This is a genomic window from Micromonospora sp. L5 (assembly GCF_000177655.2).
Taxonomy (GTDB): domain Bacteria; phylum Actinomycetota; class Actinomycetes; order Mycobacteriales; family Micromonosporaceae; genus Micromonospora; species Micromonospora aurantiaca.
In genome coordinates this window covers 2,891,793-3,118,350 of record NC_014815.1, presented here as the reverse complement: position 1 = coordinate 3,118,350, position 226,558 = coordinate 2,891,793, and the positions used below count along the sequence as shown (strand labels likewise).

Genomic DNA, 226,558 nt, shown 5'->3' with positions numbered 1-226,558 from the left:
GACGTCGAACGTGTCCGGCGCGCCCTTGCGGTCGGCCCGGCCGAGCCGCGCCAGCGCCGACCCGGCCAGGTGGAACCCGTCCATCGGGACCAGCCGGGCGACCGGGCCGAGCGCGGCCACGATCCGTTCCGCCAGCGTGGACTTGCCCGCGCCGGGCGCGCCCGCGATGCCGAGCAGCTGACGCGGGCCGTCCTCGGCCAGGGCCCGCGCCCGGGCGACGAGTTCGTCGAGCCCGAGCACCTCCGCCTGTGGCATCAGCCCAGCACCGGCTCGCTGATGGTGAACCGCGCCTCGACCGCCGCCTGCACCGGCTGCGGGGCCGGGTCCAGCTCCAGCTCGCGCTCCGGCTCGCCGGAGCGCGAGTACGCCGCCCCGACCATCATCATCGGCGGCCCGGCGCTCATCCCGGTGTCGGACAGCTCGCGCAACGCGATCACCTGGGCGCCGAGCGCCTCGGCGTACTCCCGGGCCCGGACCAGCGCGTCGGCGATCGCGGCCTGCCGCGCCTCCCGGTAGGCCGGGCTGTCCGGACGCAGCGACCACACCGGCCCGGCCACCTCGACCTGCTCCTGGTCGGCCAGGCGGAGCATCAGGTCACCGAGCGCGGTGAAGTCGGTGGTCGTCACTATGGTGCTCACGCTGCCCTGGTAGGCCACCACCCGCTCGCCGGCGCGCTTCGTCACCGGCCAGACGTGGACCTGGCCGGTCTCCCGGCGCTCCACCACGGGCCCGGCCGCGTCGAGCAACGCGCGCACCGCGGCGGCCCGTTCGGCCAGCCGGGTCAGTGTGGTCTCCCGGTCCCGGTCGCGCGCCACCGCTGTCACGGTGAACCGGGCCAGCTCGGGAGCCACCTCCCGGTACGCCTCACCGCGTACCGCCACGACCGGTGCGTCAGCCATGCCGCTCAGCCTAACGGCGGGGTGGCCGGCAGGTGCCCCATGTAGGTGACCGCGCCGGCCGCCTCCCGCACCTCGCTCAGGTGGCCGCCCGCCGCGCCCAGCTCCCGCAGGTACGCCAGCTCCCCCGCGTGGTCGGCGGCCGCCGGGAACTCCCGCCGGTGCGCGCTGAACACGCGTGCCCGCAGCGTGGAGCGGACGTCCCGCCCCTCGGCGAACCGGTCGGCCAGCGCACCGGCGTCGCCGGCGCGCAGCGCCTCGGTCAGCTCGGTCAGGAACGCGCCGAGCGCGTCCAGCTCGGCGAGCACGCGGTCCCGGTTGCCGAGCAGCATGTTCGCGGTCCGCTCAGGTGGCCCGCCGGCGACCCGGGTGCCGTCGGAGAAGCTGCCGGCGGCGAGCGTCAGCACCGCGTCCCGCAACGCCGACCGGTGCACGGTGCCGGCCAGCGCGCCCGCCAGCACGTGCGGTACGTGCGAGGCGAGCGCGGCGGCGCCGTCGTGCTCCGGGGCGGACATGGGCACCACCCGGGCGTGGAAGACGTCCACCAGCAGCACTGCCAGCCGCCGGAACGCGCCCAGGCCGGTCGGCCCCGGGCAGAGCACCCAGGCGGCGCCGTCGAGCAGGTCCGGGCCGGCCGCGGCCGCGCCGGCCCGGTCCGCGCCGGCCATCGGATGGCCCGGCACGAAGCGGTGCCCGAGCCCCTGAACGGTGGCGGCGGTGCTCACCTCGGCCTTGACGCTGCCCACGTCGGTGAGCACGCAGTCGTCGTCGGTCACGGCGGCGACCCGGGCCAGTGTCGTCGGCAGCGTGGGCAGCGGGCCGCAGAGGAACACCACGTCCCGGCCGGTGACCGCCTCCTCGACCGTGTCGGGCGCGTCGACGCCCCGGTCGCGTACCTGCCGGCGGGCCGCCGGATCGGGATCCCAGCCGGCGACGTCGAGCCCGGCGTCGCGCAGCCGCAGCAGCACCGAACCGCCGATCAGCCCGGTGCCGACCACCGCTGCCCGCGCCAGCCCGCCCGCCACGTCAGGCCCCGGCGAGCCGCCCGGCCACCGCGTCCACGTGCTCGTCGGACTCGGTGAGGGCCACCCGGACGTGCCGGGCGCCGGCCGGGCCGTAGAAGACACCGGCGGCCACCAGGATGCCCCGGCGGGCCAGCCGGTCCACGGTCTCCCAGCAGTCCTCGTCCCGGGTGAGCCAGAGGTAGAGCCCGGCCTCCGAGTGCTCGACTGTGAAACCCGCGGCGGTGAACGCCTCGCGCAGCTTCTCCCGCCGGACGCGGTAGCGCTCGCGCTGGGCGTCGGCGTGCTCCTGGTCGCCGAGCGCGGCCACCATGGCGGCCTGCACCGGGGCGGGCACGATCAGGCCCGCGTGCTTACGGATCTTGAGCAGCTCGGCCACCAGCGCCGGATCGCCCGCGACGAACCCGGCCCGGTAGCCGGCCAGGTTGGAGCGCTTGGACAGCGAGTGCACCGCCAGCACACTGTCGTACGAGCCACCGCACACCTCGGGCGAGAGCACCGAGACGGGCTCGGCGTCCCAGCCCAGCGGCAGGTAGCACTCGTCGCTGGCGACCACCGCACCGCGCTCACGCGCCCACTCGACCACCTTGCGCAGGTGGGCGGCGGGCAGCACGCGGCCGGTCGGGTTGCCCGGCGAGTTGACCCAGACCAGGCGGACCCGGGGATCCGGGCCCAGCGCGGTCAGCGAGTCGGTGCGTACCGTCGTCGCGCCGGCCAGCCGGGCCCCGTCCTCGTAGGTCGGGTAGGCCACCGACGGCACCACGACCACGTCACCGGGGCCGAGCCCGAGCAGGGTGGGCAGCCCGGCCACCAGCTCCTTGGAGCCGATCGTCGGGAGCACACCCAGGCCGTCGACGCCCGCGCCGCAGGCCCGCGCGACCCAGCCCGCGATCGCGTTCCGCAGGGCGGGCGTACCGGCGGTCAGCGGGTAGCCCGGTGCGTTGGACGCGTCGGCCAGGGCCTGCCGGATCAGGTCTGGCACCGGGTCGACCGGCGTGCCCATCGACAGGTTGATGAGACCGTCCGGGTGCGCCGCGGCCGTGGCGGCCGCGGCGTCCAGGGTGTCCCAGGTGAAGTCGGGCAGCCGTGCCGAGACCGGCGTACGCCGGTTCAGTGGCCCTCGCCGCGCGGCGGCTGCGCGGCGACGAAGGTGGCGTCCTTCTCCACCTTGCCGATCTTCGAGGCGCCACCGGGCGAGCCCAGGTCCTCGAAGAACTCGTAGTTGGCCCCGGTGTAGTCCTTCCACTGCTCCGGGACGTCGTCCTCGTAGAAGATCGCTTCCACCGGGCAGACCGGCTCACAGGCACCACAGTCGACGCACTCGTCGGGGTGGATGTAGAGCATCCGGTTGCCCTCGTAGATGCAGTCGACCGGGCACTCCTCGATGCATGCCTTGTCGAGCACATCCACGCACGGCTCGGCGATGATGTAGGTCACCGGTCTTCTCCTCCGCAAGACTCGTCGCGATCAACCGCAACGGTAAGAGCCTAGTATCTCGCCGGGGAGGGGGTCGATCGTGCTCCGACAGCAGGACGTGGGACACCGGATCGTGGTCCGCCGGATTGTGGGGATTCGCGAGGGCCGCACGCTGTTCTCCGACGCGCTCGGCGAGCTCGTGGAGCTGAGCGAGACCCACATCACTCTGTCCACCGACGCCGGGCCGCTGCGCGTACCGGTGGCCGAGGTGCACCGGGCAAAGCGGGTGCCACCGGCCCGGCGGCCCACCGCCGCCGCCGTGGTCGCGCTGGAGCTGGCCGCCGACGAGGCGTGGCCCGCACCGGTACGCGGACGGCTCGGCGACTGGCGGCTGCGCTGGGCCGACGGCTGGACCGGGCGGGCGAACAGCGCGCTACCCGTCGGCGACCCGGACCGCCCGCTGCCCGCCGCGCTGGACGCGGTGCAGCGCTGGTACGCCGAGCGCGGCGGGTCCGCCCTGGTGAACACCCCGCTGCCGCTGGCCGCCCCGGTCGGCGCGGAGCTGGACGCACGCGGCTGGACGTCCCGGCCCCCGGTGCTGGTCCAGACCGTCCCGCTGCGCACCCTGACCGTGCCGCCCGCTGTTCCGCTGCCGACCTCCACCCCGCTGCCGACCGACGCCCCCGCCGACGCCCCCGCCGATGTGCCGCCGGTGACGCTGACGGACGCGCCCGCCGACGACTGGCTGGTGATCGCCGCCGGCCGCAAGGGCGGGCTGCCGGACGCCGCCCGGCAGGTGCTCACCGGGACGCCCCGGGTCCGCTTCGCCGAACTGCGCGAGGACGGCCGGCTGCTCGCGGTCGGGCGGGGCACGGTGACCGGCGCAGGCCGCTGGCTCGGCGTCAGCCTGCTCGAGACGGTGCCGGAGGCACGCCGTCGAGGGCTCGCCGCCACTGTCGTACGCGCCCTGGCCGGCTGGGGCGCCGCCGAGGGCGCCACCCACGCGTTCCTCCAGGTCGAACAGAGCAACAGCGCCGCTGTGGCGCTCTACCGCGGGCTCGGCTTCACCACCCACCACACCTACCTGACCCGGGTCGCCCCGGCGGCCTGAGCGGCGCTCCGGTCAGCGCCGGACGATCCTGCGGGGCCGGGTGCGCTTCATCTCGGCGTACCGCTTGAGCTGGCGGGACCGGTAGTCCCGGCCCAGCGCGGTCAGGATCAGGTAGCCGACCAGCACGCCCGCCGCGGTGGCCGCGAGATAGAGCCAGATCTGGGCGAAGAACAGGCCCGCGCCGCCGCCGAACGGGTTCTCCCCGACCAGCAGCGGACCGACGAACACGGTGAGCGCCAGCGCGACCGCGACCGCGGCGGCCAGGTCGCCGGCCCAGCGGCCCAGCGGCCGGTCGGCGCCCCACCGGAACGCGGTGCCCGCCAGGATCAGGCCGATGACCAGGAACATGGCGAGCGAGACGCGGCCGGAGGCGGTGTCGTCGTCCGGGAACGCGAGTTTGATGACCAGCCGGGCCACCACGTTCACCCCGAACAACGCGGCCGCCAGCACGCCTACCGCACGCCACCGCTGACCCATCGCACGCCTCCCGCCGTACCGCCCGCTCCCTCGGCGGGCCTCCTGGCAGGAATGTCTACCACCGCGAGCTGTGCGGCGTCAGCACCTCACCGTGCGTCGGGCGGCGTCACCAGGTGCCGGAAGCCCAGCACCGCGAACGTGACCGCGCCGGCCACGATCAACGCGAGGCCGAGCACGTTGTCACCGGCGAGCGCCAGATCGCCCTCGACGGTCCGGAAACCACCCACCACGATCACCAGGAACCACGGCAGCGCGCCGAGCGCCACCGCCCAGCGCGTACCCGTCGACCGGTGGGCGAACCGGCCCAGCAGCACAGTCGTCGCCACCACCGCGACGACGCCGGCAGCCACCAGGCCGACACCGAGAAGCGCCCGCAGCCCGCCGGAGCGGCCCTGCACGGTCTCCCAGGCCCAGGTCGCGAAGATCAGGTCGAGCAGCGCCAGCAGGACGCCGGCCCAGACCGTCACGACGCCGCCGGCCACCCGCAGCGCGCGGTCGAGGACCCGCTCCGCCGGGCTCGGCGTCGCGGCCGTCGGCGGCTGCTCGGGAAGGGTCGACACGGGTACGGCCGGCAGCGTCACCGGAGACCGGCCGCCGCGACCGGGGACCGCTGCGTACCGTCCAGGGCGATGCCGGCGAAGAGGTCGTCCTCCCAGCCGTACGGGCCGGCGCCCGGCCCCTTCTCGCCGACCGCGAGCGTGAAGTACTCGACGCCCATGAACTCGCCGCCGAAGTTGCCGGCGATCGAGTAGAGCCAGGAGTTCGCCGGGATCTGGGTGGCGTGGGCGCGCATCGCCGCCTCCTTCGCGGCGTGCTGGTCGGTGCCGTCGATCCGGGCGGCGATCTCCGCGTCCGGCGTGCCGAACGGCAGCTCGTCGGCGCTCTCGATGCCGGCGAACGGATTGTCCGAGGACTCGGTGAACGTCTCCAGGCCCGCGTCGAGCACGCTGCGCGGCATCGCCGTCCAGTAGACCTTCGCCGGGGCGATCCCCTCGGCCGCGGCCAGCTCCACCGCCCGCATCGCCACCCGGTGCGCCTGGATGTGGTCGGGGTGGCCGTAGAAGCCGTCCGGGTCGTACGTGACGAGAACCTGGGGACGGACCTCGCGGATGACCTCCACCAGGTACCCGGCGGCGGTGTCCAGGTCGGCCTGCCAGAACGCCCGGGGGTGCTCGTTGGTGGCCAGGCCCATCATGCCGGAGTCACGGTAGCGGCCCGCACCGCCGAGGAACCGGTGGTCGGTCACGCCGAGCGCGGCGCAGGCGGCCGCCAGCTCGCCGATCCGGTAGCCGCCGAGCTGGTCCGCCTCGGCCGCGCAGAGCTGCGCCAGGGCCGGGACGTGGATCTCGCCCTCCTCGCCCAGCGTGCAGGTCACGAGCGTGACGTGGGCGCCGGTGGCAGCGTAGTGCGCCATCGTCGCGCCGGTGCCGATCGACTCGTCGTCGGGATGCGCGTGGACCAGCAGAAGGCGTCGGTCGGGCAGGGTCGTCACGCCCGTCACTCTAACCGGCGGTCCTGCCCGCTCGACGGTGATGCGTCCGCCCAGGTCGGCCACATCACCTCCGGCGCCCGCCTACTCTGCAGGCGTGGACTTTCCCGAGCTGGCCGCCCGTACCCGTCGGTTCAGCCACGGGGCGCCGCGCGCCGTCACCGTCGCGGGCGACGGCGCCCGGGTGATCTTCCTGCGTTCCGCGGGACCGGAGGACCCGGCCGACGCGCTCTGGCTGCTCGACGTCGACAGCGGCGAGGAACGACTGGTCGCGGACCCGGCGGTGCTGCTGGGCACGGACGCCGAGCCGGCCCGCCTCGCCCCCGGGGAACGGGCGCTGCGCGAGCGGTTGCGGCTCAGCTCCGGCGGCATCGGCTCGTACGCGCTGGACTCGGCCGGCCGGGTCGCCGCGTTCGCGCTGGCCGGGCGGCTGTTCCGGGCCGACCTGGTGCACGGCGACGTGATCGAGGTGGCAGCGATCGGGCCGGTGATCGACCCGCGGCCCGACCCGGCCGGTGAGCGGCTGGCGTACGTCACCGACGCCGCCGAGGGGGTGCGCCGGGGTCAGTTGCGGGTGGTGGAGCCGGACGGTACGGACAACCTGCTCGCCGGCGAGGACAGCGGCGTCACCTGGGGTCTGGCCGAGCACATCGCGGCCGAGGAGTTCCACCGCTACCGGGGCTACTGGTGGGCGCCGGACGGGCGCAGCGTGCTCGCCGCCCGGGTCGACGAATCACGCCTGGAACGCTGGTACCTGCACGACCCGGCCGACCCGGCGAGCCCGCCGACGTCGCTCGCGTACCCCGTGGCGGGTGGGCCGAACGCGGAGGTGAGCCTGCACCTGCTCGACCTCGACGGCGGCTGGGTCGACGTGCACTGGGACCGCGAGACCTATCCGTACCTGAGTTCGGTGGACTGGACCGAGGGCGGGCCGCTGATCACGGTGCTGCGCCGTTCGCAGCAGCACGGCCTGGTGCTCGCGGTGGACCCGCGTACCGGGGAGACGCAGGTGCACGCCGAGCTGGCCGACCCGCGCTGGGTGGAGCCGATCCCCGGCACCCCGGCGCACCTGCCCGACGGGCGGGTGCTGGTCGGCGGCGAGCTGGCCCACGACGGGTACGACGCGCGTTGCCTGTTCGCCGACGGCACGCTGCTCACCCCGCCGTCGCTGTACGTGCGGCGGGTGGTCGGGCGGCTGCCGAACGGCCCGAACGCGGCGGCCGACCTGCTGGTGGAGGCGAGCGAGGGCGAACCGAGCCAGCGTCACCTCTACCGGGTGCGCACCACGATCGGCGGCGGCATGGACGCCCGCCGGATGGGCAGCGACCCCGGCTGGCACACCGCCTCGATCGGCGGGTCGACGCTGGCGGTGGGCATCGCGTCGCTGGAGCACGCCGGCGTCCGCTGGCGGGTGTGGCACGGCGACCGCGAGGTCGGCGAACTGCGCTCGTTCGCCGCCACCTGCTCGTACGCGCCGCGGCCGACGATGGTCCGGGTGACCGACCGGCGGCTGCCCAGCGCGGTGCTCTACCCGGCCGAGCACGTCAAGGGCACCCGGCTGCCGGTGCTGCTGGACGTGTACGGCGGCCCCGGCCACCAGGAGGTGGTCGCGGCACGCAGCGTCTGGCTGGAACGGCAGTGGTGGGCCGAGCAGGGCTTCGCGGTGGTCACCATCGACAACCGGGGTACGCCGGGCATCGCGCCGTCGTTCGAGAAGGCGATCCACAGGCGGGTCGCCGACGTGATCCTCACCGACCAGGTGGACGCGCTCACCGCGCTCGCCGACAAGCACCCGGATCTGGACCTGGGACGGGTGGCGGTGCGCGGCTGGTCGTTCGGCGGCTGGCTGGCCGGGCTCGCGGTGCTGCGGCACCCGGAGTTGTTCAAGTGCGCGATCGTCGGCGCGCCGGTCACCGACTGGGCGCTGTACGACACGGCGTACAGCGAGCGCTACCTGGGCATGCCGGACGACGGGATGGACGTGTACGCCCACCACTCGCTGGTCGAGCTGGCCGCAGAGCCGCTCGGCGATCCGGCGCAGGCCCGGCCGATGCTGCTGGTGCACGGCCTGGCCGACGACAACGTGCTGGCCGCGCACACGCTGCGGCTGTCCGCGGCGCTGCTGGCGACGGGCCGCCCGCACGCGGTGCTGCCGCTGACCGGCGCGAGCCACCTGGCCGCCGGCGGCGTGTCCGAGCGCCTGCTCCGGCTGGAGCTCGACTTCCTCCGCCGCTACTTGTAAGGAAGGGCCCCCTTTTAACGCCTGCGGTAGAGGAAGGGCCCCTTGTTAACGCGAGGCGTTAACAAGGGGCCCTTCCTTCACCTACGGGCTACTGCTTGACGTACGCGTTGACGAAGTTCGGGTAGCCGAACACGGAGGAGATGAACACCCCGCCCGCCTTGGAGCCGTGCACGTTGTACGCCACGTCCACGTAGAGCGGCACCACAGGAGCGTGCTCCTTCATGATCCGCTCGTCGAGCTTGCCCCACTCCGGGCCCTGCTCGGACGGCGGCAGCGCCAGGATCCGGTCCATCTCGGCGTTGATCGCGTCGTCGTTGAAGTACGACTGGTTGCTGTTGCCCTCGGCCTTGATGGTCCGGCCGTCGTAGAGCACCGGCAGGATCGACGCGCCGCTCGGCCAGTCCGCCGCCCAGTTACCGATGTACAGGTCCCAGGGGTTGTTCTTCTTCTTGACCTCGTCCAGCTTCGCGTCGTCCGGGATGTTCCGGACGGTGATCTTGAAGCCGGCGCGCTCCAGGTTGCCCTTGAGCTGGACCGCCTCCGCCTGCTCGGTCGTGTTGTCGGCGACGCCGAGGACCAGCTCGGGCGTCTGGCCGCCGAGCAGTTCCTTGGCCTTCTCCACGTTGCCGTTTGCGCCGGCCGGGTACGCGTCGTACGCCTTGTAGCCGATGGTCGACGGCGGCATCAGCGTGGTGATCGGCTGCGCGACGGTCTGGCCGCCGAGCGCCTTGACCAGGCCCTCGCGGTCGATCGCGTAGTTGAGCGCCTGGCGGATCTTCAGGTCCTTGACCCGCTGGGTGTTGATCACGAGCTGGTTGGCGCTCGGGGTCGGGGACAGCAGCGTGCGGGACTTCAGCGCCGGGTCACCGGCGACCTTGGCCACGAGCGAGGCAGGCACCGAGTTGAACGCCAGCGCGCTCTGGTCGGCGCCGTTGTCCGCGATCACCCGGTTGTTGGCGGCGTCGGCGGTCGGCCCGAAGCTCCACACGAACTGGTCCGGGTACTGGTGCCGCACCGGGTCGGTCTTCGCGTCCCAGTTCGGGTTGCGGTCGAGCGTGAGCTGGACCCCGACCTGGTTCTTCGCGATCTTGTACGGGCCGGACGAGAACGGCTTCTGGTCCAGGTTGACCCCGGTGTCCTTCTCCGGCTTGAGCGGCGCCGTGGTGGGCAGCGAGACCGCGAACGGCAGGTCGCAGCGCGGCTTGGCGAACTCGAAGCGCAGCGTCTTGTCGTCCGGCGTGGTCAGGCCCGGCGGCAGCGACGTCTTGTTCTTCTTGAAGTCCCACTTGGTGTCGTACTGCGCGGTGTCGGCCAGCCACTCCTGGATGTAGGTGGGGCCGCCGGTGAGGTCCGGGTCGAAGGAGCGGGCGATGCCGTACGCGATCTCCTTCGAGGTGATCGGGCTGCCGTCCTCGAACTTCACCCCGTCCTTGATGGTGAATTCCCAGACCTTGCAGTCGTTGTTGACGTTCTTGCCCGGCGTCTCGGCCAGGTCACCCACGAGGACCAGGCCACCCTTGCCGTCGTCCTTCCAGGTGGTCAGGTAGCGGGCGAAGAGCGGGTTGGCCATCAGACCGGCGAACGAGTACGTCCGCTGCGGGTCCAGGTGGGAGATGGGGGTCTCCCGGATGATGGTGAACGTCCCGCCCTTGGCCGCGCCGTCGATCTCGGCGGCCGGTCCCTGCGAGTCCTTGGGGTCGGTCGCGATGACCCCGGTCTGCTGCCGGTTGCCGTCCACCTTGGTGCCTTCGCCCGTGTTCTCCGAGCAGGCACCGAGTGCCACAACCAGTGCGATGGCGCCGCCAGCGGCGGCCGCTGCGCGTGGTCGCATGTCCTACCTCCTCCACCCGTGCGCCGAGCGCATCCGCCGACGTCCCGAGGATCGTAAAGAAGAAAAGCTACGAGTTGGATAACAGTTGTCGATAAATTTCGTCGCGGTTCAGCCGAGCCGTACCCGCGGGTCGATCACCGCGTAGAGCAGGTCCACCACCACGTTCGCCAGCACCACGAAGACCGCCGCGATCAGCACGGTCGCCATGATCGTCGGCAGGTCGCCCGAGCGGACCGCGTCGACAGCGGTACGCCCCATCCCGTTAAGACCGAATGTCGTCTCGGTGATCACCGTGCCGCCCAGCGCTCCGCCCACGTCCAGACCGGCGATCGTCACCACCGGTGTGATCGCGGCTCGCAGCGCGTGCCGGCCGTACACCTTGCGTTTGGCCAGGCCCTTCGCCCGCGCGGTCCGGACGAAGTCCTCCGAGAGCGTCTCCAGCATCTGCGCCCGGGACAGTCGCGCGTAGATCGCGGAGAAGAGGAACGCCAGCGCCACCCACGCCAGCACCAGCCCGCTCGTCCACTTCAACGGATTGTCGAACAACGAGGTGTAGCTGGGCACCGGCAGCAGGCGCAGGTTGTAGACGAAGACGATGAGCAGCACCGCGCCGACGAAGTAGAGCTGCAACGAGGCGCCGGTGAGCGAGAAGCCGATCGCCGCCCGGTCCAGCCAGCTGCCCCGGCGCAGCGCCGAGAGCATGCCCAGGCCGACGCCGAGCAGCAGCCAGAGGATCGCCGCCGGGATGACGATGCTCAGCGTCACCGGCAGCACCCGGGCGATGGTGTCGGAGACCGCCTCGTTCGACACGTACGACCAGCCGAGGCAGGGGGCGTCGCACCGGCCGCCCTGGGCGCTGCCCAGGTCCCGGCCGGTGAAGATGCCCTTCATGTAGCCGGCGTACTGGCTGATCAGCGGGTCACGCAGGCCCAGCTCCTGGCGGACCCGCTCCAGTCGCTCCGGGTTGCAGTTCTTCGGGCACATGCCGGTGACCGGGTCGCGGGGTAGCGCGAAGAACATCAGGAAGCTGAGCACGCTCACCGCGAACAGCGTGAGCGCGGCGGACAGCAGCCGGCGGATGAGGAATCGCGTCATGGGCCGGCCTCCTACCGGGACGACTTCGGGTCGAGCGCGTCGCGCAGCGCGTCACCGAAGAGGTTGAAGGCGAACACGAGCGCGAAGATGGTGATGCCCGGGAAGAAGACGTACGCCGGGTCGGTCTGCAGGTAGTCGAGGCTGCGGTAGATCATGCGGCCGAAGCTCGGCGTCTCGTCGGTGAGGCCGACGCCGATGAACGACAGCGCGGCCTCGCTGGTGATGTACTGCGGCACCGCCAGCGAGAAGGCGACCAGGATCGGCGCCCAGGCGTTCGGCAGCAACTGGCGGAACAGCATGTGCCCGAGGCCCGCGCCGCTGGCCCGCGCCGCCTCCACGAACTCGCGTTCGCGCAGCGCGATGATCTGACCCCGCACCAGCCGGGCCGTACCGGTCCAGCCGAACAGGGCGAAGATCGCGATGAGCACACCGATCTGGAAGTACGCCGGCACGGCCTCGCGCTGTCCGTAGAAGCGCAGCGCGACGGTCGGCATCAGGGCCAGCGCGATGATCAGGAACGGCATGGCCAGGGTCAGGTCGGTGATCCAGTTGATCACCGTGTCCAGCCAGCCGCCCAGGTAACCGGCGAGCGTCCCGAGCGTCACACCGATCACCGCGGTCAGCACGGCCGCCGCGAACGCGATGAACAGCGACGTCCGCAGCCCGTGCACCATCCGGATGAAGATGTCCCGCCCGAGACCGGGTTCCAGGCCGAACCAGTGCTCACCGGTCACGCCGCCGGCGTAGCCCAACGGCATGCCGTAGCCGTCGAGGCGGCTCTGGAACTGCTCCTTCGGCCCTACCCCGTACAGCGCCTCGATGAGCGGCACGGCGAGCGCGACGAGCACGAAGAACGCCAGCAGGCCGCCGCTGATCAGCGCGGTGCGGTCCCGCTTGAGCCGCGCGAGGGCGAGCTGGCCGGGTGACCGGCCGACGAACTCCTTCTTACCGCTCTCGTCGCCCTCGCCGGGCGACTCGATCTCGGCGAGCGCGACGCCCTCGACCGGCGACAGGCTCATTGGGACACCTCCACGGGTTCGCCGGTCGGCACGCCGACCGGTCCGCTCTCCGGGTAGTGGCAGGCGGCGAGCTGCCGGCCGTCGTCCCGGGTGGTCAGCGCCGGTTCTTCGGTGGCGCACCGGTCGGTGGCTTTCCAGCAGCGGGTGCGGAAGCGGCAGCCCGACGGCGGGTTGAGTGGCGTGGGCACGTCGCCGGTGAGACGGATCCGTCCGGCGGGGCCGAGGGTGGTGACGTCGGGGATCGCGGACAGCAGCGCCCGGGTGTAGGGGTGCTGTGGCCGCGTGTAGATGGTGTCGCGGTCGCCGATCTCGACGATCTTGCCGAGGTACATGACGGCGACGCGGTGGCAGAAGTGCCGCACGACGGCGAGGTCGTGGGCGATGAACACGAACGCCAGGTCGAGGTCGCGTTGCAGGCTGCGTAGCAGGTTGATGACCTGCGCCTGGATCGACACGTCGAGGGCGGAGACGGGTTCGTCGGCGACGATGAGTTTGGGTTTGAGGGCGAGGGCGCGGGCGATGCCGATGCGCTGGCGTTGCCCGCCGGAGAACTCGTGCGGATACCTGTTGTAGTGCTCCGGATTCAACCCGACCAGTTCCAGGAGTTCCTGCACCCGCTTCTTGACGCCGCCGGGTGGGGTGATGCGGTTGACCTGCAACGGCATCGCCACGATCCGCCCCACCGTGTGGCGGGGGTTCAGCGACGCGTACGGGTCCTGGAAGATGATCTGCAGGTCCTGCCGCAACCCGCGCAGCTCACCACGCCCCGCGTGGGTGATGTCCCGCCCCGCGAAGGTGATCGACCCGGCGGTGGGCTCCAACAGCCGGACCAGCATCCGCCCGGTCGTGGTCTTCCCACACCCCGACTCCCCCACCAGCCCGAGGGTCTCGCCCGGCCGCACGTCGAAGTCCAACCCGTCCACCGCCCGCACCGCACCCGTGCTGCGCAGGCCCTGCCGGACGGGGAAGTGTTTGGTCAGGCCCCGCACCGACAGCAGCGGCTCGCCGACCGGCACCGCACGGACGGCCTCACCCCGCCGGCCGTCGACCGCGCCCGTCGTGTCCCGGTCAGCACTCATCGGGCCACCCCCACCTGGGCTACCTCGTCGCGGTAGATCCGCTCCCGATCCCCCGCCGACAGATGGCAGGCGACCAGGTGACCCGGCGCTCCGGCCTCCCGCAGCTCGGGCACCTCGGTGCGGGACCGGTCGCCGTTCACGTCGGCCCACCGGCACCGCGGATGAAACGCACACCCCGACGGCAGGTTGATCAGACTGGGCGGGTTACCCGGAATCGGCAGCAGGTCCGCGTCCGCGTCACCGTGCAACGACGGCACACTCGACAACAACCCCCACGTGTACGGATGCTGCGGCGCCCGCAACACCCGCTCCACACTCCCGTGCTCCACCGCCCGGCCCGCATACATCACCAACACGTCATCAGCCACCTGACTGACCACACCCAGGTCATGCGTGATCAACACGATCGCCGACCGGAACTCCTCCTGCAAATCGGCAAGCAGATCCAGGATCTGCGCCTGCACCGTCACATCCAACGCCGTCGTCGGCTCATCCGCGATCAGCAGATCCGGATCATTCACCAACGCCATCGCGATCATCGCCCGCTGCCGCATCCCACCCGAGAACTCATGCGGATACTGATCGAACCGCCGCGCCGGCTGCGGAATACCCACCCGGCCCAACATGTCCACCGCCCGCGTCCGCGCCTCCCGCCGACCGGCCCTCGGATGATGCACCCGGTACGCCTCAGCGATCTGCCTACCCACCGAGTAGTACGGATGCAACGCCGACAACGGATCCTGGAAAACCATCGCCATGTCCCGGCCCCGCAGCCGCCGCACCTCCTCCTCACCCAACCCCACCAGCTGACGCCCACCCACCGAGATCTCCCCCGAGATGACCGTCCGCTTCGCGTTGTGCAAACCCAGGATCGCCAGCGACGTCACGCTCTTACCGGAACCCGACTCCCCCACGATCCCCAGCGTGCGACCCCGCTCCACAGCGAACGACACACCGTCCACGGCCCGCACCACACCGTCCTCGGTGTCGAACCGCACCCGCAGGTCCCTGACCTGGAGATAGGGCCCGTCGCCGGAGCGCTGCTCCGGCACCTCCGGGCGGTCCGGCTCCCCGGACGGCACCGCCTCCGACCTGCCCATTGACCGCCTCCCCTTCGGTGATGAAGAGAACTTACAGGAAATCCCCAGAGGCGAAAATAAGCTACATCGAGCGGCCTGTCAGCGGCCTGAGCGTAACGACTGGGTTTCCGTCTCGCACCCCCGTCACCTGGGACATCCACGCCCGCGACTGGCCGTCGTCGCCTCGTCGCCGCACTTGTGGTGCGACGATGGTCCCGGCGACGAAGGGACGATTCCCGTCGGCACGAGGTGGAGGCGACGATGACCGCGGCGGTGTTCGGCCACGACGGCCCGTGGACCGAAGAGGAGTACCTCGCCCTCGGCGAGACGCGGCAACGCGTCGAACTCTTCGACGGGAGCCTGCACGTGACACCGGCACCGACCCCGCGGCACCAACGAATCCAGCGGAACCTCGGCAACCTGCTGGAGGCCGCGGCCGGGCACGTCGGCCTGGAACTGCTGGAGACGGTGAACGTCCGGCTCCGGCCAGGCCGCATACCGATTCCCGACCTGGTCGTCACCGAGCCGATCGACTTCGACCAGCCGATGATCGAGGCGCGGGACGTGCGGCTCGTGTGTGAGGTCATCTCACCGGGCAACGCGGCAACCGACAAGGTGCTCAAGATGCACTACTACGCCGCCGCGGGGATCGAGTGGTACCTGCTGGTGGAGCAGGAAACCGGCACGCTGCACCTGCACCGGCGGCAGGGTCGGCACTACCGCGAGGTGTCGGTGACCAAGCCCGGTTCCGCGCTGGAGCTGACCGAGCCCGTCCGGGCCACGATCCGGCCGGCGGATCTCGTCCCCTGACGGATGTCGGTGCGCTCGCCTAGGGTCGGGCGCATGAGCGAGCGTCGAGCGACCCATCAGGACAGCGCATGAGCGAGTTCGACGCGGCGACCGCCGCCGTCCAGGCCGCTCTCGACGCGGGCGCCCGCTACGCCGACGCCCGGGTCATGCACCGCCGCTACGAGTCGATGTCGGCCCGCAACGGCGACATCGAGGAGCTGAGCCAGGACGAGAGCATCGGGCTGGGCGTACGCGCGCTCGTCGGATCGGGGTGGGGCTTCCACGCCGTACCCGATCTGTCCGACGCCGCGGCCCGCGACGCCGGCCGGCGCGCCGCGGCGATCGCCACCGCGAGCGCGCGGGTTCCCGGTCCGCCGATCGACCTGGTGCCGGCCGAGGCGGCGGTGGCGAGCTGGGCCTCGGAGTGCGCCGTCGACCCGCTCGGAGTGCCACTGTCGGACAAGGGCGACCTGCTGGTCCGCGCCACGGCGACGATGCGCGAGCACGGCGCCGACCTGGCCGAGGGGCTCTACCAGATCTGGGACACCTCGAAGTGGTTCGTCTCCAGCGAGGGCCACCGGATCGACCAGCGGATCCGGGAGTGCGGTGGCGGCATCTCGGCCACCTCGATCGGTGACGGCGAGACCCAGCGGCGGTCCTATCCGAGCTACCGCGGGCAGTACGGCACCACCGGCTGGGAGCTGGTCACCTCGCTCGACCTGGCCGCGCACGCCGCGCGGATCGCCGAGGAGTCCCGCGAGCTGCTCACCGCGCCGCTCTGCCCGGCCGGCGAGACCGATCTGATCCTCGGCGGTGAGCAGCTCGCGTTGCAGATCCACGAGTCGGTCGGGCACGCCATCGAGCTGGACCGCATCCTCGGCTGGGAGGCGGCGTTCGCCGGCACGTCCTGGCTCGACCTGGCCCGCCTCGGCTCGCTGCACTACGGCTCCGAGCTGATGAACGTGACCATCGACCCGACCATCCCTGGCGCGCTGGGCAGCTTCGGCTACGACGACGAGGGCTCCCCGGCGGTCGCCCGGGACGCGGTCCGCGAGGGGCGGTGGGTCGGGGTGCTCGCCGGCCGGGACTCGGCCGCCGTCGCGGGCCTTGACTACGGCGGCAGCGTACGGGCCGACGGCTGGGCCCGGCTGCCGATGGTGCGGATGACGAACGTGGGCCTGGAACCCGGCCCGCACACGCTCGACGAGATCATCGCGGCCACCGACGACGGGGTGCTGATGGACATCAACCGGTCCTGGTCGATCGACGACAAGCGGCTCAACTTCCAGTTCGGCTGCGAGGTCGGCTGGGAGGTGAAGAAGGGCCGCCGGGGGCGGATGCTGCGCAACCCCACCTACACCGGCATCGGGCCGGTCTTCTGGCGCTCGATGGACATGCTCTCCTCGGAGACGGTCGCCTGGGGCACGCCCAACTGCGGGAAGGGGCAGCCCGGCCAGGTCGGGCACACCGGCCACCCGGCCGCGCCGGCCCGGTTCCGCGGCGTCCGGGTGGGGGTGCGGGCATGAGCGAGCGCGGCATGAACGCCGAGCTGGAGATCGCGGCCGGGGTGGTGGACCTGGTCCGGCACACGGCCGGTCCGGCCGCCGAGGCCGAGGTGCTGGTGACCCGCTCCGACCTGGCGCTGACCCGGTTCGCCAACTCGTTCATCCACCAGAACGTGTCCGAGACCGGTGTCGCCGTACACCTGCGGTTGCACGTGGACGGGCGGACCGCTACCGGCAGCGGCAGCCGGGTCGACGCCGACGGGCTGGCCGCCCTGGTCGAGCGGACCCGGGCCGCGGCCCGGCTCGCGCCGCCCGACCCGGCCTGGCCGGGACTCACCGCCCCGACGCCTGTGCCGTCCGGCCCGGCCGTCGACGAGGACACCGCATTCGCCTCGCCCGACGAGCGGGCCGAGCGGGTACGCGCGTTCGTGGACGCGGTCGAAGGGCTGGAGGCGGCCGGCTACTGCCGCACCTCGTACCGGTCGGGGGCGTTCGCCAACTCGGCCGGGCACACGGCTGCGGGCCGGGCGGCCGAGGCGGCGATGGACGGCATCGCCCGCGCCGGCGGCGCCGACGGGGTGGCCCGGCTCTGCGCCGACCGGCTGGCCGATCTCGACGGCGCGGCGCTCGGCGCCCGCGCGGCGGCCAAGGCGCGCGCCGCTGCCGACCCGGTCGAGCTGCCGCCCGGGCACTACGAGGTGGTGCTCGAACCGGCTGCCGTCGCCGACCTGCTCCAGAACCTGGCCTGGTACGGCTTCAACGGCAAGCGCTACGCCGAACGGCAGTCCTTCGCCGAGCCGGGCACCGCCCAGTTCGACCCGGCGGTGACGCTCGTGGACGACCCGCTGCACGCCGGCACACTGCCGTTCGACCTGGAGGGCACGCCCCGGCGGGCGTTGCCGCTGGTCGAGGGCGGCACCACAGGGGCGGTGGCGTACGACAGGCGCGGCGGCGCCGAGGCGGGAGCCGGGTCCACCGGGCACGGCATGCCGGGTAGCGCGACGTTCGGCCCGATCCCGCACAACGTCCGCCTGCTGACGGGCACGGCGGGCGTGGCAGGCGCGGCCGTCGCCGCCGGACCGGTGAGCGCGGGCGTGACCGGGGCGGTGGGCGACCCGGACACCGCCGCGCTGGTGGCCGGGATGCGGCGCGGGCTGCTGGTCAGCGACTTCTGGTACACCCGCGTGCTGGACCCGAAGCAGCTCGTGGTCACCGGGTTGACCCGCAACGGGGTGTGGCTGGTCGAGGACGGCGTGCCGACCCGCGCGGTGCGCGACTTCCGGTTCACCGAGTCGTACCCCCGGGCGCTGGGGCCGGGCCGGGTGCTCGGCCTGGGCCGGACGGCGGTCCGCCAGCCTGCCCGCATCGACGGCTCCTGGTACGAGACACCGGCGCTGCGGCTGTCCTCGTGGCACTTCACCGGCGGCGCGTCCGGGTGACCCGGCGCGCCGCCGGGCGCACCACGCCACCGGTCGGCGCACCGTTCGGCCGACCCGCCACATTGATCATGAACTGACTCTTTCCAAGCTGCGGGACACACGGGACACTGCGTTGCGCGGCCGGGCCGTGAAGATCGGCGTAACGTGTGTCACTTAGCCGCACCGGTTCGCCGGTGTGGCCTCGCGCGTGCGCAGGACGTGACAGTGACGTCAGGGAGATGACTCAGATGACAACTACGTCGGCCAGGACGCCGAGACCGCAGCCGCGGGGAGGGCGGGCACGCGCCGCCATCGCGGCGAAGACGTTGCGGACCGACAGATGGTGGATCGCCCCGCTGATCACAGTGGTGGGGCTCAGCGCGTGGGTCATCTACGCGACGGTCCGGGTCTTCATGCACAAGTGGTACTGGGTGGAGCAGTACCACTACCTGACGCCGTTCTACTCCCCCTGCGTCACCGACCGCTGCGTCGAGGGCTCCTCGCACTTCGGCCAGTTCCTGCCCGGCTGGTGGATCATCCCGGACGCGGCGCTCACCCTGCCGTTCCTGCTGCTGTTCCGGCTGACCTGCTACTACTACCGCAAGGCGTACTACCGGTCGTTCTGGCTGTCGCCGCCGGCCTGCGCGGTGCCGGACGGGCACCAGTCGTACAGCGGCGAGACGCGGTTCCCGCTGCTCGGGCAGAACCTGCACCGCTACTTCTTCTACGCCGCCGCGATCATCTCGCTGATCAACACCTGGGACGCGATCCTGGCCTTCCACTCCCCCGAGGGCTTCGGCTTCGGCCTGGGCAACATCATCCTGATCGGCAACGTGGTGATGCTGTGGGCGTACACGATCTCCTGCCACTCCTGCCGGCACATCATCGGCGGGCGGCTCAAGCACTTCTCCAAGCACCCGATGCGCTACAAGGCGTGGACCGGGGTGTCCTGGTTGAACGTCCGGCACATGCAGCTCGCCTGGATCACCCTCGGCACCCTGGCACTCACCGACTTCTACGTGATGGCGGTCGCCGCCGGCTGGATCAACGACCTGCGGTTCATCAACTGAGAGCCTGGACATGACTGAGACGCGAATCGAACGACACCACTACGACGTCGTCGTGATCGGGGCCGGTGGCGCCGGCCTGCGCGCGGCGATCGAGGCCCGGCTGGCCGGCAAGAAGACCGCGATCATCTCGAAGTCGCTGTTCGGCAAGGCGCACACGGTGATGGCCGAGGGCGGCGCCGCCGCCGCGATGGGCAACGTGAACTCGCGCGACAACTGGCAGGTGCACTTCCGGGACACCATGCGCGGCGGCAAGTTCCTCAACAACTTCCGGATGGCCGAGCTGCACGCCAAGGAGGCGCCGCAGCGGATCTGGGAGCTGGAGACGTACGGCGCGCTGTTCGACCGCACCAAGGACGGGAAGATCTCGCAGCGCAACTTCGGCGGCCACGAGTACCCGCGCCTGGCGCACGTCGGCGACCGGACCGGCCTGGAGCTGATCCGTACGCTCCAGCAGAAGATCGTCTCGCTCCAGCAGGAGGACAAGCAGGAGTTCGGCAGCTACGACGCGCGGATCCGGGTCTTCTCCGAGACCACGATCACCGAACTGCTGCTCGACGGCGACCGGGTCGCCGGGGCGTTCGGCTACTACCGCGAGTCCGGCGAGTTCGTCCTGTTCGAGGCGCCCGCGGTGGTCCTGGCCACCGGCGGCGTCGGACGCTCCTACAAGGTCACCTCGAACTCGTGGGAGTACACCGGCGACGGCCACGCGCTGGCGCTGCGCGCCGGGGCCACGCTGATCAACATGGAGTTCCTCCAGTTCCACCCGACCGGCATGGTCTGGCCGCCCTCGGTGAAGGGCATCCTGGTCACCGAGTCGGTACGCGGCGACGGCGGCGTGCTGAAGAACTCCGAGGGCAAGCGGTTCATGTTCGACTACGTGCCCGACGTGTTCCGCAAGCAGTACGCGGAGACCGAGGAGGAGGCGGACCGCTGGTACACCGACCCGGACAACAACCGGCGTCCGCCGGAGCTGCTGCCCCGCGACGAGGTCGCACGCGCGATCAACAGCGAGGTCAAGGAGGGCCGGGGTACGCCGGCCGGCGGCGTCTACCTGGACATCGCCTCCCGTAAGTCGGCCGAGGAGATCCGCCGCCGCCTCCCGTCGATGTACCACCAGTTCAAGGAACTGGCCGACGTCGACATCACCAAGGAGCCGATGGAGGTCGGCCCGACCTGTCACTACGTGATGGGCGGCGTCGAGGTGGACCCGGACTCCGGCGCGGCGTACGGCACCGTGCGCGGGCTCTACGCCGCCGGTGAGGTGTCCGGCGGCATGCACGGCTCCAACCGGCTCGGCGGCAACTCCCTGTCCGACCTGCTGGTCTTCGGCAAGCGCGCGGGCGGGCACGCGGCCACGTACACCGATCAGCTCACCACCCGCCCGGCGGTGTCGGTGGCGGCGGTGGAGGCCGCCGTGGAGACGGCGCTGGCGCCGTTGCAGCGGGACACCGGTGAGAGCCCGTACCAGCTCCAGCAGGACCTCCAGGTGGTGATGGGCGACCTGGTCGGCATCATCCGGCGCGAGGGTGAGCTGGCCGACGCGCTCGCCCGGCTGGCCGAGCTGCGGGAGCGGGTGGCGAAGGTCAGCGCGGTCGGCGGCCGGCGCTACAACCCGGGCTGGCACCTGGCGCTGGACCTGCGCAACATGCTCGTGGTCTCGGAGTGCACCGCGAAGGCGGCGCTGGAGCGGCAGGAGTCGCGCGGCGGGCACACCCGGGAGGACTACCCGGCGATGGACCCGAAGTGGCGGAGCGTCAACCTGGTCTGCTCGCTGGACGGCGACACGGTCCGGCTGACCCACAAGCCGCTGCCGAAGATGCGGCCGGAGCTGATCGGACTGTTCGACCGGGCCGAGCTGGCCAAGTACCTGACCGACGAGGAACTCGCCGAGTTCGACGCCCTCACCGAGGAGGCGAACAACTGATGGGAAGTAAGCGCCAGTTCCGCATCTGGCGGGGCGACGAGACCGGCGGCGACCTGAAGGACTACACCGTCGAGGTGAACGAGGGCGAGGTGGTCCTCGACGTGATCCACCGGCTCCAGGCCACCGAGGCACCGGACCTGGCGTGCCGGTGGAACTGCAAGGCCGGCAAGTGCGGCTCGTGCTCGATGGAGATCAACGGCAAGCCGCGGCTGGGCTGCATGACGCGGATGTCGACGTTCGAGGAGTCCGAGACCGTCACTGTCACCCCGCTGCGCACCTTCCCGGTGATCCGGGACCTGGTCACCGACGTCTCGTTCAACTACGAGAAGGCGCGGGAGACCCCGGCGTTCGCGCCGCCGGCCGACGTGGCGCCCGGCGACTACCGGATGCAGCAGGTCGACGTCGAGCGCTCGCAGGAGTTCCGCAAGTGCATCGAGTGCTTCCTGTGCCAGAACGTCTGCCACGTGATCCGTGACCACGACGAGAACAAGCCGGCGTTCTCCGGTCCCCGGTTCTTCATCCGGGCGGCCGAGCTGGACATGCACCCGCTCGACGCGCGCACCGACCGCCGGGAGTACGCGCAGTCGGACATGGGACTCGGCTTCTGCAACATCACCAAGTGCTGCACCGAGGTCTGCCCCGAGCACATCAAGATCACCGACAACGGGATCATCCCCATGAAGGAACGGGTCGTCGACCGCAGGTACGATCCCCTTGTGTGGCTCGGTAACAAGATCTTCCGGAGGGGTCAGGTGCCTCAGACCAGCGCGACCAGCGGGCATTCGAGCGGTGCCGTCACGTCCGGAGGGGCGCAGGGCGGGGCGCACGCGCACGGCGGCGGTTCGCACGCCGGCGGGGTGCACTCGCACGCGGGCGGCTCGCACGACAGCGCCGCCGAGCGTCAGGCCCAGCAGGGCGTCAACTGGCACCGCGAGGTGCCGCACCCGACCGCCCCGGCGGTGGACGCCAACGGCAGGCTGCCGCTGACCGAACTGACGTTCAACAAGGCCGCCGCGCCGTCGCCGTTCGGCGACGACGTGACGTTCCCGCTGCCGCCGGAGCACCTCAACTTCGCTCACCCGCAGCAGGACGAGCCGAAGCACTGAACAGCAGCGCGACGATGGCGGGGGCCGGCGGCACGAGCCGCGGGCCCTCGTCCCGTTTCCGGCCGGCTGTCCGGTTCACCGGACGGCCCGGCTCGCGCCGCCGTCGTTCAGGGGGCGTCGAGCAGCGGGCGCAGCGCGGCCACGATCGGCACATCGGCCGGCAGCCAGTCGACGCTGTCCAGCTCTGCGGCGGAGAGCCAGCGCAGCTCGGCGTGCTCCAGGGCCTCGGGCTCGTCGCCGTGCAGCAGGCGGGCGGCGTAGACGCGCAGCACGGACCGGCCGTGCGCCATCCGTACGTCCCGGCCGACACGCGCGCCGACGGCCACCCGTACGCCCAGCTCCTCGGCACACTCTCGGGCCAGCGCGTCGGTCTCGGCCTCGCCCGGCTCGACCTTTCCGCCCGGGAACTCCCATCGCCCCGCCACCTCGGGGGGCGCGGAGCGCTCGCATGCCAGCACCCGGCCACCCTCGATGATCGCCGCCCCGACGACCACCCTCGGCTCCCGCCGGTCGGCCTGCCCGCTTCCGCTAACCCGTTCGGTCCGCACGGGCCACCAGCGTGCCAGATCAATCGGCGGTTTGGGTAGCTGCGTCGGCCGTCAGGTCAGCAGAACACGGAAGTGTGGGCGTGGACACACCATCTGAGCGGCGAGAGACTAGAGGGCGTCGACTGGGACACGGGATGGCGACGATTTGGCCACAAGCCGGCAACGACGCCTGGGAGGTGCGGTGATGCGCGTGCTGTTCAGCGGCCGGGCGAAGCACGACTACCTCAGCGACGCGCTAGCCCTGCTGTCCGGATGGACGCGCGAGGGCGAACAGATCCGCCGCACGATCGTCCTCGACGACACCCAGCACGCCGCGCTCACCGAGCGGGTGGCGGTGGTCGCCGACGCGCTGCGGCTGCGCCCCGAGATCAGCCGCCGGGCCGACCGTACGCAGATCAGACTCGGGCACGACGACGGCGAGCCACTTACCGAGGGTGAGGTTCTGCTCGCGGCGCGCATCGAGGACGCGGTCCGCGCGGTCACCGAGCCCTGATCGGCTGGCACGCCCCGCCTACCCTCGGGTGCATGTCTGGCCCCACGTACGACCGCAAGGAACAGTTCCAGCAGATCCAGAGCGGGTTGCTGCCCGGTGAGCAGATCATCGCCGTCTACGACGCGGTCGGCACCGGCACCGGCTTCATCGGCCTGACCGACCGGCGGGTGATCATCCAGGACCGCTCCTTCGTCGGCAAGCGGTACGCGATCACCAGCATCCCGTACTCGAAGATCACCAGCGTGAGCGTGGTGAGCAACAAGTCCTGGGGTGGTTCGTTCTTCTCCACCGGGTCCATCGCGGTGCACGTCGGCACGCACACCTACGAGGTCGAGTTCCGGGGCGCGCAGAAGAGCCACCACGTGCACAACGTGATCCTGCACCACATCTCCTGACCCGCCTGGCACAATCGCCGCCATGCGGGGGCTGAGGGCGCGATGGCGGGCCTGGCGGGGCGAGCATCGGCGGGGCCGTACGCCTGCTCCGCCGCCTCCTGGTGCTCGCCACCGCCGCCGTGATGCTGCTCGGCGCCGCCACGGTCGCCAGCGCGACCTGGGTCCGCGGCGCCGCCGAGGGCCGCCTGTTCGACGCCGCGGACGTGCCGGAGACACCGGTGGCCCTGGTGCTGGGCACCAAGGTGGAGCCGGACGGCACGCCGGCGCCGTTCCTCGCCGCCCGGCTGGAGATCGCCCGCCAGTTGTACGCCGCCGGCAAGGTCCAGGTGCTCCTGCTCTCCGGCGACCACATGGACTGGGACTACGACGAGCCGGACGCGATGCGGCGCTGGCTCGTCGAGCGTGGCGTCCCGGCGGAGAAGACGGTGCTGGACCACGCCGGATTCGACACGTACGACTCGTGCGTCCGCGCGCACCGCGTCTTCGGGGTCCGGCGGGCCACAGTGGTCACCCAGTCGTTCCACCTGCCGCGCGCGGTGGCGCTCTGCCGGGACGCCGGCATCGAGGCCGTCGGCGTCGGCGACGACACCGCCCGCCGGTACGCCGACCAGTGGCGGATCAGCTCCACCCGGGAGTACGGCGCGTGCGTGAAGGCCGCCGTGGACGTGCTCACCGGGCGTGACCCGGTGCACCTCGGCCGCCGGGAGACCGGAGTGGACGACGCGCTGCGGGCTTAATCGGGTTGTCTGCTCGGCACGGCTGCTGATCTGCTGAACCCCTCGAAGCCGACCGGAGGGAGCACCGCCATGCCGAACGCTGCGACGCCCAGCCGACCCGTCGTCACCTCATCCGAATCGAGGCTTCGTCTTGTCGTACCCCATTCCGGCGGAGGTCACTGACCTCTCGCCGCGTCGCGTCCCTTCCGCCCGGCGGGAGGGCGCGTGATGTCCGTCTTCGACGATCCCGGCCTGTTCGGCCGGCTCTGGGCCGCCACCTACGACGGCCCCGGCAATCCCGACCCGGCCCCGGCCGTCGACTTCCTCGCGCCGCTGGCCGAGGGCGGCCCGGTGCTCGAACTGGCTGTGGGCACCGGCCGGGTGGCCCTGCCGCTGGCCGCCCGCGGCCTCGCCGTGGAGGGTGTCGAGGCGTCCCCGGAGATGGTCGCGCACCTGCGCGCCAAGCCGGGCGGCGCGGACATGCCCGTCACCATCGGCGACATGTCGGACGTCCCGGTCGCCGGGCCGTACCGTCTGGTCTTCCTGGTGTTCAACACGCTGTTCAACCTGGTCTCGGAGGAGCACCAGGCGGCGTGCTTCCGCAACGTCGCCCGGGTGCTCGCGCCCGGCGGGGCGTTCGTCATCGAGACCTTCGTGCCCGACCCGGCGGACTTCGACCGGGACGAGCAGGTCCAGGTGCGGGAGGTGACCGAGGACTCGGCCACCATCCGCCTGCACCGGTACGACCGGGCGGCGCAGACGTTCGTGCGGCAGACCGTCACCTTCGACGCCTCCGGCGTGCACCTGAAGCCGTTCGCCATGCGGTACGCCTGGCCGGAACAGATCGACGAACTGGCGGAGCGGGCCGGGCTGCGGCTCACCGAGCGGTACGCCGACTGGGACCGGACGCCGTTCGAGGCGGACAGCCGCGCGCACATCTCCGTCTACCGGCGGCGGTAGCGCTCACGCCGAGGGCCGAGGCATCCCGTCTCGGCCCTCGGCCGGCGCCGATTACGCTGACGCCGCCGGGGTCTGCGCGGTCCCCGGCAGGAGGAACCGATGACAGTCACAGTCGCCGCCATGGACGACTCGCACGCCGGCGCCGTGCTGGAGATCTACCGCCTCGGCATCGCCGAGGGTAACGCCACGTTCGAGACCGAGCCGCCGGACTGGACGCGGTTCACCGCCGCTCGCCTGCCCGGCCACCGCTGGGTGGCGCTCGACGAGAACGGCGACGTGCTCGGCTGGGTGGCCTGCTCGGCGGTCTCCGACCGCTGCGTCTACGCCGGGGTGGTGGAGCACTCCGTCTACGTGCACCCCGGGACGCGCGGCCGCGGCGTCGGGCGGGCCCTGCTGGAGGCGCTGATCGCCTCCACCGAGGCGGCCGGGATCTGGACCATCCAGTCCGGCGTGTTCCCGGAGAACACCGCGAGTCTCGCGCTGCACGCGACGTGCGGATTCCGCGTCGTCGGCACCCGCGAGCGGGTAGGCCGCCACCACGGCACCTGGCGAGACGTGACCTTGATCGAACGCCGCAGCCCTAGGATCTGACCCCCCTTCCCTCCTCCCGCGCCCTCGCCCCGGTGATCAAGGAGTTTGTGTCCGGTCGGCGTGGTCCGGGTGACGTAAACCCCTTGATCACCGGGTTGGTCAGGTGCCGACCAGGTGGCGGCGTACCAGGGCGTCCCGCTCCAGGATCAGGTCGACCATCTGCCAGAACTCGGCGAGCCGGGGATGGGTCAGGCCCTCCTCGCGGCTGAGCTTGCGGCCGAAGATCGGGCTGTCCCCCGCGACCTCACCACCGTTGACGAGCGTCGCGGCCGGCCCCGGCGAGCCGGCCACCGGCCCGACCCGGCAGCCGAAGGTGACGTGGTCGTCGAAGTCGTCGCGGCCCCAGCTGCCCAGGATCGCGTCGATCCAGACCTCGTGCACGCCGTCGTGGTGGTAGCAGCTCGCGAAGTAGACGGACACCGTCGCGTCACCGGTGCGGATGTGGGCCCAGGTCCGCTCCGCGGCGGTGTCGCAACAGCCGCAGACGAACTTCCGTACCTGGCGCGTACTCTCGTCGATCCTCAGTTCCACGGCGCGAACCCTAGCGAGCCCGCGTGCCGCCGCGCGTACCCGAAGGCACTTGACGGTTCCGGCGCCCAGGTGCGACGGTTAGTTACATGAGTAATGAACCGAAGAACCGGGATGGATGACGGGCGGCCGATCTTCGTCCAGATCGCGGAGCTGATCGAAAACTCGATCATCGACGGGACGCTCGCGGAGGAGACCCAGGTGCCGTCGACGAACGAGCTGGCGGCGTTCCACCGGATCAACGCGGCGACCGCCGCCAAGGGGATCAACCGCCTGGTCGATGACGGGATTCTCTACAAACGCAGGGGGATCGGAATGTTCGTGGCAACGGGGGCCGTCGAAACACTCCGGGAACGCCGCCGGCGCGAGTTCTCCGACCAGTACGTGCGGCCCCTCATCGAGGAGGCACGCAAGTTGGGCATCGGCACCGAGGAGCTGAAGAAGCTCATCGAGACAGGGGAGGAACAGCGATGAGCGTCGTGGCGGCAGCCGGCCTCACGAAGCGGTTCGGTGAGGTGACCGCTCTCGACGACGTCACCTTCACGTTGACGGGCAACAAGATCTACGGCCTCCTCGGACGCAACGGCGCCGGCAAGACGACGCTGATGCAGCTGATCACCGGCCAGGACAACGGCATCAGCGGGGACCTCACGCTCTTCGGCGAGCGCCCGTACGAGAACGAGCGGGCACTGTCGCGGGTGGTCTTCATCAAGGAGAGCCAGACGTACCCCACGACCTACCAGGTCCGGCACGTCCTGAGCCTGGCCAGGCGGCTGTTCCCCAACTGGGACGAGGACTTCGCGCAGTCCCTCGTGGATGACTTCGACCTGCCGCGCAAGCGCAACGTGCGCAAGCTGTCCCGCGGCATGCTGTCCGCGCTGGGCGTGACGATCGGACTGGCCGCACGGGCGCCGCTGACCTTCTTCGACGAGCCGTACCTCGGTCTCGACGCGGTCGCCCGGCAGCTCTTCTACGACCGGCTCCTCGCCGACTACGCCGAGAATCCGCGCACTGTCGTGCTCTCCACACACCTCATCGACGAGGTGGCCGACCTGATCGAGCACGTGCTGCTGCTCGACCGCGGCAAGCTGCTGCTCGACGCGCCCAGCGACGAGTTGCGCGGCGAGGTGATGGAGGCGTCCGGCCCGGCCGGGGCGGTGGACGAGTTCGCCGCCGCACACCGGGTGCTGCACCGCGGGCAGCTCGGCGGCGCGGTCCGCGCGTCGCTGCGCGGGTCGTTCGACAACGCCGAACGGATGCGCGCCAGGAAGCTCGGCATCGACCTGGCACCGTTGTCGCTCCAGCAGGCCGTGGTGCGCCTGACGACGGAAAGGACGAACACCCGATGACCCGCATCCTCGACGTCGCCCGGATGCACACCATCGCCCGGGTCGGCCAGCTGGACTGGCCGTGGGGCATCATGGCCATCTCGCTCGGCGTCAACCTGCTGATCTTCGCCTCGGTCGACGAGGCGGCGCCGGGCAAGAACACCACAGGCGGTCTGCTCAGCCTCTACATCGTCTGCGCGATCATCGCCGCCGCCTCGATCAGCCAGGTGTTCCCGTTCGCGCTCGGCATGGGCGTCACCCGGCGCACCTTCTACCTCGCCACAGTGCTCGTCAACGTGGTGCAGGCGGTCGTCTACGGCGTCCTGCTCTACCTGCTCAACCTGATCGAGGGCGCCACCGGCGGCTTCGGGATCGAGCTCCGGTTCTTCCGGATCCCGTACATCGACGTCGACAACGGGCTGTTGCAGATCGCCGTCTACGCGGTGCCGTTCCTGTTCCTGAACTTCCTCTCCGTCTTCGTATCCGTCTGGTACGTCCGGTTCGGCATGAACGGCCTGCTCGGCGCCGGTGCGGCGCTGATCCTGGTGACCGGCCTGCTCGTCGCGTTGATCACCTGGCAGGGCTGGTTCGGCGCCATCTGGCAGTGGCTGAGCAGCCAGCACCAGATCAGCCTGCTGGTGGGATGGCCCGCCCTGGTGGCGGCGGCGGCCGCAGTCGGGGGCATGGCGGCCATCCGCCGGGCCAACGCCTGACGGTTACGCACACAGCGACCGCCGGTCCGCAGGACGCGGGCCGGCGGTCGTTTGCGCATCGGTTGTCGACCTGCCCTGGTGGAGCGTCACCTCAGCGCCTGGTCTCGTACCTCGTCAGGAGCACACCGCCCGGGAACGTCCGGGTCTCCACCAGGGCCAGGTTCACCCAGTTGTCCAGGGCCGTGAAGAACGGCTTGCCGTCACCCACCAGAACCGGGTGGGTGACGAGCACGTACTCGTCGATCAGCCCGCCCCGCATGGCCGCAGCGGCGAGTGTGGCGCCGCCGATGTCCATCGGACCGCCGTCCTCGGCCTTTAGCCGGGTGATCTCGGTGACCGCGTCGCCGGTGACCAGGCGGGTGTTCCAGTCGACCGGCCTGGTCGTCGAGGAGAACACCACCTTCGGCATGTCCCGCCAGCGGCCGGCGAACTCGACCTGGGCCGGTGTGACGCCCGGCTGCTGGTCGGCGGTCGGCCAGTGGGAGCTCATCGCCTCCCACAGTCGCCGCCCGTAGAGCGCCGTGCCTGTCGCCCCCACCCGGTCGGACCACCACTGGAACAACTCGTCGCTCGGCGCACCCCAGCCGAGGTCGTCGCCGGGCGCGGCGACGTAGCCGTCCAGGCTCACGTTCATGCCGAAGGTCAGTTTGCGCATCGTGCCAGCCTCCCGTGGGTCGGTACTCGGCGTACAGACCAGCACGGCGCCGGGAAGACATCGGTCAGGCCACACCGAGGGCCGGCCCACGGGTGTTCCCGCGTCCGGGTGCGGGACCATGACCCCGTGGACGAGGAGACTGCGGGAGCGCCGTCGCGGTGCATCGCCGGCACTGCTGTGGTGGCCGGGTAATTCCGATGACGGCCTTCGGGCGGGCAGCAAGGATGGTGCGTCGAGGGGGTGCGACCACGAATGTCTCTTACGGACGGCAGGGACCAACAGCATCGACCCGTCGCCCTGGTGACCGGTGCCGGCCGCAGCGCCGGCATCGCTGCATCGGTGGTGGTGACGCTGGCTCGGACCGGCTGGGATGTCGGCTTCACCTACTGGACCCCGTACGACGAGCGGATGCCCTGGGGAGCCGATCCCGAGGCCATGACGCAGCTCAGCAGCCAGGCCGCCGAGCATGGGGCAAGAACTGTCGCAGTCGAGGCTAACCTCGCTGATCCTCACACCACGGCTGACATCTTCGAGGCCGTGGAGCGAGAGCTGGGCTCGGTCAGCGCGCTCGTCCTCGCCCACTGCGAGAGCGTGAAATCAGGCCTGCTCGACACCAGCATCGAGAGCTTCGACCGTCACTTCGCGGTCAACACCCGGGCGAGCTGGCTCTTGATTCGCGAGTACGCCCGACGGTTCCGAGGGGCACATGGCACGGGACGCATCGTCAGCCTCACCAGTGACGCTACCGTCGGCAACCTTCCCTACGGAGCCAGCAAAGGCGCTCTCGATCGGATCACCCTGGCCGCTGCTCAAGAACTGGCCCACCTCGGCGTGACCGCCAACGCCATCGATCCGGGTCCAACCGACACCGGCTGGATGACCGCGGAGATCAAGGATGCCGTCCTACGGGCCACGCCGCTCGGTCGCCTCGGACGCCCGCGGGATTGTGCGAACCTCGTCGCGTTCCTGTGCTCACCCGACGGGGGCTGGATCAACGGCCAACTGTTACGCAGCGACGGCGGCATCTCCTGACCTGTGACAACAGACCGAACTCAGACGTTGAAGCGGAACTCCACCACGTCGCCGTCCTGCATGACGTACTCCTTGCCCTCGATCCGGACCTTGCCGGCGGCCTTGGCCGCCGCCATCGATCCGGCCTCGACCAGGTCGTTGTAGGAGACCACCTCGGCCTTGATGAAGCCGCGCTGGAAGTCGCTGTGGATCACCCCGGCGGCCTCCGGCGCGGTCGCGCCGACCGGGACGGTCCAGGCCCGCGCCTCCTTGGGGCCGGCCGTCAGGTACGTCTGGAGCCCGAGCGTCCGGAAGCCCACCCGGACGAGCTGGTTCAGGCCGGGCTCGGACTGCCCGATCGACTCCAGCAGCTCGCGGGCCTCGTCCTCGGGCAGGTCCACCAGCTCGGACTCGATCTTGGCGTCCATGAAGATCGCCTCGGCGGGGGCGACCAGGCCGCGCAGCTCGTCGAGGAACTCGTCGTTGCCCAGCTCGGCCTCGTCGACGTTGAAGACGTAGAGGAACGGCTTGGTGGTGAGCAGGTGCAGCTCACGCAGGTGTTCCAGCTCGACCTTCGCGGCGGCGGCGCCCGCGTACAGCGTCACGCCGTTGTCGAGGACCTCGACCGCCTTCTTCGCTGCCTCGACCGCGGCGGCCCGGTCCTTGCGGAGCTTGGCCTCCTTCTCCAGCCGGGGAAGCGCCTTCTCCAGCGTCTGAATGTCCGCGAGGATCAGCTCGGTGTTGATCGTCTCGATGTCGTCGGCCGGGGAGACCTTGCCGTCGACGTGCACCACGTTCGGGTCGGAGAAGGCGCGCACCACCTGGCAGATCGCCGAGGCGTCCCGGATGTTGGCGAGGAACGCGTTGCCCCGGCCCTGCCCCTTGGAGGCACCCCGGACCAGGCCGGCGATGTCGACGAACGAGACCGGCGCCGGCAGCACCTTCTGCGAGGAGAAGATCTCGGCCAGCTTGGCCAGCCGCTCGTCGGGCAGCCCGACCACGCCGACGTTCGGCTCGATGGTGGCGAACGGGTAGTTCGCGGCGAGCACGTCGTTCTTGGTCAGCGCGTTGAACAGGGTGCTCTTGCCCACGTTGGGCAGGCCGACGATGCCGATGGTGAGACTCACGACGAACCAGCTTACGCGCTTCGCCGGCCGCGCCGGGCAGGCAGGTCCGCGAAGCCTGTCACTCCGGCTCGGCGGACAGCAGGCGCGGCTCGATCCGGGTCTCCCGGGCGGTGCCGTCCTCGGCGCGGACCAGCTCGTACGCGGCCACGCCGGGACGGTCCGCCACCGCCTCGGCCAGCCGGGTGCCCCGGTAGATCAGCCCCACGCCGTCGTCGGTGCAGTGGCTCGCCGGCAGCGTGCCGTCGGCGACCAGCCGGTGCATCAGCGGGCGGCGCTGCTCCTCGCTGTCGTAGTGCACGCCGTTGCCGTACGGGAGCCAGCCCAGCCCTTCGGTGAAGGGCCGCAGCGTCGGACCGTAGCTGTCGGTGGCGCCGCCGGTGTGCCAGCAGATCGAGCCGGCGGAGACCCCGCCGAGCACCACTCCGGCCTGCCAGCACTCGTGCAGGATCTCCGGCAGGCCGTGCACCCGCCACACCGCGCAGAGGTTCGCCACGCTGCCGCCGCCGACCCAGATGACGTCCTGCGCGAGCAGGTGCGCCCGGATGTCCTCGACGTTGGGCATCGGATAGAGCGCCAGGTGGGAGGCGCGGAACCGGGTGCCGGCGAAGGCGCCGTAGAAGACGGTGAACCCGGTCGGCTGGTCGCCGGTGGCCTGGCCGAGGTAGCAGACGCGGGGCGCGTCACCGGCCCCGGCAAGTTCGGCCATCAGGTCGAACAGGGCGCTGGGCCGCGCGTCCCAGGGGCCACGGCGACGGCTGGCGAAACCCATGCTGGTGGCGACGATCGTCGGTTCGGTGGCGGGCATGGGCGTCCTTCCGGGCGGTGACGGTGCCGATCATTGTGCCGGATCCGCGGGCCCGGCCTCGGCCGCCGCGAGCAACGCGCGCAGCAGGTCGGCCAGCCGGTCCTGGTCGGCGGGGGGCAGCGCGTCGAGGATCCGCCGCTGCACCGCGAGCCCGGCCTCGGCCGACTCCTCCACCACCCGGCGGCCAGTGTCGGTGAGCGTGACCCGCAGCGCCCGCCGGTCGGCCGGGTCCGGGGAGCGCCGCACCAGGCCCGCGCGTTCGAGGCGATCGAGCCGCCCGGTCATGCCGCCGGAGGTGAGCATCAGCGAGGCGGCGAGCGCCTTCGGCGCCAGCGTGTACGGCGAGCCGGAGCGCCGCAGCGCGGCCAGCACGTCGAACTCGCCCCGGCCGATGCCCCAGCCCGCGTACACCTTCTCCTGGCCGTCGCCGACCAGCCGGGCCAGCCGGTAGATGCGGCCGAACACGGCCATCGGCTCGGGCCGCATACCTGGTCGTTCCCGCCGCCACTGCTCGACGATCGCGTCCACCTCGTCGCCTGTCACGGCTGCCGATTGTGCCGCACGTCCCACTTCCCCTTTTCGCTCGGGCCTGATTAGCTTAGCGCTAAGATACTTAGAGCCGAGAGAGGCCGACATGAACCGCCGCTGGACCGACGTCGCGCTCACCGCCGCCGCCCCGATCACCTGGGGGACCACCTACCTGGTCACCGCCGAACTCCTTCCCCCGGACCGGCCGCTCTGGGCCGGGGCGATCCGCGCCCTCCCGGCCGGTCTGCTGCTGCTCGCCCTGACCCGCCGACGACCACGCGGTCTCTGGTGGGGGCGAGCCGCAGTGCTCGGCGCGCTGAACATCGGGGTGTTCTTCCCGCTGCTGTTCCTCGCCGCGTACCGGCTGCCCGGCGGCACCGCCGCCGTCCTCGGCGCCGCGCAGCCACTGCTGGTGGCGGTGCTGACAGTCGCGCTGCTCCGTGACCGCCCCACCCGGCCGGCGCTGGTCGCCGCCGCGGTCGCCCCGCTCGGCGTCGCCCTCGTGGTGCTGCGCCCAGGTGCCGGCCTCGACCCGCTCGGCGTCACCGCCGGACTGGCCGGCGCCGTGGCGATGGCCGCCGGACTTGTGCTCACCCGCCGCTGGGGCCGGCCGCCCGAAACGGGCGTCCTCGCCGCGACGAGCTGGCAGCTCGTCGCCGGTGGCCTGATGATCGTGCCGGTCGCCGCCGCCGTCGAGGGCGCGCCGCCCGTGCCCGACGGGCTGGCCCTTCTCGGGTACGCGTGGCTCGGGCTGGCCGGCACCGCGCTGGCGTACGTGCTGTGGTTCCGGGGCGCGGCGCGACTGCCGGTGTCCCGCGTGTCGGTGCTCGGCGCGCTGAGCCCGCTCACCGCCGCGGCACTCGGCTGGGTGATGCTCGGTGAGGCGCTGGACCCGGTCCAGCTCACCGGTTTCGCGGTGGCCGTGGCGGCGATGGTGCTCGCGCAGATGCCGGGTCGATCGCCGCGCCCGCAGCCGGGCGGCGGCGCGGACAGCCCGACAACGACGCCGGCCGACCTTCGGGCAGGCGGCGGGACGGCGGCCCGGTGGCGGCGCGGTCAGCCGGCCCGCAGCCGACGCCAGTCGTCCGGCCACGCCTCGGCGGTGACGCCCTCGGGCAGCACACCGGCCGGCAACTGCGCCGCGGCCGCGAGCGGCAGCGTGAACCGGTGCGCGGCGGCGGGACCGGCCGCGTACGACCGGTCGAGCAGCCACCGCACCTCGTCGGCGGTCCAGCCCAGGCCGGAGCGCGCGGCGATCTCGCGGACCAGCCGCAGGCCGACCCGGGTGTCGTCGTCGTAGAAGCGCATGCACCAGTGGTGGGCCCACATGCCGAGCGCGCGCAGCCCGTCCGGGTCGAGGGAGCCGGCCAGCCGCCCGCAGGCGGTGTTCGCGAAGGGGCGACCGGGGTCACCGGCCCGATCACGCTCGATCGCGCCGTACGCGGCCGGCGCCACCACCCGCATCCGCTCGTAGAAGCCCTCCACCACCGCGGCGTCCAACGGTGCTCGCCCCGATCGCATCAGCGGACACCCCGCCCGGCCACGCTCGCCATGCCCCGCACCTCTTCTTGAGTTGGTGGCGGGACGCTACCGACCACTTACGACACTTTCTCGGGTCCGCCGGTCATGATCCACGCCACCTCGCCGATGTGGCGGTGTCCCGGGGCTCGGGATACCGCCACTTCCCCGGGCGGGCGCGACTGCCGCACGTCATGTCTGAATCCCGCCAGCCGAGCGTCGGAGCTGCGAGGCAGGATCGTGGCATGGAACTGGACTTCGAGCGGTGCTACCGAGCCGTCGACAGCCGCGACCCGCGGTTCGACGGCTGGTTCTACACCGGCGTGACGTCGACCGGGATCTACTGCCGGCCGTCCTGTCCGGCGATGACGCCGAAGCGGCAGAACGTCCGGTTCTTCCCGTCCGCCGCCGCCGCGCAGGGGGCCGGGCTGCGGGCGTGCCGCCGGTGCCGGCCGGACGCGGCACCGGGCTCGCCCCAGTGGGACGTCCGGGCCGACCTGGTCGGTCGCGCCATGCGGCTGATCGCCGACGGCGTGGTGGACCGGGACGGGGTGCCCGGGCTGGCCACCCGGCTGGGCTACACCGAGCGGCACCTGCACCGGATGCTCCGGGCCGAGCTGGGCGCCGGCCCGCTGGCGCTGGCCCGGGCCCAGCGCGCGCAGACCGCCCGGATCCTGATCGAGACCACCGGCCTCGGCCTGGCCGAGGTGGCCTTCGCCGCCGGGTTCGGCAGCGTCCGGCAGTTCAACGACACGGTCCGCGAGGTCTACGGCGGCACGCCGTCCGAGCTGCGGGCCGGCCGACGTGGCCCGGCGGCGACCACCGGGGCGGGCACGCTCTCGCTAAGGCTGGCGTACCGGCCCCCGCTGCACGCGGGCGCGCTGCTGGACTTCCTCGCGCTGCGCGCACTGCCCCGCGTCGAGGTGGTCCGCGACGGCACCTACCACCGGGGGCTGCGCCTGCCGCACGGTCCCGCCACGGTGGCGCTGACCCCCGCCGACGGCCACATCGACGCCACGCTGCGGCTGGCCGACATGCGTGACCTGGCTCCCGCGGTGGCCCGCTGCCGCCGCCTGCTCGACCTGGACGCCGACCCGGTAGCGGTGGACGCCACACTGGCCGCCGACCCGGCGCTGGCCCCGGCCGTCGCGGCCGAGCCCGGCGTCCGGCTGCCGCACGCCGTAGACGGTTTCGAGCTGGCCGTCCGCGCCGTCGCCACCCAGCAGGTCTCGCTGGCCTCGGCACGGACCACGCTCACCCGCCTGCTCTCCGCCACCCGGACGGCGAGCGGGGCGGGTGCCGACGACCCGGCGGACGGCCTGGTGGCGTTCCCCGGTCCGGCGGAGGTGCTCGCGGCGCCGGACACGGCGTTCCGGATGCCGGCGGCCCGCCGGGAGACGCTCCGCGCGCTGGCCCGCGCGGTCGCCGACGGCGAACTCGACCTGGAACCCGGAGGCGACCGGGAGGAGACGGTCCGGCTCCTGGCCGCGGTGCCCGGCATCGGCCCGTGGACCACCGGCTACCTGGCCATGCGCGCACTCGGCGACCCCGATGTCGCGCTCACCACCGACCTGGGCGTACGCCGTGGCGCAGCAGCGCTCGGCCTGTCCGACGACCCGAAGACCCTGTCCGCGTACGCCGACCGCTGGCGCCCCTGGCGGTCGTACGCGACCATCCGACTCTGGAGAGCAGCATGAGCACTGTGGACAGCACCGTCATCGAAACCCCCGCCGGCCCGTTGAGCGTGCTCGCCGGCCCCGACGGGGCGGTACGCGCGGCGGGCTTCACCGCCGACCCGGCGGTCCTGCTGCCGCTGATGCATCCGAGCCTGCGCGGCGAGCTGCGGGAGCGGGCCGACCTCGGTCCGGTGACCGCTGCCGTCCGGGCCTATCTGGACGGTGACCTGGCCGCCATCGACACGGTAGCGGTGGAGCAGCACACCGGCGGCGCGTTCCTGACGCACGCCTGGGAGGTGCTGCGCGACGTGAAGGCCGGCGACCCGGTCACCTACACCGGCTTCGCCGCGCTGGCCGGGCGACCGGCGGCGATCCGGGCCGCCGCGGCGGCCTGCGCGCGCAACGCCGCCGCGCTGTTCGTGCCCTGCCACCGGGTGCTGCGCACCGACGGCTCGCTCGGCGGATACCGCTGGGGCCTGGACGTGAAGAAGTGGCTTCTCGGGCATGAGGGACGGGTGACGGCTAGCTGACAGCCGGACTGTCACCCCCGGCGGCTACCGTCGGGTAGTGCCCGCGTCCAGCGACGGCAACCCCGCGGCGCATTCCGGCGCCCGGTCCCAGCCGCTGCGCAACCTCTGGCGGCTGCGGCCCTACCTGCGCCCGTACGCGACGGAGTTCGCCTGGCTGCTGGTCGCGGCGCTTGCCGCCACCGCGGCGAGCCTGGCCGTTCCGCTCGTGGTGCAGCGGGTGGTCGACGGGCCGGTGGCCCGGCACGACGAGGCGGGGCTGCTCCGGCTCGGCGCCCTCGCGCTGCTGCTCGGCGTGGCCGAGGCGGTCCTCATCTTCATCCGCCGCTGGACGCAGTCGTCGTCCTCGGTGGGCATGGAGGCCGCCATCCGCGCCGACATCTACGCCCACCTGCAACGGCTTCCGGCCGGCTTCCACGACCGCTGGCAGTCCGGCCAGTTGTTGTCCCGGATCACCAGCGACCTCTCGGTGATCCGGCGGTTCCTCTCCTTCGGGCTGCTGTTCCTGGTCCTCAACCTGGTCACCTACGCGGCGGTGGTGGCGCTGCTGATCCGGCTGCACCAGTGGCTGGGGCTGCTGGTCGCGGCGAGCGCCGTACCGCTGTTCCTGATCAGCCGCCGCTTCGCGCGCCACTACCACGCGGCGTCACGGCGCATGCAGGACCAGCAGGGCGACGTCGCCACGCTGGTCGAGGAGACCGCGCTGGGGTTGCGCACCATGCGGGCGTACGGGCGTGGGCCGGAACTGGCGGCCCGGTTCGCCGTCGGCGCGCGCCGGCTGCACGACACCGGGATCGGCAAGGCCCGGCTGCTGGCCCGTACCTCCGCGTTGTTCGACCTGGTGCCCAACCTGACCCTCGGCGCGGTCCTGGTGGCAGGCGCCGCGGCGGTCGCCGACGGCGCGCTGTCCATCGGGGAGCTGGTCGCGTTCGTCAGTCTCCAGCTCATGCTGATCTGGCCGGTGCAGTCGCTGGGCTGGATCATCGCCAACGGCCAGGAGGCCGCGACCGCCGCAGACCGGATCCAGGAGGTCCTGGACACGCCGCCGACCATCGTGGACGCACCGCACGCCCGGCCGCTCGACCGGGGCGAGGTGCGCGGCCGGCTCCGCTTCGAGGGGGTCGGCTTCCGCTACCCCGGCACGTCCGCGCCGGTGCTGCGCGATCTGGACCTGACAGTCGAGCCGGGCGAGACGATGGCGCTCGTCGGCGCCACCGGCTGCGGCAAGAGCACGCTGCTGTCGCTCGTCCCCCGGCTGCACGAGGTCACCCGCGGCCGGATCACGCTCGACGGGTACGACGTGCGTGACCTGCGGCTGGAGTCGTTGCGGCGGCTGGTCACCGTCGCGTTCGAGGAGCCGACGCTGTTCTCCATGTCGGTCTGGGAGAACCTCACACTGGGCCGCCCGGACGCGAGCGAGGACGAGGTCCGGGCCGCGCTGACGCTGGCCCAGGCGGAGTTCGCGTACGAGCTGCCCTGGGGGCTTTCGACCCGGGTCGGTGAGCAGGGGCTGTCGCTGTCCGGCGGGCAGCGGCAGCGTCTCGCGCTGGCGCGTGCGGTGCTCGGCCGGCCCGCGGTGCTGGTGCTCGACGACCCGCTCTCCGCACTCGACGTGCACACCGAGGCGCTCGTCGAGGCGGCCCTGCGCCGCGTGCTGCGGGACACCGCCACCACGACCCTGCTGGTGGCGCACCGCCCCTCGACCGTGGCACTGGCGGACCGGGTGGCGTTGCTCGACGACGGCCGGATCGTCGCCGTCGGCACCCACTCGGAGCTGCTGGCCCGCGTACCCGCCTACCGGGCGGTGCTGTCCGCCGAGCCGGAGCGCCGGAGCGACGGCGTCGGCCTGGTGCGCTCGTGACCGGCCGCGCGCCGCGGGTGCCCCGGCCCCGCGACGCGCCGAACGGTAACGGGACGACCGGCGCGCGCCACGGCGACGGTGAAGACCTGTCCCGCTGGCGAGGGCGGGCCACCGATCCGGACGCCGACCGCAGCCGGGCCGAGGACTCGTCCCCGGAGGCGGTGACCCGGCTGCGTGCCCGCAGCCGGCTGCTGCTGCGCCGGCTGCTGCGCCCGCACCGGCGGGCCCTCGGGCTGGCGGTGGCGTTGCTGCTGGCCCAGAACGCCGCCGCGATGTCCGGGCCGTACCTGGTCATGCTCGGCATCGACAGGGGTATCGAGCCGCTGCGGGGCGGCGATCCCGGCCCGCTGATCGCTGTCGCCGCCGCGTTCGTGGTCGCCACCGCTGTCGAGTACGCGGCCCGGCGCGCGTTCCTCACCCTCGCCGCCCGGATCGGCCAGGCCGTCCTGCTGGACCTGCGCCGCCGGGTGTACGGGCACTTCCTCCGCCTCGACGTCGGGTTCCACGAGCGCTACACGTCCGGGCGGATGGTGTCCCGGCTGACCAGCGACCTGGAGTCGATCGCCGAGCTGGTCGACGGCGGCATCGACAAGCTGGTGATGGCCGGGCTCTCCGTGCTGTCGGTGGCGGGCATCCTGCTCTGGCTGGACCTGCCACTGGCGGCGGTGACGCTGCTCGCGTTCCCGTTCCTGTTCGTGCTGTCGCGCTGGTTCGCCCGCGCCTCGGCCGGTGCGTACCGGCGCACCCGGGAGGCGGTGGCGCTGGTCATCGTGCACTTCGTCGAGTCGCTGCGCGGCATCCGGGCCGTCCAGGCGTACCGGCGGGAGGACCGCAACGACCGCATCTTCGCCACTGTGAACGACGACTACCGGCGCTCCAGCCTGCGCGCGTTCCGGCTGATCGCGGTCTACTCGCCGGGCATCCGGCTGATCGGCAACCTGACCGCTGCGGTGGTGCTCGGGTACGGCGGCTGGCGGGTGCTGGGCGGCGGCGTGGAGGTGGGCGTGCTCGCCGCGTTCCTGCTCTACCTGCGCCGGTTCTTCGAGCCGATGGAGGAGCTGAGCCAGTTCTACAACTCGCTCCAGTCGGCGACCGCCGCGCTGGAGAAGCTGGCCGGGGTGCTGGACGAGCGTCCGGCGGTGGCCGAACCGGCGCGGCCGGTGCCGCTGCCGGCCGGGCCGCCGCGCGGCGCCGTCACCTTCCGCGCCGTCGACTTCGGCTACCGCCGCCGGACGCCGATCCTGTCCGGCCTGGACCTGACCGTGCCGCCCGGGCAGACAGTGGCGTTGATCGGGCCGACCGGCGCCGGGAAGTCCACTGTCGCGAAGCTGGTGGCCCGCTTCCACGACCCGGACGCGGGCGTGATCCGGCTGGACGGGGTGGACCTGCGCGACCTCGCAGACGCCGAGCTGCGCCGGGCGGTGGTGCTGGTGACCCAGGAGACCCACCTGTTCAGCGGTTCCGTGGCCGACAACATCAGGTTCGGCCGCCCCGACGCCGACGACGAGGCGGTGGTCGCGGCCGCGCGGGCGATCGGCGCGCACGACTTCATCGCCGCGCTGCCCGACGGGTACGCCACCGACGTGCACCGGCGCGGCGGTCGGCTCTCCGCCGGGCAGCGGCAGCTCGTCGCGTTCGCCCGGGCGTTCCTCGCCGATCCCCGGGTGCTGATCCTCGACGAGGCGACCTCGTCGCTCGACGTGCCGACCGAGCGGCTGGTGCAGCGGGCCCTGCACAGCGTGCTGCGCGACCGTACCGCCCTGGTGATCGCCCACCGGCTCTCCACGGTGGAGACAGCGGACCGGGTGCTGGTGCTCGACGACGGCCGGATCGTGGAGGACGGCCCGCCGGCCGAGCTGATCGCCGCCGACGGCCGCTACGCCGCCCTGCACCGCCAGTGGCGCGACTCCCTCCTCTAGCCCCTCTCCCCTCCACCCCTCGTCGATCTTGCACTTGCGGCCCGAGGGATGACCGATCAGTGGCTTGTGCCGGGGCGGCAAGTGCAAGACGCTTCTATGTCTGTGGTGATCGGTTCGGCTGATTGCCGTTAGGGTTCGGCGTTGGTGATCACTTGGGTGGCTCTTCGTTGATCCGGCCGCCTGTGGTGTGGGTGTGCCTTGTGCAAGACCTGTCCCCGGGTGATCGTCGGCGCCGGCCCGGCCCACCCTGCTGGCCTGATCAGAAGCCTGCCCGTGCGAGCACACGTGGCCCATCACAGATTTGCCGCCGAGGTGATGTCTTCCCGAGCCGACGCCGACTGTCCCGGTCGTCGCTGGCAAAGGAGCAACAATCCGAGATGAGAAGGATCGTAGAACGGGTCGCGGATCGCTATGACGTGGTGGTGGGGGTCGATACTCACACCGATACGCATACCGCCGCCGTGGTGGACCGACTCGGTGGGGTGTTGGCGCAGGTCACGGTGTCCACTGACCCGGACGGGTTGAGCCGGTTGTTGGCCTTCGCCGTCGCGCACACCCCACCGCAGGGGCGCCGGTTGTGGGCGGTGGAGGGCACCCGGTCACACGGGCAAGGGCTGTGCCGGCTGCTGACCGCTGCTGACGAACCCGTCTGCGAGGCACCCAAGCCCCCCGCTGCGGCCCGTCGTCGGGGCGGCAAGTCCGACCAGCTGGACGCGGTCGCCGCCGCCCATACGGTGCTGGCGCTGCCCGCTGAGCGCATCGCCGTGCCCCGCAGCGACGGCCCACGCGAGGCCCTGCGTCTGCTGCTGATCTGCCGCCGGCACCACACCGATGCCCGCACCGCCGCGGTCAACCTGGTCAAAGCGTTGATCCTGACCGCTGACGACACTCTGCGCGAGGCGCTACGCGGGCTGTCCACCACCATCCAGATCGCCCGCCTGGCCGCCCTCGAACTGCCCGAAACCACCGCCCTGCCCTGCGAGGAACACACCCGCCGCCGCGAACTGGTCACCCTCGCCCGGCACATCCACATCCTCGACGCCACACTGGCCGACAACCACCAGCGCCTACGAGCCCTCGTCACCGAACTGTGCCCGCCCCTGCTCGACCAACCCGGAGTCGGACCCGTCACCGCCGCGATCGCCCTCACCGCCTGGTCCCACCCCGGCCGCGTCCGCTCAGAAGCCGCCTACGCCACCCTCGCCGGCGCCGCCCCCATCCCCGTGGCCAGCGGCCGCACCGACCGACACCGCCTCAACCGCGGCGGCGACAGAACCCTCAACAGCGCCCTGCACACCATCGCCCTGACCCGCCGACGCATCCACCCCGAAACACGCGACTACATCACCCGACGCCACGCCGAAGGCCGCACCACCAGAGAAATCACCCGCTGCCTCAAGCGCTACATCGCCCGACAGCTCTACCGCACCATCACCACCCACCACCAAACCCCTTGACAACCCCACTCACAGATCGACGGGGACAGGGAGGCGGGGAAGGGCGGGGCGGGCTACAGGGCCAGGCGGACTGCGGCGGTCAGGACGAGCTGGGCCAGGGCCAGGGGGACCAGGACCAGCCAGCAGAGGCGCTGGAGCTGGTCCTCGCGCAGCCTCGGGTAGCTCACCCGCAGCCAGATGATCACGAAGGCGACGGCGAAGACCTTCAGCAGCGTCCACAGCCAGCCGAGCTGCGCGTCGGCGAACGGGCCCTGCCAGCCGCCGAGGAACAGCACAGTGGTCAGCGCCGCGATCACCACGATGCCCACGTACTCGGCGAGCAGGAAGAACGCGAACCGCAGGCCGGTATACTCGGTCATGTAGCCGAAGACCAGCTCGGAGTCGGCCACCGGCATGTCGAACGGCGGACGGCGGATCTCCGCCAGCCCCGCCACGAAGAAGATCACCATGGCCGGTGCCTGCCACAGCAGCCACCAAGGCTGCCATGCCTCCACGATGCCGGGCAGGCTGAGCGTGCCCGCCGCCATCGCCACCGAGGCGGCGGCCAGCACCAGCGGCAGCTCGTACCCGAGCAGCTGGGCGGCACCGCGCAGCCCGCCGAGCAGGCTGTACTTGTTCGCCGACGCCCACGCGGACATGAGCACGGCCAGCACGCCGACGCCCACCACGGCGAGCACGAAGAACAGGCCGATGTCCAGCGGCTGGGCGACCAGGTCACCCGGCCCGAGCGGGATCACCAGCAGCACCAGCAGGTACGGCACCAGCGCCACAGCGGGCGCCAGCCGGAACACCGGCCGGTCCGCGTCGCGCGGGGTGACGTCCTCCTTCTGCACGAACTTGATGCCGTCGGCGACCAGTTGCGCCCAGCCGTGGAAGCCGCCCGCGTACATCGGGCCCAGCCGGCCCTGCATGTGCGCCATCACCTTGTGCTCGGCCTGGCCCACGATCAGCGGCAGCGTGAGGAACGCGACGAGCACGCCTGCCACGCGCAGGACCAGCTCCAACCAGTCCGGCATCAGCTCTCCCCCGCCGCGTCGGGCTCCGGCTCCTGGCGGGGCGGCCCGGTCGGCCGTTCCCCCGGCAGCGGCCGCCCGAGCGGACCCGCCTCGTCGGCCGTCGGAGCAGCAGTGGACCCCTCCCCGGGCTCCCCGGAAACAGCCCGCTCCGGAGCATCCCCGGCAGTCGGCCGAGCCGGGCGCTCAGCGGCAGCAGGCCGCGCCGGACGCTCGCCCGGAGCGGGCCGCGCCTGACGCTCGCCCGGAGCCGGCCGAGCCGGCCGTTCGCGGGCCGGGCGCGCCGGCGTACCCCCTCGGGGGCCCTCACCGGCGCCGGCCGCACCCGCCGGCGTGGGCGTCGTGCCCCACTCACCCGGCGCGGGCACGCCCGGCGGCCGGACCGGCCGGCGGCCGCCGCCCGCCTCCGACTCGCCCGGCTCCTTCGCGCCGGGCCACGGCTTGGCGACCCGGGAGGCGAGGACGAACTCCTTGCGCAGCGGGTGCCCCTCGAACTCCGGTGGCAGCAGCAGCGGCCGCAGCTCACCGTGGCCGGCGAAGTCGATGCCGAACATCTCGTGCGTCTCGCGCTCGTGCCACGCGGCGCCGGGGAACAGGTCGACCACCGACGCGACGACAGGCGTGTCCCGGGGCACCCGGGTGCGCAGCAGCAGCCCGTGCCGGTGCCGGACCGACCAGAGGTGCAGCACCACGTCGAAGCCGTCGGCCAGCTCGTCCACCGCCGACAGCCAGTCCAGGAAGTCGAGATCCAGGCCGGCGTCGTCGCGCGCCGCGCGCACCGCGTCCGCCCAGCTCGCCAGGGGTACGTCGACGGTGGCGCGGGCGTACCCCTGACCGCCGGAGACCGATGCGGTGGCCTCGACGGGCGCGAGCAGCGCGACCACTCGCCGGCCGACCTCTTCCGGAGTCATGCGCTGATCCTATGGCCGACGGCTGCGGACCGGGCCGGGCCGCCCGTGCCGGGATCGCCGCTTTGCCGGGCGGGCGGGGCGAGCGCGCGGAAAGATGAGGTCCGTGCGCGCTGTGACTGTGACCCCCGGTGTCCCGGACTCGCTGCGGCTCGTCGAGGACTGGCCCGAGCCACCGCCCGAGGAGGGCGCGATCCTGGTCGAGGCGCTGGCAGTGGGTGTCTGCGGCACCGACCACGAGATCGTCGCGGGCGAGTACGGCGAGGCGCCGCCGGGCCAGGAGCGGCTGGTGCTCGGGCACGAGTCGCTGGGCCGTGTGCTGGATGATCCGACCGGCACGTTGCACACCGGTGACCTGGTCGCCGGTGTGGTCCGCCACCCCGATCCGGTGCCCTGCGCGAACTGCGCGGTGGACGAGTGGGACATGTGCCGCAACGGCCAGTACACCGAGCACGGCATCAAGGCACTGCCCGGTTTCGCCCGGGAGCGCTGGCGGTTGCAGCCCAAGTTCGCCGTCGGGCTGGACCCGGCGCTCGCATCAGTGGGCGTGCTGCTGGAGCCGACGAGCGTGGTGGCGAAGGCGTGGGACCACATCGAGCGGATCGGCCGCCGGGCCGAGTGGAAACCGATGACGGTGCTGGTCACCGGTGCCGGGCCGATCGGGCTGCTGGCCGCGCTGCTCGGCAGCCAGCGTGGGCTGTCGGTGCACGTGCTGGACCGCAACACCACCGGGCCGAAGCCGGAACTGGTCCGCGCGCTCGGGGCGACGTACCACACGGCGACCGTGCCCGAGCTGGACGTGAAGCCGGACGTGGTGATCGAGTGCACCGGCGCGCCCACTGTGGTGCTGGACGCCATGTGCAAGGCCGCGCCGACCGGCATCGTCTGCCTGACCGGCGTCTCCAGCGGCGGGCGGACGATCAACTTCGACGCCGGTGCGCTCAACCGGGAGCTGGTGCTGGAGAACAACGTGGTGTTCGGCTCGGTGAACGCCGGGCGGCGGCACTGGGAGATGGCCGCCGAGGCGCTCGCCCAGGCCGAACAGTCGTGGCTGACGTCGCTGATCACCCGCCGGGTGCCGCTGTCGAACTACCGCGAGGCGTACGCCTCGGTCGGTGAGGACATCAAGGCGGTGCTTGACTTCACGCAGTGAGGCGGGGCGCCGGATCCGGCGCCCCGGCCCTCTCAGATGCCTGGTAGCCGGCCGTTGCGGAACAGGTCCACGAAGAGCTGGTGGTCCTCGCGCGCCCGGATCCCGTACCGGTGGCCGAAGTCGACCAGGTAGCCGACGAACGCCTCCGGGTCGGCGTCGACGACCGCGACGATCGCCTCCTCGGTGGAGTAGTCGACCAGGTCGTGGCTGGACTCGTCGTCGGCGACCGAGTGCATCCGGGCCACCGCCCGGCCCAGGTCGGCGAGCACTCCCGCCAGTGCCTCCGGCTCGTTCACGTCGGCCCAGTCCAGGTCCGCCGCGTATGGGGACACCTCGGCGACGAGCTGCCCGACGCCGTCCAGCTCGGTGAAGCCCAGCCACGGGTCGGCGTGCGCCTGCAACGCGCGCTGCGACTCGGCGGTGCGGTGACCCTGGTGCCGGAAGTACGACCGGACCCGCTCGTCGTCGACGTACCGCGCCACGGCCGGCACCTGCGCCTGCTTCATGTAGATGACGACGTCGTTCTCCAGCGCCTGGGTGTGCCCCTCCAGCAGCAGGTTGTACGACGGCAGCCCGGCCGACCCGATGCCGACGCCCTTGCGCAGCACCACGTCCTTGATGCCGGCGGCGACCGGGCGCATCCGGGTGGTCGAGTCCGGCAGCGTGTGCAGGTAGTCGGCGAACGCGGCGCAGACCTTCTCCCGGGTGGCGTCGTCGATCTCGTGGACGCCGTCGCCGAGGGAGAACCGGCGCTCGTAGTTGTCGATCGTGGTCTGCGCGGCGAGCAGGTCCACCCGGGTGTTCAGCCGCGCCTGCTGGAGCACCCGGCGCAGCACACCGTCGGCGTTGTCGAGCGTGATCGAGCCGATCGCGTCGTCCCCGCCCGCGGCGATGGCCCGCAGTTCGGCCAGGTACGACCGGGCGAAGCCGGTCACCAGTTCGCCGATCACCCGGTCGGAGAGCGCCTTGGCGTAGCCGAGCAGCGCCACGCTGGCGGCGAACCGCTTCAGGTCCCAGGTGAACGGCCCGACGTACGCCTCGTCGAAGTCGTTGACGTTGAACACGAGCTGCCCGGAGGCGTTCATGTAGGTGCCGAAGTTCTCGGCGTGCAGGTCACCGTGGATCCACACCCGGCTGGTCCGCTCGTCGAGGAACCGGTCGCTGCCGAAGTCGCCGCGCTGGTCGGCGTAGAACAGCGCGGCGCTGCCCCGGTAGAAGGCGAACGGTGACGCCGCCATCTTGCGGAACTTGCGACGGAACGCCGCCGGGTCGATCGCCATGGACGCGCCGAACTCCTCGGTCAGCACGTCGATGATGAATGCGGAGCGCTTCTCCGCGAGGTCGGTCATGAGCCGCAGGCTAGCCCTGCGCCGCCACCTGGCGGTTCAGCCGACCGGCGGACGTACCGGTGGTGCGGTGAGCGCCTCGACCGGCCGCGCCACAGCGTCCGCCGGGGAGGTGAGCGCGTCGGGCCGGGGCACGCCGCCGATGCCTGACTGCTCGGCGGCGATCTTCTCCTGGAGGCGCAGGATGCCGTGCAGCAGCGCCTCGGGGCGCGGCGGGCAGCCGGGCACGTACACGTCGACGGGGATGAGCTGGTCGACGCCCTTCGTCACCGAGTAGGAGTCCCAGTACGGGCCGCCGCAGTTGGAGCAGGCGCCGAACGAGATCACGTACTTCGGCTCGGGCATCTGGTCGTAGAGCCGCTTGACCGCCGGGGCCATCTTGTCGGTGACGGTGCCGCTGACCACCATCAGGTCGGCCTGCCGGGGCCCGTGGGCGAACGGGATCACGCCGAGCCGCATGAAGTCGTGCCGGCCCATGCTGGTGGCGATGAACTCGATGGCGCAGCAGGCCAGGCCGAAGTTGAACACCCAGAGCGAGTAGCGGCGGCCCCAGTTCAGCACGAACCGGATCGGCTCGCCGAGCACGGCCGGCACCTGCACCTCGGGCCCTCCCCTGTCTGCGAAATTCCGCTGTCCCTGAACCGACAGTCAACCACAGCGCCCGGATCGGCAACCCCCGCAACCGGTACGGGCGTCAGGGCGTGTGACCGGCGTGACCGCGTCGGCGGTACGCACACGGGGAGGACCAGGTGACGGTGACGAGGGAGCCGATGCTCGACGAGCCACCCGAGGGGACAGCGAGGCGCGCCGAGAGGCGCGAGGCGGTCGACTTCGACGGGCTCTACCACGCACACTTCCGGTCCCTGACGCTTCAGCTCACCGCCTACTGCGGTGACCTGTCCCAGGCGCAGGACATGGTGCAGGAGGCGTTCTGCCGGGCGTTCGCCCGCTGGTCCCGGGTGTCCCGCTACGACGATCCGGTGGCCTGGGTCCGCCGGGTGGCCTGGAACCTGGCCACCAGCCGCTGGCGGCGGCTGCGGACGGCCCAGGCGTGGCTGCACCGCCAGCGGGAGGAGTACGTGCCGGGGCCGGGGCCGGACCGGGTCGCGCTGACCGCCGCGCTGGCCGAGCTGCCGCCGCATCAGCGCCGCGCCGTGGTGCTGCACTACCTGGCCGATCTGAGCGTCGCGCAGATCGCGGCGCAGGAGGACGTGCCGGAGGGCACCGTCAAGTCCTGGCTGTACCGGGGGCGGACCGCGCTGGCGGCGAAGCTCACCACCACGAGCGAGGTGAACCACCATGACTGAGCCCGACGACATCCTGATCGGCGGCGAGTTCGCCGAGTTCCGCACGGCGTACACGCCTGTGGTGCACCCGGCCGGGACGGCTGCGGTCCGGCGCACGGTCCGGCGCCGCCGCCGACGTACAGCGGTGGTCACCGCGGCGGCCGTGGTGCTTGCCGTGGTGATCCCGGTGGGTGCGAACGCCGCCCTGGACCGGCGGCCCGGACCGCCCCCGGCGCCCGCGCAGACAGTCACCCCGACTCCGTCCGAGAGCACGTCGCCGCCACCGTCGACGCCGCCGCCGAGCACGGCCGGCTCGACCCCGGCCGCTCCGGACGGGCGGATCACGCGGTCCCAGCTGCTCGCGGCCCAGCTCGACCTCGTGTCCTGGCCGGACGCACCGAAGACCTGTGTCAGTGACGACGTCCGGCTCCGGTCCGGCCCGCAGGACGAATCGGTCCCGACGCTGCTCGCCGGGCCGGAGTACGCCGACCTCGACGGCGACGGCGCGACCGAGACGGTCGTCCTCGTCGCCTGCCGCTACGGCGAGGCGTCGGGCAAACAGGTGCTCGCCTTCGACCGGGGCGGGGACGGCCGGATCATCACCATGGGCCGGGTGGTCGGCACCCGTGAGGGCATGGATGACATCACCGAGTTCTCGGTGCGGGACGGCGGGGAGGTCCGGGCGCACGTCGCCGACATCCAGCCCTGTTGCGGCACGCCCGAATGGACGCCGCAACGGCAGTGGCGGACGTACGCCTGGAACGGTGAACGGTTCCGGCAGGTCGACGGGCCCACGAAGTTCGGCACCGACCCCCGTCTGACCGACCTCACGATGACCGCCCGCGACGTCGTGGCCGGGCCGCCGGACAAGAAGGGGATCCGGAAGGTAACGGTCACCGTGACAGTGGTGAACCGGGGGCCGGTGAGCGTGCGTCAGCTCGGGTTCACCGGCTGGTACGACTACACGAGACCGAACGGGTCCGCCCTGGACCGGTGCCGGAACGTGCGGCTCGACGGGGGCATCGCCTGCGTGCTGGACACCCTGTCGGTGGGCGCGAGCAGGACGTACACGTTCACGTTCGACCATCCGGCGACCGCCGACGAGCCGCCGACGCTGCGGGCGATCCACATCGACTCGCAGGAGCGGTACTGGAACGACCTGAACTGGAAGGACAACGAGGTCGAGCTGACCTCCGTCGGCTGACCGACAGATCGCAACCGACCGTCCCGTCTGGACGTGTCACCGGCATCGGACGGACGGAGATGCCGCCGTCCGGCAACGGGGAATCACGGGAGGAACAGCATGACCACACGTACGGCACGGATCGCCACCGCACTGCTCGGTGGGACCGCCGCACTGATCACCCTGGCCGCGCCGGCCGCCGCCGCGCCGAGCGCCGCCACCGGCCGCGTCGACGTCACGGCCCAGCGGCTCGTCCTCGACCCGACCGACCGGGGGTACGTCGGGACGCTCACCGCGACGGTGACCAACCGGCGGTCGACCGCGACGTCGGTGAGCCTGGTCGTCACCGAGCCGGCGGGGGCGTCGTTCACCTCCATCGAGCCCGGCGGCGGCTGCTTCTACGACCGCCTGGTGGAAAACCGGCTGGTGATCGGCTGCGGCGGCGAGCAGATCGAGGCCGGCAAGAGCCTCACCTTCCGGCTGGGCTTCCACGTCTGGACCACCGCGCGCAGCTACCCGATGGTCGCGAAGGGCGGGCGGATCGAGGTCGTCCCGGACGGCGCCGCCGCGGCCTCGGACGCCACCGGCTTCACCACCCTCTTCCGCTCCACCACCGGCAGCCTGCGCAAGCCGCGACCGTACGTGCAGGCCGTCGACACCGACCTCAGCATCCGGGGCAGCGCCGTGACGCTGACCCCGCAGCCGGACGGCACCCTGCTCGGCCGGATGCCGGTCACCGTGCGCTACGGCAACGACGCGCCGACCTTCGCTCTCAACGTCGCCGCCGCCCTGCCCGCGGGGGTGCAGGTCGACCACATCGAGCCGCAGGACATGCCGAGCTTCCCGCTCGGGTTCACCGTGCCGGGCGGCCGGTTCATGCCCGGCGAGGAGCGCACCTTCGACGTCTTCCTCAGCGCGCCCGTCGGCACGGCGGCGGGCGAGTTGGGCACCGGCAGCCTCACCGTGACCGGGAGCTACTTCTGGCAGGCCGAGGACCCGCAGGACGTGGACCCGTCGGACAACACCACGTCGTTCACGGTGACCGCGGCCGCCGCGAGCTGACCCGTCGCCCGCCCGGCCGGCGCGTGGGCGCCGGCCGGGCATCGCCGTGTCACCAGGCCGGACGCTGGAGCAACCCGACGAACTCGGCGAGCAGCCGTTCCCGCAGCCGCGCCGGGGCGGCGTCGAGCAGCGTGTTCACCACCGCCATCCGGTCCGGCACACCGGCGCCGCCGGCCAGGCCGAGGCCGCCGGCAAGCCCGGCCACCAGATCCGGGGTGAGCGCCTCCGGCGTGAGGCTGCCGGCCAGCGCCAGCAGCTCCGGCGGCAGCACGACCGGCCCGGCGGCGCGGGCCGCCGCGACCGCCTCGGCCAGCGCCGGGCCGAACTCGGCCACCCGGGGCGCCACCGCCGCAGTCACCGTGAGGTGCACGCTGGCCGGCAGATCGGCGTACATGAGCTGGGGCTGGGTGTGCCAGCCACGCGCGGTCAGCTCGTCGACCAGCACGAACAGGTCGAGCCCCGGATCGTCGCTGGTGAAGCAGACCACTGTGGTCTCCGGTTCGGCCATCAGTCGCAGGCCGCCGGTGGCCCGTACCGCGTCGGCCAGCCCGGTTACCGCGTCCCGGGTGGCGGCGGCCAGCCGCAGGTAGCCGTCCTCGCCGAGGTGGCGAAGTGTCGCGTACGCGGCGGCGATCGGCCCGCCGGACCGGGTGGAGGCGACCACCGGGTTGACCATCGTGTACCCGGGCCAGTCGGCGTACGCGAAGAACTGCGGGGCGCGCAGCGCCGGATCGCGGTGCAGCAGCACCGAGACGCCCTTCGGCGCGTACGCGTACTTGTGCAGGTCGACCGAGATCGAGGTGACCCCGGGTACGGCGAAGTCGAACGGCGGCACCGGCGCGCCGAGCCGGCGCAGCCAGGGCAGCGCCCAGCCGCCGAAGCAGGCGTCCACGTGGCAGCGCACATCCGCGGCCTGCGCGACGGCGGCGATCTCGGTCACCGGGTCGACCACCCCGTGCGCGTACGACGGGGCGGAGGCCACCACCAGCACGGTCTCCGGGCGGATCGCGGCGGCCACCACGGCCGGATCCGGCCGCAGCGTCACCGGGTCGACAGGCACGGTGTCCAGCGTGACCCGCAGGTAGTGCGCCGCCTTGGCGAACGCGGCGTGCGCGCTGGCCGGCGCCACGATCCGCGGCTCGGTCAGGTCGGGGCGGGCGTCCCGGGCCGCCTTGACGGCGAGCAGCAGCGACTCGGTGCCGCCGCTGGTGACGCTGCCGACCACGTCCGGCGCGCCGGTGCCGGGACCGCCGCCGAGCAGACGCGCGGCGGCGCCGACGAGCGCGTTCTCCATCGCCAGCAAGGACGGGAACGCGGTCGGGTCGAGGCCGTTGACGTGCGCGCTCTCCGCGTACGCGGCCTGCGCCAGCTCGTCCAGTCCGGCCACGCCGGGGTCGTAGACGTACGCGAACAGCCGCCCGCCGTGCGTCGGGCGGTCGGCGGCCCGCAGCGCGCGGATCTCGCCTAGTACGTCCGCCGCGGGCATCCCCCGCGCGGGCAGCGCGCCCACGTCTGCCGTGTCGGTCATCGGGTGGTTCCTCTCGTGGACGGGCCGGGCCGGACGGTGCTCACGCCCGCGTGACCGGGGCGTCGGCCTCGGTGGTTCCGGGCGCGGTGGCCTCGGGCACTGTGGCCCCGGACGCGGTGGCCAGCTGGGCCGGGGTCAGGGTGTAGCCGCGCAGCAGCACCAGCGGGATCGCCACCAGCAGGGCGGGCAGCACTGTGAAGCCGAGCAACACGCCGAGCCGGGCCGTGTCGGACTGGACGGCGGCGGTGCCGGTGGACGAGGAGACGTAGCCGGAGAGCTGGAGCACCAGGCCGTAGATGCCCGGCCCCAGCGCCAGCCCGAACGTCTCCCCTGCCGTCCACAGCCCGGTGAACACGCCCGCCTGCCGCCGCCCGGTGCGTGCCGTGTCGTACGCGATGCAGTCCGGCAGCATGGCCAGCGCGAAGACCTGCTGGCCGGCGTACCCGACGCCGATCACCGCGACCACCGCGTAGGCCGCGGCGGCGGGCAGAGCGGGCGCGGCGACCAGGGCCAGCGCGCCCGCGGCGAAGATCAGCGACGCGGCGACGAGCGACGCCCGCTTGCCCAGCCGGGCGCCGGCCCGGGACCAGAGCGGCATGACCAGCAGCGCGGGCGCGACGAAGCAGGCGAACAGCAGCGTCGGGCCGCTGTCCGGCTCGCGCAGCACCTGGTCGGCGAAGTACTTCACCCCGGCCAGCACGGTGGCCACCCCGGCGGACTGGATCACGAAGCAGATCAGCAGCACCCGGAACGGCCGGTTGCCGGTGGCGACAGCTAGCTGCGCGCGCAGACTCGGTTCGCTCTCCCCCACCGTCCCGGTCGGCGCGGATCGGGTGCCGAGGAACACGCCGACGGTGCCGGCGACGATCAGCGCGGCCACGAACAGACCCATCCACCGGTGGCCGGGCACGCCGTCGCCGCCCGCGCTCACCACCGCCGGGGCCACCGCGCCGGAGACCAGGATGGCCAGCGCCAGCACCGCGATCCGCCAGGTCATCAACCGGGTACGCTCCGCCGGGTCGGCGGTCAGCTCGGCCGGCATGGCCACGTAGGGCACCTGGAAGAACGCGAACGCGGTGGCCGTCGCCAGGAACGCCAGCGCCACGTACGCGGCGGCGCCCGGACCGTTGGCGAACGGCGCGGCGAAGATCGAGGCGAACAGGACGGCGAGTGCCAGCCCGCCACCGAGCAGGTACGGACGGCGCGCGCCCCAGCGGGAGCGGGTCCGGTCGGAGATCCGCCCGGCGACCGGGTTGACGAGCACGTCCCACGCCTTCGGCAGCAGCACCAGCAGGGCGGCCAGCCCGGCGGCGACGCCCAGCGTGTCGGTGAGGTACGGCAGCAGGAGCAGCCCGGGCACGGTGCCGAACGCGCCGGTGACCAGGGAACCCAGCGCGTACCCGAGGTGCACCCGGCGGGGCAGGCCCGAAGCTGTCATGGCGCCGAATGCTACTCACGTTATGGCCCGGGTCACATCCCCTCCCGGGTGCTGCTCGTTCGATGCCGACAGGCGCTCGCGAGTCGCGGTGAGGCGCAGGTCGGCACCGCTACCCTGTAGGGCATGGACCCAGCCCGATCCGTCCGCAGCTCGCGGGCACCGTACGAGGCCCGTCCCGGCCGTCGTGCGGTCGTGGTCCCCGACCTGAGCGAGTTGCAGGGCCCGGTCGCCGGCGTGGTCGAGCTGCCCCACCGGCTGTTCTGGCAACCCGACCGGCACGTCGACCTCGACGTCCCGGGTCTGCTCGCGTGGATGTACGAGACGGTGCTCACCGAAGCCGTTCATCCCGACGAGTTGCGCGCCTGGCTGCACGGCCCCACCCTCATCCGCCTGTGGCCCGAGTTGTATGTGCCCCGCGGTGTCCGCCGCGCCTGGGAAGAGAGCCACCCGGTGCTGCGCGCCCGGGACGTCGCCGCCTGATGTCACCGGCGCCGGACCCGTACCAGCACGAGGTCGCCCGTGCCGCCATGGTCACCCGTGCCCAACCCCGCGACTACATCGATGTCGCCGCCGCGCTCGGCCGCTACAGCAGGAACGACCTGGTGGACCTCGCGCGGCGGGCCGACCCGGCGCTCACCGACGAAGAGTTCCAGGACTCGTTACAGCGCCTCGACCGCCTGCCCGACACCGTTTTCACGCTCTACCGCCTCGCCCCGGCCGAGATCCGCAACCTCCGGCACGCGTTCTCAGACTGGCCGCGATGACCCGGACTCGTTGAGGGCAGTCACGATCGGTTGGCCGGCTGCCGCCGACCCGGTCGGGTCACCCCTCGTCCGGTGACCAGGACGCCGCCGCCAGGTCCACCCGGTCGCCACGCAACGGGCAGCCCTCGGCGAGCAGCCGTTCCCGGGCCCTGCGCTCGTGCCCCGGCGGCATCCGGCCGGCCGCGTTCACCACCCGGTGCCACGGCACCCCGCCCCCGTGCCGCGCCATGATCGAGCCGACCAGCCGTGGCGAGGCCCGTCCCGAGCGGTCGGCGAGCGCGTCGGCCACCGCCCCGTACGACATAACCCGCCCCGGCGGGATCCGCTCGACCAGCGCCAGCACCGCCTCGACGTATTCGTCAGGTGTCACGAGCTGCCACGATATGGGAACGCGCCGCGGCGCGGCAGACCGCAGCGCGCAGAATGGTCGGGTGCGCGAAGCAGTCACCTCGGCCCGGCGGATCGTGGTCAAGATCGGTTCGTCCTCGCTGACCACCGCGACGGGCGGCCTCGACGACGCCCGGGTCGACGCGCTCGTCGACACGCTCGGCGGGCTCGCCGCCTCCGGACGCGAGGTGGTGCTGGTCTCCTCCGGCGCGATCGCCGCCGGGCTCGCCCCGCTGCGGCTGCCCCGGCGCCCGCGCGACCTTGCCACCCAGCAGGCCGCCGCCAGCGTCGGCCAGGGCCTGCTGATCGGCCGGTACGCGGCCGCGTTCGCCCGGCACGGCCGCACCGTCGGGCAGGTGCTGCTCACCGTGGACGACGTGACACGGCGGGCCCACTACCGCAACGCGTACCGGACGCTGCGCAAGCTGCTCGACCTGCACGCGGTGCCGATCGTCAACGAGAACGACACGGTGGCCACCGAGGAGATCCGGTTCGGCGACAACGACCGCCTGGCCGCGCTCGTCGCCGCGCTCGTCGACGCCGACCTGCTGGTGCTGCTCTCCGACGTCGACGCGCTCTGGACCGGCGACCCGGCCCGCCCGGGCAGCACCCGCATCACCGAGGTGCACGGCGAGGGCGACCTGGCGGGCGTGGACGTGGGCGGGGCCGGCCGGGCCGGGGTGGGCACCGGCGGCATGGTGACGAAGGTCGAGGCGGCCCGGATCGCCACCGGCTTCGGCATCCCGGTGGTGCTGACCGCCGCGCCGCTGGCCGCGCCGGCGCTGGCCGGGGAGCCGGTCGGCACGTACTTCCACCCGAGCAGCCGCCGCCCCGCCGCCCGTCTGTTCTGGCTGGCGCACGCCACCGCCCCCCGCGGCCGCCTGCACCTCGACCCGGGCGCGGTGCAGGCGGTGGTCGGCCGCCGCAAGTCGCTGCTGCCCGCCGGCATCACCGCCGTCGACGGCGCGTTCACCGCGGGCGACCCGGTGGACCTGGTCGACACCGCCGGCGCGCCGGTGGCCCGAGGGCTGGTCAACTACGACGCGGTGGAGCTGCCGGGGCTGCTCGGCCGTTCCACCTCCGAACTCGCCGCGGCGCTCGGCCCGGCGTACGAACGCGAGGTCGTCCACCGCGACGACCTGGTCCTGCTGTAAGGAAGGGGCCCTTCTTAACAGACGTCTGTTAAGAAGGGGCCCCTCCTTGAACCCCGTCTGAAGGAGTACGCACGATGAGCGTCGTCGAGCAGGCCCGGCGAGCCCGGGACGCGGCGGAAGCCCTGGCCACGGCCACCCGTACCGTCAAGGACGCCGCGCTGCACGCGATGGCCGACGCGCTCGTGACGCGTACCCCGGAGATCCTGACGGCGAACGCGGCGGACCTGGCAGCCGGGCGCGACGCCGGGCTGTCGGCGGCCGTGCTGGACCGGCTCGCGCTCGACGAGGGCCGGGTGGCGGCCATCGCCGACGCGCTGCGCCAGATGGCCGCGCTGCCCGACCCGGTGGGCGAGGTAGTACGCGGCTCGACCCTGCCGAACGGGCTGGAACTGCGGCAGGTGCGGGTGCCGTTCGGGGTGGTCGGCATCGTCTACGAGGGCCGGCCCAACGTGACTGTCGACGCCGCCGGGATCTGCCTGAAGTCCGGCAACGCGGCGCTGCTGCGCGGCTCCTCGTCGGCCGCGCACTCCAACGCGGCGCTGGTCGCGGTGCTGCGCGACGCGGTCTCCGGCGCCGGGCTGCCGGCGGACGCGGTGCAGCTGCTCGACTCAAGCACCCGCGACTCGGTGAAGGAGCTGATGCGCGCCCGCGGCCTGGTCGACGTACTGATCCCGCGCGGCGGTGCGTCGCTGATCCGCGCCGTGGTCGAGGAGTCGACGGTCCCGGTGATCGAGACCGGCGTGGGCAACTGCCACGTGTACGTGGACGCCGCCGCCGACCTCGGCAAGGCCCTGGCGATCACGCTGAACGCCAAGACGCAGCGCCTGTCCACCTGCAACACCGCCGAGTCGCTGCTGGTGCACCGCGACGTCGCGGACGCGTTCCTGCCGGCGGTGCTGGCCGCGTTCGCCGACGCCGGGGTGACTGTGCACGGCACGCCCGAGGTCGCCGCCCACTCCGACGCCGTGGTCGCGGCCACCGAGGAGGACTTCGGCACCGAGTACCTCTCCGCCGACATCTCCGTCGCAGTGGTCGACTCGCTCGACGCGGCGGTCGCGCACATCCGCCGGTACGGCACCGGCCACACCGAGGCGATCGTGACCGACTCGCAGCGGGCGGCCCGGGAGTTCGTGGCCCGGGTGGACTCGGCAGCGGTCATGGTCAACGCGTCCACCCGCTTCACCGACGGCGGCGAGTTCGGCTTCGGCGCGGAGATCGGCATCTCGACGCAGAAGCTGCACGCGCGCGGACCGATGGGCCTGCCGGAGCTGACCAGCACCAAGTACGTGGTCACCGGAGACGGTCACCTGCGCTGATCGGTCCGGTCCCCTGGGCGGCCACCAGTACGGGGTGGTGGGGGCATCATGGTGCCTCCGATGCCACCATCTCGCCGAACTGGTGTTGATCAACTGGCCGGGCTAGGCGATCTGGAGTGGATCCCCGTCCGCCGATGGCGGTGTGACGAGCGGAGGCAGCCCCGGGGGCACCGGAGCAGCGGGCGGCACCGGGCCGGACGGCGGGTCCGGCACTGACGGCGCAGCCGGCACGGTGCTCCCGTCGGGGAGCAGGTCGGGCGCGACGATCCAGGCGGACCACGGCCCCTGCCCGCCGTCCGGACCGGCCGACGAAGCGGGCGCGGTCTCCGGCCCGGCCGACGACACGCCACCCGGCCCCGGCGAAGGGTCGGAGCCGAGGCGGTGCGGCGGCGGCCCGGCATCGGGAGCCGGGGCGGGCGACGCAGGCGCGGGCGCGGTTACCGGCGGGGCGGGCGACGCAGGCGCCGGCGCAGGCGGCGATGTGGGGAGGCGGCGCGGGCGCGGGGCCGGTACGGCCGGCGGCGCGGGCAGGTCCGCGGTCTGCGGCACCACGAACGGCGCTCCGGAGGTCGGGGCCTCGGGCGTGTTCGGGCGGCACGCGCGGATCGCCCGCAGCGTGGTGTGCACGTCGAACTGGTGGCCGTCGTCGCTGTCCCAGCCGCCGTCGCTGCGCTGCGTCTCGGCGAGCCGCCTGCGCGCGGAGACCAGCAGCCACTGCTCCTCGCCCACGTCGACCCGGCGCAGCGTGGCGGCCAGCCAGGCCACGTCGGCCGGGGACATCCGGGGGATCCGGTCGGCCAGCACCGCCTGGATGCGCGCCGACTCGTAGTACATCTGCTGGCGGTGCAGCACCGCGGCGGCGAGCCAGCCGGCGGGCAGGAAGGACGGCCAGCTGCCGTCCGGCGCGAGTTGCGCGGCCAGTGCCTGGGCCGCCGCCTGCACCACACCGGCGTACGCGCCGCCGACCCGGTGGTCCAGCGGACCGGCGGCCCGCGCGTCCAGCCCGGCCACTGTCAGCCAGAACCCGGCGTTGGCTGTCTGGTAGAGCCGTGCCTCGGGATCACCGGGGGTGGCCCACTCGGGGGCGAGCCCGGCCAGCGAGGGGTCCTCGTCCCAGCCGCCGTCGGGCAGTTGCCGGGCGGCCAGCCAGTCCAGCGCGTGCCGGGCGGCCGGGCGGCCCAGCGCGCCGAGGTCGTCCAGCTCGGCCAGGCGGAAGCAGGTCGCGTCGATCGAGGCGACCTCGCCGTCGAGGACCGCGGGCCAGCCGCCGCCCGGCGCCTGCCCGGCCTCGGCGGCGTCGAGCACGTCGGGCGGCACCGGAGCGCCGGAGCGCAACCGGGAGAGACGGGCGCGGTCCACCGCGTCACCGTGAGCGACGACGAATCCGATCGCCGCGTCCAAGTCGACCACGGCACTGACGGTACTGGCGCGGCCGAGGTTACGCCTCGGCAGCTCGGTCAGGGCCGGTACCGCCCACCGGTCGTCGAGGGCATCCGCCGGAGGGTTGCCCGACCCGGCGTTTGCCCACGCCAGGGGGCGCGAAAAGCACGATGGGCCCGCCCGGAGCGCCGGGCGGGCCCATCGACACGACTCAGTACGCGGGCAGCGACGGGTCGACCTGCTTGACCCAGGAGAGCACACCGCCCTGGAGGTGCACCGCGTCGGAGAATCCGGCCGCCTTCAGCGCGGCCAGCGCCTCGGCGGAGCGGACGCCGGACTTGCAGTGCAGCACGATCTGCCGGTCCTGCGGGAACTTCGCCAGCGCCTCGCCGGACAGGATCTCGCCCTTGGGGATGAGCGTCGCGCCGGGGATGCGGACGATCTCGTACTCGGCGGGCTCGCGCACGTCGACCAGGAAGATGTCCTTGCCCGAGTCCTGCCAGTCCTTCAGCTCCAGCGCGGTGATGGTCGAGTCGACCACCGCCTCCTGCGCCTCGTCGGAGACGGCGCCGCAGAAGTCCTCGTAGTCCTCCATCAGGTCGGTGAGCGTCGGGTTCTCGCCGCAGAGCACGCAGTTCGGGTCCTTGCGAACCTTGATCTTGCGGTAGCTCATCTCCAGAGCGTCGTAGACCATCAGCCGGCCGACGAGCGGCTCACCGATGCCGGCGAGCAGCTTGATCGCCTCGTTGACCTGGATCGACCCGATCGACGCGCAGAGCACCCCGAGCACGCCACCCTCGGCGCAGGAGGGGACCATGCCGGGCGGCGGGGGCTCCGGGTAGAGGCAGCGGTAGCAGGGGCCGTGCTCGGCCCAGAACACCGACGCCTGGCCGTCGAAGCGGTAGATCGAACCCCAGACGTACGGCTTGCCGAGCAGCACCGCCGCGTCGTTGACCATGTAGCGGGTGGCGAAGTTGTCGGTGCCGTCGACGATCAGGTCGTACCGGGAGAAGATGTCCCGGACGTTCTCCCGGTCCAGCGCGGTGTTGTGGATCTCCACGTTGACCAGCGGGTTGATCTCGCGGATCGACGCCGCGGCGGACTCGGCCTTGGACCGGCCCACGTCGGAGACGCCGTGGATGACCTGGCGCTGGAGGTTCGACTCGTCGACGGTGTCGAAGTCGATGATGCCGAGCGTGCCGACACCGGCCGCGGCCAGGTAGAGCAGCGCCGGCGAGCCGAGGCCACCGGCGCCCACACAGAGCACCCGGGCGTTCTTCAGCCGCTTCTGCCCCTCCACCCCGACGTCCGGGATGATCAGGTGGCGCGAGTAGCGGCGGATCTCGTCTACGGTCAGCTCGGCGGCGGGTTCGACGAGCGGGGGCAACGACACGGTGGACTCCCCGGGATCGGCGGTGTGACCGCGCCATTGTCGCTCGCCCGGACGGGGATCGGCCATGATGAGGGACACTCGGCCCGAACTGCGGGACCGGGAATAACTCAGACCCCGTCGGTGGGCTCGCCCTCGTACCGCATTCCGCCGATGTACGGCCAGGCGTTCGGCAGGCAGCCGTCCAGCCCGTACGTCTGCTGCTGCATCACCGGGGCGGGCGCGCCGGGCTCGGGGCAGGCCTCGTGCAGCTCGCCGAACTCGTGCCCGACCTCGTGGTTGATCACGTAGGTGCGGTAGACCTCCAGCGGGGCGCCGTAGTCGGGCACCGCCGTCATCCACCGGGCCAGGTTGAGCACGACCCGGCCGGGCAGCCGGCAGGAGGTGTACCGGTCGGTGCGCAGGCCGCCCTCGGCGCACATCCGCTCGGAGGTGATGGGGGTGGCGAGGTAGACGGTGAAGTCTGCGGCAGCCGCCTCGGGCACCCGCTGCACCCGCAGGTCCCCCGACGCGATCCAGCTGCGCGGGTCGCCCAGTACCGCGTCCACGGTGGCGGCGAACTCGTCGGCGTCCTGCCCCGTGTCCTGCTCGACCTCGACCCGGTAGCGGCGCAGCGGGCCCTCCTGTCCGCGTACCGGAGATCGGCCCTGGGCCACCGCGAACGTGCCGGGGCCGGCGGTGGGGTAGCCGGTCGGCGCCGGGGCCGGGACGTCGGCCTCGGCGCCGCGCGCCAGCGACGGTTCGGCGGCGAGCGACGTCCCACCGTGCCCGGGCGACGGCGCGTTCAGCCGGGTGATGCCGACCGCGCCGCCGACGGCCGCGAGCAGCATCGCCAGCAGCAGCACCGAGCGGCGGCGCCGCCGTCGCATCCGGCGCAGGGTGGGACGCTCGGACGGCGGCGCGGCAGGGTTGTCGTAAGGGGACGACGACGTCATGGCCTCAGCGTGCCATGCAATTCGGGCATTTAGCTGCTTTTGCCGCCTATGCCGCGAATGTTCTTCACAAACCGGCGGTCAGAGGGCCGGCCCGGTGTACCGCTTCCCGCCCACGTAGGGCCACGGGTTCGGCCGGCAGCCCTTGAGGAACAGCGTCTGCTGCTGCATCACCGGCGCCGCCCGGCCCGCACCCGGGCACCCCTCGTGCCGGTGCCCGAGCTGGTGCCCCACCTCGTGGTTGACCACGTAGAGCCGGTACGTGTCCAGCGGCATCCCGGCGTCGACCAGGTGCGGCGCCGAGGTCCGCCACCGGTCCAGGTTGATCACCACCTTGCCCGGCACCCGGCACGACGTGTACGGCACCCCGCCCACCCGGATGTCGATCCCGCCCGCCCCGCACAGCCGCCCGGCCGTGTCCCGGGTCGCGAGGTAGATCGTGAAGTCGTACCGGTCGTCCGCGCCGACCCGCTGCAACCGCAGCCTGCCGCCGTCGACCCAGCTACCCGGGCCGGCCAGCGCGCGCTGCACCGCCTCACCGAACGCGCGGACCTCCTCGCCGGAGCCGTTCTCCACCGCCACCCGGTAGCGGCGCAGCGTCCCCGAGCGGCCGAGCACGCCGCTGGTCCGGTCGTCGTACGCGAAGCTGCCCCGGCCCTTCGCCGGGCCGGGGCCGGACAGCGTCAGCACCGGCGCGGCCGGCGAGCTGGGCACCACCGGGGGCGACGGCGCGACGCTCGGCGTGGACGGCTCCCGCGTGGGCGCCGGAGGCTGAGCGACGAACCCGTCGGTGATCCGCGTCCCCGCGCCCGCCGACGGCAGTTGCACCGCCACGCCGACACCGACCGCGGCGGCGGCAGCGAAGGCGCAGACCACGAGCGCGGTACGCCAGTGACGAAGCGAGGAACGGGAGCGGGCGGCACGAGGACGGCGGGAGCTGGGCATCCGGCTCAGCCTGCCATGTCACGCTCCGTTCCGCTCTCCCCCATGCCGGTGGTGAGCGACTGTGTCGCCTCGGCGAGCAGGCCGAGCACCGCCCGCGCCACGGTCCGGGGCACCTCCAACTGGGCCACGTGCCCGACGCCGTCGAGCATCAGCAGCCGGCTGTCCGGGATGACCCGGGCCGCCTGCGGCGCCACCCGCACGTCGACCAGCCGATCCTGCCGCCCGCCCACCACGAGCGTGGGCGCCCGTACCGCCGCCGCCTGCCGCCAGAGCGCGCCCTCCCCCGGCAGGTACGAACGCAGGAAGCTGCCGACCAGGCCCCGGAACGTCCGCACGTACGCGGCGGCGTAGTGGGCCGCCTCGTACCGGACCCGGATCTCGTCGATCGCCTCCTGCCGGCGCTGATCGCTGATCCGGGTCAGGTCCGCCACGCACGCCTCCATCACCTGCTGCGCGGTCACCTCCGGGCTGAACTGGGCCAGCCGCCAGGCGGCCAGCCGTTCGCCCCGGGGGATCGCCAGCAACGGGAGCATCCGCCCCTGCAACGAGCGGCGGAAGTCCAGGAACGGCAGCGCGGGCGAGACCAGTGTGAGCGTGCGGACCAGGTCCGGGCGCAACGCCGCCACCCGCACCGAGATCGCGCCGCCGAGCGAGTTGCCGAACAGGTGCACCGGACCCCGGTCGCTGTGCTCGATCCAGCGGATCACCCGCTCGGCGAAGGACGGGATCGTGTAGCGCGGCCCCGGCTCGCTGCGCCCGAATCCGGGCAGGTCGATCGCCTGGCCGTCGAGCCGGTCCGCGAGCAGCCCGGCCAGGTCGGTCCAGTTCTGCGCCGACCCGCCGAGGCCGTGCACGTACAGCGCGGGCTCCGCGCCGGGACCGGTGGCCGGGGTGTCGCGGACGTGCACGAGCGTGCCGTCGAGGCGTACGTGCCGGCCGGGCCAGGGCGGCGGGACGTGGTGTGCGGGAAGGCTGTGCTCCGGCCACAGTGCGGCGCGCTTCATGCCTCCAGTCTTCCCCGCACACGCCGTACCGCACACCGGCTCAGGAGAGCAGCGCCTCCAGCCGCCGGTTCACCGCCGCGAGCGTGGCCCGCACGACCGCCTGCCGGGGATCCCCGGCCACCAGCGCCGAACCGGCCAGTTGCTCCACCCAGCCGTCGCAGACCAGCAGCACCACCACTGTGGCGACCTCGCAGTTGCCGAACGGCACCACGGCGGCGTGCTCCACGAAGCACCGGCCCCGCTCGCCGGCCGGGACGACCCGGCCGAGCAGCTCGTCCACCGCGGCGGCCGCGGCCACCGCGCAGAGCCGCAGCACGTACCCGTCGACAGCCGGGCCGGTCGCGTGCCCCTCGGCCGTCCGGTCGCCGGCGACCAGGCGCACCTCGGTGGTGGCGTCCAGGCCGAACGTGCTCACCAGGACGTGCTCGATCACCACCCGCGGCCCCGGCACGCCGCCGGTGTCCAGCGGTCGCGACGGCGCGGTCTCCGTCGTGGTCATCTGCCCACCGGAGTACGACGTACCGAGCGTGACCGGGCTGCCGGTGGACATGCCGGTCGGCGCGGAGGCCAGCGACGTCTCGTCGACAGCGGCCCGGCCCCGGTGGGTGGCCTGCCGGCGGCGGCGCGGCGGCTCGTCGCCGTCGCCGGGCGCCTCGGCCGGGCGCGTGGCGCGGTCCGCACCGAACCGCGCGTCGCCGGAACGGTTCGCGGCCGGACGTGCCACACCGGCACGCGCCGGCATCTCGTCGCCGCCCGTCTCCTCACCGTTACGGGCCTCGCCCGGCTCCGCCTGCGGGGCACGGGCCTCGACCGGTGCCGGCTGCGTCCCGGGTGCTCGTGTCTCGCCCGCGCGCGTCTCACCGGAGCGGTCCAGCCGGGCCGACCGGCGGCGCAGCGGGGCCGGGGGCGGTACGGCGGGCGCGCCGGGCAGGTTCTGCGGGGCGGCGGCCAGACCCATCCGCTCCTGGAGCAGCCGGGCCACCATGCGGCTGACCTCGGCCGGGTCCGCGCCGTCGGCCAGGTCGAGCCGGAGGCTGTGCGCGCCGGCCGGGGTACGGCGCAACGCGGCGTCGCGTACGCCCGCCACCTCCCGGACCGCGTCGAGGATCGCGTTGACGTCGAAGCCCTCCGGCCGCTCCCGCAGTGGCGCGGGTTCGTCGTCGCGGCGCAGGTGGGTGGCGATGCGGGCGAGTTCGGGGGTCTCGGCGGACGGTTCCACTGCCGGTGGCTCCGGCACGACGGGCACGTCCGGTTCCGAGGGGACGCGCTGCGGCAGCACGGGGGACGGTTCCTCCGGTCGGGGCTCGGCGACCGCGTCGGCGGCCGGCACCGGTTCCGGTGCGGACCGGCGGGCCGCGTAGGGAGGGGCGCTCGTCGGGTGGGGCGCGGGTGCGGGGTCGAACCGTGGCGTGCCGCTCGTGGCGGGAACGCCTGAGGTCGGCGGGACGGCGGCAGCCGCCTCGGCGGGCGGCGCCGGGGCGTATCCACCGGCCGGGGCGGGCGGGGCGCCGGCTACCGGCGGCGCGCCGGGCGCGGGCGGAGCACTCGTCGGCGGGGGGCCCGGGGGCGTGATCAGCGGCGCGACCGGCACCGGCGGCCCGGCCCAGGAGGGCCGCTCGTAGCCGTGCGGTGGTTCGGCGTCGCCCCGGGGCAGCCGGAACGGGCGGGTCGCCTCGGGCGCCGGCTCGGGCGCGGCCGGCGGCTCGTACCGGCGCGCCGGCTCCGGCCCGGCACCCGGCTCGTACGGCCGGGACACCTCGGACTCGGCGGGCGGCGGGTACTGCCGCGCCGCATCCGGTCCCGGGGCCGGCTCGGCGCGCAGCGGCTCGTACGGCCGTACCGGCTCGGGCCGGGGTGGCTCGTAGGCGGCGGGCGGCTCGACCCGGGCCGGCTCGTACGGCCGCACCGGCTCGGGCGCCCACTCGGCCGCGCGGTCCTCGCGGGCGGTGCGGTGGGCGGCGCTGTCGTCCTCCCACTCCCGCCGCTCGGCGACGGGCTCCTCGGCGCGGCGGGCCGGCGGCTCGTCGGGCCGGGCCCACGGCGGGGCCCAGCCGTCACCCCAGCTCGGGCGGTTCCAGGACGGCCCGGACCAGTCCGGTTCGGCGGCCCTCGGGTCGTCGGCCGCCGGAGTCTCGGCCGCGGCCCGCGGCTCGGCGCCGGCCGCCCGGCCCTCGGGCGGGTGGACCTCGCCCGGTGCGTGCTCCGGCCGGCTCACGGCCGGCGGCGGGGTGACCGGCCGGTCGGCCCAGCCGTGGGACAGCGACGGGGTGGATTCGGTGTTCGGCGCGTGAAAGCCCGGCGGCACCTCGAACCCGGAGGCGGCGGCGCCGACCGGCGGGACCTGGAGCGCCGGGGGCGCGGAGGTCGGCCCGCTCTCGGCCCAGCGCGGAGCCCGGGCGGTCGGGTCGTCCGCGGCGTGCCGGGAACCGGCGGGCTCCCCCGGGTCGGTCGGCTGCTCGATCGTCGGCGCCGGGCGCGGGGCCGGTACGGCCAGCCGTTCGCCGTCGGCAGGCCGGGGCAGCTCGTCCGCGGGCGGGGCACTGACCGGCGCCTGGCGGGTCACTGGCGACTCCTCCCCGGCGTGGTGCACGCCGTTGACGTGGCGGCCGTTGACGCGGCCCGGTTCCGGCGCGGAGTGGCCGGGCAGCGGGGCCGGCAGGTCGCCGTGCCGGGGCGAGGAGGCGGCCCAGCCGCCGAGGTCGCCGTAGGGCCAGCCGCCGGGCGCCGGAGCGCCGCGGGACCAGCCGTTCGGCGGGGGCGCCCAACCGCCGCCGGTACGGGCCGGGTCGTCCTGCTGGCCCGTCCCGTCGCCGTGCTCTCCCGGGGTGGCGGCTCCGGGTTGCCCTGTTTCACTCACCGCGCGCTCCTTGGTCGCCCCCGCTGAGGCTACCGTGTGGTGACAGTGGCGATAAGTTACAGCGGCGGGCCAATTCCGCGACGGGTTCACGAACCCGGACCGGTTCGGGTGATACGTGCCGGCTCGTACGCAGATACTCGGAGGATCCGATGACCGCAGTGGGGAACGGTGCACAGACCGCCGGTCGGCCCACCCGCCTGCCCCGCTCGGCGCGCCGTAAGCAGCTGCTCGCCGCCGCCCAGGAGGTGTTCGTCGCGCAGGGCTACCACGCCGCCGCGATGGACGACATCGCCGAGCGGGCCGGTGTCTCCAAGCCGGTGCTCTACCAACACTTCCCCGGGAAGATGGAGCTGTACCTCGCGCTGCTGGACACGCACTGTGACGCGATAGTGGCCAACGTGCAGGACGCGATGAGCGGCACCAACGACAACAAGGAGCGCGTCGGCGCCGCGGTGCGCGCGTACTTCGACTTCGTCGACCACGAGAGCGAGGCGTTCCGGCTGGTCTTCGAGTCGGACCTGCGCAACGACCCGGCGGTGCGGCAGCGGGTGGAGCGGGTCGAGCAGGGCTGCATCGCGGCCATCACCGACACGATCATCTCGGACACCGGGGTCAGCCGCTCGCACGCCGAACTGCTCGCCTCGGGCCTGGTCGGCGCCGCCGAGACGGCCGCCCAGTTCTGGCTCGCCGGCGGCCGTCAGGTGCCCAAGGCGGAGGCCGAGGCGCTGGTCGCGGCCCTGTCCTGGCGCGGCATCGCCAGCTTCCCGCTGCAAGGTGAGTCAGCCTGAACATCGGGCCGCCGGATCGGATAGCCTTCCCACGGTGGCTTTTTCGCCCCAGTTGAGGAGGCACAGTGGAGGTCAAGATCGGCGTGCAGTACGCGCCGCGGGAGCTGGTCCTGGAGAGCGCGCAGTCGCCGGCCGAGATCGAGCAGATCGTGACCGACGCCTTCGCCAAGAGCGAGGGCACCCTCTCCCTGACCGACGAGAAGGGCCGGCGCGTGATCGTGCCGGTCGGCAAGGTCGCCTACGTCGAGATCGCCGAGGCGTCGCCCCGCGCGGTCGGATTCACCGTTCGCTGATTCCCGCGGCACCGGCCGCCGTGGCGGGCCTCCCCGCCACGGCGGCTCAGTTGTTCAACCCGACCGACGTCATCCGCGCGGAGTGCGCCTCGGTCAGCCGGCGCAGCAGCCCCGGCACGTCCCCGCCGGTCCGCCCGATCAACGCGACGAGCGCGCCCCGGTCGGCGGCGGCCACCCGGCCCGCCTGGGAGAGCGCCTCACCGAGCAGCCGCCGCGCCCACATCGACAGCCGCCCGGCCGCCCGGGGATCGGCCTCGATCGCGGCCCGGATCTCGGCCGCGGCGAACTCGGCGTACCGGGAGTCGTGCAGCACGTCGAGCAGCAGCGTCCGGTTCGGCCCGTCCAGGCCGTCGGCGATCCCGCGCAGGAAGTCGTCGGTGATCGCGTCGCCCACGTACGCCTTCGTCACCGCCTCCGCCCAGTCCCGCGGCTCGGTCGAGTCGTGGTACGCCCGCAGCGCCTCGACGTAGGGGGCCATCGCCTCCTCCGGCGTGACGCCCCACGCGGCGAGCCGGTCGGTGAGCCACCTGTAGTGCGCGATCTCGGCGGCGGCCATCTCGCTGAGCGCGGCCCGGCGGCGCAGGTCGGGCGCGAGGCGCGCGTCGGCGGCGAGGCGGTCGAACGCGAGCAGTTCGCCGTAGGCGACGAGCCCGAACAGGTCGGTCGCGGCGGGATCGGCGGCGGCAGGGTCGGTCGCGGCGGGGTCGGGGGCGGACACGAGCGCAGGCTACCGACGTTGCGCCTGTGACTCAAGTCACAGCGAACCGCCCCGCGTGCACGGCCACCACCTGGGAATCGGGACGACTCAGGGACCGTTCAGGTACGATGAGACAGTTGCCGTGGGCACCGAATCGGTCACTTGCTGATCAACGCCGGTCCCCGACGCGCGTGCGGCCCGGTCCGGCTCGGCGAAATCGCCCCTGACCGCGTGGCCCGCGCCACACCGATCGCGCCCTGAGGACCTGAGGGGCGCACCACGAGAGGGCACCCCCAAATCCATATGAGCGAGCAGATTTCCGGCCAGCCACTGGCCCCCACCGCTCCGGTCCCCCCGGAGGCACCCACGTTCGCCGCGCTCGGTGCGCGGCAGGAAACCGTCGAGGCGCTGGCCGCCGCCGGCATCACCCGCGCCTTCGCCATCCAGGAGTACGCGCTGCCGATCGCGCTGCGCGGCGTCGACCTGATCGGGCAGGCGCCGACCGGCACCGGCAAGACGCTCGGCTTCGGCATCCCGCTGCTGGAGCGCGTGTTCGCCCCGTCCGAGGGCAGCGACGGCGTCCCGCAGGCGCTCGTCGTCGTACCCACCCGTGAGCTGGGCATCCAGGTCGCCAAGGACCTCGACGCCGCCGGCCGTACCCGGGGCGTCCGGGTGCTGCCGATCTACGGCGGCGTGGCGTACGAGCCGCAGATCGAGGCGCTCCGCAAGGGCGTCGAGATCCTGGTCGGCACCCCCGGCCGCCTGCTGGACCTGCAGAAGCAGAAGCACCTGCGGCTCGACCGGGTCCGCGCGCTCGTCCTCGACGAGGCGGACCGCATGCTCGACCTGGGCTTCCTGGACGACGTCGAGAAGATCCTGGCGATGCTGCCGGAGGACCGGCAGACCATGCTGTTCTCGGCCACCATGCCGGACCCGATCGTCGCGCTGTCCCGGCGCTTCCTGCGCCGTCCGGTGACCATCCACGCCGGGCACACGGCCGAGACCGGTCCGTCGCCGCAGACCACGCAGCTCGCGTACCGCACGCACTCGCTGAACAAGGTCGAGATCGTGGCGCGCATCCTCCAGGCCGAGGGCCGCGGGCTGACCATGATCTTCACCCGCACCAAGCGGGCCGCCGACCGGGTCGCCGAGGATCTCGACTTCCGCGGCTTCGCCGTCGCCGCCGTGCACGGTGACCTCGGCCAGGGCGCGCGTGAGCGGGCGCTGCGGGCGTTCCGGGCCGGCAAGATCGACACGTTGGTCGCCACCGACGTGGCGGCCCGGGGCATCGACGTCACGGGCGTCACGCACGTGATCAACTACGACTGCCCGGAGGACCAGGACACCTACACCCACCGCATCGGCCGTACCGGCCGGGCCGGGGCCACGGGTGTCGCTGTGACGTTCGTCGACTGGGACGACATGCCCCGCTGGCGGATCATCGACAAGACGCTCGGGCTGGACATGCCCGAGCCGCCGGAGACGTACCACACCTCCGCGCACCTCTACACGGACCTGGCCATCCCGACGGACGTCAGCGGCACGCTGCCGACCGCCGAGCGCACCCGCGCCGGCCTGTCCGCCGAGGTCGAGGAAGACCTGGGCGGTGGCGGCCGGGCGCGTCGGGGCGCACGGCGCGGCGACAGCCGGGGCCGCGAGCGCGGCGACCGCGACCGCGGTCGTGGCCGGGGCGGCGAGGGCGGTTCGTCCGCCGGTTCGCCCGCCGCACAGGCCGATGCCGGAGACGACGAGACCCCGCGTACGCCGCGTCGTCGGCGTCGCCGCCGGGCCGGCGAGACGGTGGCCGGTGAGCCGACCGCGGTGATCGGCACCGAGGGCGCGGCCGAGACCGCCGCCGCACCGCAGCAGGCCGCGGAGGGTGAGGCGGCGAGCAAGCCGCGTCGCCGTCGCCGTCGCCGCAGCGGCAGCACCGGCGCGCCCGCCGAGGCCACCAACGCCGACTGACGAACACCAACGGATGCGGCCTCCCGGACCCCGGTCCCGGAGGCCGTCCCCATCCCCGGGCCCTCTCGCTCACTCGCCGACTGCGACGATCATGAAGTTGACGGCGTGACACGCCGTGCTCACGGCCGCCAACTTCATGATCGCCGGGGCGAGGGCGAGGGCGGGAAGCAGGAAGGTAGGTACTGATGCCGGAAGCGTTGGACTCGGCGCTGGCCGAGGTGCGGGCGCTGCTGCTCGCGCCGGGGCTGACCCGCGCGGTCGCCGCCGGGCGCCGTCGTGGGCAGCGTCCCTCGGTGGTACGCGCGGAGCTGCGCCCGGTCACGCTGAAGGCCGGTCCGCGGTTGCAGATCGCCGTCTCCGACGGATCACGGCCGCACACCCGCAACGTGGCACCGGGTACGGAGGCCGGCGCGGCTGTCGACGAACTGCTCGCCGAGCCGTTCGGCAACTGGCACGTCGAGACCGCCGACGCCACGCTCCAACTCCGGGTCACCAAGTCCGGCGAGGCGCAGGTGCACCGCGCGGCGGCCAGCCGTCCGGCCCCGGAGCCGGGCGGGCACGACCGGGCGAAGGAGTGGCTGCTCGACCCCGGTGATCCCCTGTTCCGGGAGATCGGCGGCTCGGCGGCCAAGCGCCGCCAGGTCGACGCGTTCCTGCGCGCGCTCGCGGCCACGCTGCCCGACGACCTCACCGGCCCGCTGCGGGTGGTGGACCTGGGCTGCGGCAACGCGTACCTGACCTTCGCCGCCTACCGCTACCTGGTCCAGCGCGGCCTGGACGTGACGCTCGTCGGGGTGGACGTGCGCGAGGACCAGCGCCGCCGCAACGCCGAGCTGGCCGAGCGGCTGGGCTGGGCCGACCGGGTGGGGTTCGTGGCCGGCACCATCGCCGAGGCGCCCGTCGAACCGGCGCCCGACCTGGTGCTGGCGCTGCACGCCTGCGACACCGCGACCGACGAGGCGCTGGCCCGGGCGGTGCGCTGGGGCGCCCGCTGGGTGCTGGCCGCGCCCTGCTGCCACCACGACCTGGCCGCCCAGCTCCGGAGCGGTCAGGCGCCCGCGCCGTACGAGCTGCTGACCCGGCAGGGCATCCTGCGGGAACGGTTCGCCGACGTGCTCACCGACTCGCTGCGGGCCGCGCTGCTGCGGCTGCACGGCTACCGCGCCGAAGTGGTGGAGTTCGTCGACTCCCAGCACACGCCGCGCAACCTGCTGATCCGGGCACGGCGGACGGCAGGCGCGCCGACAGACGGGCAGCGCGCCGAGTATCGCGAGCTGGTCGGCCAGTGGGGTGTCACGCCCCGGCTGGAGACGCTGCTGGCCGAGGCGCGCTGAGCCGAGGCGCGCCGAGCGCGGCGGTCCTACCGCCCCCGGTCGCCCCGGTTGCGGTCGCCCCGGTCCAGCACCGACACCCGCTCACCACGGGTCGGACCTCGCTCGCCGTCGTGTGACGCGCTCCGGAACGACACCACCTTCCCGGCATGCTCGGCGTTGCCGGCGGCGGCGAAGGCGTTCCACGAGATGTCCACGAGCAGCCGCTTCACCTCGGCGTGCCGGACGGCCGCGTTGCGCTGCAACGCCATCCGCGCGCCGAGCACCACAGCGGCCAGTGTGGTGCAGATCGCGCCGGTCGCGGCGATCAGGTGTACGCCGGTCGCCTCGCCTCCGCGTACCGCCAGCACCAGCAGCCAGATCCAGAAGCCGAGCGCGAACACGGCGGCCTTGGCCACGAAGAAGAGGCTCACCGCGCCGGGGCGATGCGGTACGGGGCGGTCCGGCTCGGCCATTCTGTTCCTCCATCGACATCCAGGATTGCCTCAGCTTAGTTGACCGGCGGCAACTTTCCGTAGTCGGGCGGTCCCGCCAATGAGACCTCCGGACCGATCAGTCAGTTACTTCTCCGGCCCGGCGTACTAGGCTCGGTGCGCGAGCCGGGCCACCGGAGGAAGGGGACAGATCCACCAGGGATGGGTTCCGCAGACGTTTCGCCACAGATGGCCTTCGCGCGCTTCGTACGACGGGCCATCGACGCCGCGCGCGAGGAGCGCGGCTGGACGGTGACCGACCTCGCCACCCACACCGGCGTCGGCCGCTCCACTGTGTTCCGCTGGCTGGCCGGCGACTGGCAGGACTACCCCGAACTCGCGAAGGTCCGCGGCTTCTGCGCCGCCCTCGACCTGCCCGTGGCTGCGGCGTTCCGCGCGCTGGGCCTGCCCGACGCCGGGCCGGTGCCCCGCCGCCGGGGTGCCGAGGACGGCCCGGTGGAGGCCGACGTGCGCGTCATCCTGGATCGGCTCGCCGACCCGAACGTGCCCGCCGAGGAGAAGCACCACATCCGCGATCTGCTCCGCTACCTGGCCCGCCGCCCGGTCCGCCGGGCCGGCTGAGCGCCGGGCGGGCGACGAGGGCTCAGGCCACCGTCAGCGTGAACTCGGCGGTCCGCACCACGCCGCCGACCTGGAAGTCCAGGAACATCCGGTAGCTGCCCGGCCCCGGCGCGGTCAGCCAGAACGTCACGTCGTCGCCGTCGCGCACCGGCTCCGGGTGCACGTGCAGGTAGCCGAGGTCGCCCTCGCGCAGCGCCACCAGGTGCCCGTACGCCCCGAGGTACGGCTCCAGCGCCGCCGCCGTGCCGTCCGTCCCGGTGACCCGGAACCGCAGCGGCACCGACTTCCCCACCTCCGGCGTGCCCGCGTACCCGACGGTGAACCCGTCGACGATGGCCGACGTCGCGGCGGCGGGCAGCGGCCGGGGCCGGTACGCGCCGGACGCGGTCAGGTCGGCGCCGAGCACCACGGCGACCTGGCGGCCGTCGTCGGCCACCGCGGTGAAGTCCGCGTACATCCGCCAGGGGCCCGCCTCAGGTGCCGTGATCGGCACCGACCAGGTGCCGTCGGCGGCCATCGTCGGGTGCAGGTGCCGGTAACCGCCGAGGTCACGCCGGACCATGATCACGTGCATCGGTTTGTCGTGCACGACGGCGAACCGGGTGACCGCCCGGCGCTGGTCGTCGCGGATCTGGAAGCGCAGCTCACCGGCGCGGCCCGCGACCAGCTCGGTCGACGGCACCAGCGTGTAGCCGGCCGAGGTGATCGACAGTCCGGTCGCGCCGTCGCCGCCGCCCTGGGTGACTGTTGCGCCGTCGTGCGTGTGCGCGCCGGTGCCGGGTGAGTGGGCGTGCGCGCCGCCGTCGGCGCCGCCCGTGGCGACCCCGCCGGCCGTCGTGCCGGCGGGCCGGGCCGGGTCGGCCGGCGCGTTCATCCGCCCGAGGCCGAAGCCGAGCAGGACGGCGAGCACCAGGCCGCCCACCACCAGGGCCAGCCGCAACGTCTCCCGGTCAACAGCGACGGGCCCGGCCGCCCCGGCCGAACCACTCGCGCCGTCCCCGGCCAGCGCCGCGTCCCCGGGCAGAGCCGCGTCCGCAGACCGTCCCGCGCCCTCGGACGGAACAGCGTCCCCGGCCAGAGCCGCATCCCCGGGCTGCGCCGCGGGAGCGCCGGAACCGGCCTCGGAGTCGTCGGGGACGACGCCGGTGCCGGACGTGACGGACGACGACTCAGGCACCGCCGCCGACCAGCTCGTAACCCGCCTCGTCCACAGCGGCACGCACGGACTCGACGGACAGCGGCGCCACGCTGGTGACAGTGGCGGTGCCGCTCGTCAGATCGATCCGGACCTCGTCGACACCGGGCAGCGCGGACAGCTCCTCGGTCACCGCCTTGACGCAGTGTCCGCAGGTCATCCCGGTCACGGTGTACGTCTGGACGACGGGTCGCTGCTCGGTCATGACCCCACGGTACCGCCGCCCGGGTGCGGGCCCGACGACGGTCCGCCGACGGTGGTGACGCTCGCATTCCGCCCGGCCCGGGAACTTTCCGCGCAGCCCGGGAACTGCCGCGCCGACCGGCGGCACGCGACGCCGGGACTCCCGTCAGGCAGGCCGAGGGACGGGTCAGCCGGCCACCGCGAGCGCCAGCGGCAGCACGTCCGGCGCACCGGCCCGGCGCAGCAGCCGCGCCACCGTGCCCATCGTCCAGCCCGAGTCGACCAGGTCGTCCACCAGCAGCACCGGGCCGTCCAGCCCCGCCAGCGCACCGGCCAGCTCGTCCGGCAGGCGGAAGGCGTCGTGCAGCGCGCGTACCCGCTGGGCGCTGTTGCCGCGCGGCCCGCCGCCGCCAGGCCCGGCCGGGACGACCTGGCCGAGCAGCGGCAGCCGGCCCACGGCGGCGATCCGCTCGGCCAGCGAGCCGACCAGCAGTGGTCGCGTCCGGGAGCCGACCGCGACCACACCCGCCGGCCGCCGGGGCCACGGGTCGTCGCCGTGCGCCCACGCCTTCAGCACCTCGACCACAGCGGCCACCACGTCGTCGGGCACCGGGCCGTCCGGCGACTCCGGCCCGACCAGCCCGCGCAGCCGCCCACCCCACCCCAGGTCGGACAGGCGGCCCACGGCCCGGCCGGGCAGCGCCTGCTCCGCCGGGGGGATGCGGCCCTTCAGGGGTACGCCGACCGACTCCAACCCGGTCGGCCAGAGCTTCTTCGGCGGGATCGGCACGCCGGGCCGCCCGAGGAACGTCTGCGCGGCGGTCAGCGCCTGGTCGGAGACAGCGGCGTCGAACAACGGGCCGGCGCAGTTGTCGCACCGCCCGCAGTCCTGCGCCCCCGTGTCGTCCAGCCCTTCCCGCAGGTAGCGCATCCGGCAGCCGGACGTCGAGGCGTACTCCCGCATGGCCCGCTGCTCGGCGGCGCGCGCGTCGGCGACGCGCCGCAACCGGGCCTCGTCGTAGACCCAGGGTTCGCCGGTGGCGAGCCAGCCACCGCGCACCCGGCGGACCGCGCCGTCCACGTCGAGCACCTTGAGCATCAGCTCCAGCCGGGCCCGGCGCAGGTCGACCACCGGTTCGAGGGCCTGGGTGGAGATCGGCCGTTCGGTGTCCAGCGCGGCGAGCACGGCGCGCACCTGCTCCTCGGGCGGGAAGGCGAGCGAGGCGAAGTACCGCCAGATCGCCGCGTCCTCCACGCCGGGCAGCAGCAGCACCTCGGCGTGCTCGACGGCCCGGCCGGCGCGGCCGACCTGCTGGTAGTAGGCGATCGGCGAGGGCGGCGCGCCCAGGTGCACGACGAAGCCCAGGTCGGGCTTGTCGAAGCCCATGCCGAGCGCGCTGGTGGCGACCAGCGCCTTGATCTTGTTGTCCAGCAGGTCCTGCTCGGCGGCCCGCCGGTCGGCGTCCTCGGCTTGCCCGGTGTAGGAGGCGACCGACCAGCCCCGGCCGCGCAGGAAGTCGGCCGTCTCGGTGGCCGCCGCGACGGTGAGCGTGTAGACGATCCCCGAGCCGGGGAGCCGGTCCAGGTGGTCGGCCAGCCAGGCCAGGCGGTGGGCCGGGCTCGGCAGATCGAGTACGCCGAGGCGCAGCGACTCGCGGTCCAGGGTGCCCCGCAGCACCAGGGCGTCACCGAGCTGCTCGGCCACGTCCTGGGTGACCCGGGCGTTGGCGGTGGCGGTGGTGGCGAGCACCGGCGTGCGCTCGGGCAGGTTGGCCAGGAACGTGCGCAGCCGCCGGTAGTCGGGCCGGAAGTCGTGCCCCCAGTCGGAGACGCAGTGCGCCTCGTCCACCACGAGCAGCCCGGTGGTGGCGGCGAGCTTCGGCAGCACGCCGTCGCGGAAGTCCGGGTTGTTCAGGCGTTCCGGGCTGATCAGCAGTACGTCGACGGCGCCGGCGTGGATCTCGGCGGTGATCTCGTCCCACTCGTCCAGGTTCGCCGAGTTGATGGTGCGTGCCCGGATGCCGGCGCGGGCGGCGGACTCGACCTGGTTGCGCATCAGCGCCAGCAGCGGCGAGACGATCACGGTCGGCCCGTGCTGATTCCCCTCACGCAGCAGCGCGGTCGCCACGAAGTAGACGGCCGACTTGCCCCAGCCGGTGCGCTGAACGCAGAGCACCCGCCGCCGGTCGACCACGAGCGCCTCGATGGCCCGCCACTGGTCCTCGCGCAGCCGGGCGTGGTCACCCGCCAGCCGCCGCAGCACCGCCTCGGCACGCTCCCGGACGGCCATCCGATCCTGGCTCATCCGGCATTTCTACCAGGGGCCACCGACGTCACCGGCGGACCGGGCGGCGACGTGGGCGGCGGTACGGGTGTCGGTACGGGTGTCGGTGCGGGCGGCAGGAAGATCAGCAGCTCGCGCAACGAGTCCGTCGCCGCCGCCGGCAGCAGGCACCGCGAGGCCAGCTCCTCCATCGACGTGTACGGGCCGCGCATCCGCCGGTCGACCACCACATGCTGCGCCTGCGACCGGGTCAGTCCCGGCAGCCCGCTGATCACGTGGTCCGGCACCGAGTTGACGTCCACCAGTCCGCCGTCGTCGTACGCCCGGGGCAGGTCGGGGCGGCCGATGCGCAGGTCCTCCCGCGCCGACGGGTACTGGTAGAGCAGGTAGCGGGCGTACTCCCGGCGCAGCCGGTTGCGGTCGGCGTACGGCCGGCCACGCCAGAGCCCGCGCAGCCAGGCGAGCAGCCGGCCGTTGAGCAGCACCACGTGCGGGACGCCCGAGATCCAGGTGGTCAGCCAGATCAGGATCATGGCGCCCTCGGGTCCGCTGACCTCCTCCGTCTCGCTGCCGCCGACGACCACCACGAACGTCACGGCGACGGTCAGGTAGCAGACCGCGGCGAGGATGCTGCCCCAGCCCCGCCGCCAGATCCCGTAGAGCAGCACCACCAGCCAGGTGAGCATGCCGAACGAGAGCAGGGCGATGAACGCGCCGCCCACAGTCGCGACGACGCTCAACCACCCGGGCACTCCGGCCGGACGCCGGGACGGCGGCACGGCACCGAACAGCGGCGCGACAGGGGGCGCGACCCAGGCCGGCAGGCCGGTCGGCGACTCACCCGGGCCGGCCGGTGGCGGCGGGAACGCACCACCCGGCTGCGCCGAGACGGTGAACTGCACCGGAACGGTGAGTTGAGCCGAGACCGTGGGCTGGGGCGGAGCTGTGGGTTGGGCCGGAGCTGTGGGCTGGGCCGGCGCGGCGGGCTGGCGCGGCGCCGTGAGCGGAAGCGGGCTCTCGGCCGGGCTGGTGGGCAGCGGCCGGGCCGGTGCCTCGGCGGGGGCCGGAGACGGCTCCGGGCCGCCGACCGCCCACCTGTCGCCGGGTCCGGCCGGACGACGCGGCGCCTGCGCGAGGAGATCCGGGTCGGCGCGCAGAATGCGCCGGTGCAGATCCTGGAGCGGCTCCCCCGGCTCGATGCCGTACTCGTCCCGGAGCAGCCCGGCGTAGTCACGGTAGGCGGCCAGCGCCTCGGCCTGCCGTCCGCTGCGGTGCAACGCCAGCATGAGCTGGTGACGCAGCCGTTCCCGGACCGGGAACTCGGCGACCAGCTCGACCAGCCGGCCGACCAGCTCGCCGTGCCGGCCGTCGGCCAGCTCCAGTTCGGCACGCGTCTCCAGCGCGACCGCCCGCATCTCCACGAGGCGGTGCCGGGCCGTCTCGAAGTACGCGCCGCCGAACCCGGTGAACGGCTCCCCCTGCCACAGCTCCAGCGCGGCGCTCACCTCGGTCAGCGCCTCCGCCGTACGCCCGGCCGCCTGTGCCGCCCGCGCACGCCGCACGCCGCGCTCGAAGCGCGCCACGTCCACCGCCTCGGGCGGCACGCGCAGCAGGTAGCCCGCGTCGGTGAGGGTGAGCACCCGGGCCGGCGTACGCGGCGACCGGTCGGGTTCCAGCATCCGGCGCAGACCGGCCACGTGCTTCTGCACCACGTTGAGGCCGTTCACCGGCGCCTCGTCCGGCCAGACCGCCTCGACGATCTGCCCGGTCGGCACGGGACGGCCCGCGGCGAGCAGCAGCACGGCCAGCACGGCCCGCTGCTTGGCCGGGCCGAGATCGAGTGGTCGGCCGGCGTACCAGGCCCGCTGCGGGCCGAGGAGTTCGAAGCGCAGCGCCTCTGACATGCGAGTTTCCGCCCCCGTACCGACTGCCCCCGCCCACCGTGGCCGACGGCAGTCGGACGGCAGCATAACGGCAGCGGGAACGCCGTGACGGCTGGCGATACTTCCCCGGCAACAATCACCTGGGAAAGCGAGTCGAACACCATGACGCAGCGAATCGGTTCCGCCGCGAGCCTCCGGCGGATCGCGGCTCTCGCGACGGCCGTGCTGGCCACCACCGTCCTGTCCGCGGGGTGCGGAACCGGCGACGCCTCCGAGGGCACCGGAGCGGCGCCCAGCCCGTCGGCCGACCCGAAGGCCGCGCTGCTGGCCGCCGTGCCGGACGAGAAGGACCCGGCCTTCCGGTTCTCCACGATCGAGGGCGCGGAGAAGTTCGACGGGGTGGTCGACCCGGCGGCGCAGGGCCTCGAGTTGTCCATGTCGGAGAAGATCAAGGACCCGGAGTTCACCATGGCGATGACCTTCCGGGTGATCGAGGTGGACATCTGGGTCCGGGTCAAGCTCACCGGCATCCCCGGTCTGCACGACATCATGAAGCTGCCGAAGCGCTGGATGCTCCTGGACCGCACCAAGCTCGACGACGCCTCCGACGTGCCGGTCTACCAGAACGCCGACCCGGCCAACACGGCCGCGGTGATCCGGACCGCGGAGACGGTCGAGGACCGGGGCAACGGCACGTACGGCGGGTTCGCCGACCTGACCGCGAACGCCGACATCCGCGAGAACTTCAGCACCGTGGACGTGGACGCGCTCGGTGACGCGGCGAAGAAGGTGCCGTTCACGGCTGTGGTCGGGCCGGACGGGAACCTCACGTCGCTGACCCTGGACGTGCCGGCCGCAGGCAAGAAGAAGGCGATGAAGCTGGTCGCCAAGTACTACGACTTCGGCAAGGCGCCGAAGCTCAGCGCACCGACCGGCGCGCAGGTGCAGAAGGCGCCGGCGTCGGCGTACGAGATGCTCAACGGCTGACCACGACGGACGCGCGAGGGGCGGTGGCCACACGGGGGGCCGCCGCCCCTTCCGCGTGTCAGCGGCCGAGCACGTCGCCCCGGTCGATCATGAAGTTGGCGCGGGCCGGACACGGCGTGTCGTGCCGTCAACTTCATGATCGACCGGGGCGGGGCGGGGGTCAGCGGGAGCGGCGGAGGGCGGTCAGGAGGGGGGTTACGCGGGAGCGCAGGCTGGCCAGGCCGCCGGGGAAGAAGTAGACGGCCAGGATGAACACAGTGCCCAGGACGAACAGGGGCTGGCTCAGCGGGTGGCTGAGGAACGCGGGCAGGCTGTTCACCGCGTCGCTGCTGCCGAACGCGGTGAGCCGGTGGTCGAGGTACATGTAGAGGACGCCGCCCAGCACCGGCCCCCACCGCGTACCGGGGCCGCCGAGCACCACCATGACCAGCAGCGACAGCGTCAGCTCCGACGAGGTGATGTGCGGGCTGGCGCCGCCGACGATCAGCACGTAGACCACCCCGCCGGCCGACGCGAGGCCACCGGCGAGCGTGAACGCGACCAGCTTGAACCGGTACGGGTCGAGCCCGAGCACCCCGATGCGCCGCTCGTCGTCGCGCAGCCCGGCGAGCACCCGCCCGGTCGGCGAGGCGCTGACCCGGTGCACCACGAGGACCACGATGGCCAGGTACGCCAGCGCCAGCCAGTACAGGTTCACCGTGTTGGTGACGCCGACCAGCGCCGCCGGCAGCCCTGACACGTCCAGCGGCAGGCCCTCCTCGCCGCCGGTGAGACCGCCGAAGTCGCGGGCCACCAGGATCGCCCCGACCTGCGCGAACGCCAGCGTCACCATGGCGAACGCGATGCCCACCGTGCGCAGGGCCACCGCGCCGAGCAGCGCGGCGAGCGTGGTCCCGCCGATCACCGTGAGCACGGCGGCCTGCCACAGCGGCAGCCCGGCCTTGGTGACCAGGATGTCGGTGCCGTACACGCCGGCGGCGAAGTAGAGGGCGTGGCCGAAGGAGAGCATGCCGGTACGCCCGAACAGCAGGTCGTACCCGGCCGCGAGCCCGCCGAAGACCAGGCAGATGGCGAGCAGTTGCAGCGTGCCGGGCGAGTTCAGCGGCCCCTCGAAGATCCCCGGCAGGTGCAGTGTGGAGTACGGCAGGACCGCCGCCACCACCAGCGCCACGAGCGGCAGGTACGGGCGCAGTCCGTGCCAGCGGGCGCGGCCCGGGCTCAGCTCGTCCGGTACCGCAGCCGGGGGTGCCGGCGCCTCGGCGCTCTTGACCTCGGTCATGCGTGAGCCACCTTTCCGGCCAGGCCCTGCGGACGCAGCAGCAGCACCACGGCGAGCAGACCGACCACGCACAGGTCGCCCAGCCCGGACGTGCCGTAGTAGTTGACGAACTGTTGCAGCAGCCCCACCGCGACCGCCGCGTACGCGGACCCGACCACCGAGCCCATCCCGCCGATCACCACCACGATGAAGGCGAAGATCAGCAGCGAGCCGCCCTGCCCCGGTGAGACGGTGCCGAAGTAGACGCCGCCGAGCGCGCCGGCAAGCGCGGCGGCGGCCCCGCCGATCGCGAAGACCAGCGTGAACGCCTTGCGCACGTCGATGCCGAGCGCCGTCACCATCTCCCGGTTCTCCACGCCGGCCCGGATGATCAGGCCGTACCGGGTCCAGCGCAGGAACGCCAGCAGCGCCCCGAGCACCACAGCGGCGGCGACGATCAGCAGCAGCCCGGCGTTCGGCACCTGGGCGCCGAGCACCGAGGTGACGCCCCGGCTCCAGTCCGGACGCGGGAACGGCCGCGGATCCGCACCCCAGGTGGCCTGGAGCAGCGCCACCCCGGCCAGCGACAGGCCGACGGTGACGAGCACCTGCTCGATGGTGCGGGAGTACAGCGGCCGGATCAGCACCAGCTCCACGAGCACCGCGACGAGCGAACCGGCCAGCACGCCGAAGACGACAGCCAGCACGAAGCCGAACCCGTCCGGCCCGGCGCCGGGCAGGTTGCCCGCCGCCCACCAGGTCGCGTACGCGCCCACGCCGAGGAACAGCCCGTGCGCGAAGTTGAGCACGTCGGCGAGGCCGAAGACGAGGGACAGGCCGGAGGCCACGAGGAAGTACAGCGCCGCCAGGCCCAGCCCGGTCAGCGTCAGCAGAACCACTGTGTTCACGAGTGCACCTCCGCCGAACCCACACCGAGCAACGACTTCGTCAGCGCGGTCTCCAGCAGCAGTTCCTGGGCGTCGCCGGTCCAGGCGACCTTCCCGGCGGAGAGCACCACCGCGTCGGTCGCCAGCCGCCTTACCACCGCCAGGTTCTGCTCGACCAGCAGCACCGGAACCGATTCCGCCACCCGTTCCAGCACCTCGGCCACCTCGGTCACCACCTTCGGCGCCAGCCCTTTCGTCGGCTCGTCGACCAGCAGCAGCCGGTTGTCGTTCAGCAGCACCCGGCCGATCGCGAGCATCTGCTGCTGCCCGCCGGACAGCGAGCCGGCCCGTTGCCGTCCGCGCCGCTCCAGCTCGGGGAAGAGCGAGAAGACCTTGTCGTACGCGGGCGTGACGCCCCGCCGCTCGGCGAGCCGCAGGTTCTCCGCGACGGTGAGCGCGGCGAAGACGCAACGGTCCTCCGGCACGTAGCCGAGGCCGTCGCGGACCAGCCGGTGGGTGGGGCGTGCGAGCAGGCTGCGCGCCCCCATGCGTACGCTGCCGCGCACCTCGCCGCCGCGCGGCGTCAGCCCGACGATCGCGCGCAACGTGGTGGTCTTGCCGACGCCGTTGCGTCCGAGCAGCACCGTCACGCCGGTCGGCGCGACCTCGAACGACACGCCCTGGAGGATGTGCAGCCCGGCGATCCGCACGGACAGGTCCGCCACGGACAGGACAGGTTCGGTCATTTAGAGCGCCTCCCCCAGGTACGCCTCCTGCACTGTGGCGTTCGCCATCACCGTGTCCGGGGTGTCGCACGCCAGCAGCGCGCCGTGGTGCATCACGGCGATCCGGTCGGCCAGTTCCAGGATCACGTCCATGTGGTGTTCCACCATGAGCACCGCCCGGCCGCTGTCGCCGGTCAACGACTTGATCACGCTGACCAGCTCGGGCACGTCCTCGGCGCTCACCCCGGCCATCGGCTCGTCCAGCAGCATCACCCGGGGTTCACCGGCGAGCAGCAGCGCGATCTCCAGCTTGCGCTTCTCGCCGTGGGCCAGGGTGCCGGCGAGCGCCGTACCCCTGTGGTGCAGGCCGACCCGGTCGAGCGCCGCGTCGGCGGCGGCGGCCACCTCCCGGTCGGCCGCCGCCCGCCGCCACAGCTTCATCGAGCCACCCCGGTGTGCCTGTACGGCGAGCCGGACGTTCTCCCGCACGCTCAGCGAGCCGAAGACCGAGGACGCCTGGAAGGTACGCCCCAGTCCGAGCCGGGCACGCCGGTGCGGCGGAAGCGCGGTGATGTCCGCGCCGTCCAGCAGGACCGTGCCCTCGGTGGGCCGGCGCAGGCCGGTGATCAGGTTGAACAGGGAGGTCTTGCCGGCGCCGTTGGGCCCGATCACGCCGAGGAACTCCCCCGGCGCCAGATCGAGGTAGACGGAGTCGACGATGGCGACCTCACCGATCCGCCAGGTCAGACCGCGGGTGGCGAGCACGGGTCAGCCCTTCATCTGCGCGACGGGCGGCGCGCTCTCGTCACCGGTGAGCGACTTCTGCGCGGTCGCCGTGAAGGTGGTGCCGCTGCCGGAGAGCTTGGCCTGGTACATCGGCTGGAGCAGGGCGTGGTCCTCGGCGCGGATCTTCATGGTGCCCTTGACGCCCTCGAACTCCCAGCCCTCCAGCGCCTTGATCATCTTCTCCACGTCGTCGCCGCCCTCCTGCACGGCCCGGACGACCATCTGCGCGGCGGCGAACCCGTCCGGGTGGAACAGGTCGAGCGTGCCGCCCGGCACCTTCGCCTTCGCGGCCTTGGCGGCCTCGGTGTCGCTGGCGCCGTCGAAGTAGTGCGACAGGAACGAGATCTTGCTCCCGGCCGCGCCGAACGTCGGCCACGAGGCACGGATGTCGAGGCCGGTGACGACAGTGGTCGAGGCGAGGACGCCCTGCTGGTCGAGCGTCTGCCACATGGCGCCGGCGGTGGTGCCCGCCCAGGCGACGAAGAGCAGGTCCGGCTTGGCGGCCTTGATCTGGCTGGCGAACGGCGTGAACTCGGTGGCGCTGGCCGGGGCCCGGACGCTGCTCACGTTCGCACCCGCACCGCCGATGACGGCCTTCACGGCGGCCTCGTTGGCGTCGCCGAACGCGCCGTCCTGCGCGAACACGACAACCTTCTTGCCGCCCGCGTCGCCGATGAACGACCGGGCGGTCACCACGTCCTGCCACGACTGCCGGCCGGAACGGAACGTGTACTTGTTCGCGCCGGTCACCGCGTCGGTGGCGGCCGGGCCGGAGATGAACAGCACCTTGTTCTGCGCGGCGATCGGCGCGACCTGGAGCGCCACCCCGGAGGAGGTGGACCCCGCGATGATCTTCGTACCCTTGCCGATCAGGTCCTTCGCGGCGGACACGGCCTTGGCCGGGTCGCCCGCGTCGTCGGCCTCGGTCACCTCGATCGTGCGGTCACCGACCTTGCCGGTGCCCTTGGTGGCGAAGTCGAGGCCCGCCTTGAAACCCTCGATGTACTGCTTGCCGTAGCTGGCGAGCGGCCCGGACTGGGAGTAGACCAGACCGACCTTGACCGGGGCGGCGTCGCCGCCGCCGGATGCGGTGTCCTGCGGGCTGCCACAGGCCGTGGCGGCCAGAGCGACCGCCACCGAGGTGGCGGCGGTAAGGAACACCCGTCGCGTGTGCCGGATCGTCATTGCGACTCCAGGTGAGGACAGGGGGAATGTCAGTTGTCGGCTCACGCTAGAAGTGACGTCACCCACGGGCTATGTGGTCGGCGCACACAAGTACCTGTGACGGGATGGCCGCACGTTACAACGCCGGACATCGCCACGTAACCGCACCGACCCGGGATGGCCGCCCCCACCACGCGCACCTCGCCGGCAATGTCGTCCCACGCCATCGCGCGCCGGTCACCGCCCGTCGCACTCCCCGTCGTGGTCGGCCGCCCGAGCGCACCGCCGCCCACCGTCGCGCGGGCGGTCACACCAGACCCAGTGGCGTACGGACTGCTCGTCCTCCCGTGACACGGTGGTCCCGGCGCGCTCCACGTCGGCCAGGAACCCGAGCGCCCGGCAGATGGCCCGCGCGAACCCCCGCGCGCCGTCGAGGTCGGCCGCGAGCACCGGCAGGTGTACGACGAACCGCTCCCGGCTCACCGCTGCGTACCCGGTGTGAACCGGGACTGCCAGCTCTTGAGCGCCTGTTTGATGCGCGTGTTCTCCTCGGCGTAGCGGGACGCGTCGCACCGGGCCAGCGCCAGGTCACCCGCCACCCGGTAGAGGAAGGCGTGCACCTCCGCCGGGTCGAGCCCGTGCCGCACGGTGCGGAACCGCCGCTCGCGGATCTGCCCGACACTCAGCGGCCGGCACGACTCCGAGCGATACCAGCCCTGGTTCGGCTGCCGCCCCTTGCCACGTCGCCGGGTCGGCTGAAACAGGTTGAGCACGTTGCGCACGCCGATCCTCCTCACCGAGCCGTGGAGGCGACCCGCCCGCAGACAGGGGACGCGGGCGGGCCGCCGACCCCGAGACCGCAGCCCGTTCGGCGGTACGACCCCGGAGCCCAATCCGGGTCCGACTCCCGAGGTTTGCCGAACCAACCGGAGCCGGACGCGGGTCAGCCTACCCAAAATACCTGTGTAGGTCGAGCGTCCACATCGGGCTTTCTAGTTGTTGCAGTTACTGGTGTAGGCCCGGCATGATCGGAGGTGCCGAACCGACCGGAGTCCTCACCATGCCCACAGCTGAAGCGCCATATCGTCAGATCGCCAACGAACTCGCCGCAAAGATCAAGAGCGGCGAGTTGAAGCCCGGCGACAAGCTGCCCTCGACCCGTGAACTCGCCGAGGCTTACGGCGTCCACATGAACACGGCGTCCCGCGCCCTCTCACTGCTGCACGATCGAGAGTTGATCACCGGCCAGCCGGGCCGCGGCACGTACGTAGCCGAACCCCCGAGCTGATCAACTCCACTACGCCGAAGTGGCGGCATCATCGCGCCCGGAAGCAGCCACTTCCCCGAAGTGGCGCCCGCCCCGCGCGACAAGCCCCGCCCACCACCGCCCACCACCACCGCCACCGCCCTCGCGAGATCTTGGTATGGAATGGCCCTTGGAGGGGCCGTTTCGTACCAAGATCTCGGGGGCGGCCGAGCGCGACCGGAACCGGGGAAAGCGCGGACGGGGTGCCCGCCGGAACGGCGAGCACCCCGTTTTTCAGCGGAGCAGGGTCAGCGGCCGGCTCGGGCGGCCACGGCCGTGTCGGGGTGGTCGCTGAACACGCCGTCCAGGCCCAGGTCGAGGAACAGCTCGTACTCGGACGTGATGTCACCACGCGCGTTCGGGTCGGTGCCGATGCGGAAGTCCGCAGGCAGGAACTGGTTCTCGGCCCGGAACGTCCACGCGTGCACCACCAGCTTCTGCCGGTGCGCGTCGCGGATCACCGAGGTCGGCGCGAGCAGCCGGCCGGCGGAGTCCCGGGGCACGATCAGGTTCTTGTTCAGGCCCACGCCGTCGGCGTACCGGGAGATCCAGGCAAGTCCCGCGGGCGTGGCCAGGTCCGCGTAGGTCCGCTTGTCTCCGCCCGCGACGAAGTCGTAGGGCGCGCCGCTCGCATCCATGAGCTGCACCAGCCGTACGTCGATCATCTTGTCGAGCTTGCGCAGGTTGGCGGTCTCGAAGCTCTGGACGAACACCGGGTCGGCGCGGTGGGTGAGCCGGTTGCGGCGCAGCACCGCCACCAGCGGCTCCTCCAGCGGGCGGCCGATCGAGGCGAAGTAGGTGGGGTGCTTGGTCTCCGGGTAGACGCCGATGGTCCGGCCCCGGGCCTTCGACTCGGCCCGCGCCAGGTCGATGACCTCCTGGAACGTCGGGATCTCGAACCTGCCGTCGAACGCGGTGTTCGCGACCCGCACCTGGGGCAGCCGCTCCTTGGCCCGCAGCGTCTTCAGCTCGGCCAGCGTGAAGTCCTCGGTGAACCAGCCGGTGACGGTGACGCCGTCGATGGTCTTCGTCGCCTTGCGGCCGGCGAATTCGGGGCGGGCGGCCACGTCGGTCGTACCGGAGATCTCGTTCTCGTGCCGCGCGACCAGGACGCCGTCCTTGGTCGAGACCAGGTCCGGCTCGATGAAGTCGGCGCCCTGGCGGATGGCGAGCCGGTAGGCCTCCAGGGTGTGCTCCGGGCGGTAGCCGCTCGCGCCGCGGTGGCCGATCACGATCGGCCGCTGGGCCGCGGGGGCACGCTCGGCGCGGTGGTCCGGGCCGGCCTGGGCGGCCACGGCCGGCACCACCACAGCGGCCGCGAGCAGCGCGCCGGCCACGCCGAGGGTGGAAAGGGTACGTCGCAACGCCGTCTCCTGTCGTCGATGGGTACGCACAGCAGACCGGTCGTGGTTGACCGCCAGTTGGTCGGTTCCTGACCTGCCGGTGAATCTCCGGACGGAAGATGACGGGATGCGCCGCCTGCTCCGGAAGCCCGTACGGCTGGTGCCGTTGGGGTTCCTGGCGGTGATCCTGGTCGGCACCGGTCTGCTCATGCTGCCCTGGGCCACCAACGAGCATCGGTACACCCCGTTCGTCACCGCGCTGTTCACGTCCACGTCGGCGGTGTCGGTGACCGGGATGGCGGTGACCGACACGCCGAACTACTGGAACGGGTTCGGGCTCGTGATGATCACCGTGCTGACGCAGCTCGGCGGTCTGGGCATCCTGACCGGGGCGTCGCTGGTGATCCTGGCGGTCTCCCGCCAGCTCGGCCTGCGCAACCGGCTGCTCGTGCAGGCGGAGACCGCCGAGTTCGGCCTCGGCGACGTACGCCGGCTGCTGTTGCGCATCGCGGCGACCGTCTTCGTGACCGAGGCCCTGATGACGGCGGTGATCGCCACGCGCCTGTTCCTGGCGTACGACTACCGGCCGGGCCGGGCGCTCTGGTCGGCGGTGTTCCACTCGGTCCAGGCGTTCAACAACGGCGGTTTCGCGCTCTACTCCGACGGCCTGATCGCGTTCTCCCGCGACGGCTGGGTGGCGCTGCCGCTCAGCATCGGCGCGATCATCGGCGGGCTGGGCTTCCCGGCGCTGTTCGAGGCGGTACGCGAGTGGCGGCAGCCGGCGCGCTGGGCGGTCGCCACGAAGCTGACCGTGTGGGGCAGCGTGGTGCTGACCGTCTTCGGCGTCGCCTACCTGCTGATGGCCGAGTGGACCAATCCGTTCACGATCGGCACCTTCGACGTGCAGGGCAAGCTGCTGGCGTCGTTCACGCAGATCGCGTTGAGCCGTACCGGCGGCTTCGACGTGATCAACGTCGGGCACCTCACCGACGAGAGCTACCCGATGCTGATCGGCCTGATGTTCATCGGCGGCGGCAGCGCCAGCACCGCCGGCGGCATCAAGGTCTCCACGTTCTTCCTGCTCGGCTTCGCCATCTGGGCCGAGCTGCGGGGCGAGCCGGACACCACTGTCGGGCGCCGCCGGGTGGCGGCGGCGAGCCAGCGGCAGGCGCTGACCGTGGCGCTGCTGAGCGTGGCGCTCGTGGCCGGGGGAACCGTCGGCCTGATCGCGCTGACCTCGCACGTGTCGTTCTCGGCCGCGTTGTTCGAGGTCACCTCCGCGTTCAGCACGACCGGTCTGACCGTCGGGGTGTCCGGGCAGCTCTCCCCGCCGGGTCAGTACGTGCTGACCGCGCTCATGTACATCGGCCGGGTCGGGCCGCTCACCCTCGGCTCGGCCATCGCGTTGAACACCCGTCGACGGCTGTACCGCTACCCGGAGGAGCAACCCATTGTCGGCTAGACATCCGGAGGAGACAGGCATCGCGGTGATCGGCCTGGGCCGGTTCGGCACGCGCCTGGCGGAGTCCCTGTCCCGTCTCGGTTACGAGGTGCTGGCGATCGACCGTGACCCGGCCCGGGTCCAGCACTGGTCGGCCGAACTCGACCGGGTGGTGCAGGCGGACAGCACCGAGGAGGTGGTGCTGCGCCAGCTCGGGCTGGCGGACTTCCGCCGGGTCGTGGTCGCGATCGGGGCGTCGCTGGAGGCGAGCGTGCTCACCGTACTGGCGCTGGCCGAGCTGGGGATCGAGCAGATCTGGGCGCGGGCCACCTCGGAGAAGCACGCGAAGATCCTGCACTCGGTCGGCGCGCACCACGTGGTCTTCCCCGAGGCGGAGACCGGCGAGCGGGTGGCGCACCTGATCGTCAGCCGGATGCTCGACTTCATCGAGTTCGACGACGACTTCGCCATCGCCAAGGTCAAGGTGCCCGCGCCGCTGGTCGGGCGGTCACTGCGCGACATCGCACCGCAGGACCGGTACGGCGTCATGGTGGTGGGCGAGAAGCAGTCCGGGCAGCCGTTCCGTTATGCCGGGCCGGACACGGTGCTGCAGGCGGACAGCGTGCTCATCGTGGAGGGCGCCATCACCCAGGTGCAGCGCTTCTCCGCGCTGACCTGACGACGGCGCCGACCTGACGACAGGTCTCGCCTGTCAGCCCTTCTTCGGACCCTTGCCCTTGCCGTGCCCACCCCCCTTCGGCCGGTCTACTTTGCTTTTCCCTTGCCGTTCTCCTTGCCCTTGGGCTTCGGCGCGGCCTTGGGCTTCGGTTTCGCCGGCGCCGGTTTGGCCTTCGCCGGCCCGCTCTTGGCGGTGGTCTTGGTGGCCGGCTTGACCGGCGTCTTCACCGGCGGCGCGGTGGTCGGCGCCGAGCCGGCGATGCCGGAGACCTGCACGCCGCAGGTGCTGTCGCCGAGCGTGAACTCGACAGGCAGCGTGTTGCTCCCGGTGTAGCGGCCGGCCAGCGTCAGCTTCGTCGACGCGCCGGGGGCCAGCGCCGGGTCCGTCGCCGGTGCGGCGATCGAGACGGTACGCCCCACCTGACGTGCCGTGGGCTGGGCCGTGGTGACCGTCTGCTTGCCGGGGAACGTGAAGTTCATGGTCCAGCCGCGCAGTTCCCGGTCGCTGGTGTTGGTGAGCGTCAGCTCGGCGGAGAAGTCCTTGCCGGTGTCGCGGCGCAGCGAGTAGTCGACAGCGCACGGGATCGTCTCGGGCAGGCTCATCCGCGCCTCGGTCGGCTCCACCCCGCCGCTGGCCGGGCTCCGCGACGTCAGCCCCCACAGGGTGGCGGTCACCGCGACCAGGCCGACGGCGGCGACCCCGGCCTCCACCTTGCGCCGCCGCGCCACCGCCCGCCTGGTACGGGTACGCACCACCGAGAACGGCAGCGCGTCGGTCTCCGCCGACCACGGCAGGATCGTGGTGCCGGCGTTCTCGGCGAGCGCCGGGTCCATCCGGCCGAACGCCGGCGACACCGGCACGATCGCCGCGATACCCGCGGCCTCGGCGAGCGTACGGGCCACCTCGGCGGTCGCCGGGCGGTCCTCGGGACGCTTGGCCAGGCACCGCTGCACGAGCGAGGCGACCGGCTCGGGCAGCCCCGGCACCGCGGGCATCGGGTCCGGGTCGCGGTACATGTGGGCGCGCAGCATCTCGGTGGTGGTGCTGGCCTGCCACGGCAGGCGGCCGGTCAGCATCCGGTAGAGCAGCAGCCCGACCGCGTACACGTCGGTGGCCGGCGAGACGTGGCCGTTGTCCAGCCGCTCCGGCGCCAGGTACGCGGGCGTGCCGAGCAACGCGCCGTCCGGTCCCTTGTCGCTCTCCCCCACCAGCGCCGAGATGCCGAAGTCGACGACCTTCACCCCGGTCGGGGTCAGCATCACGTTGCCCGGGGTCACGTCCCGGTGCACCACACCGCGGGCGTGCGCGGCGGCCAGCGCCGAGGCGACCTCCGCGCCGATGGTCATGGCCTCCCGCCAGGGAAGCTGCCCGTCGCGGCCGAGCCGCCCGCTGAGCGGACCGCCGTCGACCAGCTCCATCACCACGTACGGCACGGTCAGGCCGACCTGCACGGACTCGCCGTAGTCGTACACGTTGGTGATGTTGGGGTGGCACAGCCGCGCGGCGGCCTGCGCCTCCACCCGGATCCGGTGCCGGAACGCCTTGTCGCTGGCCAGCCGCGAGGCCAGCACCTTGACCGCCACCTGGCGGCCCAGCACCTCGTCGTAGCCGCGCCAGACGACCGACATGCCGCCCGCACCCAACTGCTCGACGAGCCGATATCGCTCGCCGAGCAGTTGCACGCCGTTCCTGACCGGTCCACCCATGGTCGGTCCTGTTGCCCGAAGTGGGCCCCGGTACACCTCAGCTGTCGGAATCGGTCAGGAAGTTCACCCGTTCAGGCGGTCGCGAGCAGTTGGTCCACCGGCGCGTAGTCGTCGGTGAGCACCATCGCGTCGCCCACCCACTCGGTCACCGCCGCCTCGTCCATCAGCGCGGCCGGCTCGGGCAGCAGCTTGAGGCCGGGCGGGATCGCGGCGAGCGGCAGCGGCGCGTCGGAGGCGACGATCACGAAGTTGGCGCCCTGCCTCCCGTCGATCGCGCCGGGCGGGGCGATCAGCGCGACGTGCGCGAACTCGGCCTTCACGGTGGCCAGCTCGGCCCGGATGAACCGGCCCGGCGGGTAGTCGATGACGTTCTGCACGTAGATCCCGTCCGGGCGCAGCACCCGGCGGATGTCGGCGGCCATCTCCCGGGTCGCCAGGTGCCACGGCACCACCAGGTGGCCGAACGCGTCGCCGACGATGAAGTCGCGGCTGTCGGCCGGCTCGCCGCGCAGCAGCACCCGCGCGTCACCCACCTCGGCGCGCATCTGCGGGCCGGTACTCAGGCCCAGCTCCCGCCGGTCCAGCTCGACCAGGCCGCCGTCGAGTTCGAACACCAGGTTGTCGCTGCCGGGCCGGGTCGCGGCCAGGTAGTGCGGCACCGTGAAGCCACCGCCGCCCAGGTGCAGCGCGTCCATCGGCTGCTTCGCCGGCCGCGCCACGTCCGCGACCAGGCCGATCCACTGCGTGTACGCGTACTTGAGGTGGGTCGGCTCGCCCAGGTCGACGTACGAGTGCTCGGCCGAGTTGAGGTAGAGCGTGCGTCCCTGCGGCCAGGACGGGTCCACCTCGACGCGGGCGCAGTGGTACGCGGTCTCCACGTCGCACGGGTTCGGTGCCGCGGCGGTGAGCCCGGCGGCGGCGAGCCCGAGCAACGCCAGCGCGGCCTTGACCCGGCCCGGCGCGGACAGTCCGCTCGGGCCGGCCTGCCGTCGCAGCCAGAAGCCGAGCGCCAGCCCGGTCACGCCGAGCACGGCGGCCAGTCCCAGCACGATGACGGTGCTGGACAGCGCCGCCACCAGCACGAAACCGGTGCCGAGCGTGGCGGTGATGCCGCCGAGCGTGCCGATGCCGGACAGCTTGCCCACCACCTGCCCGGTCCGGCGCAGGTCGGCGAGCTGGAGCTTCACCACGAGCGGGGTGATCCCGGCCAGCAGCGCGGCGGGCAGCAGGACGGTCAGCGCGGTCAGCAGGAGCACCGCGCTCGCCGCGCCGCCGCGCAGCGCCTCACCGGCGTACCTGACGATGGGCAGCGTGATTGCGGTGGCGATGCCGGCCAGCACCAGCGCCGGGGCCAGCAGGGTGCGCGGGTCACGCCGGTCGGCGAGCCAGCCGCCGAACCACGCCCCGTACGCGATGGCGGCGAGCGCCATGCCGATCACCGAACTGGTCACCTGGAGGGTCACCCCGACGTACGGGCCGACCAGGCGCAACGACACGGTCTCCAGCACCAGCACGGCCCCGCTGGAGAGGAAGACGAGGAACGCGGCGAGCCCGTTGGGCAGGGCCCGGGGCGGGACCGGGGCGTCGGCCGCCGGTCCCGCGATGACGTCGGACGATGTGCTGCTCACCGTGGCGATGCTACGCAGCGCTCGCGGCGGGCCGGGTCAATACATCGAGATGTGAACATGGTTTGTGTGGTCCGCCGCCGGGCTGCCGCCGCCGCTGTACGCCCGCCAGCCGGTGTTCGGCATCCAGATCTGCCGATACCAGATGACGTACATGATGCCGAGCCGGTTGGCGTTGTTCTTCGCCCAGGCGGCGAGGCTGTCGCCGTACGCCTTGTCGCCACCGGTGGCGGTCTTGTCCTCGAACCCGCCGCTGGCGGCGGAGAAGTCGCAGGCCCGGCCCTTGGGGTGCTCGCCGCCGCCACCGCTGCGGTGACACGAGGCGTAGCGCTTGTAACCGGCCGACTTGGCCTGCTGGAGCATGTGCAGCGTACGCGGGGTGATGCAGCCGGACGCGGGCGTCGGGTCGTCGACCGAGCAGGACTCCGACGGCCACGAGCCGTCCGAGTTGCGCGGCGCGGGCTTCGCCGACGAGGAGGTGCCGTTGAACCCGGACCCGGCGCCGGAGCTGACCTTCGCCAGCGCCACCTCGGCGTCCTTCTTCTTGCGGGCCTGCACCGCGACCTGCTTGGCCTGCTCGCGCACCTCGGCGTCGATGGCGAGCTTCGCCTCGGCCGCCTGCGCCTTCGCGTCGGCCAGTTCCCGCAGCCGCTTGCTGTCGCGCTGGGCCATCACGTCCAGCTCAGCCGCGCGCTTGAGGAAGTCGTTCGGGTCGGCGCTGGCCAGCAGCATCGACGTCGCGGTCAGCCGGCCCATCCGGTACGACTGCGCGGCGACCTCACCGGCCTGCGCGCTGAGCCCGACGAGGCGTCCCTCGATGTCGGTGAGCTGGGCGGCGAGCGCCTTCTGCCGGCGCTTGGAGTTCTCCAGCTTGTTCTGGGCCTCGATGTGGCCCTTCGCCGCCGCCTCCAACGCCGCCCGCAACTGCTTGCTGCCCCCCTCGTTCGGGGCGTTCGGGCTGGGTACGGCGGCGGCCGGGCCGGCGGCCACGCCGGAGCCGAGCAGCACGGCCACCGCGGCGAACGCGGCGAGCAGCGACCGCCGGACGCGCCGGCCGGTAGGGCTGGTCCTGGGCACGTGTTGGTCCTTCCGTCGACCGCCGGCCCCCGTACACCGAGCGGCGTCTCCGCCGGCGCCGGACGGCGGCCTGCTGGCGGAGACCGCCGGTCACGATACCGGACCACGCGCGACACGCCAGGCCGGCGACGGCGTACGGCCTCCGACGTCGACGCAGCGTGCCGTGCCCGTCGCGCAGCGCCGCTCAACCGCCCAGCAGGGCGGCGCTCACCTCGTCCCAGATCTCCGGGCTCGCCGCCACGAGCAGTCCCCGGCCCTCGTCGGCCGGGTGGTAGTCGGCACCGTCGAACCGGCGGGCCACGCCACCGGCCTCGCGCACCAGCAACGTGCCGGGCGTGTGGTCCCACGGCAGGGTGCGCCAGAACAGCACGAACTGCTGCTCGCCGGTGAGCACGTCCAGGTATTCCCGGCCGGCGCAGTGCTGGCCGGGCAGCAGCTCACCGATGCGGCGGCCGCCCTCCTCCACCCGGCGGCGGAAATCCGGGGGCAGGAACTTCGTCGCCGCGGTGCCGCGCAGCGCGCCCACCCTCGGCTCGGCCCGCGGCGCACTCAGCGACGCCCCGTCCAGCGCGGCGCCGGCGCCGAGCCGGCCCGCCGCCATCGTGCCGTCGAGCGGGTCGTACACCCAGGACGCCACCGGTACGCCGTCGGTGAGCAGCGCCGCCATCAGCGCGAACGGCCGGCGGCCGGCGGCGAAGTTGGAGGTGCCGTCGACCGGGTCGACGAGCCAGACGTCGCCGCTGCCGCGCAGGTGCCGCAGCAGGTCGGGATCGTCGGCGACGGCCTCCTCGCCGACCACCACCGAGCCGGGACGCAGCCGCCGCAGTCCCTCGGAGATCAGCGCCTCGGCCTCGCGGTCGGCGACCGTGACCACCTCGCCCGGTGCCTTCTCGGAGATGTCGGACGCGTCGAGCCGGCGGAACAACGGCACGACGACCTTGGCCGCCGCCTCCCGCAGCAGCGCGCCGACGTCGTCCAGCAGCGGGTCAGCCACGCGGCGGCAGCTTGACCACGCTGACGAAGAACTCGTCGATCTGGCGGACCACCGAGATGAAGCGCTCGAAGTCCACCGGCTTGGTCACGTAGGCGTTGGCGTGCAGCTGGTAGCTGCGCAGGATGTCCTCGTCGGCCTGCGAGGTGGTGAGCACCACGACCGGGATGCGGCAGAGCTGCGCGTCCTTCTTGATCTCCTTGAGCACCTCCCGGCCGTCGCGCCGGGGCAGGTTCAGGTCGAGCAGGATCAGGTCGGGCGTCACCGCGTCCGCGTACCGGCCCTCGCGGCGCAGGTAGGCGAGCGCCTCGGCGCCGTCGGAGACGACGGTGAGGCGGTTGCGGAGCTTGTGCTCCTCGAACGCCTCCTGGGTCATCAGCACGTCACCGGGGTCGTCCTCGACGAGCAGGACCTCGATCGGGCTCTTGCCGTCCGCGGGCGCGGTCATCCCACCGTCTCCTTCATGCCACCGTTTGTACCGTGTCGGTCCGCCTGCGCGGGCGGCTCTTCGCGTGCCTCGCCGTCCGGCTGCCGCCCGGCGTCCGCCGGGTCGGTCTCGGCGCCCCCGGCGGCCGGCGTCCCGGCCGGCTCCGCGGCGTCCGCGGCGTCCCCGTCCGCGGCGTCCCCGTCCGCGGCCGCCTCCGCCGCCTTGGCGGCCTCGATGTCGGCCTCCAGCGCGGGCAGCGTGAACCGGATGGTGGTGCCCTCGTCGGCGTCGGTGTCCACCCAGACCCGGCCGCCGTGATACTCCACGATCTTCTTGACGATGGCCAGTCCGATGCCGGTGCCCGGGTACGCGTCCTTCGAGTGCAGCCGCTGGAAGATCACGAAGATCTTGTCGGCGAACTCCGGTTCGATCCCGATGCCGTTGTCCCGGCAGCTGATCTCCCACTCGCCGTCCACCAGCCGCGCCGACACGTGCACCTTCGCCGGCACGTCGGGCCGGCGGAACTTCACCGAGTTGCTGACCAGGTTGACCAGCAGGTTGGTCAGCAGCGGCTCCTCGCCGCGGATGGTCGGCATCTCGCCCCAGGTCAGCTCCGCGTCGGCGTACTGCAACGCCGCCTCGGTCTGCCCCGCCACGTCGCCCATCACCTTGTTCAGGTCGACCTCGGTGAAACCGGTGGTCAACCGGCCGATCCGGGAGAACGCCAGCAGGTCGTTGATCAGCCGCTGCATGCGCTGCGCGCCGTCCACCGCGAACGCGATGTACTGGTCGGCCCGCTCGTCGAGCTGCCCGGCGTACCGCCGCTGGAGGAGCTGGCAGAAGCTCGCCACCTTACGCAGCGGCTCCTGGAGGTCGTGCGAGGCGACGTACGCGAACTGCTCCAGGTCACGGTTGGACCGGGTCAGCTCCTCGGCCTGCTTCTGCAGCTGGCTGTTGACCCACTCGATGCGCTCCCGCGCCTCGCGTACCTCGTCCAGCTCCCGGGCGATCTTCATCCGCATCTGGTCGATGTCCTCGGCGAGCCGCCGGAACTCCGGCGGGCCGGAGCCCTCGATGTGGTGCCGGTAGTCGCCGTCGGCCACCTCGCGCACCTGACTGACCAGGGCGGCCAGCGGGCGGATCAGGATCCGGTCCAGCGAGAGCAGCATGACCACGCCGGCCGCCGTCACCACGAGCGCGGCGATGATCAGCAGCACGACGAGCGTGTTGCTGGTCGAGTTGACCCGGTCGGCGGTCTCCTCCCGGACGGTGAGGATCTCGTCCTGGAGCGTGTTCACCGACGCCCTGATGCCGTCGAACTGCTGCCGGGTCGCGTCCGTGATCAGCGCCTGGCCGGCCTCCGCGCCGTCCCGCTCGACAGTGGTGATGACCGGCTCGGCCACCTGGGCCCGCCACTGTGCGGTCTGCTGCTCGACCACGTCCAGCGACCGCCGCACGTCCGGGTAGTCGGCGGAGAGGTCCCGGATCGAGGTGACCAGGCTCTGCTCGCGCTTCACGCCCTCCTGGTAGGGCTCCAGGTCGCTGCGGTCGCCGTTCACCGCGTACCCGCGCACCGACGTCTCCTGGTCGAGCAGCACGCTCATCAGCTCCTGCGCCTGGACGCGCAGCGGGCCGGTCTTGAGCAGCACCGCGTCGATGTTCTCGCGGTTCTTCGCGGCGACCGCCGCCTCCGCGGCGGCCAGACCGAGCAGCAGCACCAGCACCACGCCGAGGAGCGCGACCACCCGCCGCCGCAGGGTCCACCCCTGCTGGTACGCCTTCACAGGTTCCTCCCCGTCGCCCTTCGCGCTCACTGCGTCATCTTCGTTCGCGACCGCGGAGCCGGCTCGGCGCTCACCGGCCGCTGCCCCGCGTGACCAGCAACATCGCCACGTCGTCGGCGAGCGGGCCGCCGTTTATCTGCTCGGCGCGCCCGACCAGCCAGGCGGGCAGCTCGGCCAGCGGCACCGCCCGGTTCGCCGGGTCGGCGAGCAGCCCGGTCAGGCCCGGCACGTCGAGCCGTTCGTCACCGCCGTCCACCCGGCCCTCGATCAGGCCGTCGGTGTACATCAGCAGTGACCAGTCGTCGGTGTCGAACTCCAGGTCGAAGGCGACCGGACGGCGCGGGCGTACGCCCAGCAGCAGCCCGCCCTTGGCCGGCACCGGCGCGACCTTGCCGCCACTGAGCAGCAGCGGCGGCGGGTGACCGGCGAGGCGTACGGTGGCCCGTGCCGACGCCAGGTCGAGCCGTGTGGTGGCCACCGTCGCGAAGATCTCCTGGAGGCGGCGCTCGCTCATCAGCACCTGCTCCAGCGCGGGCAGCACCTCGTCGTCCGGCACCCCGGCCAGCACCAGGGCCCGCCAGGCGACGCGCAGTTCGACGCCGAGCGCGGCCTCGTCCACGCCGTGCCCGCAGACGTCGCCGACGATCAGGTCGATCCGGTCCGGCTGGGTCTGCACCACGTCGTAGAAGTCGCCGCCGATCAGCGCGGCGTGCCGGCCGGGCCGGTAGAAGGTGTGCACCGACACCTCGTCGGTGGTCATCAGCGGCTGCGGCAGCAGGCCGCGCTCCAGGCGGGCGGACTCGGCCTGGCGCAGCTCCACCTCACGCAGCCGGCGGGCGTTCTCGTCGGCCCGCTTGCGCTCGACCGCGTACCGCAGCGCCCGGGTCAGCAGGACACCGTCGACCTGGCCCTTGACCAGGTAGTCCTGCGCCCCCTCGGCGACCGCGACGATGCCCAGGTGCTCGTCCGAGCGGCCGGTCAGCACGCAGACCGCGGCGCCGCTGGCCATCTCCAGCACCCGGCGCAGCCCGTCCAGGCCCTGCGCGTCCGGCAGACCCAGGTCGAGCAGGACGCAGTCCACGCCCATCACCCGCTGCCGGGCCTCGCTGAGGCTGGTGGCGACCAGCAGGTCGATCATCGAGTTGGTCTCGGCGAGCAGCTCACCGACCAGGAAGGCGTCGCCCTCGTCGTCCTCGACCAGCAGCACCCGCAGCCGCTCGCCCGGCGGTACGCCGCCGTGCAGCCCCGCCCCGGCCGACGGCACGCGGACGGCACCCGACATGCCGGAACCCCGCTGCGGTCGGGTAACCGCCGCGAGTCGCGGGAGTTCGCTGGTGATGTCGGGCTCCTTCCGAATGCCCTGCTGATCCTGACTCAGACAACAGTCGCACACCGCGCGACCGCTGCCGGTGCGGCGGAGCGTGTGACACGTCCATCCGGACAGCGGCACGGTCGACCCACGATGTTACGCCGCAAGCGGTGTCACACCGGCAGCGCACCGACCGGGGACTGCCGCCGCAGGCCCCGGGGGTGCAGGATGATCCCCACCCCGTAGATCCACCCCGAGGAGTCCCCGTGGGCGCACCCCCCACCCGCCCCGCCGACCGCGCGTTCACCAGGCCCCGCCGCCGGCCGATCGCCGCCCTGGCCGCGCTCGCCGCGCTGCTCGCCGTCGGGGCGGGCGTCCTGGTCGGCCTCTCCACCCCGGCACCGCGCCCGGCGGACGCGCCCGCGGGCGAGTTCAGCGCCGCCCGGGCGTTCCGGAACGTCGAGGTGATCGCGGCCGAGCCGCACGTGGCGGGCAGCGCCGCCAACGACCGGGTACGCGAACACCTGGTGGCGACGCTGCGCGGGCTGGGCCTTCAGACCGAGGTGCAGGACGCGGTCGCGCCCGAGGCCGGGCAGCTGTCCGGCGCGGCGGGCGGGGCGACGCTGGCCCGGGTCCGCAACGTGGTGGCCCGGCTCCCCGGCACCGACCCGACCGGGAAGGTGTTCCTGGTCTCGCACTACGACTCGGTGCAGACCGGGCCGGGCGGCAACGACGACGCCGCCGGCACCGCCGCGATCCTGGAGGTGGCCCGGGCGCTGACCACCGGCCCGCGCCCCCGCAACGACATCGTCTTCGTGCTGACCGACGCGGAGGAGGCGTGCCTGTGCGGGGCCGCCGGGTTCGCCGGCGACCATCCGCTCGCCCGTGACGGCGGGGTGGTGCTCAACCTGGAGGCGCGCGGCTCCACCGGTCCGGTGATCATGTTCGAGACGTCCCGGAACAACGCGAAGCTGGTCGAGATCTTCGGCAAGGCCGCCCCGCACCCGGTGGGCACCTCGTTCGCGGTGGAGATCTACCGGGCGCTGCCGAACGACACCGACTTCACCGCGTTCCTCGACCGCGAGTTCGTCGGGCTCAACTCCGCGTACATCGACGGCGGCGCGATCTACCACACCCCGCTGGACGTGCCGGCCCGGATGGACCGGGGCAGCCTCCAGATGCACGGTGACAACGCGCTCGGCCTGGCCCGCGAGTTCGGCCGTACCGACCTGGGTGACCTGCGCGCCGGCCACGACGACACCTACTTCCCCGTGCTCGGCGGCCTGGTCCGCTACCCCGGCTGGCTGACCCTGCCGCTCGCAGTGGCCGCGCTGCTCGCTGTCGGCGCGCTCGGCTGGTTCCTGCGCCGCCGGGGCCGGGCCACCGCCGGCACGCTCGCCGCCGGCGTCGGCCTGACCCTGGTGCCGGTCGTCGCGGCCCCGCTCGGCGCGTGGCTGCTCTGGGCCGCGATCACCACGATCCGCCCCGGGTACGCCGAGCTGCTCGACCCGTACCGCCCGGTCTGGTACCGGCTCGCCGTCGTGGCGCTCGCCGCCGCGGTGCTGTTCTGCTGGTACGCGCTGCTGCGCCGCCGGGTCGGCCCGGCCGCGCTGGCGTTCGGCGGGCTGGCCTGGCTGGCCGTGTTCGGTGTGCTGCTCGCCGTGGCGGTGCCCGGCGGGGCGTACCTGACGACACTGCCGGCGCTGGCCGGCGCGCTCGCCGGTTTCGCCGCGCTCGCCACCCGCCGCGACGGACCGTGGCCGGTGGTCGCGGTGACGCTCGCCGCTGCGGTGGCAGTGGTGATCCTGCTGCCTCCGGTGGTGCTGCTGTTCCCGGCGCTCGGCATGGGCATGGGCGCGGTAGCCGCGCTCGTCGCGGTGCTGCTCGGCCTCGCCGTACTCCCGGTGGTGGACCTGCTGCACCCCCGGGCCGGCGGCCAGCGCGGCCTGCTCGCGCTGCGCGCACGCCGGCTCGGCGCGCTGCCCGCCGCGGCGGCCGCGCTGGCGGCCGTGGTGCTCGCCGGGGTCGGCCTCGCGGTGGACCGCTTCGACGCCGCGCATCCCGTGCCGACCCATCTGATGTACGCGCTGGATGCGGGCACCGGGAAGGCGGCCTGGCTGACTCGCGAGGAGAAGCCGCAGCCCTGGACCGACGGCTACGTCGACCGGAGCATCGCGGTGGCCGACGAGTTCCCCGGGCTGGGCAACGGCGAGATGCGCGCCGGACCGGCCACCGCCGCGCCCCTGCCCGCGCCGAAGGTGGAGACGCTCTCCGACACCCGCAACGGCGGCCAGCGTGTGCTGCGGGTACGGGTGGTGCCGCAGCGGCAGGTACGCCTGCTCACGCTGCACGTGGACACCAGCACCGCGACGGTGCGGTCCGCCACCGTGGCCGGGCGGAACGTGCCGGTCGAGCCGGGCGACGGGAAGTGGGGATTCGGGGTCGTGTTCCACGCCCCGCCGCCGGAGGGCGTCGAGGTGACGCTGACGCTCGTGCCGCGCGGCGCTGCGGTGTCGGTGCGGGCCATGGACGCCAGTGACGGACTGTCCGGGGTGCCCGGGTTCCGGGATCGGCCGGCGGGTGTGGGGGTGGTCGGCTCGCACAGCTCGGAGATGCTGGCGGTGGCGCGCACGTACCCGCTCTGACAGCCGTTTGATCGACACCACCTCGCCGGAGTGGCGGTATCCCGGCTCGCGGATACCGCCACCTCGGCGTACTGGTTGTGGGTCAGCGCCGCCCCAGCACCTCGGCGACCCGCAGGAAACCGTCCGCGCCGTGGCCCAGCCCGACGGCCCGGCGGGCCATGCCCTCGGCCGCGCGCATCACCCCGGCGTCGATGCCGTGCGCCTCGGACGTGTGGACGATGTGGGCCATGGAGGACACGGCGGAGGTGATCGGGTTGCCGTCGCCGGGGAAGATCCCCGTGTCCATCTCCGCCGCACCCTCCTCGAAGATCGGCGGCAGGATCGCGGCGATGCCGGCGGCGAACGGCACGAGTTCCCGCGCCGTCACGCCCTCCGCCTTCGCCACCGCCAGCGCGTGCGCATAACCCGCCATCGCGGTCCAGAAGATGTCGAGCAGCGCGATGTCGTACGCCGCCGCGCGCCCGATCTCCTCGCCGAGGTGGGTGTGGGTGCCGCCCAGCGCGTCGAGCACCGGCTGGTGCTCCCGGTAGAGGCCGGCCGGACCGCTGTAGATGAGCACCGCGTCCGGGGTTCCGATGGTGGTGGTCGGCGTCATGATCGCGCCGTCCAGGTACCGGATGGCGTGTCCGGCCGCCCACCGCGCGGTGTCCCGGGCCCGGTCCGGGGTGTCGGCCGTCAGGCTGACGACCGTTCGGCCCGTGAGTGCGGCGGCCACCGCCTCGCGTCGCAGGATGGCGTCCGACGCGTCGTAGTTCACCACGCAGACCACAGTCAGCTCGCTCGCGGCGACCGCCTCCTCAGCGGTCCGGGCGCTCGTCGCGCCCCGCTCGACCAGCTCACGATCCTTGCCGGGCGTGCGATTCCAGACCGTCGTGGGCACTCCGGCGCTCAGGAAGGCGCCGGCCAGCGCACGACCCATCGGTCCCAGACCGAGCACCGTGACAGACTTGTCGGGATTGGTGTTCACGCAGACTCCTCTTGTCGAACGGACGCAGATGACGCGCAGCCGGGCCCAGGATCTGAACGTCTGTGGAGTGACGGCCGCGATCGCCGTGATCGACGGCAAGTGGAAGACAGCTCTGCTCTGGCTGCTGGAATCCGGCCCGCGCCGCCCCGGAGAGCTGCGCCGGCAGCTTCCGGGCCTCACCGAGAAGGTGCTGACTCAGGCGCTACGGGAGATGGAGGGCGACGGACTGGTGCACCGGGAGGCGTACGAGGTGCTGCCGTTGAAGACCGAGTACTCGCTCACCACTTTCGGCCGCGAACTGGCCGAGGCGCTGGCACCTCTCTCCGACTGGGGCCACCGCCGCCTGGACAAACTCGCCGAAGCCCGCACCGCCTCCTGACCTGTCCTTTTCCGCCTCCACCCACAACCAGGTTCGTCGCGGTCGCGCACGCCGACAAGTACCCACAAAAAAGTGGCTACGCCTGTCGATCGACAGCGAGACTCGGGTCATGGAATTCTTCTGCTACCACCGCGATCGGCTCGACTCGGCAACTCTGCGCCAGGAGCTGATCGAGGAGCACTGGTCCTACATGGACGGGTACGCGGAGCAGATGATCGCTCGCGGGCCGACCCTCGCCGACGACGGTTCACCGACCGGCAGCGTGCACATCCTGGCCCTGCCCGGCCCTGCCGCCGCCCGGGCGTTCGCCTTCGACGAGCCCAACTACCAGGCCGGCGCGTACCGGGACGTGATGCTGCGCCGGTGGCGCAACATGCTGGGCCGCACCATGTGGGGCTTCCCCGGCGGCCGGACCGGCGGCAACCGCTACCTGGTGCTCGGCCTCGGTCCGGAGCAGGGGACCGGCCCGGTGCTGCCGCAGCGGCAGGACGAGCTGATCGCGTACGGGCCGCTGCTGTCCGACGACGGCGCGAGGTGGCTCGGTACGGCGGCGCTGGTGCGAGCGGCCGACCCGGACGAGGCGCGTGATGTTCTGGCCGCTGACCGGTACGCCGAGGTCGAGGTGCACCACTGGGCGTTCGGAGGCCGCCCGGACCCGGGTGCCGCCGCCTCGGCGTAGCGGAGCGGGGTGAACCCCGGTTGTAGGGTCGCGGGAGTGTTCGACGCGATCTTGGCCGCCGTGGTGCGGCACCGACGCCCCATCCTGGTCGCGGGCCTGCTGGTGGCGGGTGGGAACGCCGCCGCCATGGGTTACGCGCCGGACGTGGCGCGGGCGTCGCCCCTCCCGCTCCTCTTCCTCCTCGCTCTGACTTTCCTGCTGCTGGCGATCATCAGCATGGGCACACGGCCCGCCGCTCTGGTGGTGCTGCCGCAGGACGCGGCTTTCGCCTCACCGGTCCCGGCGTGGCGGATTCTCCTCACCCTGGGTCTCCTCGGCCAGACCTCCACGACCGTCGGCGCATACCTGCGTTCCACGGAGGCGGGCATCGCCACCAAGTTCGACGTCGTCGTGGCCCTGCTCTGGCTCGTGCTGATCGCGCTGCTGGTGGCCGCCGCGTGGCGCGGGCACAGCGTGCGGCTCAGCCCGGACGGCGTACGCATGTTGGGCCTCCTCGGGTCGCGCACGATTCCATGGGAGGCCGGGCCGCGCTTCGAGGCACTGAGCAATGACATGCGGCCGCCGATGCGGCTGCCGCTGACGATCGCGAATCCCGCGCTGATGCGGCGTCGTGGCCTGGTGGGCCGCCCCGCGATACCCGTCGACGGCGTCCAGCCCCGATTCCTCGCATCCGTGATCAACCACTACGTGGCCCATCCGGACCGTCGGGCCGCCATCGGCACACCGGACGAATACCGTCGGCTGGTCGCCCACCTGCACGGTACGGCCGGCTGAGATGGTTGCCGGATTCACTCCAAGCTCGAGGTCCGCCGCACCGGTTCGCGGATAAGACTCTCCTACTGCATCGCAGTCTCGCCCTCGACCAACGCGCGAGCACCGGGACGTTCTCACTACCACCATGGTCGCCAGCCAGGACTTCGCCCTGGGCTGCCTACACCGGCGTCCCTGACCGTCTCCGAGACGCCCCTGGCCATTGAATTCACCGACGGCGAGACCAGGTCCGACGCACGACCACCGCGCTAGTCCGAAGCATTAACGGCCAGCGACTGCGGATCGAGGGCGAGCATCTGCACAGCCCGGCCGAGCTGCGGCTACTTCAGTCGGCCGCCTTTGGGCCAGCAGTGCGCAACCCTAGAGTCGGATTCAGGACATGGAGTTGGCCCAATTGGCCACAGTTCGGGCAGGACTAGCTGAACATCCTGGATCTTCCAGTTCCAAAACACTACCGTCTATAGACTCCCCGACCCCAGACGATAGGCACATGATGGACTCGGAATCGGCGTCGCAAGACATTGCCCGGCCAGCGGAGTTTCTCGTCGCCGAAATGTCTGTACGCGGCCTGTTCGGCAGATATAGCTACAGAGTCAGCACCGCAGGCGCCGCATCCTCCCAGTCTGCGCCACCACTGATGCTCCTATACGGCCGGAATGGATCCGGAAAAACAACCGTCCTTCGCCTTCTATTACACCTTCTCTCCCCTGCCGACAACCAGGGCCACCGGACGGCGCTAGCCAGGACGCCCTTTAAGCAATTTGTAGTACGACTGGGCGACGGGACGCAGATCGCAGTGGACAAAGAGCGCAGCGTCCTCGGACCCTATGCCATTACGGTCAAGAGCAAGAACAGGACTCTGGTCAGGCAAGCTTACATGCTGCCCGAGGGCCATCACTCCGTTGTTGCCGTCGATGAGAAGCGCGTCCCACTGAAAGAAGCTCCGGACGCGATCGTTCTGAATATCGCTAAGGCACTCCAAAGCATTGACCAATCCGACGACAACCCATTCATGGTGCGAGAAGGTCAAGACTCGTACATCGAGTACTTGGGCCACTTGGGCGTCAAGCCGATCCTATTGGGGGATGACCGGCGGGTCTACGCTGACGAGCCAGAACGACCGAGACGCAACCGATACGAGCCGGACCGACGACAAGAAGAAGGGGTGCCGATAGTCGCCGAACTTGCATCCTCTCTCAGCCAAACCACGGAGTGGCTAAGGCAACAGCTATTGAGCGGTGCTGCGCTCGGAGCGAGGGGAGCAGATGAAGTCTATCGTGACGTCCTCACCCAGCTTGGCCGCATTTCCGAGCCCGAAGAAATGCCGGATATCCATCACTTAAGGCAACGACTCGTCAGCCTAGATGCTCGCTCTAGGCGCTTCAGCGAATTCGGCCTTGCAACGCCTTTCGAAAGCACATCAATGCTCGAAATGCTTGCCAACATCCCTGATTCTCGACTCCCACTGGTCGCTAGCATTCTTGACCCGTACCTGACTGGACAGGACGCACGCCTCGACTCACTTCAGGAGACCGAAAGGCTTGTCCGGACATTCGTAGACTACCTAAACGACTATTTCGACGATAAGCGGGTCACCTTCACTCCCCGCACAGGTATCAGGATTTACAGCGATGGCGACTATCAAATTCCCGCGTCGCGCCTTTCTTCAGGTGAACGTCAGCTACTTCTCCTGCTCTGCCGGGCCGTACTTTCGAGACAGGCAACAACTCTATTCATGATCGACGAGCCAGAGCTTAGCTTGAACGCCAAGTGGCAACGCCGACTAGTCCAAACATTGCTGGATCTAGTCGAGGGGTCCAACGTGCAATTCATTATGGCCACTCACTCTATCGAGATCATTACAAAGCACCGCCCGTACCTCGCGGAGTTGAGGGACGCCGAATGACCTCCTTCGAGAACGGTACCCGCAGAACGATCGACGAGTTGGTGACTCTGCATCAAGTAGAGCCAGACCTGCACGAAGTGTATACAGAGGGTCGGTCAGACGCTGGCGTGATTGAGTGGTTCATTCAAAGAAGTCAGGCGCAAGCTGTCGTCTACGCAGTATCAGATCGAGTTGAGGTCGATTTTGACGTATGCCAGTACGGCGTTGACTTCGGGGAGAAGGGAAAGGTCGTCGGGGTAGCGCAGCGCTTGTCAGAATTGGGAGTGAACGATGGCTTCACCTGCATCGTGGACGCCGACTACTGGCACGTCCTGGAGGAAGGACCGGTAAACTCTGGAAACCTGCTCGTCACAGATCACACCGACCTGAACATTTACTGCTTCGACGAAAAAGTTGTACAGAAATTCCTACTGGTGTGCCTGCGAGCGCCCGCACAGCTCAAGGCGCGCAGCCTGCTTTCGGCGATCACGCCGCTCCTGCGAGCCCTCTTCGTGCTTCGTTGGCTGCTTCGCCGCGAACTCCCTGGAACCCAGCTGGTCCAGCGCATCGAGCGCCGCATCCGTACCGCCCGAGACTCCACCCTTTCCCTAGATGCGGCAAAACTTCTCAATGATTCCTTAGGAGCATCCCCCGACCCTTCGGCGCGCACCATTGACAAGCAGCGCGTCTTGACGGAGTATGCTGCACTTCTTGGAACTCTTACCTCAGAGGATCCTCGAAAATGCATCAACGGCCACGACTTCGTTCGATTTCTCTGCTTTTATCTCGGCGAGTTCCACGCCGAGCTATTCCGCGGAGACCGGAAAGGACTCAAGGACGCGGCGACCGCAAAGCTTGCCCTCCTTGGATGCCTCGACGTTCACGACCTAGCAGAGGCCAGCCTCTTTAAAGCGCTGTTGACTCGTCTTGACGAGCGGGGCAGCCAGCCGGATCACAGAGTGCGCCAGCGGGTGGGTAGCGACTCGACGGACCGAACAGAGGCGAACATTTAGCAAGGCCAAACTAGGAGCTGCGAAAGCAAATCCAGGCTTCCCCTACCGCTATGGTTGATTCATGTTTGGCGGCGTGTCGCTAGAGGCTCAGCCAATATTGGGACGGATCCAATCCTGAAACCGGGGTCGAAGTCGCGTTGACGGACCGATCGGTATGACGTCGAGGTTCCGTTGAGCGATCGGCCGTACCCAACGACGGCCCGTCGCTTGTGTAGGTACTCCATTAAGGTATCGCACACGGCAGCAGAGAAGGTTTGCGCGGAACGCAGCTTCACCCTCCGGACCTACACGCACCTGCTGCCAACGAGTGAGGACCGCACCCGGCGAGCCATCGACAAGGCGCTGGGTGAGGACCAGGAGGACGACGACCCTCCGGAGCCCGTAGACGGCCTGAAAACGGCATGATCTTGCTTCCGGCTCCGTCTGGACGACCCAAGATGCAGGTCAGGGGGCATGCGGCCTCTACTTCCAGCGGAAGTGCACGAACAGCCGGCCGAAGTTCTTCGAGTCCTTCTCGACCCGGTGGTAGAGCTGCTTCACGTCCTTCTGGTCGAGGAAGCGCAGCACCTTCTTCTTCAGCGCGCCCGACCCCTTGCCCGGGATGATCTCCACGAGCGTGGCCTTCTTCGCCACCGCCTCGTCCATGATCCCGCGCAACGCGCGGTCGATGTCGTGGCCCTTGTTGTAGATGTCGTGGAGGTCGAGCTTGAGCTTCACGGTCCCATCCTAGGTACGCGGAAGGGCAGCCCGCCCGGGCTGCCCTTCCGCGTCATCAGTCAACGACCGACCTTGCCCTCCACCCGCCGCAGCGCGGTGGCGTAGTCGGTGTTCGTCGAGTACATCGCGGCAGCGATGCGCAGGTGCCGCAGCGCGTCCACGGGCCGGTTCATCCGCTCCAGCGTGCGGCCGAGCACGTGGTGCGCGTAGTGGTCGCTCGGGTCGCGGTCGACCAGCGCGCGCAGCTGCTCCTCGGCCCGGTTGAGCTGGGCCGACTGGAAGTACGCGCGGGCCAGCAGCTGCCGGACCGAGGAGTTGTCCGGCTCGGCCTCGATGATCGGTTCGAGCAGCCGGGCCGCTCCGGTCGGGTCACCCGCTTCGAAGAACATGGTCGCCCGCCGGTACTCCGCCAGAAGATCCACTCGACCCACCTCCTCGTGTCGCGCCAGGCCTTGGTCCGACGCTGGCACAACACCGGAGCAAGCGCGAGTGTTCCTGCGGTCGAAGATCAGGTGGTCGGGTCGTACCGGCCGCCGATCAGGTCCCAGGCCCGGACACCACCGACGATTCCGGCAGTGTTCGGGACGATCACCACGTCGTCGCCCATCCGGGCCACCTGCTCGGGCCGGATCAGCCGGGAGTTGCCGCCGCCGAGGTACAGCCGGTCCCAGCGGAACACCGGCCGCAGGCCGTCCACCACCTGCCGGATCCGCCGGGACCAGAACGCGTCGCCGAGCCGCCGTCGTTCCGGCTCCCCCACGTACGTGTCGTACGTGGTGTTCCACCGCACCGGCGCGTGCGACAGCTCCAGGTGCGGTGCCAGCATCCCGCCGTCGAACAACGCGCTGCCCAGCCCGGTGCCGAGCGTCAGCACCAGCTCGCAGCCGGTCCCGGCGACCACGCCCGCGCCGTGCACCTCGGCGTCGTTGAGCACCAGCGCCGGTACGCCGAACGCCTCGGCCAGCGCGGTGCGCGCGTCGTACCCGGACCACTCGGCCAGCAACTCGGGGTCGACGCGGCTGCGCGGCCCGGAACGGGTCACGTAGTGCGGCGTCGCCACCACGACGCCGTGCCGGATCATGCCGGGCATGCCGACGGTGAGCCGGTCCGCCGTGGGCAGGCGGGCGCCGAGATCCAGCAGCGTCTTGACGAACAGGCCGGGCGGCAACGGGTACGGCGTGGGCACGCGCAACGGCCGCGCGCGCATGGTTCCGGCGGCATCCAGTACGGAGGCCTTGATCCCGCCGCCACCACAGTCGATCGCCAGTGTGGTCACCACGGCTGTGAGTCTCCCTCAGACCGGCGCCGCCGCGAGCGCGGGTCACGGTAATCCGGATGCGCCCGCCGGTAGGCTCGATCACCTGATGAGCGCCACGTTGATCGCCAAGGACCTCACCGCCGGCCACGGTGACCGCATCCTCTTCGAAGACCTCGACCTCGTCGTCGCACCCGGCGACGTGGTGGGGCTGGTCGGGGTCAACGGCGCGGGCAAGTCCACGCTGCTGCGTACCCTCGCCGGTCTTGCCCCCCGCGAGCAGGGCTCGGTGGCGCTGAGCCCGCCCACGGCGACTGTCGGCTACCTGCCGCAGGAGCCGGAGCGCCGGCCCGGCGAGACGGTCCGCGGCTTCCTGGCCCGGCGGACCGGGGTGACCGCCGCGCAGGCCGCGCTCGATGCCGCCACCGAGGCGCTCACCGCCGGGTCAGCGGGCGCCGACGACGCGTACGCGAACGCCTTGGAACGCTGGCTCGACCTCGGCGGCGCGGATCTGGACGAGCGGGCCGAGCAGGTCGCGGCGGAGCTGGGTCTCGACGTCGGCCTGGACCACCCGATGACCGGCCTGTCCGGCGGGCAGGCCGCCCGCGCCGGGCTCGCGTCGCTGCTGCTCAGCCGGTACGACGTCTTCCTGCTCGACGAGCCCACGAACGATCTCGACCTGGCCGGGCTGGACCGGCTGGAACGCTTCGTCACCGGCCTGCGCGCCGGGACCGTGCTGGTCAGCCACGACCGGGAGTTCCTCACCCGCACCGTCAACCGGATCGTCGAGCTGGACCTGCACCAGCGGCAGGTCAAGCACTACGGCGGTGGCTACGCGGCCTACCTGGAGGAGCGCGCGGTGGCGCGCCGGCACGCCCGCGAGGAGTACGAGGAGTACGCCGACACGAAGGCCGACCTGGAGGCGCGCGCCCGCACCCAGCGGGCGTGGATGGAGAAGGGCGTCAAGAACGCCCGCCGCAAGGCCACCGACAACGACAAGATCGGCCGCAAGTACCGCGCCGAGTCGACCGAGAAGCAGGCCGCGAAGGCCAAGCAGACCGCCCGGCTGATCGAGCGGCTGGACGTGGTCGAGGAGCCGCGCAAGGAGTGGGAACTGCGGATGGAGATCGCCGCCGCGCCCCGCGCCGGCGCCGTCGTGGCCTCGCTCCGGCAAGCGGTGGTACGCCGTGGCGGCTTCACGCTCGGCCCGGTGGACCTCCAGATCGACTGGGCCGACCGGGTGGCGATCACCGGGGCGAACGGCTCCGGCAAGAGCACCCTGCTCGCCGCGCTGCTCGGCCGGCTGCCGCTGGACGAGGGACACGCCGCGCTCGGCCCCGGTGTGGTGGTCGGTGAGGTCGACCAGGCCCGGGGACTGTTCCTCGGCGACCAGCCGCTGCTGGAGGCGTTCGGCGCCGCCGTACCCGATCTCGCCCCGGCGGACGTGCGGACGCTGCTGGCCAAGTTCGGGCTGCGCGCCGAGCATGTGCTGCGGCCGGCGGCGACGCTGTCACCCGGCGAGCGGACCCGGGCCGCGCTGGCCCTGCTCCAGGGCCGGGGCGTCAACCTGCTGGTGCTCGACGAGCCGACGAACCACCTCGACCTGGCCGCGATCGAGCAGTTGGAGTCGGCGCTGGCGAGCTACCCGGGAACGCTGCTGCTGGTGACCCACGACCGGCGGATGCTCGACGCGGTGAGCGTGAACCGGCGGCTGCGCGTGGCGGACGGACGGATCGCCGAACACTGATCCGTGCCGACCCGCGCGCGCGGGTCCACAATGAGCGCATGCTCAAGTGGGAGTACGCGCTGCTGGTCCGCCGCCGCCAGGCCGCCGCCACCGACGCCGGGTGGGAGGTCGTCTTCATCTGGTACGGCCCGGACGGCTCCATGATCGACGTGACGCCGTACGGCGACACCGCGCTGGCCCACCTGAACCGGGCCGGCGACCAGGGCTGGGAACTGGTCGCGATGAGCGAGGACCCGTCGCTGCCGGGCAACAACGAGCTGCACCGCTACCACCTCAAGCGCCCGAAGGCAGCGGCTGCCCAGCCGCGCCAGCGCATGCGAGGCTCCCGCACAGTCCGCCGAACCCTCTCCCCCTGACCGCCCGCCCCCGCCCTGTTCCCGTCGATCTTGCAACTGCCGCCCTTCAGGTACCCCTTTTGCGAGCTTGGTCCGGGCCGCAAGTGCAAGATCGACGGCGACGGGAGGCACGGGAGCCGGCATCGGCGCGCACACCCCGACCGCAGCCCTGGTGATCAAGGAGTTTGTGTCAACGTCGTGCTCGAAACAGGACACGAACTCCTTGATCACCGAGGTCGGCGGGGCGACTCTGGCAGGACACGAACACCTTGATCAGTTTGTGACGGGGGGCGGGCTCGGTGCCTGGGGGCATATTGGGGTGAATCGGGGGTAACGGGCCGCCGGAGGTGGCGCATGGTGGCGATGGGGCAGACCGCACTCTCGGGTGAGCGACTCCGGCAGACCGACAGCTTCCTCGCCGAGGCGTGGGCCGACATGGTCCGGCACGACGAGCGGCTGCGCGGAACGGCTGTCGAGGTGCGCTTCGACCGTGGGGTGGCGCACCTGACCGGCGAGGTCGCCGACCCGGAACAGCTACGGCTGGTACGGGAGCTGATCGGCCGGCTGTCCGGCGTACTCGGCGTCTGGTGCCGGGTCAGCGTGGCCGGGCGGGCGCCGGTGGTGGTCGACCTGGGCTGCGGTGCGACCAAGCAGTGGCCGGGCAACCTGGGACTGGACATCTATCCGGCGCCGGGGGTGAACGCGGTCGCCAACCTGGCCGGCTCGCTGCCGCTGCGCGACGACTCGGTGGACGTGTTCTTCGCGGTGCACATCGTCGAGCACCTGATCGACTTCCTGCCGCTGTTCGACGAGTGCCACCGGGCGCTGCGGCCGGGCGGGGTGCTGCACGTGATGAGCCCCTGGTGGCGGCACGTCAACGCGGTGGCCGACCCGACGCACGTACGCCTGCTGGACGTGCAGACGTTCAAGGGCATCTGCGGTCAGCGCCCACCGGGCACGCCGCGCTGGTACCCGCTGCACGTCGGCTGCGACGGCGCCTCGATCTTCGCCGACCTCACCCCGCTGCCGCCGGACGCCCCCGCCCCGCCCTCCTCCCACCTGGCCCGCTTCTTCGACTGAAGCCGCGCCGGCCGACCCGAGGGACCACCCCGTCGATCATGAAGTTGACGGCACTCAAGGAGATCGACTTCGCCGTCAACTTCATGATCGACGGGGCCAAGAACAGGGCTAGGCGGATTCGCGGAGGGCCAGGTGGTGGGGGGCCACCAGCTCGCGCGGTGGGGACTCGCGATCGGGGCCCAGGCGGCCCGCCAGCAGCTCGACCGCGAGGCGGGCGATGCGCTCCTTGTCGGGGACGACTGTGGTCAGCGTCGGGATCGAGAAGCGACCGTCCTCGATGTCGTCGAAGCCGGCCACCGCGACGTCCTCGGGCACGCGCAGGCCCGTCTCGTGCAGGGCACGCAGCGCGCCGAGCGCAAGGGTGTCGTTGAAGCAGAAGACGGCGTCGGGGCGTACCCCCGTGGTGAGCAGGTGCCGCATGGCGGCGGCGCCGTCCGCGCGGTGCCAGGCCGGCGCGGGCGCCACCAGGCGGTCGTCGTAGGCGATGCCGGCCTCGGTCAGCGCGGCGGTGTAGCCGGCCAGGCGGAGCCGGGCGCTGGCGCCCTCGGGGGTGCGCTGCGAGCCGATCGCGGCGATCCGGCGGCGGCCGAGCCCGATCAGGTGGGCGGTGATCTCGCGGGCGGCTGCCACGTTGTCGATCATGACGTGGTCGGCGGGGCCGTGGTCGACGCGTTCGCCGAGCAGCACCATGGGCAGACCGGCCAGCGCGGCGAGGTCGTCGGCGGTGAGCGCGAGCGGGCTCAGGATCAGGCCGTCGATCATGTGGTCGCCGATACCGCTGGCGGCCTTGCGCTCCTGCTCGGAGCGGCCACCGGTCTGGTCGATCAGCACCGTCCAGCCGTGGTCGGCGGCGGCGGTGACGACGTGCCGGGCCAGCTCGGCGAAGTAGGGGATGTCCAGTTCGGGTACGGCCAGCGCGATCACACCGGTGCGCCCCTTGCGCAGGTTGCGGGCCGACAGGTTGGGCCGGTAGTTGAGCGCGGCGATGGCCTCCTCGACGCGGGCCCGGGTGTCGGCGCGCACGTGCTGGTAGCCGTTGACGACGTTGGAGACGGTCTTCACCGACACTCCGGCGCGCTCCGCGACGTCCTTGAGCCTGTGCCGCACTGCACTTCCTTCCGGTGAACGCTGGCCGCACTGTACCGCGCCACGACGACGCGACTGCCTCTTTACACGAGCGCTTACAACGTTGTAGAAACCACTGACAGCGGAGTGACCGCGGTCACCCGCACCAGCAGCGAGGGAGAGGTTGGCATCGTGCCGAACGCGCAGCTCACGATCGATCCGGCGTTCCGGGTCGCGCCGGCGGACCGCCGGATCTTCGGTTCCTTCGTCGAGCACATGGGGCGCTGCGTCTACGGCGGGGTGTACGAACCGGGCCACCCCACAGCCGATCGGCGAGGGCTGCGGCGCGACGTGCTGGACCTGACCCGTGAGCTGGGCGTCTCGGTGGTCCGCTACCCGGGCGGCAACTTCGTCTCCAGCTACCGCTGGGAGGACGGCATCGGCCCGGTCGGTGACCGCCCGCGCCGGCTCGACCTGGCCTGGAAGACCATCGAGACCAACGAGTTCGGGCTGGACGAGTTCATGACCTGGGCGGCGGAGGCCGGGGTCGAGCCGATGATGGCTGTCAACCTCGGCACCCGCGGCGTCACCGAGGCGCTCGAACTGCTGGAGTACACCAACCACCCGGGCGGCAGCCAGCTGTCCGACCTGCGCCGCAAGCACGGCGCCGAGAAGCCGTACGGGGTGCGGCTGTGGTGCCTCGGCAACGAGATGGACGGGCCGTGGCAGGTCGGGCACAAGACCGCCGACGAGTACGGCCGCCTCGCCGCCGAGACCGCCCGCGCGATGAAGATGATCGACCCCTCGATCAGCCTGGTCGCCTGCGGAAGCTCCAACCGGGGCATGCCCACGTTCGCCTCGTGGGAGGCGACCGTGCTGGAGCACACCTACGAGCACGTCGACTACATCTCCGCCCACACCTACTACGACCCGTCCGACGGCGACCGGGCCAGCCTGCTCGCCTCCGCCGTCGACATGGACGCCTTCATCACCGAGGTCGTCGCCACCGCCGACCACGTCGGCGCCAAGCTGCGGCAGAAGCGCAAGCTGAAGATCTCGTTCGACGAGTGGAACGTCTGGTACCAGTCCCGCCTCCAGTCCGACCTGGACCGGCGCGGCTGGGTCGAGGCGCCCGCGCTGATCGAGGACGACTACACAGCCGTCGACGCGGTGGTGGTGGGCGACCTGCTGATCACCCTGCTCCGGCACGCCGACCGCATCGGCGTGGCCTGCCAGGCGCAGCTCGCGAACGTGATCGCCCCGATCCGTACCCGCAACGGCGGCCCGGCCTGGCGGCAGAGCATCTTCCACCCGTTCGCGCTGACCGCCCGGTACGCCCGCGGCACCGTGCTGCGGACCGAGCCCACCGGCCCCACCTACGAGACCTCGCGGTACGGCGACGTGCCCGCGCTGGACACCGTCGCCGTGCACGACGAGGAGACCGGCGAGCTGGCCGTCTTCGCGGTCAACCGCGGCCCGCAGGACCTCCCGCTCGACCTGGACCTGCGCGGCCTGCCCGGCCTGCGGGCCGAGGCGCACACCACGGTGGCGGCCGGAACCGACCCGGACGCCACGAACACCGAAGCGGACCCGGAGCGGGTCACGCCCCGGGACCTCACCACACCCACTGTCGACGGCGGCCGGGCCTCCGTGCTGCTGCCGGCCACCTCCTGGAACCTGCTGCGCTTCGTGCCGGCGCTGTGACCAGCACATACTCCATCCCGTCCCCCAAGGAGTACCCATGATCCAGAACGAGATGAGCCGGCGGCGCCTGCTCGGGCTCGGCGTCGGGCTCGGCGCGGCGGCCACGCTGACGCTCAGCGGCTGCGGCGGCGGCAGCAGCTCCGACAGCTCCGGCGCGTCCGGCAACGGCGGCAAGGACTACACCGGCCCGAAAGTCGACCTGAAGCTGTGGAACGGCTTCACCGGCGGCGACGGCGACATCTTCAAGACGCTCGTCCAGCAGTTCAACAGCGAGCACAAGAACATCGCGGTCAGCGTGATCACCTATCAGTGGGAGGACTACTACAGCAAGCTCCCCGGCGCGGTCTCCAGCGGCAACGGCCCGGACATCGCGGTCATGCACATGGACCAGCTCGCCACGTTCGCCGCCCGCGGCGTGATCACCGAACTGGACGACGTGGCGAAGGCGCTGGAGCTGAGCGAGGGAGACTTCGCCCCGACTGTGTGGAAGGGCGGCCTCTACAACGACAAGCGGTACGGCATCCCGCTGGACATGCACCCGCTGGGCTTCTACTACAACAAGGCGGTCATGCAGAAGGCCGGCCTGGACCCGGAGAAGCCGCCGGCCACCAGGGACGAGTACACAGCCGCGCTCACCGAGTTGAAGAAGTCCGGCGTGCAGGGCTTCTGGGTCAGCCCGTTCCAGTTCACCGGCGGCATGACGTACTACAGCCTGCTGCACCAGTGGGGCGGCACCGTCTTCGACGCCGAGGTGTCGAAGGCGACGTTCAACTCCGACCCGGCTGTCGAGGCGTGCACCTGGCTGGTCGACCTGATCAAGCAGGGCCACTCCCCCGCGAACGTCGGCCAGGACGCCGACTACCTGGCGTTCAAGAGCGGCAAGAACGCGTTCACCTGGAACGGCATCTGGCAGATCAACGACCTGAAGAAGAGTCCGAACGTGCAGTGGGGCGTCGCGCCGCTGCCGCAGATCGGCAGCCAGAAGGCCGCCTGGGCGAACTCGCACAACTTCACAATCGTCAAGCAGCGCTCCGCGAACGCCGACAAGACCGCCGGGGCGAAGGTGTTCATCAACTGGCTGAGCCAGCACTCGCTGGACTGGGCCAAGGGCGGCCAGGTGCCGGCCCGCAAGGCGGTCCGCGAGAGCAGCGAGTTCACCGCGCTCACCGAGGTCAACGCGCTCGCCCCGGAACTGGAGTACGCCGCGTTCCCGCCCGCCGCTCCCGGCCTGGGCGAGGTCATCCTGACCTTCTACAGCGCCTTCAACGAGGCGGCGCTGGGCAAGAAGTCGCCGAAGCAGGCGCTCGACGACGGCGTGGCCAAGGCGAACAAGCAGCTGGAGGACAACCGCAAGAAGTACGGGAACTGATCCGCCGTGGCGGACGTGATCGAGGTCGGGGCGGCGCGTGACGGCGCGCCGCCCCCGGCGGCACGCACCCGCCGCCGGGGCGCGACGGAACGCGGCAACCGGACGACGCCGTACCTCTTCCTCGCGCCGTACCTGATCCTGTTCGGCGTCTTCGGCCTGGCGCCGATCGTGTTCGGGGTCTGGATCAGCCTGCACCAGTGGGATCTGCAACTGCCCAACCGGCCGTTCGTCGGGCTCGGCAACTACCGGGACCTGTTCTCCAGCGACTCGGCGATCTACGGGGACTGGTGGTCGAGCGTCCGGGCGACAGGGGTCTTCACGCTGTTCTCCGTACCGCTGCTCGTGGTCGTCCCGCTCGGGCTGGCGCTGCTGCTCAACCGCTCGTTCCCCGGCCGGACGTTCTTCCGGGCCGCGTTCTTCGCGCCGTACGTGCTGGGCGTGGCGGTGATCGGCCTGCTCTGGCGGTTCCTGCTCGACGCCAACCTGGGCCTGGTCAACCGGCTGCTCGGCGTGGTCGGCCTCCCCTCGGACACGCCCTGGGTGACCGACGTGCCGTGGGCGTGGGTGTCACTCGTCGGCGTGACCGTGTGGTGGACGTGCGGCTTCAACGCGGTGATCTACCTGGCCGGTCTCCAGGACATCCCGGCCGAGCTGTACGAGGCGGCCAAGGTGGACGGCGCGGGCGCGTGGGACCGGTTCCGCCACGTCACGATCCCCGGCCTGCGGCCGGTGATGCTGTTCGTCTTCACCACCACGATCCTCGCCTCGGCGAACGTGTTCGGGCAGGCGTTCCTGATCACCCAGGGCGCGCCCGGCGAACAGACCCGCACGGTGGTCTGGCGGATCGTCGACGAAGGGCTGCGGGACTACGACGCCGGGCGGGCCGCCGCGATGAGCGTGTTCTTCGCGCTGATGCTCGCAGTGGTGAGCGTCGTCAACTTCCGGCTGTTCCGCTACCGGGAAGACTGAGGGGACGACATGAGGAACATGCGCGCGGTGGCGCGGTACGGCGTACTGCTGCTGATCACCGCGATCTTCGTGACCCCGCTGGTCTGGATGCTGCTGACCTCGGTGAAGACGTACGACGACGCGCAGCGGGTGCCGCCCGGCTGGCTGCCGAACCCGTTCTCCAGCTACGGCTACCAGCAGATCGTCGACAACGCGGCGAACCCGGTGCTGCGCTGGTTCGTCAACAGCATGCTGGCGGCCACCCTGCACACGCTGCTGGTGCTGGTGACCGCGTCGATGGCCGCGTACGCGCTGGCCCGGATGCGGTTCCGCGGCCGCAAGGTGCTGTTCGCGCTGATCGTGGGCACGCTGTTCCTGCCGCCCACCTCGCTGATCATCCCGAACTTCATCATCGCCGAGCGGCTGAACTGGATCGACACGCTCACAGTGGTGATCGTGCCGGGTGCGGCGAGCGCGTTCGGGGTGTTCTTCCTGCGCCAGTTCTTCCTCTCCATCCCGGCCGAGCTGGAGGAGGCGGCGGTGCTGGACGGCGCGAACCACTGGCAGGTCTTCCGCCGGGTGCTGCTGCCGCTGTCGAAGCCGGCCCTGGCGACGCTGGCGGTGCTGTCGTTCCTGACCAACTGGAACGACTTCCTCTGGCCGGTGTACGTGCTGTTCAGCCCGGAACGGCTGACGCTGCCGGCGGGCCTGGGCCTGCTCCAGGGCGCGTACGTGACCGACTATCCGGTCATCATGGCGGGCGCGGTGCTGGCGAGCGTACCGGTGCTGATCCTGTTCGTGTTCGCCCAGCGGCACGTCATCCAGGGTGTCTCCCGCAGCGGCCTGAAGGGGTGAGCGGGTAAGGAAGGGCCCCTTCTTAACGCCTCCGGTAGCAGAAGGGCCCCTTCTTAACGCCAGGCGTTAAGAAGGGGCCCTTCCTTCGGGGGGCCCGCCTCAGGGGGTGGGGGCGGGCACGGGGGTGTCCGAGTGTTCGCGACGGGCGAGCCGGTTCTTGCGGTGGCCGTACCCGAAGTAGATGACCGCGCCGAGCAGCATCCAGGCGAGGAACCGCAGCCAGGTCTCCACCGACAGGTTCAGGCTCAGGTAGAGACAGGCCACTGCGGTGACGATCGGCAGCACCGGCGAGAACGGCACCTTGAACGGCCGCTCCAGGTCGGGGCGGCGCCTGCGCAGGATCGGCACCGCGATCGCGACCAGCGTGAACGCGCAGAGCGCGCCGATGCTGACCAGGTCGGCCAGCGCGGACAGCGGCAGGAAACCGGCGAGCAGCGCCACCGCGACGGTCATGATCCCGGCGATCCGGTACGGGGTGCCCCAGCGCGGGTGCACCTTGGCGATGGCGGGCGGGATGAGCCCGTCGCGGGCGATGGCGAAGCCGATCCGGCCCATCGCCACCAGGTCGACCAGGATCACGCTGGTGAGCCCGGCGACGGCGGCGATGGAGACGAGCACCGCGGCCCAGCCGGCGCCGACCGCCCGGAACGCGGACGCGATGGGCGCGCCCTCGTCGATCTCGGTGTACTTGACCATGCCGACAACGACGAGCGAGACACCGATGTAGAGCACCGTGGAGATGAGCAGCGTGCCGAGCAGACCCAGCGGCAGGTCCCGCTTGGGCTTGCGGGTCTCCTCACCCAGGTTCGCCACGGCCTCGAACCCGGTGTACGCGAAGAACACCACTGCGGCGGCGGTGAGCACCCCGGCGAAGCCGAAGACGGACGGCTCCAACCCGAAGATCGCCTGGGTGACCGGCTGCTTGACGCCGTCGTCCCCGGCCCCGGCCGGCTCGGCGGACGGGATGAACGGGCTGAGGTTGGCCGCCTTGACGAAGAACAGCCCGGCGATGATGACGAAGGCACAGATCGCCACCTTGACCAGCACGAGCAGGTTGGTGACCCGGGCCGACTCGCGGATGCCGACGATGGCGACCACGCCGAGCACCAGCACGATGCCGATCGCGCCGAGGTTGACGACGCTGCCCTCCTCGGCGAACCAGGCGCTGGGCAGGCCGAACAGGTCGGCGAGGTAGCCGGACCAGCCGCGGGCGACCACCGCCGCGCCGAGCGCGAACTCCAGCAGCAGGTCCCAGCCGATGATCCAGGCGACGATCTCGCCCATCGTCGCGTACGCGTAGGTGTAGGCGCTGCCGGCGGTCGGCACGCTGCTGGCGAGTTCGGCGTAGCAGAGCGCGGCGAGCAGCGCGACCAGGCCGGCGATGCCGAACGAGATCACCACACCCGGCCCGGCGCTGTTGCGCGCCTCGACACCGGTGAGGGTGAAGATGCCGGTGCCGATCACGATGCCGATGCCGAAGCCCATCAGGTCGACCGCGCCGAGCCGGCGCCGCAGGCCCGGTTTGCCGTCCTCGCCGTCGGCGTCGCCCTGGGCGAGCACGTCGCCGATCGGCTTGGTACGCAGGACCGACATCTGATCACCTCCCCCGCCGTGCGGCCGCCACGGTGGCGGTCCGTGACCGGGCAAGCTACCCAGCCGTTTTGCGCTCCAATCCCGCACGGTGTGTCTCGGAATCGTCACGATCCGGCCGATCGGACGACGCCGGACATCGATCGGCCCTCAGGGTCTTGCGCCGGGCACGGATAGATGAAAGTTTTCTACCGGAGGTATGGGTATCGCGGCGAATCTTGCCGTGACGCCCCGCCGCCGACCGTCCCCCCGGACCCGACGAAGGGACCGCACCGCATGAAGGCAACTCGGCTCGGAGCCGCCGCGCTGGCCGCGGCGCTGCTCGGCACGCTGGTCGCCGGCACACCGGCGCAGGCCGCCCCCGGCGACAACACAGGCACCGCCGCTTCCCCCTCCACCGACTGCGTCACCGACCCGGCCACCCCCAAGCGCCAGTTCCGGGCCATGTGGATCGCCTCGGTGACGAACATCGACTGGCCCAGCAAGGGTTCCTGGACCGCGCCGGACCAGGTGGCCAAGCAGAAGGCCGAATACCTGGCCTGGCTCGACCTGGCCCAGAAGCTCAACCACAACGCCGTCGTGGTCCAGGTCCGCCCGACCGCGGACGCGTTCTGGCCCTCGCCGTACGAGCCGTGGTCGGAGTACCTGACCGGCGTACGCGGCAAGAACCCCGGCTGGGATCCGCTGGACTTCCTGGTCGCCGAGTCGCACAAGCGCAACCTGGAGTTCCACGCCTGGTTCAACCCGTACCGCGTCTCCATGCCCGCGCCCGGCGGCGCCGGCGCCGACCTGTCGCAACTGGCCCCGGACAGCCCGGCCCGCCAGCACCCCGACTGGGTCTTCGCCTACCCGCCGTCCGGCGTCGCCGGCAGCCGGCTCTACTACAACCCCGGCGTCCCCGAGGTCCGCGAGTTCGTCCAGACCGCGATGATGGACGCGGTCAAGCGGTACGACATCGACGGCGTGCACTTCGACGACTACTTCTACCCGTACCCGAGCGGCACCCACCAGGTGCCCGACGACGCCACGTTCGCGGCGTACAACAGGGGCTTCACCGACAAGGCCGACTGGCGGCGGGACAACATCAACCTGCTGATCCAGGAGATGAACGCCAAGATCAAGGCGGTCAAGCCGTATGTGAAGTTCGGCGTCAGCCCGTTCGGCATCTGGCGCAACGCGTCGGCCGACCCGAACGGCTCGGACACCACCGGCTCGCAGTCGTACGACATCATCTCCGCCGACTCCCGCAAGTGGGTCAAGGAGGAGTGGATCGACTACATCGTGCCGCAGCTCTACTGGTACATCGGCCAGTACCCGGCCGCCGACTACGCCCGGCTGGTGCCGTGGTGGGCCGAGCAGGTGCGCGGCACGCGGGTGCAGCTCTACATCGGCCAGGCCGACTACAAGAGCGGTGACCCGGCGTACGGGTCGTTCTGGATGAACCCGCAGGAGCTGTCGAACCACCTGACGCTCAACCGGTCGTACCCGGAGGTGCTCGGCAACGTGCACTTCTCCGCGGTGCAGGTGCGGGCGAACCGGCTCGGCGCCACCGACATCTACGCCGCCGAGCACTACTCCCGCCCGGCGCTGGTGCCCACCATGACGCACCTGCCGCGCAAGCCGCTGCTGTTCCCGGTGGTCACCAAGGCCCAGCGGGAGGCGGACGGGGTACGCCTGAGCTGGCGTCAGCCGGCCGACGGCATGGGCCCGCTCGGCACCGCCGCGTCGTACGCGATCTACCGGTTCGACGGGCACGGCCTGGCCGGGCGCTGCGACTTCGCCGACGCCTCCCACCTGGTCGGCACCGTCCGGGCCACGGACGGCGCCGTGCAGTCCTGGGTGGACACCACGGCGGCCGACGGCGCCCGGTACACGTACTACGTGACCGCGCTGGACCGGCTGGCGAACGAGAGCCCGGCGAGCCCGCCGCGCTTCGTGCGCTGACCCCCGTCGAATGCCCCCGGGCCGCCTCGCCGGCCCGGGGGCATTCGTCTGTTTGGGCGGATGTCAGCGAGCCGTTCCCCGGAGCATCGCCCCAGGTCACCCAATTGATCGACACTTGTCGACATCCGGAGATCCCGGCCACCACCCGCGGAGGTTCCCGTGTCCCGTCGCCTCGCCACCATCCTCGCCGCCGGAACACTCGCCCTGCTCACCATGCTCGGCCTGGCCACGCCGGCCGCCGCCGCGGTGAGCACCCAGCAGAAGCTGTCCGTCCTGACCAGCTGGACGCAGACCAGCGCGTCCAGCTACAACGCCTGGAACAGCGCCCGGCAGAACCGGGCACCCTGGACGGAGTACGGCTTCGACTGGTCCACCGACTACTGCTCGTCCAGCCCGGACAACCCGATCGGGTTCAACTTCAAGCTCTCCTGCTACCGGCACGACTTCGGCTACCGCAACCACAAGGCGATGGGCGTCTTCTCGTCCAGCAAGTCCCGCCTGGACAGCGCCTTCTACGCCGACCTGAAGCGGGTCTGCGCCACGTACAACGCGGTGGTCCGGCCCGCCTGCTACAGCCTCGCCTGGACGTACTACCAGGCGGTGAGCGTCTTCGGCTCGGTCGCCGCCGTGTCGCAGGCCGACCTCGACCGCGCCGCCCGGATGAAGGCCGACGCCCAGCGTCGCGCCGCCGCGACCGCCTGACGTACCGCGCGGGGAGTCCGCCACCCGGCGGGCTCCCCGCCCTCGTCGGCCGCCCGGCTCAGCCCGTTGTGCTGCGCGGCTCGAACGCCGGCCACGAACCCGGCGTCTGCTTGCCGAACCGGGGCGAGTCGGCGGCCAGGTCCGGGTGCTCGACGTGCAGCGCCAGCGCCGCCACCTCGTCCAGCCGCAGCCCCGTCCCGGCGCCGTAGGCGGCGTCGAACGCCTCGTCGCCCAGCACCCGCCGCAGCTCCGTCTGCCGTGCCGACCAGTACGGGCCGTATATCCCCGGTGTGGCCCGCAGGTTCGCCCGGGTGGCCTGCGCCGCCCCGAACAGCCGGGCCGCCGCCAGCGCGTCCCCGGCGAGCGCGCAGCGAACCGCTATCGCGTTGATCGTGTCGCAGGCCCGGCCCAGGTAGCCGTGACTCATCCGGGACCGCAACGCCACCAGCAGGTGCTCGTGCGCGGCGACCAGGTCGCCCCGGGCCAGGGCCACCATGCCGAGCAGCATGTCCACCGACCGGCCGCCCCGCTCGGCCGGCCGGGCCGCCTCGACCGGGCGGGCCGCGGCGAGCAGATCGGCCGCCTCGTCCAGCGCGCCCCGGCGCCAGAGCAGCTCGGCGAGGTTGTAGACGGCCAGGAGCGCGTCGCCCACCACGTCCTGCGCGTACGCCCAGTCGATCACCTCACGGCAGACCCGCTCCGCCTCGGCGAACTGCCCCATGTCGACCAGCGGCGCCGCACGACCGGCCAGCACCCGGGCCAGCAGCCCTCGGTCACCGGACTGCCGGGCGGCCGCCTCGGCCCGCTGCGAGTACCGCAGCTCCTCGCCGAACTCGCCGTCCGCGCCCGCGTGCAGCGAGTGCATGTGGTACGCGGCGGCCAGCTCGGCGTCCGGCATCACCTCGCCGGTCTCGGCAAGCCGGCCGTAGAGCCGGAACAGCCAGAGCCGCCCCTCCCGGGCCAGCCCGCGCTCCCGCCACCACTGGTCCAGGTCACCCGCCAGCGACAGTCCCGACCGGGCGCTGCCACCTGTGGCGCACCAGCGCAACGCGGCCCGCAACTCGTTCGCCAGCGGGTCGAGCGCGTACAGGGAGAGCGTCACCGGGCGGCCGTCCGGCCCCAGGTGCGCCCGGTCCAGCGCGTGCCGGCACCAGGCGACGTGCCGGTCCCGGGCGCTCTGCTCCTCGCCCGCCTCGACCAGCCGCCGGGCCGCGTACGCCCGGATCGGGTCGAGCATCCGGTAGGTGCTGCCGGAGGCGTGCGGCTCGGCCAGCACCATCGACTTGTCCACCAGCACCGAGAGCGGGTCGAGCGGGTCCTCGTCGAGCAGCCACTGCACGGTGGGCAGGTCCACCGGGCCGGCGAACACCGCCATCCAGCGCAGCAGCCGGGCCGAGCGCGCGCCGAGCGTCCGGTACGACCAGGTCACTGTGGCCTGGATGGTCAGGTGCCGCTCGCTCGCCGACCGCTGCACCGCCCGGGTCGCCGGGGTGGGCGGTGCGGCGCCGGTCGCGGCGGCCACCAGGTCCACCGTGTCCTGCTGGTTGCCGCTCCAGCCGGCCTCCACCGGCGGCGGCTCCGCCGTCTCCCGCCCGGCGTCGAGCGTGCCCAGCATGTCGTCCAGCCGCTCGGCCAGTTGCCCGGCCGAGAGCACCCGCAGCCGGGCCGCGGCAAGCTCGATGGCCAGCGGCAACCCGTCCAGGCGGCGTACCACCCGGTGCAGGTCGGCCTGCTCGGCCGGCTCCGGCGCCCGGCCGCCGCGGGCCACGGCGGTACGGTCCAGCAGCAGCGCCACCGCGTCGCTCCCCCCGCCGTCGGGGCCCTCGTCCACCGACAGCGGCGGTATCCGCCACACCACCTCGCCGGGTACGCCGAACGACTCCCGGCTGGTCGCCAGCACCCGCACACCCCGGCCACCGGCGAGCAACCGGCCGATCACCTCGGCCGACGCGGCGGTCTGGGCGTCGCAGGTGTCCAGCAGCACGAGCATCCGGCGCGGCGCCGCGTACTCCACGAGGGTGTCGACCATCGGCCGGCCGGGCTCCGGGCGCAGGCCGAGCACGGCGGCGATCTCGAACGCCACCAGCCCCGGGTCGGTCACCGCGGCGATGTCGACGAACCAGACGCCGTCGGGGTAGTCCTCGACGATCCCGGAGGCCAGCTCCACCGCCAGCCGGGTCTTGCCGGCGCCGCCCGCGCCGAGCACCGTCACCAGGCGGTACGCCTCGACCAGCCGCCCCAGCTCGGCGCGCTCGGCCTGCCGGCCGACGAACGAGGTGACCTGGGTGGGCAGGTTGTGTGCTGTCGCGTCGGCGGTACGCGGACGCGGGAACCGCCGCTCCAGCCCGGGTGCGACGAGCTGGAACAGCCGCTCCCGGTCGTCGAAGCCGCGCAGCCGGTGCAGTCCGAGGTCCAGCAGGGACACCCCGTCCGGCAGCGGGTCGGCGTGCCGGGCGGTGGCGGCGGAGCAGAGCACCTGCCCCCCGTGCGCGGCGGCGGCCACCCGGGCGGCCCGGTGCACCTCGGGGCTGGCGTACTCGCCGTCGCGGGGCTCGGCGTACCCGGTGTGCAGTCCCATCCGTACCCGGGGGGTGGCGTCCGGGTTGGGCCACTCGTGGCCGGCGAGCGCGCGCTGCGCGGTCAGGCAGGCGCGGACCGCGGCGGCGGCGTCGGGGAACGCGAGGAAGAACGAGTCCCCCTCGGTCAGCAGCTCCGCGCCGTCGGTGCCGGCCAGGGTGTCGCGCAGCAGCCGCCGGTGCTCGTGCAGGACCGGGCGGTAGACCGGGCCGAGCATCCGGGCCAGCCGCGTCGAGCCCTCGATGTCGGTGAACACGAACGTCACCCACCCGCTGGGGAGGTGGTGTCCTTGCGACATACGTCGAACCTCCGCCCGGTGACGTCGGGTTCATGCTGCCCTATGGTCGTGCCGTCACGCATCGTGAGAACGGCTGGGCAGATTCCGCCCCAAGGTGCCAAAGGATCACACCGGCGGCAAGACCCCGATCGACCCGCGGGACGGACGGCGGAAAGTCAGCAGCCGCAGGAGCCGCCGCAGCAACCGCCGCCACTGGGAATCCCACCGCTCGGAGCGGAGCCGCCCCGGCCGGTGACGGCCACCGTGGACAGCAGTTTCACCGTGTCGGCGTGGCCCTGCGGGCAGGTGGCCGGCCGTCCGGCCTCGGCCATCGGGCGGTTGACCTCGAAGGTGTCGCCGCAGGCGCGGCAACGGAACTCGTACCGGGGCATGTCCCAAGCGTACGGCCGGGCCTGACGTCGTCACCCGGATGGGTGATACTCGACGGGTGGTGGACGGCGAACGGCGAGCGACGGCCCGGCCCCTGCGACCCGCCGCGCCACCCGACGACGGCACCCCGCCCATCCCGCGGCCCCGCAGAGCCGGCTCCGAGCCTGTCGAGAAGCCGCAGCTCGGCCCGGGCGCGAAGGCGGACGCCGAGCCCGGGTCGGGTGGGGACGAGCAGCCGGATTCCGGGCCGGAGACGAAGGCCGAGGCGGCAGCCGAGAGCGGCGGGCGGCGTCGGCGGATGCCGTTCGCGCACGCCGTCCGGACTCGCCCGAGGCAACTCACAGTCGGCGCGGCCCGGGCCACCCGCGCCTGGTCCCGGCGGCCCGGCGGCCGCACCACGCTGCCCGCGCTGTTCCTGCTCGCGCTGGTCGCCGCCGCCGCCACTGCCGGTGCGGTGGTCGTGCCGGCGGCGGTCGGCCGGCCGGAGCCGGTCGCCGAGGCCACGCCGTCGCAGAGCGTGCCGCAGACCGCGGCGGCACCCGCCACGCCGCCGTTGCCGGAGCTGACCGGCCTGCCCGGAACCGCCGCGCCCACCGGCACGCCGCTGCCCGGTGCGACCACCGCTCCGGCGCTGCCCGCCGGGCGTCCCGCCGACGCGCTCACCGGCTGGGCGCAGCGGGTCAGCGCGGTGACCGGCGTCCCCGTGGTGGCGCTTCAGGCGTACGCCTACGCCGAGCTGGTGCTCGCCCAGACCAACCGTGGGTGCCAGCTGAGCTGGACCACGCTGGCCGCGATCGGTTACGTCGAGTCGCGCCACGGCGCGGCCAACGGCGCCACGCTGCAAGTCGACGGGCGGGCCCTGCCGGAGATCAAGGGAGAGCCACTCGACGGGCAGGGCGGCCGGTCCCGGATCCTCGACACCGACCAGGGGCTGCTCGACGGCGACCGGGTCCACGACCGGGCGCTCGGCCCGATGCAGTTCATCCCGACCACCTGGCAGGAGATCGGCGCGGACGCGGACGGCGACGGCGTGAAGAACCCGCACGACATCGACGACGCGGCGCTGGCCGCCGGGCTCTACCTGTGCAAGGGCGGCCGGAACATGACCATCCCGGGTGACTGGTGGGGCGCCATCCTTTCCTACAACGATGTGCGTCGGTACGCCCAGGCCGTCTTCGACAAGGCCGACGAGTACGGCAGGCTCAGCCGCAACGTGAGGTGACGGCTCGCGTACATTCGCGGACTCAACCCTTCCCCCCGGCTGCCGTTGACGGCAAGCTAGACGGGTGATGGTGCGCGAGTGGGATCCCAGGACCGCGTCGTCCGCCGAGATCGCGTCCCTGCTGGACACGCTGAACGCGGTCCTGGCGGCCGATCTGCCGCAGGATCCGCCATGGCGGGAGAGCTCCATGCGGGAGTATCTCTCCGAGGTGATGCCCGGCGAGCGGCGGATCTCGTGGGTCGCGCAGGAGGACGCCGGCCCGGACGGCACGCCCGGGGCGATCCTCGGGCATGTGCACGTGCTGCTGCTCGGCGGGATCGGCGTGCTCGAGGTGCTGGTGCACCCGGCGATCCGGCGCAGCGGCGTCGGCCGCGAGCTGGTGCGGGTGGCCGCCCGCCGGGTCTGGGACGAGGGCTTCCAGTCGATCGGTGTGGAGGTGGTCGGCGACACCCCGGCCGTGGGGTTCTACGAGTCGCTGGGCTTCACCCGCGACTACGTGGAGACCCGCAGCGTGCTCGACCTGCGCTCGGTGGACTGGCCGGCGCTCACCGAGATGGCCGCCGAGGTCGGCGCGGGCTACCGCGTGGAGTTCTGGCCGGGTGGCCCGCCGGACGAGCTGATCGAGGCGTACGCGCGGGCCAAGGCCGAGGTGCGCGACTCCGACGACGTGGAGCTGCGGCCCAGCTCCTACGACCCGGACCGGCTGCGCGACAGCCTCGCCACGCTGCACCGGCGCGGCATGAAGCCGTACATCGTGCTCGCGCTGCACGAGCAGACCGGCGAGGTGGCCGGGTTGACCGAGGTGGTGGTGCCGGCGCAGCACCCGACCCGGGCCGACCAGTACGACACGATCGTCGTCCACGACCACCGCGGCTACGGCATCGACCGGGCCATCAAGGCGCGGATGCTGCTGGAGCTGCGTTCGGCCGAGCCCGAGGTGGCCGAGGTGCAGACCTGGAATGCGCAGGACAACGAGTCGATGCTGAAGGTCAACGCCGAGCTGGGCTACCGCCCCGACCGCGACTGGTGCGAATACGGTGTGGACGTGGCCGAACTGGTGCACCGGCTGGACAGTCACCGCTGACCGTTCACCGTCCGGCCATCGAAGGGCTGGACGGTGTACCCACGAGAGCCTTAACGTTCGTTAGTTCCTGTCCACCCATCGTGGAGGCCCCATGCGCCCGCGCCGCACCCTCGCCGCGCTCGCGACCACCGCCGCCGTCACCCTCACGGCGATCGCTGTCGCACCCACCGCGGCCAGCGCCGCGCCCACCGACCTGTTCATCTCGGAGTACGTCGAGGGGTCGTCCAACAACAAGGCCGTCGAGCTGTACAACGGCACCGGCGCCCCGATCGACCTGGGAGCCGGCGGCTACCAGCTCCAGCTCTTCTTCAACGGCGCCACCACCTCGACGAACGTGGCCCTCACCGGGACCGTCGCCGCCGGTGACGTGTTCGTCTTCGCCGCCGCGGCGGCCGCGCCGGCGATCCTCGCCCAAGCCGACCAGACGTACTCCGGTTCGCTGTTCAACGGCGACGACGCGATCGTGCTGCGCAAGGGCGGCACGGTGGTCGACTCCCTGGGCCAGGTCGGCGTCGACCCGGGCAGCGAGTGGGGCAGCGGCCTCACCAGCACTGCGGACAACACGCTGCGCCGGCTGCCCTCGGTGACCGCCGGCGACACCGACCCGGCGGACGCGTTCGACCCGGCCGCGCAGTGGGCCGGCTTCGCCACCGACACGTTCGACGGCCTGGGCAGCCACACCGTCGGCGACGGTCCGGTCGACCAGCCGCCCACAGTGGCCTGCGGCGGCGCGCTGACGCTGTCGGCGGGCGCCACCGCGACCCGCGAGGTGACCGCGACCGACGCCGACGACACGATCACCGACCTGGCGGTCACCTCGGTCGTGCCGGTGCCGGCGAGCGGCTCGATCAGTCGTACCGCGTTCACCCCGGCGACCGCCGACGGCGGCACGGCCACCGCGACGCTGACCGCCACCGGCCTGCCGGCCGGCAGCTACGCGGTCACCGTGACCTCCACCGACACCGACGGCGACAGCGCCACCTGCACGCTCACCGTGCAGGCCACGAGCGTGCTGTCGGTCGGCGAGGTGCAGGGCCGCACCGCCGACGACGAGGACGGCCGCACCGACCGGTCGCCGCTCGCACCGGCCAGCGGCAACGGCACCAGCTCCACGCTGTACGACGTACGAGGCGTCATCACCGGCATGTCCCTGACCCGCAGTTCGGCCGGGGCCGACCAGTGGGGCTTCTACCTCCAGAGCCGGCTCGGCAGCGAGGACGGCGACCCGCTGACCTCCGACGGCCTGTTCGTCTTCATGGGCTCGTTCACCACGCTGATCGGCGGGTACGCCCCGACCGTCGGTGACGAGGTCGTGCTGCGCGGCCGGGTCTCCGAGTACTTCAGCCAGACCCAGCTGTCCAGCGCCTCGCTGGTCCGCAAGCTCGACTCCGGCCTCGACGTGGACACCGTGGTCCGGGTCGACGACGCGGTCCCGCCGGCCGAGGCGGCCGCCGCCGACCTGTTCTGGGAGCGGCACGAGGGCGAGCGGATGCGGGTACGCGCCGGCAGCGGCGTCTCCGCGCCCCGGCACATCTACTCCTCCACCGCCGACTCCGAGATCTACGTGCTGGACCGCGAGGACCCGGTGATGAAGCGGTCCGACCCGTACGCCCGGCGGGTGTTCCGGGACGCGCACCCGCTCGACGACATCCCCGGCACGCTGTTCGACAACGGCAACAACCAGCGCATCCTGCTGGGTGCGGGCGGTGTGAAGGCGACCGCCGGTGACTCCCGGGCGCTGCTGCCCGAGGCACGCACGTTCGACACGCTCACCGAGGACGCCTACGGCTCCGTCTCGTACGCGTTCAGCAAGTACAGCGTGCAGCCGGAGCAGCTCACGCTGACCGGTGGCGCCGACCCGGCCGCCAACCACCCGCCGCAGCCGGCCGACCGCGGCAGCGAGGTCGCGATCGCCACCTACAACGTGGAGAACCTGTACGACTACCGCGACGACCCGTTCGACGGCTGCGACTTCGCCGGCAACACCGGCTGCCCCGGCGTCAGCCCGCCGTTCGACTACGTGCCGGCGAGCCCGGAGGCGTACGCGGCCAAGCTGGCCGTGCAGGCCCGGCAGATCGTCCAGTCGCTGCACAGCCCGGATCTGATCCTGGTGCAGGAGGCCGAGGACCAGGACATCTGCTCGGTGGTCGACGGCGCTCTGGCCTGCGGCGACACCAACAACGCCGACGGCGCGCCGGACACCGTGCAGGAGCTGGCACTCGCCATCGCGGCCAACGGCGGCCCGGCGTACGCCGCCGCGTACGACCGGACCGGCGCGGACGCCCGGGGCATCGCCTCGGCGTTCCTCTACCGGACCGACCGGCTGACGCTCGCCGAGGCGACCGCCGCGGACCCGCTGCTGGGCTCCGCCCCGACCGTCCAGTACCGCTCGGCGGCGCTGCCGTCCAACGCAGACGTGCAGAACCCCAAGGCGCTCAACGCGGTGCTGCCGGCCGACGTGGACCGGTCGACCGGGGTGGACGGCAGCAACGTCTACACCCGTGCGGCGCAGGTGGCCCGGTTCACAGTGAAGGCCGGCCCCGGATCGACCGAGCGGTTCACGCTCTGGGCGGTCGCCAACCACTTCTCGTCCGGACCGGACAGCCGGGTCGGGCAGCGCCGCGAGCAGGCCGCGTACGGGGCAGCGATCGTCCAGGCGGTCGAGGCGAGCGACCCGAACGCCCGCGTGGTCTACGGCGGGGACCTGAACGTCTTCCCCCGCCCGGACGACCCGATCGCCACCGCCCAGAACCCGACCCCGTCGGACCAGCTCGCCCCGCTGTACGAGGCCGGGCTGCACAACCTCTGGGACGACCTGGTGAAGGACGCGCCGGCGTCGGCGTACTCGTACACATTCAGCGGTCAGGCGCAGACGCTGGACAACCTCTTCGTGAACGACCCGATGCACGACGACCTGGTGCAGGTACGGACGGCGCACATCAACGCCGACTACCCGACCGACGCGCCGGAGTTGGGCGAGCGGGGTGCCAGCGACCACGACCCGCAGGTGGCCCGGTTCCGGTCGCGCGCCTCGCTGCGGGTCGCGGACACCTCGGTCACCGAGGGCGACAAGGGCACCAGCACGATGACGTTCACCGTCACCGTGTCCCGCCCGCTCTCCGAGCCGGCCCTGATCTGCGCGGCCACCTACGGCACCACCGCCCAGGCCGGGTCGGACTACGACCCGTACGTGGGCTGCCGGGTCCTGGCCGCGGGCCGGACCTCGCTGACGTTCCCGGTCACCGTGCGCGGTGACCGCAAGCGCGAGACGGACGAGAAGCTCACGCTGTACGTGGCCGGGGTGCCGGGCCTGCGGCTCGCCGACCCGTCCGGCGTCGGGACGATCCTGAACGACGACTGAGCGGTGTGCCGCGCGGCGGCCCGTCGATCCCCTCATGGGCGGATCGGCGGGCCGCCGCGGTATCCGCACCGCTGCGGATCGGGCGGAGGCGGCACGCTCCGGTACTTGGCCACCCTCACCTCCCACTGGCTGCGGCGGCGCAGCCAGTCCCGGACCTCCCGGTTGCGGTAGAACGTCTCCGGCGGGCGGGCCAGCCCGTACCGGTCGGCCCACCACTCCCCCGGCTCCGGGTCGGTGATGACGTCGAGGTGGGACGGGTACCGCCGCTCCGCGCCGTCCCGCAGGTCGGCCCGGTCACGCATCGGCTTGAGAACCCGGCCGGCCTCGTCGACGACCACGAGCCGGAAGCCGGCCGTGCCGACGATGCGCGACAGCATGGTCAGGCTCGGCGTCAGCGTCCCCGCCTCGACCCGCCCGATCGTGCTCGGATGCACCCGGGCGAACCGGGCCAGCTCACGTTGGCTGGCGTCGGCTCGGCGACGCACCGCCCGGACGATCCCCGGCGCCGGGAACGGCACGTCGAACGGCTCGGTGAGCAGCGCCGGCCCGTCGCCTCCCGCCGCCACGGCGGGCACGCCGGGTGCGGCGCAGGCTCCCGTCCCCGTCCCCGTCCCCGCGCCCGTGGCAGCGGCGGTGGCGGTGCCGCTGTGGGCGCCCGTGGCGGTGCCGGCGGCGGCGCCCGCCTCCGGCTCGGTGTCGGCGATGTCTGTCACGCCGCCCACGGTCCCGTCTCCCGCACCGGCCCGGCAACCCCGCTCCCCGCCCCTGTGGAAAACCCGGGATTCGGCGTCCGAGCCCGTTCGGCACCGGCCGTCAGCACACACAGAGGGTGACGCTCACTCAGCGTCAAGCGCCGCCGCCGAAGCGAGCGACCCGACGCCATCACAAACGCGACTTAAGCGGACACAATCCTCGCGAGCGTCGCAGCAGGGATAACCACCTCAGCAGACTTTGCTCTGCATCCCCCGAGGCAGCACTCACGATTCGTGACAGTTGCGCCCATGGCTGCAGAGCAAAGTCGGCGAAGGGTGAGGTGTCCTGTCGCTCGAAAAGACACGCTGAGTGATCGCCTTGGGCTGTGGACAACCGCGGCGACCACAACGAGGACAGCGAAGCCGGAGAACTCGGCGAGCCGAGCCCGCCGCCGCACGTGCCGGCATCAGAGGGGCGACGTCGGCCGGGCGGCGGTCAGTAACGCTCGCGCAGCAACTGGGCGGCCTCGACGGCCCAGTAGGTGAGGATGATCTGGGCGCCGGCCCGGCGGATCGAGGTGAGCGTCTCCAGCATCACCCGCTCCCGGTCGATCCAGCCGTTCGCGGCGGCCGCCTCGACCATCGCGTACTCGCCGGAGACCTGGTAGGCGGCGACCGGGACGTTCACCACATCACGGACCGCCGACACCACGTCGAGGTAGGGCAGCGCGGGCTTGACCATCACCATGTCGGCGCCCTCGGCCACGTCCAGCTCGACCTCGCGCAGCGACTCGCGCAGGTTCGCCGGGTCCTGCTGGTAGGTGCGCCGGTCCCCCTCCAACGCCGACTCCACGGCGTCGCGGAACGGGCCGTAGAAGGCGGAGGCATACTTCACCGCGTACGCGAGCACCGAGACGTCCTGGTGCCCGGCGGCGTCGAGCGCCTTGCGGACCACGCCGACCTGGCCGTCCATCATCCCGGACGGCCCGACCACGTGGACCCCGGCGGCGGCCTGGGCCACCGCCATGTCGGCGTACGCGGCGAGCGTCGCGTCGTTGTCGACCCCGCCGTCCGGGGTGAGCAGGCCGCAGTGCCCGTGCGAGGTGAACTCGTCCAGGCACAGGTCGCTCATCACCACAGTCGAGTCGCCGACCTCGGCGACCACGTCCCGGATCGCCGTGTTGAGCACGCCGGCCGGGTCGATGCCACCGGAGCCGGTCTCGTCCCGCGTCGCCGGCACCCCGAACAGCATGATCCCGCCGACCCCGGCCTGGACCGCCTCCGCGGCGGCCTTGCGCAGCGAGTCCCGGGAGTGCTGGAGCACCCCCGGGAGCGACGCGATGGCCCGCGGCTCGGTCAGCCCCTCCTTGACGAACATCGGCACGACCAGCTCGGCCGGGTCGACGCGGGTCTCGGAGACCAGCCGCCGCACGGCCGCGTTGCGGCGCAGCCGGCGGGGCCGGATCTCGGGGTACGGCATGACGGGCCTCCTGTCAGCGGAACCGCAGGGCGGTCGGGCCCTGCACCTTCGAGCCCCGGCGCTGCTTCGCCGGCATGGCGGCGAGCTTCTCCCGCAGCTCGACGGCGTAGGCGGCGAGCGCCTCCACCAGGTCGGGCACCGAGGCGTGCGGCGGCTGCACGTCGACGCGCAGGCCGAACTCGGTGGCGGTCTCCGCCGTCTTGGGCCCGATCACTGCAACAACGGTCCGCGCGTGTGGCTTCCCGGCGATACCGACGAGGTTCCGCACTGTGGACGACGAGGTGAACAGCACCGCGTCGAACCCGCCGGACTTGATCGCGTCGCGGATCTCGGCGGGCGGCGGCGCCGCGCGCACGGTCCGGTACGCGGTCACGTCGTCGACCTCCCAGCCGCGCTCGGTCAGGCCGGCGGCCAGGGTCTCGGTGGCGATGTCGGCGCGCGGCAGCAGCACCCGGCCGACCGGGTCGAGGATCTCGTCGTGCGGCGAGAACTCGGCCAGCAGGCCCTCGGAGGACTGCTCCCCGGAGGGGATCAGCTCGGGCTGGATGCCGAAGGCACGGACCGCCTCGGCGGTGGCGTCACCGATGCAGGCGATCTTCACGCCGCCGAAGTGGCGGGCGTCGAGGCCGTGCTCGGCGAACTTCTCCCACACCGCCCGGACCGCGTTCACCGAGGTGAAGATGACCCAGGCGTACCGGCCGTCGACCAGGCCCTTCACGGCCCGCTCCATCTGCGCCGGGGTACGCGGCGGCTCGACCGCGATGGTCGGCACCTCGCACGGGATCGCCCCGTACGCGCGCAGCCGCGCGCTCATCACGCCGGCCTGCTCCTTGGTGCGGGGCACCAGCACCTTCCAGCCGTACAGCGGGCGGTTCTCCCACCAGCTCAGCTTGTCGCGGTCGGTGACGGCCGCGCCGACGGTGAGCACCACCCGGCCGGTGAAGCCGAGCGCCGCCGCGACGAAGGAGTCGACTGTCGACGTGGTGGTGTACTGCGTCTCGCCGGTGCCGTCACCGGTCACCCCGACCGCTGTGGTGCCGTCGACCCCGGCGGCCAGCAGGCCGTCCCGGACGGCGGCCAGGTCACCGGCGTCCACGGCGAGCGCCAGCGAACCCCGCCCGACGGCGGTGGCGAGCGCCTCGAAGTCCAGCGCGGTGACGTCCTCGACGTCGGCGGCGGTGCGTACGCCCGGCAGCGGGACACCCGCGTACGTGGCCACGCCCTCGGCCTGGCCGACGCCCGGGACCACCTCGAAGTGCGCGGCGGTACGCGCGACCGCCTGCACCTCCTTGACCACCGAGTCGTGGCCGAACGGGTCACCGGCGACCAGGTGCACGGCGTTCTGCCCGGACCGGGCCGCGGAGATCAGCACCTTCGCCACGTCCCCCGGCACGCCCTCGGCGGGGCTGAACTCGGCGTCCGGCCGGGCCTGGGCGCGGACGTGCGCCAGGAGCGACTCGGGTACGCCCCGGTCGTAGACCACCTGGTCGGCCTCGACCAGGGCGTCCAGCGCCCGGCGGGTCAGCAGGCCCGGGTCGCCGGGACCGGCCCCGACGAATGCGATCTGGCCTACGGGCTTACGGGTGCGGGTCATTCTGTGCTCCCAAGTTGCTGGGTCCCCGGGCCGGCCTGTGCGTCCTGGCCGAGGATCGAGTCGGCGCCGAGTTCGAGGAGTTCGGCGGCGAGTGCCTTGCCGATCTCCGCCGCGTCGGCGGGCGTTCCGGTGCGGGACAGCCGGAGGTCACGAGTACCGTCCGGGCTGATCACCGCACCGCGCAGGTAGATCTCCTGATTGACGTCGCCCTCGTCGGTGGGCTCGCCTTCGGCGAGAACGGCGTACGCGGCCACGGGCGCGCTGCACCCTGCCTCCAGGGTGGCCAGCAGCGCCCGTTCCGCGGTGATCGCGGCACGGGACGGTGCGTGGTCGAGCAGCGCGAGCAGCTCGATCACGTCCTGGTCGTCGGCCCGGCACTCGACGGCGAGCGCACCCTGGGCGGGTGCGGGCAGCATGAGCATCGGGTCGAGCGTCTCGGTGATGACGTCGGCGCGGCCGATCCGGTTGAGCCCGGCGCGGGCGAGCACGACGGCGTCGAGGTCGGCGTCCGGGCCGAGCACGCGGCCGAGCCGGGTGTCGACGTTGCCCCGGATCGGGCTGACCTCCAACTGCATGCCCAGCGCGTGCAACTGGGCGATCCGGCGCAGCGCGCCGGTGCCGACGCGGGCGCCGGGCGGCAGCTCGGCGAGCGTACGGCCGTTCGTGGCCACCAGCGCGTCACGCGGATCCTGCCGGGGCGGTACGGCCGCGACGTGCAGGCCGGGCGCCGCCGCGGTGGGCAGGTCCTTGTACGAGTGGACGGCGAAGTCGATCTCGCCGGCGGTCAGCGCGTCGCGCAGCGCGGAGACGAACACGCCGACGCCGAGCCGCTGCACCGGGGCGGTGGACCTGTCGCCGGCGGTCACCACCTCGACCAGCTCGACCGGGCGGCCGGTGGCCGCGGTGAGGGCCTCGGCGACGTGGCCGGACTGGGCCATCGCCAGGGCGCTGCCCCGGGTACCGAGGCGAAGGGGGGCGGTCATCGCGCACCTCCGGTGGGCGGGACGTCGGCGGCGTCGAACGACGGCCGGCCGTCGAGGTCGGTGGCGACCACGTCGGGGACGGTGTCGACAGGGGACGTCTGCGGAACGTCCAGGTCGAACAGTTCGCGCAGCAGCGCCGCGTACTGGTCGCCGCCGGGCTCGGCGGCGAGCTGGCGGACCCGTACGGTCGGCTGGTGCAGCAGCCGCTGCACGACCCGGTGCACGGTGCGGGCGACCTCGGCGCGCTGGTCGTCGCTGAGGTCGGGGCGGCGCTGGCCGAGCCGGCGCAGCTCGGTGGTGACGACGTCCTCGGCCCGGCCGCGCAGGGCGGCCACCGTCGGTGCGACGTCGGCACCGCGCAGCCAGCTCAGGAACGCCTCGACCTCGCCGGTCACGATCCGGGCCACCTCGGCGGCGTCGGCCGCGGCCGGTCCGTCGGCGAGGACGGCGGCCATCCGGTCGATGTCGACCACCTCGACGCCGGGCAGCTCGGCGACGCCGGGCTCGACGTCGCGCGGGACGGCCAGGTCGAGCAGGACCAGCGGGCCGCGGTCGGCGTCCCGGCGGGCCAGCGCCCGGGTCACCACGTCGCGGGTGAGCACCGCCTCGGTGGCGGCGGTGGCGGCGACCACGACGTCGACGTCGGCGAGCGCGGTGATCAGCTCGGCCATCGGCACGGCGGACGCGCCGTACGACTCGGCGAGCCGGACGGCACGGGCGGCGCCCCGGTTGGTCACGGTGAGCGGGCCGGCGCCCAGCCGGGACAGCGTGGCCACGCCCAGCGAGCCCATCGCGCCGGCGCCCACCACCATGGCGGGCCGGCCGGCCAGGTCGCCGTCGAGCAGCCCGGCGGCGAGATCGAGGGCGGCGGTGACGACGCTCTGCCCGGCCCGGTCGATGTTGGTCTCGGCGTGCGCGCGCTTGCCGACCCGCAGCGCCTGCTGCATCAGCTCGTGCAGCAGCCGCCCGGCGGAGTCGGCGCCACCGGCGGAGTGGTAGGCGTCGCGAAGCTGGCCGAGGATCTGCGCCTCGCCCACCACCATCGAGTCGAGCCCGGCGGCCACCCGGAAGACGTGGTCCACGGCGGCGGCGTCGTAGTGGACGTAGAGGTGCGGGGCGAGCGCCGCGGGCTGGCAGCCGGCCTGGTCGGCCAGGACCGCGCAGATGTCACCGAGTCCGCCGTGGAACCCGGAGACGGCGGCGTAGACCTCCACCCGGTTGCAGGTGGAGACCAGGACGGCCTCGGCGACGTACGGCTGGGCGATCAGGCGGTCCAGCGTGCGGGTGAGGTCGGCGGGCGGGACGGCCAGCTGTTCCAGGGTGGCGACCGGGGCGGTGCGGTAGGACGCGCCGACGACGAGCAGTTTCACGTGCCGATCGCCTCCTGGGTGTCGGTTGCCGCGAGTCCGCCGGGCAGGGCGGTGAGGGCGGACCCGCCGGTGGCGGGGAGCGCGGTCAGCGATGCCTTGCGGTGCTCGTGGAAGGACAGGATCTGCAGCTCGATGGCGAGGTCGACCTTGCGCACGTCGACCCCGTCCGGAACCGAGAGTACGCAGGGCGCGAAGTTGAGGATGCTCGTCACGCCGACGGCGACCAACTGGTCGGCGACCGCCTGGGCGGCCGGGGCGGGGGTGGCGATGACGCCGATCGAGATCGACTCCTCGGCGACGATCTGGGGCAGCTCGTCGACGTGCCGTACGACCAGGCCGTTGATCACTTCGCCGACGCGGGACCGGTCGGCGTCGACCAGCGCGGCGATGCGGAATCCGCGGTTGGCGAAGCCGTCGTAGCCGGCCAGGGCGTGACCGAGATTACCCACGCCGACGAGCGCGACGGTCCGGCACTGGGTGAGCCCGAGCACCGAGGAGATCTGGTCGACCAGCAGCGCCACGTCGTAGCCGACGCCGCGGGTGCCGTACGAGCCGAGGTGGGACAGGTCCTTGCGGAGCTTCGCGGAGTTGACGCCGGCGGCGTTGGCGAGGCCCTCGCTGGACACCGTCTCGTGCCCGGCGTCGGCGAGCGCGTGCAGCGCACGCAGGTATTCCGGGAGCCGGGACACGGTCGCCTCGGGCAGGTCCGGAAGCGCCGGTACGGCACCGGTGCGACCGGGCGCGCCTGGTTGACGGTGCTGGCTCATGAGACTCCGTGCGGTGCGATCCTCGACCAGCGACGGGGGCCGGTCGTTTCGGGACTCCCGCTGGCGACCGAGATTGCCGGCTGTGCTAGCAGGGCGCGTCGGAACTACAGAGTAGGTGTTTGTGAAGGGGTGCACAAATCGCGATCTTGAAAGCTCGCGACGCGCCTTCACCTGCCCCTCCATTCCCGCAAGATCGATCAACCGCGTCTCTCGGCGGCGCATGCCGATTATTGCTCAATCCAGACTTCCCTGACCAATCGCGCGGGGCCCGTAGCGCTCCGTGACCGGCGTGGCGAGGCGAGTCTCACGTTTCGAGTAGGGAGAACCCCACCCCGAACAGGCCAGCGTGCGGGATGGGTCGGCGGGGCACGCGCCCATAGCCTCGAACCATGACCGCAGCACCACTGGCCACCGCGCCCGCTCCGCTGTCCCCCGTCCACGGGCTCCTGCGCCGCCTCGCCCGCGACACCACCTACGTGCTCGTGGGCCTCCCGCTGGCGATCGTCAGCTTCGTGCTGGCAGTGGTGGGGATCTCACTCAGCGCCGGGCTGCTGGTGACCACGCTCGGCCTGCCGATCCTCGCCGGCTTCCTCTACGCGGCCCGCGGGCTGGCCGACATCGAGCGGCTCCGGCTCGCCGGGGTGCAGGACCGGCCCCGGGTACGCCCGGTCTACCGCAGACCGGAGCCGGGTGCCGGGTTCTGGCGCCGGGTGTTCACCCCGATCCGGGACGCGCAGTCGTGGCTCGACCTGCTGCACGCCTTCGTCCGGCTGCTCGTGGCGGTGCCCACGTTCGTGCTGCTCGTGGTCTGGTGGGTGCTCGCACTGGGCGGCACCCTCTACATCGCGTACGACTGGGCCATCCCGCGCGGCGCGGACGACCAGGACCTGAGCCAGCTCCTCGGGATGGGCGACGGCCCCGGCGCGCGGATCGCCCTGAACACCGCGATCGGGCTGTTCGCCCTGTTCACCCTCCCGCTGGTGGCGCGCGGCTGCGCCCGGCTCCAGGCCGGGCTGGCGTACTCGCTGCTCACCGGCGTGGCCGAGATGCGGCAGCGGATCGTCACGCTGGAGGAGCAGAAGCGGGCCGCCGCCTCGGCCGAGGCGGTCGCGCTGCGCCGGCTGGAGCGCGACATCCACGACGGCCCGCAGCAGCGGCTGGTCCGGCTCGCCATGGACCTCGGCCGGGCCCGCCACCAGCTCGCCGCCGACCCGGAGGCGGCCCGGCAGACGCTCGACGAGGCGGTCGCGCAGACCCGGGAGACGCTGGACGAGCTGCGTGCCCTGTCCCGGGGCATCGCGCCGCCGATCCTGGTCGACCGGGGCCTGCCCAGCGCGCTCGCCGCGCTCGCGGCCCGCGCCCTGGTACCCACCGAGCTGACCGTGGACGACGACCTGGGCATCGCCGCCGGACGGCTCGACCCGGGGCTGGAGAGCACCGCGTACTTCGTGGTGGCCGAGGCCCTGACGAACGTCTCGAAGCACAGCCGGGCGAACATCTGCCGGGTGGAGGTCACCCGGAAGGTGGGCCGGCTGGAGATCACCGTCACCGACGACGGCGCCGGCGGCGCGCACCTGGCCAAGGGGCACGGGCTCAGCGGCATCGCCGACCGGGTCCGGGCGGCGGGCGGCACCCTGGAGGTGGCCAGCCCGGCCGGCGGCCCGACCCGGATCCACGCCGAACTGCCGAGGTGACCCGGTTCGCCCGGGCTCCGGGCCGTCGCGCGGTGGCGCGGCGCGCCCGGCATCCGGGCCGCCGGGCGGCAACCGGGTCCGGGCGTGATAGACACCGGACCCATGCGGGTGGTGATCGCGGACGACGCCGTACTGCTCCGGGAGGGGCTGGTCCGGCTGCTGACCGAGTACGGGCACGAGGTGGTGGCGGCCGTCGGTGACGGTGACGCGCTGGTCGAGGCGGTGGTGGCGCACCGGCCCGACGTCTCGGTGGTGGACGTGCGGATGCCGCCGTCACACACCGACGAGGGACTGCGCGCCGCGGTGGAGGCCCGCCGCCGGGTGCCGGGCACACCGATCCTGGTGCTGTCCCAGTACGTCGAGGTGTCGTACGCCGACGACCTGCTGGACACCGCGGGCGGGGGCGGCGGTGGGATCGGCTACCTGCTCAAGGACCGGGTCGCCGCGATCGACGAGTTCCTCGACGGCCTGGCCCGGGTGGCGGCCGGCGGCACCGTGCTCGACCCGGAGGTGATCAGCCAGTTGCTGGTCCGGCGGCGGCGCGACGACCCGCTGGCGTCGCTGACCCCGCGCGAGCGCGAGGTGCTGGCGCTGATGGCCGAGGGCCGCTCGAACACCGCCATCGCCCGGACGCTCGTGGTCAGCGACGGCGCGGTGGAGAAGCACGTCCGCAACATCTTCACCAAGCTGGACCTGCCCCCTGATGCGACCACCCACCACCGCCGCGTCCTGGCCGTCCTGGCCCACCTGCGCGCCTGACCGGGCCGGTCAGGCGAGCGTGCGGGCCAGCGTCACCGCCTCGGTGAGCGTGTCGGCGGCCGGGTGGCCGCTGCCGCGCAGCCGGTCCGGGTCGGACAGGCCGCCGGTGTAGAGGACGCAGCGGGCGCCGACCGAGGCGGCCGCGTCGGCGTCGTCGAGCGAGTCGCCGATCAGCACCACCTCGTGCCCGCCCAGCCCCAGTTCGGCCAGGTGCTTCTCCAGCCACTCGGCCTTGTGCCCGCCGCCGACCGTGGCGCGCAGCCCGTCCACCCGGCGGAAGTGCGGGGTCAGGCCGTACGTGTGCACGGTCGGCACCAGCTCGTCGTGGAACCACATGGACAGCAGCGACTGGCTGCCCTCCCAGGACTCGATCGCGGTGGTGGCGTCGGCGGCCAGGGCGCAGGTGGTCAGCCCGGCCCGGTAGGCGTCGTGGAAGACCCGGTCGAGCGTCCCGAACGCCTCGGCGTCCACGGCCCGGCCGAGCATCTCGGCGTAGTAGTCGGCGATCGGCCGCCGGAACCGGACCCGGTGCTCGGCCGCGGTGACCGCCGGCCCGCCGGCGCTGGCGAAGGCGACGTTAGTGGCCTGGACCACCAGGTCGAGGTCGTCGAGGAGCGTTCCGTTCCAGTCCCACACGAGGTGGCGTCGCATACCCGTCACCCGAGCACCATAGTGCTAGAGCTGCGGCGTGGTCAGATCACGCAGCAGCCGGTCCTCCTCGACCCGCCAGTAGCCGTGCTCCTTGCCGTCGAGCAGCACCACAGGCAGCCGGTCGCCGTAGTCGCGCTCCATCTCCAGGTCGCCTGTGACGTCCCGCTCCACCCACCGGTCGCCGGTCACCGCCACCACCCGGTCGAGCGCGGCCTTGGCGTCGTCGCACAGGTGGCAGCCGGGCCGGGTGATCAGGATGAGCCTCGGGTCACTGGACATCGGATACCTCCGTGCGGATCTCGGTCGGCGTCGCCGGGGACGGCACCGCGGGCGCCGGGCGCAGCTCGGTCTTGCGTACCTTCCCGATCGCCGAGTACGGCAGGCTGTCGACGAACTCGACGGCGGTCGGGCACTTGAACCGGGCCAGGTTACGCGCGCAGTGGGCGAGCAGGTCCTCCGCCGTCACCGGCGGGCCGGCCGCCCGGACCACGTACGCCCGCACAGTCTCGCCGGTCCGCGGGTGCGGCACGCCCAGGACGGCCGACTCGGCCACCCCGGGGTGCGCCTGGAGCACCAGCTCCACCTCGTGCGGGTAGACGTTGAAGCCGTTGACGAGGATCAGCTCGCCGAGCCGGTCGACCAGGAACAGGTCGCCGTCGCCGTCGGCGTACGCCACGTCGCCGGTGGGCCACCAGCCGTCCGGGTCCGGCCCACCCCGCCCGTCCGGCCAGTAACCGGCGAACAGGTTCGGGCCGCGTACCACGATCTGCCCGGGGTCGGTGCCGGACGGCTCGTCGGAGAGGTCCATCTCGTCCTCGTCGGGGGCGTCGGCGGGCACCCCGTCGCGCCACAGCTCGGTGCCGTCGGACCCGACGAGGCGCAGCCCGACGCCGGGCAGCGGGCGGCCGATCGAACCCGGTTTCGGCTCGCCGCCGACGAGCGTCGAGGTGAGCACCGGCGCGGTCTCGGTGAGCCCGTAGCCGACGTGCACCGGGTGCCCGGTCAGCTCGGTGAAGCGCGCGCCGGCTGCGAGCGGCAGCGGCGCCGCGCCGCACACCGCGACGCGTACCGAGGCGAGCGCCGCGGCCGGGTCACGCTCCGCCTCGGCCCAGGTCAGGAACATCGGCGGTACGCCGACGAGCACTGTGACCCGGTGCCGGGCGATGTCGTCCAGCGCGCCGGCCGGGCCGGGCTCGTCGACGAGCACCCCGGTCGCGCCGTGCCGCACGACGGCGCCGAGTGCGGAGTTCAGCCCGTACGCGTGGAACAGCGGAAGGGCGAGCAGCACGACGTCGTCGGGGCCGACCACAGGTGGTTCGATGCGGTCGACCTGGTCGTGGTTGGCGGCGAGCGCCCGGTGCGACAGCATCGCGCCCTTGGGCCGGCCCTCGGTGCCGGAGGTGTAGAGCAGGACTGCGAGGTCGTCGCCGGAGCGGGCCGGGAACCGGGCCGGCGCGGCGTCGCCGGACACCGGCGGCGCGGTGTGCACGGCACGCAGCGCGGGCAGCTCGGCGGGGTCCACCCGAGCGGTCACCTCGGGCGCGCCGACGAGCACGGTCGCGCCGGAGTCGGCGAGGACGTGCCGCAGCTCGCGGGCGGTCAGCGTCGGGTTGACCGGTACGGCCACCAGCCCGGCCCGGAGCGCGGCGAGGTAGGTGACCACGAAGTCGGGGGTGTTGCCGAACGCGATCGCCACCCGGGGCGGGTGGCCGGTTCCGTCGGCCGGTGGCGCGTCGGCGAGCAGCGCGCGGGCGGTGGCGGTGACCGCGTCGTCCAGCTCGGACCAGAGCAGCGTCCGGTCGCGCCAGTGCAGCGCGGCCCGGTCGCCCCGTTGCGCGGCGGCGTGGCGGAGCCGGTCGGCGAGGTTCGGCGCGGAGCTTTCGGCGGCGTCCTGCACGGTGGCTGAGTCTGGCACAGCGGTGTCCGACAGGCCATGCCCGAACACGGCGCCGGGTCCGCCGCACGGGACTGCAATTGCCGTACGGTGGGATTCCTAGCCACGGGATGAGGATCTCCACCGGTGCCCGGGCGGGAAGCCGGACGTGACCCGGCCGCACCGCTCCCGCGACACGCCGAGCGAAAAGAAAATCGGCTCCGACCAGGACTTTCCACTGCGGACCAGGTTCCGGCGCGAAAGTCAACCACACACGACGGACAACGGGTCCGCCATGTGTGCGACCTGGCGGGAAATACTTCCGCTCTGTGTAACGGACTTGCCACGCGTGGGTGACGTTGGCCCTATCATCACTCGGGTCGGCTCACCCCATTTGCCGTGAGTCGACACCCCTCAGCCCGAGGAGGCCCCCGTGCCCGTGAGCGCATTGGACCAGCACCTCAAGGGGATCTGCCGCCCGCCGGCACGTCCCGACCCGGCCGTGCCCGACCGGGTGTTACCCGGTCCTCCGGCGCGGTCACTGTCCGCTCAGCCTGGGGAGGCGCGGTGACCACCTTCGGTTACGCCGAACGACCGGCCGGTGTCACCGGCCCGGCCCAGCGCAACCCGCTCAACGAGCGCGCGGACCCCGGCCCCCGGGGCACCGACGGCCAGCTCGCGGTACGCGGCGACGGGCGGCGCGTCCGCAGCCGCGCGCACCACACGAACGAGGCGCCGCCCCGCCCCGCGACCCCGGGCGGCAATGCGAAGCCCGCGACCGGCCGCCTGGGCAGTCCGACCCGCCCGACCATGCCGGCCCAGGCGCGACGCGGCGACCGGGGCCGAGCCGTCCGCCGCCGAGACCGCGGTCCTGCCGGCGGTGACCACCGGCGACACCGCCGTCCTGCCCGCCGTGCCGGCCGCCGCGCCCGCCACCGGCTTCCCCAGCCGCCCCGACCCGTCCGACCCGGCCACCGAGGTGTGGACGCTGGTCGAGCGCGCACAGGCGGGCGAGTCCGAGGCGTTCGGGCTGATCTACGACAGGTACGTCGACACCGTCTTCCGGTTCGTCTACTTCCGCGTCGGCAACCGCCAGCTCGCCGAGGACCTCACCTCCGACACGTTCCTGCGGGCGCTCAAGCGGATCGGCAGCTTCACCTGGCAGGGGCGCGACCTCGGTGCCTGGCTGGTCACCATCGCCCGCAACCTGGTCGCCGACCACTTCAAGTCCGGGCGCTACCGGCTGGAGGTCACCACCGGTGACGTCCTGGACGCCGAGCGGGAGGACCGCGGACCCGAGGGCAGCCCCGAGGCGGCGGTGGTGGAGCACATCACGAACGTCGCCCTGCTCACCGCCGTCAAGCAGCTCAACCCGGAGCAGCAGGAATGCATCGTGCTGCGATTCCTCCAGGGCTTCTCGGTGGCCGAGACGGCCCGCTCCATGGGCAAGAACGAGGGCGCCATCAAGGCCCTGCAGTACCGGGCGGTCCGGGCGCTGGCCCGGCTGCTGCCCGACGGCTTCCACTCCTGACGGTCCCGACCCGGCCGGCGCACGACGCCGGGCGGTGTCGCATGCCCGACGTACCCCCCACCCGCCCCTCACTCCCGGTGATTTCGCCGCCGCCCCAGCCGTAACCGGCGACCGGCGCGGTCCGTTTCTCCGGGTGCGACCAGTGGTTGTCCCGGCGTCCCCCGGGCCACCCGGTCCGGCGGGTCAGGTCGGCCGTTCCGGTCGGCCCTGGGCCACACGCTGCCACCGGTCGCTGGTGACGACGACGGCCGCCCGGCCGTGACCAGCGAGAGGGGGTGCCGCGGTGGACAGCGACCTCTTCTCCCGTCGGCGAGCCGAGCGCTTCGCGCAACTCCTCGACGAGGCCAACGGCGGACGCCGGCACCACGTCCGGTCCAAGGCGGACGGTGAGCTCACCGCACTCGTCGAGGTGAGCCGCCGGCTCACCGCAGAGCGGCCCGACGTCGAGGTGGACGCCGAGTTCCGTACCGGCCTGCGGGCGATGCTCGTGGCCACCGCCGAACGCGAGGGCGTCGGCGCTCCGGCCAGGACCGCCACCTCCGGCGTACGCGGTGCGCTGCTCCCCGCCATCACCGGCCGCCGGGCGCGAGCCCGGGGCGCGATCCTGGTCGGCGTGGCCGCCGGGGCGGTCGCCCTCTCCGGTATCTCCGCCGCCAGCGAGAACGCGCTGCCCGGCGACGCCCTGTACGGCATGAAGCGCTCCACCGAGCGCGCCCAGCTCGCGCTCGCCAGCTCGGACATCAGCCGAGGCCAGCTCTTCCTCGACTTCGCCCGCACCCGGCTCGACGAGGCCGCCTCGGTGCGCGACGACCGCATCGGTTTCAGCGCCGTCCTGGACGACATGGACGCGGACACCCGCCAGGGCGTACGCCTGCTGACCACTGTCGCCGCGCAGCGCTCGGACCCGACGGCGCTGGACGCGGTGGACACGTTCCTCGCCGGCCAGCGCCGGGTGGTCAGCGGCCTGCTCGACCGGCCCGACCACGCCGACCGGGACCGCACCCGCCGCTCGCTGTCCCTGCTCGACGCGGCGGGCAAGCGCGCCGACGCGCTCCGCGAGGCGATCGCCTGCGGGCTGCCCGCGCCGCAGGCCAGCGACATGCTCGGGCCCGCTCCGGCCACCTGCCCGGCCGACCGCTGACGCCTACCGCGCCACACTTCTCCCGGCGGACACCCGGCCGTCACATCGTGCCGGATACGCTCGACGAGGAGGGCGTACGCCGTCGTCGAGGCAGGGAGGTCGCCGTGGCCGGGAGCCGGAAGGTGACCGTCAGCACCGACGCGCACGGGCACACCGCGGGCTGGTCGGAGACCCCCTCGGCACCGGCGACCACAGTCACGCCCGACCCCACCGCGGCCGCGTTCTTCGACGTGGACAACACGATGATGCAGGGCGCGTCGATCTACTGGTTCGCCCGCGGGCTGGCCGCCCGGAAGTACTTCACCACCGGGGACCTGGCCCGGTTCGCCTGGCAGCAGGCACGGTTCCGGCTGCTCGCCACCGAGCACGCGGGCGACATGTCGCAGGCCAAGGAGGCCGCGCTCGCCTTCGTCCAGGGCTGGCGGGTCGACGACATGGAACGCCTCACCGACGAGATCTTCGACGAGCTGATGGCGCCGCGCATCTGGGCCGGCACCCGTCGCCTGGCGCAGCGCCACCTCGACGCGGGCGAGCGGGTCTGGCTGGTCAGCGCCGCCCCGGTGGAGATCGGCCGGGTGATCGCGACCCGGCTCGGCCTGACCGGCGCGATCGGCACTGTGGCCGAGGTGGTCGACGGCGCGTACACCGGGCGGCTGGTCGGTGACCTGATGCACGGGCCGGCGAAGGCCGAGGCGGTCACCCAGCTCGCCGCCGTGGAAGGGCTGGACCTGGCCCGGTGCGCGGCCTACAGCGACTCGGCGAACGACCTGCCGATGCTCCGCGCGGTCGGCCGCGCGGTGGCGGTCAACCCCGACCCGGCGCTGCTGCGGCAGGCCCGCGAGCAGGGCTGGGACGTGCGCGACTTCCGCACCGGGCGCCGGGCCGTACGCATCGCCGTGCCCTCCACCGCGGCGGCCGGGCTGCTCGCCGGCGCGGTCACGGCCGGTCTGGCGCTGCACCGGCGCCGCCACCGCGACGCCTGACCGGCGCGGCCCGGCTCAGGGGCCGAACGGGTCCGGCCGGCGTTCGAGCAGCTTGTGCAGCGTCTGCTGGATCGTCTCCCGCACCTGGTCGGCGAGGTTGAACACCACGAGCGGGTCGTCCGCCGCGTCACGCAGGTGCGCGGTCGGGATCGGCGGGCAGAACTCGATCAGCCACTTGCTCGGCAGCGGCACCATGCCCAGCGGCCCCAGCCAGGGGAACGTCGGCGTGACCGGGAAGTACGGCAGTTTGAGCAGCCGGGCCAGCGGCTTGATGTCGGCGAGCATCGGATAGATCTCCTCGCCGCCGACGATCGCCACCGGCACGATCGGCGTACCGGTGCGCAGCGCGGCGGAGACGAACCCGCCCCGGCCGAAGCGCTGGAGCTTGTAGCGGTCGGCGTAGAGCTTGCCGACGCCCTTGAAGCCCTCCGGGAACACGCCCACCAGTTCCCCGTTGCCGAGCAGCCGCTCCGCGTCCGGGTTGCACGCGACGGTGCCGCCGGTCTTGCGGGCTATCTCGGAGACGACGGGCATCCGGAAGACCAGGTCGGCGCCGAGCAGCCGCAGGTAGCGGTGCGCCGGGTGCCGGTCGTGCAGCGCGGTGGAGAGGATCAGCGCGTCGAGCGCCACGGTGCCGGAGTGGTTGCCGACGACGAGACCGGCGCCCTCGTCTGGTACGTGCTCGATGCCGCTGACCTCGGTGCGGAACCAGTCCCGGTAGAGCAGCCGGACCAGCGGGTGGACCACCGCGTCGGTCAGGTCGGGGTCGAAGCCGAACTCGTCGACCTCGTAGTCACCGGCGAGCCGCCGCCGCAGAAACGCCAGCCCCTGGGCCACCTTGCGGTCCCAGTGGTCCCCCGGACGGTCGGCCACGGCCGGACCCGACGGCGCGTTCCCGGTCGGTGCCTCGTCCGCGGGGGCCTGCTGCACGACAGCCTTCTTGGCCACGGCCTTCTTCGCCACGGCCTTCTTCGCGACCGTCTTCTTGGCCACTGTCTTCTTCGCCGGCTGGTGCGGCGTGGCCGGAACGCCCGCGCCGCCGGCGGCGCCCTGCTCGTCGGCGGCGGCGCCCTGCTCGTCGGCGGCGGCGCCCTGCTCGTCGGCGGCGGCGCCCGGCTCGTCGGCGGAGGTGTCCGGCTCGTCCGGCGGCGCCGCCGGGCGGGCGGACGGCGCGGTCACCCGGCGGTGCCCGTTGCGCCGCGCGGGCTCCGCGCCCGGATCCGGCACACCCAGCGGTACGTCGTAACGCGCGTCACGCCGCTCGTCGGGGCTGCTCACGAACGCTCCCGTACGGTCGAGCGGACCTGCCGGATGCTCTCCAGCACCAACTGCTCGGCGGCGGCGAGCTGGTCCCGGGTGACCACGACTCCGCCGTGGTGGGCGCGGATGAAGTCCTCGAACGCGGCGGCTGTCGAGCGGGGCGTGAAGCCGTACTCCCGCTCCAGTCGGCTGGTGTCCACCACCCGACCGTGCACGAAGAGGTCCACCTGGTCCAAGCCGTACCGGCCGAAGCCCAGACTGCGGGCGACCGCGGCGACCCCGGCCAGGCCCGGTTCCAGCACCGGCACCGCCACCCGGCCGGCCCGGCGGATCGCCTGCGACAGCGACAGCACCCCCGGCCCGGCGACGTTGTACGTGCCCGGGTGATCCTCGGCGACGGACCGGTGCAGCACCTCCAGCGCGTCGTCGAAGTGCACGAACTGCAGGCGCGGATCGCGGCCGAAGACGGTGGGCACCACCGGCTGGGAGAAGTAGCGGGTGAGCGTGGTGTCGGCGGCGTACCCGATGAACGGCGCGAAGCGCAGCACCGTCGCGGTGACGTCGGGCCTACGGCGGCGGAACCCGCGGACGTACCCCTCGATGTCGAGGATGTCGCGGCCGAAACCGCCACGCGGCACCTCGCGCGGCTCGGTCTCCTCGGTGAAGACGGCCGGATCGCGGAACGACACCCCGTACGCGGCGGTGGACGAGCGGACCACGAGCTTGCGCAGCCGGGGCGCGCGTTGCGCGGCGGCGAGCAGCTGCATGGTGCCGATGACGTTCTGTTCCTTCATCCCCGCCCGGCCGCCCTGCTGCGGGTCGGGGGCGGTGACGAGCGCCAGGTGCACCACCGTGTCGACGTCGAGGTCGTGCAGGAGGCCGCCGAGCGAGTCGAGGTCCAGGCGGATGCGTTCGACGTCGGAGAGCAGGTCGGTCAGCTCGGGGTTGGGTGGTGCCGGGTCGACCCCGATGACGCGTTCGATCCGCTCGTCGGCGGCGAGCCGGGCGGCCACGTGGGCGCCGAGCCAGCGCCCGACCCCGGTGACGACGACGACCCCCGGGGCACCGGAGGTGTCACCGGGGGTCATGTCGTGCGCCTAGCGCGGCAGGCGGGATCGAGCCGGGACGTCCGCGGCCTGATCACCTGAGCCTCCGAGGGTCGACAGTTGGCAAGTGGTGCCGGTGCCGGGCTGCTGCCCGGCACCGGTCACTTGCCGAGACGGCGACGCTGGACGCGGGTCTTGCGCAGCAGCTTGCGGTGCTTCTTCTTAGCCATGCGCTTGCGGCGCTTCTTGACCACCGAGCCCATACGACAGCCTTTCGATGCAACGTGCGGGGCGGACCGGACGGCACCACCACGGGTGGCGCCGTGACCGCTTGCGGACAACGGACCGGACCAGCGTGGTGGGCAGGGCACACCAGAGAGCGGTCACGGTCGTGGCCCAGCCTAACCGGAGTGCGTCAGCAGGACCAACGCGCCCCCGTCGATGCCCCTTTTCGTCGCACTCGGCGGACGGTGCGCCGAGGGCTCAGGCGGACTCCTGGAAGGCGCCCCGGAGGTATTCGTGCACGGCGTGCTCGGGCACCCGGAACGACCGGCCGACCCGTACCGCGGTCAGCTCACCGCTGTGCACGAGGCGGTAGACGGTCATCTTGGAGACCCGCATGACCGTCGCCACCTCGGCGACGGTCAGGAACCTGACATCCGACAGCCGTGCGTCGGACTGCGACCCGGCCATGGCTCACCGACCCATTCCCGTGCCCGGCGCGTGTCACCGGGCAGGTGTTCCCGCCTCGACGAGCGACGCGCGTGTAACCAGTACGGTAGCGGGACGGCTGTGACCTGCGCGATCCCTTCCACCCTTTGATCATGGCGAGACAGCCGTTCACCCGATGTCCACCAGGGCTTTTTCGCCCGGACGGGTGTCTCGTCCGATCCGGGCGACCGCCGTCTACTCGGCGCGCAGCGCCACCACCGGGTCGAGCCGTCCGGCCCGCTGCGCCGGCACCACTCCGAAGACGATGCCGACCGCCGCGGAGACGCCGAACGCCAGCGCCAGCGACCACCAGGTGATCGCCGCCGGGATCGGGGAGAACGCGTCCACGAGCAGCGCGGTGCCGACGCCCAGCGCCATCCCGGTCAGGCCGCCGACCGAGGTGAGCAGCACCGCCTCCAGCAGGAACTGCACGCCGATGTCCCGGGGGCGGGCGCCGACCGCCTTGCGCAGGCCGATCTCGCGGGTCCGCTCGCGTACCGAGACCAGCATGATGTTGGAGACGCCGACGCCGCCGACGAGCAGCGAGATGCCCGCGATGGCCGCCAGCACGCCGGTCAGGACACCCAGGATGTCGCCGAGCACGCCGAGGATCTGCCGCTGGGTGACGGCGCTGAACTCGGTGTCCGGGTGCCGGCGGGACAGTTCCGCGACGATCCGGTCGCCGAGTTCGTCGATCCGCTCACGGTCCGGCGCCTTCACCGCGATGCCGTCGATGCGCTGGGTGCCCCACAGCCGTTGCGCCGCCGTCACCGGTACGTGCACCTCGTCGTCCCGGTCCACGCCGAGACTCTGCCCGAGCGGGGCGAAGACGCCGATCACCCGGAACCGCACCCCGGCCAGCGTGACCTGCTGACCGAGCGGATCCCGGTCGGGGAAGAGCGCGCGGGCCACCGAGTCGCCGAGCACCGCCACCCGGCGGCTGGTGTCCACGTCCGCCCCGGTGAGGTAGCGGCCCCGCGACAGCGACCTGGTGAACACCGACGGGGTGGTCTCCAGGACGCCCTGCACAGTGGTGAAGTCGGACCGGTTGCCGGCCCGTGCGGTAGCGCCGGAGGCCACCGTGACGGCGACCCGGCCGGGGTCGCCGACCACCCGGGAGACCGCGTCGGCGTCGCTGAGGTCCAGCGGCGAGACCACAGGCGCGTTGCCCACCTCGATCCGGCCCGGCACCACCAGCAGCAGGTTCGAGCCGAGCCCTTCGACCTGCTGCTCGACCTGCTGCTTCGTGCCGGTGCCGATGGCCACCAGGATCACCACCGAGGCCACCCCGATGATCACCCCGAGCATGGTCAGCAGGCTGCGCATCCGGTTGGCCCGCAGCGCGTCCGATGCCACCCGCCACGCCTCGGCCAGCCTCATCCGGCGTCGCCCCGCTGACGGCCGCCTGCGGCGCGCGGAAGGCGCCCGGTGGCCCCGGTGGCGCCACCGGGGCCACCGGGCGGGTGCCCCGGGCCGCTTCCGGACGCGGACCGGGGCTCCGCGCTGGGAGCGGGGTCCAGTGTCGCAGGTACGCCGGAGCCGTCCGACGCCGGTCGATCATGAAGGCTGTCGGACCGGATGAGTCCGTCCCGTACCGCGATGCGCCGGTGTGCCCGGGCGGCCACCTCCTGGTCGTGGGTCACCATCACCAGCGCCACCCCGGACTCGGCGTTCAACTGTTCCAGCAGCTCCAGCACCGCCTCGCCGGTGGCGCTGTCCAGGTTGCCGGTCGGCTCGTCGGCGAGCAGCACCGCCGGTTCGGTGACCAGCGCCCGGGCGATCGCCACCCGCTGCTGCTCACCGCCGGAGAGCTGGTTGGGCCGGTGGTGCAGCCGGTGACCGAGCCCCACCCGGCCCAGCATCGCCGCCGCCCGCTCCCGCCGCTGCCGCGCCCCGACACCCCGGTAGACGAGCGGCAACGCCACGTTGTCCACTGCCGACGTACGGGCCAGCAGATGGAACGCCTGGAACACGAAGCCGATGGTCTCGTTGCGCAGCGTCGCCAGCTCCGGCGCGGTGAGCGTGGTCACGTCCCGCCCGCCGATCACCAGCCGGCCGCCGCTGGGCCGGTCCAGCCCGCCGAGCAGGTGCATGAGCGTCGACTTGCCCGAGCCGGACGGCCCGATCACCGCCACGTACTCGCCCTGGTCGATGGTGAGCGACACCCCGCGCAGCGCGGACACCGAGACACCGTCCAGCTCGTACGTGCGCCAGACGTCGACCGCCTCGACCGCCGGTACGGTCACCGGAGTTCCTGGCCGTCGCGCACCTGGTCGGCGCCGCGCACCACCACCCGGTCACCGGCCCGTACGCCGTCGACGATCTGCACCAGGTCCTGCCCCTGCACGCCCACCGTCACCGGCACCCGGTCGGCCCGGCCGTCCCGCAGCACCCAGACCGCGTCCCGCCCGTCGGTGGAGAACACCGCCGACGCCGGCACCGCCACCGCGTCGGCGGCCTCCCGCACCCGCAGCCGTACCACGGCGTTCATGCCAGGGCGGGGTGCCGGAGCGGCCTCGGCCTCACCGAGGCGGCCGGCGCCCAGGTCGAGGCGGACCCGGTAGGTGACGCCGCCCCGCGCCGAGCTGGTCGGCAGCACGTCCACCGACCGCACAGTCGCCTCGTACGTCGCGCCGGTCACCGCGTCCAGCTCGACCGAGGCGGGCACCCCGGCCCGGACCAGCAGCACGTCGGTCTCGTCCACCTCGGCGAGCAGGCCGAGCCGGCCGATGTCCACCACGGTGAGCACCGGCGTGCCGGCGGTGACCCGGCCACCGGCCGGGATCGCGTCGTCCACCCCCGGCGGCGGGCCGCCCTGCCCGCCACCGCCCAGCGCCGACGGGTCGAGACCGGGCACCCCCGCGCCACCCGCCGCACCGAGCAGCCCGGCCAGGTCGGCCGGAGCCGCCGACCGGGTGCCGCCCGGCTGCACCACACCCGCGATCGGCGCGCGCAACGTCAGCGCGTCCACTGTCGCCTTCGCCAGGTCGTACGCCTGCTGGGCCTGGAGTCGTTGCGCGGACGACAGCGCGCCGACGGCGCTGTTCAGGCCGGCGACCCCGCGCTGCACCTGGGCCACGGCCCGGTCGGCGGCGCGGGCGGCCGACTCGTACTGCCGCTGCGCCGACTGGACCTGGAGCAGGAGCGCGGCGCGTACCTGCGGATCGCCGACCTTGCCGGCGGCGGCGCGGGCGGCGGCGAACGCCTCGTCGGCAGCCCGGTCGGTGCCGCGCCGACTACCGCCCAGGTCGCCGGTGCCGGTGCCCCGCCCGGCCCGCTTCGCCGCACGCAGCGCGTCCCGCGCCTTCGCCAGGCGGTCCCGGGCCGACGGCGAGTCGATCACCGCGAGCACCTGCCCCCGGGTCACCCGCTGCCCCGGCTGCACCCGCAGGCGGGCCAGCGTGCCGTCGGCCGGTGCGGTGAGCGTGGCCGCGGCCCGCGCGGTCACCGTGGCCGGGGCGTCGATCACCTCGCTGACCGGCGCGCGGCCCACCTCGGCGACTGTGACCGCCGGGGCGTCGTCGCCGCAGGACGCGGCGGTCGTGCCGGTCAGCGCGACGACGGCGAGCACCGCTGTGACGAGACGGGGGCGGCGGGCCGCGGGCAGCCGCGGCGAGGGAGTGCGGGCCACCCGGCCCATGCTACGACCCGTCGACAGGCGTCGACGTTCAGCCGACGACGGCCCGCACGTAGGCGACGCAGTCGTCGTGCAGCATCGACCACGGGTCGCCGAACACCTCGTCGGCGGCCTGCTCCGGGGTCCGTCCCTGGTGCACCACGGCCCGGTAGAAGTCCAGCATCCGCTGCTCGCCGTACCTGTCGACCAGATGGCGTACGGCCAGGTAGCCGACGCCGTACGCGCCGCCGACCCGGTCGTCGCTCGCGTCGTCGGCGGGCGCCACCTCCTCCAGCCGCCCGGACCAGCCGCCGCGCAGCAGGTCCCGCACCTCGGTCAGGCCGTCGTAGCGGTGTACGGGCTGGCCGTCGGCACCGGCGTACTCGGCCAGCCCCTCCACCAGCCACCAGTCCGCGCGGTCGGCGTAGCCCCGGTCGGGCAGCGAGGCGGCGTGGGTCAGCTCGTGCCGGAGCAGGTCGTCGAGGCCGGCCGGGGTGACGATCTGGGCGTTGAGCACCACGTCGTGGCGTCCACCGCCGACGCCCACCGCGTAACCGGCTGTCCACTTCGGCCGCCCGCCTCCGTACCAGCGCTGCCACTCGCCCTTCCCGGCGTAGTAGACGAGGTACCGGTCCGGCGGCCGGCCGCCGATCGCGTACCGGTCCGCGGCCCGGGCGGCGGTCTCGGCCTGGGCGAGCAGGCCGGGCAACTTGCGCCGCTGGGCCGGCGTGGTGGCCACCACGACCCGCTTGCCGACCGTCACGGCCAGGTCGTTCATCTGCCACGGCCGTACACCGGCCGGGTCCGCCCCGGACGGTTCCAGCGCGGTCAGCCGGGGTTCCTCCCCGGCCAGCCGCCAGCGCGCACCCAGCTCCAGAGTGCTCGGCTCACAGTCCGGCACCACGAAGCAGTAGCCCACTGTCACCGTCTGCCGCCACTCCCCCGGCCGCCCCTCGACAGCCTCCGGCACCCCGTCGGCCGCCGGCCGCCAGGTGGTGACCCGCAGCGCCCGCAGCGCCGCGTACCGGCGGCTCAGCGCCGGCCGGGCCGCCGGCTCGGCGACCGCGAGGAAGCCGGCGCGGTCCGCGCCGACGAGGGCGGCGGCCTGCCGGTCCAGCAGCGCGAGCATCCGCTCGCCGAGCCGCCGCTGCGCCGCCGTGCCCGGGTCGGCGTTCGCGGCCGACCGCCCGGCCGCATCAGGCGCCGACTCCCGCAGGAGCACGCCGGGCACGGCGCCCGCCACCAGGCCGAGCGCGAGTCCGAGCGCGGTCCAGAGCGGCCACCGCCGCCGTTGCCGCACCGTCCGCGTCGGGTCCGGCTGCGCCAGGGGTACGGGGTACGACGCCGGACCAGCGGCGGGGTGCGGCAACGACGCCGCATCCGGTGCCGGTGCCGGTGCCGGTGCCGGTGCCGGTGCCGGTGCCGGTGCGATGGTGTCGACGGCGGCGTCCACGCCGGCGGGAGTGGCGGCGTTTTCGACGCGGGCGTCGTCAGCGCGGGTGTCATCAGCGCTGGCGTCGGCGGCGGCGCTGAGGTTGGCAGCGCTCGCGTCGGCGTCGCGGTCGGCGTCGACGGTGGGGCGAGGCTCGTCGCCGTCCGTCGTCCGGCCGGGAGGCTGCTCGTCGCCGTCGGTCACCGGCGAAGGGTACGACCAATCGGGCGTTCCGGGAAAGAGTCCCGCCAGGGTTCCGCCCCGCCGAGAGATCTTGGTACGAAAGCGCCCTGATGGGGGCCGTTTCGTACCAAGATCTCTCAGATCGGGGTGCCGGTCAGCGTCAAGGCCGTCTTGTCGGCTGCCCACAGGGCCACCAGGGCGACCGCCGGCACCGTGTGGCCGGCCAGGGTCAGCAGGACGCCGCCGGTCAGGAAGCAGGCGGCCTGGACGGCGAGCTTGGCCGGGTCGGGCAGCGTCACTGTGGCACGCGGCGAGCAGAACAGGCCCCACACCACGGCGATCACCAGCGGCGTGCCGAGCCCGGCCAGCAGGCGTACCGGCCAGCCGGTGCCGAGCGTGAAGCCCCAGTACCCGGCCGAGCCCAGCAGGGCCAGTTCCAGCAGGAAGATCGCGCCGAGCAGCAGCGCCTTCATCGGTTCTCCCAGGAGAGGTAGGCACGGTCCAGACCGGCGACGAGTTCGCCGAAGGAACGGTCGGTGTCGCGGGGCAGCCCGAATCCGCCCGCCGCCTCCAGGGCGACGAAGCCGTGCACGGCGGCCCGGAACATCCGGATGGCGTCGGTGGCGGCGTCGCCGTCGAGGCCGTACCCGAGCAGGATGGCGCGGACCGCGCCGACCGCGCGCTGCCCGGCGGCGAGGTGTTCGGGGTCGGCCGGGTCGGGCGCCCGCTGGGCGGCCGGGTAGCGGCCGGGGTGCTGCCGCGCGTACTCCCGGTAGGCGGCGGCGACGGCGCGCAACGCGTCGCCGCCGGAGCGACCCGCGGCGGCGGCCGTGAGCACGTCGGCGATCTCGGCGGTGGCGAGCACGGCGAGCTTCTGGTGCAGCGCGTCCACGCCCCGGACGTGCTTGTAGAGGCTCGGCAGCGCGACGCCGAGCCGGGCGGCGAGCGCAGCCAGGGTCAGCTTCTCGTAGCCGACCTCGTCGGCGAGCGCGGCGGCCTCCCGCACGACAGTCGCCGGGGTCAGACCGGCCCTAGGCACGTGCGGTCACCGCCAGGAACTCGACCAGGTCGGCGGCGGTGGCGTCGGGCTGGTCGGCGTGCGGGTAGTGCCCGGACTCGGCGACCATGCGCGCCTCGGCGACGGCGAACAGCCGGCGCGCGGCCCGCGCTTCGGCGCCCGGGTCGGGGAAGTCCGGGTCCTTCGTGCCCATCAGGACCAGCACCGGCCGGCGCACCTCGGGCGCGCGGGCGGTCCAGTGCGGGTCGGCCGGCGCGATCACGCCGCGCACCGCGGCCATCCGGCCGCGCAGCTTGGCGACCAGCTCCTTGCGGTACGCGGCGTCGTCGGCCGGCCGCCCGCAGGGGAAAAGCGTGCGGTGGAACAGCCCGAACAGCCGAGGGCTGCGCAGCACTGCCGCCTGCGCCACACGCATCAGCGGGTTCGGCTTCGGCGTGCCGACGAACGGGCTGACCTGCACGATGCCGCTCACCAGGTCCGGTGCCTCGGCAGCGGCGAAGACCACGGCGGCGGCGCTGGAGGAGCTGCCGACCAGGGTGGCGGGCTCGCCGCCGAGCGCCCGCACCACGGCGAGCAGGTCGCCGCCGACCTGCTCGGGGGCGTACGTGGGCCAGTGCGGGCTGGAGTCGCCGTGCCCGCGTACGTCGACCGAGGCGACCCGGTAACCGGCCGCGACCAGCCGGGGCGTCAGGTGGCGGAAGGCCGCCCGGTTCTCCCCCATGCCGTGCGAGAGGACCACGAGCGGTCCCGACCCGTGCACCTCGTACGCGATCGTGCCGCCGTCCCGCGCCACTTGGCTAACCGTCATAGCCTTAAAGCTAATAGCATTAGCCAACCACCGTCAAGCTTGACCTCAACCCGGGATGAGGTCGCACGATCCCGGGCATGCCGATCACCGCCGACACCCACGTACGCCTCGCCCGCCCGAGCCGCGACCTCGCCGCCGCCCAACGGTTCTGGACGCAGGGGCTGGGCCTGGACGTGCTCTACCGGAGCGAGGGCGGCCACGCGGACGAGCACGACCTGGTGATGCTCGGGCTGCCCGGGGCGGGCTGGCACCTGGAGCTGGTCGGCGGCGCGACGCTCGCGGTCGAGCCGCGTCCCACCGGGGAGGACCTGTTAGTGCTCTATCTCGACGGCCCGGCCGACGACGAGCTGGTCCCGAGACTGGAACGGGCCGGCGGGACCAGGGTCTCCGCCGGCCCGTACTGGGACAGGTGGGGTGTCACGTTCGCCGACCCGGACGGCTACCGCCTCGTGCTGTGCACCCGGGCCTGGTCGAACGACTGACTCACTTCTTCGACAGCACCGCGCGGCCGAAGAACGCCAGGTTGGCCGGGCGCTCCGCGAGCCGGCGCATCAGGTAGCCGTACCACTGGTCGCCGTAGGGGACGTACGTCCGCACCGTGTAGCCCTCGCCGACCAGGCGCTGCTGCTCCTCCGGGCGGATGCCGTAGAGCATCTGGAACTCGAACCGGCCCGGGTCGCGGTCGAACCAGCGCGCCCGGTCCTCGCCGATCGCGATCAGGCGCGGGTCGTGCGTGGCCAGCATCGGGTAGCCGTCGCCGGACATCAGCACGTTCATGCAGCGCACGTACGACTTGTCCACCTCGCGGGCGGACTGGTACGCCACCGACTCCGGCTCCTTGTACGCGCCCTTGCACAGCCGCACCCGCGACCCGGCCGAGGCCAGCTCCCGGCAGTCCGACTCGGTCCGCCGCAGGTACGCCTGGAGCACCGCACCCGTCCCCGGGTGGTCCTTGCGGAGCTTCGCCAGGATGTCCAGCGTCGAGTCGGTGGTGGTGTGGTCCTCCATGTCGAGCGTGACAGTGGTGCCCGCCGCGTCGGCCGCCGCGCAGATCGCCCGCGCGTTGTCGTACGCGAGCTGCTCGTCGAACATCTGGCCCAGCGCGGACAGCTTCACGCTGACCTCGGCGGCCGGGGTGAGCCCGGCGGCGGCGAGGCGGCTCAGCAGCGTGAGGTACTCGTCCCGGGTGGCGTTCGCCTGTTCCGGGGTGGTGGTGTCCTCGCCCAGGTAGTCGAGGGTGACCGCTTGGCCGTCGGCGACGAGCTCGCGGGTGGCGCGCAGCGCATCGTCGGTGGCGGCGCCGGCGACGAACCGGCGGACGACGTCCCGGGTGAACGGGGCCGTCGCGACGAGCCGCTCCACCTGGGTAGACCGGGAGGCGGCGAGGATGACGGAACGGAGCATGAGCCGAGCGTAACGCTCACCACCGGGCCCTCGCCGGGTGCGTCCGAGGCCCGTTCCCTCCCGCCCTCCGACCGGCCCGGGCACCCCCGGCTGGCGGGGATCGGCTACAACGTTCACGTGGATCGACGACACCCCCGGCGCCGGCTCCGCTCGGCCTCCGTGCAGCTCGGCGCGCTGACCGCGCTGGCCCTCGCGCTCTCCGGCTGCAACAACGGTTACGACGACGATGATGACGACTGCGCGCTCGGCCCGGCCGGCGGGGGCGGCGACATCGTCGCCGTGGCCCTGCACGTGCCCGCGCCGGTCACCGCCGCTCGCGGCGAGCCGGCCCCGACCGCCGCGCTGCCCGAGCGCGGCGGCTTCGGCACCCACCTCGCCTCCTGCGGCGGCTGACGTGCGCCGCGAGGCGAGCACGCCGCGCCCCGGCTGGGACGAGACCATCCGGGCCCAGGGCCTGGTGTACGTGGACACCGAGCTGCCCGACGGCGAGATCATGTCGTACTGGGACGAGACTGCGGCGTACTCCTTCACGCTCGACGAGGTGCTCCGGCTGGAGGAGGCCACGGAGGAGCTGCACCGGATGTCGGTGGCCGCCGCAGAGCACGTGGTGGCCCGCCGCCGGTACGCCGAGTTCGGCATCCCCGAGTGGGCCGCCGAGGCGGTCGCCCGCTCGCTGCGGGAGTCCCCGCCGACGCTCTACGGCCGGTTCGACCTCTGGTACGACGGCAGCGGACCGCCGAAGATGCTGGAGTACAACGCCGACACCCCGACCGCGCTGGTCGAGGCGAGCATCGTGCAGTGGTACTGGCTGGAGCACACCCGCCCGGACGCGGACCAGTGGAACAGCCTGCACGAACGGCTGGTCGGCGCGTGGGCCAAGATCGGCGCCGGGCTGCACGAGCCGAGGGCACACGTGCTCTGGTCCTCCGAGGAGGAGTCGGGCGAGGACCAGATCACCGCCGGCTACCTGGCCGAGACGGCCCGCCAGGCCGGGCTGGACGTGACGCTCATGCCGATCCAGCGGGTCGGCTGGGACGGGCGGCGTTTCGTCGACGCCGACGACCGGCCGATCACCACCTGCTTCAAGCTCTACCCCTGGGAGTGGATGCTGGCCGAGCCGTACGGGCGGCCGGCGCTCGACCCGGGCACACCCACCACCTGGATCGAGCCGGCCTGGAAGCTGCTGCTGTCGAACAAGGCGCTGCTGGCGGTGCTCTGGGAGATGTACCCGGGGCACGACTACCTGCTGCCCGCGTACCTGGACTCGCCGCGCGGCATGACCGAGTACGTGGCCAAGCCGCTGCTCGGTCGGGAGGGCGGCTCGGTACGCATCGTGACCGGCGACAGGGAGATCACCAACCCGGGGATCTACGGCGACGAGGGCTTCTGCTTCCAGGAGTTCCGCGCGTTGCCCGAGTTCGAGGGCAACCGGACGGTGCTCGGGAGCTGGATCGTGGACGGCGAGTCGGCCGGTGCCGGGGTCCGTGAGAGCGAGAGCCTCATCACTGACGGTTACGCGCGGTTCCTGCCCCACTACATCGACGCACCGCGTGTGCTCTGAGTCGTCTACCGTTGGTGTCGTGAACTTCGACGCGTACGCCCGGACCGGGGTCGAGCTCGTCAACGCCCGGCTGGACGACCTGGACGGCCTGCGGGCCGTCTTCTCGGACGAGCAGGGCTGGATGCGCGACGAGGTCGCGGAACGGGACCTGGCGATCTTCCGGCGGGCGCAGAAGCGCCTCCGGGACGTCTTCGAGTACGGCACCTCGGGCCGGGACGCCGACGCGGTCTCCGAACTGAACGCGATGCTGGAGGCGTTCCCGGTGCAGCCGCGCATCTCCGGGCACGACTCCTCCGACTGGCACATGCACGTGACCAGCCGGGGCGCGTCGGTCTCCTCCGAATACCTGGCCGGCGCGGTCTGGGGCCTGTCGGTGTGGCTGTGCGAGTACGGCAGCGCCCGCTTCGGGGTCTGCGCCGACGACCGCTGCGGCAACGTCTACCTGGACACCTCGTCCAACTGCTGCCGGCGGTTCTGCTCCGAGCGCTGCGCCACCCGCTCCCACGTGGCAGCGCACCGGGCCCGCAAGCGGGCCGCGGTCGGCGAGCAGGCCGTCCCGGCGCAGCCGCTGTCCCCGGTGAGCTGACCTCCGCAGCGCTCCGGCCGCCCTTGCTCGAACGGCGGCCGGGGCGGCGCGTGCCGGTCAGACGTCGACCGGCGACGGCGCGGTCAGGTTGGCCCGGGCGAACTCCAGCGACTCCCGCAGGTCCGCCTCGCGGACCGCGCGGCTCTTCGCGCCCCGGGTGGTCACCTCCACCGCCACCGAGCCGGTGAACCCCCGCCCGGCGAGCGAGCGGAGCATCTCTGCGCAGGGCTGACCGCCGCGACCGGGCACCAGGTGCTCGTCGCGCCCCTCGCCGGTGCCGTCGCCGAGGTGCACGTGCGCCAGCCCGGAACCCATCCGGTCGGCCATCGCCATCGCGTCGGTGTGCGAGGCCGCGCAGTGCGACAGATCCAGCGTGTACGAGGCGTACCCGATCTCGGTCGGATCCCAGCCCGGCGCGTACGGGACGAACTGCCGCCCGGCCATCCGCACCGGATACATGTTCTCCACCCCGAAGTGCAGGCCGCCGAACTGCCCGGCGATCGTGTCGAGCCCGTCGGCGAAGGTGCGCGCGTAGTCACGCTGCCAGGTGAACGGCGGATGCACCACGACAGTGGGCGCCTCCAGCGTCTCGGCCAGCTCGGCGGCCTTGCGCAGCCGCTCCCACGGGTCGGGGCTCCACACCCGCTGGGTGACGAGCAGGCACGGGGCGTGGACCGACAGCACCGGGACGCCGTAGTGCTCGGCGAGGCCGCGCAGCGCGCCCGCGTCCTGGCTGACCGGGTCGGTCCAGACCATCACCTCGATGCCGTCGTAGCCGAGCTCGGCGGCGAGCTGGAACGCCGCCGCGGTCCGTTCGGGAAAGACCGAGGACGTGGACAGGAGCACCGGAACGCGGTAAGTCACACCTCCGAGGGTAGCTCCAACCGCCAGCGAGCATCGGGACGAGCAACCGCAAAGCATCCCAGAGCGCTCGTACTGTCACATCGGCGCGAGCTGATCCAGCCGGCGAAGGATGACGCCCTCCCGCAGCGCCCACGGGCAGATGTCCACGCAGTCCACGTCGAGGCGCCGCATCACCGCCTCCGCCACCACCGCGCCCGCGAGGAGCTGGTGGGCCCGCTGCGCGCTCACCCCCTCCAGCTCGGGCAACTGGGCCGGCGGGATGTGCCTGATGAACCCCAGCACCTGCCGCAGGCCGGTACGGGTCAGGCTGCGGCGCGCCCACAGACCCGCACCCGAAGGCGCGGCGCCGGCCAGCCGGGCCAGCGTGCGGAACGTCTTCGAGGTGGCCACCGGACGCTCCCAGCCCACCGCTGTCAACTGCTCCACCACCGGGTCGAGCTGCGCGTTCACGTACGCCCGCAGTTCCTCCACGGCCTCGGCCGACGGCGGCGCCGTGCCGGCCGGATCGACGGCGAGCCGCTCCCGGCTGAGCCGCCCCGCGCCGAGCGGCAGCGAGATCGCCACGTCCGGGTGCTCGTCGATGCCGGCGGCCAGCTCCAGCGAGCCGCCGCCTATGTCCATCGCCAGCAGCCGCCCCGCGGACCAGCCGAACCACCGCCGCACCGCCAGGAACGTCATCCGCGCCTCGTCCGCGCCGGAGAGCACCTCCAGGCGTACGCCCGTCTCGTCGCGGACGCGCGCCAGCACGTCGGCGGCGTTCGTGGCGTCGCGGACCGCGCTCGTCGCGAACGCCAGCAGATCCTCGGCGCCCAGCCCGTCAGCCGCCGCCCGGGCCATGCCGACCGCCTTGACCAGGCCGTCCGCGCCGCCGTCGGTGAGCGCGCCGTCCGGCCCGATCTGCTCGGCCAGCCGCAGCACCACCTTCTCCGAGTGCGCCGGCCAGGGATGCGCGCCGTGGTGGGCGTCGACCACCAGCAGGTGCACCGTGTTGGAACCGACGTCGAGGACACCCAGTCGCATGGGGAAGACCCTAGGGCCAACACGTTTCGTCGGCTCGGCGGCCGGGCGGGGTCACCGCGCGTACGCTGGTCCGAGTGACAGGGCAGATCGAGCTTCACGTGCTGGTGGACGACCCCGAGGACCCGCGCAGCCGCGAGGTCGGGCTGGATTTCCCACGGGAGTGGATCGAGTTCGTCGACCCGGCCGACGCGAAGCACGTCGTCCGCGCCGACCTGACCTGGTTGCTGTCCCGCTGGACGTGCATCTTCGGTCAGGGCTGCCACGGCATCATCGCCGGGCGCGCCGCCGACGGGTGCTGCTCGCACGGCGCGTTCTTCACCGACTCCGACGACGAGAAGCGGGTCCGGGCAGCGGTGAAGCGGCTGACGCCGCAGACGTGGCAGCACTTCCGGCGCGGCTTCAAGAACTGGACCGAGAACGACACCGTCGACGGCAAGACGCCGGCCCGGCGTACCGCCACCCGCGACGTCGACGCCCCGTGCGTGTTCCTCAACGACGCCGACTTCGCCGGTGGGGGCGGCTGCGCGCTGCACGCCCAGGCGCTGCGCGACGGCGTGCACCCGCTGGAGTACAAGCCGGACGTCTGCTGGCAGTTGCCGGTACGCCGCGACCAGGAGTGGCACAAGCGGCCGGACAACACGAAGGTGCTGATCTCCACGCTGGCCGAGTTCGACAGGCGCGGCTGGGGCGCCGGCGGGCACGACCTCGACTGGTGGTGCACGTCCTCCACCGACGCGCACGTCGGCGCCGAGCCGATGTACGTCTCGTACGGGCCCGAGCTGACCGCGCTGATCGGTGCGCCCGCGTACGCGAAGCTGGCCGAACTCTGCGCCGCCCGGCAGCGCCAGGGTCAGATCGCCCCGCACCCCGCAAGCGAGTGAAGGCCGGCACCCCGTTGGTTCGGGGTGCCGGCCTTCGCTGTGTCGTACTTGTTCGTCTTAGCTGTTCCAGTGCTGGGCGACGAGGTCGGCGGCCTGCTGCTCCCACTGGGCGTAGTGGTCGGGGTAGGCCGACACCTGGACGGTCTGGGCGGCCTTGGTCAGCGGCATGTCCTGCCAGCCGTCGACCTGCTTCAGACCCTTCAGGAACGCCGTCGTGGAGTACTCGGGGTCGGTGATCTGCTCGACCGTGCCCCAACCACTGGACGGGCGCTGCTGGAACAGGCCCTGCGAGTCATGGTCGTTACGGTCACCGAGGTGGCCGAGGTTCTCCAGCTTCGACTCCTGCAACGCCGTAGCGATGGAGACGACAGCGGCACGCTCGTCCATACCGGCCTTCTTCGTCGCCGCAATGATCGCCTTGACGTTGGCGGTCTGCTCGTCGTTCAGGTCGATACGCGACTGCTCACCCTGCACACCGTGCGGGATCAGCTTGTCACCCTGCACGCTCACACTGACCGGCTTCGCCACGTGCGGGGTCTCCGCCGCGTGCGCGGCCACCGGACCGGCGAACACGCCACCGGTGAAAGCCAGACCAGCAACACCCAGAATGCTCTTACGCAGAATCGTGTTCATCAGAAGTGCTCCATTCGGGGGTCGACACACCCCGCAGGGGGACGGGGATGGCGTGGGCACCGTCAGGCGCTCAAGAAAGTCTTCGGGGGGATCGGCTGCTCGCGAGGGCAGGGGGGTGCCTCGTCGCGGCGCCGGAAGCATGTTCAACGACCCGCCACCCGCCACCATTCCCGGGGGCACCACACGCCACCGCAGAGCAGGCGCGGGGGTTCACGTCGTCGGAACCGTGTTCAACGACCAGCCGGCCAGGATGATTCCCCGCGGCTCACGTCGCCGGAACCGTACTCAACGACCAGCCGCCCCGTGGTGATTCCCAAGGCCTTGCAGATACCACCCCACTCGCGGGGCGAGCCTCGCTCGGTCGTTCACCCGGTTACAACGCCACCCACCCGCCCGCGATTCCACTCCCAGAGTGCCACCCACCACCCCCGAACCGGACACCACGGCCCACGCCGGCACGACACTCCCGCGCCCCGCACCTCGCCGCACCCCCGGAGCCCTCCCATCAGCACCACCTGCACCCCCAGCACCGCCAGCACCACTCCACCGGGAGTCGGGATCAGGCGCCGAGCCCAGCGCGATGATCGCCCGGTGGGGGCACCCCGCACGGCAGCCCCCCCTGCCGCCCGACACGACACGAGGTTCACGCGCTCGGCCCACCGTCGATCATGAGGTTAGCGGCGACAAAACGGACACCGACCGTCGCCAAGTTCATGATCGACGCGTCCCCGAGGCCGACTCGGGGACGGGGGTGAAGCGCCGCGCGGCTCGCCCGCGCGATCTTGCAGTTCGAGCCCCTCAGGTGTCCCATTCGCGTGGTTTGCCGGGTACCTAAGTGCAAGATCGGCGGGTGGGGCCGGGGGGCTTGGGCGGGTCCTGCCCGGGGATCGGCGGGAGCTGACCACCGTCCCGCGCCGACCCGGCGATCTTGGAGTTGTGGTGCCTCGCGAAGCGCGCCAAAGCGGGCATGTCGTGGCGCCACAACTCCAAGATCGGCGAGGGGTGGGCGGCGGGATAGGGCGGCCGGGGGGAGAGGGGGGATCAGGGCTCGAACTTGTAGCCCAGGCCCCGGACCGTGACGATGTAGCGCGGGGCGGACGGCTCCGGCTCGATCTTGGAGCGCAGCCGCTTCACGTGCACGTCCAGCGTCTTGGTGTCGCCCACGTAGTCGGCGCCCCAGACCCGGTCGATCAACTGCCCCCGGGTGAGCACCCGCCCGGCGTTGCGCAGCAGCAGCTCCAGCAGCTCGAACTCCTTGAGCGGGAGCTGCACGCCGGCGCCGCCGACCGTCACCACGTGCCGTTCGATGTCCATCCGGACCGGGCCGGCGGCGAGCGTCGGCGCGCCCGTCTCGTTCGACTCGGCGCTCTGCCGGCGCAGCACCGCCCGGATGCGGGCGACCAGTTCGCGCGGCGAGTACGGCTTGGTCACGTAGTCGTCGGCGCCGATCTCCAGGCCGACCACCTTGTCGATCTCGCTGTCCCGCGCGGTGACCATGATGATCGGCACGTGCGAGCGCTGGCGGAGCTGCCGGCAGACCTCGGTACCGGACATCTCCGGCAGCATCAGGTCGAGCAGCACGATGTCGGCGCCGGTCCGGTCGAACTCGGTGAGGGCGGCGGGGCCCGTCGCGGCGACGGAGACCTCGAACCCCTCCTTGCGGAGCATGTAGGACAGGGCGTCGGAGAACGACTCCTCGTCCTCGACCACCAGTACGCGGCTCAACGGGTGTTTCCTTTCCTGTGGTCAGACCTGCCGGAGCTCGGCCGGGCCGGCCTCGATCCCAGCGGAGGCGAGTGTCGCCTCCAGGTCGTCCGGGGGGCGTGCGGGCAGCCGGAGAGTGAACGTCGACCCCCCACCAAGGGTGCTCGACACGTCCACCCGGCCGCCATGGTTGCTGGCGATGTGTTTGACGATGGCCAGGCCCAGGCCGGTGCCGCCGGTGGACCGGGAGCGGGCCTGGTCGGCCCGGTAGAAGCGCTCGAAGATCCGGTCGACCTCGTTCGGGGCGATGCCGATGCCCTGGTCGGCCACGGCGATCTCGACGTGTTCCTCGGTGCCGGTGACTGTCACCCGGACCGTGGTGTCCTCGCCGGAGTAGTTGATCGCGTTCTCCACCAGGTTCGCCACAGCGGTGGCGAGTTGGCTGTCACTCCCGTACACGGTCAGGCCCCGCTGCCCACCCACGGCGATCTCCACCCGGCGCGCGGTGGCCGCGGTGCGGGTCCGGTCGACGACCTCGGCGAGCACCCAGTCCACCGAGACCGGCTCGGGCGCGGGCTGCGGTTCGGCGCCCTGGAGGCGGGTCAGTTCCAGCAGCTCCTGCACGAGGCGGCCGAGCCGGGTCGACTCGTGCTGGATCCGCTCGGCGAACCGCCGCGCGGCGACCAGGTCCTCGGACAGGTCGGGCGCGCCGTCGGCGGCCGGTTCGGTGGCGTCGACGAGCGCCTCGGCGAGCAGTTGCAGCGCACCGATCGGCGTCTTCAGCTCGTGGCTGACGTTCGCGACGAAGTCCCGGCGTACCCGCGCGAGACGGTGCGACTCGGTGACGTCGACCGCCTCGATCGAGATGTAGCCGGAGCCCAGTCCCATCGCCCGCAGGTGCACGCCGAGCGGGTTGTCCCCGCCGCCGTCGCGGCCCCGGGGCAGGTCCAGCTCTATCTCGCGCCGCACGCCCGTGCGGCGGACCTGCCCGGCGAGGGTACGGATCAACGGGTGCGCCGCGATCGACCCCGGCGTCGCCCCGGTACGGAGCAGTCCCATCGCCCGGGCGGCGGGGTTCACCAGCACCGGAACGTCGTCCGGGCCGAGCACCACCACGCCTGCGCGCAGCGAGTCGATCGTCTTGCGGCCGAGCCCGGATAGGCCCCCCTGCTGGTCGTCCGGAATGGTCGTCCTCCCTGCGTCACGACGGAGGAGCCCGCCGCCCCGCGACGCCCGGCGGCGCCGCCATTCGTCAACGGGTCCGGACAGCAGCGCCCCGGCGACCAGTCCGGTCACCAGTGTTCCGGCCACCACGACGGCCACCGCCCATTCCACCCGGCGATCGTAGGGTCATTGTTAACCCGGGTATCGGGCACAAAGGGACGAACCACTCTCGCTTTCGGCAAAGTTCACCTGTGGGCCCCGCGTCGTTCATCCGCGTTCACCCTGGTGCCGACCGTTCGGCCTAGCGTGGGGCGCGCACCTGCTCCTGCCCTACCCCATGGGGGTGGCGGCCACCGACCCCAGGAAGTGACGATGCGCGACGAGTTCCGGGCCGACCTGCAGATTGTCAGCCAGTTGCTGGTGGACATGGCCGAGGCGGTACGCGCGGCCATGCGGCAGGCCACCAAGGCGCTGCTCACCGCCGACCGGACGGCCGCCGAGACGGTGATCGCGCGGGACGCCGAGATCGACGACCTCTACCGGCACGTGGAGGAGCGGGTCTGTGACCTGCTGGCCCGGCAGGCGCCGGTCGCCTCCGACCTGCGGGCGATGATCACCGCGTTGCACGTGGCAGCCGATCTGGAACGGATGGGCGACCTGGCCGACCACGTGGCGAAGACGGCGCTGCGCCGCCACCCGTCCCCGGCGGTGCCGGCCGAGTTGCGGCCGGTCTTCACCGACATGGCCGGGATCGCCGACCGGATGGCCGAGAAGATCGGCTCGGTGCTGGCCAAGCCGGACGCCGACGTGGCCGCCGAACTGGACAGCGACGACGACGCGATGGACGACCTGCACAAGAGCCTGTTCGGCGTGCTGCTCGGCGACGACTGGCCGTACGGGGTGGAGACGGCGATCGACGCGACGCTGCTGGGTCGCTTCTACGAGCGTTTCGCCGACCACGCGGTGAACGCGGGCGAGCACGTCGTCTACCTGATCACCGGTTCCACATCCGCCTGACCCTGTGCAAGGAAGGGCCCCTTATTAACACTCAGTGTTAATAAGGGGCCCTTCCTCTACCGCAGACGTTAAAAAGGGGCCCTTCCTTACACCCAGGCTCAGCGGCCCTGGTTGGCGACCGCGGCGGCGGCAGCCTTCGCCGCGTCCGGGTCCAGGTACGTCCCGCCGAGCACCTGCGGCCGCAGGTCGGCGTCCAGGTCGTAGCGCAGCGGGATGCCGGTGGGGATGTTCAGCTTGGCGATCGCGTCGTCGGAGATCTGGTCGAGGTGCTTGACCAGGGCGCGCAGCGAGTTGCCGTGCGCGGCCACCAGCACCGTCCGGCCGGCCAGGATGTCCGGCACGATCGAGTCGTACCAGTAGGGCAGCATCCGGTCGACGACGTCCTTCAGGCACTCGGTGCGCGGCATCAGCTCGGTCGGCAGCAGCGCGTACCGGGGGTCGCCGACCTGCGACCACTCGTCCGCGTCGTCGATCGGCGGCGGCGGCGTGTCGTACGAGCGGCGCCAGAGCATGAACTGCTCCTCGCCGTACTCGTCGAGGGTCTGCTTCTTGTCCTTGCCCTGCAGGGCGCCGTAGTGGCGTTCGTTGAGCCGCCACGACCGGCGTACCGCGATCCAGTGCCGGTCGGCGGCGTTCAGCGCCAGCTCGGCGGTGCGGATGGCTCGGCGCATCAGGCTCGTGTGCACCACGTCCGGCAGCAGGTCGTGCTCGCGCAGCAGCTCGCCGCCGCGCCGCGCCTCGGTCTCCCCCTTGGTGGTCAGGTCGACGTCGACCCAGCCGGTGAAGAGGTTCTTGGCGTTCCAGTCGCTCTCGCCGTGCCGCAGCAGGACCAGCGTCCCGACGGTGGGCCCCTCGCTCGCAGTCATGCCGATCATCCTGCCGTACGGCGCGGGCGGACACGCGGCGACCTGTGGTGACGACCACCACGTGGAAAACCTGATGACCACGGCTCCGGCCCGGCACTAGGTTGTAAGGCGTCTCAAAGAGGTCGGTCATTACCAAGCGGGGGGCGTCGGGATGCGGACGGTACGGGGCTGGTTCCAGGACACAGCCGGTGGCCTGCCACGGACGTTCTGGTACCTCTGGGCCGGCACGCTGATCAACCGGCTCGGCTCGTTCGTCCTGATCTTCCTGGCCATCTACCTGACCCAGGAACGCGGCTTCTCCGCCTCCCAGGCCGGTCTGGTGATCGGCCTCTGGGGCGCCGGCGGCGCGGTCGGCACCACCATCGGCGGCACCCTGACCGACCGCTGGGGACGGCGGCCCACGCTGCTCGCCGCACACGTCGGCGCGGCGGGCATGATGATCGCGCTGGGCCTCGCCCGCCCGCTGTGGGCGGTGGCAGTGGGCGCGCTGCTGCTCGGCGCGTTCGCCGAGGCGGCCCGCCCGGCCTTCGGCGCGATGATGGTCGACGTGGTGCCGGACAAGGACCGGCTGCGCGCCTTCTCGCTGAACTACTGGGCCATCAACCTCGGCTTCGCCTGCGCCGCCGTGCTCGCCGGCTTCGCCGCCCAGGGCAGCTACCTGCTGCTGTTCCTGGTGAACGCGACCACCACACTGGTGACCGCGCTGATCATCTTCGCCAAGGTCGGCGAGACCCGCGGCCCGGTCACCGCGCTCCCGGTCAAGGGGATGCCGGCGCCGGCCGGGGCGCTGCGCACCATCCTCGCCGACCGGGTGTTCCTCGGCTTCGTCGCGCTCAACCTGCTCGCCGCGCTGGTGTTCCTCCAGCACATCTCGATGCTGCCGATCGCGATGGGCGACTCCGGGCTCAGCCCGGCCACGTACGGCTCGGTGATCGCACTGAACGGCGTACTCATCGTGGTCGGCCAGCTGTTCGTACCCCGGCTCATCAAGGGCCGCAGCCGCTCGCACGTGCTGGCCCTCGCGGCGCTGGTGATGGGCGCCGGGTTCGGGCTCACCGCGTTCGCCGACACGGTCTGGCTCTACGGCCTGACCGTGCTGATCTGGACCGTCGGCGAGATGCTCAACTCGCCGTCCAACGCCACCCTGATCGCCGAGCTGTCCCCGGCCGCGCTGCGCGGGCGCTACCAGGGCGTCTTCTCGCTGTCCTGGCAGCTCGCCGGCGCCGCCGCGCCGATCCTGGGCGGCCTGGTCCGGGAGAACGCCGGCAACAGCACGCTCTGGCTCGGCTGCGCGGGCATCGGCGTCGTGGCGGCGGTCGCCCACCTGATCTCCGGCCCGGCCCGGGAGCGCCGCGCGGTCGCGCTGCGCGCCGTGGGCACGCCCGTCGCCCCGGTCACCGTCACCGCCTCCCCGGCGCCCGAGGCGGGCGAGGCCGCTGCGACCGCACCCGCCGCGCCGGTCCGGGCCGGTTCCTGAGTACGCCCCGACGCAGCCGCCCAGAGGCGGGTGGATACGGTACGGGAAGGAATCGGTAAGGAAACCTTCCTGGAGGACGGGTGCGCGGCCTGCGGCGCTGGTGGGACGACACAGCCGGCGGACTACCGGCCACGTTCTGGTACCTCTGGTCCGGTCTGCTGATCAACCGGGCGGGCGCGTTCGCGCTGCTGTTCCTGTCGCTCTACCTGACCGCCGCGCGGGGCGCCCCGCCGTCGCTGGCCGGGCTGGTGGTCGGCGCGTACGGGATCGGCGGCGCGGCCGGGACGCTGCTCGGCGGCGTACTGGCCGACCGGTGGGGACGGCGGGCCACGCTGCTCGCCGCCCACCTCGCCGCCGCCGGGCTGATGGCGGCGCTGGCGTTCAGCACGCACCTGGCGGTGATCGCCGCACTCGCCACGCTGGTCGGAGTGGCGCACTCGATGCCCAGCCCGGCGTTCGTGGCCGCCATCGTGGACGTGGTGCCCGAGGCGCGCCGCTCCCGCGCGTTCAACCTGCAGTTCTGGGCGTTCAACCTGGGCATGGCGGTGGCCTCGCTGCTGGCCGGCATCCTCGCCGAGGCGAGCTTCACCGCGCTGTTCCTGGTCGACGCCGGAGCCACGCTGGCCGCGGCGGTGGTGATCGCGCTGAAGGTGCCGGAGACGCTCACCCGGCGGCCCGCGCTCACGCCACGGGCGGTGGTGGGACGCCGTCCCGGGCTGCACACCGCGCTGACCGACCGCACGTTCCTGGTGTTCGTCGGGCTGACGTTCCTGCTGGCCGTGCTGACCATGCAGACCTCCACGATCATGCCGTTGGCGATGCGCGAGGACGGCCTGCGCCCGTCGGCGTACGGGCTGGTGGTGGCGCTCGGCGGGGCGCTCATCGTGGCCGGGCAGTTGTTCGTGCCCCGGCTCATCGAGCCGTACCGGAAGTCGAGCGTGCTGGCCGTCTCCACCGGCCTGATGGCGCTCGGGTTCGGCGCGCTCACAGTGGCCGACGGGCTGCCGCTCTACCTCGGCGCGGCGGTGGTCTGGACGGTCGGGCAGATGCTCGCCGCGCCGCCGAACGCGCAGATCAACGCGGACCTCGCGCCACCCGACCTGCGCGCCCGTTACCAGTCGGTGTTCTACCTGACGTTCCCGGCCGCGTCGTTCGTGGCGCCGGCGCTCGGCGGGCTCAGCCTGGAACACCTGGGCGAGCGGCACTGGCTGGTGGTGGGCGCGCTCGGCCTGCTCGCCGCCGCCGGGCACCTGCTCGCCGGACCGCGCCGGGAGCGGCGGGTCGCCGCGCTGCGGGCAGCGGCGGCGAAACCGGTCGAATCCGTTCGCTGAGGGCTGCTGAGGGCTCGGGGAGACAACGGCAGAGCGCCCACCTCGACCCCCGTCGAGATGGGCGCTCGTACCGTACGCCCGGCGGCGGCGGGCGACACTCACCCCCGTAAGCGTCGCCCGCTCGCGCCGCCGGTTCCACGGGTGGCACCGTCCCCCAACGGCGTGCTCCACCCGATCTTCGCGTCTCGCCTGCGCGGATCTGATCGATCCACCGCTCCCCCGAACGTAAACAAGCGTGACGCGGTGCAATAAAGTTAGTTCGCCCGGATTCCGGATTCAACCCAGATCGCTGTCTTGCCCGTCACAGCGCCCGTGTCGGAAACCCGGCTGTCCGTGTTGTCGTCCCTGGAATGGCAAACACCGGGTTCCCGTCGGCCATTCCCGCAAACCTCAGCCGTCCTCGCGATTCGGGTTCTCGGTCCGGAAGAAGTTGCTCTGCCGGCCGTCCCGCATCTGCTCCTGGTAGATCAGGTTCAGCCGCCGCAGGTCGAACGTGCGGAACCAGTCGTCCCAGGTGATCTCGCGGATCCGGCTGCTCTCCCGGTACCCGGGGATGTTGAACGTCAGCACCCCGGGCCGGCCCTCGCGCTCGGTACCCGCGATGGTGGCGGGCTTCGCACCCCGCGCCCGCGCCCAGCGCTGGATCACCTCGTGGTTACGGGTGACCAGACTCCGGCCCGGACGCTCCGGCCGGTCCGCGAGGGACGTGATGAGCTGCGACGATCCGATCGACCGGCTGGACGCCGGCCCACGGGTCGGCGCCGCCTGCGCCCGGGCGGACGACGTCTTCCGAGCCGGCGCCGCCTTGGCCCGCGACGGGGCCGCCTTGGCGCGCGAAGGAGCCGCCTTCGCCCGAGCCGGCGCCGCCTTCGCGCGAGCCGGAGCGGCCTTGGCACGCGCCGGAGCCGCCTTGGCCCGGGCCGGCGTCGCCTTCGCGCGGGACGAGGTCGCCTTCGCTCGGGCGGGCGCCGCCTTGCGCGTACCCGTCGCCTTGGCCCTGGCGCCGGCGGCGCGTGCAGCCGGCGCGGCCTTCGCCGGCGACGTGGCGCTGCGGCGGGCCGACGTGGTCCGCTTCGCCGCAGTGGTCTTCTTGGCGGCGGTGCTCTTGCGGGTCGCCGACGGCCGGCCGGCCGGGCCGGTGCTCCGCCGGGCGGCGCCGCCCTCCCCGCGCATGGTCCGCGCCAGGGTCTTCACCAGTTCCGGCTTCCGCAGCGCGGAGATCCCCGAGACCCCGCGCCGCTTGAGCTGGCTGCGGAGGTCGTCGACCTTCATCCGGGAGATCGCCGACTCCGACACCCTCGGGGTGTTCGGCGTCTGATTGCCTGTTTGCCGCTTGGTCCGGGTCGCAGTCGTGCCGCGACCTGAGCTGTTGCGCTGAGCCATGGGACACGCTCCTCGACAGTCCGTCCTCGGCCCGCGGTGGGTCCCAGTGCTCCGCACCGCGCGGGGCGGCATACCCGTCAGGAGGGCTCCGAACCTCCGGCGGACGATCCGGCAGTGGCGGAGGGCTCGAAGAGGTGCGCGAACGCGGCCAGGTTGGCTGTCGACTCACCGCGCTTGACCCGCCACTCCCACTCCCGGCGGATGGCGGTGCCGAAGCCGATCTCCAGCATGCTGTCGAACGACTCGTCGGCGTACGTCAGCACGGAACCGAGCAGCCGGTCCAGCTCGTCGGCGTCGATCCCGGCCAGGTTGACCCGCCCGGTCAGGTAGACGTCCCCGACCGAGTCGATGGAGAACGAGACGCCGTACATGCGGGCGTTGCGCTGGAGCAGCCAGGCCCACAGCTCCTCGCGGCGCTCGTCGGGCTGCCGCATCACGAACGCCTCGACCCGCAGCGCGTGCTCACCCACGATCAGGTTGCAGATCGTCTTGAGCTTGTGCGTGCCGGGCAGCGTCACCGCGTACGACGCCTCGCCGGTGGACTCCCACTCCAGCTCACGCTCCGCGCAGACGGACTCGATCAGCGCGGCGACCTCACTCCTGCGGCTCATCGCACCCACTCTACGACCGGCGTACCGGGGCTGCCCGGTGGCGGATCACCAGGAGCACAGCAGGGCCGGGTCGCCGCACCGCCGCGCCAGCCGGGCCCGGTGCTCGGTGATCGCCTCCCCGTAGACCGCGAGCAGGCCGGAGGCGGTGCGGTGCCAGGAGAAGTCCCGGGCGTGCCGCTCGGCGCCGCGGCCCAGCGCGGCACGGCGTACCGGATCGGGCAGCAGGCGGGCCAGCGCGCGGGCCCAGTCGACCGGGTCGTGCCCGTCGATGAGCATGCCGCTGACGCCGTCGCGTACCGCGGTCACCAGGCCGCCCACGGCGGCGGCCAGCACCGGCGTGCCGCACGCCTGGGCCTCCAGCGCGACCAGCCCGAACGACTCGTTGTGCGACGGCACCGCGACCAGGTCCGCGGCCCGGTAGAGGGCGGGCAGGTCGGCGCCGGTCTGCGGCGGGAGGAAACGCACCCGGTCGGCGATGCCGAGCGCGTGCGCGAGTTCGATCAGCGCGGTGGGCCGGTCCAGGCCGGTGCCGCTCGGACCGCCGCAGATCACCACGGTCAGCTCGCCGGCCAGCGCCGGATCCCGTTCGCGCAGCGCGGCGGCGGCGCGGACCAGCACGTCCGGCGCCTTCAGCGGCTGGATCCGGCCGACGAACGCGACCACGTACCCGTCGGTCGGCAGGCCGAGCCGGCGGCGAGCGGCCCGGGTCGCGGCGTCCCGGTCGCCCGCGGCGGGACGGAACCTGTCCAGGTCGACGCCGGGCTCCACGACCGCCACCCGGTCCGGCTCGGCCGCGTACCGGTCGAGCAGGTCGCGGGCCTCGACCCGGGTGTTGGCGACCAGCCGGTCCGCCTCGGTGACCACCTGCTCCTCGCCGATCACCCGGGCCTTCGGCTCGGGACGGTCTCCGACGGCGAGGCGGGCGTTCTTGACCTTGGCGAGCGTGTGCGCGGTGTGCACCAGCGGTACGCCCCAGCGCTCCTTGGCCAGCCAGCCGACCTGACCGGAGAGCCAGTAGTGCGAGTGGATCAGGTCGTAGTGGCCCGGCGGGCGGGCCGCCTCGGCACGCAGCACCCCGGCGGTGAAGGCGCAGAGCTGACCCGGCAGTTCCTCCTTGGTCAGCCCTTCCAGCGGTCCGGCGGTGACGTGCCGGACGGATACGCCGGGCGCCACCTCGACCACCGGGGGCAGGTCACCGGCGGTGGCACGGGTGAAGATCTCCACCTCGACGTCGGCCTCGGCCAGCCGCCGGGCAACCTCCAGGATGTAGACGTTCATGCCGCCCGCGTCACCCGTGCCGGGCTGGTGCAGCGGCGACGTGTGCACCGACAGGGTGGCGATACGGCGGGGCCGCGGCCACGGAAGGGCACCTCGCTGACGACCGACACCGGTGTGCAAATCCGCCACGTCCGCTCCCTCTGTCACGGTTGATGCCGTCCCGCACGACCGGCGCTTCTCGGTCAACCCGTGTGCCGGATGTCATCTTCCCCATCGGGGTACGGAAATGCTTTCCGCCGGGTCCCGGGCGTGACGGACCTCATCCCGCCGCCCGGCCCGGCGACGGGAGACAATGACCGGATGACTTCAGTCGCCATCGTCACCGGGGCGTCCAGCGGGATCGGTGCGGCCACCGCCCGCCGGCTCGCCGCCGAGGGATTCCACGTGCTGGCCGCCGCCCGGCGTACCGACCGGCTGGCCGCGCTCGTGGCGGAGATCGAGGCGGCCGGCGGTGCGGCGACAGCGGTGGCCTGCGACGTGACCTCGGACGAGTCGGTCGCCGGCCTGGCCGCCGCCGCCGAGGCCGCGCCCGGGCCGGTCACGCTGCTGGTGAACAACGCCGGCGGCGCCCGCGGCCTGGACCCGGTCGAGACGGCCGACGTGGGCGACTGGCAATGGATGTACGACGTCAACGTGCTCGGCACGCTACGCGTCACGAAGGCGCTGCTCCCGGCGCTGGAGCGCTCCGGCGCCGGCACGATCGTGATCGTCAGCTCCACCGCCGGGCACGTGGTCTACGAGGGCGGCGGCGGCTACACGGCCGCCAAGCACGCCCAGACCGCCATCGCCGGCACGCTCCGGCTCGAACTGTGCGGCCGTCCGGTCCGGGTGATCGAGATCGACCCCGGCATGGTGAAGACCGAGGAGTTCGGCCTGGTGCGCTTCGGCGGTGACACCGACCGGGCCGAGGCGGTCTACGCCGGAGTCGCCGAACCGCTCGTTGCGGACGACGTGGCCGACTGCGTCGCCTGGTGCGCGACCCGCCCGCACCACGTCAACATCGACCAGCTCGTGGTCCGCCCGCTGGCCCAGGCCGCGCAGCACAAGGTGCACCGGACGTCCTAATGGAGCGTCCGCTCGGCGTGGCCACCCGGGGCACGACGAACCCCAACCGGCTCCGGCGGGTGGACAACTGGATCGTCGAGACCTGCGGCGACGCGCTGCGCGCCGCCGCCGACCCGCTCGTGGTGGACCTGGGCTACGGCGCCACCCCGGTCACACCCGTCGAACTGCGGGCCCGTCTCGCGGCCGGGGTCCGCGCCGACGTGCGGGTGGTCGGCCTGGAGATCGATCCGGTACGCGTCGCCGCCGCCCGCCCCGCCGCCGACCCGCCCGGGCTGACGTTCGCCAGGGGCGGCTTCGAGCTGGCCGGACTGCGTCCCGCGCTGGTGCGGGCGTTCAACGTGCTCCGCCAGTACGACGAGAGCGAGGTGGCCGACGCCTGGCACACGGTCACCGGGCGGCTCGCGCCGGGCGGGCTGCTGGTCGAGGGCACCTGCGACGAGCTGGGGCGGCTCGGCTCCTGGGTGCTGCTCGACGCCACCGGCCCGCGCACGCTCACGCTGTCGGCGAAGCTGACCACGCTGGAGAGCCCTGCCACGCTCGCCGAACGGCTGCCGAAGGCGCTGATCCACCGCAACGTTCCGGGTGAACGCGTCCACGACCTGATCGAGGCGCTGGAACAGGCGTGGCGCTCGGCCGCCGGCTACGCCCCGTTCGGCCCTCGGCAACGATGGCTGCGGACGGTCGAGGCGGTGAAGGAGTCAGGCTGGCCGGTCCAGGACACCCCCCGCACCTGGCGCCACGGCTACCTGACGCTCCCCTGGCCCGCCGTAGCCCCCCGCTGACCGCACCGCACCCGCGCTCATCGCCCGCCGCGCCCCCTGGCCGCTGGCCGCTGGCAGTTAGCCGTCGATCTTGGAGTTGTGGCGCCTCGAATGCCCACTAAGCGCATTTCGCGAGGTACCACAACTCCAAGATCGACGACACCCGCCCTTCCGCGAAGCCCCGCTCTCGGCGAGCCCCGCCGACCCCCCTCCCGGCGTGTTGATCTTGCACTTGCCGCCCGGGTAAACGGGTCAAAACGCCTGCCTCGAGGGCCGGGAGTGCAAGATCGCGGGGGTGAGGCGGGCGGGGCGGAGGGCGCGGGGTGGGACGCGCGCGGGGCGGGGCAGGGCGAAAGCGGGGTCAGATGGTGCAGTTGATGAGGACTGGCTCGGGGTGGAGGGTCACGCCGAAGCGGGACTGGACGCCGTCGCGGATCTCGCGAGCCAGCGCCACCAGCGCGGCCGTACTGGCGGTGCCGGAACGGTTCGTGAGCGCCAGCGTGTGCTTGCTGGAGATGGCGACGCCCTCCGGGCCCGCGTACCCCTTGCCGAACCCGGCCTTGTCGATCAGCCACGCCGCGCTGACCTTCACCGCCCCGTCGGCGCCCGGCCAGTTCGGCGGCTCCCCCAGGTCGGCAGCGCGTTCCCGTACCTGCTCGAACACCTCGCCCGGCAGCACCGGGTTGGTGAAGAACGAGCCCACCGACCAGGTGTCCGGGTCGGCCGCGTCCAGCACCATGCCCTTGCCGGCGCGCAGTTTCCGTACGGTGGCGCGGGCGTCGGCGAGCGGCACCCGGTCGCCCACCTCGACGCCGAGCGCCCGGGCCAGTTCGGCGTAGCGGACCGGGCCGGACAGCGGGGACCGGGTGAGCCGGAAGTCGACGGTGAGCACCACCCAGCGGTCGCTGTACTTGAAGATGCTGCCCCGGTAGACGAACCCGCAGTCGGCCGCCGGGATCCGGACCACCCGGCGCTCCGTCCGGTCGTACGCCTCGACTGCGACGATCGTCTCGGCGACCTCCTGGCCGTACGCGCCGACGTTCTGGATCGGGGTCGCGCCGGCCGACCCGGGGATGCCGGAGAGGCACTCCAGCCCGGACCAGCCGCGCTCGACGGTGGCGGCGACGAGGTCGTCCCACGGCTCGCCGGCTTCGACACGTACCGTGACGGTGTCGCCGTCCTCGGCGACGGTCCGGAACCCCCGGGAGCGGACGAGCACGACGGTGCCGGGGAAGCCCTGGTCGCCGATGACGACGTTGCTACCGCCCGCCAGCACCAGCACGGCCTGCTCCCGGGCTTCCGCTTCCTGCACCTTCAGTACGATCTGGGCGGCGTCGCCGGCGATCTCCAGCCGCCCGGCGGGGCCACCGAGCCGGAGCGTGGTGTAGCGCGCCAGGGTGGCCGGATCGGTCGGGTCACCGGCAGTCGCCGGTTCGGCGTAGACGTCTGACACGCCTTTCACCCTAGGCTGAGGGGTAGCCGGAGCACCCACTGGTGGCCCGGTCACCCCCGGGAGGATGGCGATGAGCAGACTGCACCACACGAAGGACTTCTGGATCGGCGCGCTGCGTACGGAGGGCCCCGCCTTCGCCGCGGCGGTGGCTGAGGCGCCGCCCGAGACACCCGTGCTGTCCTGTCCCGGCTGGACCGTCACCGATCTCGCTCATCACCTGACCCGCGCGTACGCCTGGGCGGGCACCGTGCTGACCGCGGGCATCGCGACCCGCCCGGAGCGGCACGACCCGGAGCCACCGGCGGGCCTGACCGCGGCGCAGTGGTTCACGCAGGAGTACGAGCGGATCAGCGCGCTGCTGGAGGCGACGGACCCGGAGGCGCCGGCCTGGAACTTCGCGCCGCAGCCGAAGAAGGCGGTCTTCTGGCCACGCCGGCTGGCGCACGAGACGGCTGTGCACCGCTGGGACGCCCAGCTCGCGATCGGTGCGGGTGATCCGATCGAGGCGAAGCTCGCGGCCGACGGGGTGAGCGAGGTGCTGGACACCTGGCTGCCGGCGGGCCGGCGGATGCATGCCGGGCAGTGGCGCGGCGTGGTGCAGCTGAACGCGACCGATGCCGCGCAGGAGTGGTACCTGCGGTTGCGGGGTGAGGGGGTCGCGCTGCTGGACACCGCGACGATCCTCGACCACGACGACCACCGCGCGCGGGCGCAGGTGGCCGGCACGGCGAGCGATCTGCTGCTGGCGCTGATGGGCCGGATCAGCTTCGACGCGCTGGACGTGGCGGGCGACCGGTCCCTGCTGGGCGGCCTGCGGGTCGGCTGACGACGGGCACCGGACGGAGAGGGGCGACGGTCGCCCCTCTCCTTCTTTTCGGACACCTCTGAGAGCGCTCTCTTGACAAGGTCCACGACCCTCCACCACGCTGTCGTGAGAGCGCTCTCTAAGTTCCGGAACCGCCTTCCACCACCCGTTTCGACGACCCGAGAGGTCAGGACAGCATGCTCACCTTCACGCGCCGCCGCCTGGCGGCGGTGGCCCTGGTGGCCGCCACCGCACTGCTCGGCACCACCGCCTGCGGCGGCGGCGACGATGCCGCCGCCGACGGGCCGATAACGCTCACCGTCGACGTCTTCGGCCAGTTCGGTTACGCCGACCTCTACCAGGAGTACATGGCCAGCCACCCCGGCGTGAAGATCGTCGAGCGGGGCACCGGCGGCAACCTCGACGAGTACTCCCCGAAGCTCACCCAGTGGCTCGCCGCGGGCAAGGGCGCCGGCGACGTGGTGGCCATCGAGGAGGGCCTGCTCGTCGAGTACAAGGCCAACCCGCAGAACTTCGTCAACCTGCTCGACCACGGCGCGGCCGACCTGAAGGGCAACTTCCTCGACTGGAAGTGGAACCAGGGGCTCACCGCCGACGGCAAGCAGCTCATCGGCCTCGGCACCGACGTCGGCGGCATGGCGATGTGCTACCGCAAGGACCTGTTCGCCAAGGCCGGCCTGCCCACCGACCGCGACGCGGTGTCCAAGCTCTGGCCCACCTGGCAGGACTACATCAAGGTCGGCGAGCAGTTCACCGCGAAGAAGACGGGCGCCTCGTTCCTGGACGCCGCGACGAACACGTTCAACACGATCCTGCTCCAGACCGCCGGCAACAGCAGCGGCTACAGCTACTACGACACCGGCAACAACCTCGTCGTGGGCAGCAACCCGGCGGTGAAGCAGGCGTACGACACCACGATGGACATCATCGACTCGGGGCTGTCCGGCAAGTACGGCTCCTGGTCCGAGGAGTGGGTGTCGGCGTTCAAGCAGTCGAAGTTCGCCACCATCGCCTGCCCGGCCTGGATGACCGGCGTGATCGAGGGCAACGCCGGCGCCGCCGCCAAGGGCAAGTGGGACATCGCCCAGATCCCCGGCGACGGCGGCAACTGGGGCGGCTCGTTCCTCGCCGTGCCGAAGCAGAGCAAGCACCAGGCCGAGGCGATCGAACTGGCCAAGTTCCTGACCAGCGCCAAGGGTCAGATCGGCGCGTTCAAGGCGAAGGGCCCGCTGCCCTCGTCCCCGCAGGCGCTGGAGGATCCGGCGATCATCGACTCGAAGAACGCCTACTTCTCCGAGGCACCGGTCGGGAAGATCTTCGCCGAGGGCGCCAAGAGCCTGAAGCCGGTCTACATGGGACCGAAGAACCAGGCCGTACGCACCGAGGTCGAGAACGCCGTCCGCAGCGTGGAGCTGGGCAAGCGCTCTCCGGAGCAGGGCTGGACCGACGCGGTCGCCAACGCCGAGAAGGCCGCCGCCAAGTAACCCGAGCAGCGCGTGCGGGCGGCCACCCGGCCACGGGGGCCGCCCGCACGGCGGAAAGGAGTCCCGGGTCATGGCCGTCCAGCTCGACGCCCGCCCGCCGGTCGCACCGGCACCCCGCCCCACCCGTCCCGGCCTGGGCAACCGGCTCAGCCGGATCGACACCAAATACTCGCCGTACCTGTTCATCGCCCCGTTCTTCCTGCTGTTCGGCGTCTTCGGGGCGTACCCGCTGGCGTACACGTTCTGGGTCTCGCTGCACGACTGGGACCTGCTCGGCGCCGAGCACCCGTTCATCGGCTTCGACAACTACACCCAGCTGCTCGCCGACTCGGACTTCTGGCACTCGGTCGTCAACACGCTGGGCATCTTCGTGATCTCCACGGTCCCCCAGTTGCTCGCAGCGCTCTGGCTGGCCAACCTGCTCAACCGGCAGCTGCGCGCCCGTACCACCTGGCGGATGGCGGTGCTGATCCCGAACGTCACGTCGACCGCCGCCGTGGCGATCGTGTTCGCGGTGCTGTTCGGCCGCGAGTTCGGCATGATCAACTGGCTGCTCGACCACGTCGGGATCAACGCGATCGACTGGAAGGCGAACCGGTTCGCCGCCTGGGTCGCCATCTCCACGATGGTCGACTGGCGCTGGACCGGCTACAACGCGCTGATCTTCCTGGCCGCCATGCAGGCCATCCCCCGCGACCTGTACGAGTCGGCGGCGATCGACGGCGCCGGCCGGGCCCGGCAGTTCTGGTCAATCACGGTGCCGCTGCTCAAGCCGACGATCATCTTCGCGGTCATCATCTCCACCATCGGCGGCCTCCAGCTCTTCACCGAGCCGCGGATGTTCAACTCCGGCACCAACGCGATCCGCGGCGGGCCGCTGCGGGAGTCGCAGACGGTGACCATGTACATGTTCGAAAACGCCTTCGCGCCGCACTACAACTTCGGCTACGGCTCGGCAGTCGCCTGGCTGCTGTTCGCGCTCATCGCTGTGGTCGCGGCGATCAACGTCCTGCTCCTGCGCCGGCTCGGCGGCGGCTCCCGCAAGGAGGTCTCCCGATGACCCGCCTCTGGTCGGCAAGCCGGCTCACCTACCTGGCGCTGACGCTCTCGGCCATCCTGTCGATCTTCCCGATCTACTGGATGTTCGTGGTGGCCAGCCGGACCAGCGACACGATGGGGCAGGTGCCGCCGCCGCTCACGCCCGGCGGCAACCTCGGCGCCAACATCGCCCGGCTGTTCGACAACACCGACGCGTACTTCCTGACCGGCCTGATCAACTCGGCGATCGTGGCCACCACCGTCACGATCTCGGTGGTGTTCTTCTCCACGCTGGCCGGGTTCGCGTTCGCCAAGCTGCGCTTCCGCGGGCGCAACGCGCTGCTGCTGGTCATCGTCGCCACCATGATGGTCCCCACCCAGCTCGGCGTGATCCCGCTCTACCTGCTGATGACGAAGCTGAACTGGAACGACCGGCTGCCCGCCGTGATCGTGCCGGCGCTGGTGACCGGCTTCGGCGTGTTCATGATGCGCCAGTACGCGGGCCAGGCGGTCAGTACCGAGCTGATCGAGGCGGCCCGGATGGACGGCTGCAACACCGCGCGGATCTACTGGAACGTGGTGCTGCCCGCGCTGCGCCCGGCCGCCGCCGTTCTCGGCCTGCTCACGTTCATGACCACCTGGAACGACTTCCTGTGGCCGTACGCAGTGCTGAACGACCCGGAGAACCCGACGGTGCAGCTGTCGCTGCGGGCCCTCTCCGACGGGTACTACCAGGACATGTCGCAGGTGTTCACCGGCACGGCGATCGCCACGCTGCCGCTGCTGCTGGTGTTCGTCGTCTTCGGCCGCCAGATCATCGGCGGCATCATGGAAGGTGCGGTCAAGGCATGAGCAACGTCCGATTCCCGGAGGGCTTCGTCTGGGGCGGGGCCACCGCCGCGTACCAGATCGAGGGCGCCGCACGCGAGGACGGTCGCGGCCCGTCGATCTGGGACACCTTCAGCCGTACGCCGGGCGCGGTGTTTCAGGGCCACACCGGCGACGTGGCCTGCGACCACTACCACCGGTACGCCGAGGACGTCGCGCTGATGGCCGACCTGGGGCTGCGGGCGTACCGGTTCTCGGTGTCCTGGCCCCGCGTGCGGCCGGACGGCACCGGCCCGGTCGAGCCGCGCGGGCTCGACTTCTACGACCGGCTGACCGACGCGCTGCTGGACGCCGGCCTCGACCCGATCGTCACGCTCTACCACTGGGACCTGCCGCAGGCGCTGGAGGACCGGGGCGGCTGGACCGTCCGGGAGACCGCCGAGCACTTCGCCGAGTACGCGCTCGCCGTGCACGGCCGCCTCGGGGACCGGGTCCGCACCTGGACCACGCTCAACGAGCCGTGGTGCTCGGCCTACCTGGGGTACGGCTCGGGCGTGCACGCGCCGGGGCGCCGCGACGCCGGTGACGCGTTCCGGGCCGTACACCATCTGCTGCTCGGCCACGGCCTGGCGGCGCGGGCACTGCGGGCGGCAGGCGCGGAGACGCTCGGGATCACGCTCAACCTGGCCGACGTGCAACCGGCGGACGCGGGCAGCGCCGCTGACGCCGAGGCGGTCCGGCTGGTCGACGGCCTGCACAACCGGATCTTCCTGGACCCGCTCACCGGCGGCGGCTACCCGGCGGACGTGCTGGCCCACGTCAGCCGGATCGTCGCGCCGGACTTCGTCCGGGACGGGGACGAGAAGCTGATCGCCGCGCCGCTGGACCTGCTCGGCCTGAACTACTACGCGCCCACCTACGTGGCCGGGCGGGCGGACGGCACGGGAGGTGCCGCGTACCCGGGCACCGCCGGGGCGGTCGAGTTCCTGCCGCCGGCCGGGCCGCTGACCGAGATGGGCTGGTCGATCGAGCCGGCCGGGCTGGCCCGGCTGCTGGAACGCGTCGCGGCCGACTATCCCGGGCTACCGTTGATGATCACCGAGAACGGCGGGGCGTTCCCCGACACCGACCTCGACGAGCAGGGCGGGGTGGCCGACGCCGACCGGGTCGCCTACCTCGACGGGCACCTGCGCGCGGCGCACGAAGCCATCGCCCGCGGCGTGGACCTGCGTGGTTATCTCGTATGGTCGGTGCTGGACAACTTCGAATGGGCCGAGGGTTACCGGAAGCGGTTCGGGATCGTCCACGTCGACTACCTGACCCAGCGGCGCACACCCAAGCGCAGTGCCCGCTGGTACCAGGAGGTGATCGCCCGGAACGGGCTGTGACGAGGTGGTGGTTACGGGGATGACGACGGCACAGCGACCGACCCTGGAGGCGGTGGCCCGGCTGGCCGGCGTGTCCCGGGCCACCGTCTCCCGGGTGGTGAACGGCTCAACCACAGTCGCCGAGCCGATCCGGCAGGCGGTACGCCGGGCGGTCGAGGAACTCGGGTACGTCCCGAACCTCGCCGCCCGCAGCCTGGTCACCCAGCGGACCGACTCGGTCGCGCTGGTGATGCCCGAGGCGGCCACCCGGGTCTTCTCCGACGACCAGGTGTTCCCGGGCATCATCCGGGGCGCGGCACAGGAGCTGGAGGCGGCGGACAAGCAGCTCGTGCTGATGCTCGCCGGTTCGCCGGCCGGGCACGAACGGGTCGAGCGGTACACCACCGGGCGGCACGTCGACGGGGTGCTGTTCGCCTCGCTGCACGGCGAGGACCCGCTGCCCGGCCGGCTGGCCCGCCTCGGCATCCCGGTGGTGTGCAGCGGCCGGCCGCTCGACGGCGCCGACGTGCCGTACGTGGACGTGGACCACGAGGGCGGCGTGAGCACGGCGGTCCGGCACCTGATCGCGAGCGGTCGGCGGCGCATCACCACCATCGCGGGCCCGCAGGACATGGTCGCCGGGATCGAACGGCTGATCGGCTACCGCACCGCGATCACCGAGGCCGGGCTGCCGGAGCTGGTCGCGTACGGCGACTTCACCCGCGAGTCCGGCACCGCCGCGATGCGCGAGCTGCTCGCCGCCGACCCGGAACTGGACGCCGTGTTCGCCGCCTCCGACCTGATGGCGCACGCCGCCCTGCGGACGCTGCGGGAGGCCGGGCGGCGGGTACCCGAGGACGTGGCGGTGATCGGGTTCGACGACATCGAGACGGCCGCCTACACCGAGCCGCCGCTGACCACCGTGCGGCAGCCGATAGTGGAGCTGGGCCGGTCGATGACCCGGCAACTGCTGCGCATCGCCGCGGGCGAGGAGGTCGAGCAGGCGCTGGTGCTGCCGACCGAGCTGGTGCTACGCGAGTCCGCGTAAGGAAGGGCCCCCTCTTAACGCCTCAGGTAGAGGAGGGGGCCCCTCTTAACAGCCCGCCGGGCGACCGCCCGCCGCGCGTTAACCGGTCGCGGCGCGGGCGGCGGCGGGGCTAGGGTCCGCCGGATGAGTGGAGCCCTGATCCGTCCCGCCCGTGCCGAGGACGCGCCCGCCGTGGTGGCGTTGCGCGCGCTCGTCTACCCGTACCTGGTGCGGGGCGTCGAGTCGACCCGCCGCATGATCGCCGAACCACCGCCCGGCGAGGACTGGGCGGCCTGGGTCGCCGAGGCGGACGGGCAGGTCGTGGGCTGGGTGTCGGCGTACCGCAACACGCAGACCTCCACGCCCGGCGTGGGCGAGATCGCCACGCTGCACGTGCACCCGGAGCATCGCCGCCGGGGCACCGGCACCGCGTTGTTCGACACCGCGCTCGGTCACCTGCGGACGCTCGGGTCCACCCGGGTGCTGACCCATGCGCGTACCGAGTCGCTGCCGTTCGCGCAGCGGCACGGCTTCACACCCAGCCGGGAGCTGCGCTACTCGGCGCTGGACCTGAGCACCGCCCCGCCGATGCCGCAGGCGCCGCCGGGCGTACGGCTGGTGTCCGCCGCCGGACTCGACCCCCGCCTGGTGCATCGGGTGGACGCCGAGTCGTCCCGGGACGAGCCGGGGGACGTGCCGACGGACTCGCTCGACTCCGACCTGTGGCGGCACGAGTGCTGGGACAACCCGGGGCTGGACCGGGAGGCGAGCACGCTCGCCGAGGTGGACGGCGAACTGGTCGCACTCAGCCTGGTGAAGCGGGACGGCGACCGGATGTGGTCGGACTTCACCGGCACGCTGCCCGCGTACCGGGGGCGCGGGCTGGCCCGGCTGGCCAAGCAGGCCGCGCTGCACGCCGCCGCGGCGCGCGGGGTACGCACCGCGTACACCTCGAACGACGAGGCGAACGCGCCGATGCTGGCGGTGAACGAGCGGCTCGGCTACCGGCCGGTGGACAGCCAGTGGTCGTGCCGGCGCAAACTCACCTGAGCCCGGCGGCCACCCGCACCGCTGTGGCGTACGTGTCGGCGCCGAACAGCACCAGCCGCGCCTCGGCGACGTGCTCCGGGGTGGCCGCGTGCAGCACGCTGAGCGCCTGTGCCACCGCGTCCTCGACCGGCCAGCCGTAGATCCCGGCGGAGATCAGCGGGAACGCGATCCGGGTCGCGCCCAGCCCGTCGGCGACACGCAGGCTGTTGGCGTAGCAGTCGCGCAGCAGCGGCGAGCGGTCCTCGCGCGGCGAGAAGACCGGGCCGACAGTGTGCACCACCCAGCGCGCGGGCAGATTGCCGGCGGTGGTGGCGACCGCCTGGCCGGTGGGCAGCCCGCGCCCGTAGCGGGAGGCGCGCAACGCCCGGCACTCCTCCAGGATCGCCGGCCCGCCGCGCCGGTGGATCGCGCCGTCCACTCCCCCGCCGCCGAGCAGCGACGAGTTGGCGGCGTTGACTATCGCGTCGACCTGCTGGGCGGTGATGTCCCCCTCGATCAGGACGGTGTCCATCTCAGCTCTCCTCGACGGCCTGGCCCAGCGAGCGGCGGGCCAGCAGCGCGGCCCCGGCGACGGCGGCCGGCATGACCAGCACCGCGCCGAGCGGGATCAGGAAGCACAGGAAGACCGCCACCCCGAAACCGAGCGCTGTCGGCCGGTCGGCCCGCAGCCGCGCCCGCCGGTCCGGCAGCCGCATCCCCCGCCGGTAGAACGGCGCGCCCACCAGCTCCAGCGCCAGGAACCAGCCACCCACCAGGGCGCCGACCACCGGGACCACCGTCTGTCCCACCACCGGGATGAAACCGGCGGCGAACAGGGGTACGCCGATCAGCGCGGACAGCGCCACCAGGCGCAGCGAGTCGGCGAGGCTGCGTCGCAGCGAGGACCAGAACGGCACGTCCACCGCACCGGGGGTGCCGCCGAGGCGGTCCTCGACCCGCTCGGAGATCGCCTCGTAGAACGGGTCGCCGATGACGAGCGTGACGGCGGTGAACGTGAGCACCCCGACCAGCCCGGCGACCCCGACCACCGCCAGCCCGGCGGCGACCCGCAGCAGCCCGCGCCAGGGCGACGACCAGTCGTCGGCGAACGGGGTGAGCCAGCCCGCCAGGTCGTCGACGAAGTAGAGCAGCGTGGCGAACAGGGCCACGTAGAGCGCGCCGGTGATCAGCGCCGGGATCACGCCGAGCAGCATCAGCTTCGGGCTGCGGACGTACATGCCGAAGCCGCGCAGCAGCAGCCCGGCGCCGCCGAGGAAGCGGGTGGCCGCGCCGGTGACGGGCGCGATCGTACGGGAGGCGTTCACGACGGCACAGCCTAATCTGCCGGTGCACCACAATGGGCCTGTGCGTGCGTCCCGGCTGATCTCGCTTGTGCTGCTGCTCCAGTCCCGGGAGACGATGACCGCCGCCGAGCTGGCCCGCGAGCTGGAGGTGTCCGAGCGGACCGTCTACCGGGACGTGCTGGCACTCTCCGCCGCCGGTGTCCCGGTGTACGCGGACCGGGGCCGGGCCGGCGGCTACCGGCTGCTCGGCGGCTACCGGACCCGGCTGACCGGGTTGAGCCGGGACGAGGCCGAGGCGCTGTTCCTGGCCGGGCTGCCCGGACCGGCCGGGGACATGGGACTGGCCGACTCGGTGGCCGCCGCCGAGCTGAAGGTGCTCGCCGCGCTGCCGCCGAGCCTGCGGGACGCGCCCGCGCGTACCGGGCAGCGGTTCCACCTGGACGTGCCCGGCTGGTTCCGGGAGACCACGCCGCCGCCGACGCTCGCCGAGCTGGCCCGGGCGGTCTGGCGGGACCTGATGGTGGAGTTGCACTACCGGCGCGGGGACCGGGAGGTGACCCGCACGCTGGCGCCGTACGGGCTGGTGCTGAAGAACGGGGTCTGGTACCTGGTCGCCCGGGTCGGTGACGGCTGGCGGACGTACCGGGTGGACCGGGTGGTGGCGGTCGAGGTGGGCGCCGACGGGTTCGACCGGGACGAGGACTTCGACCTCGGGGCGTACTGGCGGGAGCAGGCGGGCGCGTTCCTGCGCGAACTGCTGCGGGAGCGGGTGACGGTGCGGCTCGGCCCGGCCGGGTTGCGGGCGCTGCGGCACCTGGTGGACGCGCCGTTCGTCTACACCGAGGCGGTGGACGCGGCCGGGCCGCCGGACGAGCAGGGGCGGCTGGTGCTGCGGCTGCCTGTCGAGTCGGTCGACGTGGCGTACGGCCAGTTGCTGGCGCTCGGCCCGGAGGTGGAGGTGCTGGCGCCGCCGCAGCTGCGGGCGCGCTTCGCCGAGGCGGCCCGCCGCGCGGCGGCGCTCTACACCGATCCGCCGTCCGACGGTCAGCGGTAGCCGTCCGGGTCGGCCGGCTTACCAGGCTTGACCACCTCCTCGTAGTAGCGGGCCCAGTGCGGGCGGCTGCCGTCGACGTCGGTGAAGCCGTACACCTGGGACAGGCCGCCGCTGTCCAGCGACTGCCCGTTCCAGCGGGCCCGGTCCGGGTCGGCGGCCAGGGCGGCCACCGCGCGCCCGACGAACGCCGGCGTCTCCGACATGACGAAGTGCGGTTCGGTAGTCGCGGCGTCGCGCCAGTTCGCCTCGGTGACGCCGTAGTGTTCGAGCATCGCCTCCGAGCGCAGCCAGCCGGGTGTGAGCGCGACGGCGGTGCAGCCGTGCGGGGCCAGCTCGTGCGCCTGGCTGAAGCCGAGCCGGTTCACCGACACCTTGGCCAGGTCGTAGAAGACCGACAGGCGGTACTCGCTGTCGTTGTGCTCCTTGGTGCCGTCGCCGACCTCGACGACCAGGCCGCCCGGGTTGCGGATCAGCAGCGGCAGCGCGAAGTGGCTGGTGATGATGTGCGTGTCGACAGCCAGCCGCAGCGTGCGGAACCCGGCGTCGAGCGGCTGCTCCCAGACCGGCTTCTCCCAGGTGATCAGCGGGTCCGCGCCCCAGACGTCGTTCACGAGCACGTCGAGGCGGCCCTGCTCGGCGTCGATCCGCTCGACCAGGCCGCGTACCTGCTCGGGGTCCAGGTGGTCGACTGCGACGGCGATCCCGGTGCCCCCGGCGGCGGTGACCAGCTCGGCGGTCTCCTCGATGGTCTCCGGCCGGTCCATCTCGGAGCGGCGCTCGCGGGTGGTGCGGCCGGTGGCGTAGACGGTGGCCCCGGCGGCGCCGAGCTGCACGGCGATCTGCCGCCCGGCACCCCGGGTCGCGCCCGCGACGAGCGCGACAGTTCCGGTCAGTGGTGAGTTCATGGGATAACCGTGCAACAGATACCTGACAGCGGAAGTCCGGTTTCCCGGGAGACCTGGATGGGCGATCATCACCGGTATGCACCTGCTGCTGTCCGGGATCGTCGGCTCGGTCGCGTACGGGCTGGCCGGACCCGGCTCGGACACCGACCGGATCGGCGTGTTCGCCGCGCCCACAGTCGCGTTCCACGGTCTGCGCCCGCCCCGCGAGTCGGTGGTCACCACCGACCCGGACGTCACGCTGCACGAGGCGCGCAAGTACGCGCTGCTGGCGCTGAGCGGCAACCCGACCGCCACCGAGCTGATGTGGCTGCCCGAGGACTGCTACGAGACCCGCACCGGGTTCGGCGAGGAGCTGATCGCGATCCGGTCGGCGTTCCTGAGCGCGCCGCGCGTCCGCGACGCCTACCTCGGGTACGCCTCGCAGCAGTTCCGCAAGCTCGCCACCGCCCCGGCGGACAGCGGCGGGCGGCGGCGCTCGGCGAAGCACGCCCGGCACCTGGCCCGGCTGCTGCACCAGGGCCGGACGCTGTACGCGACAGGCGTGCTGGAGATCCGCCTCGCCGACCCGGAGTGGTTCCGCGCGTTCGGCGAACGGGTCGCCGGTGGCGCGCTGGGCGAGGCGCAGGCCCTGGTGGCTGCAGCCGAGGCGGAGTTCGACCGGACCCGCTCGCCGCTGCCGGAGCGCCCGGACGAGGAGACAGTGGAACGCTGGCTGCTCGCCGTCCGGGCGGCGTACCTGCCGCGCTGAGCGGTCACTGCACGTCGAACTCGTTGCCCTCCGGGTCGGCCATCGTGGTGTGCTCGCTGCCCCGGTCGGCGACCTCGGCCAGCACCGTCGCGCCGAGCGCGGTCAGCCGCTTCACCTCGGCCGCCCGCCCCTCCGGCCCGACGCGCAGGTCGACGTGGAGGCGGTTCTTCACCCGCTTGGGTTCGGGGACGGCCTGGAACAGGAACCGCCGGCCCAGCCCGGTGCCGCTGGCCGGGTCGACCGGGTCGTCCGGGTGGCGTACCGCCGCCAGCTCGCGCCACGCCTTGCGGCCGTCCACCTCGACGTACGCCTCCGGCGGCACCGCACCGGCGGCGGCCAGCCGCTCGATCAGCACGCTGTTGTCCTCGACCTGGTAGCCGAGCGCCTCGGCCCAGAAGCGGGCCAGCCCGATCGGGTCGGCACAGTCGATGACGAGTTTCCAGTCCCGGGCCATGTGTCCTCCGTGGTCAGCTGGTGTAACCAGTTATAGTGGTTACGTGATGGACGGCGCAAGCGGACTCACCCTGATCAGTCCCGAAGGCACTCGATACCGCTTCGACCCGGGCGCGCTCTGCCTGGAGCTGCTGACCACCGGCGGTCCGGGCGCGTTCGCCCGCTACGAGGTGCTGCACCGCCCGGACGACCTGGCGGGCTGGCTGGCCGCGTCCCGGCTGCGACTGGACCCCGCCGCCGTCATCGTCGACGCGGACGACCTGGCCGCCGCCCGTCGACTGCGCGACGCGCTCTGGCGGGTGGCGCAGGCGCGTACCCGCGACGAGACCCCACCGGCCGCGGACCTGGCGGTGGTGAACGACGCCGCGGCCGGGCTGCCGCTGATCCCGCAGGCCGGCCCCGACGGCGGCCGGTCCTGGCGTACGCCGCTGACCGGCGCGCAGGTGGTCGCGACGTTCGCCCGGGACGCGGTCGACCTGCTCACCGGCCCCTACGCGGCCCGGATCCGGGAGTGCGGCGCACACGACTGCCAACTGGTCTTCGTGGACACCTCCCGGCCGGGGCAGCGCCGCTGGTGCGCGATGGAACGCTGCGGCAACCGGCAGAAGGCACGCGCGCTGCGGTCCCGGCGCGCGCCCGGGTGACTCAGTCCGCCAGGCGCACGCGTACCCGGCGGTTGGCCCGGCCCTTGCTCTCCACCTTGACCACCTGGACCTTGCCGATCTGGGCGGTGGAGGCGACGTGCGTGCCGCCGTCGGCCTGCACGTCCAGCCCCACGATGTCGACGATCCGCACCTCCTGCTCCTCCGGCGGGATCAGGTTCGACTGGGTACGGATGATGTCCGGCAGGGCGAGCGCCTCGGCGCGCGGCAGCACCCGTACGGCCACCGACCGGTCGGCGGCCACCTCGGCGTTCACCAGCTCCTCGATGCGGGCCTTGAAGTCCGGCGGCACCTCGGGGAGGTTGAAGTCCATCCGCGCCTCACCCGGCTCCATGTTGCCGCCGGTGACGAGCGCGCCGAAGTCGCGGAACACCACGCCGCAGAGCACGTGCAGCCCGGAGTGGGTACGCATCAGCATGGTCCGGCGGGCGTCCTCCACCGCGCCGACCACCTCGGTGCCGACCGGCGGCACCGGGTCGCCCTCGGGCGGGATCAGCCACAGGTCGTCGCCCTTGCGGGTGCCGACGATCCGGGTCTGTACGCCCTGCCAGAGCAGCACCCCGTGATCCGGCGGCTGCCCGCCGCCACCGGGGTAGAACGCGGACCGGTCCAGCACGATGCCCTGCTCGGGATCGGCCGCCAGCACCCGGCAGGTCCACTCGCGCAGGGTCGGGTCGGCGAGGTCGAGCCGGTGCGTACGGCCGTGGTGTGTGACGCCCATGGACGGCGACGTTACCCGTTCAGGAACTCCGAGACGCGCTCCCGCAGGTCGGCGCGCTCGGTCCAGAGCACGCCGGGCCGGTCGTACACGTGAAGTGTGGCGTTCGGGAGCGCGGCGGCGAGCCGTTCGGCGACGGCGACCGGGTGCAGGTCGTCCTCGGCGGCGGCGATGACCAGCGCCGGCGCGGTGACCGCGGCGAGCGACCCGGCGTCGTCGAGCGGGGCCTGGGCGGGCAGGTCGGCCAGCCCCGGCGCGAGCCCGTCGCGCAGCAGCTGGTCGAGCCGCTGCCGCAGGTACGCCCAGCCGGCCGGGGTGTTGCGCACCGACGGCGGCAGCTCCAGCGACACCGCGTCGGCCAGCGCCGACGCGTCGCCCTCGGCCACCGCATCGAGCAGGCCGGTGAGCCGGGCGCGCGCCGCCTCGCCGCGCGGCGTGTCCAGCACGGCGGGCAGGAAGAAGACGAGTTTCTCGAAGCGTTCCGGGCTCTCCGCGAGCAGCCGGCAGAGCGCGCCCGCGCCGAGGCTGGCGCCGAACGCCCGGGTCGCGCCGCTCAGGTCCGCCATCGCGCGCAGGTCACGGGCGAGGTCCAGGTAGCTCCACGGCCCGGGCGGGGAGTCGGAGCGGCCGTGCCCGCGGAACTGGAAGAAGACGCGCCGCCCGGTGACGCCGCTGCCGAACGGGCGGGTGGTGGCGATGCCGCTCCCGAGCCCGTGCGCGAACACGGTGACCGGGTCACCGGTGCCGGTGACCAGCCGTTCCAGGCTCACCCCGTGCGGGGTGGCGACCAGCTCCGTCTCCGGCTCGGGCAACGCGGGACGCCCGGTGCGGGGCGCGCCGGGGCCGGGCCCCCAGGTGCGGGGACCGCCGTCCGGTGGCGGAGGCCAGCGGAAACCTCTCACCAGGACCCTCGGCCGTCGTGCAGGTCCCGCAGGCCGGGCCGCACGTCGAGCAGGTAGATGAGACCGGCCGCGATGCCGATCAGTCCGAACAGGCTGATCGGGCCGAAGCCGAGCAGGGTCAGCAGCAGGCAGACCGCCAGGATGGCGACCCAGCCGCCCTTGGGCAGCGTGCCGAGCGCGGCGAAACCGTCGCCGCGCTGGGTGACCGCGTGCACCAGCGCCACTCCCTGTACGACCAGGGCGAAGACGAGCAGGATCAGCTGGATCACGTCTTGGACTGCGAACGCGAAGATCGGCGCGGCGATGGCCATGGGGGCAAGCTTATGCCGAGACCCCGGAAACGTCCGACAAGACGTTGTCCGGGGTCCCGGTGGAGCTTCGGGTCACTCGGCGGCCGGGCGGGTCCGCTTCGTGGCCTTCGGCAGCTTCGCCGACGGGGTGGCCGGCTTGGTCGCCTTGGTGGCGGTCGTCTTGGCGACGGCCTTGGTCGCGGTCGCCTTGGTGGCGCGGGTGCGCTTCACCGCGGCCGGCTTGGCGGCCACCGCCTCGGCCACCTCGGCCGGGCTGGGCACCTCGGTCGTCGCGGCGGCGGTCTCCGGCTTCGGGGTGATCTCGGCCTTCGGGGTCACCTCGGTGCCGGTGGCCTCGGTGGCCTCGATGTCGGCGTTCACCGTGTCGGCGGCCTCCAGCACGCCGGCGCCGACGACGCGCTCACCCCGGGCGACCAGCTCGGCGTACGCGGCCAGCGCGCGCTCCTGCGCGGCGTGCGCCCCGGCCACCACGACGGCGGCGTTGCGGGTGGCGGCCTCGCGCAGCTTGTCCAGGTTCGCCGCCTCGCGCAGCTTGTCCAGGTTCGCCGCCTCGCGCAGCTTCTCCAGGTTCGCCGCCTCGCGCAGCTTCTCCAGGTTCGCCGCCTCGCGCAGCTTCTCCAGGTTCGCCGCCTCGCGCAGCTTCTCCAGGTTGGCGGCCTCGCGGAGCTGGTCGAGGTCGGTGGCGACGGCGCGCTCGCGCAGCCCGGTTGCGGTCTGGTTGGCGGTCTTCAGCGTCTCGGTGGCCTTCTGGCGCAGCTCGAAGCCGGTGACGACGGCCTTGCCGCCGAGGTCGGCGACGACCCGGGTGCCGAGGCCGCTGACCACCGTCGGCAGCTTGCGGAGCTGCTCCAGGGCCAGCTCACCGGCGCCGGCGGCGGCGTAGAGGGGTGCGGGGATGCGGTTGGTCTTCGGCTGGGTGGTCATGACTGCTCCTCTTCGGCCGCACCGGCGGCCTTCCGGGCCGCCCGGCGGGCGGTCGTGTCCTGCGGGGCGGCGGTGGTCGGGGCGGGCGCGGTGGTCGGGGCGGGCGCGGCACCCGCTTCGGTGACGGCTACCGATTCGAGGACCGCCTCGGTCGGCGTGCCCTCCGGCGTGACCGGACCGGTCGCGGCCGCGGCCACCGTCGCCGGGGCCTCCGGCGCGGAGGCCGGCTCGGTCGCGACCGTTTCCGTCGTGGCGGCCTTCTCGGCCGCCTCCGCCGTCGTGGCCGCCTCGGTCGCCTCGGCCAGGCGGGCGTTCTCGCGCCGGAACGTCTCGTAGATCTGGGTGAGCGACTGCTTCTGGGCCATGGTCAGCTCGGGGTCGACGGCGATCGCCGCGAGCACGCCCTGGCCCTCCTTGTCGTCCAGCAGCCCGGCACGCAGGTACATCGCCGGGGTGGAGACACGAAGTGCGCTGGCGAGCTGCTGGAGCACCTCGGCACTCGGCTTGCGCAGCCCGCGCTCGATCTGGCTCAGGTAGGGATTGCTGACGCCCGCCTGCTCGGCGAGCTGGCGCAGTGAGATCTTCGCGTTGCGCCGCAGGTCGCGAATGAACCCGCCGACATCGGGAAGGTCCTTGCTGGTGGCCATGACTCAACGCTAGCTCGGGCCGCTAACTCCTGCAAGCAAAACGCTAGCCAGAGTTAGCAGGGTCACCGAAGGTGGGTTGCGGAGGCGATGTCCGGTCCGTACCGTTCTCCCCCGTGACCAAGATCGATATCAACGGTGCCCAGCTCGCGTACGACGAGAGCGGCACCGGAACCGCCGTGGTGCTGCTGCACGCCGGCATCGCCGACCGGCGGATGTGGCGCGGGCAGGTCCCGGCGCTCGCGCAGCGCCACCGGGTGATCGCGCTGGACCTGCGCGGCTACGGCGAGTCGGAGCTGCCGACCACGCCGTTCGCCCACCACGACGACGTGGTCGGGCTACTCGACGCGCTGGGCGTCGAGCGGGCCGCGCTCGTCGGCTGCTCGTTCGGCGGCCGGGTCGCGGTGGACACCGCGCTCGCCCACCCGGAGCGGGTCTCGGCGCTGGCGCTCTTCGGCGCCCCGGTCTCCGGCAACGAGTGGTCCGAGGAGACCGAGCAGCTCTGGGAGGAGCTGGTCGGCGACGTGGACCCGGAGGACTTCGCCGCCACCGCCGCCGGCGAGGTGCGGTTCTGGGTGGTCGGCCCGACCCGCCGCCCCGAGGACGTCGACCCGGAGCTGATCCGGTTCGCCGAGGAGATGGACCGCCGGGCACTCGCCGCCGAGCAGGCGCTAAGCGCGATCGAGGTGGGCGAGCTGGACCCGCCGGCGATCGACCGGCTGGGCGAGCTGCGCGTACCGGTACTGGTCGGCACCGGCGCGGACGACCTGGCCGACATCCGCCGCCTGGCCGACCGCATCGCCGACGAGGCCCCCCAGGGCGTGCGCATGCCGGACGTCCCCGACGCGGCCCACCTGCTCCCCCTGGAGCGCCCCACCGAAACCAACGCCGCCCTCCTGCCGTTCCTCCCCTGACCGCCCCGCTTCTCTCCCCTCGCCGCGTTGATCTTGCACTTGCGGCCCTCGGCACGCCTGGAATGCGTATTTCGCCGGGACAGCAAGTGCAAGATCGCCGGGGGTAGAGGGCGGGGAATGGTTACCAGGTGGGGCGGATGGCTCCTACCGGGAGGCCGCCGCCCAGCAGGGGCGGTTCGGCGTACTCGGTGAGGATGGGGGCGCGCACGTCCAGGCGCGCCAGGGCCGACACCAGGACGGGTGTGCGGGCCCTCGCGGCGCCGTCGTCGATCTTCAGAGCCACGGCGCCGACCTCCGGGATCGCCGCCGCGATCACACCCTCCGCGCCGATCTTGGCGAGCAGACCGGGTACGCCGCGCATCAGCCGGGTGTCCTCCGCCTGAGTGCCGCCGACAAGCTCCGGGTACGCCCGCATCGCGTCCGCCACCGTCCGCTCGACGGTGCCCGGCTCGGCCTCGACCAGCCGCAGGAACGCCCGCGCCAGCCCGGTCAGCGAGACGGCCAGCACCGGCGCGCCGCAGCCGTCCACCCCGACCGCCGCCGCCCGCTCCCCGGTGAACTCCTCGATCGTGGCGGTCAGGCACTGCTGGAGCGGGTGCTCGGGCCGCCAGTAGCCGTCCAGCGGCCAGCCCGCCGCCAGGCAGGTGCGCACCATGCCGGCGTGCTTGCCGGAGCAGTTCATCAGCACCCGGGCCGGGCCGCCGCCGGCCCGCAGCACCGCCTCCCGGGCGGCCTCGCCGAACGGCAGGTCCGGCGGGCAGTGCAACGCGTCCTCGGTCAGGCCGGCGTCGCGCAGCAGCGCTGTCACCCGCTCGACGTGGAACTCCTCGCCCGCGTGGCTGGCCGCGACGAGCGCGATGTCGGCCGGGTTGGTGAGCGGCAGGCCGGCCCGGAGCATGCCGATCGCCTGCATCGGCTTGCTCGACGAGCGGGGGAAGATCGGCGAGGTGACGTCACCGGCCCCGGCGACCGGCTCACCGGCGGCGTCGAGCACCACCACGGAACCCCGGTGGACGCCCTCCACGAAGCCGGACCGGACCACCTCGGCGAGCGGCACGCCGCCCTCGTACGTTCTTCCCACGGTATGGACCGTACCGAGGGGACGGACCCGGTCGGCGGCGGGGTGACCTGCGACGTCGACCGGGGCGGTACGGGGTCGGAGCGGGGTGCGCCGCTTACCGGACGGTAGCCGGGACGCCGAGCAGCGTACGGGCCTCGGCGGTGGTCAGCGGGGGCCGCTGGGCGAGCTGGGCGAAGCCGACCGCCCGCGCGACGAGCTGCATGTTGGACTCCACCGGACGCCCCTTGGCGTACGTGACCGTGTCCTCCATGCCGACCCGCAGGTGGCCACCGGCCGACAGCGAGGCCAGCATCACCGGGATGGTGCTGCGCCCGATGCCGGTGGCCGCGAACGTGGTGCCCTCGGGCAGGTCGCGCAGCATCTGCTGGGCCGCGACAAGGGTCGCCGTGGTGCCGGGCATGCCACCCGGCACTCCCATCACGAAGTCGACGTGCACGTGCCCGCCGTGCGGCAGGCCGTACTTGCCGAGCAGCCGCTGCAGGGCGGTGAGGTGGCCCAGGTCGAAGATCTCGTACTCGGGGACGACGCCCCGCTCCTGCATCCGGGTGTGCAGGTCGACGATGAACTCCCACCGGTTGAGGAACACGTCGTCGCCGAAGTTGACGGTGCCCATGGTGCAGGAGGCCATGTCGGGTGCGGCGTCGAGCACCGCGAGCCGGGCCGACTCCGGGTCGGTCACCGCGCCGCCGGAGGAGAGCTGCACGATCAGGTCGGTGCTCTCCCGCAGCGCCGCCACCGTGTCGCGCAGCCGCCCCTGGTCGAGCGTGGGCCGCGCGTCGTCGTCACGGATGTGGACGTGGATCACGGCAGCGCCGAGCGCCTCGCACTCCTTGGCGGTCAGCAGCAGCTCGTCGAGCGTCACCGGCAGCGCCGGCACCTCCGCCTTCGCCGACTCCGCGCCGGTGGGGGCAACCGTGATCAACGTCCCTGTCGTCATGCCCCGGATCCTAGACCGGTGCCCGGCGCCGGGTCGACCGGAGGATTTCCGGTGAAGGCGGCGTTAAGAAGGGACCTTTCCTCTACCGGAGGCGTTAATAGGGGGCCCTTCCTTACACGTCGATGGCGGCGGCGCTCTCGCCCACGAGCAGTCGGGCGTCGTCGGGCGTGTTGCGCTTCAGCACGGCGAGCGCCACCTGACCCAACTCGTAGTGCTGCACGGCGGTGCCCACGAAGCCGACCGTCCGGCCGTCGAGCGTCACCGGCGTACCGGCGACGGGCGGCTGGTCGCTCGCCACGCCGTCCAGGTGCAGCAGGACGAGCCGGCGGGGCGGCTTGCCCAGGTTGTGCACCCGGGCGACCGTCTCCTGCCCCCGGTAGCAGCCCTTGTCCAGGTGCACGGCCGGGGCGATCAGGTCCACCTCGGCCGGGATCGTCCGGTGGTCGGTGTCCACGCCGGCCCGGGCCTGCTTGGCGGCCACCCGGATCGCCTCGTACGCCCACAGCCCGGCCACCGGCACCCCGGCGCCGCGCAGCTCCGCCACCACCTCGTCCATGGCCGCCCGCGGCACGAGCAGGTCGACGCCGAGCGCCACCCGCCGGGCCCAGCCGCCGACCGGCAGCGGCTTGACGTCGTACACCGCTGACGGCCGCGCGGGCAGCTCGCCGGAACGGAACTTCGGACCCGGCACCGCTGCCACGTCGGGAGCGGCCAGCCCGGTGACGCCGAGCGTGTCGAGCGCGCCGGGCGCCTCCGGCCCGACGAGCGACAGCAGCGCGTGGTCGGCGGTGGCGTCGCGCGGGTCGACCTTGCTGAAGAACCGCATCTTCTCCAGGTATGACAGGAGGCCCTCGGTCATCCCCGGCTCGGTGTCGAGCCAGGTGGTCTCGCCGTCGTCGGCGACCATCGCGTGCTGCTCGACGTGCCCGTGCGGAGAGAGCACCAGCAGCTCGGTGCCCTGCCACGGCGCCAGCGCGGCCAGGTGCTGGCTGGTGAGCGTGTGCAGCCAGCCGATCCGCTCCTCGCCGGGCACCGCGACCACGCCCCGGTGCGAGCGGTCGACCAGGCCCACGCCGGTGGCCAGGAGCCGCTGCTCGCGCATCGGGTCGCCGTAGTGGGCGGCCACCGGGCCGACGCCCGCCGCCCGGTGGGCCGGTTCCGGCTGGTTCCGGGTCTGGTCGTCGATTGCGTCGGTGGTCACCGCGCCCGCGATGTCGATCATGTGGGTTCCCCGTTCTGTGCGCAGCGGCCGCAGACCCCGAAGAGCGCGACATGCCCGATGTCGACCTTGAACCCGCGCTGCTCGTCCAGCTGGTCGGCGAGCGGGCGGAGCATCTCCGGGGAGATCTCGTCGATCGCCCCGCACTCCCGGCACACCAGGTGCACGTGCTGGTGCTCACCCGCCGCGTGGTAGGTCGGCGAACCGTGCGACAGGTGCGTGTGCGTCACCAGGCCGAGCCGTTCCAGCAGCTCCAGCGTGCGGTAGATGGTGGTGATGTTGACTCCGGCCGCGACCTCGCGGACCGCTGTGTGCACCTGCTCCGGGGTGGCGTGCCCCAGATCCAGGACGGCCTGGAGCACCAGCTGCCGCTGCGCCGTCAGCCGCAGCCCGCGCGAGCGGAGCATTTCCGCGAGGGAGGATTCGGACACCCTTCGATCATAGTTCGGCCGCCGCGCCGGCCGGTCCGCCGCCGGGGGTACGCCACTACGCTGCGCCAGTGGGTACGACACGGGTGGCGGTGCTCGGCCGGGGGCTCGTACCGGCGGGTGAGCCGGTGCTGCGCGGCGACGACCGGGGCGTCCTGCACGGCGACGGCCTGTTCGAGACGCTGCACCTGCGCGACGGCCGCCCCTGGCTGCGCGACGCCCACCTGGTCCGGCTGCGGGCCGGTGCGGCGGCGATCGACCTGCCGCTGCCCCCTGATGCCGCGCTCGTCGAGCTGCTGGACGCGGTGTGCGCCGGCTGGCCCGCCCGGACCGAGGGCGCGTTGCGGCTGGTCTGCACGCGGGGACCGGAGGGCGGTGGGCCGCCCACGGTGTACGCGACGCTCGGCGAGGTGCCTGCGTCCGCCCGACTGGCCCGGCGGGACGGGGTGACTGTGGCCACGCTGCCGCTCGGGGTGGCCGCCCGGTCCCGCCCGGAACTGGGGTGGCTGCCGAGCGGCGTGAAGTCCACCTCGTACGCGCTCAGCACCGCCGCCCGGCGGTGGGCGCAGCGGACGGGCGTGGACGACGTGCTCTGGGTCTCGACCGACGGCTACGTGCTGGAGGGGCCCACCGCGAACGTGGTGTGGCTGAGTGGCGGCCGTCTCCTCACGGTGCCGGCGGCACAGACCGGAATCCTGTCCGGCGTGACCGCCGGCCATCTGCTGGAACGCGCCGGAGAGCTGGGCCTGACCGCAGACGAGCACCTGCCCACCGTGGCCGACCTGCACGAGGCCGAGGCGATCTGGCTGACCAGCTCGCTGCGCGGCCCGGCAGAGGTCACGGCCTTGAACGGCACCCCCCGCCCGAGTTCCCCCCTGACCCCCCGCGTCCAGACCCTCCTGGACTTCCCCCCACCCCCACCCCCACCCCGTTGATCATGAAGTTGGCGGCGACAAATCGGGCAAGGATCGCCGCCAACTTCATGATCGCCGGAGCGAGAAGGGAACGTCAGCCGGCCACCCGGGTCAGGCGGGCGGAGAGGTGCGGGCTCAGAGGGTGGCCCACGGCGGCCATCTCCTGCGCGTAGAGCAGGGCGCCCTCGACGATGCCGAACAGCCGGGCACCGGCGGTGACCTCCTTCGCCGTGGCGGTACGCACGACCGCGTCGGTGGCGAACTCGATCTGGGTGCCCTTGCGCTTGCCGATGTGCAGCTCCATCACGCCGGTCGGCGTGGTCATCAGCGCCTCCAGCTCGTCGGTCACCCGCTCACCGTCGAGCACCGGACGCCACCAGCCCACCTCACGGCCGGCGGGACGGACCGGGCGGCTCTGCTCGTCCAGGATCCACGCCCGGGACTCGTAGAACAGGAACGGCCGGCCGTCGTGGCTGATCCGGATCTCCTGCGCGTAGTCGAAGTCCTCGATCGTCGGGAACCCACCCCGGCCCCGGCCGCGCCAGACCCCGATGTACGGCAGCAGGCCGTCCAGGCTCGGGTGCAGCTTCGGGCCGACGCGCAGGTCGTGGCTCTCCTCGTACGGGTACGGGTCGACCGGCGGCGCGTTCAGCCACGGCGGCTGAAGCGGATTCTCACTATTCACAGCGCCACCTTCGTTCGCGACTGCGGGGCTCGCAAAACCGGCTCACTCCTCGCGCTCACCATCTACCTCTAGCGATTCGCACTGCGACATAGACCAGGCCACCGGCGAGCGCGCCCAGGCCGGCGACCAGCAGGCTGACGAACCCGATCTCGGTAACCATCCGGGCCATCCTATGCTGGCGTCATGGCGCGCACTCTCGTCGTCAAGGCCACCGCCGGCGCGGACTCCCCGGAACGCTGCGCACAGGCGTTCACAGTCGCCTCCACCGCAGCCGCGGCCGGGGTGGACGTGTCGCTCTGGCTCACCGGCGAGTCCACCTGGTTCGCGCTCCCCGGGCGGGCGGAGACGTTCGAGCTGCCGCACTCCGCGCCGCTCGGCGAACTGCTGCACGTGGTCCTGACCACGGGCCGGGTGACCGCCTGCACCCAGTGCGCGGCCCGGCGGGACATCGGCCCGGGCGACGTCATCCCCGGCGTACGCATCGCGGGCGCCGCGGTGTTCGTCGAGGAGGCGATGACCGAGGGCGCGCAGGCGCTCGTCTACTGAGCGACCCGCCCGGGTCGTCCACTCTGACCGTTGAGCCGATCCTGACCCGACATGTCCGGATTACGCCTACCATGTGAACGTGAGTGAGGCGATCCAACAGTTCTTCGCGTCGCTACCGGCGCGCGCCGCGGCGGTGCTGAACAGCCCGATCGGCGGCACGCTCCAGATCGACCTGGCCGACGGCAACCGGACCGAGCACTGGTACGTGACGCTGGCCCCCGGATCGGCCCAGGTGAGCCGGGAGGAGCAACGGCAGGCGGACGGCGTGCTGACCCTCTCCACCGAACTGTTCGAGAAGCTGGTCACCGGCCGCGAGGCCGGCATGGCCGCGGTGCTGCGCAACGAGGCCACGTTCAGCGGGCACGTCGTGCTGTTCCTGGCGTTCCGCCGGTTCCTGCCGACCCGGCCCGACGTACGGGATCCGCGGGACGCCGCCCGCGACCACGTCCGGCGGCTGGCGTGAAGGAGCGGGTCAGCATCCTCGACGGCAACACGTTCCTGGTCAGCGACGATCGCGGCAACATCCAGCCGTCGTACGACTTCCCCACCGGGCTGTTCTCCTTCGACACCCGGTTCCTCTCCACCTGGATCCTCACCCTCGACGGGGAACCCCTGCACGCGCTCTCCATCGACGACTCGCTGTCGTACAAGACGCGGTTCTTCCTGGTCCCCGGCGAGCCGACGCACTACCTGGACGCGAAGGTCTCGATGATCCGCAGCCGCGCGATCGGCGGCAGCCTGGACGAGGAACTGACCCTGCTCAACCACTCCGAGCAGGAGATGGAGTTCCGGCTCCGGCTGGAGATCGGCTCCGACTTCGCCGACCTCTTCGAGATCAAGCACAAGCGGGACAAGAAGGGCACCACCACGCCCAGCGTGGAGACGAACGCGCTGCGGCTGACCTACCGCCGGCAGGCGTTCCACCGCGAGACGATGGTGACCAGCAGCGCGCCGGCCGAGGTCGACGAGAGCGGGATGACGTTCCGGATCCGGGTCGGCCCGCACGGCGAGTGGACCACCCGGCTGCACATCGACACAGTCATCTACGGCGCCCGGGGCGAGGACATCCGGGCCATCCTGCCGCTGGGCGGCCAGCGGACGGCGGCCGACATCGAGGCGGAACAGAGCGCTCTGATCAGCCGGGCGCCGAAGCTCGGCTGCGACTGCGAGCCGCTGGCCGGGGCGTACCGGCGCAGCCTCAACGACCTGGCCGCGCTCCGATACGAGTCGATCACGCTCGGCGTCCGGTTGCTCGCCGCCGGCCTGCCCTGGTTCATGACGCTGTTCGGCCGGGACAGCATCTTCACCTCGCTGCAGGTGCTGCCGTTCCTGCCCGAGATGGTCAAGCCCACGATCGTCATGCTCGCCGGACTCCAGGGCAGCCGGGTCGACGACTTCCGGGACGAGGAGCCCGGCAAGATCCTGCACGAGCTGCGCTACGGCGAGACCGCCGGCTTCGAGGAGCAGCCGCACTCGCCGTACTACGGCGCCGCCGACACCACGGCGCTGTTCGTGATCCTGCTCGACGAGTACGAGCGGTGGACCGGCGACGCCGACCTGGTGCGCAAGCTGGAGCACGAGACGCGGGCGGCGCTGACCTGGCTGGACACGTACGGCGACCTGCTCGGCACCGGTTACGTCTGGTACATGTCGCGGAACCCGGAGACCGGCCTGCCGAACCAGTGCTGGAAGGACTCGCCGGACGCCATCTCCTACGCCGACGGGCGGATGCCCGAGTTCCCCCGGGCCACGTGCGAACTCCAGGGGTACGCGTACGACGCGAAGCTGCGCGGCGCCCGTCTGGCCCGCACGTACTGGAACGACCCGACGTACGCCGACCGGCTGGAACACGAGGCGGCGGCGCTGAAGGAACGTTTCAACCGCGACTTCTGGATCGCGGACCGCGAGTACTACGCGCTGGCGCTCGACCCGCTGGGCCGCCAGGTGGACGCGCTCACCTCCAACATCGGTCACCTGCTGTGGAGCGGCATCGTCGACGAGGCCCGCGCCCCCGCCGTCGCCGCCCATCTGCTCGGCCCACGCCTGTTCTCCGGGTGGGGTGTGCGGACCCTCGCCGACGACCAGGGCCGGTACAACCCGGTCGGCTACCACGTGGGAACGGTGTGGCCGTTCGACAACTCGATCATCGCCTGGGGCCTGTGGCGGTACGGCTTCCGCCAGCAGGCCGGCCGGATCTGCGACGCTCTGCTCAGCGCGTCGCACTACTTCGGCGGGCGGCTGCCCGAGGTGTTCGCCGGCTACGAGCGCGGCCTCACCGACTACCCGGTGGAGTACCCCACGGCGTGCAGCCCGCAGGCGTGGTCCGCCGGCACGCCGCTGCTGCTGCTACGGGTGATCCTGGGACTGGAACCGCAGGGCGATCACCTGATCATCGACCCGGCCGTGCCACCCGGGATGGGCCGGGTGGAACTGCTCGACATCCCGGGCCGCTGGGGCCGGGTGGACGCGCTGGGCCGCAGCCGGGAGCCGCACGAGGAACAGCCGTCGCCACCGGCGCTCACCCTGCCCGGCGGCTGACGTCAGGCCCGGCAGGGCGTGGTGACCGCCACCCGGACCCGCTCACCGGCCCGCAGCGCCAGCACCGCCGGGTCGCCCGGGCGTGCGTACGCGTCGGCCGAGTCCACCACCGGCGCGGCGCCGACGCCGAACGCGGCGGCCAGCGACTGGTCGGCCGGCACTGCGGCCTCGGACCGGGCCGTGCGGGCGGTCCCGCCACCCGGGCACGGCGCGGCCAGCACCTGGACCGGCCCGGTCGCGCCGCCCCACCGGCCCAGCGCCGACGCCAGCACGGCCGACTCGGCGGCGGCGTCGGCGGACGGGGCCCGGTAGCCGGAGCCCGCCGGGCGGCAACCGGTGTCGGCGGTGAGCAGCACCCGGCCCGGGCCACCGGCCCGGCCCTCGACCGCGACGAAATCGCCCGCGTCGGCGCGCAGCAGCGGTTCGCCGTCGAGCGTCGACACGCCGGCCCGCCAGCCCGACGGCAGCCGGTCGGCGATGCCGCGCAGCACCTCGCGTACGTCGTCGCCGCCGATCGCCACCTCGACGCCGCGCTCCAGCGTCGCGCCGTCGTCCATCGGCGTGATCCGGCAGCCGCGCTCCAGCCGGTCCGGCAGGAGCGCCGGTACGCCCGCGGCGCCGACCGCGGCGGTCAGCTCGCCGATCGCCCGGTCCACCACCGGGCCGGCCTGGTCCAGCGACCGCTGCTCCTTCACCGTCGGCGCGTCGGTGCGCACCGACCACCAGGTCAGACCCGCGAGCAGCACGGCCCACACCACGGTGGCGACCGTCAGCCAGCGCAGCCGGCGTCGGCCGCCGGGGCCGGGCCGGCCGGGCGGGGTGGGCGGGGCGTAGCCCGTCTCGACGGCAGTCACCCGGCCATGGTGTCACGGACGGGCGAGCCGCCCGGCCGCGCCTCGGCACCTCGCTCAGACCGGCTCCGACCGGCGGGACAGCAGCCACAGCAGGTAGAAGGGGCGCTGTCGCAGCTCGCCGCGACGGTCGGCGTACTGGTCGGCGGCGAGCACGGCGGAGAAGAACCCGCCCGCGCCCAGCATGCCGAGCACCGGCGCCAGATGGGTGCCCTCGACCGCCACCAGCGTCGCCGCGACAGTCGCCACCGCCGCCCCTGTGGCCTGCACGGCCGAGCGCCGGGCCACCCGGGCGACCTCGGCCCGGGCCGCCCGCACCCCCTCCTGGATCTCCGCGTCGAGCTTCACGAGCTGTACCAGCGCGCGGTCCGGGTCGGTGTCGACCTCCAGCATCCGGCCTCGCAGGTACGCCTGGGTCGCGGCGAGCGCGTCGCCCTCCTGGGTCAGGATGGCGCAGTAGTCCCGCAGCGACGTGCCCTCCAGCATCGGCAGGTCGAGCTGGAGCAGCGGGGTGACCAGCCGCGCCTTCACCGGATCCCCGCTCGGCACGTCGACGACCCGATGCCCCTTGACGATCAGGTCGAGCGTGCGGTCCGGGTTGTCGCCCAGCTCGATCCGGCCTGATGTGTCGAACAGCGACGAGGTGGACTGTGCGTCCGGCGCGCGCGACTCCAGGTGGCTGCGGCGGAAGGTCTGCGGGAAGTAGACGAGCTGGCCCAACTCCAGCAGCGGCGCGCAGTCCCGCAGGTACGCGCCGAGGCGGCCCAGGTCGTCGCACTCGGCGAAGAGCTCGTCGATCCGGATGTCCCCGTACCGGCAGTCCCGGCCGCAGCGGTCCGGGTCCTCGCCGCACACCTTGCAGATCTCCCGGTGGGCGAGGTAGCAGTGCTCGCCGCCCGGCTGGGACAGGACCAGCTTGGCCGTGACGAGCGTGGCCCGCTTGGTGAGGAACGACAGATCGGTGTCGAGGCTGGCCACCGAGACGTCGAACGGGCGCCGCCGGCCGGACGCGTCGGTGCGCTGGAGTTCGCGGACGACCTCCTCGCCCCGGTTGCCGTCGATGAAGTCGATCAGATAGCGGCGGGCGTGGGCAGCGGCGTCGTCGAGCACCTGATCCCCCTCCGGCGCGTCCGGGGCGCACCGCCGTCCAGCCTGCCAGCCACGGGCGAGCCGCACAGTCGCCGGAACGGCTCGTGGCCCGCCACCCGGGTGGGCGGCGGGCCACGATCAGAGCGTGGGTCAGGCGGCGACCGAGACGGTCACCTCGTTGATCCCGCGGGCCGCGGACACGGCGGTGTCGCCGTTGCCGTGGCGGGACAGCGCGCGCAGAGTCCAGGAGCCCGGCGCGGCGAAGAACCGGAACTGTCCGGCCGCCGACGTCACCACCTCGGCGGTGAACTCGCCCGTCGAGTCGAGCAGGCGCACGTACGCGCCCGGCACGACCTCACCGGACTCGGCCAGCACGCGGCCGGTGATGACGGTCTCCTTCTCCAGGTCCAGGCTCGCCGGGAGGGGGGCGGACTGGTCCGGCGCGGCGCAGCCGGCGGCAGCCGTCGAGGCGGCGGAGGCGGCGGTCATCAGGCCTCCCCGGGCTCGTCGCCGAGCGCCACCGGCACGCCGACGAGCGAGCCGTACTCGGTCCAGGAACCGTCGTAGTTCTTCACGTTGCGGTGCCCGAGCAGCTCCTGGAGCACGAACCAGCTGTGCGAGGAGCGCTCGCCGATCCGGCAGTACGCGATCGTCTCCTTGCCGTCGTCCAGCCCGGCGTCGGCGTAGATCTTGCGCAGCTCGTCGTCGGACTTGAACGTGCCGTCCTCGTTGGCCGCCTTGGACCACGGGACGCTGATCGCGGTCGGGATGTGGCCGGCCCGCTGCGCCTGCTCCTGCGGCAGGTGGGCGGGGGCGAGCAGCCGGCCGGCGAACTCGTCGGGGCTGCGCACGTCGACCAGGTTCTTGGTGCCGATCGCGTCGACCACCTCGTCGCGGAACGCGCGGATCGAGGTGTCCGGCTCCTGCGCGACGTACTGCGTCTTCGGCCGCTCCACCACGTCGGTGACGAGCGGACGGGCGTCCAGCTCCCACTTCTTGCGGCCGCCGTCGAGCAGCTTCACGTCGCCGTGGCCGTAGAGCTTGAAGTACCAGTACGCGTACGCGGCGAACCAGTTGTTGTTGCCGCCGTACAGGATCACGGTGTCGTCGTTGGCGATGCCCCGGTCGGACAGCAGCGCCTCGAACTGGCTCTTGTTGACGAAGTCCCGGCGGACCTGGTCCTGCAGGTCGGTGCGCCAGTCGAGCTTGACGGCGCCGGCGATGTGCCCGGTGTCGTAGGCCGAGGTGTCCTCGTCGACCTCGACGAAGACGACGCCCGGGGCGCCGAGGTTCTTCTCGGCCCACTCGGCCGAGACGAGTGCGGTGTCGCGACTCATCAGATCACTCCCTGGTGAGGATGGTTTGGTGAGCCTGCGCGTGGAGATCGATGTCGATGGTTGTCGCACCACACGCGGACCCTGAGCTAGGAACGGATCACGGGTACGTGCGACGGCGCCGCTGCCGGGCGTTGAGGAGGGGGAACCGGGAAAGGTTCGTGGACCCTGGGTGGCCGCCGTTCAGGCGGCCGGAGACAGCCCCGCCGTCAGATGACGGGGCGACACAGGCAGGTGGCCACGCGGCACAGGTCGACCGCGCGCCGTTTGGTGAGGAGGGTCCCCATGGGCAGGGAGATTACCAGCCGAGGCGACAGCTGCCACCAGGCCGACCAGCATCCGGGACGGCAGGCCCGCTCCCCGGACCGGCCGTGTGCGGCTTTCAGCCGGCTGAATTGATGGGCACGTTCGCCGCGTCCGCCGTGACCACCAGGCCCTCCGGCTTCGGCTCCACCTTGCGCAGGTTGAGCTGGAACGGCAGCTCCGGCAGCGGCACGTCGATCGAGATGCCCTGCGCATACCGGGTCAGCGCGGCCCGCGCCAGCGGCACGTTCGGCAGGCCCTCGGCGGTGAGGTCGTTGAAGCGCAGCGCCACCTTGTTGCCGGCCACCGTGACGTCGGCGGTGCCGTTGACGGTGAGCTTGATGCCGAGGACGTCCACCGGCGCGGTGACGGCGAGCTTGCCGTTGCGCTCGCCCAGCGTCAGCCCGGGCCGGTCCAGCAGCTTGGCCAGGCTCTCGTAGGTGACGGTGCCCCGCCCGTCGACGCTCTCGGCCACCACGTCGCCCCGGCCGGAGCGCAGCGTGTCCAGCGAGGCGGTCACGTTGCGCGCGTCCACGTCGAGCTTCGGCACCTCGACCGCGTCGCCCTGCACGTCGCCGCGCACGTCGGTGAGCTGGATCGAGATGCGCTCGTACCGGCCGTCGAGCACCTGGGTGAGGAACGGGAAGCCACCCACCTCGACCTGCGGCGCGGCGGACTGCGCGTCCTGCTTGGCGATCTCCTGCCGGACCTGGTCGGCGATGGCGCGCTCGGCCACGCCGGCGGCCACCCGGTCGGCGACCACGAGCAGCCCGGCCAGCACCAGCAGCAGGACGAGGAAGCCGATCAGCACCTTCCGGCCCCGTCGCCGGGGTCGGCCCTCCGCCGGATACGCCTCTGCCACGCCGCCTCCAGTCCTCGCCGCCGTCACCGCGCCTCGCGGCGCAACCGTACTTACCCGAGGCGAATCCTCCCCAACCGCGTCACAGGAACAGCACGCACATGGCGTACGCGGCGGGCGCGGCCAGCGCGAACCCGCCCAGCGGTCCCTGCATGTGCCGGGCCACCCACATCGTCGGCGGTTCGCCGGCCATCAGGCGGCCCGCCTCGGCGTACCCCACCGCGAGGTCGGCCAGGACGGCGGTGGCCGCGCTCACCACCCCGACCAGGGCGGCGCTGGTCGGGGTGAAACCGACCAGGTAGCTGCCGAGCACGGCACTGGTGAGGGTGCCGATCATGGCGCCGGCGACCACGCCCGTCGCGCCGCGCGGCACCTGCGGGGCGAGCCGTGGCCACGGCGCGACCGCGTCGGTGAGCCGGGCGACGAGCAGCGCCACCCCGGCGGCGGTGAGGCAGACCGTGATCGCCTGGGTGCCCTTGGGGATCCGGCTGAGCACGATGAGCGTGGCGAAGGCGACCACGCCCACGACGATCAGCAGGGTGCCGCCGAGCGAGTCGGTCACCCGGACCCGGTCCACCCGCCGCACGAGCTGCCCCAGCACGGCCAGCAGGAGCCCGGCTGCGGCGGCGTAGCCGAGCGGGGCCAGGCCGGCGATGTCCGACTGCACGGCGGCGACGTCGGCGATCACCGCCGTCGCGGCGCTGACGAGCGCGACGACGAGCAGTGCGGGCGGTCGCATGGCCATCGTCCAGGCCAGCACGAACAGGAGCTGGACGCCGAAGATGATCGCCGCGAACGGAAGCCGGTGCCCGGGGCCCGAGGTCTGCGCGCCGAGCACCAGGCCGACGCCGAGCAGCGCGGCGAAGCCGGCGACGGTGAGCGCCAGGGGGCGGCGGACCGGGACCGGAGGCACCTCCTCCTCGGGCTCCTCGTCGGACTCGTCGTCGGGACGCCGGCCGGGACCGCCCTTGCGCAGCCGGCGCGGGCCCTTGCGCTCCGGCCGCTCGCCCTCCTCGTCGGCGGGGCCGGTACGCGGGGCGGGCGGGTAGCCACGGGCGGGGCCGGACGGCCCGGCGGACGGGTCGTCGGCCCACGGTTCACGACCGGTGTCGCGCGAGGTGGAGGGAAACACGCCCCGATCGTGCCAGACCCGGGCGGCTCGGCGGAGGTCCCGGTTTCGACGACGTTAAAACCTGCGCCGCGATCGAGGGCAGAAAGGGCAAACGGTAAATCGCGCGAAGGTGACGGCCGGTCCATCGGTTACGCTCAGGCCGTTACCCGCCCGTCGACGACGCCGGGACCCACGCAAGTTCACAGTGCCGCCCGCACCCGGGCGTGTCGCTGGTCGCGCGCGGCCGGAAGGCCGCCGGGACGGAGGTGATCGTGGAGCTCCTGCTGCTCGTGACCGCGCGGGCCGGTGAGCCGTCGGCGGTGTTGCCGGCACTCGACCTGCTGCCGCACTCGGTTCGCACCGCACCCCGCGACGTCCGCACGCTGGTCTCCGGCCCGACCCCGGACGCCGTCCTGGTGGACGCCCGCTCCGAGCTGAGCGAGGCGCGGGCCACCTGCCGGATGCTGCACGCCACCGGGCTCGGCGTACCGCTCGTCGCGGTCGTCACCGAGGCCGGGCTGATCGCGCTCAACGCGGACTGGGGCGTCGACGACGTGATCCTGGCCGGCGCCGGGCCGGCCGAGGTGGAGGCCCGGCTGCGGCTCGCGGTCGGCCGGCTCAGCAACGCCACCGCCGGCGCCGGCGGCTCGATCCGGGCCGGCGAGCTGAACATCGACCCGGACACGTACGCCGCCAAGCTGAAGGGCCGGCCGCTCGACCTCACGTACAAGGAGTTCGAGCTGTTGAAGTTCCTGGCCCAGCACCCGGGGCGGGTGTTCACCCGGGACCAGTTGCTGCGCGAGGTCTGGGGCTACGACTACTTCGGCGGCACCCGGACGGTGGACGTGCACGTGCGGCGGCTACGCGCCAAGCTCGGCTCGGAGTACGAGTCGATGATCGGCACCGTCCGCCAGGTGGGCTACAAGTTCGTCGTCCCGCCGTCGCGCTCGCTGCCGGAGCCGGAGCCCGCCCCGCTGCCGGTCTGACCGCCCACGCCCCACCCCGCTAGAGGGCACTTTTCTTATATGCCCTTTTTGCCCGATCAGTCAGCCATATCCTGGCTGCCGGAATTGTCGGGCTAAGGGGGCGACGGTGCGTGCGGTGACCACGGGGGCGACGAACGGCCGGTGCCGCTGATGCGGGGCTCTACGCTGCGCGCCGCCGGGCTCGTGACAGTCGTACTGGCCGGCCTGCTCGGATCCGCGTTCGCGCTGGGCCGCAGCCTGGTGCCCGACCCGCATCCGTCGGCCGCCGGAGTCGCCACCACGCTCAACGGGCCGCGCTACGGCGAGCAGCCACCCAGCACCGACTTCCCGGGCGGCACGGCCAGCCCCCGGCCGAGCCCCGACGCCGCGCCGGACGCCGCACCGGTCGAGCCCGGCGGCGACGGCCCGTACGGCGCCCTGGTCGCCACCGGCTCCTCCCAGGTCGCGCTCACCTTCGACGACGGCCCCGACCCCCGCTGGACACCGCAGGTACTCGCACTGCTGGCCCAGTACGGCGTACGGGCGACCTTCTGCGTCGTCGGCGAGAACGTCGAGGCCCACCCGGCCCTGGTCCGGTCGATCGTGGCCGAGGGCCACACGCTGTGCAACCACTCCTGGAACCACGACGTCAACCTGGGCAAGCGAGCCCCGGCGACGATCCGGGCCGACCTGCTGCGCACGAACGACGCGATCCTGGCCGCCGCGCCCGACGCGCAGATCGCGTACTACCGCCAGCCCGGCGGGGCCTGGACGCCGTCCGTCATGTCGGCCTGCGCCGACCTGAGTCTCACCCCGCTGCACTGGAGTGTGGACCCGTCGGACTGGAAGGCGCCGGGCGCCACCACCATCGAGGCGATGGTCCGCTCGCAGATGGGGCCCGGCGCGATCGTGCTCATGCACGACGCGGGCGGGGACCGGTCCGGCACCGTCAGCGCGTTGCAGCAACTCCTGCCCGAACTGCTGGCCCGGTTCGAGCTGGAGGCGCTGCCCGTCGGCAGCCCGTGACGAGCGCCACCGATCGCCGTCGTCGTCCGACGGGAACCGCGGCCCGCCGGCCGCTACCGTGACTCAGATGAGCAGCACCGAGCCGACGAGTGGTGCCGGGGCCGACCGGATCGACCGGGCGGACCGGCTGACGCCGGACGAGGTCGCCGAGGTGCTGGCGCTGGCCCGCGCCGCCGGTGACGCCGACGGCGCCGACCCGCTCGACGAGCACGTGCTGCTGCGGCTGCGCGACCCCGAGGCGCCCGCCGTGCACCTCACCGCCCGGACCACCGAGGGCACCCTCACCGGGTACGCGCACCTCGACACCACCGCCCCGGCCGAGGGAGTCGGCGTGGAGATGGTCGTGCACCCGGCGTACCGGCGGCGTGGCTCCGGCCGGGCGCTGGCCCGTGGCGTGGTGGCCGCCGCGTCCGGACCGCTGCGCGCCTGGGCGCACGGCGACCACCCGTCGGCCGCCGCACTGGCCGTCGACCTGGGCTTCTCCCGGGCGCGGGTGCTCTGGCAGATGCGCCGTCCGCTCACCGCCGAGCTGCCGGCACCGGTCGTACCGGAGGGCGTGACGCTGCGCGCGTTCCGCCCCGGCGAGGACGACGAGGCCTGGCTGGCGGTGAACAACGCCGCCTTCGCCCAGCACCCGGAGCAGGGCAAGTGGACGCTCGACGACCTGCGCGTCCGCATCGCCGAGCCGTGGTTCGACAGTTCCGGATTCCTGCTCGCCGTCGACTCCGCCACCGGGCGGCTGCTCGGCTTCCACTGGACCAAGGTGCACGAGCAGCAGGGCTCGGCCCGCATCGGCGAGGTCTACGTGCTCGGCGTCGACCCGTCCGCGCACCGGGGCGGGCTGGGCCGGGTGCTCACCGCCGCGGGCCTGACCCACCTGCGCGACGAGCGCGGGCTGGACCGGGTGATGCTCTACGTGGACGAGAGCAACACCGCCGCTGTGGCGCTCTACGAGCGGCTGGGCTTCGCGCACTGGTCCGCGCACGTCAACTACCAGCTCGGCTGAGCGCTCGCCGGCCCCGGAAATTCGCCACAAAGGCGATAGCGGGCTGCTAGTTCACGAAATGGACAACCCCTCCTCAGCGTACGGCCACCTCGTCGGCTGAACGTGTTCACCGCGCGTTCACTTACGTCCGGCGAACCGTCCACCTGGCCCTCCTACCTTTCGTGTCAGCCGGTCAGCGCCGGCCCCCGGCACTCCGGGCGACCTGACCAAAGACGTGAAGGGAAACCCCTCAAGTGAAGCTCCAGCGGCACGGCGCCATCGCCTGTCTCGCTCTTACCGCGGTTCTCGGTCTCAGCGCCTGCGGCTCGGACAACAACGAGCCGGCCGGTGCCTCCGCCTCCGGTTCCGCCGCCGCGGTGGACTGCGCGACGGGCACGCTGAACGCGCAGGGCTCCTCCGCCCAGAAGAACGCCATGGCCGAGTGGATCAAGGCTTACCAGCAGAAGTGCGCCGGCACCACGATCAACTACGAGCCGAGCGGCTCGGGCGCCGGCATCCAGGCCTTCATCGCCGGCACCGCCGACTTCGCCGGCTCGGACTCCGCCCTCAAGCCGGAGGAGCAGCCGCAGGCCGACGCCAAGTGCACCGGCGGCCAGGCGCTCAACCTGCCGATGGTCATCGGCCCGGTCGCCGTCGTCTACAACGTCAGTGGCACGGACAACCTCCAGTTCAGCCCGGCCACCCTGGCGAAGATCTTCGCCGGCAAGGTGACCAAGTGGGACGACGCGGCGATCAAGGCCGACAACCCGGACGCCAAGCTGCCGTCGACCGCGATCCAGGCGGTGCACCGCTCGGACGAGTCGGGCACCACCGACAACTTCACCAAGTACCTCTCCAAGACCGCCGAGGCGGACTGGACGCTCGGCAACTCCAAGGCGTGGAAGGCCCCGGGCGGCGTCGGCGCGGCCAAGTCCGACGGTGTGGCCAGCAAGGTCAAGAGCACCGACGGCACCATCAGCTACGTCGAGTGGTCGTACGCCGAGAACTCCGACCTGAAGATGGCGAAGATCAAGAACGGCAACGGCGAGTTCGTCGAGCTGACCGGCGACTCGGCCGGCAAGACCATCGCGGGCGCCAAGTTCGAGGGTCAGGGCAACGACCTGAAGATGTCGATCGACTACAACACCAAGGAGGCCGGGGCGTACCCGATCGTCCTGGCGACCTACGAGATCGTCTGCAGCAAGGGCCTCGCCGCCGACAAGCTGCCGCTGGTCAAGGGCCTGCTCGGCCACGCCGCCAGCGCCGAGGGGCAGAAGGAGCTCGTCGAGCTGGGCTACGCGCCGCTGCCCGAGACCGTCCGCACCAAGGTCGAGGCCGCGGTCAAGAGCCTCTCCTGACGCTCTGACCGACACCTCCTCAACACGAAGCGAGCGAGCAGATGGGTGACACCCCTCACCGCTCGGCCCACGCCGGCACCGGCGGGAACCCCGTGACCACGAGTCACGAGCGACCCGCCGGTGCCTCGGCGCGTGTGGCCGAGCGCCCCGGTAACCCGGGCCGCCCCGACGGTGGCCTCGGCGGCGGCGGCGCCCTCCCCCGGGCCCGCGCCTTCGGCGCGGAACGGGCGTTCCGCGGCCTGACCCTGGCCGCCGGCACCACGGTCCTGGTGGTCATCGCGGCCATCGCGATCTTCCTGATCGCCAAGGCCGTCCCGGCGCTGCGGGCCAACACCGAGTCGTTCTGGACGTTCGAGGGCTGGTTCCCGAACGACGACCCGCCGCAGTTCGGCATCGGCGCGCTCGCCTTCGGTACGGTCCTGAGCTCGCTGCTGGCGCTGCTCATGGCGGTGCCGGTCGCGCTGGGCATCGCCCTGTACCTGTCGCACTACGCGCCCCGGCGGCTCGGCAACGCCCTGGGCTTCCTGATCGACCTGCTGGCCGCCGTGCCGAGCGTCGTGTTCGGCCTCTGGGGCCGGGACTACTTCGCCCAGCCGGTCGCCGACCTGTCCGCGTGGCTGAACAGGTACTTCGGCTGGATCCCGATCTTCGGCGACGGCCCGTACGGCAACTCGATCCTGCTCGGCTCGGTGGTGCTCGCCATCATGGTGCTGCCGATCGTCACCTCGCTGTCCCGCGAGGTGTTCCGGCAGACCCCGACCGCCAACGAGGAGGCCGCGCTCGCGCTCGGCGCCACCCGCTGGGAGATGATCCGCACCGCGGTCCTCCCGTACGGGCGGCCCGGCGTCATCGCCGCGGTGATGCTCGGCCTGGGCCGGGCGCTCGGCGAGACCATCGCGCTGGCGCTCACGCTCGGCTCCACGTACGCCATCTCGTTCAACATCCTGCAGAGCGGCGGCAACTCGATCGCCGCGAACATCGCCAACCGGTTCGCCGAGGCGAACGACACCGGCCGGGGCGCACTCATCGCCTCCGGCCTGGTGCTGTTCGCGATCACGCTGATCGTCAACATCACCGCGCGGGCGATCATCCACCGGCGGCGCGAGTTCACGGAGTCGGCCGCATGACCACTACCCTCACCCCCCGCCGCCCGCGCCCGCCGGCCCAGCCGGCCACGCTGCGGGCGAGGCGGCTTCCCGCGTACGCCGCTCCGGCCATCGCCGTCGCGGCACTGCTGCTCGCGGCGGCCCTGGTGTACGGCGCCGGCATCGGCGGCCCGGTCCTGGTCGTGGTGGTCGGCGCGCTGTTCTACCTGGCCGGTCTGTTCGCCGCGGCCAACGCGGTGGAGGGCCGCCGGTCGGCCCGCAACCGCACCTGGAGTGCGCTGATCCACTCCGCGTTCGTGCTGGCGGTGCTACCGCTGGCCTCGGTGGTCTGGACGCTTGTCAGCAAGGGCTCCGAGCGGCTGGACGCCAACTTCTTCGGCACCTCGATGAACAACATCGGCTCGCGGGACGCCAACGGCGGCGCGTACCACGCGATCGTCGGCACGTTGCAGCAGGTGGGCATCGCCACCCTGATCACGGTGCCGCTCGGCGTGCTCTGCGCGATCTACATCGTCGAGTACGGCCGGGGCCGGTTCGCGTTCACCATCCGCTTCTTCGTGGACGTGATGACCGGCATCCCGTCGATCGTCACCGGCCTGTTCGTGCTGGCCTTCTGGGTGCTGGTCGTCTCGCCGTGGTTCAACGACGGCCGGCCGGGCTTCTCCGGCTTCGCCGCCGCGCTGGCGCTGAGCGTGCTGATGCTGCCCACAGTGGTCCGCTCCACCGAGGAGATGCTCCGGCTGGTGCCGGCACCGCTGCGCGAGGGCGCGTACGCCCTGGGCGTACCGAAGTGGAAGACCATCCTGCGGGTCGTGCTGCCGACCGCGCTGCCCGGCATCGTCACCGGCATCATGCTCGCCATCGCGCGGGCCGCCGGTGAGACCGCCCCGGTGCTGCTCGTCGCCGGCGGCGGCGCGGCGATCAACTTCAACCCGTTCGAGAACAACCAGTCGTCGCTGGCCCTCTTCGTCTACCAGCAGGCCGGCGAGGCGTCGAAGTACTCGCCGGCACGGGCGTGGACCGCGGCGCTGACCCTGGTCGCCCTCGTCCTCGTCCTCACCGTCGCGGCGAAGTTGCTGGCCCGTCGTAACCGGCTCGGCCGATGAACCCCGGAGGTACCGCCACCATGGCCAAGCGCATCGAAGCCACGAACGTGACCGCCTACTACGGCGGGTTCAAGGCGATCGAGAACATCAACCTGACCGTCGAGCCGAAGACCGTCACCGCCCTGATCGGGCCGTCCGGCTGCGGCAAGTCCACGTTCCTGCGGTCGATCAACCGGATGCACGAGGTGCTGCCCGGCGCCCGGGTCGAGGGCAGCCTCACCATCGACGACCAGGACATCTACGACCGAGACGTGGACGTCACGGCGGTCCGCCGGATGATCGGCATGGTCTTCCAGCGGCCGAACCCGTTCCCCACCATGAGCATCTTCGAGAACGTGGTGGCGGGCCTGCGGCTCAACGGCGTGCGGCGTAAGTCGATCCTGGAGGAGGCGGCCGAGCGGGCGCTCCGCTCGGCGAACCTGTGGGACGAGGTGAAGGACCGCCTCGCCAAGCCCGGCGCGGGCCTGTCCGGCGGTCAGCAGCAGCGGCTCTGCATCGCCCGCACCATCGCTGTCGAGCCGCAGGTGGTGCTGATGGACGAGCCCTGCTCGGCGCTGGACCCGATCTCCACGCTGGCCATCGAGGACCTGATGTTCCAGCTCAAGGACAAGTTCACCATCATCATCGTCACGCACAACATGCAGCAGGCCGCGCGGGTGTCGGACCGGACCGCCTTCTTCTCGATCGAGAAGACCGGCGACCCGGGGCGCCTGATCGAGTACGACAACACCCAGAAGATCTTCAGCAACCCGAGCCAGAAGAAGACCGAGGACTACATCACCGGCCGCTTCGGCTGAGGTGTAAGGAGGGGGCCCCTGTTAACGCCTCCGGTAGAGGAAGGGGCCCCTCTTAACACCTCCGGCCGAGGTCAGCTCAGGCGGAAGCGGGGCTCGGCACCGTCCAGGCCGTCGATGTGGGGCAGGATCGGCGTACCCGGCTCTCGCTCTGCCGCGGCGCGGGCCACGCCGGCGAGGTCGCCCGCGGCGGCGACCTCGGCGAGCGTGACCATGGTGGGCGGCAGCATGGTCAGCTCGCCGGCCTCGGTCCGGGCCAGGGCGTCCGCCGGGCGCAGCCACAGCGTGTGGTCGGCCTCGCCGGAGACGTCCCGGGTCCGCTGCCCCTCGGGCAGCAGGGCCACGAAGAAGTACGTGTCGAAGCGGCGCGGCTCGAACTCCGGGGTGATCCACCGGCTCCACGGCAGCAGCAGGTCCGACCGGAGCGTGAGGCCGCGCCCGGCCAGCAGGTCCGCGAAGCCGACCCGCCGCCCCTCCAGGTCCTGCCGGGCCGTCTCCCAGTCGTCGCCGCTCACGTCGCCTACCACGGTGTCGGGGTCCGGCCCGGCGAGCAACACGCCCGCCTCCTCGAAGACCTCGCGGGCGGCGGCGCACACCACCGCCTGCGCGGCGGCCGGGTCGAGCCGGAGGCGCTCACCCCACGCCGCCGGGTCCGGGCCGGCCCAGCCGAGGTGCGCCTCCGAGTCGGAGCGGTCCACCCCGCCGCCGGGGAAGGCGTACATGCCGCCGAACGTCATCGCCGCCACCCGACGGATCATGTAGACCTCGAACCCGTCGCCGGCCGGGCGGAGCAGCAGCACGGTGGCGGCGACCCGGGGTACGGCTGGTACGGCGCCCTCGGCCTGGAACCGGCGGGCGTGCTCCACCAGGGCGGGGGGTGCGGCGAAGCCGTCGATCGTCATGCGCCGAGCCTAGTTCGCGACGGGCGGCCCGGCCGGGGGCGGCCGGGCGGAGACGCACGCCGCCTCACCACACTCCCCGACAGCGCCATCTGGTCACGATGCGTAGTTTTCGGCCCGGAGCAACAGACACCCCTCTGCCGCCTTTGCTCTGCAGCCAGATCCGCATCGGCAACCGTCCGTGAGCGGTGCGCATGAGGTTGCAGAGCAAAGTGGGCGCGAGGTGGTCAGCCCAACTCGCGCCAAGGCCGCCTTATGTCCGGATGATCGCCTTTGGACGTCTGACTTCGACGAGGAGGCGGGCGGCAGCCGTCACTCTGCGCGTTCTTCACGCTACGTGTTCGCCGCGAAGCGGCATCAGCTCGCCGCGCCCGGTCGTGCGGGCCGGCCGGACCAGCCGGACCAGCCGGACCGTCGCCGGCACTGGGCAGCGGCCGCCGGTCGCGACTGGCAGGGTGGTGACCTATGATCGACGACTTCGCGAAGCAGTATCTGCACAACGACCTGCGCCAGATCCGCGAGGCGATGCTGTGGAAGCTCGACGGGCTGTCCGAGTACGACGTGCGCCGTCCCCTGACCGCGTCCGGCACCAACCTGCTCGGCCTGGTCAAGCACCTGTCCTTCGGGGAGGCCCGGTACTTCGGCGAGGTGTTCGGCAGGCCGTTCCCGGAGCCGCTGCCCCGGTGGGACGACCCGGATCCGGACGGCACCGACATGTGGGCGACCGAGCACGAGACCCGCGAGGAGGTGATCGGCCGCTACCGGCGGGCGGCCGAGCACGCGGACGCGACGATCGACGCCCTCGCCGTCGACGCTCCCGGCCACGTGCCGTGGTGGCCCCGCCCGGACGTCAAGTTGTTCAACATCCTGGTCCACGTGGTGGCCGAGACCAATCGGCACGCGGGGCACGCCGACATCCTGCGCGAGCAGCTCGACGGCTCGACCGGAGCATGGGCAGAGTACGCGCACCTGGAACCCGACCAGCCGACGCTGACGGCACGTCGGGCGATGATCGAACGGGCCGCCCGGGCCGCCGCCGACGCCCCCGGCACCGTCTGACGTCCCGACGGGTGGATCACCCTGCCGGCCCCGGAGCGGGAAGGGATAGCGTGCCGGGCATGACGCGTTGGGGAATCCTGGCCACCGGAAACATCGCCGCCCGCTTCGCCGAGGATCTGCGGCTGGTGCCGGACGCCGAGCTGGTCGCGGTCGGCTCGCGTACCCGGGAGAGCGCCGAACTGTTCGCGCGCCGGCACGACGTGCCGCGGGCGTACGCCTCGTGGGCGGAACTGGCCGCGGACCCGGACCTGGACGCGATCTACGTGGCAACGCCGCACGCCGCGCACCACGAGGCGGCGCTCGCCTGCCTGGCCGGCGGCAAGGCCGTGCTGGTGGAGAAGCCGTGCACGCTGGACCTGCCGACCACCACCGAGCTGGTGGAGACGGCCCGCGCCCGAGGGCTGTTCCTCATGGAGGCCATGTGGATGCGGACGAACCCGCTGATCCTGCGGGTGCTGGAGCTGATCCGGGACGGCGCGATCGGTGAGGTGACGCACGTACGGGCGGACTTCGGCGTGGCCGGCCCGTTCCCGCCGGAGCACCGGATGCGGGCCCGCACGCTCGGCGGCGGCGCGCTGCTGGACCTCGGCGTCTACCCGCTGAGCCTGGCCCACCTGGTGCTCGGCGTGCCGCAGCACGTGCAGGCGTGGGCCAAGCTGACCCCGGAGGCGGTGGACGAGAACACCGGCATGGTGCTCGGCTGGGACTCCGGCGCGGTGGCGACGCTCAGCTGCGGCATGGTCGGCGCGACCGAGATCTCCGCGTCGATCACCGGTACGACCGGCCGGATCGACCTGCCCGAGCTGTTCTTCCGGCCCGCGCACGTGGTGCTGCACCGGGCCGGCGCCGAGCCGGAGACGATCCCGGCGGACCTGACCGGCGGCGGTTACCAGTACGAGGCGATCGAGGTGCAGCGCTGCCTGGCGGCCGGGCTGACCGAGAGCCCGCTGGTCCCGCACTCCGCCACGCTCGAGGTGATGGGCCTGATCGACGACATCAAGGCCCGGATCGGCGTCTCCTACGCGTGAGGGGTCCCCCGCCACGGCGGGGAACCCCTCGGCGTCAGGTCACTCAGAACAAGGGCCGGACCAGCAGGTACGCGAGGCAGGCGATCGCGGCGGCGGCCGGGAACGTGATGATCCAGGCGATCACGATGTTGCCCGCCACGTTCCAGCGCACCGCGGAGAGCCGTTTCGTCGCGCCCACACCCATGATCGCCGAGGTGATCGTGTGCGTGGTGGAGATCGGGGCCTTCAGCACCAGCGCGTTGAAGTAGAGCACCGCGCTGGCCACGGTCTCGGCTGCGAAGCCCTCGGCCGGGCCGAGGTCGATGATCTTCCGGCCGAGCGTCCGGATGATCCGCCAGCCGCCCGCGTACGTGCCGGCGGCCAGCATCGCGGCGGAGGTCCAGAAGACCCAGCCCGGGATGTGCGTCTTGCTCTCCTGGAAACCGCCGGTGTAGAGCGCGAGCACGATGATGCCCATGGTCTTGGCGGCGTCCTGCATGCCGTGGCCGACCGACATGGCGGCGGCGGACGCGGTCTGCGCCCACCGGAAGCCACGGCTGAGCTTGCCGGGCTGGCCCTTCCGGAACAGCCACATGATCGCCAGCATCATCAGGAAGCCGAGGATCAGGCCGACCACCGGCGAGAGCACCATCGGGATGAGGACCTTCTCGATGATGGTGCCCCACTGGACGATGCCGTCGGCGGCGAACAGGGTGGCGCCGACCAGGCCGCCGAAGAGGGCGTGCGAGGACGAGGACGGCAGGCCGAAGTACCAGGTGATCAGGTTCCAGATGATCGCGCCGAGCACGCCGGCGAAGACCACGCCGAGGCTCTCCACCCCGGTCGGCAACGTCACCAGCCCGTCGCCGACCGTCTTGGCCACCCCGGCGCCGAAGTGCGCGCCGACGAAGTTGCCGACGGCGGCCAGCGCGAGCGCGATCCGGGGGGTCAGCGCCCGGGTCGAGATGCTGGTGGCGATCGCGTTGGCCGCGTCATGGAAGCCGTTCGTGTAGTCGAACGCCATGGCGACCGCGATCACCGCCAGCACGGCGATGAGTTCGGGTGTCACTGGATCAGGACTCCTTGACCGCGATGGTCTCGACGGTGTTGGCGACGTGCTCGAAGGCGTCGCAGGCGGCCTCCAGCTCGTCGGCCACCTCCTTCATCTTGAGCACCGTGAGCGCGTCGTACTCACCGGAGAAGAGGCGGACCAGCAGCATCCGGTACGCCTGGTCGCCGTCGTTCTCGAGCCGGTTGCACTCGATCCAGTAGTCCTCGAGATCCTTCATCGACTTCAGCCGGGGCATCGCCTCGGCGGTGAGCTTGGCCTGCAGGTCGAGCACGTTGACCAGCTCGTGCAGCTCGCGCGGGAGCGACGGGAGCTTGGTCAGGCCGTACAGGTAGAGCAGGTTGCCGACCGCCTCCAGGTGGTCCATCACGTCGTCGAGCAGCGAGCCCAGCCGGTAGATGTCCTCCCGGTCGAACGGCGTGATGAACGTGGAGTTGATCTTCTTGTACAGCTCGTGCGTGATCTGGTCGCTGTCGTGCTCGATGTCGGTCAGCCGCTCGCTGATCGACTGCACGTCGGCACCGGGCAGACCCAGCTCGTTGAGCAGTTCGGTCCCCTTCACCAGGTTCTGCGCGGCCCTGGTGAAGAGCTCGTAGAAAGCGCCCTCGGTGGGACGGAAGGAAAACTTCACAGCACGGACCTCGTCGTGTCGGTGGAAGGGTGGCCGTCGCCCCCCGGGCGTCTGCTCTGCGCATGCTAGGGACCGCGCCGAACCCACTTTCGATCGGCCCACCCCTGGTCAGGCCCGATTCACCGCTCGTTCACCTTCCGTTCACCTGATCACGGACGGCGCTGGCTCCGTAACCGGTCACGCTCCCGTTCGACGTCGAAATCGGCAGGCGGATACCCCAGATCCAACCCGCCGAACGTCTCCCGCAGCAGGTGGGCGACCGCCCAGTCCCGGTACCACTTGCGGTCCGCCGGCACCACGAACCAGGGCGCGGCGTCCGTGCCACAACGCTCCAGAGCCTCGGTGTACGCGTCCTGGTAGTCGCCCCAGCGTGCCCGGGTGTCCAGGTCGCTGGGGTTGAACTTCCAGAACTTCGTCGGGTCGGTGAGCCGCTCCATGAGTCGCTCGCCCTGCTCGGCGTACGAGATGTGCAGCATGACCTTCACCACTGTGACCGCCTGCTCGGTCAGTTCCCGCTCGAAGTCGTTGATGATCGCGTACCGGGACCGCCAGGTCGCCTCGTCGACCAGCCCTTCGACCCGGGCGATGAGCACGTCCTCGTAGTGGGAGCGGTTGAACACGCCCACGTACCCGGGTGGCGGCAGCGCCCGGCGTACCCGCCACAGGAAGTCGTGCCGCAACTCCTCCTCGGTCGGCGGCCCGAACGAGCGGATGTGCAACCCGAGCGGGTTCATCGCGCCCGCCACCCGCTTGACCGTGCCGTCCTTGCCGCCGCAGTCCATCGCCTGGAGCACCAGCAGCACCCGGCGCGGCCGGTCGCCGTCCAGCCCCGCGTCCGCCTGCGCCGGCGCGCTGGTGGCGCCGCCCGGCCCGGCGGCGCCCTGCGCGGAGGCGTACAGCATCTCCTGCTGCCGCCCCAGTTCCGCGCCGATCAGCTCGACCTGGGCCCGTGCCCACTCCTTGCGCGCCGGCCCGTGCCCGGCCGCCACCGGAAGCCCCGGCGTCGACCGGGGATCGACAGCCGCCAGATCGACAGCGCCCGGCCCCACCCGAAGCAGTTCCCGCATAGGCCCGCCGACGGGCCCCACCACCTCACTCATCCCCCGATCCTCACCCCCGGAGCCGTTCCCCGCCCGCCCCGCTCCGTCGATCTTGCAGTTGCGGCCCCTGGTATGCCCGGAAAGCACCGTTTGCCGGGGCGGCAAGTGCAAGACGCTTCTATGTCTGTGGTGATCGGTTCGGCTGATTGCCGTTAGGGTTCGGCGTTGGTGATCACTTGGGTGGCTCTTCGTTGATCCGGCCGCCTGTGGTGTGGGTGTGCCTTGTGCAAGACCTGTCCCCGGGTGATCGTCGGCGCCGGCCCGGCCCACCCTGCTGGCCTGATCAGAAGCCTGCCCGTGCGAGCACACGTGGCCCATCACAGATTTGCCGCCGAGGTGATGTCTTCCCGAGCCGACGCCGACTGTCCCGGTCGTCGCTGGCAAAGGAGCAACAATCCGAGATGAGAAGGATCGTAGAACGGGTCGCGGATCGCTATGACGTGGTGGTGGGGGTCGATACTCACACCGATACGCATACCGCCGCCGTGGTGGACCGACTCGGTGGGGTGTTGGCGCAGGTCACGGTGTCCACTGACCCGGACGGGTTGAGCCGGTTGTTGGCCTTCGCCGTCGCGCACACCCCACCGCAGGGGCGCCGGTTGTGGGCGGTGGAGGGCACCCGGTCACACGGGCAAGGGCTGTGCCGGCTGCTGACCGCTGCTGACGAACCCGTCTGCGAGGCACCCAAGCCCCCCGCTGCGGCCCGTCGTCGGGGCGGCAAGTCCGACCAGCTGGACGCGGTCGCCGCCGCCCATACGGTGCTGGCGCTGCCCGCTGAGCGCATCGCCGTGCCCCGCAGCGACGGCCCACGCGAGGCCCTGCGTCTGCTGCTGATCTGCCGCCGGCACCACACCGATGCCCGCACCGCCGCGGTCAACCTGGTCAAAGCGTTGATCCTGACCGCTGACGACACTCTGCGCGAGGCGCTACGCGGGCTGTCCACCACCATCCAGATCGCCCGCCTGGCCGCCCTCGAACTGCCCGAAACCACCGCCCTGCCCTGCGAGGAACACACCCGCCGCCGCGAACTGGTCACCCTCGCCCGGCACATCCACATCCTCGACGCCACACTGGCCGACAACCACCAGCGCCTACGAGCCCTCGTCACCGAACTGTGCCCGCCCCTGCTCGACCAACCCGGAGTCGGACCCGTCACCGCCGCGATCGCCCTCACCGCCTGGTCCCACCCCGGCCGCGTCCGCTCAGAAGCCGCCTACGCCACCCTCGCCGGCGCCGCCCCCATCCCCGTGGCCAGCGGCCGCACCGACCGACACCGCCTCAACCGCGGCGGCGACAGAACCCTCAACAGCGCCCTGCACACCATCGCCCTGACCCGCCGACGCATCCACCCCGAAACACGCGACTACATCACCCGACGCCACGCCGAAGGCCGCACCACCAGAGAAATCACCCGCTGCCTCAAGCGCTACATCGCCCGACAGCTCTACCGCACCATCACCACCCACCACCAAACCCCTTGACAACCCCACTCACAGATCGGCGAGGGTGGGCGGGTGCCGCCGAGGGCGGGCGGGTGCCGTGACGGGCGGTGGGGCGGGAGAATGAGGGGGTGGACGAGCTTGCGGGGGAGTTCGAGGCGGAACGAGGGCGTCTCCTGGCGGTGGCGCAGCGGATGCTGGGCAGCCGCAGCGAGGCCGAGGACGCGGTGCAGGAGACCTGGCTTCGCTTCTCCGGCGCGCTGAGCGACCCGGAAGAGCGCGCCCGCGTACGCGATCTGCGGGGCTGGCTCATCACCACCTGTTCCCGGATCTGCCTGGACGTGCTCCGCTCCGCCCGGGTGCGCCGGGAGGCGTACCCGGGTCAGTGGCTCCCCGAGCCGGTGGTGACAGCGGCGCCGGCGGCGGACGGGTTCGCGCCCGACCCGGCCGAGCGGGCGGTACGGGCCGACCAGCTCGGCACCGCGCTGCTGGTGGTGCTGGAGCGGCTGACGCCGGAGCAGCGGGTGGCGTTCGTGCTGCACGACGTGTTCGCGGTGCCGTTCTCCGACGTGGCGGACGTGCTCGCGGTGACACCGGAGGCGGCCCGTCAGCTGGCGTCGCGCGCCCGCCGGGCGGTGCACGGGCCGGACGCGCCCCGGCACAGCGCCGACCTGGCCGAGCAGCGGCGGGTGCTCGCCGCGTTCGCCGCCGCGGTGGAGTCGGGTGAGCTGGAGCAGCTGGTCCGCGTGCTCGCCCCGGACGTGGTGTCGATCGGCGACGCCGGCGGCCACTTCCCGGCCGGTCGCCGGCCGGTGGTCGGTGTGGAGTCGGTCGGCCGCCTGCTGCTCGGCCTCTACGCCCAGGCCCGGCAGCGGGGTGGCCTGCGCGGACGCCCGGTGCTGGTGGACGGCACGCTGGGATGGCAGACGGAGTTCTTCCACCGGGACGGGCGAACCATTCGGATGGTCACCTCGTTCGCGATCCACGAGGGGCGGGTCACCGGCGTGTTCAACCAGCTCAACCCGGCCAAGGTCGGCGAGCTGCCGCCGCTGGGGCCGGACGCCGTCTGGCCGCCGCGCTGGTGAGCCGGCTCAGACCACCAGTGCGAGCCACTTCCGGTACGACGTGGCGAACGGCTCGGTGCCGTCGCCGAGCGCGCCGAGCAGCCAGCGGGACGCGGCCTCGGCCTCGGTGACCACGTCGTCCGGGTAGCCCCAGCGGGCCCGGTGCACGGCGAACTCGTCCTCGTCGCGCAGCTCGACCAGGCCGGTCTCACGGCGGCGCACCACGTCCAGGTCGAGGTCGATCAGGTGGACCGTCTCCTCACCCTCCCAGCGGGCCGGGGTGGCGATGTCGCAGTAGACCTCGCTGGTGCGCGGCGGCGGGTTGAACATGCCGGTCCACCACCCGTGGTGCGGCACCAGCAGGACGAACGGGATCTGCTCGACCGACGGGCGGCCGTGGTAGACGGACTCGGTGCCGGCGGGCACGCCGAGCCAGACGCCGAGATCGTCCTCGGCGAGCCGGCGGGCCGGGTAGTCGCGGTGTGCGCTGCCGTCGTACTTGCGGTAGATCACGCGGACCACATCGCTCGGCATGCCTGGCACCCTAACCGATTCCGGCCACGCCACGCGATCGGGAGGTAACCGGACGCGACCCGCCGTCCCGCCACGCCGTCGGAGCGGCCGGACCGCCGTCGGTGCCGGCGGGTACGGTCGCACGGTGACCCCGTCCCGCACCGCCACCGGCCCGGCCGTCCCGAAGAAGCGCCGCAAGGGCCGCGCCGGTGCCGGGGAGTTGCTGACCGCCGCGGTGGGCGCGGTTCCGGGTGGCGCGGCCCGGCCGGGTCAGCAGCAGATGGCCGAGGCGATCGAGCGCAGCATCGCCTCCGGCGAGCATCTGCTGGTGCAGGCCGGGACCGGCACCGGCAAGTCCCTGGCGTACCTCGCTCCGGCGCTCACAGTGGACGGGCCGGTGGTGGTCTCCACCGCCACACTGGCGTTGCAGTCCCAGCTCGTCGAGCACGACCTGCCGAGGCTGGCCGACGCGGTCGAGCCGGTGCTGGGCCGCCGTCCCACCTTCGCCGTGCTGAAGGGCCGTCACCACTACCTGTGCCTGGCCCGGCTGGACAGCTCGGTCGAGGACGAGCCGGACGACGCGCTGTTCGACGCGCCGCACTCCGGCAACGGCGGCACCAAGTGGCTCGGTGAGGCGGGCCGGCTGGGCAAGCAGGTGCAGCGGCTGCGCGACTGGGCCGAGGAGACCGCCACCGGCGACCGCGACGAGCTGGATCCGGGCGTGGACGACCAGGTGTGGCGCAGCGTCTCCATGCCGGCCCGGGAGTGCGTGGGCGCCAGCCGCTGCCCGTTCGGGCAGGAGTGCTTCGCGGAGGCGTCCCGGGCACGCGCCCGCGAGGCCGACATCGTGGTCACCAACCACAGCCTGCTCGCCGTCGACATGCTCGCCGGGCGGCACATCGTGCCGCCGCACAGGCTGCTCGTGGTGGACGAGGCGCACGAACTGGCCGACCGGGTCTCGTCGGCCGCCCAGGCCGAGCTGGTGCCGGAGCTGATCGACAGGTCCACCCGGCGGGCGCGGCCCCTGCTGCGCCCGGACGTGGCCGAACGGCTCACCGAGGCCGGTGACGCGCTCGCCGTGGGGCTGGCCGAGGCGCCGGCCGGGCGGCTCACCGCCGGTCTGCCGCCCGCGCTGCGCGAGGCGTGCACGTTGCTGGACTCGGCGACCCGGGCCGCGCTGGAGGGGATCGGCGACGTGAAGGCCGACGACCCCGATCCGGTACGCAAGCAGCAGGCCAAGGCCGTGCTGGACGAGCTGTCCACCACCGCCCAGCGGCTGCTGGAGGAGGCCGACCACGACGTCGCCTGGGTCGAGAAGCCGGACAACGGCAGCCGCCGGGCGCTCGTCGTCGCGCCGCTGTCGGTGGCGGGCACGCTCGCCACCCACCTGTACGACGAGCGCACAGTGGTCGCCACCTCGGCCACACTGGCGCTGGGCGGCCGCTTCGACACCGTGGCCCGGGCGCTGGGGCTGGACGCGCCTCCGCCCGCCCCGCCGTCACCGGCCGCCGCCGCGATCGCCACCGCTGCCGCCGCGGGCCGTTCCCCGGTCACGCCGGTGGCCGCCGCCGAGGGCAGCCGCGCGTCGGTCGGCACCGTCCCGGCGACCGAAGGGCCGGGCTGGAGTTCGCTCGACGTCGGCTCGCCGTTCGACTACGCCCGGCAGGGCATCCTGTACGTCGCCGCGCATCTCCCCCGCCCCAGCGTCTCCGGGTTGCCCGGACCGGCAGGTGAGGAGCTGCTGGCGCTGGTCGAGGCGCTCGGTGGTCGTACCCTCGGGCTCTTCTCGTCGCGACGGGCCGCGCAGCAGGCCGCGGAACTGGTCCGCGCGCGGACCGACCTGCCGGTGCTGCTCCAGGGCGAGGAGGCGCTGCCGCTGCTGGTGCGCCGGTTCCGCGAGGTGCGGGAGAGCTGCCTGTTCGGGGTGATGTCGCTCTGGCAGGGGGTGGACGTGCCGGGCGACGCCTGCCAGCTCGTGGTGATCGACAGGTTGCCGTTCCCCCGTCCGGACGAGCCGCTCGCGGCGGCGCGGGCGGCGGCTGTGGACGCCGGTGGCGGCTCGGGTTTCGCGGCGGTGAGCGTGCCGATCGCGGCGGTCCGGCTGGCCCAGGGTGTCGGCCGGCTGATCCGGGCCACCGGCGACCGGGGCGTGGTGGCGGTGCTCGACTCGCGGCTGGAGACGGCGCGCGGGTACGGCCCGTTCCTGCGCCGGTCGCTGCCGCCGTTCTGGTACACCACCCGGCCGGAGGTGGCCCGGGGCGCGTTGGAACGGCTCGCCAAGAGCTGACGCCCGCGTCTCCCCGGGCGGGGTGACGCGGGCGTCGGCGGATCGTGCCTGGTCAGGGCGCCTGGGAGGCGACCACCACCGCGTCCGGCGGGGTGTCCGGCACGGTACGCGCGGCGAGCCGGCGCACCGCGGTGTTGAGGACGGCGATCAGCGGCACCGCGACCAGCGCACCGGCGATGCCGGCGAGCACCACGCCGGCGGCGATGCCGATGATCACGGCGAGCGGGTGGATGGCCACCGCCCGGCCCATGATCAGCGGCTGGAGCACGTGGCCCTCGACCTGCTGCACGCCGATCACCGCGCCCAGGATGATCAGGGCGGTCACCGGGCCGCTGTCGACGAGCGCCACCAGCACGGCCACCACGCCGGACAGGAACGCGCCGACGATCGGGATGAACGCGCCCAGGAAGACCAGCGCGGCCAGCGGGAACGCGAACGGGATGTCGAACAGCACCAGGAAGATGCCGATGCCGACCGCGTCGATGAACGCCACGAGGACGGTGGCCCGCACGTACGCGCCGAGCGTCGCCCAGGACGCGCGACCGGCGTCGTCGACCTTCCAGCGGGCGGCCACCGGCAGCAGCCGGACCAGGAACCGCCAGATGTTGTTGCCGTCGCGCAGGAAGAAGAACGTGGCGAACAGGACCAGGACGGTGCCGGTGAGCACCTCGGCGAGCGTGGCGGCGGTGCTTATCGCACCGCTGGTGAACCGCTCGGTGTTGCCGTTGATCCAGTTCTGCGCCTCGTCGATGTAGCGGTTGAGCTGGCTGTCGGACAGGTGCAGCGGGCCGGTCTTGAACCAGTCCTGGATCTGCCGGACGCCCTCGGAGGACTTCTGGCTCAGCTCCGGTACGCCCTTGATGAACTCGTTGACCACGAGCGTGAGCGTGCCGACGACAGCGGCCAGGCCGCCGACCAGCACCACTGCTGTCGCCAGCGAGCGGGGCAGCCGGGCCCGGAGCAGCCAGCCGACCGCCGGGGCGAGCAGCGCGGAGAGCAGCAGCGCGACGGTCAACGGGATGATCACGATGCTGATGGTGCCGACGATCCTGAGCAGGGCCCAGGTCACGATGCCGATCACGATCAGGCGCCAGCACCACGCGGCGGCGATGCGCAGCGCGTGCGGCACCTCCGTGTCGTCCCGGCTCACAGTCGAGGAGTGCAACGCCGCCGGCGACGCCGCGCCCACGACCACCGCCTCCGGCGCGGCGGGTGGCCCCGGCGCGGCGGGCGAGGCCACTCCGGCGTCCCCGGTGTCCGCGGCGGCCCGCCGGGTCCGGGCCGCCTCCCGGCCCGACTCGTACGCGCGGCGGAGCCGTCCGCGCATCCGCTCGAAGCGGCTCAAGCGCACCTCCGGCAAAATCAGCCCCACCAGGTCGCAGGGGGCACAGGATACGTCCGTACGCCCCACCCTAGGGCGACTCGGCCACACATTGCCCGCCCGGCGCTCTCGCCAACCACGCCGGAATCGACCGACGGGCACGCGGTAGCGTCTTCGCGTGACCGCCGACCAGAGTCTCGACGCCGGGCTGCCGATCCGCCTGCTGCACGACCGCGTGCTGGTGCGTACCGAGGGTGCGGAGGGGGAACGCCGCTCCACCGCCGGCATCGTGATCCCCGCGACGGCAGCCGTGGGCAAGCGGCTGGCCTGGGCCACGGCGGTCGGCGTGGGGCCGAACGTCCGCGCGATAGTGGCCGGTGACCGGGTGCTGTTCGACCCGGACGACCGCTCCGAGGTCGAGTTGCACGGACGGGCGTACGTGCTG

The 226,558-nt window shown here is 72.7% G+C and carries 219 protein-coding genes and 3 pseudogenes (2 of these 222 only partly in view); 101 read left to right on the top strand and 121 right to left on the bottom strand.

Annotated features, from left to right (window positions below; translation table 11 throughout):
* The 5 genes in view from ML5_RS14835 to fdxA are tightly spaced (at most 5 nt apart) and all read right to left on the bottom strand, a layout consistent with a single transcriptional unit that may run on beyond the window.
* Positions 1–255, bottom strand: partial view of a nucleoside/nucleotide kinase family protein gene (locus tag ML5_RS14835; protein ID WP_013475234.1) — the beginning only. Its footprint begins 393 nt before the window's first position; 255 of the gene's 648 nt are visible here — the first part of the coding sequence; the start codon lies at positions 253–255; its stop codon lies beyond the left edge, outside the window.
* Entirely contained in the window at positions 255–899 is a 645-nt protein-coding gene (locus ML5_RS14830; RefSeq protein ID WP_013475233.1) for an SIMPL domain-containing protein, read from the bottom strand. The genes ML5_RS14835 and ML5_RS14830 overlap by 1 nt, the downstream gene beginning before the upstream one ends.
* Before the next feature lie 5 nt (positions 900–904).
* On the bottom strand, positions 905–1,921 hold the full coding sequence (locus ML5_RS14825; protein ID WP_013288434.1) for a prephenate dehydrogenase/arogenate dehydrogenase family protein: 1,017 nt from the start codon (positions 1,919–1,921) through the stop codon (positions 905–907).
* A gap of 1 nt (position 1,922) precedes the next feature.
* A complete protein-coding gene (gene dapC / locus ML5_RS14820) occupies positions 1,923–3,032 on the bottom strand; it encodes a succinyldiaminopimelate transaminase (RefSeq protein WP_013288435.1) in 1,110 nt (369 codons plus the stop codon).
* Positions 3,029–3,355: a ferredoxin gene (gene fdxA / locus ML5_RS14815; protein ID WP_007464872.1), complete on the bottom strand. Its 327-nt coding sequence runs from the start codon at positions 3,353–3,355 to the stop codon at positions 3,029–3,031. The genes dapC and fdxA overlap by 4 nt, the downstream gene beginning before the upstream one ends.
* A 79-nt stretch (positions 3,356–3,434) precedes the next feature.
* Here fdxA and ML5_RS14810 point away from each other — a divergent pair, with 79 nt between their 5' ends.
* A complete protein-coding gene (locus tag ML5_RS14810; RefSeq protein ID WP_013475232.1) occupies positions 3,435–4,445 on the top strand; it encodes a GNAT family N-acetyltransferase in 1,011 nt (336 codons plus the stop codon).
* A 12-nt stretch (positions 4,446–4,457) separates the two neighbouring features.
* Here the strand turns inward: ML5_RS14810 and ML5_RS14805 are convergent, their stop codons facing one another.
* The 3 genes from ML5_RS14805 to mshB form a co-directional block, all read right to left on the bottom strand.
* Positions 4,458–4,922, bottom strand: a complete 465-nt coding sequence (locus ML5_RS14805; protein WP_013288437.1) for a hypothetical protein — start codon at positions 4,920–4,922, stop codon at positions 4,458–4,460.
* 86 nt (positions 4,923–5,008) lie between these two features.
* Positions 5,009–5,503: a hypothetical protein gene (locus ML5_RS14800; protein ID WP_013288438.1), complete on the bottom strand. Its 495-nt coding sequence runs from the start codon at positions 5,501–5,503 to the stop codon at positions 5,009–5,011.
* Positions 5,500–6,423, bottom strand: coding sequence for an N-acetyl-1-D-myo-inositol-2-amino-2-deoxy-alpha-D-glucopyranoside deacetylase (mshB, locus tag ML5_RS14795; RefSeq protein ID WP_176739768.1), 924 nt, complete (start codon positions 6,421–6,423; stop codon positions 5,500–5,502). The genes ML5_RS14800 and mshB overlap by 4 nt, the downstream gene beginning before the upstream one ends.
* Before the next feature lie 85 nt (positions 6,424–6,508).
* On the opposite strand from mshB, the gene ML5_RS14790 reads away from it, so the two are divergent.
* Positions 6,509–8,653 (top strand): prolyl oligopeptidase family serine peptidase, encoded by a 2,145-nt coding sequence (locus ML5_RS14790; protein ID WP_013288440.1) that lies wholly within the window; start codon positions 6,509–6,511, stop codon positions 8,651–8,653.
* Positions 8,654–8,741: 88 nt separating this feature from the next.
* Here ML5_RS14790 and ML5_RS14785 read toward each other — a convergent pair whose 3' ends face one another.
* The 5 genes from ML5_RS14785 to ML5_RS14765 form a co-directional block, all read right to left on the bottom strand.
* On the bottom strand, positions 8,742–10,484 hold the full coding sequence (locus tag ML5_RS14785) for an ABC transporter substrate-binding protein (protein ID WP_013288441.1): 1,743 nt from the start codon (positions 10,482–10,484) through the stop codon (positions 8,742–8,744).
* A 108-nt stretch (positions 10,485–10,592) separates the two neighbouring features.
* Positions 10,593–11,579 carry an ABC transporter permease gene (locus ML5_RS14780; protein WP_013288442.1) on the bottom strand — a complete coding sequence of 329 codons (987 nt, stop codon included), beginning with the start codon at positions 11,577–11,579 and terminating at the stop codon, positions 10,593–10,595.
* 11 nt (positions 11,580–11,590) lie between these two features.
* The gene (locus ML5_RS14775; RefSeq protein ID WP_013288443.1) at positions 11,591–12,598 is read right to left on the bottom strand and encodes an ABC transporter permease; all 1,008 of its coding nucleotides are present in this window, start codon (positions 12,596–12,598) and stop codon (positions 11,591–11,593) included.
* Positions 12,595–13,677 (bottom strand): ABC transporter ATP-binding protein, encoded by a 1,083-nt coding sequence (locus ML5_RS14770; RefSeq protein ID WP_013475230.1) that lies wholly within the window; start codon positions 13,675–13,677, stop codon positions 12,595–12,597. The genes ML5_RS14775 and ML5_RS14770 overlap by 4 nt, the downstream gene beginning before the upstream one ends.
* Complete coding sequence (locus tag ML5_RS14765) at positions 13,674–14,777, bottom strand: ABC transporter ATP-binding protein (protein WP_013475229.1); 1,104 nt, start codon at positions 14,775–14,777, stop codon at positions 13,674–13,676. Before ML5_RS14765 ends, ML5_RS14770 begins: the two co-directional genes overlap by 4 nt.
* 240 nt (positions 14,778–15,017) lie before the next feature.
* On the opposite strand from ML5_RS14765, the gene ML5_RS14760 reads away from it, so the two are divergent.
* From ML5_RS14760 to ML5_RS14735, 6 genes are all read left to right on the top strand, one after another.
* Entirely contained in the window at positions 15,018–15,566 is a 549-nt protein-coding gene (locus ML5_RS14760; RefSeq protein WP_013475228.1) for a Uma2 family endonuclease, read from the top strand.
* Positions 15,567–15,634: 68 nt separating this feature from the next.
* Positions 15,635–17,071 carry a TldD/PmbA family protein gene (locus ML5_RS14755; protein WP_013475227.1) on the top strand — a complete coding sequence of 479 codons (1,437 nt, stop codon included), beginning with the start codon at positions 15,635–15,637 and terminating at the stop codon, positions 17,069–17,071.
* Entirely contained in the window at positions 17,068–18,489 is a 1,422-nt protein-coding gene (locus ML5_RS14750) for a TldD/PmbA family protein (RefSeq protein WP_041784189.1), read from the top strand. Before ML5_RS14755 ends, ML5_RS14750 begins: the two co-directional genes overlap by 4 nt.
* A 227-nt stretch (positions 18,490–18,716) precedes the next feature.
* Positions 18,717–19,538: a hypothetical protein gene (locus ML5_RS14745; RefSeq protein WP_013288449.1), complete on the top strand. Its 822-nt coding sequence runs from the start codon at positions 18,717–18,719 to the stop codon at positions 19,536–19,538.
* A 10-nt stretch (positions 19,539–19,548) separates the two neighbouring features.
* A complete protein-coding gene (locus ML5_RS14740) occupies positions 19,549–21,462 on the top strand; it encodes a fumarate reductase/succinate dehydrogenase flavoprotein subunit (RefSeq protein ID WP_013475225.1) in 1,914 nt (637 codons plus the stop codon).
* The gene (locus ML5_RS14735) at positions 21,462–22,568 is read left to right on the top strand and encodes a succinate dehydrogenase/fumarate reductase iron-sulfur subunit (protein ID WP_013475224.1); all 1,107 of its coding nucleotides are present in this window, start codon (positions 21,462–21,464) and stop codon (positions 22,566–22,568) included. Before ML5_RS14740 ends, ML5_RS14735 begins: the two co-directional genes overlap by 1 nt.
* 107 nt (positions 22,569–22,675) lie before the next feature.
* Here ML5_RS14735 and ML5_RS14730 read toward each other — a convergent pair whose 3' ends face one another.
* Positions 22,676–23,062, bottom strand: a complete 387-nt coding sequence (locus ML5_RS14730) for a (deoxy)nucleoside triphosphate pyrophosphohydrolase (RefSeq protein WP_013288452.1) — start codon at positions 23,060–23,062, stop codon at positions 22,676–22,678.
* 238 nt (positions 23,063–23,300) lie between these two features.
* On the opposite strand from ML5_RS14730, the gene ML5_RS14725 reads away from it, so the two are divergent.
* From ML5_RS14725 to ML5_RS14705, 5 genes are all read left to right on the top strand, one after another.
* Entirely contained in the window at positions 23,301–23,609 is a 309-nt protein-coding gene (locus ML5_RS14725; protein WP_013288453.1) for a 4a-hydroxytetrahydrobiopterin dehydratase, read from the top strand.
* A gap of 32 nt (positions 23,610–23,641) precedes the next feature.
* Positions 23,642–24,004 (top strand): PH domain-containing protein, encoded by a 363-nt coding sequence (locus ML5_RS14720; protein ID WP_013288454.1) that lies wholly within the window; start codon positions 23,642–23,644, stop codon positions 24,002–24,004.
* A 101-nt stretch (positions 24,005–24,105) separates the two neighbouring features.
* A complete protein-coding gene (locus ML5_RS14715; RefSeq protein WP_013475223.1) occupies positions 24,106–24,741 on the top strand; it encodes a vancomycin high temperature exclusion protein in 636 nt (211 codons plus the stop codon).
* A gap of 207 nt (positions 24,742–24,948) precedes the next feature.
* The gene (locus tag ML5_RS14710; protein WP_013475222.1) at positions 24,949–25,680 is read left to right on the top strand and encodes a class I SAM-dependent methyltransferase; all 732 of its coding nucleotides are present in this window, start codon (positions 24,949–24,951) and stop codon (positions 25,678–25,680) included.
* A 99-nt stretch (positions 25,681–25,779) separates the two neighbouring features.
* Positions 25,780–26,271 (top strand): GNAT family N-acetyltransferase, encoded by a 492-nt coding sequence (locus ML5_RS14705; RefSeq protein WP_013475221.1) that lies wholly within the window; start codon positions 25,780–25,782, stop codon positions 26,269–26,271.
* 99 nt (positions 26,272–26,370) lie between these two features.
* Here the strand turns inward: ML5_RS14705 and ML5_RS31180 are convergent, their stop codons facing one another.
* On the bottom strand, positions 26,371–26,802 hold the full coding sequence (locus tag ML5_RS31180) for a hypothetical protein (protein WP_013475220.1): 432 nt from the start codon (positions 26,800–26,802) through the stop codon (positions 26,371–26,373).
* A 111-nt stretch (positions 26,803–26,913) separates the two neighbouring features.
* Here ML5_RS31180 and ML5_RS14695 point away from each other — a divergent pair, with 111 nt between their 5' ends.
* The 3 genes from ML5_RS14695 to ML5_RS14685 are packed head-to-tail and all read left to right on the top strand — an operon-like array spanning position 26,914 to position 28,840.
* A complete protein-coding gene (locus ML5_RS14695; RefSeq protein WP_013288459.1) occupies positions 26,914–27,273 on the top strand; it encodes a GntR family transcriptional regulator in 360 nt (119 codons plus the stop codon).
* Complete coding sequence (locus ML5_RS14690; protein WP_013475219.1) at positions 27,270–28,148, top strand: ATP-binding cassette domain-containing protein; 879 nt, start codon at positions 27,270–27,272, stop codon at positions 28,146–28,148. The genes ML5_RS14695 and ML5_RS14690 overlap by 4 nt, the downstream gene beginning before the upstream one ends.
* Complete coding sequence (locus tag ML5_RS14685) at positions 28,145–28,840, top strand: hypothetical protein (protein WP_013475218.1); 696 nt, start codon at positions 28,145–28,147, stop codon at positions 28,838–28,840. The genes ML5_RS14690 and ML5_RS14685 overlap by 4 nt, the downstream gene beginning before the upstream one ends.
* 91 nt (positions 28,841–28,931) lie before the next feature.
* On the opposite strand, the gene ML5_RS14680 is transcribed toward ML5_RS14685, so the two are convergent.
* The gene (locus tag ML5_RS14680) at positions 28,932–29,495 is read right to left on the bottom strand and encodes a dihydrofolate reductase family protein (protein ID WP_013288462.1); all 564 of its coding nucleotides are present in this window, start codon (positions 29,493–29,495) and stop codon (positions 28,932–28,934) included.
* Between the two features lie 300 nt (positions 29,496–29,795).
* On the opposite strand from ML5_RS14680, the gene ML5_RS14675 reads away from it, so the two are divergent.
* Positions 29,796–30,527, top strand: a complete 732-nt coding sequence (locus ML5_RS14675; RefSeq protein ID WP_236619419.1) for an SDR family oxidoreductase — start codon at positions 29,796–29,798, stop codon at positions 30,525–30,527.
* A 20-nt stretch (positions 30,528–30,547) separates the two neighbouring features.
* Here the strand turns inward: ML5_RS14675 and ychF are convergent, their stop codons facing one another.
* From ychF to ML5_RS14660, 3 genes are read right to left on the bottom strand one after another with little or no spacing between them, the layout of a single operon-like run.
* Positions 30,548–31,633, bottom strand: a complete 1,086-nt coding sequence (gene ychF, locus ML5_RS14670; RefSeq protein WP_013288480.1) for a redox-regulated ATPase YchF — start codon at positions 31,631–31,633, stop codon at positions 30,548–30,550.
* 58 nt (positions 31,634–31,691) lie between these two features.
* Positions 31,692–32,438 carry a peptidase E gene (locus tag ML5_RS14665; RefSeq protein WP_013288481.1) on the bottom strand — a complete coding sequence of 249 codons (747 nt, stop codon included), beginning with the start codon at positions 32,436–32,438 and terminating at the stop codon, positions 31,692–31,694.
* Between the two features lie 30 nt (positions 32,439–32,468).
* Positions 32,469–32,981 carry a MarR family winged helix-turn-helix transcriptional regulator gene (locus ML5_RS14660; protein ID WP_013475216.1) on the bottom strand — a complete coding sequence of 171 codons (513 nt, stop codon included), beginning with the start codon at positions 32,979–32,981 and terminating at the stop codon, positions 32,469–32,471.
* Here ML5_RS14660 and ML5_RS32815 point away from each other — a divergent pair.
* Positions 32,890–33,846: pseudogene (locus tag ML5_RS32815) on the top strand (EamA family transporter); the annotation flags it as partial. The gene ML5_RS14660 and the pseudogene ML5_RS32815 sit on opposite strands and share 92 nt — an antisense overlap.
* 176 nt (positions 33,847–34,022) lie before the next feature.
* On the opposite strand, the gene ML5_RS32810 reads toward ML5_RS32815, so the two are convergent.
* Positions 34,023–34,487, bottom strand: coding sequence for a hypothetical protein (locus ML5_RS32810; RefSeq protein ID WP_236619418.1), 465 nt, complete (start codon positions 34,485–34,487; stop codon positions 34,023–34,025).
* Positions 34,488–34,729: 242 nt separating this feature from the next.
* On the opposite strand from ML5_RS32810, the gene ML5_RS14650 reads away from it, so the two are divergent.
* From ML5_RS14650 to ML5_RS14630, 5 genes are all read left to right on the top strand, one after another.
* The gene (locus tag ML5_RS14650) at positions 34,730–36,181 is read left to right on the top strand and encodes an AlkA N-terminal domain-containing protein (RefSeq protein WP_013475214.1); all 1,452 of its coding nucleotides are present in this window, start codon (positions 34,730–34,732) and stop codon (positions 36,179–36,181) included.
* Complete coding sequence (locus ML5_RS14645; protein WP_013475213.1) at positions 36,178–36,690, top strand: methylated-DNA--[protein]-cysteine S-methyltransferase; 513 nt, start codon at positions 36,178–36,180, stop codon at positions 36,688–36,690. The genes ML5_RS14650 and ML5_RS14645 overlap by 4 nt, the downstream gene beginning before the upstream one ends.
* A 37-nt stretch (positions 36,691–36,727) precedes the next feature.
* Complete coding sequence (locus ML5_RS14640; protein ID WP_013475212.1) at positions 36,728–38,548, top strand: ABC transporter ATP-binding protein; 1,821 nt, start codon at positions 36,728–36,730, stop codon at positions 38,546–38,548.
* Positions 38,549–38,634: 86 nt separating this feature from the next.
* A complete protein-coding gene (locus ML5_RS14635) occupies positions 38,635–40,467 on the top strand; it encodes an ABC transporter ATP-binding protein (RefSeq protein ID WP_236619438.1) in 1,833 nt (610 codons plus the stop codon).
* 377 nt (positions 40,468–40,844) lie between these two features.
* On the top strand, positions 40,845–41,924 hold the full coding sequence (locus ML5_RS14630; protein WP_013473518.1) for an IS110 family transposase: 1,080 nt from the start codon (positions 40,845–40,847) through the stop codon (positions 41,922–41,924).
* A gap of 53 nt (positions 41,925–41,977) precedes the next feature.
* Here the strand turns inward: ML5_RS14630 and nuoH are convergent, their stop codons facing one another.
* Together nuoH and ML5_RS33265 are read right to left on the bottom strand one after the other, a co-directional pair.
* Positions 41,978–42,940: an NADH-quinone oxidoreductase subunit NuoH gene (gene nuoH, locus ML5_RS14625; protein ID WP_013288672.1), complete on the bottom strand. Its 963-nt coding sequence runs from the start codon at positions 42,938–42,940 to the stop codon at positions 41,978–41,980.
* Positions 42,940–43,848, bottom strand: coding sequence for an NADH-quinone oxidoreductase subunit C (locus ML5_RS33265; RefSeq protein WP_013475210.1), 909 nt, complete (start codon positions 43,846–43,848; stop codon positions 42,940–42,942). Before ML5_RS33265 ends, nuoH begins: the two co-directional genes overlap by 1 nt.
* A 103-nt stretch (positions 43,849–43,951) precedes the next feature.
* Here ML5_RS33265 and ML5_RS14615 point away from each other — a divergent pair, with 103 nt between their 5' ends.
* The gene (locus tag ML5_RS14615; RefSeq protein ID WP_030269284.1) at positions 43,952–44,998 is read left to right on the top strand and encodes a glucose 1-dehydrogenase; all 1,047 of its coding nucleotides are present in this window, start codon (positions 43,952–43,954) and stop codon (positions 44,996–44,998) included.
* 32 nt (positions 44,999–45,030) lie between these two features.
* Here ML5_RS14615 and ML5_RS14610 read toward each other — a convergent pair whose 3' ends face one another.
* A complete protein-coding gene (locus ML5_RS14610) occupies positions 45,031–46,347 on the bottom strand; it encodes a DUF2252 domain-containing protein (protein ID WP_013475209.1) in 1,317 nt (438 codons plus the stop codon).
* A 36-nt stretch (positions 46,348–46,383) separates the two neighbouring features.
* On the bottom strand, positions 46,384–46,944 hold the full coding sequence (locus ML5_RS14605; protein WP_013288676.1) for an NADH-quinone oxidoreductase subunit B: 561 nt from the start codon (positions 46,942–46,944) through the stop codon (positions 46,384–46,386).
* Positions 46,945–47,093: 149 nt separating this feature from the next.
* Here ML5_RS14605 and ML5_RS14600 point away from each other — a divergent pair, with 149 nt between their 5' ends.
* The 3 genes from ML5_RS14600 (at position 47,094) to ML5_RS14590 (ending at position 49,875) form a co-directional block, all read left to right on the top strand.
* A complete protein-coding gene (locus ML5_RS14600; protein ID WP_013288677.1) occupies positions 47,094–47,651 on the top strand; it encodes an RNA polymerase sigma factor in 558 nt (185 codons plus the stop codon).
* A complete protein-coding gene (locus ML5_RS14595) occupies positions 47,644–48,834 on the top strand; it encodes a hypothetical protein (protein WP_013475208.1) in 1,191 nt (396 codons plus the stop codon). The genes ML5_RS14600 and ML5_RS14595 overlap by 8 nt, the downstream gene beginning before the upstream one ends.
* A 99-nt stretch (positions 48,835–48,933) precedes the next feature.
* Positions 48,934–49,875: a hypothetical protein gene (locus ML5_RS14590; protein ID WP_013475207.1), complete on the top strand. Its 942-nt coding sequence runs from the start codon at positions 48,934–48,936 to the stop codon at positions 49,873–49,875.
* A gap of 49 nt (positions 49,876–49,924) precedes the next feature.
* Here the strand turns inward: ML5_RS14590 and ML5_RS14585 are convergent, their stop codons facing one another.
* Together ML5_RS14585 and ML5_RS14580 are read right to left on the bottom strand one after the other, a co-directional pair.
* Positions 49,925–51,403, bottom strand: a complete 1,479-nt coding sequence (locus tag ML5_RS14585) for an aminotransferase class V-fold PLP-dependent enzyme (protein ID WP_013475206.1) — start codon at positions 51,401–51,403, stop codon at positions 49,925–49,927.
* Between the two features lie 40 nt (positions 51,404–51,443).
* Positions 51,444–52,841, bottom strand: coding sequence for an MFS transporter (locus ML5_RS14580; protein ID WP_013475205.1), 1,398 nt, complete (start codon positions 52,839–52,841; stop codon positions 51,444–51,446).
* A 123-nt stretch (positions 52,842–52,964) separates the two neighbouring features.
* Between ML5_RS14580 and ML5_RS14575 the strand changes: the two genes are divergently transcribed.
* Both ML5_RS14575 and ML5_RS14570 read left to right on the top strand, forming a co-directional pair.
* Positions 52,965–53,321: a hypothetical protein gene (locus ML5_RS14575; protein ID WP_013475204.1), complete on the top strand. Its 357-nt coding sequence runs from the start codon at positions 52,965–52,967 to the stop codon at positions 53,319–53,321.
* The gene (locus ML5_RS14570) at positions 53,321–53,605 is read left to right on the top strand and encodes a hypothetical protein (RefSeq protein ID WP_049800098.1); all 285 of its coding nucleotides are present in this window, start codon (positions 53,321–53,323) and stop codon (positions 53,603–53,605) included. Before ML5_RS14575 ends, ML5_RS14570 begins: the two co-directional genes overlap by 1 nt.
* 58 nt (positions 53,606–53,663) lie before the next feature.
* On the opposite strand, the gene ML5_RS14565 is transcribed toward ML5_RS14570, so the two are convergent.
* Complete coding sequence (locus ML5_RS14565) at positions 53,664–53,975, bottom strand: MGMT family protein (protein ID WP_013475203.1); 312 nt, start codon at positions 53,973–53,975, stop codon at positions 53,664–53,666.
* 13 nt (positions 53,976–53,988) lie between these two features.
* On the opposite strand from ML5_RS14565, the gene proB reads away from it, so the two are divergent.
* On the top strand, positions 53,989–55,146 hold the full coding sequence (gene proB, locus ML5_RS14560; RefSeq protein ID WP_013288683.1) for a glutamate 5-kinase: 1,158 nt from the start codon (positions 53,989–53,991) through the stop codon (positions 55,144–55,146).
* A 74-nt stretch (positions 55,147–55,220) separates the two neighbouring features.
* Entirely contained in the window at positions 55,221–56,462 is a 1,242-nt protein-coding gene (locus tag ML5_RS14555) for a glutamate-5-semialdehyde dehydrogenase (RefSeq protein ID WP_013475202.1), read from the top strand.
* A gap of 591 nt (positions 56,463–57,053) precedes the next feature.
* On the opposite strand, the pseudogene ML5_RS33260 reads toward ML5_RS14555, so the two are convergent.
* The 6 genes and pseudogenes from ML5_RS33260 to ML5_RS14525 form a co-directional block, all read right to left on the bottom strand.
* Positions 57,054–57,923 (bottom strand): annotated as a pseudogene (locus ML5_RS33260) (prenyltransferase/squalene oxidase repeat-containing protein); the annotation flags it as partial.
* 130 nt (positions 57,924–58,053) lie between these two features.
* The gene (gene moeZ / locus ML5_RS14545; RefSeq protein WP_030269268.1) at positions 58,054–59,301 is read right to left on the bottom strand and encodes an adenylyltransferase/sulfurtransferase MoeZ; all 1,248 of its coding nucleotides are present in this window, start codon (positions 59,299–59,301) and stop codon (positions 58,054–58,056) included.
* A 41-nt stretch (positions 59,302–59,342) separates the two neighbouring features.
* Complete coding sequence (locus ML5_RS14540; RefSeq protein WP_013475200.1) at positions 59,343–60,167, bottom strand: DUF3152 domain-containing protein; 825 nt, start codon at positions 60,165–60,167, stop codon at positions 59,343–59,345.
* Between the two features lie 78 nt (positions 60,168–60,245).
* On the bottom strand, positions 60,246–61,109 hold the full coding sequence (locus tag ML5_RS14535; RefSeq protein WP_013475199.1) for a DUF3152 domain-containing protein: 864 nt from the start codon (positions 61,107–61,109) through the stop codon (positions 60,246–60,248).
* A gap of 5 nt (positions 61,110–61,114) precedes the next feature.
* Complete coding sequence (locus ML5_RS14530) at positions 61,115–62,113, bottom strand: alpha/beta fold hydrolase (RefSeq protein WP_013288689.1); 999 nt, start codon at positions 62,111–62,113, stop codon at positions 61,115–61,117.
* Positions 62,114–62,153: 40 nt separating this feature from the next.
* Positions 62,154–64,970, bottom strand: coding sequence for a hypothetical protein (locus ML5_RS14525; protein WP_013475198.1), 2,817 nt, complete (start codon positions 64,968–64,970; stop codon positions 62,154–62,156).
* Positions 64,971–65,119: 149 nt separating this feature from the next.
* On the opposite strand from ML5_RS14525, the gene ML5_RS14520 reads away from it, so the two are divergent.
* Both ML5_RS14520 and ML5_RS14515 read left to right on the top strand, forming a co-directional pair.
* Positions 65,120–65,758 (top strand): TetR/AcrR family transcriptional regulator, encoded by a 639-nt coding sequence (locus ML5_RS14520; RefSeq protein WP_013288691.1) that lies wholly within the window; start codon positions 65,120–65,122, stop codon positions 65,756–65,758.
* A gap of 65 nt (positions 65,759–65,823) precedes the next feature.
* Positions 65,824–66,051, top strand: a complete 228-nt coding sequence (locus tag ML5_RS14515) for a DUF3107 domain-containing protein (RefSeq protein ID WP_013288692.1) — start codon at positions 65,824–65,826, stop codon at positions 66,049–66,051.
* Between the two features lie 46 nt (positions 66,052–66,097).
* On the opposite strand, the gene ML5_RS14510 is transcribed toward ML5_RS14515, so the two are convergent.
* Entirely contained in the window at positions 66,098–66,769 is a 672-nt protein-coding gene (locus tag ML5_RS14510; RefSeq protein ID WP_013475197.1) for a ferritin-like fold-containing protein, read from the bottom strand.
* Between the two features lie 282 nt (positions 66,770–67,051).
* Here ML5_RS14510 and ML5_RS14505 point away from each other — a divergent pair, with 282 nt between their 5' ends.
* The gene (locus ML5_RS14505) at positions 67,052–68,713 is read left to right on the top strand and encodes a DEAD/DEAH box helicase (RefSeq protein WP_013475196.1); all 1,662 of its coding nucleotides are present in this window, start codon (positions 67,052–67,054) and stop codon (positions 68,711–68,713) included.
* 185 nt (positions 68,714–68,898) lie between these two features.
* A complete protein-coding gene (locus ML5_RS14500) occupies positions 68,899–70,047 on the top strand; it encodes an SAM-dependent methyltransferase (RefSeq protein ID WP_013475195.1) in 1,149 nt (382 codons plus the stop codon).
* Between the two features lie 26 nt (positions 70,048–70,073).
* On the opposite strand, the gene ML5_RS14495 is transcribed toward ML5_RS14500, so the two are convergent.
* On the bottom strand, positions 70,074–70,499 hold the full coding sequence (locus ML5_RS14495; RefSeq protein ID WP_013475194.1) for a hypothetical protein: 426 nt from the start codon (positions 70,497–70,499) through the stop codon (positions 70,074–70,076).
* Between the two features lie 180 nt (positions 70,500–70,679).
* Between ML5_RS14495 and ML5_RS14490 the strand changes: the two genes are divergently transcribed.
* A complete protein-coding gene (locus ML5_RS14490) occupies positions 70,680–71,099 on the top strand; it encodes a helix-turn-helix transcriptional regulator (protein WP_026268433.1) in 420 nt (139 codons plus the stop codon).
* Between the two features lie 22 nt (positions 71,100–71,121).
* Here the strand turns inward: ML5_RS14490 and ML5_RS14485 are convergent, their stop codons facing one another.
* From ML5_RS14485 to ML5_RS33185, 4 genes are all read right to left on the bottom strand, one after another.
* Positions 71,122–72,276, bottom strand: coding sequence for a hypothetical protein (locus ML5_RS14485; protein ID WP_013475192.1), 1,155 nt, complete (start codon positions 72,274–72,276; stop codon positions 71,122–71,124).
* On the bottom strand, positions 72,269–72,499 hold the full coding sequence (locus tag ML5_RS14480; protein WP_013475191.1) for a heavy-metal-associated domain-containing protein: 231 nt from the start codon (positions 72,497–72,499) through the stop codon (positions 72,269–72,271). Before ML5_RS14480 ends, ML5_RS14485 begins: the two co-directional genes overlap by 8 nt.
* 165 nt (positions 72,500–72,664) lie before the next feature.
* Entirely contained in the window at positions 72,665–74,782 is a 2,118-nt protein-coding gene (locus ML5_RS14475) for a RecQ family ATP-dependent DNA helicase (RefSeq protein ID WP_187691536.1), read from the bottom strand.
* Positions 74,779–76,665 carry a BTAD domain-containing putative transcriptional regulator gene (locus ML5_RS33185; protein ID WP_013475189.1) on the bottom strand — a complete coding sequence of 629 codons (1,887 nt, stop codon included), beginning with the start codon at positions 76,663–76,665 and terminating at the stop codon, positions 74,779–74,781. Before ML5_RS33185 ends, ML5_RS14475 begins: the two co-directional genes overlap by 4 nt.
* 141 nt (positions 76,666–76,806) lie before the next feature.
* Here ML5_RS33185 and ML5_RS14465 point away from each other — a divergent pair, with 141 nt between their 5' ends.
* Entirely contained in the window at positions 76,807–77,631 is an 825-nt protein-coding gene (locus ML5_RS14465; protein ID WP_013475188.1) for a hypothetical protein, read from the top strand.
* A gap of 160 nt (positions 77,632–77,791) precedes the next feature.
* Here the strand turns inward: ML5_RS14465 and ML5_RS14460 are convergent, their stop codons facing one another.
* From ML5_RS14460 to ML5_RS14430, 7 genes are all read right to left on the bottom strand, one after another.
* Complete coding sequence (locus tag ML5_RS14460; protein ID WP_013475187.1) at positions 77,792–78,910, bottom strand: branched-chain amino acid ABC transporter permease; 1,119 nt, start codon at positions 78,908–78,910, stop codon at positions 77,792–77,794.
* Positions 78,907–79,797: a branched-chain amino acid ABC transporter permease gene (locus ML5_RS14455; RefSeq protein WP_013288704.1), complete on the bottom strand. Its 891-nt coding sequence runs from the start codon at positions 79,795–79,797 to the stop codon at positions 78,907–78,909. The genes ML5_RS14460 and ML5_RS14455 overlap by 4 nt, the downstream gene beginning before the upstream one ends.
* A complete protein-coding gene (locus tag ML5_RS14450; protein ID WP_013288705.1) occupies positions 79,794–80,522 on the bottom strand; it encodes an ABC transporter ATP-binding protein in 729 nt (242 codons plus the stop codon). The genes ML5_RS14455 and ML5_RS14450 overlap by 4 nt, the downstream gene beginning before the upstream one ends.
* Positions 80,523–81,266, bottom strand: coding sequence for an ABC transporter ATP-binding protein (locus ML5_RS14445; RefSeq protein ID WP_013288706.1), 744 nt, complete (start codon positions 81,264–81,266; stop codon positions 80,523–80,525).
* Between the two features lie 3 nt (positions 81,267–81,269).
* Positions 81,270–82,472, bottom strand: a complete 1,203-nt coding sequence (locus tag ML5_RS14440) for a substrate-binding domain-containing protein (RefSeq protein ID WP_013475186.1) — start codon at positions 82,470–82,472, stop codon at positions 81,270–81,272.
* A 216-nt stretch (positions 82,473–82,688) separates the two neighbouring features.
* Positions 82,689–82,934 (bottom strand): hypothetical protein, encoded by a 246-nt coding sequence (locus tag ML5_RS14435; RefSeq protein ID WP_013475185.1) that lies wholly within the window; start codon positions 82,932–82,934, stop codon positions 82,689–82,691.
* Complete coding sequence (locus ML5_RS14430; protein WP_013475184.1) at positions 82,931–83,233, bottom strand: DivIVA domain-containing protein; 303 nt, start codon at positions 83,231–83,233, stop codon at positions 82,931–82,933. The genes ML5_RS14435 and ML5_RS14430 overlap by 4 nt, the downstream gene beginning before the upstream one ends.
* Before the next feature lie 278 nt (positions 83,234–83,511).
* On the opposite strand from ML5_RS14430, the gene ML5_RS14425 reads away from it, so the two are divergent.
* The gene (locus ML5_RS14425) at positions 83,512–83,739 is read left to right on the top strand and encodes a GntR family transcriptional regulator (RefSeq protein ID WP_013475183.1); all 228 of its coding nucleotides are present in this window, start codon (positions 83,512–83,514) and stop codon (positions 83,737–83,739) included.
* 266 nt (positions 83,740–84,005) lie between these two features.
* Here ML5_RS14425 and ML5_RS14420 read toward each other — a convergent pair whose 3' ends face one another.
* Positions 84,006–85,121: a glycerophosphodiester phosphodiesterase gene (locus ML5_RS14420; RefSeq protein WP_013475182.1), complete on the bottom strand. Its 1,116-nt coding sequence runs from the start codon at positions 85,119–85,121 to the stop codon at positions 84,006–84,008.
* Between the two features lie 106 nt (positions 85,122–85,227).
* On the opposite strand from ML5_RS14420, the gene ML5_RS14415 reads away from it, so the two are divergent.
* Positions 85,228–86,562: a TrkH family potassium uptake protein gene (locus tag ML5_RS14415; RefSeq protein ID WP_013475181.1), complete on the top strand. Its 1,335-nt coding sequence runs from the start codon at positions 85,228–85,230 to the stop codon at positions 86,560–86,562.
* Positions 86,552–87,220, top strand: a complete 669-nt coding sequence (locus tag ML5_RS14410) for a TrkA family potassium uptake protein (RefSeq protein WP_013288711.1) — start codon at positions 86,552–86,554, stop codon at positions 87,218–87,220. The genes ML5_RS14415 and ML5_RS14410 overlap by 11 nt, the downstream gene beginning before the upstream one ends.
* Positions 87,221–87,306: 86 nt before the next feature.
* On the opposite strand, the gene ML5_RS14405 is transcribed toward ML5_RS14410, so the two are convergent.
* From ML5_RS14405 to ML5_RS14375, 7 genes are all read right to left on the bottom strand, one after another.
* Positions 87,307–88,926, bottom strand: coding sequence for a serine/threonine-protein kinase (locus ML5_RS14405; protein ID WP_013475180.1), 1,620 nt, complete (start codon positions 88,924–88,926; stop codon positions 87,307–87,309).
* Between the two features lie 71 nt (positions 88,927–88,997).
* The gene (locus ML5_RS14400) at positions 88,998–90,554 is read right to left on the bottom strand and encodes a fused MFS/spermidine synthase (RefSeq protein WP_013288713.1); all 1,557 of its coding nucleotides are present in this window, start codon (positions 90,552–90,554) and stop codon (positions 88,998–89,000) included.
* A gap of 36 nt (positions 90,555–90,590) precedes the next feature.
* Positions 90,591–91,628: a hypothetical protein gene (locus ML5_RS14395; protein ID WP_013288714.1), complete on the bottom strand. Its 1,038-nt coding sequence runs from the start codon at positions 91,626–91,628 to the stop codon at positions 90,591–90,593.
* Between the two features lie 184 nt (positions 91,629–91,812).
* On the bottom strand, positions 91,813–92,622 hold the full coding sequence (locus ML5_RS14390; RefSeq protein ID WP_013475179.1) for an inositol monophosphatase family protein: 810 nt from the start codon (positions 92,620–92,622) through the stop codon (positions 91,813–91,815).
* A complete protein-coding gene (locus ML5_RS14385; RefSeq protein WP_013288716.1) occupies positions 92,615–93,067 on the bottom strand; it encodes a response regulator in 453 nt (150 codons plus the stop codon). Before ML5_RS14385 ends, ML5_RS14390 begins: the two co-directional genes overlap by 8 nt.
* Positions 93,064–94,830 (bottom strand): ATP-binding protein, encoded by a 1,767-nt coding sequence (locus ML5_RS14380; protein ID WP_013475178.1) that lies wholly within the window; start codon positions 94,828–94,830, stop codon positions 93,064–93,066. The genes ML5_RS14385 and ML5_RS14380 overlap by 4 nt, the downstream gene beginning before the upstream one ends.
* 70 nt (positions 94,831–94,900) lie before the next feature.
* On the bottom strand, positions 94,901–96,112 hold the full coding sequence (locus tag ML5_RS14375; protein WP_013288718.1) for a PP2C family protein-serine/threonine phosphatase: 1,212 nt from the start codon (positions 96,110–96,112) through the stop codon (positions 94,901–94,903).
* Positions 96,113–96,405: 293 nt separating this feature from the next.
* Here ML5_RS14375 and ML5_RS14370 point away from each other — a divergent pair, with 293 nt between their 5' ends.
* Complete coding sequence (locus ML5_RS14370) at positions 96,406–98,784, top strand: M28 family peptidase (protein WP_013475177.1); 2,379 nt, start codon at positions 96,406–96,408, stop codon at positions 98,782–98,784.
* Between the two features lie 82 nt (positions 98,785–98,866).
* Here ML5_RS14370 and ML5_RS14365 read toward each other — a convergent pair whose 3' ends face one another.
* A complete protein-coding gene (locus tag ML5_RS14365) occupies positions 98,867–99,751 on the bottom strand; it encodes an NAD(P)-dependent oxidoreductase (RefSeq protein ID WP_013475176.1) in 885 nt (294 codons plus the stop codon).
* Positions 99,752–99,779: 28 nt separating this feature from the next.
* Between ML5_RS14365 and ML5_RS14360 the strand changes: the two genes are divergently transcribed.
* From ML5_RS14360 to ML5_RS32010, 5 genes are all read left to right on the top strand, one after another.
* Positions 99,780–100,130: a helix-turn-helix domain-containing protein gene (locus tag ML5_RS14360; protein WP_013475175.1), complete on the top strand. Its 351-nt coding sequence runs from the start codon at positions 99,780–99,782 to the stop codon at positions 100,128–100,130.
* Positions 100,131–100,239: 109 nt separating this feature from the next.
* A complete protein-coding gene (locus ML5_RS14355) occupies positions 100,240–100,809 on the top strand; it encodes a YciI family protein (RefSeq protein ID WP_013475174.1) in 570 nt (189 codons plus the stop codon).
* A gap of 36 nt (positions 100,810–100,845) precedes the next feature.
* Positions 100,846–101,583: a hypothetical protein gene (locus tag ML5_RS14350; RefSeq protein WP_013475173.1), complete on the top strand. Its 738-nt coding sequence runs from the start codon at positions 100,846–100,848 to the stop codon at positions 101,581–101,583.
* A 487-nt stretch (positions 101,584–102,070) separates the two neighbouring features.
* Positions 102,071–103,486 carry an AAA family ATPase gene (locus ML5_RS31525; protein WP_168168217.1) on the top strand — a complete coding sequence of 472 codons (1,416 nt, stop codon included), beginning with the start codon at positions 102,071–102,073 and terminating at the stop codon, positions 103,484–103,486.
* Positions 103,483–104,478 (top strand): hypothetical protein, encoded by a 996-nt coding sequence (locus ML5_RS32010; RefSeq protein WP_013475171.1) that lies wholly within the window; start codon positions 103,483–103,485, stop codon positions 104,476–104,478. The genes ML5_RS31525 and ML5_RS32010 overlap by 4 nt, the downstream gene beginning before the upstream one ends.
* A gap of 462 nt (positions 104,479–104,940) precedes the next feature.
* Here the strand turns inward: ML5_RS32010 and ML5_RS14345 are convergent, their stop codons facing one another.
* The 3 genes from ML5_RS14345 to ML5_RS14335 form a co-directional block, all read right to left on the bottom strand.
* Positions 104,941–105,195: a Smr/MutS family protein gene (locus tag ML5_RS14345; protein ID WP_013288724.1), complete on the bottom strand. Its 255-nt coding sequence runs from the start codon at positions 105,193–105,195 to the stop codon at positions 104,941–104,943.
* A 59-nt stretch (positions 105,196–105,254) separates the two neighbouring features.
* Positions 105,255–105,617: a M48 family metallopeptidase gene (locus tag ML5_RS14340; protein WP_013288725.1), complete on the bottom strand. Its 363-nt coding sequence runs from the start codon at positions 105,615–105,617 to the stop codon at positions 105,255–105,257.
* An 86-nt stretch (positions 105,618–105,703) separates the two neighbouring features.
* A complete protein-coding gene (locus tag ML5_RS14335) occupies positions 105,704–106,474 on the bottom strand; it encodes an ROK family protein (RefSeq protein ID WP_013475170.1) in 771 nt (256 codons plus the stop codon).
* An 85-nt stretch (positions 106,475–106,559) separates the two neighbouring features.
* Between ML5_RS14335 and ML5_RS14330 the strand changes: the two genes are divergently transcribed.
* From ML5_RS14330 to ML5_RS14320, 3 genes are all read left to right on the top strand, one after another.
* Positions 106,560–108,197: an ABC-F family ATP-binding cassette domain-containing protein gene (locus ML5_RS14330; RefSeq protein ID WP_013475169.1), complete on the top strand. Its 1,638-nt coding sequence runs from the start codon at positions 106,560–106,562 to the stop codon at positions 108,195–108,197.
* Positions 108,198–108,235: 38 nt separating this feature from the next.
* A complete protein-coding gene (locus tag ML5_RS14325; RefSeq protein WP_013288728.1) occupies positions 108,236–108,553 on the top strand; it encodes a hypothetical protein in 318 nt (105 codons plus the stop codon).
* Positions 108,554–108,886: 333 nt separating this feature from the next.
* Positions 108,887–109,612, top strand: coding sequence for a BON domain-containing class I SAM-dependent methyltransferase (locus ML5_RS14320; RefSeq protein WP_013475168.1), 726 nt, complete (start codon positions 108,887–108,889; stop codon positions 109,610–109,612).
* A gap of 108 nt (positions 109,613–109,720) precedes the next feature.
* On the opposite strand, the gene ML5_RS14315 is transcribed toward ML5_RS14320, so the two are convergent.
* A complete protein-coding gene (locus ML5_RS14315; protein ID WP_013475167.1) occupies positions 109,721–110,719 on the bottom strand; it encodes a LacI family DNA-binding transcriptional regulator in 999 nt (332 codons plus the stop codon).
* A 150-nt stretch (positions 110,720–110,869) separates the two neighbouring features.
* On the opposite strand from ML5_RS14315, the gene ML5_RS14310 reads away from it, so the two are divergent.
* The 4 genes from ML5_RS14310 to ML5_RS14295 are packed head-to-tail and all read left to right on the top strand — an operon-like array spanning position 110,870 to position 115,553.
* On the top strand, positions 110,870–112,381 hold the full coding sequence (locus tag ML5_RS14310) for an alpha-N-arabinofuranosidase (RefSeq protein ID WP_013288731.1): 1,512 nt from the start codon (positions 110,870–110,872) through the stop codon (positions 112,379–112,381).
* Positions 112,382–112,418: 37 nt separating this feature from the next.
* The gene (locus ML5_RS14305) at positions 112,419–113,750 is read left to right on the top strand and encodes an ABC transporter substrate-binding protein (RefSeq protein ID WP_013475166.1); all 1,332 of its coding nucleotides are present in this window, start codon (positions 112,419–112,421) and stop codon (positions 113,748–113,750) included.
* 6 nt (positions 113,751–113,756) lie between these two features.
* Positions 113,757–114,719, top strand: a complete 963-nt coding sequence (locus tag ML5_RS14300; RefSeq protein ID WP_013475165.1) for a carbohydrate ABC transporter permease — start codon at positions 113,757–113,759, stop codon at positions 114,717–114,719.
* Positions 114,720–114,728: 9 nt separating this feature from the next.
* Complete coding sequence (locus ML5_RS14295) at positions 114,729–115,553, top strand: carbohydrate ABC transporter permease (RefSeq protein WP_013288734.1); 825 nt, start codon at positions 114,729–114,731, stop codon at positions 115,551–115,553.
* 99 nt (positions 115,554–115,652) lie between these two features.
* Here ML5_RS14295 and ML5_RS14290 read toward each other — a convergent pair whose 3' ends face one another.
* Positions 115,653–117,146, bottom strand: coding sequence for an amino acid permease (locus ML5_RS14290; RefSeq protein ID WP_013475164.1), 1,494 nt, complete (start codon positions 117,144–117,146; stop codon positions 115,653–115,655).
* Positions 117,147–117,419: 273 nt separating this feature from the next.
* On the opposite strand from ML5_RS14290, the gene ML5_RS14285 reads away from it, so the two are divergent.
* Both ML5_RS14285 and ML5_RS14280 read left to right on the top strand, forming a co-directional pair.
* Entirely contained in the window at positions 117,420–119,087 is a 1,668-nt protein-coding gene (locus ML5_RS14285; RefSeq protein WP_013475163.1) for a glycoside hydrolase family 10 protein, read from the top strand.
* A 159-nt stretch (positions 119,088–119,246) separates the two neighbouring features.
* Complete coding sequence (locus ML5_RS14280) at positions 119,247–119,789, top strand: phospholipase (protein WP_013475162.1); 543 nt, start codon at positions 119,247–119,249, stop codon at positions 119,787–119,789.
* Between the two features lie 58 nt (positions 119,790–119,847).
* On the opposite strand, the gene ML5_RS14275 is transcribed toward ML5_RS14280, so the two are convergent.
* Entirely contained in the window at positions 119,848–122,664 is a 2,817-nt protein-coding gene (locus tag ML5_RS14275; protein ID WP_013475161.1) for an adenylate/guanylate cyclase domain-containing protein, read from the bottom strand.
* Positions 122,665–122,819: 155 nt separating this feature from the next.
* Positions 122,820–123,035 carry a zinc ribbon domain-containing protein gene (locus ML5_RS14270; RefSeq protein WP_013288739.1) on the bottom strand — a complete coding sequence of 72 codons (216 nt, stop codon included), beginning with the start codon at positions 123,033–123,035 and terminating at the stop codon, positions 122,820–122,822.
* A gap of 38 nt (positions 123,036–123,073) precedes the next feature.
* Here ML5_RS14270 and ML5_RS14265 point away from each other — a divergent pair, with 38 nt between their 5' ends.
* The 3 genes from ML5_RS14265 to ML5_RS14255 all read left to right on the top strand — a co-directional run bounded on the left by ML5_RS14265 (position 123,074) and on the right by ML5_RS14255 (position 128,700).
* Entirely contained in the window at positions 123,074–124,255 is a 1,182-nt protein-coding gene (locus ML5_RS14265) for a lytic transglycosylase domain-containing protein (protein WP_013475160.1), read from the top strand.
* Between the two features lie 67 nt (positions 124,256–124,322).
* Entirely contained in the window at positions 124,323–125,339 is a 1,017-nt protein-coding gene (locus tag ML5_RS14260; protein WP_013288741.1) for a GNAT family N-acetyltransferase, read from the top strand.
* A 91-nt stretch (positions 125,340–125,430) separates the two neighbouring features.
* The gene (locus ML5_RS14255; RefSeq protein WP_013475159.1) at positions 125,431–128,700 is read left to right on the top strand and encodes a lamin tail domain-containing protein; all 3,270 of its coding nucleotides are present in this window, start codon (positions 125,431–125,433) and stop codon (positions 128,698–128,700) included.
* Between the two features lie 32 nt (positions 128,701–128,732).
* Here the strand turns inward: ML5_RS14255 and ML5_RS14250 are convergent, their stop codons facing one another.
* The 6 genes from ML5_RS14250 to ML5_RS14225 form a co-directional block, all read right to left on the bottom strand.
* Positions 128,733–129,413 carry a helix-turn-helix transcriptional regulator gene (locus tag ML5_RS14250; protein WP_236619417.1) on the bottom strand — a complete coding sequence of 227 codons (681 nt, stop codon included), beginning with the start codon at positions 129,411–129,413 and terminating at the stop codon, positions 128,733–128,735.
* Between the two features lie 475 nt (positions 129,414–129,888).
* Positions 129,889–130,872, bottom strand: a complete 984-nt coding sequence (gene hemB / locus ML5_RS14245) for a porphobilinogen synthase (protein ID WP_013475157.1) — start codon at positions 130,870–130,872, stop codon at positions 129,889–129,891.
* A 13-nt stretch (positions 130,873–130,885) separates the two neighbouring features.
* The gene (locus ML5_RS14240) at positions 130,886–132,466 is read right to left on the bottom strand and encodes a uroporphyrinogen-III synthase (RefSeq protein ID WP_013475156.1); all 1,581 of its coding nucleotides are present in this window, start codon (positions 132,464–132,466) and stop codon (positions 130,886–130,888) included.
* Positions 132,463–133,449, bottom strand: coding sequence for a hydroxymethylbilane synthase (gene hemC / locus ML5_RS14235; protein WP_013288746.1), 987 nt, complete (start codon positions 133,447–133,449; stop codon positions 132,463–132,465). The genes ML5_RS14240 and hemC overlap by 4 nt, the downstream gene beginning before the upstream one ends.
* Positions 133,446–134,819 (bottom strand): glutamyl-tRNA reductase, encoded by a 1,374-nt coding sequence (locus ML5_RS14230; protein WP_013475155.1) that lies wholly within the window; start codon positions 134,817–134,819, stop codon positions 133,446–133,448. Before ML5_RS14230 ends, hemC begins: the two co-directional genes overlap by 4 nt.
* Positions 134,816–135,586, bottom strand: a complete 771-nt coding sequence (locus tag ML5_RS14225) for a redox-sensing transcriptional repressor Rex (RefSeq protein WP_013288748.1) — start codon at positions 135,584–135,586, stop codon at positions 134,816–134,818. The genes ML5_RS14230 and ML5_RS14225 overlap by 4 nt, the downstream gene beginning before the upstream one ends.
* Positions 135,587–135,975: 389 nt before the next feature.
* Here ML5_RS14225 and ML5_RS14220 point away from each other — a divergent pair, with 389 nt between their 5' ends.
* On the top strand, positions 135,976–137,280 hold the full coding sequence (locus ML5_RS14220; protein WP_013475154.1) for a sensor histidine kinase: 1,305 nt from the start codon (positions 135,976–135,978) through the stop codon (positions 137,278–137,280).
* A 102-nt stretch (positions 137,281–137,382) separates the two neighbouring features.
* Complete coding sequence (locus ML5_RS14215; RefSeq protein ID WP_013475153.1) at positions 137,383–138,039, top strand: response regulator transcription factor; 657 nt, start codon at positions 137,383–137,385, stop codon at positions 138,037–138,039.
* Positions 138,040–138,048: 9 nt separating this feature from the next.
* Here ML5_RS14215 and ML5_RS14210 read toward each other — a convergent pair whose 3' ends face one another.
* Genes ML5_RS14210 through ML5_RS14200 form a run of 3 tightly spaced genes read right to left on the bottom strand, consistent with a single transcriptional unit; the run spans position 138,049 to position 140,635 of the window.
* Positions 138,049–138,690, bottom strand: a complete 642-nt coding sequence (locus ML5_RS14210) for an HAD family hydrolase (protein WP_013475152.1) — start codon at positions 138,688–138,690, stop codon at positions 138,049–138,051.
* Positions 138,691–138,714: 24 nt separating this feature from the next.
* Positions 138,715–138,969 carry a glutaredoxin family protein gene (locus ML5_RS14205; RefSeq protein WP_013288752.1) on the bottom strand — a complete coding sequence of 85 codons (255 nt, stop codon included), beginning with the start codon at positions 138,967–138,969 and terminating at the stop codon, positions 138,715–138,717.
* Positions 138,959–140,635: an AMP-binding protein gene (locus ML5_RS14200; protein WP_013475151.1), complete on the bottom strand. Its 1,677-nt coding sequence runs from the start codon at positions 140,633–140,635 to the stop codon at positions 138,959–138,961. The genes ML5_RS14205 and ML5_RS14200 overlap by 11 nt, the downstream gene beginning before the upstream one ends.
* A 495-nt stretch (positions 140,636–141,130) precedes the next feature.
* Here ML5_RS14200 and ML5_RS14195 point away from each other — a divergent pair.
* From ML5_RS14195 to ML5_RS14185, 3 genes and pseudogenes are all read left to right on the top strand, one after another.
* A pseudogene (locus ML5_RS14195) lies at positions 141,131–142,094 on the top strand (ECF subfamily RNA polymerase sigma factor, BldN family).
* 283 nt (positions 142,095–142,377) lie between these two features.
* Positions 142,378–143,235, top strand: coding sequence for a DUF5667 domain-containing protein (locus tag ML5_RS14190; RefSeq protein ID WP_013288755.1), 858 nt, complete (start codon positions 142,378–142,380; stop codon positions 143,233–143,235).
* A 104-nt stretch (positions 143,236–143,339) separates the two neighbouring features.
* Positions 143,340–144,218 carry an HAD family phosphatase gene (locus ML5_RS14185; RefSeq protein ID WP_013288756.1) on the top strand — a complete coding sequence of 293 codons (879 nt, stop codon included), beginning with the start codon at positions 143,340–143,342 and terminating at the stop codon, positions 144,216–144,218.
* A 15-nt stretch (positions 144,219–144,233) separates the two neighbouring features.
* Here ML5_RS14185 and ML5_RS14180 read toward each other — a convergent pair whose 3' ends face one another.
* From ML5_RS14180 to ML5_RS14135, 11 genes are all read right to left on the bottom strand, one after another.
* A complete protein-coding gene (locus ML5_RS14180; protein WP_030269196.1) occupies positions 144,234–145,091 on the bottom strand; it encodes a lysophospholipid acyltransferase family protein in 858 nt (285 codons plus the stop codon).
* Positions 145,092–145,492: 401 nt separating this feature from the next.
* Complete coding sequence (locus tag ML5_RS14175; RefSeq protein ID WP_013288758.1) at positions 145,493–146,566, bottom strand: NAD-dependent epimerase/dehydratase family protein; 1,074 nt, start codon at positions 146,564–146,566, stop codon at positions 145,493–145,495.
* A 119-nt stretch (positions 146,567–146,685) separates the two neighbouring features.
* Positions 146,686–146,787 carry a 30S ribosomal protein bS22 gene (locus tag ML5_RS31515; protein WP_007465623.1) on the bottom strand — a complete coding sequence of 34 codons (102 nt, stop codon included), beginning with the start codon at positions 146,785–146,787 and terminating at the stop codon, positions 146,686–146,688.
* Positions 146,788–147,007: 220 nt separating this feature from the next.
* Positions 147,008–147,217, bottom strand: coding sequence for a helix-turn-helix domain-containing protein (locus ML5_RS14170; protein WP_013288759.1), 210 nt, complete (start codon positions 147,215–147,217; stop codon positions 147,008–147,010).
* A gap of 213 nt (positions 147,218–147,430) precedes the next feature.
* Positions 147,431–148,615: an ABC transporter permease gene (locus ML5_RS14165; protein ID WP_013288760.1), complete on the bottom strand. Its 1,185-nt coding sequence runs from the start codon at positions 148,613–148,615 to the stop codon at positions 147,431–147,433.
* Positions 148,612–149,481, bottom strand: a complete 870-nt coding sequence (locus ML5_RS14160; RefSeq protein ID WP_013475149.1) for an ABC transporter ATP-binding protein — start codon at positions 149,479–149,481, stop codon at positions 148,612–148,614. Before ML5_RS14160 ends, ML5_RS14165 begins: the two co-directional genes overlap by 4 nt.
* Complete coding sequence (locus tag ML5_RS14155; RefSeq protein ID WP_013475148.1) at positions 149,478–150,875, bottom strand: efflux RND transporter periplasmic adaptor subunit; 1,398 nt, start codon at positions 150,873–150,875, stop codon at positions 149,478–149,480. Before ML5_RS14155 ends, ML5_RS14160 begins: the two co-directional genes overlap by 4 nt.
* A gap of 28 nt (positions 150,876–150,903) precedes the next feature.
* The gene (locus ML5_RS14150; protein ID WP_013475147.1) at positions 150,904–152,487 is read right to left on the bottom strand and encodes a hypothetical protein; all 1,584 of its coding nucleotides are present in this window, start codon (positions 152,485–152,487) and stop codon (positions 150,904–150,906) included.
* 116 nt (positions 152,488–152,603) lie between these two features.
* Positions 152,604–152,939, bottom strand: coding sequence for a YrdB family protein (locus ML5_RS14145; RefSeq protein WP_013475146.1), 336 nt, complete (start codon positions 152,937–152,939; stop codon positions 152,604–152,606).
* On the bottom strand, positions 152,936–153,505 hold the full coding sequence (locus ML5_RS14140) for a TetR/AcrR family transcriptional regulator (protein WP_013475145.1): 570 nt from the start codon (positions 153,503–153,505) through the stop codon (positions 152,936–152,938). Before ML5_RS14140 ends, ML5_RS14145 begins: the two co-directional genes overlap by 4 nt.
* Entirely contained in the window at positions 153,498–154,292 is a 795-nt protein-coding gene (locus tag ML5_RS14135) for an alpha/beta fold hydrolase (protein ID WP_013475144.1), read from the bottom strand. The genes ML5_RS14140 and ML5_RS14135 overlap by 8 nt, the downstream gene beginning before the upstream one ends.
* 77 nt (positions 154,293–154,369) lie before the next feature.
* On the opposite strand from ML5_RS14135, the gene ML5_RS14130 reads away from it, so the two are divergent.
* The gene (locus ML5_RS14130) at positions 154,370–154,774 is read left to right on the top strand and encodes a VOC family protein (RefSeq protein ID WP_013475143.1); all 405 of its coding nucleotides are present in this window, start codon (positions 154,370–154,372) and stop codon (positions 154,772–154,774) included.
* A 1-nt stretch (position 154,775) separates the two neighbouring features.
* Here ML5_RS14130 and ML5_RS14125 read toward each other — a convergent pair whose 3' ends face one another.
* The gene (locus ML5_RS14125; protein WP_013288767.1) at positions 154,776–155,696 is read right to left on the bottom strand and encodes a proline dehydrogenase family protein; all 921 of its coding nucleotides are present in this window, start codon (positions 155,694–155,696) and stop codon (positions 154,776–154,778) included.
* A gap of 117 nt (positions 155,697–155,813) precedes the next feature.
* Between ML5_RS14125 and ML5_RS14120 the strand changes: the two genes are divergently transcribed.
* The 3 genes from ML5_RS14120 to ML5_RS14110 are packed head-to-tail and all read left to right on the top strand — an operon-like array spanning position 155,814 to position 157,843.
* Positions 155,814–156,089 (top strand): hypothetical protein, encoded by a 276-nt coding sequence (locus tag ML5_RS14120; protein ID WP_236619416.1) that lies wholly within the window; start codon positions 155,814–155,816, stop codon positions 156,087–156,089.
* A gap of 1 nt (position 156,090) precedes the next feature.
* Positions 156,091–157,257 carry a glutathionylspermidine synthase family protein gene (locus ML5_RS14115; protein WP_013475141.1) on the top strand — a complete coding sequence of 389 codons (1,167 nt, stop codon included), beginning with the start codon at positions 156,091–156,093 and terminating at the stop codon, positions 157,255–157,257.
* 19 nt (positions 157,258–157,276) lie between these two features.
* Positions 157,277–157,843: a CGNR zinc finger domain-containing protein gene (locus ML5_RS14110; protein WP_013288770.1), complete on the top strand. Its 567-nt coding sequence runs from the start codon at positions 157,277–157,279 to the stop codon at positions 157,841–157,843.
* Positions 157,844–157,900: 57 nt separating this feature from the next.
* On the opposite strand, the gene ML5_RS14105 is transcribed toward ML5_RS14110, so the two are convergent.
* Both ML5_RS14105 and ML5_RS14100 read right to left on the bottom strand, forming a co-directional pair.
* Positions 157,901–158,707 carry a sugar phosphate isomerase/epimerase gene (locus ML5_RS14105; RefSeq protein WP_013288771.1) on the bottom strand — a complete coding sequence of 269 codons (807 nt, stop codon included), beginning with the start codon at positions 158,705–158,707 and terminating at the stop codon, positions 157,901–157,903.
* 75 nt (positions 158,708–158,782) lie between these two features.
* Positions 158,783–159,727, bottom strand: coding sequence for a Ppx/GppA phosphatase family protein (locus tag ML5_RS14100; protein WP_013475139.1), 945 nt, complete (start codon positions 159,725–159,727; stop codon positions 158,783–158,785).
* A gap of 74 nt (positions 159,728–159,801) precedes the next feature.
* On the opposite strand from ML5_RS14100, the gene ML5_RS14095 reads away from it, so the two are divergent.
* Positions 159,802–160,608 (top strand): hypothetical protein, encoded by an 807-nt coding sequence (locus ML5_RS14095; protein ID WP_041784187.1) that lies wholly within the window; start codon positions 159,802–159,804, stop codon positions 160,606–160,608.
* 57 nt (positions 160,609–160,665) lie between these two features.
* Here the strand turns inward: ML5_RS14095 and ML5_RS14090 are convergent, their stop codons facing one another.
* From ML5_RS14090 to ML5_RS14080, 3 genes are all read right to left on the bottom strand, one after another.
* Complete coding sequence (locus ML5_RS14090; protein WP_013474145.1) at positions 160,666–161,241, bottom strand: hypothetical protein; 576 nt, start codon at positions 161,239–161,241, stop codon at positions 160,666–160,668.
* A 1,041-nt stretch (positions 161,242–162,282) separates the two neighbouring features.
* Positions 162,283–162,966: a response regulator transcription factor gene (locus tag ML5_RS14085; protein ID WP_030272198.1), complete on the bottom strand. Its 684-nt coding sequence runs from the start codon at positions 162,964–162,966 to the stop codon at positions 162,283–162,285.
* A 21-nt stretch (positions 162,967–162,987) separates the two neighbouring features.
* The gene (locus ML5_RS14080) at positions 162,988–164,280 is read right to left on the bottom strand and encodes a cell wall metabolism sensor histidine kinase WalK (RefSeq protein WP_236619415.1); all 1,293 of its coding nucleotides are present in this window, start codon (positions 164,278–164,280) and stop codon (positions 162,988–162,990) included.
* Between the two features lie 201 nt (positions 164,281–164,481).
* Here ML5_RS14080 and phoU point away from each other — a divergent pair, with 201 nt between their 5' ends.
* Complete coding sequence (gene phoU / locus ML5_RS14075; protein WP_013288777.1) at positions 164,482–165,126, top strand: phosphate signaling complex protein PhoU; 645 nt, start codon at positions 164,482–164,484, stop codon at positions 165,124–165,126.
* A 98-nt stretch (positions 165,127–165,224) separates the two neighbouring features.
* Here phoU and ML5_RS14070 read toward each other — a convergent pair whose 3' ends face one another.
* Positions 165,225–165,992 carry a phosphoglyceromutase gene (locus tag ML5_RS14070; RefSeq protein ID WP_013475136.1) on the bottom strand — a complete coding sequence of 256 codons (768 nt, stop codon included), beginning with the start codon at positions 165,990–165,992 and terminating at the stop codon, positions 165,225–165,227.
* Between the two features lie 151 nt (positions 165,993–166,143).
* On the opposite strand from ML5_RS14070, the gene ML5_RS14065 reads away from it, so the two are divergent.
* Complete coding sequence (locus ML5_RS14065) at positions 166,144–167,469, top strand: MFS transporter (RefSeq protein ID WP_013475135.1); 1,326 nt, start codon at positions 166,144–166,146, stop codon at positions 167,467–167,469.
* Positions 167,470–167,549: 80 nt separating this feature from the next.
* The gene (locus ML5_RS14060; RefSeq protein ID WP_013288780.1) at positions 167,550–168,800 is read left to right on the top strand and encodes an MFS transporter; all 1,251 of its coding nucleotides are present in this window, start codon (positions 167,550–167,552) and stop codon (positions 168,798–168,800) included.
* A gap of 390 nt (positions 168,801–169,190) precedes the next feature.
* Here the strand turns inward: ML5_RS14060 and ML5_RS14055 are convergent, their stop codons facing one another.
* The 3 genes from ML5_RS14055 to mshA all read right to left on the bottom strand — a co-directional run bounded on the left by ML5_RS14055 (position 169,191) and on the right by mshA (position 172,201).
* Entirely contained in the window at positions 169,191–170,072 is an 882-nt protein-coding gene (locus ML5_RS14055) for a hypothetical protein (protein WP_236619414.1), read from the bottom strand.
* A gap of 188 nt (positions 170,073–170,260) precedes the next feature.
* Positions 170,261–170,794, bottom strand: coding sequence for a YbjN domain-containing protein (locus tag ML5_RS14050; RefSeq protein ID WP_013288782.1), 534 nt, complete (start codon positions 170,792–170,794; stop codon positions 170,261–170,263).
* A 45-nt stretch (positions 170,795–170,839) separates the two neighbouring features.
* A complete protein-coding gene (gene mshA, locus ML5_RS14045) occupies positions 170,840–172,201 on the bottom strand; it encodes a D-inositol-3-phosphate glycosyltransferase (protein WP_013288783.1) in 1,362 nt (453 codons plus the stop codon).
* A gap of 171 nt (positions 172,202–172,372) precedes the next feature.
* On the opposite strand from mshA, the gene ML5_RS14040 reads away from it, so the two are divergent.
* On the top strand, positions 172,373–173,137 hold the full coding sequence (locus tag ML5_RS14040; protein WP_013288784.1) for an SDR family NAD(P)-dependent oxidoreductase: 765 nt from the start codon (positions 172,373–172,375) through the stop codon (positions 173,135–173,137).
* Complete coding sequence (locus ML5_RS14035; protein WP_013475133.1) at positions 173,137–173,919, top strand: hypothetical protein; 783 nt, start codon at positions 173,137–173,139, stop codon at positions 173,917–173,919. Before ML5_RS14040 ends, ML5_RS14035 begins: the two co-directional genes overlap by 1 nt.
* 340 nt (positions 173,920–174,259) lie before the next feature.
* On the opposite strand, the gene ML5_RS14030 is transcribed toward ML5_RS14035, so the two are convergent.
* Entirely contained in the window at positions 174,260–175,351 is a 1,092-nt protein-coding gene (locus ML5_RS14030; RefSeq protein WP_013475132.1) for a UDP-N-acetylmuramate dehydrogenase, read from the bottom strand.
* 70 nt (positions 175,352–175,421) lie between these two features.
* Between ML5_RS14030 and ML5_RS14025 the strand changes: the two genes are divergently transcribed.
* The 7 genes from ML5_RS14025 (at position 175,422) to ML5_RS13995 (ending at position 182,971) form a co-directional block, all read left to right on the top strand.
* Positions 175,422–176,177 (top strand): maleylpyruvate isomerase family mycothiol-dependent enzyme, encoded by a 756-nt coding sequence (locus ML5_RS14025; protein ID WP_013475131.1) that lies wholly within the window; start codon positions 175,422–175,424, stop codon positions 176,175–176,177.
* 176 nt (positions 176,178–176,353) lie between these two features.
* Positions 176,354–177,661, top strand: coding sequence for an extracellular solute-binding protein (locus ML5_RS14020; RefSeq protein WP_013475130.1), 1,308 nt, complete (start codon positions 176,354–176,356; stop codon positions 177,659–177,661).
* Between the two features lie 70 nt (positions 177,662–177,731).
* Positions 177,732–178,721, top strand: coding sequence for a carbohydrate ABC transporter permease (locus ML5_RS14015; RefSeq protein ID WP_013288789.1), 990 nt, complete (start codon positions 177,732–177,734; stop codon positions 178,719–178,721).
* Positions 178,718–179,551, top strand: a complete 834-nt coding sequence (locus ML5_RS14010) for a carbohydrate ABC transporter permease (protein ID WP_013288790.1) — start codon at positions 178,718–178,720, stop codon at positions 179,549–179,551. The genes ML5_RS14015 and ML5_RS14010 overlap by 4 nt, the downstream gene beginning before the upstream one ends.
* Positions 179,548–180,915 carry a GH1 family beta-glucosidase gene (locus ML5_RS14005; protein ID WP_013288791.1) on the top strand — a complete coding sequence of 456 codons (1,368 nt, stop codon included), beginning with the start codon at positions 179,548–179,550 and terminating at the stop codon, positions 180,913–180,915. The genes ML5_RS14010 and ML5_RS14005 overlap by 4 nt, the downstream gene beginning before the upstream one ends.
* Before the next feature lie 19 nt (positions 180,916–180,934).
* Positions 180,935–181,942, top strand: a complete 1,008-nt coding sequence (locus ML5_RS14000; RefSeq protein WP_013475129.1) for a LacI family DNA-binding transcriptional regulator — start codon at positions 180,935–180,937, stop codon at positions 181,940–181,942.
* Between the two features lie 123 nt (positions 181,943–182,065).
* Complete coding sequence (locus ML5_RS13995) at positions 182,066–182,971, top strand: GNAT family N-acetyltransferase (RefSeq protein ID WP_013475128.1); 906 nt, start codon at positions 182,066–182,068, stop codon at positions 182,969–182,971.
* On the opposite strand, the gene ML5_RS13990 is transcribed toward ML5_RS13995, so the two are convergent.
* Together ML5_RS13990 and ML5_RS13985 are read right to left on the bottom strand one after the other, a co-directional pair.
* Positions 182,964–183,482, bottom strand: a complete 519-nt coding sequence (locus tag ML5_RS13990) for an O-acetyl-ADP-ribose deacetylase (RefSeq protein WP_013475127.1) — start codon at positions 183,480–183,482, stop codon at positions 182,964–182,966. The genes ML5_RS13995 and ML5_RS13990 overlap by 8 nt on opposite strands.
* Position 183,483: 1 nt before the next feature.
* Entirely contained in the window at positions 183,484–184,275 is a 792-nt protein-coding gene (locus ML5_RS13985; RefSeq protein ID WP_013475126.1) for an EI24 domain-containing protein, read from the bottom strand.
* 40 nt (positions 184,276–184,315) lie between these two features.
* On the opposite strand from ML5_RS13985, the gene ML5_RS13980 reads away from it, so the two are divergent.
* A complete protein-coding gene (locus ML5_RS13980) occupies positions 184,316–185,308 on the top strand; it encodes a YafY family protein (protein WP_013475125.1) in 993 nt (330 codons plus the stop codon).
* Here ML5_RS13980 and ML5_RS13975 read toward each other — a convergent pair.
* Entirely contained in the window at positions 185,299–186,213 is a 915-nt protein-coding gene (locus ML5_RS13975) for an SDR family oxidoreductase (RefSeq protein ID WP_013475124.1), read from the bottom strand. The genes ML5_RS13980 and ML5_RS13975 overlap by 10 nt on opposite strands.
* Before the next feature lie 76 nt (positions 186,214–186,289).
* On the opposite strand from ML5_RS13975, the gene ML5_RS13970 reads away from it, so the two are divergent.
* Positions 186,290–186,961 (top strand): DNA polymerase beta superfamily protein, encoded by a 672-nt coding sequence (locus ML5_RS13970; RefSeq protein ID WP_013475123.1) that lies wholly within the window; start codon positions 186,290–186,292, stop codon positions 186,959–186,961.
* Positions 186,962–186,965: 4 nt separating this feature from the next.
* On the opposite strand, the gene ML5_RS13965 is transcribed toward ML5_RS13970, so the two are convergent.
* Entirely contained in the window at positions 186,966–187,415 is a 450-nt protein-coding gene (locus ML5_RS13965) for a VOC family protein (RefSeq protein ID WP_013475122.1), read from the bottom strand.
* 46 nt (positions 187,416–187,461) lie between these two features.
* On the opposite strand from ML5_RS13965, the gene ML5_RS13960 reads away from it, so the two are divergent.
* Positions 187,462–188,058 (top strand): ABATE domain-containing protein, encoded by a 597-nt coding sequence (locus ML5_RS13960; protein WP_013475121.1) that lies wholly within the window; start codon positions 187,462–187,464, stop codon positions 188,056–188,058.
* 1 nt (position 188,059) lies between these two features.
* On the opposite strand, the gene ML5_RS13955 is transcribed toward ML5_RS13960, so the two are convergent.
* The 5 genes from ML5_RS13955 to ML5_RS13935 all read right to left on the bottom strand — a co-directional run bounded on the left by ML5_RS13955 (position 188,060) and on the right by ML5_RS13935 (position 191,578).
* Positions 188,060–188,797, bottom strand: coding sequence for an alanyl-tRNA editing protein (locus ML5_RS13955; protein WP_013475120.1), 738 nt, complete (start codon positions 188,795–188,797; stop codon positions 188,060–188,062).
* 11 nt (positions 188,798–188,808) lie between these two features.
* Positions 188,809–189,696 (bottom strand): alpha/beta fold hydrolase, encoded by an 888-nt coding sequence (locus ML5_RS13950; RefSeq protein ID WP_013475119.1) that lies wholly within the window; start codon positions 189,694–189,696, stop codon positions 188,809–188,811.
* On the bottom strand, positions 189,693–190,007 hold the full coding sequence (locus tag ML5_RS13945) for a DUF2516 family protein (protein WP_013288803.1): 315 nt from the start codon (positions 190,005–190,007) through the stop codon (positions 189,693–189,695). The genes ML5_RS13950 and ML5_RS13945 overlap by 4 nt, the downstream gene beginning before the upstream one ends.
* Positions 190,008–190,079: 72 nt before the next feature.
* Positions 190,080–190,931 (bottom strand): hypothetical protein, encoded by an 852-nt coding sequence (locus ML5_RS13940; protein ID WP_013475118.1) that lies wholly within the window; start codon positions 190,929–190,931, stop codon positions 190,080–190,082.
* A complete protein-coding gene (locus ML5_RS13935) occupies positions 190,928–191,578 on the bottom strand; it encodes a helix-turn-helix domain-containing protein (RefSeq protein ID WP_013288805.1) in 651 nt (216 codons plus the stop codon). Before ML5_RS13935 ends, ML5_RS13940 begins: the two co-directional genes overlap by 4 nt.
* A 113-nt stretch (positions 191,579–191,691) precedes the next feature.
* Here ML5_RS13935 and ML5_RS13930 point away from each other — a divergent pair, with 113 nt between their 5' ends.
* Positions 191,692–192,489, top strand: a complete 798-nt coding sequence (locus tag ML5_RS13930; protein WP_236619413.1) for an alpha/beta fold hydrolase — start codon at positions 191,692–191,694, stop codon at positions 192,487–192,489.
* 121 nt (positions 192,490–192,610) lie between these two features.
* Here the strand turns inward: ML5_RS13930 and ML5_RS13925 are convergent, their stop codons facing one another.
* The 4 genes from ML5_RS13925 to ML5_RS13910 form a co-directional block, all read right to left on the bottom strand.
* Positions 192,611–193,570, bottom strand: a complete 960-nt coding sequence (locus tag ML5_RS13925; protein WP_013475116.1) for an asparaginase — start codon at positions 193,568–193,570, stop codon at positions 192,611–192,613.
* Between the two features lie 94 nt (positions 193,571–193,664).
* Entirely contained in the window at positions 193,665–194,507 is an 843-nt protein-coding gene (locus tag ML5_RS13920; protein ID WP_013475115.1) for a 3-keto-5-aminohexanoate cleavage protein, read from the bottom strand.
* 112 nt (positions 194,508–194,619) lie between these two features.
* Positions 194,620–195,729 carry a folate-binding protein YgfZ gene (locus ML5_RS13915; RefSeq protein WP_013475114.1) on the bottom strand — a complete coding sequence of 370 codons (1,110 nt, stop codon included), beginning with the start codon at positions 195,727–195,729 and terminating at the stop codon, positions 194,620–194,622.
* Positions 195,726–196,133, bottom strand: coding sequence for a Fur family transcriptional regulator (locus ML5_RS13910; RefSeq protein ID WP_083816940.1), 408 nt, complete (start codon positions 196,131–196,133; stop codon positions 195,726–195,728). The genes ML5_RS13915 and ML5_RS13910 overlap by 4 nt, the downstream gene beginning before the upstream one ends.
* 92 nt (positions 196,134–196,225) lie before the next feature.
* Here ML5_RS13910 and ML5_RS13905 point away from each other — a divergent pair, with 92 nt between their 5' ends.
* Complete coding sequence (locus tag ML5_RS13905; protein WP_041784186.1) at positions 196,226–197,089, top strand: aminotransferase class IV; 864 nt, start codon at positions 196,226–196,228, stop codon at positions 197,087–197,089.
* Between the two features lie 73 nt (positions 197,090–197,162).
* Here the strand turns inward: ML5_RS13905 and ML5_RS13900 are convergent, their stop codons facing one another.
* The gene (locus ML5_RS13900) at positions 197,163–197,753 is read right to left on the bottom strand and encodes an FABP family protein (RefSeq protein WP_013475111.1); all 591 of its coding nucleotides are present in this window, start codon (positions 197,751–197,753) and stop codon (positions 197,163–197,165) included.
* A 55-nt stretch (positions 197,754–197,808) separates the two neighbouring features.
* Positions 197,809–197,913: a small membrane protein MtfM gene (mtfM, locus tag ML5_RS33180; RefSeq protein WP_013475110.1), complete on the bottom strand. Its 105-nt coding sequence runs from the start codon at positions 197,911–197,913 to the stop codon at positions 197,809–197,811.
* Between the two features lie 23 nt (positions 197,914–197,936).
* Here mtfM and ML5_RS13890 point away from each other — a divergent pair, with 23 nt between their 5' ends.
* The 3 genes from ML5_RS13890 (at position 197,937) to ML5_RS13880 (ending at position 200,837) form a co-directional block, all read left to right on the top strand.
* On the top strand, positions 197,937–198,299 hold the full coding sequence (locus tag ML5_RS13890) for a DsrE family protein (protein ID WP_013288814.1): 363 nt from the start codon (positions 197,937–197,939) through the stop codon (positions 198,297–198,299).
* Between the two features lie 73 nt (positions 198,300–198,372).
* Positions 198,373–198,762, top strand: coding sequence for an SCP2 sterol-binding domain-containing protein (locus tag ML5_RS13885; RefSeq protein WP_013475109.1), 390 nt, complete (start codon positions 198,373–198,375; stop codon positions 198,760–198,762).
* Positions 198,759–200,837, top strand: coding sequence for a glycogen debranching N-terminal domain-containing protein (locus ML5_RS13880; protein ID WP_013475108.1), 2,079 nt, complete (start codon positions 198,759–198,761; stop codon positions 200,835–200,837). The genes ML5_RS13885 and ML5_RS13880 overlap by 4 nt, the downstream gene beginning before the upstream one ends.
* Positions 200,838–200,839: 2 nt before the next feature.
* Here the strand turns inward: ML5_RS13880 and ML5_RS13875 are convergent, their stop codons facing one another.
* From ML5_RS13875 to ML5_RS13850, 7 genes are all read right to left on the bottom strand, one after another.
* Positions 200,840–201,691, bottom strand: a complete 852-nt coding sequence (locus ML5_RS13875) for a hypothetical protein (RefSeq protein ID WP_013475107.1) — start codon at positions 201,689–201,691, stop codon at positions 200,840–200,842.
* 54 nt (positions 201,692–201,745) lie between these two features.
* Complete coding sequence (locus tag ML5_RS13870) at positions 201,746–202,798, bottom strand: hypothetical protein (RefSeq protein ID WP_013475106.1); 1,053 nt, start codon at positions 202,796–202,798, stop codon at positions 201,746–201,748.
* Positions 202,799–202,927: 129 nt separating this feature from the next.
* Positions 202,928–203,266 carry a DUF1416 domain-containing protein gene (locus tag ML5_RS13865; RefSeq protein WP_013288819.1) on the bottom strand — a complete coding sequence of 113 codons (339 nt, stop codon included), beginning with the start codon at positions 203,264–203,266 and terminating at the stop codon, positions 202,928–202,930.
* On the bottom strand, positions 203,266–204,114 hold the full coding sequence (locus tag ML5_RS13860; protein WP_013475105.1) for a sulfurtransferase: 849 nt from the start codon (positions 204,112–204,114) through the stop codon (positions 203,266–203,268). The genes ML5_RS13865 and ML5_RS13860 overlap by 1 nt, the downstream gene beginning before the upstream one ends.
* Positions 204,115–204,320: 206 nt before the next feature.
* Positions 204,321–204,398 carry an Ms5788A family Cys-rich leader peptide gene (locus ML5_RS33255; RefSeq protein ID WP_311202345.1) on the bottom strand — a complete coding sequence of 26 codons (78 nt, stop codon included), beginning with the start codon at positions 204,396–204,398 and terminating at the stop codon, positions 204,321–204,323.
* A 95-nt stretch (positions 204,399–204,493) separates the two neighbouring features.
* A complete protein-coding gene (locus ML5_RS13855) occupies positions 204,494–205,276 on the bottom strand; it encodes a DUF2993 domain-containing protein (RefSeq protein ID WP_013288821.1) in 783 nt (260 codons plus the stop codon).
* A gap of 79 nt (positions 205,277–205,355) precedes the next feature.
* On the bottom strand, positions 205,356–206,405 hold the full coding sequence (locus ML5_RS13850; protein ID WP_013288822.1) for a hypothetical protein: 1,050 nt from the start codon (positions 206,403–206,405) through the stop codon (positions 205,356–205,358).
* A gap of 245 nt (positions 206,406–206,650) precedes the next feature.
* Here ML5_RS13850 and ML5_RS13845 point away from each other — a divergent pair, with 245 nt between their 5' ends.
* From ML5_RS13845 to pstB, 7 genes are all read left to right on the top strand, one after another.
* Positions 206,651–207,370, top strand: coding sequence for a response regulator transcription factor (locus ML5_RS13845; RefSeq protein ID WP_176739763.1), 720 nt, complete (start codon positions 206,651–206,653; stop codon positions 207,368–207,370).
* 150 nt (positions 207,371–207,520) lie between these two features.
* Positions 207,521–208,375, top strand: coding sequence for a polysaccharide deacetylase family protein (locus tag ML5_RS13840; protein ID WP_013475104.1), 855 nt, complete (start codon positions 207,521–207,523; stop codon positions 208,373–208,375).
* A gap of 67 nt (positions 208,376–208,442) precedes the next feature.
* Complete coding sequence (gene mshD, locus ML5_RS13835; RefSeq protein ID WP_013475103.1) at positions 208,443–209,381, top strand: mycothiol synthase; 939 nt, start codon at positions 208,443–208,445, stop codon at positions 209,379–209,381.
* Between the two features lie 233 nt (positions 209,382–209,614).
* A complete protein-coding gene (gene pstS, locus ML5_RS13830; RefSeq protein WP_013475102.1) occupies positions 209,615–210,718 on the top strand; it encodes a phosphate ABC transporter substrate-binding protein PstS in 1,104 nt (367 codons plus the stop codon).
* A gap of 41 nt (positions 210,719–210,759) precedes the next feature.
* The gene (gene pstC / locus ML5_RS13825; protein ID WP_013288827.1) at positions 210,760–211,845 is read left to right on the top strand and encodes a phosphate ABC transporter permease subunit PstC; all 1,086 of its coding nucleotides are present in this window, start codon (positions 210,760–210,762) and stop codon (positions 211,843–211,845) included.
* Complete coding sequence (gene pstA, locus ML5_RS13820; RefSeq protein WP_013288828.1) at positions 211,842–212,930, top strand: phosphate ABC transporter permease PstA; 1,089 nt, start codon at positions 211,842–211,844, stop codon at positions 212,928–212,930. Before pstC ends, pstA begins: the two co-directional genes overlap by 4 nt.
* Before the next feature lie 20 nt (positions 212,931–212,950).
* On the top strand, positions 212,951–213,727 hold the full coding sequence (gene pstB / locus ML5_RS13815; RefSeq protein ID WP_013288829.1) for a phosphate ABC transporter ATP-binding protein PstB: 777 nt from the start codon (positions 212,951–212,953) through the stop codon (positions 213,725–213,727).
* Positions 213,728–213,798: 71 nt separating this feature from the next.
* Here pstB and ML5_RS13810 read toward each other — a convergent pair whose 3' ends face one another.
* Positions 213,799–214,626: an NUDIX domain-containing protein gene (locus tag ML5_RS13810; RefSeq protein WP_013288830.1), complete on the bottom strand. Its 828-nt coding sequence runs from the start codon at positions 214,624–214,626 to the stop codon at positions 213,799–213,801.
* Between the two features lie 462 nt (positions 214,627–215,088).
* On the opposite strand from ML5_RS13810, the gene ML5_RS13805 reads away from it, so the two are divergent.
* Together ML5_RS13805 and ML5_RS13800 are read left to right on the top strand one after the other, a co-directional pair.
* The gene (locus ML5_RS13805) at positions 215,089–215,682 is read left to right on the top strand and encodes a DinB family protein (protein ID WP_013475101.1); all 594 of its coding nucleotides are present in this window, start codon (positions 215,089–215,091) and stop codon (positions 215,680–215,682) included.
* A 59-nt stretch (positions 215,683–215,741) separates the two neighbouring features.
* Positions 215,742–216,710, top strand: coding sequence for a Gfo/Idh/MocA family protein (locus ML5_RS13800; RefSeq protein ID WP_013475100.1), 969 nt, complete (start codon positions 215,742–215,744; stop codon positions 216,708–216,710).
* Between the two features lie 43 nt (positions 216,711–216,753).
* On the opposite strand, the gene ML5_RS13795 is transcribed toward ML5_RS13800, so the two are convergent.
* The 3 genes from ML5_RS13795 to ML5_RS13785 form a co-directional block, all read right to left on the bottom strand.
* Entirely contained in the window at positions 216,754–217,758 is a 1,005-nt protein-coding gene (locus ML5_RS13795; RefSeq protein ID WP_013288833.1) for an inorganic phosphate transporter, read from the bottom strand.
* A gap of 4 nt (positions 217,759–217,762) precedes the next feature.
* Positions 217,763–218,389, bottom strand: coding sequence for a DUF47 domain-containing protein (locus tag ML5_RS13790; RefSeq protein WP_013288834.1), 627 nt, complete (start codon positions 218,387–218,389; stop codon positions 217,763–217,765).
* Between the two features lie 149 nt (positions 218,390–218,538).
* Positions 218,539–219,489 (bottom strand): PPK2 family polyphosphate kinase, encoded by a 951-nt coding sequence (locus ML5_RS13785; protein ID WP_013475099.1) that lies wholly within the window; start codon positions 219,487–219,489, stop codon positions 218,539–218,541.
* 401 nt (positions 219,490–219,890) lie between these two features.
* Here ML5_RS13785 and ML5_RS13780 point away from each other — a divergent pair, with 401 nt between their 5' ends.
* The gene (locus ML5_RS13780) at positions 219,891–220,970 is read left to right on the top strand and encodes an IS110 family transposase (RefSeq protein WP_013473518.1); all 1,080 of its coding nucleotides are present in this window, start codon (positions 219,891–219,893) and stop codon (positions 220,968–220,970) included.
* Between the two features lie 89 nt (positions 220,971–221,059).
* On the top strand, positions 221,060–222,013 hold the full coding sequence (sigJ, locus tag ML5_RS13775) for an RNA polymerase sigma factor SigJ (RefSeq protein WP_013475098.1): 954 nt from the start codon (positions 221,060–221,062) through the stop codon (positions 222,011–222,013).
* A 6-nt stretch (positions 222,014–222,019) separates the two neighbouring features.
* Here the strand turns inward: sigJ and ML5_RS13770 are convergent, their stop codons facing one another.
* Positions 222,020–222,526, bottom strand: coding sequence for a DUF402 domain-containing protein (locus tag ML5_RS13770; protein WP_013288837.1), 507 nt, complete (start codon positions 222,524–222,526; stop codon positions 222,020–222,022).
* A 124-nt stretch (positions 222,527–222,650) separates the two neighbouring features.
* On the opposite strand from ML5_RS13770, the gene ML5_RS13765 reads away from it, so the two are divergent.
* On the top strand, positions 222,651–224,792 hold the full coding sequence (locus tag ML5_RS13765; RefSeq protein WP_013288838.1) for an ATP-dependent DNA helicase: 2,142 nt from the start codon (positions 222,651–222,653) through the stop codon (positions 224,790–224,792).
* 52 nt (positions 224,793–224,844) lie between these two features.
* Here ML5_RS13765 and ML5_RS13760 read toward each other — a convergent pair whose 3' ends face one another.
* Positions 224,845–226,119, bottom strand: a complete 1,275-nt coding sequence (locus ML5_RS13760; protein WP_030272135.1) for an AI-2E family transporter — start codon at positions 226,117–226,119, stop codon at positions 224,845–224,847.
* A 172-nt stretch (positions 226,120–226,291) separates the two neighbouring features.
* On the opposite strand from ML5_RS13760, the gene ML5_RS13755 reads away from it, so the two are divergent.
* Positions 226,292–226,558 carry the 5' portion of a co-chaperone GroES gene (locus ML5_RS13755; protein ID WP_013288840.1) on the top strand. The gene runs 81 nt beyond the window's last position, so only the first 267 of its 348 coding nucleotides appear in the window; the start codon lies at positions 226,292–226,294; its stop codon lies beyond the right edge, outside the window.

Excerpts from the sequence above, each read along its gene's own strand:
- ML5_RS14360 (WP_013475175.1), top strand. The coding sequence starts at position 99,780 with ATGACGCGCAGCCGGGCCCAGGATCTGAACGTCTGTGGAGTGACGGCC.
- ML5_RS14415 (WP_013475181.1), top strand. The coding sequence starts at position 85,228 with ATGCGCCGCCTGCTCCGGAAGCCCGTACGGCTGGTGCCGTTGGGGTTC.
- ML5_RS14500 (WP_013475195.1), top strand. The coding sequence starts at position 68,899 with ATGCCGGAAGCGTTGGACTCGGCGCTGGCCGAGGTGCGGGCGCTGCTG.
- ML5_RS13780 (WP_013473518.1), top strand. The coding sequence starts at position 219,891 with ATGAGAAGGATCGTAGAACGGGTCGCGGATCGCTATGACGTGGTGGTG.
- ML5_RS13890 (WP_013288814.1), top strand. The coding sequence starts at position 197,937 with ATGGCGCGCACTCTCGTCGTCAAGGCCACCGCCGGCGCGGACTCCCCG.
- ML5_RS14255 (WP_013475159.1), top strand. The coding sequence starts at position 125,431 with ATGCGCCCGCGCCGCACCCTCGCCGCGCTCGCGACCACCGCCGCCGTC.
- ML5_RS14240 (WP_013475156.1), bottom strand. The coding sequence starts at position 132,466 with ATGACCCGCACCCGTAAGCCCGTAGGCCAGATCGCATTCGTCGGGGCC.
- ML5_RS14710 (WP_013475222.1), top strand. The coding sequence starts at position 24,949 with ATGTCCGTCTTCGACGATCCCGGCCTGTTCGGCCGGCTCTGGGCCGCC.
- ML5_RS13810 (WP_013288830.1), bottom strand. The coding sequence starts at position 214,626 with ATGACGATCGACGGCTTCGCCGCACCCCCCGCCCTGGTGGAGCACGCC.
- ML5_RS13955 (WP_013475120.1), bottom strand. The coding sequence starts at position 188,797 with ATGGGCGTCACACACCACGGCCGTACGCACCGGCTCGACCTCGCCGAC.
- ML5_RS14215 (WP_013475153.1), top strand. The coding sequence starts at position 137,383 with ATGCGGGTGGTGATCGCGGACGACGCCGTACTGCTCCGGGAGGGGCTG.
- ML5_RS14425 (WP_013475183.1), top strand. The coding sequence starts at position 83,512 with ATGCCCACAGCTGAAGCGCCATATCGTCAGATCGCCAACGAACTCGCC.
- ML5_RS14505 (WP_013475196.1), top strand. The coding sequence starts at position 67,052 with ATGAGCGAGCAGATTTCCGGCCAGCCACTGGCCCCCACCGCTCCGGTC.
- pstC (WP_013288827.1), top strand. The coding sequence starts at position 210,760 with ATGGGTGACACCCCTCACCGCTCGGCCCACGCCGGCACCGGCGGGAAC.
- ML5_RS14755 (WP_013475227.1), top strand. The coding sequence starts at position 15,635 with ATGAGCGAGTTCGACGCGGCGACCGCCGCCGTCCAGGCCGCTCTCGAC.
- ML5_RS14100 (WP_013475139.1), bottom strand. The coding sequence starts at position 159,727 with ATGCGACTGGGTGTCCTCGACGTCGGTTCCAACACGGTGCACCTGCTG.
- ML5_RS14585 (WP_013475206.1), bottom strand. The coding sequence starts at position 51,403 with ATGACCGACACGGCAGACGTGGGCGCGCTGCCCGCGCGGGGGATGCCC.
- ML5_RS13915 (WP_013475114.1), bottom strand. The coding sequence starts at position 195,729 with ATGATCGACATCGCGGGCGCGGTGACCACCGACGCAATCGACGACCAG.
- mtfM (WP_013475110.1), bottom strand. The coding sequence starts at position 197,913 with ATGGTTACCGAGATCGGGTTCGTCAGCCTGCTGGTCGCCGGCCTGGGC.
- ML5_RS14830 (WP_013475233.1), bottom strand. The coding sequence starts at position 899 with ATGGCTGACGCACCGGTCGTGGCGGTACGCGGTGAGGCGTACCGGGAG.
- ML5_RS14040 (WP_013288784.1), top strand. The coding sequence starts at position 172,373 with ATGACTTCAGTCGCCATCGTCACCGGGGCGTCCAGCGGGATCGGTGCG.
- ML5_RS14475 (WP_187691536.1), bottom strand. The coding sequence starts at position 74,782 with ATGAGCCAGGATCGGATGGCCGTCCGGGAGCGTGCCGAGGCGGTGCTG.
- ML5_RS14070 (WP_013475136.1), bottom strand. The coding sequence starts at position 165,992 with ATGACTGCGAGCGAGGGGCCCACCGTCGGGACGCTGGTCCTGCTGCGG.
- ML5_RS14375 (WP_013288718.1), bottom strand. The coding sequence starts at position 96,112 with ATGTCGGGTGCCGTCCGCGTGCCGTCGGCCGGGGCGGGGCTGCACGGC.
- ML5_RS13840 (WP_013475104.1), top strand. The coding sequence starts at position 207,521 with ATGCGGGGCTCTACGCTGCGCGCCGCCGGGCTCGTGACAGTCGTACTG.
- ML5_RS14595 (WP_013475208.1), top strand. The coding sequence starts at position 47,644 with ATGACTGAGCCCGACGACATCCTGATCGGCGGCGAGTTCGCCGAGTTC.
- ML5_RS14575 (WP_013475204.1), top strand. The coding sequence starts at position 52,965 with ATGGACCCAGCCCGATCCGTCCGCAGCTCGCGGGCACCGTACGAGGCC.
- pstA (WP_013288828.1), top strand. The coding sequence starts at position 211,842 with ATGACCACTACCCTCACCCCCCGCCGCCCGCGCCCGCCGGCCCAGCCG.
- ML5_RS13990 (WP_013475127.1), bottom strand. The coding sequence starts at position 183,482 with ATGGACACCGTCCTGATCGAGGGGGACATCACCGCCCAGCAGGTCGAC.
- ML5_RS14630 (WP_013473518.1), top strand. The coding sequence starts at position 40,845 with ATGAGAAGGATCGTAGAACGGGTCGCGGATCGCTATGACGTGGTGGTG.
- ML5_RS14720 (WP_013288454.1), top strand. The coding sequence starts at position 23,642 with ATGTCTGGCCCCACGTACGACCGCAAGGAACAGTTCCAGCAGATCCAG.
- ML5_RS14265 (WP_013475160.1), top strand. The coding sequence starts at position 123,074 with ATGGGTGATACTCGACGGGTGGTGGACGGCGAACGGCGAGCGACGGCC.
- ML5_RS13785 (WP_013475099.1), bottom strand. The coding sequence starts at position 219,489 with ATGAGTGAGGTGGTGGGGCCCGTCGGCGGGCCTATGCGGGAACTGCTT.
- ML5_RS14015 (WP_013288789.1), top strand. The coding sequence starts at position 177,732 with ATGGCCGTCCAGCTCGACGCCCGCCCGCCGGTCGCACCGGCACCCCGC.
- ML5_RS13970 (WP_013475123.1), top strand. The coding sequence starts at position 186,290 with ATGCACCTGCTGCTGTCCGGGATCGTCGGCTCGGTCGCGTACGGGCTG.
- ML5_RS14065 (WP_013475135.1), top strand. The coding sequence starts at position 166,144 with ATGCGGACGGTACGGGGCTGGTTCCAGGACACAGCCGGTGGCCTGCCA.
- ML5_RS14770 (WP_013475230.1), bottom strand. The coding sequence starts at position 13,677 with ATGAGTGCTGACCGGGACACGACGGGCGCGGTCGACGGCCGGCGGGGT.
- ML5_RS14320 (WP_013475168.1), top strand. The coding sequence starts at position 108,887 with ATGGTGGCGATGGGGCAGACCGCACTCTCGGGTGAGCGACTCCGGCAG.
- ML5_RS14050 (WP_013288782.1), bottom strand. The coding sequence starts at position 170,794 with ATGAGCCGCAGGAGTGAGGTCGCCGCGCTGATCGAGTCCGTCTGCGCG.
- ML5_RS14695 (WP_013288459.1), top strand. The coding sequence starts at position 26,914 with ATGGATGACGGGCGGCCGATCTTCGTCCAGATCGCGGAGCTGATCGAA.
- ML5_RS14685 (WP_013475218.1), top strand. The coding sequence starts at position 28,145 with ATGACCCGCATCCTCGACGTCGCCCGGATGCACACCATCGCCCGGGTC.
- ML5_RS14155 (WP_013475148.1), bottom strand. The coding sequence starts at position 150,875 with ATGGGCCGGGTGGCCCGCACTCCCTCGCCGCGGCTGCCCGCGGCCCGC.
- ML5_RS13975 (WP_013475124.1), bottom strand. The coding sequence starts at position 186,213 with ATGAACTCACCACTGACCGGAACTGTCGCGCTCGTCGCGGGCGCGACC.
- ML5_RS14290 (WP_013475164.1), bottom strand. The coding sequence starts at position 117,146 with ATGTCGGTCCTGCGTACCAAGCCGATCGGCGACGTGCTCGCCCAGGGC.
- ML5_RS14555 (WP_013475202.1), top strand. The coding sequence starts at position 55,221 with ATGAGCGTCGTCGAGCAGGCCCGGCGAGCCCGGGACGCGGCGGAAGCC.
- ML5_RS14125 (WP_013288767.1), bottom strand. The coding sequence starts at position 155,696 with ATGCTCCGTTCCGTCATCCTCGCCGCCTCCCGGTCTACCCAGGTGGAG.
- phoU (WP_013288777.1), top strand. The coding sequence starts at position 164,482 with ATGCGCGACGAGTTCCGGGCCGACCTGCAGATTGTCAGCCAGTTGCTG.
- ML5_RS14665 (WP_013288481.1), bottom strand. The coding sequence starts at position 32,438 with ATGCCCGCCACCGAACCGACGATCGTCGCCACCAGCATGGGTTTCGCC.
- ML5_RS13940 (WP_013475118.1), bottom strand. The coding sequence starts at position 190,931 with ATGACCACCCAGCCGAAGACCAACCGCATCCCCGCACCCCTCTACGCC.
- ML5_RS14285 (WP_013475163.1), top strand. The coding sequence starts at position 117,420 with ATGAAGGCAACTCGGCTCGGAGCCGCCGCGCTGGCCGCGGCGCTGCTC.
- ML5_RS14645 (WP_013475213.1), top strand. The coding sequence starts at position 36,178 with ATGAGCACTGTGGACAGCACCGTCATCGAAACCCCCGCCGGCCCGTTG.
- ML5_RS14175 (WP_013288758.1), bottom strand. The coding sequence starts at position 146,566 with ATGACCCCCGGTGACACCTCCGGTGCCCCGGGGGTCGTCGTCGTCACC.
- ML5_RS14055 (WP_236619414.1), bottom strand. The coding sequence starts at position 170,072 with ATGAAGGTCGACGACCTCCGCAGCCAGCTCAAGCGGCGCGGGGTCTCG.
- ML5_RS13920 (WP_013475115.1), bottom strand. The coding sequence starts at position 194,507 with ATGACGACAGGGACGTTGATCACGGTTGCCCCCACCGGCGCGGAGTCG.
- ML5_RS13935 (WP_013288805.1), bottom strand. The coding sequence starts at position 191,578 with ATGGCCACCAGCAAGGACCTTCCCGATGTCGGCGGGTTCATTCGCGAC.
- ML5_RS14210 (WP_013475152.1), bottom strand. The coding sequence starts at position 138,690 with ATGCGACGCCACCTCGTGTGGGACTGGAACGGAACGCTCCTCGACGAC.
- ML5_RS14540 (WP_013475200.1), bottom strand. The coding sequence starts at position 60,167 with ATGACGTCGTCGTCCCCTTACGACAACCCTGCCGCGCCGCCGTCCGAG.
- ML5_RS33255 (WP_311202345.1), bottom strand. The coding sequence starts at position 204,398 with ATGGGGACCCTCCTCACCAAACGGCGCGCGGTCGACCTGTGCCGCGTG.
- ML5_RS14530 (WP_013288689.1), bottom strand. The coding sequence starts at position 62,113 with ATGAAGCGCGCCGCACTGTGGCCGGAGCACAGCCTTCCCGCACACCAC.
- ML5_RS14305 (WP_013475166.1), top strand. The coding sequence starts at position 112,419 with ATGATCCAGAACGAGATGAGCCGGCGGCGCCTGCTCGGGCTCGGCGTC.
- ML5_RS14480 (WP_013475191.1), bottom strand. The coding sequence starts at position 72,499 with ATGACCGAGCAGCGACCCGTCGTCCAGACGTACACCGTGACCGGGATG.
- ML5_RS14650 (WP_013475214.1), top strand. The coding sequence starts at position 34,730 with ATGGAACTGGACTTCGAGCGGTGCTACCGAGCCGTCGACAGCCGCGAC.
- ML5_RS14145 (WP_013475146.1), bottom strand. The coding sequence starts at position 152,939 with ATGAAGGCGCTGCTGCTCGGCGCGATCTTCCTGCTGGAACTGGCCCTG.
- ML5_RS13805 (WP_013475101.1), top strand. The coding sequence starts at position 215,089 with ATGATCGACGACTTCGCGAAGCAGTATCTGCACAACGACCTGCGCCAG.
- ML5_RS14130 (WP_013475143.1), top strand. The coding sequence starts at position 154,370 with ATGCCGATCACCGCCGACACCCACGTACGCCTCGCCCGCCCGAGCCGC.
- ML5_RS13995 (WP_013475128.1), top strand. The coding sequence starts at position 182,066 with ATGAGTGGAGCCCTGATCCGTCCCGCCCGTGCCGAGGACGCGCCCGCC.
- pstB (WP_013288829.1), top strand. The coding sequence starts at position 212,951 with ATGGCCAAGCGCATCGAAGCCACGAACGTGACCGCCTACTACGGCGGG.
- ML5_RS14780 (WP_013288442.1), bottom strand. The coding sequence starts at position 11,579 with ATGACGCGATTCCTCATCCGCCGGCTGCTGTCCGCCGCGCTCACGCTG.
- ML5_RS13800 (WP_013475100.1), top strand. The coding sequence starts at position 215,742 with ATGACGCGTTGGGGAATCCTGGCCACCGGAAACATCGCCGCCCGCTTC.
- ML5_RS14005 (WP_013288791.1), top strand. The coding sequence starts at position 179,548 with ATGAGCAACGTCCGATTCCCGGAGGGCTTCGTCTGGGGCGGGGCCACC.
- ML5_RS14725 (WP_013288453.1), top strand. The coding sequence starts at position 23,301 with ATGCGCGTGCTGTTCAGCGGCCGGGCGAAGCACGACTACCTCAGCGAC.
- ML5_RS14745 (WP_013288449.1), top strand. The coding sequence starts at position 18,717 with ATGACAACTACGTCGGCCAGGACGCCGAGACCGCAGCCGCGGGGAGGG.
- ML5_RS14220 (WP_013475154.1), top strand. The coding sequence starts at position 135,976 with ATGACCGCAGCACCACTGGCCACCGCGCCCGCTCCGCTGTCCCCCGTC.
- hemB (WP_013475157.1), bottom strand. The coding sequence starts at position 130,872 with ATGCCGTACCCCGAGATCCGGCCCCGCCGGCTGCGCCGCAACGCGGCC.
- ML5_RS13945 (WP_013288803.1), bottom strand. The coding sequence starts at position 190,007 with ATGGCCATCGCCGCGCCGATCTTCGCGTTCGCAGTCCAAGACGTGATC.
- ML5_RS13770 (WP_013288837.1), bottom strand. The coding sequence starts at position 222,526 with ATGCCGAGCGATGTGGTCCGCGTGATCTACCGCAAGTACGACGGCAGC.
- ML5_RS14680 (WP_013288462.1), bottom strand. The coding sequence starts at position 29,495 with ATGCGCAAACTGACCTTCGGCATGAACGTGAGCCTGGACGGCTACGTC.
- ML5_RS14355 (WP_013475174.1), top strand. The coding sequence starts at position 100,240 with ATGGAATTCTTCTGCTACCACCGCGATCGGCTCGACTCGGCAACTCTG.
- ML5_RS13860 (WP_013475105.1), bottom strand. The coding sequence starts at position 204,114 with ATGAGTCGCGACACCGCACTCGTCTCGGCCGAGTGGGCCGAGAAGAAC.
- ML5_RS32010 (WP_013475171.1), top strand. The coding sequence starts at position 103,483 with ATGACCTCCTTCGAGAACGGTACCCGCAGAACGATCGACGAGTTGGTG.
- ML5_RS14450 (WP_013288705.1), bottom strand. The coding sequence starts at position 80,522 with ATGACCGAACCTGTCCTGTCCGTGGCGGACCTGTCCGTGCGGATCGCC.
- ML5_RS14295 (WP_013288734.1), top strand. The coding sequence starts at position 114,729 with ATGAGGAACATGCGCGCGGTGGCGCGGTACGGCGTACTGCTGCTGATC.
- ML5_RS14490 (WP_026268433.1), top strand. The coding sequence starts at position 70,680 with ATGGGTTCCGCAGACGTTTCGCCACAGATGGCCTTCGCGCGCTTCGTA.
- hemC (WP_013288746.1), bottom strand. The coding sequence starts at position 133,449 with ATGACCGCCCCCCTTCGCCTCGGTACCCGGGGCAGCGCCCTGGCGATG.
- ML5_RS14590 (WP_013475207.1), top strand. The coding sequence starts at position 48,934 with ATGACCACACGTACGGCACGGATCGCCACCGCACTGCTCGGTGGGACC.
- ML5_RS14465 (WP_013475188.1), top strand. The coding sequence starts at position 76,807 with ATGACGCAGCGAATCGGTTCCGCCGCGAGCCTCCGGCGGATCGCGGCT.
- ML5_RS14010 (WP_013288790.1), top strand. The coding sequence starts at position 178,718 with ATGACCCGCCTCTGGTCGGCAAGCCGGCTCACCTACCTGGCGCTGACG.
- ML5_RS14405 (WP_013475180.1), bottom strand. The coding sequence starts at position 88,926 with ATGGGTGGACCGGTCAGGAACGGCGTGCAACTGCTCGGCGAGCGATAT.
- ML5_RS13910 (WP_083816940.1), bottom strand. The coding sequence starts at position 196,133 with ATGCTCCGCTCGCGCGGGCTGCGGCTGACGGCGCAGCGGCAGCTGGTG.
- ML5_RS14260 (WP_013288741.1), top strand. The coding sequence starts at position 124,323 with ATGGTGCGCGAGTGGGATCCCAGGACCGCGTCGTCCGCCGAGATCGCG.
- ML5_RS13865 (WP_013288819.1), bottom strand. The coding sequence starts at position 203,266 with ATGACCGCCGCCTCCGCCGCCTCGACGGCTGCCGCCGGCTGCGCCGCG.
- ML5_RS14330 (WP_013475169.1), top strand. The coding sequence starts at position 106,560 with ATGAGCGCCACGTTGATCGCCAAGGACCTCACCGCCGGCCACGGTGAC.
- ML5_RS13960 (WP_013475121.1), top strand. The coding sequence starts at position 187,462 with ATGGACGGCGCAAGCGGACTCACCCTGATCAGTCCCGAAGGCACTCGA.
- ML5_RS14205 (WP_013288752.1), bottom strand. The coding sequence starts at position 138,969 with ATGTCCAGTGACCCGAGGCTCATCCTGATCACCCGGCCCGGCTGCCAC.
- ML5_RS14325 (WP_013288728.1), top strand. The coding sequence starts at position 108,236 with ATGCTCAAGTGGGAGTACGCGCTGCTGGTCCGCCGCCGCCAGGCCGCC.
- ML5_RS14735 (WP_013475224.1), top strand. The coding sequence starts at position 21,462 with ATGGGAAGTAAGCGCCAGTTCCGCATCTGGCGGGGCGACGAGACCGGC.
- ML5_RS14090 (WP_013474145.1), bottom strand. The coding sequence starts at position 161,241 with ATGAACACGATTCTGCGTAAGAGCATTCTGGGTGTTGCTGGTCTGGCT.
- nuoH (WP_013288672.1), bottom strand. The coding sequence starts at position 42,940 with ATGCCGGACTGGTTGGAGCTGGTCCTGCGCGTGGCAGGCGTGCTCGTC.
- ML5_RS13760 (WP_030272135.1), bottom strand. The coding sequence starts at position 226,119 with ATGCGCGGACGGCTCCGCCGCGCGTACGAGTCGGGCCGGGAGGCGGCC.
- ML5_RS14025 (WP_013475131.1), top strand. The coding sequence starts at position 175,422 with ATGAGCAGACTGCACCACACGAAGGACTTCTGGATCGGCGCGCTGCGT.
- mshD (WP_013475103.1), top strand. The coding sequence starts at position 208,443 with ATGAGCAGCACCGAGCCGACGAGTGGTGCCGGGGCCGACCGGATCGAC.
- ML5_RS14035 (WP_013475133.1), top strand. The coding sequence starts at position 173,137 with ATGGAGCGTCCGCTCGGCGTGGCCACCCGGGGCACGACGAACCCCAAC.
- ML5_RS13965 (WP_013475122.1), bottom strand. The coding sequence starts at position 187,415 with ATGGCCCGGGACTGGAAACTCGTCATCGACTGTGCCGACCCGATCGGG.
- ML5_RS14580 (WP_013475205.1), bottom strand. The coding sequence starts at position 52,841 with ATGACAGCTTCGGGCCTGCCCCGCCGGGTGCACCTCGGGTACGCGCTG.
- ML5_RS14170 (WP_013288759.1), bottom strand. The coding sequence starts at position 147,217 with ATGGCCGGGTCGCAGTCCGACGCACGGCTGTCGGATGTCAGGTTCCTG.
- ML5_RS14805 (WP_013288437.1), bottom strand. The coding sequence starts at position 4,922 with ATGGGTCAGCGGTGGCGTGCGGTAGGCGTGCTGGCGGCCGCGTTGTTC.
- ML5_RS14440 (WP_013475186.1), bottom strand. The coding sequence starts at position 82,472 with ATGACGATCCGGCACACGCGACGGGTGTTCCTTACCGCCGCCACCTCG.
- ML5_RS14775 (WP_013288443.1), bottom strand. The coding sequence starts at position 12,598 with ATGAGCCTGTCGCCGGTCGAGGGCGTCGCGCTCGCCGAGATCGAGTCG.
- ML5_RS14165 (WP_013288760.1), bottom strand. The coding sequence starts at position 148,615 with ATGAGGCTGGCCGAGGCGTGGCGGGTGGCATCGGACGCGCTGCGGGCC.
- ML5_RS14275 (WP_013475161.1), bottom strand. The coding sequence starts at position 122,664 with ATGTCGCAAGGACACCACCTCCCCAGCGGGTGGGTGACGTTCGTGTTC.
- moeZ (WP_030269268.1), bottom strand. The coding sequence starts at position 59,301 with ATGGCCGATCCCCGTCCGGGCGAGCGACAATGGCGCGGTCACACCGCC.
- ML5_RS14225 (WP_013288748.1), bottom strand. The coding sequence starts at position 135,586 with ATGAGCCAGCACCGTCAACCAGGCGCGCCCGGTCGCACCGGTGCCGTA.
- ML5_RS14020 (WP_013475130.1), top strand. The coding sequence starts at position 176,354 with ATGCTCACCTTCACGCGCCGCCGCCTGGCGGCGGTGGCCCTGGTGGCC.
- ML5_RS14760 (WP_013475228.1), top strand. The coding sequence starts at position 15,018 with ATGACCGCGGCGGTGTTCGGCCACGACGGCCCGTGGACCGAAGAGGAG.
- ML5_RS14740 (WP_013475225.1), top strand. The coding sequence starts at position 19,549 with ATGACTGAGACGCGAATCGAACGACACCACTACGACGTCGTCGTGATC.
- ML5_RS14385 (WP_013288716.1), bottom strand. The coding sequence starts at position 93,067 with ATGACCGCGCCCGCGGACGGCAAGAGCCCGATCGAGGTCCTGCTCGTC.
- ML5_RS14495 (WP_013475194.1), bottom strand. The coding sequence starts at position 70,499 with ATGGCCGAGCCGGACCGCCCCGTACCGCATCGCCCCGGCGCGGTGAGC.
- ML5_RS14000 (WP_013475129.1), top strand. The coding sequence starts at position 180,935 with ATGACGACGGCACAGCGACCGACCCTGGAGGCGGTGGCCCGGCTGGCC.
- ML5_RS33185 (WP_013475189.1), bottom strand. The coding sequence starts at position 76,665 with ATGTCAGAGGCGCTGCGCTTCGAACTCCTCGGCCCGCAGCGGGCCTGG.
- ML5_RS14135 (WP_013475144.1), bottom strand. The coding sequence starts at position 154,292 with ATGACGGTTAGCCAAGTGGCGCGGGACGGCGGCACGATCGCGTACGAG.
- proB (WP_013288683.1), top strand. The coding sequence starts at position 53,989 with ATGGGAACGCGCCGCGGCGCGGCAGACCGCAGCGCGCAGAATGGTCGG.
- ML5_RS14570 (WP_049800098.1), top strand. The coding sequence starts at position 53,321 with ATGTCACCGGCGCCGGACCCGTACCAGCACGAGGTCGCCCGTGCCGCC.
- ML5_RS32810 (WP_236619418.1), bottom strand. The coding sequence starts at position 34,487 with ATGCGATCGGGGCGAGCACCGTTGGACGCCGCGGTGGTGGAGGGCTTC.
- ML5_RS14705 (WP_013475221.1), top strand. The coding sequence starts at position 25,780 with ATGACAGTCACAGTCGCCGCCATGGACGACTCGCACGCCGGCGCCGTG.
- ML5_RS14270 (WP_013288739.1), bottom strand. The coding sequence starts at position 123,035 with ATGCCCCGGTACGAGTTCCGTTGCCGCGCCTGCGGCGACACCTTCGAG.
- ML5_RS14460 (WP_013475187.1), bottom strand. The coding sequence starts at position 78,910 with ATGACCGAGGTCAAGAGCGCCGAGGCGCCGGCACCCCCGGCTGCGGTA.
- ML5_RS31525 (WP_168168217.1), top strand. The coding sequence starts at position 102,071 with ATGATGGACTCGGAATCGGCGTCGCAAGACATTGCCCGGCCAGCGGAG.
- ML5_RS14520 (WP_013288691.1), top strand. The coding sequence starts at position 65,120 with ATGACCGCAGTGGGGAACGGTGCACAGACCGCCGGTCGGCCCACCCGC.
- ML5_RS31515 (WP_007465623.1), bottom strand. The coding sequence starts at position 146,787 with ATGGGCTCGGTGGTCAAGAAGCGCCGCAAGCGCATGGCTAAGAAGAAG.
- ML5_RS14610 (WP_013475209.1), bottom strand. The coding sequence starts at position 46,347 with ATGACCGACCTCGCGGAGAAGCGCTCCGCATTCATCATCGACGTGCTG.
- ML5_RS33265 (WP_013475210.1), bottom strand. The coding sequence starts at position 43,848 with ATGACTCCGGAAGAGGTCGGCCGGCGAGTGGTCGCGCTGCTCGCGCCC.
- ML5_RS14765 (WP_013475229.1), bottom strand. The coding sequence starts at position 14,777 with ATGGGCAGGTCGGAGGCGGTGCCGTCCGGGGAGCCGGACCGCCCGGAG.
- ML5_RS14750 (WP_041784189.1), top strand. The coding sequence starts at position 17,068 with ATGAGCGAGCGCGGCATGAACGCCGAGCTGGAGATCGCGGCCGGGGTG.
- ML5_RS14690 (WP_013475219.1), top strand. The coding sequence starts at position 27,270 with ATGAGCGTCGTGGCGGCAGCCGGCCTCACGAAGCGGTTCGGTGAGGTG.
- ML5_RS14785 (WP_013288441.1), bottom strand. The coding sequence starts at position 10,484 with ATGCGACCACGCGCAGCGGCCGCCGCTGGCGGCGCCATCGCACTGGTT.
- ML5_RS14535 (WP_013475199.1), bottom strand. The coding sequence starts at position 61,109 with ATGCCCAGCTCCCGCCGTCCTCGTGCCGCCCGCTCCCGTTCCTCGCTT.